We start from the raw sequence: 230686 nt of genomic DNA on the forward strand, positions 1-230686 counted from the left end.
TTGGTCTGGCTGATGTGCTGGGTAAACTCTCTGGCGAGCCAGAGCATGGCATCTTTGCGCGCTTCAACCGCCTGGCTGTCCTGTATCTCGCTCGGATAGGTCACCAGCTCTATGGTGTGGGTCTGCCACTGACTGATCCCTTTGACATCGGTGATCCCGGCCGGATTGGTATACCCCCCCTGATTCATGTCTTTGGTCAACATGAACAGCGGCTTGCCAGCCGCATCGTGCACATAACCGAACTTCTGGGCCGAGTTCTTTGGCAAGGCAACCACCAGCCCCGTCAGCTCGTTTTCGATGCCAATGGAGGCGGTATCGAAGTGACTGTTGAAGTCGGGCACGGACTTGCTGCCAGTGCGAGGGCCGTTCAAACCGGTCAAATCAACAGCAGTGGTGGTAAACACCTCATGTCGTTGTACCGGCTTGGCCGCAGCGCTTGCTGCTGGCTCTTCACCCTTCACCTCCGTCGGGGTCGGGGAAACAGGTCGACGCATGCCGGCATTGATCTGCAGGCGGTTGACCGCAGCCAGGGCGCCATCGAGGGCGGACTGCTCCTGTTCGCTCAAGCCATTGGCGGCATCGATGCCCGATGGCTGGGCGCTGGCCGAGACGTCGGTCGACAGACCGCTGGCATCCGGCACATCAAGCTCACCGGCCTGCGGCAACCGCGGTGCCGCCATCGGGCTCTGGCCGTTATTCACTCCCTGATGGCTCGGCTTGTCGCCGCTTTGTTTCAGGCTTGCCGCATTCTGCCTGGCCTGTGTTGCCTGCTGGCTGGCCTGGCTGCTGGCCTGCTCGCCTGCGGCCTGTGCCTGGCTGGCGCTCGACTCGCCCTCTTGCTGCCGCTGCCGGGCATCAGCCTCGCGGGTCAGGGCGTCGAGACGACGCTGTTCGGCCTGCTCGGTCCGGCTCTGCCCCTGCGCCAGGGCCTCGCCCTGCAACTGTTCGCTGCGCTGCTGGCCAGATTTGGACTGGGCCAGGGCGGCCTCGACCTGCCGGTTCTGCTGCTCGCGGCGGGTTTTGGCATCCGCGATCGCCTCGCCTGCCCTGTCGCTGGCCTCTTCCAGATCTTCCTGTGCATCGGTCAACAAGCGGTCGGCAAAACCATTGCGCCAGTGCTGGCCGGACGGGATGGTGGCCGCTTCGGGCTGCTTGAGCTGTTCAAACTGGCGGGCCAGGGTGTCGAGCTGGGCCGTCATGTCGCGCGCTTCCGCCTCGATGACGCCGCGCTGATCTTGACCATTCTCGGCCAGCTTGCCCTCGTCGGTGGCGTCCAGCTGGGCCTGAGCGCCCGAGATGGCGGCGAGCTGCTGCGCCTTCTCCTGCTCCAGCCGCTGTTTGTCGGCATCAGCACTGGCCCGATCGGCTTTGGCCTGAGCGGCGCTGCCGTCTTCCGCCAGCTGGGTACTCACCTGGCCTATCTCGGCCTTGCCAGCCGCAGTGGCGACCACGTTGTCGATGAGGTAGCCAAGGCCGTTGTTCTCCCCCGTGCCCCGGAACGCCAGACTATTGCGGCCCTCTCTGGCAGTCAGGGTCAACTGTTTGGTCTGCCAGCTGTCGGCGTCGCCCTCGCTGGCAAAGACACGCTCGCCGTTCCACAGTACCTCGATGCCGTGCTGCAGCGAGATGTTGGCCCGACGGGCAAAATCGAAGTTCAGAGTGACAGTCTCGCCCGCCTTGAGGCCGGCAAGATCCTGGGAGATTTGGGTATTTCTGTCGGTAGAGAGTTCGCTGACGCGAGCGCCGTGCCCCTCGGTGGCCAGCCCGTAGGCGCTGGCGGAATGATCTGCTTCGATCCCGTCACCGGCATGCTGCCAGCCGTGGGCGCCCTGTTCGAAATCGCCGTTGACGATGAGGTTTTCGCCCCCTCTGGCCAGGCCTTGCTCATCGAGCTGTAACGCCTTGTCCATGGCTTGCTCATCCCGTTCGCCGGTCTGGCTCACCTGACCGGTCAGGCCGCTCGCCAGCGAGGATTTCACCTCGCCAATCTCGTCCAGACCAAAGCCACTCAGGGCCTGTACATCCCCCAAACTGGCCGCTTGTGGCGCCTTGACCGGGCCCTCTTCATCGCCCTGTACCAGGTAGTTGATCACCTGGTTGCCTGCCGCACCGAACAGGGTCTGCTTGATGTTGTCAAACAGGGTGCCGAGCTTGTTGCTGCTGGTGTTGCTGCTGGCGATGGCCAGGCTGTAGAAGTCGCCGTTGCCTATCTTGATGGCCACGTTGTGGCGGGCATAGGCCGCCGTGACGTCGAGCCCGTCGCCGATCTGGACATTGGCATTGCCCTTGCCCTTCATGACGGCGACGTTGAGCCCGTCCCCCACCTTGGTATTGAGGTTGTAATCACCCCAGGCCAGGTTGATGGAGGTGCCATCGCCGACCTTGATGTTGTTGTTGAACTTGCCGTAGGCGGCGGTGACGCTCAGGCCATCCCCCACTGTGGTGGTCTGGTTGACCTCCCCCTTGGCGAGGGTGACCTGGATACCGTCTCCCACCCGGGTGACGACGTTGGCCTTGCCGAGCAGGGCCTGGTAGCTCTCGCCATCCCCCACCTGGGTGACTATGTTTGCATCCCCCTTGGCCAGCACGACCTGACGGCCATCCCCCACCTTGGTGATGATGTTGGCGCGACCCCAGGCACCTGTGTAACTGTCACCGTCACCAACCTGGGTGACCAGGTTGGCCTCCCCTTGCAGCACCGCCAGCTCGCGGCCATCGCCGACCTTGGTCAGCACGTTGGCGCGGCCCTTGGCGAAGCTGTAACGGTCACCGTCACCGACCTGGGTCAGCAGGTTGACATCCCCCCAGGCCCCCTGCACCACCAGGCCATCGCCCACCTTGGTGATCAGGTTGGCGCGGCCCTTGGCCAGGCCTATGGTGCTGCCGCCACCGACATGGGTCATGACGTTGCCCACCTCGGAGATAAGCAGGCCCACTGTGGTGCCGTCACCTATCTTGGTCAGCAGATTGCCCTTGCCCCACAGCACGGCGGCCGTGGTGCCATTGCCCACGTGGGTCAACACGTTGGCATCGGCCTTGGCAATTGCGCCGAGGAAGTCATCCCCGACCTTGGTGATGATGTTGGCTTTGCCCAGCGCCAGTACCCCGGTCAGACCGCTGCCCACATGGGTCACTATGTTGGCCTTGCCAAACAGGGCCGCCAGGGTGGTGCCATCACCCACCTTGGTCATCACGTTCAGCTCGCCGGCGAACAACCCCAGACTGGTGCCGTTGCCGATGTGGCTGTAGATGTTGGCCTTGCCAATCATCAGCGCAGCGGTCAGGCCATCGCCCACCTTGGTCATCAGGTTCGCCTGCCCCAGCATGGCGGCGAAGGCCTCACCAAGACCAACATGGGTGAAGACGTTGGCATTGCCCACCATGGCAGCCAGCGTCATGCCGTTGCCCACCTTGGTCGCCAGGTTGCCCTGGGCCAGCATCAGGGCGACGGTCAGGCCGTCACCGACATGGGTGAAGACGTTGGCCTTGGCCACCATCAGCGCCAGGGCATTGCCATCCCCCACCTTGGTGAAGACGTTGGCCACACCGCCCATCAGGGCCCAGGCGTCGCCCTGACCTATCTGGGTAAACAGGTTGCCCGCGCCTATCATGGCGGCAATGGCCGTGCCGTCACCCACCTTGGTGAACAGGTTGCCAACGGCACCCATGACCCCCAGGGTGGCGCCATCGCCGACATGGGTCAGCACGTTGCCCGCCCCCAGCATCACGGCAGAGAGATCGCCATCACCGACCCGGGTCAGCACGTTGGCCGCCCCCAGCAGCAGCGCCTGGGTATCACCCCGGCCAATCTGGGTCAGCACATTCACGCCGCCTCCCAGGATGGCCTGCACCTTGCCGTTGCCCTTCTTGGTGAGCACGTTGGCGCCCCCCAGCAGCACGGCGCGGGTATCGGCAGCCTCGTCCCCCTGGCTGATGTGGGTCAGCACGTTGGCGCCCCCCAGCAGTCCGGCGGTCAGCTGGCCGGCACCCAGCTTGGTCAGCACGTTGGCACCGCCGACCAGCATAGCATCGAGCTGCCCCTCACCGGCCTGGGTCAACACGTTTGCCCCACCACCAGCCAGCCAGAGACCATTGCCATCGCCGATCTGGGTGTGAGTGTTGTAACCGCCCAGCATCACGACCTGGCTGTCGCCACGCCCCTGCTGCACCGAGATGTTGCCATAGGCCAGCAGGCGGGCCAGATACTCCCCGTCCCCGCTGCGTACCAGCACGTTGGCCGCGCCAACGGCATAGACATCCATCTTTCCCTGCGCGCCCTGATGTACCAGCACGTTGGCAAGACCCGCGCCACGGAACACCAGATCGCCGCGCTGACCGCGCTTGATCAGCACGTTGGCGGCCCCGGCGCCGTTGAAGTGGATGTTGCCCTCGGTCACGTCGGACTCGATGACGTTGCCGCCACCGGCGCCGTCGAAGAAGATGTCGCCCTTGCTCTTGCCGCCGCCTTGCTGGCGGGGGAGCAACGGCTGGGAGTCAAACTCCCGGGTGGCAGGCAGCCGATCCGACACCGCAGTCACTGTGTCGAGCTGGTAGTGCACCTCGCTCAGGGAGTAGCCCCCCGTGCCCATGGCGCTGAAACCCGTCTGCTCCGAGATGACCTGATCGGCCAGGCTGGCAATGTGGTTGCCCTCCTTGTACCAGGCCCTGGCCAGGTACTTGAGCGCACCGGTTTCCCTGTCGTTGGCCAGCTCCACCACCACTATCTTGGTGTAGGGGCCAAGCTGCTTGGCAAACACATAGGTGTTGGCCTGCGCCCGGGATTTCACCGCGCTGACAGCAACCTTGGTGCCATCTTCATAGATGGCATGACCACTCATGTTGGCCGTGGAGAGGGTGACATCAGCGGCGGCCACACTCACGCCACCGCCGTAGTTGATCCAGCTGTTTTCGGTCAGATCCGCTTCCACCGCCTGCAGTGTGATGCGCTGACGCCGTTCAAACACCAGATCCGTCAGGCGATAAGCGCCGTCGGTCCGGGTCGAGGTAAACCCTTGCTGTTCATTGATCTGGCGGCTGGCCAGGCTGGCGAGGTGATCACCCTCCTTGTACCAGGAGGTGGAGAGGTAACGCAGGGGACCCTGCTCGCCCTCGTTGGAGAGTTCGACCCGGTTTATCTTGGTGTACATGCCATCGAAGAAGGCAAACAGGTAGGTATTGGGTTGCAGGGTCGACTTGATGGCCGTGACCGCCTGGGACTTTTGAATCCAGCTACCGCCCATGGTGGCCGTGGTCAGCACTATCTCGTCGGCACGGGCGCCCGCAAAGGGCGAGCTGTCGCTGCCAGACCCCTTGCGGGAGAGGTGGTTGTACCCCCCGGCCCCCTTGAAGTGAATATTGCCCTCGGCCACATCGGAGAGCAGCCGGTTGTAACCCCCGACGCCGTTGAAGTGAATATCACCACGGGTCTGCAGATAGGCATCATCCTCATGGCGCAGACGGGAGATCTCGTTCCAGCCGCCGGCGCCGTTGAAGGCGATATCCCCCTCGCGTCCCTTGCGAAACACCTTGTTGTAGGCGCCGGCCCCGTTCAGGGATATGTTGCCGGATTCCACCAGGGAGCTGATGATGTTGGCCGCGCCGGCACCATGGAAGCTGATGTTGCCGTGCGACCCCTGATACTGGCTGTGCCAGGTACGATCTATCTTGTTGGCCGCCCCGGCACCGCTGAAGGTCAGATCGCCCCTGTCAGTCTGGTGCCAGAGCTTACTGTAACCCCCGGCCCCCTCGAAGCTGACGTTGCCACTGATCCCCTTGCGGGTCAGGAAGTTGGCAAGAGCCGCCCCCTGATAGCGGATGTCGCCCTCGCGCCCCTGGTGATCGATATTGGTGCCGCCGCTGGCGCCGGCAAAGTGGATATTGCCTGACTCGGACTTGCTGATGTCCGCGTAGCCCGCTGCCCCCTTGACGGTCAGGTTGCCGGAGTCGTCGACCACCTTGAGGTAGGCGGCGCCGCCGTACACGCTGTCATTGCCCGTGCCGGTATAGACGGTGGCGCCAATGGAGCCGATCTTGATGGTGTCGTCACCGCCATAGGCACGGATGACGCCGCCGAAGCCAAAGGCATTGATGTCATTATTGCCATCATCTGCCGTGTAATTACCGGTAAAGAAGTACTCAATACTTCTCCATACACTCTTTCCCATGTATTAGCTCATTATGATTAAATGGAAAACCACTGCACCCTGCGCACACAATGGCCAAGTTCGGCATGAACATGACCGCGCACGGTACAGACCCGCTGCCCTTTCCATGGCAGAAATATCCGGCGACGCAGATCGCTCACCACGGCGCGGGCATGTCCGTATGGCGCTATCATCTCCGGAATAAAAATATGGTCGCCAGATTGCCAATCCTCACGGATCAGCTCCCGCTCGGCGGCCAGCAAGGTGTCACGAATGGATAAAGAGACAAACGCCCAGTTGCAAAATGCAACCGGGCGCCCGTGTGAGTCTTCATAATAGCTGAACTGGTTCAATTCGAAGGCAGGCAATATTCGCTGCTGCCACTCGGCGACGGAATAACGCCGGTGCAGGGAGGAGTGCTGACTCAGCAACATGACTCCCCCCAGCATATGTTGATTTTGTTGCCAGTTCGGTTCCGTTGATTGCAATACCAAGCTCATTGGATCCCCAACCGGAACATTATTTTTTCTTGCGCGGCGCGGCCTGTGCTGTGGCAGCCGGTGCGATTTGCTGCTCGTCAGAAGGGGCTGCCGGGATCAGGCCTGCGGCGATCAACTTGTCAAACTCGGCGGCCATGCGCGGATCTTCAAGCATGTTTTTTATCATTGAAACCATATACATAAAGCCAGCGGCAGGCATGTGGACCGTCTGTTTCAGCGCCAACTCGTTGTCACTTTCTGCCATGACCCCTTGCGCCATCTTCAGCGGATCTTGTCCAACGAAATAGAGGGAGAAGATCCCCTTGTTATAGTTGACGCTGGATACTGTCTGTACAAACTGCTCTGTCATATAAATTCCATTATCAATAAATATAAAGAAAAACAAAAATTAAAAATAACAACCCAAGCAAGACAACATGGGCTTAACATTTCGCATTTCACTATATTTACCATATTTGAAATTATTATCATGTTCAATTAAACAATGACCTAAAAAATAGAGCAAATACGTCAAAAAAGATGTCAACTCAATCATCAAGGTTAATAAGTCCATATCCAAAGATTAGCCTGACACAGTACTCAACCCAGCACTTCTATTATGAGATTTGTCAGCCAATGTAATATTTGACAGTAAAATAATGGCTCGCTAGTATGCGCGCCCTGCCTGCAACAGGCCACCTTGCCCCATATAAACAGGAGGGGTGTCACAGCGGCAAACGGATATTATTATGACGGCGAGTGAAGAGTCTGTTTTAGCGTGTATCAATATTATTATCGGGATGCTGGGTTGTCCCTCTCAAGATATAGCACCCACGCCAGACGACACCTTTGACAATATTGTCGATACGCTACAGCAACAGACAGGAACCCGCATTCGTCAGCGTCATGTCCCCCCTCGAAAACTCGATAAACTGGCCCTGCCGGTGGTACTGCTGAGCCCCTCTGGCGAGGCGTTCGTGCTGGCCCAGCGCCAGGGTGAGCAGGCGCTGATCCTGGACCCGGCAGTGGGCAAGCCGCAAGTCATAGCACAAGACGAACTGCTGGCACGCTGGGAGGGCCGTCTGCTCGAGGTCGGTAAACGGCAGAGTCGCTTCGACATCCGCTGGTTCATCCCCGCCTTCTTGCAGCAAAAACGCCTGCTCGGCGAGATACTGCTGTTCTCACTGGTGTTGCAGATCCTGGCGCTCATCTCACCGCTCTTCTTTCAGGTGGTGATGGACAAGGTGCTGGTGCATCAGGCCTGGGCAACCCTGGATGTGCTGGTGTTCGGGCTGCTGATCACGGCCCTGGTGGAGGTCTGTCTGCGAGGGCTGCGGGAATACCAGTATGCCCACACCGCCAACCGGATCGATATCCAGCTCGGGCTGCGCATGGTGCAGCACCTGTTTGCCCTGCCCCTGCTCTATTTCAAGAGTCGCCAGGTGGGCGCCATTGTGACCCGGGTGCAGGAGCTCAACACCATCCGCGAATTTCTGACCGGCACCCTGTTCACCCTGACGGTGGACGTGCTGTTCATGTTTGTCTTCCTGGCCGTCATGGCCAGCCTCTCCGGCATGCTCACCCTGGTGATCCTGCTCTCCATTCCCGCCTATGTGCTGATCGCCTGGTGGATCACGCCGCGCATGCAACAGGCGGTCGAGCAGCAATTCGGCCATGCGGCCACCAATACCGCTTTCTTGAACGAGACGGTCGCCGGGGCCGAGACCCTGAAAAGCCTGGCGCTGGAACCGCGTTTCGTGCGGCGCTGGGATGAGCAGACCCGCCAGATGGTGGAAGCGGGCTACCGGGTACAGCAACTCAACAATGCCTCCCAGCACGGGGTCATGTGGCTGCAAAAACTGGTGACAGTCATAGTGCTCTGGCTCGGTGCCAGCGAGGTGATCGCGCTGCAGCTCACCATAGGCCAGCTCATCGCCTTCAACATGATGGCCAGTCACGTGGCGCAGCCGCTATCGCGCCTGGTCGAGTTGTGGGGCCAGTTCATCCAGACCCGGATCGCGGTAGACAAACTCGGTGACATGCTCAACCTCCCCCCGGAACATCAACGCGATGGGGATGGCCGCATCCACGCCGGCGCCATAGTGCTCGAGCGGATACATTTTCGCTATCAGCCGGATGCCCCCCTCATCATCGACGATCTCTCCCTCGCCCTGGCGCCCGGCGAGACGCTGGGGATTGTCGGAGGCTCCGGCTCGGGCAAGAGCACCCTGGCCAGCCTGCTGCTGCGGCTCTATCAGCCGGAGCAGGGGCAGATCCTCATCGATGGCCAGCCCATCCAGCAAATTCCCCTCCACCACCTGCGCCAGCAAATGGGGGTGGTATTGCAGGAAAACCACCTGTTCAACAAGTCGGTACGCGACAACATAGCCCAGTCGGTGCCCCACGCCAGCCTGGACGACATCATCCGAGCCGCTACCCTGGCTGGCGCCCACGACTTCATTTTGCGGCTGCCCCTTGGTTACGACACTGTGCTGGCGGAAGGGGGCAGTTCGCTCTCCGGCGGCCAGCGCCAACGGCTGGCCATCGCCCGCACCCTGCTGGCCGATCCCAGGATCCTCATCTTTGACGAGGCCACCAGCGCCCTGGATGACGAATCCCAGGCGCTGATCCAGCACAACATGCGCCACATCGCCAGCGGCCGCACCGTCATCACCATTGCCCACCGCCTCTCCACAGTGCGCTACTGCGACCGCATCATAGTCCTGCAGCGCGGCAAGATAGTGGAGCAGGGCGACCACGCCAGCCTGCTGGCACTGGGGCAGCACTACGCCCGCCTGTGGCAGCTGCAACAAGACTTGCACGAGGAGACCCCATGAATCTGCGCACCTGGCTGAACCGCTGGCGCCGACCCGGTCCAGCCCGGCAGCAGGAGACCCACTACGGCTTCCTGCCCGCCCATCTGGCGCTGGCCGAGACGCCGCCCTCCCCCTTTGCCCGCATCACGGCGCTCACACTGAGCGCCGGTGTGTTGCTGACCCTGCTCTGGGCCTGCTGGGGCCAGCTCGACATCCAGGCCACCGCCAGCGGGCGCCTGTTGGTCTTTGGCCGCAGCCAGATGATCCAGTCCTACGAGCAGGCCAGGGTGATCGGCATTCACGTGGAAGATGGCCAGGCGGTCGCCGCCAACGCGCCGCTGCTGACCCTCAACACTTTGGGGGTCAGCCAGGATCTGAGCCGGTTGCGCGAGCAACAGGCATTCCAGTACCAGACCCTGATCCGTTATCAGGCGCTTTATGGCAACGAAACCGTCACCCAGCACCCCGACTACGCCAGGCTCACCCCGGCGCAGCAACAGGCGCTGGCGGAGAACCACCAGAGCGAGCTGCACGAATACCAGAGCACCCTCAACAACCTGCAGGCCGAGCTTGGGGTCAATCAGGCCAATCAGGCCGCCCGACGGGGAGACATGGCCTCCCTCACCACCCTGCTGGCCAACATCCGGCCCCGCCTGCAGGCGCGCCAGACCCTGAGTCGGTCCCAGGCCATCTCACGGGTGGAGTATCTGGAGCAGGAGAAGGAGCTGCTGGAAACCCAGCGCCAGCTCGCCCAGCAGCGGGCCGAGCTCGAGGTGCTGCAATCCCAGCAGCAGAGCCTGCAGGAGCGGCTGGCCGGCTTCAAGGCGCAGAAACAGCGGGAGTGGATCGAGAAACGCCAGCAGGCCCAGCTGCAGCTGACCGCCATCGAGCAGGAACTCGCCAAGCTGAGCGAGCGGGAGCACCTGGAAGTCATTCGCGCCCCGGTGGCGGGCACTGTGCAGCAGCTGGCCATCCACACCCAGGGCGCCGTTGTGCAGCCGGCCCAGCAGTTGCTGGTCATAGTGCCCAACGAGGGAGTCCAGTACGCCGAGGTGAAGATCCTCAACAAGGACATAGGCTTCGTGCACGAAGGGCAGACGGTCAGCATCAAGGTGGATGCCTTTCCTTATACCCGTTACGGCACCATAGACGGCGAGCTGGTCAGCGTGTCGCGCGATGCCACCACGGATGAGCAACTGGGGCTGGTCTTTCCCGCCAGGGTCAAGCTGAGCCGGGGCGAAATGCAGATAGACAATCAGCCGGTGCGGCTCACCCCGGGCATGTCGGTGGTGGCCGAGGTCAAGACGGACAGGCGCCGGGTGATCGACTACCTGCTGAGCCCGATCCGGGAATACCAGGCCGAGGCACTGCGGGAGCGATGACAATGACACAGGCTTTGCCGACCTTCGAGTCCCCCGTGAACGAGCCAGCCCCCATCGCCAATGGCGCCCTCACCGCCCTCGCCCACGCGGCCCATCAGCTGATGATGGCCGCGGATGCCGGGCAACTGGCCCACGCCATGGGTTGCGATCTGGCGCCGGAAGATCTGACAGTGCGCGAGGCCGCTGCCCGGCTCGGCCTGCGCAGCGCCCTGTCACAGGGGCCGGGCTGCCCGCTGGCGGCGCTGCCACTGCCGGCCCTGCTCAAGCGGGAGGGGCGCTGGTACACCATCACAGCCATCGAGCCTGAGGGCTGGCAGCTGTTTGATCCGGCGACCGGCACCAGCAGCCTGCAACCGCTGCCGAACCTCACACAGGCGGCACAGTGGCACTATCTATTGCTGGCCCAGCAGGATCTCACCCCGGCCGAGGTCAAGTTCGGGCTGGGCTGGTTCAGCCCGGCGGTACTGCGCCAGCAGAAGCAGGTGCGAGACGTCTTCTGCTTCGCCATCGTGCTGCAGCTCATTGCCCTTGCCAGCCCGCTGCTGTTTGAGAACATCATCGACAAGGTGCTGGTGGGGCGCAGCCTCGGCAGCCTGCAGGTGCTGGCCCTGGCCATGCTGGCACTGGCCTGCGCCGAGCCGCTCTACAGCTTTCTGCGCGGCCAGGTGTTCGGTCATCTGGCCAACCAGGTCAACGCCGAGCTGTCCGGCAAGCTCTATCGCCATCTGGTCGGCCTGCCCATCGACTATTTCAAGGCGCGCCAGACCGGCCAGATTATCGCCCGGGTCAAGGAGATGGCCCAGATCCGCCAGTTCCTCACGGGCTCCACCCTGATGCTGGTGCTGGACCTAGTATTCATCCTGCTGTTTGTCGGCGTCATGTTCCATTACGCCCCCGTGCTGACCGGCTGCGTGCTGGGCTCCTTGCTCATCTATTTTCTGCTGTGGCTGCTGATTGGCCCTCTGGTGCGCAAGCGGGTCGAGGCCGAGTACCAGGCAGATGCCGATGCCACCAGCTTCCTGACCGAAGCGGTCACCGGCATCGAAACCATCAAGACCACGGCCACGGAGCCACGCTTTTATCAGGAGTGGCAACGCCTGCTGGCGCGCCAGTTGCGGCGGGGATTTCAGGCCAGAAAGGTGGGGCTTGCCGCGGGACAGGGCATAGATCTGGTGCAAAAACTCACCGCCGCTCTGCTGCTCTGGCTCGGGGTCGGCGAGGTGCTGAACGGCAGGCTGAGTCCGGGGGAGCTGGTGGCCTTCAACATGCTGGCGGGCCACGTCACCCAGCCGGTGCTGCGGCTGGCCCAAGTGTGGCAGGACTTTCAGCACACCCTGATCGCCCTGCGCCGGGTGGGGGACATACTCGACGAGGCGCCCGAACACGGCAATGGCGGGCTCGCCTCCGTCCCCGCTCTCGAGGGGGCCATCGAATTTCGCCACATCCGCTTTCGCTACCAGCCGGATGCCCCCGAGGTGCTGGCCAATCTCTCCCTCTCCATCGAACCCGGGCAGTTCATCGGCATCACGGGCCCTTCCGGCTGTGGCAAGAGCACCCTTACCCGCTTGCTGCAACGGCTCTACGTACCCCAGCACGGTCAGGTACTGGTCGACAACATGGATCTCGCCATCGCCGACCCTGTCTCATTGCGCCGCAACATGAGCGTGGTGCTGCAGGAGAGCATTTTGTTTTGTGGCTCGATCGCCGACAACATCCGCATCTGTCGCCCCGATGCCAGCCAGGCCGAGGTGGAACAGGCGGCGCAGCTGGCCGGCGCGCTCGGCTTTATTCGCGAGCTGCCTCAAGGCTTTGGACAACAGGTAGGAGAAAAAGGCGCCCGCCTGTCTGGCGGGCAACGCCAGCGCATCGCCCTGGCCCGCGCCCTGCTGGCCAACCCCAGGATACTGCTGCTCGACGAGGCCACCTCGGCCCTCGATTACGAATCCGAGGCTGCCATCATGGCCAACATGGCTGCCATTCGCCGTGGCCGCACCCTGATCAGCATCGCTCATCGCCTCAATACACTCCGCCATGCTGACCGCATCCTGGTAATGGATGAGGGGCAGATAGTGGAGTCCGGCAGCCATGATGAGCTGCTGGCACAACAGGGGCTCTATGCCCGATTGTGGCGTCAGCAAACCGAAGACCAGGCCGAGTCAGCCGCAATCCCGCCCAGCTAGTGACTCAAAGGTCAATAAAGGTTCCCCCCGATTCAGTCCCGATACAGGCGCGCCTGCTAGGATCCGGATTGACTCGCCCTGGCATAAACCCTCTAATTGACAGCCTGGATTCCCATGATCGCGCACCTAATGAAAATATTGTTGGTCGAAGACGACAAGCTGCTCAATCACCACCTTGCTACCCTGCTGACCGAGGCCCAAAATCAGGTCCACAGCACGGACAACGCCCAGGTGGCCCTGCATTACGCCACCGATTATCCCATAGACGTAGCCATCATAGACTTGGGGCTGCCGGACATGGACGGCCTGCAACTCATCAGGCAGTTGCGCGAGCGGCAGATCCCCTTCCCCATCATAGTGTTGACCGCCCGGGGCAACTGGCAGGACAAGGTGGAAGGACTGGAGGCCGGTGCGGACGACTATCTGGTCAAGCCTTTCCAGAAGGATGAGTTGCTGGCTCGCCTCAATGCCTTGGTGCGCCGCAGCGCCGGTTTCATCTCCCCCAGGGTCAAGGCGGGTGACTATGAGCTGGATCTCTCCCGCAAGGAGCTGACCATTGGCGGCGATCCTGTGGTGCTCACCAGCTTTGAATACCTGATCCTCGAGTACCTGATGCGCAACGCCCGCCAGGTGGTCTCCAAGCAGCAACTGCTGGACCAGCTCTATGGCGATGGCGAGGGTGATCCCAACACCATAGAGGTGATGGTGAGCCGACTGCGCAAGAAGCTGGACCCGGAGGGGAACATACAGCCCATCTCCACCATCCGGCGCCAGGGTTACATCTTCAACCTCTCGTGCAACTGATGGGTCTTCGCTTGTTGTCACGCCCCATGCAGCTGCTGCAGCGCTCGCTCCACATCAAGCTGATGCTGAGCGCCATGCTGGTCATAGCGCTCATCATGGCCTTCTCCGTCTATATCCTCTATCTGGGTCACACCGAAGAGCAGGCCCAGAAGGCCAGCACCCGCATGCAGGAGAACCTCTCCAAGCTGTTCTCTTCCAAGTTGCCGGAACCCCACTCCACAACCGATCTTGGCAAGATAACGCCGGATGCCATCGACCCCAATCTGGATACCCTGATCTGCCGGGCGGATGGCCAGCTGAGCTGGTCCAGCCTGCACATGCCAGAGGTGGTCCAGGCCAGGGACACCATCTGTCAGGATCTGATGAATTACCTGGGCGGACTGGATCAGGATTACTTCTTCAAGCGCCACACCATCAAGAACGGCGAGAGCTACTTCATCTACAGCCTGCGTTTTCTGCGCAATCACGGCGATGGCCCCACCACCTACTATGTGGTGATGGTCGATTCGGCCAAGCGTTATCTGGCCCAGACCCGCAACTACCTCTACCAATGCATTCGTCAGGCACTGCTGGCCTACTCACTGCTCGGTGCCCTCTTGCTGCTCACCAGCTTCTGGAGCCTCACCTCCTTGCGCACCATGGCGCGCCAGATAGACGAGATCAGGGCGGGCAAGCGAGAGGCACTCTCCAATGACTACGAGCGGGAGCTGACGCCACTGACCGAGTCGGTCAACCAGTTGCTGGAGAACGAACGCCAGCAGAGCCAGCGCTATCAGCACGCCTTGAACGATCTGGCCCACAGCCTGAAAACCCGGCTGGCCCTGATCCAGATAACGGCGCAGGAGGTCAAGCTGGGGCACGACATCCACGACAACATCAATGAGCAGATCCTGACCATGGATCAGATCATCCAGTACCAGCTGCGCCGCGCCGTCACCGGCCGCCAGCGCCTCGCCAGCAAGGGCACAGAGCCGGTGCCGCTCATCGAAAAGCTGCTGGCCAGCCTCGCCAAGGTCTATCGCCACAAGAAACTGCAAACCCGCTTCAAGTTCGATGACGACGTCTTCTTTGCCGGTGAACAGGGGGATCTGATGGAGCTGATGGGCAACCTGCTGGATAACGCCTTCAAGTTCGCCATCAGCGAAATCCAGGTCACTGTGAGTCGCCGCCTGGATCGCCTGCGCATAGAGATTGAGGACGATGGCCCCGGCATAGACCCGGACAGATCGCAACAGATCTTCCAGCGCGGGGTGAGAGCAGACAGCTCACCCGGCCAGGGCATAGGCCTGGCTGTGGTCACCGAGATAGTGCACAGCTACGGCGGCCAGATCATGGTGGATGAGTCCCCGCTGGGGGGCGCCCGCTTTACCCTGGACCTGCCTTAAGTCACTCGGCTCATGCCGCCTCACGCCAGCCCATTCAGCACGCCTGCCCCTTCGCAGGCGTGCTTGCTGTTGCCTTCCTCTTGATGCCCAGATAGACACCCGCAACCCTCGTCATATCGATCACATATCAGCAAGGAAGCGACACACAAAAGCAGGATGCAGATCAGAAGATAAAAAAAACCGGCCTCAAAGGCCGGTGAAACAGTTCAGGCTTGTCAGGTGACAAACGTACCCAGCGGATGAAGACAAGTTCCAACTCCCTGTGGAGCCCTGGCCTCTTGAGTACGTGCGGTCACTTTATGCCATGGTCACTGAATCAAGGCTGAACCATGACGCAGTTGGCATTCCCTCCCTGTTTCTGCTTACAACTTGATGCCGAGCGACTGGCGCAGATAGGCACCGGCGCCGAGCAGACCCGGCCCCTCGTGAGTAATGAGGAAGACGGGGATATCCTTCAGATAGGATTTGAAACGCCCCTTGTCTTCAAACGCCACCCGAAAGCCCGAGCCAATAAAGAACTCCTGAAAACGCGGCACGATGCCGCCTGCGATATAGACGCCGCCGAAGGTGCCCATGTTGAGCGCCAGGTTGCCGGCAAAGCGACCCATCAGCACACAGAACAGGCTCAAGGTACGGCGGCAATCCAGGCAATCCCCCGCCAGCGCCCGCTCAGTGATGTCTTTGGGGGCCAATGCCTCTGGCTCGCGCCCATCGGACTTCACCAGACCGCGATAGATGTTCACCAGACCGGGGCCGGAGAGCAGCCGCTCGGCCGAGACATGACCAAGCTCGGCGCGCATGACCTGCAGCACAGCATCCTCTTCTTCGCTGTTGGCGGAAAAATCCACGTGACCGCCTTCGCCCGGCAGGCTCAGCCATTGCTCGCCCGCCTGCACCAGGTGGGCGACACCAAGGCCGGTCCCCGCCCCATAAATGGCGATGGGTTTGTCCGCCACAGGGGCCCCGCCCCCCAGCTGGATGCGATCGGCTTCTGCCAGCACGGGCACCGCCATCGAGACAGCGGTAAAGTCATTGATCACCTGCAAGCGGGTCAGGCCCAGATTGGCCTGCATCTCGCCGATGGAAAACTCCCAGCTGTGGTTGGTCATGGCGACCCAGTCGCCGTTGATGGGGCAGGCGATGGCGATGCAAGCCTGGCTCACCTGCGCATCGTGTTCGTCCAGATAGAGGCGCACCACGGCTTCGAGGCTGGGATGGGCCAGCCCGGAATAGGTCTTGGCCCGGGAAATGGTGCCGGTCGCCAGCTCGCACAGGGCCAACCGTGCATTGGTGCCACCGACGTCACCGACCAGCGCATGGGTATGCTGCATAACATAACTCCTTCGTTACTTGGGTCGGGGCGGCGCTTACCGTCCCGCAATTATTATTTGGCAGCAATTCTACCCGAGCCCCTCCCCCGGCGGCGTGTTTGATCAATGCAACTGTGCACCCGCTCACAGTGTTGTTGCTTTGCAACATTTGTAAGCGTTTTCATGGAGTGAATGGAAGTTTGTAACCAAAAAGACGAAATAATTAGACATGAGTCATACTTTGCAGGGCCGAGATTAGTTTCAATAAGAGCTTGTCTTGTATAGTCATCCAGTTGATTGGAAACATGCTTAGCCGTGAATTTAGTGCAAAGACACTGAAGCTAAATTACAAAAATGCCTGGTGGTGATGATGAATACCCTTGATAAAATTACTAACAATTTGGAAAGTTTCAGTAAATCAGAGCGTAAAGTGGCCGAGGTCATTCTGGCCTCACCACAGACGGCCATCCACTCCAGTATCGCCACCCTCGCCAAGATGGCTGACGTCAGCGAGCCGACCGTCAACCGTTTCTGTCGCCGTCTCGATACCAAGGGCTTTCCCGATTTCAAACTGCATCTGGCCCAGAGTTTGGCCAATGGCACGCCTTACGTGAATCGCCACGTGGAAGCGGAAGACGGTCCCGAGACCTATACCGCCAAGATCTTCGAATCCACCATGGCCTGTCTGGATGCCGCCAAGAACAGCCTGGATATCTCCGCCATCAATCGCTGCGTCGATATCCTGACCCAGGCCAACAAGATCAGCTTCTTTGGCCTGGGCGCCTCCTCCGCCGTGGCGCGCGACGCCCAGAACAAGTTCTTCCGCTTCAATATTCCGGTAGTGAGCTTCGATGACATCGTCATGATGCGCATGAGCTGCATCAACAGCAGCGAAGGGGATGTGGTGGTGCTGATTTCCCATACCGGCCGCACCAAGGCGCTGGTGGAGATAGCCGCGCTGGCCCGCGAGAACGATGGCACAGTGATCGGCATCACCGCCAAAGACTCGCCGCTGGCCCGTGAGTGCAATCTGGTGCTCTCCATGGATGTGCCGGAAGATACCGACGTCTACATGCCGATGGCGTCACGCATCGCCCAGCTGGCGCTGGTGGATGTACTGGCGACCGGTTTTACCCTGCGCCGTGGCATGAAATTTCGCGAAAACCTGAAGAAAGTCAAAGAAGGTTTGCGCGAATCCCGCTTTGATACTCCCCACTCCTCCTGAGGCAACGGGGGCCCCGGCCCCCGGCTGTCTATGCCACCCACCTTGGTGTAGTATTGTAATTTAGTAACAGAAGCCACCCAGATGGCTTGCAAGCGGGTGCTATGGGTCATGCGCTTGCCGGGGCAGTATCTCAAGTCATATCAACTTCAAACTGGAGTCTTTCATGCCAAGACGTACAAAGATTGTAACCACACTCGGTCCGGCGACCGATCGCGAAGGGATCCTAGAGGCGATCATTCGTGCCGGCGCCGACATGGTGCGGATGAACTTCTCCCACGGCACCGCTGAAGACCATATCTTGCGCGCCAATCAGGTGCGTGACATTGCCGCCAGGCTCGGCCGCCACGTCGCCATCATGGGTGACCTGCAAGGCCCCAAGATCCGCGTTTCCACCTTCAAGGATGGCAAAGTCTACCTGGCCATCGGTGACAAGTTCATTCTCGATGCGGCGCTCGGCAAGGGCGAAGGCTGCCAGGAACAGGTCGGCATCGACTACAAGAGCCTGCCCGACGACGTGATTGCCGGTGACATACTGCTGCTGGACGATGGCCGCGTGCAGTTGAGAGTCGAGCTGGTCGAAGGCACCCGCATCCACACCACAGTGACGGTGGCGGGCCCGCTCTCCAACAACAAGGGCATCAACAAGAAAGGCGGCGGTCTCTCCGCCCCGGCCCTGACCGAGAAAGACAAGGAAGACATCAAGACTGCCGCCCTGATGAACGTGGATTACCTGGCCGTCTCCTTCCCCCGTTGTGGCGATGACCTGCGCTATGCCCGTGAACTGGCCCGCGAAGCCGGCTCCAACGCCAAGATTGTCGCCAAGGTCGAGCGCGCCGAAACCGTCGCCACCGACGAGGCGATGGAAGACATCATCCTCGGTTCCGATGCCGTCATGGTAGCCCGTGGCGATCTGGGCGTCGAGATCGGCGATCCCGAGCTGGTCGGCGTGCAGAAAAAGCTGATCCGTCACTCCCGCCGTCTGAACCGCGTCGTCATTACGGCGACCCAGATGATGGAGTCCATGATCAACGCCCCGTTGCCGACCCGTGCCGAAGTGATGGACGTGGCCAACGCCGTGCTGGATGGCACAGACGCTGTGATGCTCTCCGCCGAGACCGCCGCCGGCCAGTTCCCCATCGAGACTGTCATGTCCATGGCCAGCGTCTGTGTGGGTGCCGAGAAGCACCCAAGCCTGAACGTTTCCAACCACCGCATGAGCTACACCTTCACCTCGGTGGAAGAGGCAGTCGCCATGTCTACCATGTATGCCGCCAACCACCTGGAAGGGGTCAAGGCAATCGTGGCGCTGACCGAATCCGGCACCACACCGCTGCTGATGTCCCGCATCAGTTCGGGCCTGCCTATCTTCGCCATGTCTCCCCACAACAAGACACTGGCCTGGACCAATCTCTACCGTGGCGTCACCCCGGTGCTGTTCGACGGCGACGAGACCAAGCCGGTCTACGAAGTGTGCCGCGACGCGCTGGATGTGCTTAAAGCCAAGGGGCTGGTCCAGAGCGGCGACATGGTGTTGCTGACCCACGGCGACAAGATGGAAACCGTGGGCAGTACCAACACCTGCAAGGTGATGATGGTCGAGTAACTTCCCCATCAACAAAAACGGCTCCCGCGGGAGCCGTTTTTAATGGACTGATCTGGACCTCAACCGCGAAACAGTTCGACCTTGTCACCATGGCGCAGGCTACCTGCACCGCGTACCACCACCCTGTCCCCCTGCTTGAGCGCCCCGCTCACCGCCACCTGCTGACTGTCACCAAACAGCACTGTCACCGGCACCCGGTTGACCTTGAGCCCCTTGCCGCTCTGCTCCACCTGATAGACAACGCTCCCCTCGGTATTGAGCACAAGGGCATCCCGTGGCAGCAGCATGGTGTGCTGCTCACCCAGCGGCAACGCCACCCGCACCGGCGACCCTATGATGAAGCTGGCCGATTCTGGCTTGAGGCGCAGCTCGATGAGGCGGGATTTGGGATCGGCACTCGCCGCCCGCTGGTAATAAATGCCATGGCCGCTGAGCTGATCACCCTCAACCCGCAATCGGGTCCGGGGCTCCAGTCGCTGAGCCCAGACAATGGGGGCCTGCAGGCGGATATCAGGCTGATCCGGGTTGACCAGCTCCAGCGCCTGCTCGCCGGCATCCACATGCTCCCCCGGCTGGATGAAGTGGTTGTTCACCACCCCATCGAACGGGGCGAAGATATGGCTGCGACGCAACTGCTCCTCAATCTGGCGTACCTGCACCCTCGCCAGCCGCTCGGCAAGCGCGGCCTGCTCCACCTCGTAACCGGCCTTGTCATACTGGCTGGCTGAGGCACTCTTCTGTTGGTGCAGTCGCTCGAGACGCACAAACTCGGCCTTGGCATAACGCACATTGCTGGCCCACTTGGCCTGCTCGGCCCGCGCCTGTTCCAGTGATAGCTGCAACGCAGCGCTGTCGAGACGCAGCAGCTCGTCCCCCGCCTTGACCCGGCTGCCGAACTCGGCAATCCACTCCACCCGTCCGCTCACCTCGGCACTCAACGCCGCCTGCTGACGACTTGCCACAGTGCCACTGACCCAGATGCTGGCCGCCGCATCCCCTTGGGTCACATCGGCAAGGGTCACCATCTTGCCTTGGGCCAGGGCGGGAAGTACGCCCCCCGCCAGCAGGGCCGCACCCAGTACCATCCTTGTGAAAATTCGTTTCATCGATGAGCTCCTTGCTCAGGCCCGCTGCCGCAGGGCGAGCGGTGGCTGTTCAGTCTGCTCCCCCAGCCGCAGAAAGGCGGGTAACAGGATCAAGGTAAACAGGGTGCTGCAACTCATGCCGCCGACGATGACGGTGGCCAGTCCCCGGTAGATTTCGCTGCCCTCGCTCGGGCTCAGCATCAGCGGCAACATGCCAAAGATGCTGGTGAGACTGGTCATGGCGATGGGCCGCATCCGGCTTCGCAGCGCATCTGCTACCGCACATTGGCGACTCATGCCGTCCCGCTCGGCCGAGCGGGTCTGGTGCACCAGCAAGATGGCGTTGTTGACCACCAATCCCAGCAGAATGACGAAGCCGATGATGGTCAAGAGATCCATCGGCAACGGCACCAGCATGCCGCTCAGGTGCAGCGCAAGCACACCGCCGACAGAGGCGAGCGGCAAGGTCAGCAACACCAGAACGGCATCCTTGAGAGAGGCAAACACGCCCCACAGCAGGATCAGCAGTATGACCACGGCGAACAGGAAAATGGCACCCAGATTGTCCAGCGCCTGTTGCAGACTGTCGGCGTTGCCAGCGATCCGCAACTCCCCACCAACGGGCAGCAACGGGCGGATGGCGGCAAAGCTCTTGCCTTGAAGGGTGTCGAGCACCTGCTCCATGCTCATCCCCTCAGGCGGTGTGATCTGCAGGCTGATGCTGCGCCGTCCATCGACCCGCAGGATGCTGGCCGGCCCCATGTCGTGTTCCACCCGCAGCAACTCACCCAGGGGGACGATACGGCCGGACGGCGTCGCCAGCGGCACCGCCTTGAGCTCATCGGGGTTGGCGGATGTCTGCCCCATCAACATGATGTCGAGCCGCTCCTCCCCATCAAAATACTCTCCGACCCGCAGGCCGTCGCCGAAGGTCTGGATGATGGCGGGCATGGGGGTGCGATCCCAGCCCACCTCGGCGAGACGCCGGTCTTGGGGCACCAGCCGCAGCTCGGGGGCGGTAAAATCGAGATCCGGCTCGGGCCGGACCTGGGCTCCCGGCAAATCCCGCTTCACGATGATCATGCTGGAGCGCGCCGCCTGATAGAGCTCAGGCAGATTGCCTCCCTGCAGCAAGAGAGAAATACCGTTCTCGCTGTCAAAACCGCCAAACAGGGAGCCCTGGCCACCGAATGTCTGGGTATCGGGAATGCCCACCAGCAGTTGCTCCATCAGCAGGCTTTCCAGCTCCTTGATGCGGTTCTCATCCTTGGGCCTCACCCCAATCTGGGCACCGCCCGGGTAGCGCATTATGTAGTAGTTCTTGAGGGCCGGCTCCTTCTCCCCCTTCATGTAGGGAGAGAGCCGGGCGATCAGGGTGTCGATCACTTCTTCCCGCTGGGCCTTGAGATTAAAACCCGGGGTGAAGCTCATCCAGACATCCACCGCATCGCGTTTTACATCCGGCAGGTAATCCATCTTGGGCAGCAAGGCCCAGGTCGCCAGGGCTGGCAGACTCATCATCAAGATGATGATGCTCCAGCGGCGAGGCGCAGTGCCAGTCCAGCGGATCACATGGCGGGTCGTGCGCTGCCACAGTGAGTCATAGGGATCGACCAGTCGCTCGCGCCCCATCCAGCGCGCCGCTACCGCAGGCAGTACTGTGACCGCCACCAGCATGGAGACGGTCACGGCGCAGGCGATGGTCAGCGCCAGATCGGCAAACAGTTGGCCCTCCACGTCGTTGAGCAGCAGTACCGGCAAAAAGATGGCCACAGTGGTGAGGGTGGAAGCCACCAGCGCCGTCCACACCTGTCGGGTACCCTCCAGCGCCGCCTCGGCCTTGCTCAAATCACCCCGCTCATGGCGCCGGTAGATACTTTCCAGCACCACTATGGCGGCATCCAGCACCATGCCGACCGCAAAGGCGATACCCGCCAGCGAGATGACGTTGAGGGTCCTGCCCAGTACCTTGAGCAGACAGAAGGTGAGCATGATGCTGATGGGAATGGCGAGCGCTATCATCAGGGTCGCCTTGAGCTGGCGCAGAAACAGCCAGAGGATGGCGCAGGAGAGCAGCACGCCGAGCCCCAGGTTGGCCGTCACCATGCCCACCGCCCGGTTGATGTAGAGGGAGGCATCGAACGATTGCTCCATGTGCAACCCGACCGGCTCCAGCACGTCGCGGTTGAGATCGCTCACTTTGACCTTGATCGCCTCCAGCGCCGCCAGGGCATTGGCACCGCTCTCTTTGAAGATCTGCGCCGCTATGGCGGTATTGCCATTCTGGATGCGCAGTACCGGGTTCTCTTCCCGGGATAGCCTGATCTCTGCTACATCACGCAGATAGATGGGCAGACCATCGCGCCAGTCCACCACCTTGTCCCCCAGGGTATCGACGTCATAACGCCCTGCGAAGCGCAGCTTGTATTCCCAACGGCCTATGTCGAGGGTACCCGCCGACACATCCCAGCCGGTACTGGCCCGGCTGGCGAGCACGGGGATCTCCACCCCCAGCTCGGCGGCGCGATAGGGGTCGAAACGTATCTGGATCTGGCGCTCGTTGATCCCCTCCACCTCCACGGTCGATACCCCGGGGATCCGCTCCAGCTCAGGCTTGACCCGCGCCTCGATCAGCGCCTGATGATCGTCAATCTGTCCCTTGGCACCGGGCAGTTGCTGGATAAAAAAGAAGGTGAGGGTGTCGTTGCTGCTGTAGTTGTTGACGTAGGGGCCACCGATCTTGTCCGGCAATCCCGAGACCCGGTTCAGCCGCGAAATCACATCGAGCTGGGCCCGCTGCATGTCGGTGCCCAGCGCAAACTCCAGATCAATTTCGGTAAAGCCGGGAAAGCTGTTGCTGGTGAGACTCTTGAGCCCCTGCACGCCTTGCATCTCCTGCTCGATGGGGTCGGTGATTTCCGACTCCATCTCCTGAGGGGAGGCCGAGCGCCAATCCACCGAGATATTGAGGTGCGGGCGGTCTATGTCGGGGAACAGCTGGATGGGCAGCCCCCGAATGCTGAGCAGGCCCAGCAGAAAAATCAGCACGATCGACACCACCACCCAGATGGGGCGTTCGATCGCCGTTTTGGCGAGGTTCATTCACTCTTCCTGAGTTGTTGTTATCGGCCATTCCGCTGGCCTTGCTTCCTGCCCCAAGGGTGGGGGCCATTGCATTAAACTGGAATTAATCCAGGTTGTAAATGCATGGTTAACAAACAAAAAAACCGGCCAGATTGGCCGGTTTCTCATCAGGTTCAGTGCCAGCGACTCAGTCAGGCGGCATGCACCACAGGGTTCGGCTGAGACAGACCTTCCAGCTCGCCAGGAGCAAAGTTGTCCACCTGGATGGCTTCGTAACGCAAGGCATCGGCAGCCAGCAGTTTGTCAGCCTCATCCTTGCTCAGGATGGACTGGGACAAGGCGGCATCGACCAGCTCGGGCAACGCCATCTTGCGGGGCAGCTTGCCCTCTTTCTGGGCCTGCACCAGCTTCTTCTCGTAGGGCTGCACCGCCACCATGGCCAGGAAGGCTCGCTCCATCAGACCGACGGGATCCGCGTCATCCTTGCCCACGTAGCACAGTGCCGTCAGACGATCGCGGAATTCACCCGGCTTCATCATGGCCAGACAGATGGCATGGCAGCGATCATCGGCCGGCATCTGGTAGCCGACGCCGAACGGGAAGACGACCCGCTTGAGCACGACACCTACCACCTTGTTCGGGAAGTTCTGGAAGAAACCATCGAACGCCTTGCCAATCAGGTAGAGGTTGCGCTCCACTGCATACTGCACGAACGGCAGATCGGAGACCATGCGGCCCTGATCTTCGTAATGCTTGAGGGTGGCAGAAGCCAGATAGAGGTGGCTCAGCACGTCACCCAGACGGGCGGAGATCATCTCCTTGCGCTTGAGATCGCCACCCAGCATCAGCATGGAGACATCTGCGCACAGGGCCAGCCCTTTACTCATGCGAGCAAGCTGCTTGTAGTAACGGGCCGTCTCGCCCCCTACCGGGGAGCCATTGAACTGACCCAGGGTCAGCCCCTGGAACAGGGCGCCGAAGAAGTTGCCGGCACCAAACGCGATATGTTTGAGAAGCAGGTCGTCGAACTTCTCGAGGCCACGCTCAAAATCAGGATCGGCCGCCGCTTCCATCTCGCCAAACACATAAGGGTGGCAGCGGGTAGCCCCTTGCCCGAAGATCATCAGGTTGCGGGTCAGTATGTTGGCCCCCTCCACCGTGATGGCCACCGGAATGCCCATGTAGGCATAACCAGTGTAGTTTTTCGGACCCAGCTGAATGGCACGACCGGCATGGATGTCCATGGAGTCATCCATGATCTGGCGCGCCATTTCGGTCATGTGGTACTTGGAAATGGCAGTGACGATGGCCGGAGCCTGACCCAAGTCCAGGGAACCTGCGGTCATGCGACGGGCCCCTTCCAGCTGATAGGTAAGGCCGCCGATGCGGGCCAGCGCCTCTTGCACCCCTTCAAACTTGCCGATGGACATGCCGAACTGCTTGCGCACGTAGGAGTAAGCCCCCACTGTGCGGCTCGCCATGTGACCACAGGCGGTGCCAAGGGCGGGCAGCGAGATGCCGCGACCGGCGGAGAGACACTCCACCAGCATGCGCCAGCCACGGCCGGCGTAATCCGGGCCACCGATGATCCAGTCGAGCGGAATGAACACATCCTTGCCGAAGGTCGGGCCGTTGAGGAACGCCAGCCCCATGGGGTAGTGGCGATCGCCAACCCGCACCCCTGGGTGGCTGGTCGGGATAAGCGCGCAGGTGATGCCGAGCTCTTCCTTGTCACCCAGCAGCTTCTCCGGGTCATAGAGTTTGAACGCCAGACCCAGCACGGTAGCGCGCGGGGCCAGCGTGATGTAACGCTTGTTCCAGTTCAGGCGGATGCCAAGCACTTCCTCACCCTTGTACTGACCCTTGCAGACGATCCCCTTGTCAGGGATGGCGCCAGCGTCAGAACCGGCTTCCGGACCGGTCAGGGCAAAACAGGGCACTTCCTTGCCATTGGCAAGACCCGGCAGCCAGAAATCCTTCTGGGCCTGGGTGCCGTAGTGCATCAGCAGCTCGCCCGGGCCAAGGGAGTTCGGCACCATGACGGTGACCGCCACGCTCAGACTCTTGGTGGCAATGCGAGTCACTATGGTGGAGTTGGCAATGGCCGAAAACTCGCGACCGCCATAGGATTTCGGGATGATCAGGGAGAAGAAACCCTCCTTCTTCAGATAGTCCCACACCGGCTCCGGCAGATCTTTGGTTTCGTTGACGATCTTGAAGTCATCCACCATGGCGAGCAGGGTCTCGACCTGATTGTCGATAAAGGACTGCTCTTCGGCGCTCAGTTCGGCCTTGCCGTAACCGTGCAGTTTTTTCCAGTCGGGGTTGCCGCGAAACAACTCGCCATCCCACCAGACGGAGCCGGCCTCCATGGCCTCCCGCTCGGTGGCCGACAAGGGCGGCAATATCTTCTTGAAGATGCCGAACACGGGACGGGTTACCACCTTTTTACGGATGGAGGGCACGCCGAGCACGACGGCTATCGCCAGCACCAGCAGGATAAGCAATGTGATCATACCGAAGTTCCTTCTATTTCACTGTTTCCGTTGATTTATTGTTGGTTGTTACACGGCCAGGGAGAGCCTGGTCGACTCCACGGGCGCCCCGACACCAGACGCCAGATAAGGAATTACATTGCGCACCAGCCCTTCCACATCGAGCTGCTGGCCAAAGTCGGCCAGGGCGATGTCGCGCAGGGCATCGGCGGAGGCCATGGTGAACACGACGGTGCCCAGAGTGAAATGCAGCCGCCAGAAGAGGTCTGCCGGTGACAGAGCCGGATTGGCCTTGGAAATCGCCTGGGTGATCCGCAACAAGATGGGGCCATAGTGAGCCGTAATGAAGCGGCGCAGGTGACCCTGACTGTCGATATAGCCACGTCCCAGCAGCTGCATGAAGATGGCGGGGCCATTGGCTCGCACCGCAACCAGCTTCATCAAGGGATCAACAAAGCTTTCAAATACCTGCAGCAGGGTCAACTGCTCCTGCTCCATCAGGGTATGCAGTCGTGCATCCAGATCCGGCATAAACAAGCTCAGATAGCGATCAAGCACAGCCTGGATCAGCTCCTTTTTGGAGCCGAAGTGATAGTTGACCGAGGCGAGGTTGACATTGGCTTCACTGGTGATCAGACGCAAAGAGGTATCGGCGAATCCCCGCTCGGCAAACAACACCTCGGCGGCATCAAGAATACGGTTTTTGGTATCGATTTTACTCACAGGACACCTCACTTAAAACGAATGTTTAAAAAGTACGTTTCACAACCATTTGTGTCAAGAGAATGTGAACATATGTTAGTGAAATGTTTTTGCTAAAAAGGGGGAACAAGGCGGGAACTTAGCTGACAAACAGCACTCTATATCTATGCCACTGCAATTAAACATTAAGTCTCGCCCAACCTGCTCCATGCTAGTTGGGCATTTTTTTGCCCTGTTGGTATTGGTGCCGATACAGGGGCAAAAAAAACCGTCGCTGGGAGCGACGTCGGGGAAAAGAGGTTGCACCATCCTGATCCAACCCATCGATGCGAGTTCAGGCTTTCATCGATTTGCCCATCATGGCGGCCAAGCGTGTTCAAACTTTGTCAGCGCCCCCGCAATTTGTGACAAAGTATGACAAGCCACAACATGGTCTCGACCCGCCACCTTTGTTATGCTGGCGCCTCACGCCAGAAGGGGAGAGAAGATGAAGTATACGGTCGATACCCACACCCATACCGTCGCCAGCACCCACGCTTACAGCACCATTCACGACTATCTGCCCATCGCTCGCGCGAGGGGGATCAAGCTGTTTGCCACCACTGATCACGGCCCCGACATGGCCGATGCACCTCACTTCTGGCACTTCGTCAATCTGCATGTGTTGCCACGGGTGGTCGACGGGGTCGGCATACTGCGCGGCATAGAAGCCAACATCAAGAACATTGATGGCGAGATCGACTTCCCTGAGCGCTACGAGTCGCGGCTAGACATGATAATGGCAGGCTTCCACGAACCTGTATTTCCCCCCTGCGATCAGGCAACTCATACCCAGGCCATGATCAACGCCATCAGGAGCGGTCGGGTCGACATGATAAGCCATCCGGGCAACCCCGCCTTCCCCATCGACATCCAGGCCGTGGTCAAGGCCGCCGCGCAATACAGAGTGGCGCTCGAACTCAACAACTCCTCGTTCAGCCATTCCCGTCCGGGTAGCGAGAGTAACTGCCGCGCCATCGTTGAAGCGGCGCGCGACCTCGGTGCCTATCTCACCTTCGGCTCCGACTCCCACGTTGCGTTCAGCCTTGGGAATTTCGAACACTGCCACCGACTGGTGACAGAGGCACACTTCCCCGAGGACAGGATCCTGGCGCGCTCTCCCCGCGCCCTGCTCGATTTTCTCGAGAGCCGCGGCCGAGCCCATATCCCGGAGTTTGCAGATCTCTGATCGTTTGGCCGTAACACAATGAGCCAACTCATAAAAGTGAGACAGGCTCATTGACTTGAACCTGCATTTTCGGGAATCTGGCCACACGCCGGTATAGCTCAGTTGGTAGAGCAGCGCATTCGTAATGCGAAGGTCGGGGGTTCGACTCCTCTTACCGGCACCAGATATATAAGGGTTAACCACATATGAGGTTAACCCTTATATATTTTTGGCTGACACACAAAATGTGTCATCACAGTTGACGCCGGGTGCCCCATTGGGAACACGATGACTATCTGATGCCATCAGGTCAGTCTAGAGAGCTCTAACGCCGATCAACACAGGCAACAAAAAGCCCGCAATGCTTTAAGCGATGCGGGCTTTTTATATTTGTCGGCTTGCACGAGGCAGCTGAATGGCGGAGAGACAGGGATTCGAACCCTGGGTGGCATTGCTGCCACAATTGATTTCGAGTCAATCCCGTTCGGCCACTCCGGCATCTCTCCACGGGGCTTAACTTTTACCGGACCAGGCCTGATAAATCAACTTGAATCTCTTTAAAGATCAAATGACTGTCGATAAAAAAGACAATGTTGCTGCGCTTGTGACCATGATTGCTGCTATGGTCCGGGGCACGACACGCAGGCACAGTCCTGAGCCCGAGCGCAGGTGATCCCACGCTCTTGGTACCGTCCAGACGCCCATGTCGCCAGACACAGGCTATGACAGATACCGGCTTGTTCACCGTCCTGCCCTGCACATGACCCCATTCGTCGCATTATCCGGCACTGTCATAACAAAGTGTGAAAATTCCTCAAAATAGTGACTTATCCAGAGCAGACTCCTCTGTACCCCTTGCGGGACAGGCTGGTAATCACGAGTGGATTGGTTAACAATTTCACTTCTTTTTTCTGGGTGGGTAGTGGCCCGCCTTCACGCGATCTGATAGGAAGTACCATGTTCAATGCTCGAATCGTCTCACTGCTGCTGGTGACAGCCAGCCTCTGGACAGCGCCAAGCTGGGCTACAACCTATCCCTTGCCACCGGCTGGCAGCCGCCTGATCGGTGAACTGGAGGACTACATAGTCCAGCCAGATGAACACCTTGAGCTTATCGGCAAGCACACCCAGATTGGTTTTTTGGCACTGCTCGAGGCAAATCCCGGGGTTGACCCCTATTTACCCAAACCTGGCACACGCCTGACCCTGCCGACCCAGATGCTGCTGCCGGATGTGCCCCGGGAGGGCATAGTCATCAACCTGCCAGAACTGCGCCTCTACTATTTTCCCAAGGGGAAAAATGAGGTGATAGTGCTGCCCATCGGGATTGGCGATATCGGGAGAGAGACGCCAGAAATGACCACGACAGTGATCGCCAAGAACCCCAACCCGACCTGGGTGCCCGGCCCCATGGTGCGCAAATCCTGGCTGGAGCAAAAGGGGATCTCCCTGCCTGCCGTCGTGCCGCCGGGTCCGGACAACCCTCTCGGCAAATTCGCCATGCGCCTCGGTTATGGCAAGCGGGATTACCTCATTCACGGTACCAACAAGGAGTTTGGTGTCGGGCTGCGAGTCAGTGCAGGCTGCATTCGCTTGCGTCCTGACGATATAGAGGCACTGTTCAAGCTGGTTCCTGTCGGCACGACAGTGCGCGTGATCAATCAGCCGGTCAAGACCGCCATCGAACCCGATGGCAGTCATTGGCTGGAAGTTCACTCCCCCCTCTCCCGCACCGAACTGGAGCTGGAGCAGGGCGCCCCCCTGATCCTCTCACCCGAGGTAGAGGCCTTTATCGCAGCGTCCGAGATCGACGGTGACAAGGTGGCTGCCGTGCTGAACAATAAGAACGGCATTCCACGCCCCGTCAGCGGCTAACGGCAACCCTGTGTTCATGAAGGACTTTCCATGAGATACCGCTTCTGGTTCTTGCTCTCTCTGTTGCTCAGCCCGATGGCGCTGGCCGATATCCTCTGGATGCACAACGGCGATCGACTGACCGGCACCATAGAGGAGATCACGGATGAACAGGTGCGCATAGCGCTGCCCTACAGCTCGCCGGTCACGGTCAAACGCGAGGCGGTCAAACGCTGGCGCCTCGAAAAACAGGACAAACCAAAACCGACGGTAAAAACTGGCATCACCCTGCTTGCTCTCACTCCGGATGACTCGCGTGCCTGGCTCTGGACAGGCAGCAGCGATCTGAACGTGAAGCTGAAGCACAGCGACAAGAAGACCAACAACGTCAACCTGAAAGCCTCCACCGAGGTGGCCAACCTCGACTGGCGTTATACGTTGGATGGAGAGTACATCTATGAAACCGCCAACAACGTCACCAACAGCCATGAGTACCGGTTCAAACCCATGCTGGACTTCTTCTTTGATGAGAACTGGTTTGTGCGCTCCGCCGTCGACTATGAATACCAGATGCTTGACCCCGACTACATGAATCTGGGTTATGCCTCAGGCCCGGGGTACAGGTTCTGGAACGATAAGCGGCGAAGACTGGAACTGATCAGTCAGGCCGGTCTGGAGCGTACATACTTCAGGCCGGATGACATCAACAGCCCCTTAATCACGGATTTGTTCGATGAAAGGATCATCAACTATCCCTTGCTTGGGCTTGGCTGGGATTACCGCCAGCCAGTCACCCTCTGGTCAGAAAAGCTGGAGCTGTTCAGCAAGGGGAACTACAAACGTTACCTGGCACAGCCTTCGCCCTATCTGATCAGAGAACAAGCCGTACAGGGCAGTCTGGGCCTGCGCTACTATTTCAACGATCATTTGCGTCTCTCCTGGTCGAGCGAGCTCGACTGGGAAGATGCCCGCCTAAACACGCCCGACTACTCGCTAAAAAACAGCAAGGAGTGGCGCCATCTCATCAGCCTGGGAGCCAGCTTCTAGTCATCAGGGCAAACCATTCGGCGAGTGGATGAGCCCCAGACAGGCGGCACAACGCCAGAAATAAAACAGGCTCACCGAGGTGAGCCTGTTTTATTTCAATACTATTTACGCCACGGCGGTGACAACCGTCACGACATCAGAAGTAGATCCGGGTGACGGATTCAATGACGCAGCCGGGACGACGAATGCCCTCAATCTCGACCTTGATCTCCTTGAGCAGCTCAAGACCGCCCTTGATCGGTGTAACCCTCAGCAGCTTGGTACGTGCGCGGATGTTACTGTCCACCTTGATTGGATACGGAAAACGCACCTGATCCAGCCCGAAGTTCACCACCATGCGGGCAGCCGGAAACTCGGGGGTCGCTTCATTGATACTGCCCGTCAGACGTGGCAACAGCGCCAGGGTCAGAAACCCGTGGGCTATGGTGGTCTTGAACGGTGACTCGGCAGCAGCACGCTCAGGGTTTGTGTGGATCCACTGGTTGTCGCCGGTCACGGCGGCAAACTCATTGATCATCTGCTGACTGACCAGCAACCACTCTCCCACATGGGTCTCTTCACCAATGCTCGGCTGCAGCGCAGCAAACAGGGCCGCCGCCTCACCACTCAGTTCAACCGCAGTCTCGTCAGTCTGCACTGGCTGACCATTGGCGGTCTGCACTTGCCGTACTGACTGGCTGTCAGCTTGCAGGTCCAGCACACGCCCCAACAGAGGGTGGAGGTGTGCCTTTTGCTGAAACTCACGCCAGTAGTCACGGATCGCCGGAGAGAGCCAATCCTTGAGCTCAAAGGGGTGCTGCGCCAGGATTTCGCGCTTGCGCTTCAGAAAATCGACAACCTTCATCTACCGATCCCTATTCAATTCAAAGCCTGTAAAGAGGTCTAACCAGTCCTATTTTATGAAAGTTTCAACTGCAAGTGCAAAAAAATCTCAGCGTACAGCTGTACCAAGCAAAGAAGTGGTCACTAACACAAGTACGGCAAGCCTGATGGAACAAGGAGGAAAACGATTATCATGGCAGGTGCTTGCCACCGTGAGTACAGATATCGAAAGAGGGGGATACCGACAGGAGGCAGCCCCTCCCCCCGTCAAACATCGCCACGAGGCGCGGGTTGCCACCATTGCCCACAGGCGACCTCATCCAGGAAAGACCAGGCGAGGATCCGGCTCACCTTGTTGCCTTGCGCCATGTCGATCACCCGCACCTGACGGGCCCCGACCTGGGCCAGCGTCTTTTTCGCCGCCGGCAGGTTCTCCTTCTTCGACACCAGCGAGCTGAACCAGAGACACTGGGCAGCAAACTCCTTGCTCTGGGCAATCATGGTGGCAAGAAACCCGGCTTCTCCCCCTTCACACCAGAGCTCGGCCTTCTGGCCGCCAAAATTGAGCACTGGCTGCCCCTGCACGGTTTTACCAAGATTGCGCAGCTTGCGCTCACTGCCCTTGCTGGCCTCATCGAGCGATCCATGGAACGGCGGGTTGCACAGGGTCAGGGCGAAGCGCTCCTGCGGGCTTATGATGCCGTGAAAGACGTGTTTGGCATTGCCCTGATGGCGGCACTCTATCTGCCTGCCCAGACCGTTGCTTTTGGCCAGCAGAGCCGCCGCCTTGACGGACACGGGGTCGATATCGGACCCAACAAAACGCCAGCCATACTCGCGAGCTCCCAGCAGCGGGTAGATGCAGTTCGCCCCCACCCCTATATCCAGTACCCGCACGCCCTTGCCGGTCGGGACGCTGCCCGCACTCTCGGCGAGCAGATCCGCCACCCGATGCAGATAATCCACCCGTCCCGGAATGGGCGGGCAGAGATAACCCGCCGGCAGATCCCAGTGCGCAATGCCGTAGTGCAGTGCGAGCAAGGCCTTGTTCAGCGCCTTGACGGCGGCAGGATCGGCAAAATCCAGGGTCTGGGTACCGTGCTCGTTGACGAATACCAAGGGCCTCAGCTCGGGGGTACGCTGGCATAGCGCATCGAAATCATAGGGAGCCTGGTGGCGATTGCGTGGGTGCAATCCGGATTTGCGGTCGGAGTGGGTCTTCATGCTGGGCCTGCCGAGGGAAAACGGGCCCACACTATAGTGATTTGGCCCCAGAAAGTCTAAATAGCAGCCACAAAAAACCGGGCTTCAGGAGCCCGGTTCAAGTGAGGTTGGAAAAACAGTCCGTACTGCGAGCCGTTTGTCCAGCCTGACTCAGATATCGATCCGGCGTGCTTGCCAGAATCTGCTGCGCCAGTAGGAATTGTCCAGCTTGGAGCGCGTCACACCAGCACGGGTAGAGGCATGGATGAATTCACCATTGCCCACATAGATACCCACATGATTGAGACGACGATTTATCTTGAAGAAAACCAGATCACCTTCGACCAGATCTTGTTTGGAAACGCGAGTGCCTTCATGGACTTGGGAGCGGGTATCACGGGGTAATTCGATGCCGACGGCATTGCGGAACACTTCACGGGCAAAAGCGGAACAATCTATGCCGCGTTCGCTGGTACCACCAAAACGATAAGGGGTACCGCGCCACTCTTTGTACACTGTCAGGATTTCATTCACATCTGGGGTTTGCGAAGCTTCCGGTTCAATCACGGGTTCCATCATGGAAACTTCAATCTTGCTCGCAACCTCGGGCTGGGGTGCAGATGCACAACCCACCATTCCGAGCGCGACCAGTAGTAGTATCAGGTGGCGCAATCCTTTATCCCCGCAATGAGTAAAACTTGTTAAAATACGGCCCGGAAGGGCAATTTATAAGGCAACAGCACCCGACTATATCCAAGAATTCTATCGAGGCAAGCGAAAATCCCTATCGACATCACATTTTCGCAAGGAAATGCATTATTTTTCATGATTAATGTGATCATGACCAAACAATATACAATCTCGAAAGCGCCCGTGCAGACTCGATCAAACTGACTTTTATCGCTGTTTCAGTCCTCTTTTAAAGTGAAAAATCATGATCTCTGTGGATCTCTATTTGTTAAAACCCGCTCGGGTCAGCGCAACTCAGTTGGCCATGCTGCCAGAAACGCTTTCACCAACAGAGCTGCAACAGTGGCAGGAGATCCAGCATCCGGATCGGCGCCAGGAATTTCTGGTCAGTCGGTCACTGCTTAGGTGCTTGCTGGCCGCTCGCCTTCAATGTCAGGCCAGCGAACTGCTTTTTTGTACCCATCTCCACGGCAAGCCGGCGCTGAGTGACCTGCGCTGGCAGTTCAACCAGAGCCACAGCGGCGACTGGCTGGTGATCGCACTGTGTGCCACAGGACCGCTCGGGGTAGACATAGAGATGGGCAGGCGCCGCCGGCAGACGTTGCCACTGGCCAGACGCTTCTATGCCACCAGCGAGTATGAGTGGCTCGCCGCCCTGCCGGCAGAAGAGCAGGACGGCGCCTTCTATCGGCTCTGGTCACGCAAGGAGGCGGTACTGAAGGCCCATGGCGGCGGCATTGCCGCCGGGCTCGACAAGGTTTGCTTTCTGCCGCAAGAGGGATGGCGCCTTGATAACCGGCTCGATGAGCACGAATACCGGGTGCAGGATTGGCCTATTGGCAGTGGCTGGCTCAGCCTCGCCGCCCCGACCCTGGCCGTCAACGGTTACCTGCTGGATGAAAACTTGAAATCCACCGCTATCAACCCCATGTTAACTCACACCATTTTCCAAGAGTCAGCCTCATGATCGTCGACATCAATCCCCAGAATTTTCAAGCCGCACTGATCGATGCTTCCATGAAAAAGCCGGTCGTCATCTATTTTCACGCACCCCAGATGCCGGAATGTCAGGGCATGACCCCGCTGGTGGAGTCACTGGTTGGACCGGACAATCCCCAGGTAACCTTGGCCAAGGTCGACATGAACGATCCGCAGTTGCAGCCATTGGCCAGCCAGCTCGGCCTGCGTGCCCTGCCCGCTCTGGTACTGTTCCATCAGGGGCGCCCGGATGAACAAGCCATTCTGGAAGGGCCTCAGGATGAAGCTACCTTGCGCCACTACTTTGCCGCCTTCGCTCCCAAGGAAGAGGAGCTGTTGTTCGAGAAGGGACAGCAGGCACTGGCAGACGGTCAGGCAGATGTGGCCTATGCACATCTCACCAAGGCCCACCAGCTGGCGCCGGATCGCCACGACATCAGCCTGTGGCTCATTCAGGCGGCGCTGGATATCAACCTGCTGGATGAAGCCCAGGAGCTGCTCGGCAAGATCCCCATGGCTGCGCAAGATGACCACTACCAGACCCTCAGCTCTCGTCTGGCGCTGGCGCTGCAAGCCGCAGACAGCCCTGAGCTGCGTGCGCTGGAGGCTCGTTACGAGCAGGAGCCGGACAATTTCGCCCTGACCCAGGAGCTGGCGGTGCAATACAGCCAGGCGGGCCGCCAGGAGGAAGCACTGGCGCTACTGTTCACCATTCTCAAACGCGATCTGGCCTTTGGCGATGCCAAGAAGACCTATCTGGACATTCTGACCACCATGGGTGCCCATCCGGCCGCGCAGAGTTACCGTCGCAAGCTATACAGCCTGCTCTACTGAGTAATGAAGGGATAAAAAGTGAGGGTGATGCCGAGAGATCGGCATTACTCTGACAAGGCGAGAGCATATGGAAGAAAAGCGGGGGAATTGACGAATTTCAGGCAAAAAAAAATGGCGCATGAATGCGCCATTTTTTCGCATGGATTACTTCTTGTAGGAAGTAGCCATGTTGTCGATGCGCTGGTTAGCACGCATAGCTTCTTGCTTGGCTTCTGCAACATCAGCAGCAATCTTGGATTGATCAGCACGAACTGCGCTAACATCTTGAGCCAGTTGGTCAACTTTGTTAGACAGATTCTGAACGGAGGTTTCCAGTTCGCTGGTGTTTGCACAACCGCCCAGCAGAGCGGACAGACCAACAACACCTACCAACAACAATTTTTTCATTTTTAAAAGCTCCCTTTAACTCGCCAGACGTTTAGCAAGCGGCGTGATTATGGCACAAAAGAATCATACTTTGGATAGGCCTCATCACAGATAAATGCATTAAAACCCTCATTTTTTTTTAGTTGCACACTTTATGCGCAAACTTTAATCAAAAACGAGTGCCTCTGGATGAGGTTCGCACAGAGCGTAACCAAATTTTGTGCTTATTACAATTTCGTATGAGGCTCAGGCAGAACGTTCTGACAGCAATTGACGATATTGCACCAGGTCCTCGATGGTCAGCACAGGCATCTGATGCAGGCGACCGAAGGCAACCAGGTCTGGAAGACGAGCCATGGAGCCATCTTCTTTGGTCAGCTCACATAAAACCCCGAACGGTTTGAGGCCGGCAAGCTGCATCAGATCGACTGTGGCTTCGGTATGGCCGCGGCGCGTCAGCACACCACCGGTACGAGCCCGCAACGGGAAGACATGGCCTGGGCGATGCAGATCGGACGGTTTGGCACCATCGGCGATGGCCGCGCGAATGGTCGTGATGCGATCGGCCGCTGAAACGCCCGTGGTAACCCCTTGCGCCGCCTCTATGGTGACGGTGAAAGCGGTCTGATAGTGGCTGGAGTTTGCCTCCACCATCATGGGCAACGCCAGCTGGCGAACGCGCTCATCGGTCAGACAGAGGCAAACGATGCCGGAACACTCGCGGATCATCATGGCCATCTGTTCATTGGTCATGGTTTGTGCGGCGAAAATGAGATCCCCTTCGTTCTCCCGATCTTCATCGTCGGCCACCAAAACGCCGCGACCGGCGCGCAAGGCCGCGAGCGCCGCTTCGACGCGCGCAAGGGGATCACCAAATTCACTGAGTAGAGACTGATTCATGGTAAGACTCCTAAATAAGACAAGGACCAGAATCAGGGCATGGAAAGGCAGACAGAGATAGGTATGCAGCGGCCGGCCCAACGAGGGCATGCCTGCAATATCTGTCTTATCCTCTTTCATCCGGACTATGACCGTCGGCTCCGGCATCTCACCGGATCTGCTGACCCCGACTCAGGTGTGAAACCAAAGTCGGGCGCTCGCGGGCTCCCCGAGTCAGATCGGGATACCGCCGGTGGGGAATTGCACCCCGCCCTGAGAATAAGCGCAGACAGCCTAAAGAAAAAAAACGCAGGATACCAGTCCAAAACCCATCAAAGATGAATACGGAACCGACCAGCGCCCGTAGACAACGACTTGACCCAAGGACGCACGGCGCGCTGTCTTTTCTGATTTTGTTTATGGCATAGTGCCTGAAAAAACGCGCTGCCTGCGCAGACTCAGGCGCCAACACCACAAACGGAATCATGACAGAGATGGAAAAGAAAATACTGCTGACGGATTGTCCGGACGCCAAGGGCCTCATCGCCAAGATCACCAACATCTGCTACAAGCACCAGCTCAACATCAACATGAACGACGAGTTCGTGGATCATGAAAACGGTCGCTTCTTCATGCGCACCGAGCTGGAGGGGCGTTTCAACGACGAGACCCTGCTGGCGGATCTGGATGATGCCCTGCCCGCCGGCGCCCAGCGCCGCCTGGTCAAGGCGGGCAAGAAGCGCATCGTCATCTTGGTGACCAAGGAGACCCACTGCCTCGGCGACATATTGATGAAGAACTATGCCGGGGCGCTGGACATGGACATAGTGGCGGTGATCGGCAACTACGATACGCTCGCCGAATTGACGGGCAAATTCGACATTCCGTTCCACACCGTCAGCCATGAGGACCTGAGCCGCACCGAACACGAGGAGCAGGTACGTGCCATCATAGACGGCTACCAGCCCGACTATGTGATCCTGGCCAAGTACATGCGAGTGCTGACCCCGAGCTTCGTCGAAGCCTATCCGCGCAAGATCCTCAATATCCACCACTCCTTCCTGCCCGCCTTCATCGGTGCCCGTCCCTACCGTCAGGCCTTCGATCGCGGAGTCAAGCTGATTGGCGCCACCGCCCACTTCGTCACCGACGATCTGGATGAAGGTCCCATCGTCGAGCAGGACGTGATCCATGTCGGTCACGCCTTCAGTGCCGATGACATGGCCAAAGCCGGTCGTGACGTGGAGAAATCCGTGCTGAGCCGCGCGCTGGAGCTGGTGCTCAACGAACGGGTGTTCGTCTACGGCAACAAGACGGTGGTGTTCAAGTAACCCACCCGCCGCACCACGCCAGAAACAACAAAGGCTCCCGAGGGAGCCTTTGTTGTTTCTGCCACCGACTTACAGCGGCAGGCCATTGATGGTCATGGCCCCCTTGTCGAGCTTCAGCTCGGCGGTCAGCCGGGCCTTGTCCGCCTGGAGATAGCCCATGGCGGCGAACTGTTCCAGCATGGGGGCAAGTTGCGGCACCGCTTTGCCCAGTTTGTCACTGAGATTGGCATGCATCAGGCCGGAGAGGGCATGCATTCCCTGTTCGCTATTGAACAGCTGTTCCAGCGAGGTGGATGCCAGCTTGACGTCCCCCTTCATGGAGACAGGCTCACCGTTGAGCTGGGCGCTCAAGTCCACCAGCTCCAGGGTCGCGCCGCGCTTGAGCAGCTTGTCCAGGGCTTGCTGGATGGCTTCATCTTCCACCCCTTGCCCGCTGGAGGCTTGCAGTGCCTGATAGCCTTCCAGATCCAGCCCTTTCAGATTCAGGGCCAGCTTGCTCTGGGTCAGCGCCAGATTATCGGTCTCGTTCTCCAGATTGAGAGTCTCCACCTTCATCTGATAGCTGCTGGAGAGGGTCTGGGCATCATCGCCTTCCAGTTGGGTTTCCGTGGTCAGGCCCTGCAGTGACACCTTGACGCTGTCTGGCAGCTGCACCGACAGCGCAGAGAGGGTCATGTCGCTACGGGGAGAGAGCCAGATCCCGCTGATCTCGGCCATGTCGGCGCTGCCCTTGAGCTCGGCCAGCACCATGTCCATCTTGCTCTGCTCTTCATGCAGTGTCATGCCCTGCCAGTGGAAGGTAACGTGACCGTTGCCATCCATATCGCCGCGGTAGTCACCCGTCATCGGCAGGAAACTGAACTCGTCGAGCCCCTGCTTGACCTTGAACTCGTTGGCCCAGAAGCGGCTGCTGTTGCTCATGGTCCAGAGGCTGCTGACCGACTCTATGCCAAACTGCCACTGCTCCAGCTTGAGGGCGCTGAACACAGTGGCCAGCGTGCCCTGCTTGGTGTCGAGCAGCATGTTGCTCTTGATATAGAGCGGCAGAATGCGACTGTTGACGATGAACTGCGCCTCGACCGGCTCGCTCCCTTCCAGCTGACCGTCCAGGCTGGCCAGAGTTTGCGGCGTGACCACCACCTTCAAGATGCCGTCACGGGTAAACAGGTTGCTGGCACCAGGCACCCAGCTCAGCTCGACGCCGCTCTCCTGCTTCACCTTGGCGATCTGCTCGTCCATGATGCGGTCAAACGTATTGCCCGTGTACCAGCAGGCACCCAGCCCACCCACTACCAAGGCCGCACACACGGCCAGCGTTACTCGCTTCTGCATTTTTATATGATTCTCCAAAGGCTCATTGCCGCACTCTACGGGGCGATATCGGGGCTAGGCAAGTCCAATTCAGCATCGACCGCAATTATGTAATGTCACAGCAAGGGACTGAACAGATAGAAGATGTTCTCCATTACCTTCTTGTACCTGGGACGATCGCGCCACTTGGCCAGGGACATGGGTGTCGCCTCCGTCATATAACCCTGTACCAGATGGGTCATCTCGGCGACAAAAAGCGGGTTGTCGATGAGCAGGGTCACCTCGAAGTTGAGCCAGAGGCTGCGTCTGTCCAGGTTTACCGTGCCCACCAGTGCGAAGTCGTCATCCACCAGCACGCTCTTGGTGTGAAGCAGTCCGGCATCGTAGCGATAGACTTCAACCCCGGCCTCCAGCAGCTCCTCCATGAAGGCATTGCAGGCATGGTTGGCCATGATGGAGTCATTGCGCGCAGGCAACACCAGTTGCACCTGCACCCCTCGCGCCGCCGCCGAGGAGAGCGCCGCCGCCAGGGGATCGTCCGGCACGAAATAGGGCGTGGTCAGCACCAGGTGGTGACGGGCCTGGTAGATGGCCAGCAACAGGCTCTGCTGGATGCAGTCACCGCCAACGAAGGGGCCGGACGGGATCAGCTGGGCCCGGTAGTTGCTCTGGGGCCAGGCTTCCGGATCATGCTGCAGGCTGTCGAGCAACCGCTCGCCGGTCTCCATCTCCCAATCCCAGACGAAGATGGACCACATCAGCGGCACCACGGGCCCCTGCACCCGGATCATGATATCGACCCACTGGCCTACCCCGGCGTTCTGCTTGAAGAAGCGGGGATCCACCATGTTCATGGAGCCGGTGTAACCCACCCTGTCATCGATCACCACCAGCTTGCGGTGCATGCGCAGATCCTGGCGCTGGAACGGGATGCGCCAGGCACCGACCGGCAGCACCTCCACCAGTTTGACCCCGGCCTTACGCAGCTTTTTGGGCCAGTGCGAGCGGAAAAACGTCTTGCTGCCCATGGAATCGAGCAGCAGACGACAATCCACGCCGCGCGCCGCCACTTCCATCAAGGCGTCGCACACATCGTCGGTATCGCCGCCCGGGTGCCAGATGTAGTACTCCAGATAGCAGGACTGGGAGGATTGGCGGATGTCGCGCGCTATCTCGCGCAGTATCGATTCGGGTTGGCTCAGCAAGGTCATGCGGTTGCCGGAGAGCATGGGCATGGCCAGCCGTCCCTGGATCAGATCGTGCAATGGCTGGGCCTTGCTGCCCACCTCGCAGCAGTGCTGGGGAAAGAGTCTCGCAAGCTGCCGGATCCAGATAGCGTAGGGGCGGTACATGGCCTTGGCCCGTTCTGCGCGGCGGCGACCGAGCCGGATCTCGCCAAACAGCACATAGAAGCCGACCCCGGCAAACGGGATGGCATAGATGAGCGCCAGCCAGGCCAGCGAGACGCCGATGGGGCGCCGCTTCATCACCACCCGCAAGGAGATCCCTGCCACGATCACGGTGTGAAATAGCAGCAGCAGCCAACCAAGAAACTGGGAAAACAGCAGCTGGATGTCGTACTCCAAACCGTTGATCAAGAGGACTCCTTTTACATCAGGGTAAATGCGGTGGGCAGACCCCACGGGGCCAGGATGGTATGCTGTGAAACACATCCATTCTATCAGGTCGTTAGCATGATCCTGCAATCTATGCTGCTCAGTCTGGCCATGCTAGGTCAAGGCTCATATGACATCAATGAGCAACAGATAAATCAGTACCTGCAATCCCAGGTACAAGTGAACAAACAGCTGGAATTACCCGGCATCATCAAGGCCCACGTACAGCTCGAGCAGAGCGACGTCCAGATCGGACGTCAGAGCCCGGATACCGCCCGTGTCTATGGCAAGGGAAAACTGAGGATCGCCCTGCCGGATCAGACCGAATACGATGCGCGTCTGAACATGACCTACGAGGCCAGACCACGCTATGACAAGGCTCAGAGCGCCCTCTTCCTCGACAACATCAAGTTGATTGAGTACAAGCTGGAACCGGAAGCGGCCCAGCAGAAGTTCGGCTTCATGCTGGGCATGCTGTTGCAAAGCATGGAGAAACGGCTGGAGACCCAGCCCGTCTATCGGCTGAACGACAAGGATCCGAACCAGGCCTGGCTGAAAGAGAATCTGCTGGGGCTTGAGTTGTCACCGGGCAAGATCCACCTGCTGACCAAGCCGCAGTGAGTCGTCAGTTGTAGACGGGAGTGTTGGCCTGACGCACCAGCAGCTCGATCTGGTAACCCTGTTCGCGCTGCTGGTCATAGAGAGAAAAGAGGGGGCCATCGAGCTCATGCAGGGGCAGGTCAGCAAAACCGGCCTTGAGGTAAAACGGCTTCTCGAATGGCAATGCCTGACACACCACTGGCTTGTCCACCAGATCACTGCAGGCATGTTGCAGCAAACGGGAGCCCAGCCCCAGTGACTGATAGTGGGGCAGCAACCGAAAACCGCACAGGTGGTAGTAATCCTGTTCGTCGCGCAGGCGTACGGCGCCCACCAGCCAGTGCGCATCGCGCACCACAAAGATACGCTCAGCCAGATCCGGCACGTAATGGGAGAAAGTCGTTTCGTAGTAGTCCCTGATCAGGGAAAGATCCGCATCACAGTACTCTTCGAACGTGAGTTCCATCGCCCGCTTGCTTATCACACCCGTTCCATCCTTGGCCGCTCGGCCAGTCTTCAAATGTCAGTGGCTGCCCGGAAAGAGATCCGACCAGACAAGTCAGCAAGATATCACGCCTTTTAGTAACAAAAAAGCCAGTAACCGCGCCTGTTTGTACACTTTTTAACACACTGCTGACCGCATAAATCACAGGCAATGCTACCACGGTATCCCAATGTGGGCACTGCTTGCTCGCGGCGATTAATTTTACGGCAAGGGACTATTTAATCGATAATAACTATATGATTTAAAATACAAAAATAACTTCGTAAACATTTATTAACAAGCCTGATGAGTTACACCCAGCCATAAAAAGCCTCAATCGAATAGCAATCTTGGTGTTTCACCCTATGGTGAAGCCTTGGCATAGCATAGCGCTGTCGTTGCCTGAGTGGGACAACCCCCACGCTGTCACCTCACCACTTTGCCAAGGAGATACCATGTTCAAACCCATCCCCTCCCTGCTGATGCTGGCACTGCTGCCCACCGCCAGCTGGGCCGGCGACATCCACATCCCGATTGCCCCCTACCACTTCACCCAGCAGCAGCTCAACGCCACCGGCGGCGCCACTGTGCCACTGGACGAGGCCCACTTCGTGTTTGGCGAGGCAGCCATGGCGTTCGATCTGCACGACTTTCTGCTGCAACAGGCGCCTCACCTGCTGCCCAAGGAGGAGGTGATCCTGCACTGGAGCGGCATTACCAGCCTCAACCCCCAGCTGCTGCTGGCCCTGATGGAGGCAAACAGCCAGCTCATCTCGGCCCCCTCCAAGCAAGCCATGGCGGCTCCCTTCGCCAAGCTGGTCAAGGCCCGGGGATTCGATAACCAGCTCGAACAGATGGCACGCCAGCTCTCCGAGCGCTTCTACCAGGCCAAAACCCAGTTGCGGCTGAGCCAGCGCAGCGTCCCTGCCCTCCCCCCGCTGGCGGCACACCAGGCCGCCCTGGGCAGTCTGCTCACTCCCCACGACCAGCAAGAGTTGAGCGAGCAGTGGCAGACCCTGTTTGGCAAGGAGGCCATGACGTCGCCCAAAGCCCCTGCTGCGGTTCCCTCGGCCCGGCTGGCCGGTGGCCAGTTCCAGCTGCCCTGGCGCCAGGGCTACAGCTGGAAGGTGAACGGCGCCCACTCCCATACCGGTTCGGGCTACCCCTACTCCTCCATCGACGTCTCCTACGACTGGCCAGGCTGGGGCGGTGCCACCTACACTGTCACCGCCGCCAACAGCGGCACTGTCACCGTCTTCTCCCGCTGCCAGGTGCGGATCACGGCCCCCAACGGCTGGGCCACCAACTACTACCACATGAGCGGCATCTCGGTACGCAGCGGCGACTATGTGGCGGCGGATACCCCCATAGGCACCTATGCCAGCAACCGCAACGAGGCCCTGTGCGAGGGCGGTTCCTCCACGGGTCCGCACCTGCACTTCTCCCTGCTCTACAACGGCGTGTTCCAGTCCCTGCAGGGGCAACGCCTGAGCAGCTATGCCGTCAACGTTGGCACCAGCAACTACGACGACAACTGCAACCGCTTCTGGCTGCAAAACAGCCGCAACGGCCAGCGCTTCTGTGCCTGGCAGCCACTCTACAACAACGGCCTCGACTGAGTTGCCGGTCACCCGCTGAAGTGATGGAAAAGTCAGTAATGACGGGGCCAGGCGGTTTTATGCAAGCCGTCACAGATCCGCACAGTCTGCTTTGAAAACGCTCACAAAACAGTCAAAAGGAGATTGCCGGCCCGAAGGGCCGGTGTGAGGCTCTGGGTGCCCACATGGGCACCCAAACAAGGACAGACAATAATGAAAAAAACAGCGGGAATCTGGGTGATCGCAGGCATGCTGATCGCCCCTCTGGCACACGCCGACGTCATACTGCACGCCTTCAACTGGCAATACAGCGAAGTCACCGCCAAGGCCGATCTCATCAAGGCCGCCGGCTACAAGCAGGTGCTCATCTCGCCGCCCCTCAAATCATCGGGCAACGAGTGGTGGGCACGCTATCAACCGCAGGATCTGCGCCTCATCGATACCCCCCTTGGCAACAAGCAGGATCTCGAGCAGCTGATCGCCGCCATGCAGGCAAGAGGCATAGCCGTCTATGCCGATATTGTGCTCAATCACATGGCCAACGAGAGCTGGAAGCGCAGCGATCTCAACTACCCCGGCAGCGAGCTGCTCGGTCAGTATGCGGCCAACCCCGCCTACTTCGAGCGCCAGAAGCTGTTCGGCGATCTCGGCCAGAACTTGCTGGCCGGATCGGATTTTCACCCCGAAGGCTGCATCACCGACTGGAGCGATCCGGGTCACGTCCAGTACTGGCGCCTGTGTGGCGGCGCCGGTGACAAGGGGCTGCCGGATCTTGATCCCAACAACTGGGTAGTAAGCCAGCAGCAGGCCTATCTCAAGGCGCTCAAGGGGATGGGGATCAAGGGCTTTCGGGTCGATGCGGTCAAGCACATGAGCGATTACCAGATCAATGCCGTGTTCACCCCAGAGATAAAACAGGGCATGCACGTCTTTGGCGAGGTGATCACCACGGGGGGCGCCGGCAGCACGGATTATGAACGCTTCCTCAAACCCTATCTCGACAACAGTGGTCAGGGGGCCTATGACTTTCCGCTGTTTGCCTCCCTGCGCGGGGCGCTCGGTTATGGCGGCAGCATGAGCCTGCTGGCCGACCCCGGTGCCTACGGTCAGGCCCTGCCGGGCAGCCGCGCCGTCACCTTCGCCATCACCCACGACATTCCCACCAACGATGGCTTTCGCTACCAGATCCTGAACCAGACCGACGAGAAGCTGGCCTATGCCTACCTGCTCGGTCGCGATGGTGGCTCGCCACTGGTCTATTCCGATCACGGCGAGACCCAGGCCAAGGATGGGCTGCGCTGGCAGGATTATTACCAGCGCGCGGATCTCAAAGGCATGATCCGCTTCCATAACGCCGTACAGGGGCAGCCCATGCAACTGGTCGGCAGCGGCGACTGCTTCGTGCTGTTCAAACGTGGCAAGCAGGGGCTGGTTGGTGTCAACAAGTGCGAGTACGAGCAGGAGTACTGGCTCGATACAGCCAAATTCGAGATGAACTGGTATCGCAATTACCGGGATGTGCTCGATCAAAACGCCGTCATCAATGTGCAGAGTCAGTGGGTGCGGGTCGCCATTCCCGCCCGCAGCGCCCGGCTCTGGCTGCAAGAATAAGGAGTATCGCCCTGCCAGGGGCCGCCACTGTGCGGCCCCGCTTGTTTACTCCGCCTATTTCAACCCGGCGCTCATCGGCGGCTTGTTCTGCCACCATCAGGATGCTTTACTCACAAGGCCAATCAGGCTGAAGGAGCAAGCCGTTGAAAGCATGGATGTTGATGGGGCTGATCCCGCTGTTTTCCCCGCCCGGCTGGGGCCGGACGCCACCGCCGGCGGAGGTGGTGATCCTGACCGCCGAGACCCAGGCTCCCCTTCACATTCCCAAGGCGGCGCCTGCCCCCAACGTGTCACCCTCCCCTGTTTCTGCACCGGCCCCAGCGCCTGCAAAAATCACGCAACCATCCGGCACTCGCCAGATCCAGGTCTACAAATCGGTGCAAAAAAATGGCGTGGTGCGCTATTCCGACATGATGCCGGATCAGGGTCACTATGAGTTGCTGCTGTTCAACGACTGCTACGCCTGCAACCCGGCCTCAAAGGTCAACTGGCACACCACGGGTCTCTTTCTCTATGACTATGCCAGCACCATACAGGCGGCGGCCAAGGCCTATCAGGTGGAGCCCGCGCTCATACGGGCGCTGATCCACGCAGAGTCTGCCTTCAACCCGCAAGCCATCTCTCGCAAGGGGGCCATGGGATTGACCCAGCTGATGCCCGCCACGGCCCGTGAGCTGGGGGTCGGTGATGCCCTGATGGCGGAGCAGAATATCTTTGGCGGGGTGAAATACCTGGCAGGTCTGCTCAAGCAATATGGCGGCAACATAGCGCTGGCGACCGCAGCCTACAACGCCGGGGCCGGTGCGGTGCAAAAACATGGGGGGATCCCCCCTTACGCCGAAACCCGCGCTTATGTGGAACGGGTGCAACTGCTGCACCTGCGCTACAAGGAGATGCTGAGCGCTCGGGGTCTTTGAATGCCTCCCCCCTGAAACGAAAAAACACGCCCGGGGGCGTGTCGATACCACACTTTTTCGTCACGGATCACGCTTTTGGTGCAATCACGCGATAGGCCAACGCACCCAGAATGGCACCGACGATCGGAGCAACCCAGAACAGCCACAGCTGGCTGACGGCCCAATCCCCCACAAACAGGGCGACCCCTGTGCTGCGCGCCGGGTTGACCGAGGTATTGGTTACCGGAATGCTGATGAGGTGGACAAGCGTCAGGCACAAACCGATGGCAATGGGGGCAAAACCGGCCGGTGCACGGCTGTCGGTGGCACCCATGATGACGAACAGGAAGAAGCCGGTCATGACCACTTCACACACCAGCGCCGCCAGCAGGCTGTAACCGCCCGGTGAGTGTTCGCCATAGCCGTTGGAGGCAAAACCGGCACTCACATCAAAGCCGGCCTGACCGCTGGCAATCACATAGAGCACGGCCGCGGCAGCAATCCCGCCCAATACCTGAGCGACTATGTAAGACAAGACGGCGGATGCCGGGAAGCGGCCACCGGCCCACAGCCCCAGTGTCACGGCCGGGTTCAGGTGACAACCTGAAATATGGCCGATGGCATAGGCCATGGTCAGTACAGTCAGACCAAATGCCAGCGCCACGCCCAGCAGGCCAATCCCCACGTTCGGGAAAGCGGCGGCCAAGACGGCACTGCCACAGCCCCCCAACACCAGCCAGAAGGTGCCCATAAACTCAGCTGCAAAAGGTTTCACATTTATATCTCCCAATGATGGATGGAACATGAGCCAGGGCTCATGAGGTCGCCGTTATTAAACGGGCGACACATTATGGGAGTGTGAAATAACAAGGCGAGGTGGGCCTGCCTTATTCCTGAAATGTGATGAGAATCACAAGTTATTGATTAATTGGGGGGATTGCCGTCAAGATGCAAACTGCACCAGACGGAGCTCATCCATGCCATGCGACAACTTGTGACATTGCTGACTCTTTTGACAACAAGTCAGCATGCGAGTGGATAAATGGCGCGGATAAACGAGGAGGGCGCACGGGCGCCCTCCTCTCACACTGGTCCTCAGACACAGCCAGCGTCGGCAGGATTCAGCGATAGCGGCCCCGCACCGAACTGGTGGCACGCCCCGCCATCTTGATCAGGCTCTGGCGGGTATGGAAGTGGCAGATAGCCACCCCCAGCGCATCCGCCGCATCCGCCTGGGGCGTGGCCGACAGCTTGAGCAGATGGGTCACCATGTGCTGCACCTGCTCCTTGGCGGCGCCACCCGTGCCCACCACCGCCTGCTTGATCTGGGTCGCCGAGTATTCGCTGACCGGCAGCAGGGCGTTGACCGCCGCGACTATGGCACTGCCCCTGGCCTGACCCAGCTTCAAGGCCGAATCGGCGTTGCGGGCCATGAAGACCCGCTCGATGGCGAACTCGTCGGGCTTGAACTGGGTGATGATCTCGCTCACCCCGTCATACACCTGCTTGAGGCGCGACGGCAGCTCGCCCAGGTCGGTGCGAATGCAGCCGGAGCCCAGGTATTCCGCCTTGCCTGCAACTATGCGGATAACGCCGTAGCCTGTGATCCGGGAACCCGGGTCTATGCCCAAAATAATGCTCATGACACTCTGTTGCTCTGAAGGCATTTCATGGGCGCCAAGATAGCAAACAAGCGCCCGCTTGGCTCGCGCGGCGGCGCCCTCGCCGGCTGACTGCGCAGGGATCCGTCATCTTGTACAGTGGTCTGCCTGTTCCTTCACCCGTGCGGGCCCGCAAAATCAGGCGCGGCAGGCGCAGGAGAAAAATCAGCCCGCCAGCGCCACCAGCCGCTCGGCCAGTCGATGGCCGTGCAGATAGCTCTCGATCAGAGTCCCATCGGCCTTGCCCACCTCGATTTGCCGATACCAGTGATCGAGCATAGCCACGAAGCCCCGCTGGGCCAGTACCGGCTGCCAGTCGTCCTGTGCCAGGGTCTGCACAGTTTTGTCTCGGGCAATCGTGCCCCGGGTGCAGTTTTCCAGGTGCAGGGAGAGGTTGTCGCCGTAAGCGTCGACACGCTCCTCCGTGATGCCGGCACTGCGGTTCATGCTGCCACTCACCGCCGTCTGCCCGCTTTGCCAGGCGACGCTCACTCCGGCCAGCAGCTCGGGCTGCTGACTGCTGCGCCGTAGCACAGCATGCAGATCCCCGGTAGGCAGGCCGCCATAGAAGCAGAGGCTGTCGAGCACATGGATAAAGTCGTCGAACAGGAACTGGCGCGGCAGCCCCGGCAAGGCGTGTCTGTGTTTTTGCCAGTTGAGTTCGGTGAGCGGCTGATTATCTGTACGGGCGGCGCTCATGGCGGGCAGATAGCGGCGGTTGAAGCCCACAAACAGCGGGCAATCCTGCGTCAGGGCCAAGTCGGCGAGTACCTCCACCTCGGCTGCGTTGTCACACAGGGGCTTGTCGACAAAGGTAGGGATACCGGCACGCAAGCACTGCTCGGCCAGCTCAAAGTGCACGGCGGTGGCGGCATGGATCATCACTGCATCCGGGCGGCTCGCGAGCAGCGCATCCACATCGGTAAAGCACTCGGGGATCCGGTATTGGCGAGACAGCTTGTCCAGCACCTCTGGGCTTCGGGTGCAGAGCAGCGGGGTCACCCGCTCGTCGCTGGCAATCAGCGGCAGATAGGCCTTCTGGGCGATATCACCAAGGCCAATCAAGGCAATGCGCATGGGAACTCCTTGTGATGGATGCGATAGCACAGGGTAACATTCGGTGCTTTCTATTCGAACTCTTTCCCCAGCCCTTTGGCCTGCTCCCTGGCATCCAACCATTTGCCCACTCTGGCCCCCAGCGCTGAGCAGAGCAGGGCGCTGACAATGGCCCCTATCATCCGGTTGGTCTCGGAGAGCGCTTTTGTCTCAACAAACTGGTAGGCAATCAGATTGAAAATAAGGATCCCGAGCAGCAGCCCCAGCCCGCTGCCCATCTTCTCTCTTCTGGATTTGGCTTTCACCGCCATCTATTGCTCCTGTGCAAGGGAGCCGACCATTCAATCCCCCCCTTATCCATAGGCCGAACAAGATAGCAAAGCCGCGCCTGCTTGCCCGTTTTTATCGCACCTGCTTAAGCGCTTTGATGACGCAGTTCAAAAAACGATGATTTTCTGATGGTTATCTCCGTTTTGTGCTCGCTGGCTCAGCTTCGTTTGACTTACCATAGCCATCCAGAACCTGTTGAACTGCGATAGGTTGTTATCAGCGCGGGTCAACGAAGCATATTGGAAGCTGTAATCCACGGGCGGTAGCGTGATTAAAATAAAGAAACATCAAACGTAAGACCAATAAATTTCCACATTCAATAAGGTAGTCATTAGAAATAAATATTTTACAAACAAGATTACAATATTAATTTCTATCTATCCATCTAAACTAATAGGCGTTAAAAAATTTAAAAAATATAACTCAACCCGAGTATCATATGGCTAATAAAATAAATGCTTTAGATAAACTATTTAAAAGCAGTAAGAAAAAACATCAAATTATAGAAAGAGCGTTTATCGAGCTCGAACCAAAATCTCTCATGACATTTTCTAAAGTGATGTATACTAAATTCCCTTTTAAAAATGCATTAAACATATCGAGCGCTATAGAAAATAGAACAATCAATAATTTTAATGGATTTATCCCAAGCTATATAAAATCAGCAAGTAATCTCTCCATATTTTATTATTTGATCGGCATTTTAAAAAGAAACCATCAAGCAATAACAAGTTTTATTAATTTAGAGAAAATTCTAGTTAATCATATCCTATATGGTTCAATTGATAGTGCATTAGAAATATTAGATGATATTGAAGCTAAGTTTGGATTGAGCTTTTGGAGTATTACACTGAGAAAAAGCTTAATAAATATAAATTCAGAGAAAGAGATTCTCACTAAAGAACCCGAATATTACAACACAATAGATGATATCTTAATAAAGGTTCACCAGAATAACATTGACGATATAAACTCTGGAAACTTAATTAATCCAGAACCTATGGATACTGAACCAACAAAAAACGAGCTTTATAGTTTTTACAATTACCGAGTCTTTGGATTATTAAGTGGCGAACAGACGTTTGATATTTTCCATGTTATAAAGTACGAACTAAACTCCACACTTATAGATTTATTTAAAGCATTTGAAGTGCTTTGCTATATCACAATTACAGGAATCCACAAGGGATATGAATCTTATTACAATGAGGTTTTATCATATATCTCATCTGTAGATCATTACCTTCTTAATAATGTTAATTATCATAATGAAATGTCCGATTATATACAAGCATTCTATGATAACTATACGTTAAACGACTATGATGCTGTGATTGGTTCACTATCAAAATATAAAGAGTTTGATCCATCAAGATTCAAGATTCTCTCAAAATCTCTTTCTTTCAAAGATAGTAAGCTGCCAGAAGATTGTCTTTATTTTATTCAATCTAATTTAATGGCTGATATATATTCAAAAAAGAATTATTTTCAAAGCTCTGTATGTAAATTATCAAACCTAAATCTATCCCTGAGAGGAATAACAATATTTAATATCATTAAGCACAGAATAAACATTGAATCAAAAGGATATTTCAATGAAATGGAAGCTCACATTCTAAGAGCTGAGCTACTATTATCTAAGGACAATACACCCTTAAAATCTGTCATTTTGTCAAATCATTTTTCTAATTATGAATATTTAAAATATGAGGGTGCAACCGCAAAGATTTTTATGAATAGAGGACAATTAAATCATAGAGAAAAAAATGAAAGAGAACTTAAATACCACATATTAGAGCTACTCAAAGAAAACAAGGTTCGTGAGGCATCAGATCACCTTAGTTGTAATATTTCATATAAAGATAATGAGTTATCTCAGCTTTTCATTAAAATAATGTCGATAAGCGGCAGCATAGAACAGGCATGCAACTATTTTTTAGATATATACAATAAATATCCTTCAGCGATAAATTATTTTATCACAAATGAATTTTACGCATCATTAGAGTCAAGTGTAAGAAATACACAAAAAATAGAAACTGCCATTTGTCTTTATTTATGCAAAGATAGCTTTGTTGATAGGAAAATGAATAATAATGCCACCGGCATTGCTATCGGAAAAGCAATCAGACATATGGGGCTGCAACACCCATCAGAATTACCACTAGATAAAAATAATTGGATGCATATTTTTTTCTTATCTGATGTGTGTGAGAAAGAATTACTGACAAAATCTTGGCTCTATAGAACTCAAAGTGAGGCTTATGATGAGCGGATCAGAATATGCAATATCTTAGTTAGCAATAAAATGGGAAATATTGACAAATTACTAAATGAATCAAAATTACTTTCTAAAAGAAAAGTTCTTGAAGTCGCCGAAAAACAAGTCAATAGTACAAAAATTTACGCTGACAAAGACTACATTATTAATAGTATTTGGGACCAACTAAACTCGTTATATAAAGATTTAGTAGAAAAAATAAATGATTCTGGTGATATATTAGATAATGAAATTGAAAAAGCTTTGAATAAATTAGCGCTTGAAAAAGTTGATATGAATACAATTACTTCATTAGGCCTAAATATTTTACCTGTTCACATAAGGCAGTATGTTTCACTTGGACGTGACTACAAATTAAAAACAACTTTTCAAATGATAAAAGCATATACAGAGGAATACTGTTTCGGTTTAAAAGGATTAAATACATATCTCAGTACAAGAATTCGACATGGCACACTTGAATCAACAATAACAAGCAACTTGGTAAGCAATGGGTTTTTACCAACTGATGATAATGATGAAGATAAACAATTCTATAGCATATTAAAGGATTCACCAGATGATTTAATAGCAGTTCTCAAAGAAAAGAGAATGGAATTTAAAGGAAGATTGTACCTAGTCATAAACGAGATAATTAATGACTGGGTTCAGATATGTATTGATGCTCCTAGCCCTACCATTCAAAAATTTAATTTCTATCTCACAGATTCAGATCTAATTAAAGTTGCTAAAAAAATTGAAGCATCACAAAGCTTCAATGAGTGCTGTACATACTTAGATGAGTTTATAGATGAAAAACTTTCTAATGGCTGTCTAAATATAATGTCAGACTTAGATATTAAGAGTAGAAGTGATATATTGAATCTATTCGATGAATTTGAAGGGTTTTTATATAAAATACAAAGTGACTATCATATTCCATTTGAGTTTCATAGACTTGTAACAAGCTCCAAGCAGCATGCGTTAAATCAGCTCGATGTCATAATTAATTGGTTTAGACTGAAGCAAGACTTCCATGAAGAAAATTATGATATGGAGATCGTGACTGGCATAATAAAGAACATGGTTCAAATAGAAAATATAAAACTTATAGATGATAGCAAAATAAAAATAACCTACGATATATTATCTTCATTTGTCGACATAATATACAACTTAGTTAACAATGCAATTAAATATTCTTATTTACATCCATCGAACGTTAAGATTGAAATAATATGCTCCTCCGACATACCTAGTAATAGCGTGAGAATTGAAATAAGAAATAATTGTGCATGCATGGAAAGTTTTGAACACAAAAATATTGAATTGAAAAAATATAGTGAGCACGTTTCGTCTGCAGATTTGAAAATGTTAATGCAACGAGAAGGGGGCAATACTGGGATTGCTAGGGTGAAAAGTGGTATACGTTATGAATTGAATGCCCGGGAAGATGTCACGTTATGCTACTTATCAAAAGATAACTTTTCCGCCTCAGTGTCATTCAAAAATGCAAAAGGATTGAGCTATGATTAAAATATTGATCATTGAAGATGATTTTTATAAGTCTAGCGCTATTTCAAATTACCTTAAAAATGAACTAGATATACCGGATGTTACATGTAAGGAATCTCTTGCAAGTGGTGTTTTTGAGATTTTAGATAATCCCGTTTACAACATTATTTTACTTGATATGAGTATGTCTACTTATGACATCTCCGAAAAAGATCCTGTGGGTGGTATACCTGAGAGTTTCGCTGGTGAAGATTTTTTAGCTCAAATGGATTTGCTCGGCTTTAGCATTCCCATCATTGTAATCACTCAATATGATACTTTTGGCGTCGGTGATGATGCATTCCCATTGAGAACTTTAGATAAAAAACTTTTTGATAAACATCCAAATATTTATAAAGGCTCAATATTTTTTCGTTCAACTTCTAATGAATGGAAAACTTTATTAAAGACAAAAATCTTTGAGGTGCTAAATTGAAAATTTTATTAGTTGAAGATAATTATGATAAATATCCAACTATAAACAAAGTTCTCGATGGTTTTGATTGTATTGAGTTTACGAAAGTAGTCTCAGTTGCCGATGCACTACAAAAGTTAAGCAATGAACTATTTGATGTTATGATCATTGATGTACAGATACCTGATATCGATGGCGGTGATATTAATCCACAAGGAGGGATAGAGTTATTAAGGACTGTGGAATTCCTATCACATTCAAAAATACCAAGATACATTTTTGGTTTGACATCAAATGCCTCCGATGTAGCATTACATAGTGCCTTTTTTAAAACTTGTGGCTGGCTGTTATTTGATGTAAAGAATGATTATGATTGCTGGAAAGAACTACTTATTTCCAAGGCTAAGGCAATAGAGAATAACTCGAATTATATCACCGTTGATGTGGCAATTATCACCGCATTAGAAGATACGGAACTTGAAGAATTATTGAAATTAAATCCAAATAATTCTTCATTTTTTATTGATGGCTATAAATATTATTTTTATGAAATAACTACAGCAAAAGGTTTAAGACGAAGGATCGTCTCTGCTGCTGCAGAAAAAATGGGGGTCACTTGGTCATCACAAGTTGCAACAAGAGTCATAGAGAAATTCAAGCCAAAAATGCTACTTATGACTGGTATTTGTGCTGGCGTTGCAGGTAAAACCACATTGGGAGACGTTATTATTGGAGATCCAGTCTGGGACTGGGGAGCAGGGAAGATTGCCGAGGATGAAAGTGGTAAGGTTATCTTTTTACCTGACCCTCATCAACTAGATCTCAACAGAAAAGTACGAGAGAGTTTTCGAGCTATATCGCAAGACAAAGCTTTTCTACAATCCTTAGTTTTATCTTGGAAAAGAAATGACATCACCGTCATTCCACAAATAAAAATTGCACCAATGGCTTGTGGCTCTTCTGTAATCGCGACTCAAGCTACCGTAGCCGATATAGTAGAAAAACATCGGAAAGTGACAGCCATTGAAATGGAGTCATATGCAATAATGGCTACAGCTGCATCTTATGATATCTATGGAGCAGTAATAAAATCAGTCTGTGATATGGGTGATAAACATAAGGCCGACGATATACAAAATTATTGTGCATACACAAGCGCATCTGTAGCCATGAATTTCATCATAAATAAGCTTGATGATTTAATATAATTTTTTTGATTTTTGTTATAAAGCTGATTGAAATCATATAAAAGGGGGGCATAATGCCTCCCTTTTTATTTCTATCACTTTCCCAATCAGAAAACTCACCGCGCTGGTCGCTTGGCTCCATTACTCTTGGCCGCAGGCTTGCCGCCCTGGGCTGCCGCTTTGGCGCTTGGATTAGCGGTGCCAGCGCGAGTAGGGGCTTTACCCTTGTGCACTGGTTTCCCGAGCGGTTTGCAATTGCCTTTACCGCTCTTGTTTACAGCAGGAGCATCGCTGCGGGTGTCACGGTTTCCACGTTCGTTGTCAAAAAGGTGGGTGTCCCAGTTTTTCTATTTCTTATCGCTTATCTTCGTTGTGAAATTAGCTGGACAAGACTGTTTAATCCATTGAATATTCTAAGAATCTCTTTCATTGCTTTACTATGGTCTAAGGCGATGGGAAAAATCTATAGATGTTGGGTTTGACAAGGATTTTTATGCAACTTTTAGATGATTTTAAAAAACACACGGCGCTTGCTTTACTCTTTCTTTCTACAGGTTTTATAGCCGGGTTAGGAGCATACAAGTACGTTTCAGGTTTTTTTAATGCTGATGTCGTTTTACACGATTCGTATATTTATAAATCGGATATTGAAAAAACACATGTGCCCATCGAAAGGTATACATATGTTTCGGAAGAACTTGATAGAACAAAGTTTCAGAATGAAAGCTTGAAAAAACAACAAACCCAGCTCTTAGAATCACAAAGTTCAATGTCAATATCTATATGCCAAAGATATGCCTCCGAAGCAAATTTCATAATACTTAAACAGCAAACGGCTGAGAGTTCTATACAATCAGCACTTTCGCTTTATAGTGGCATATATAAAAAAGATGATGACCAACTACGGGCGGATGAACGTCTTGTCGAAGAGCTGCGGAGGTACTCAGAGCTTTTGAATCAGCAATTAATTCAAGTGCGGGGGGAAATTTCTAAGTGTGGAAAATAGTCTCAATAATATGCTCGATTGATAAAAGTAAAAAGGCGACTATCTGGTCGCCTTCTTTATTTCTATCACTCTCCAATCAGAAAACTCACCGAGCCGGTCGCTTGGCGCCATTGCCTTTCGGCGCAGGCTTGCCGCCTTGGGCTACAGGTTTGGCTGAGCCAGCGCGAGTCGGGGTTTTACCCTTGTGCATGGGTTTCCCCTGCCCTGCTGGTTTGCCCTGACCTGCGCCTTGGGCTGAGGGTTTGCCGTTAGCACCCGTACCTTTACCAAACTGGGCACCGACCGGTTTGCCATTGCCCGCCTTGCCACCCTTGTTGGCTGGAGCTTCGCTACGAGTGCCCTTATTGCCTTGCGGCGCGGTCGCCGAGGCGCCCTGTGCAGCGCCTTTACCGGTAGAAGCCTTGCCCGCGCCATTACCCCGCTGGTGAACAATGTTGCTGTGGCGGGTCAGGGCCGGTTTCAGCCCCTTGTTGATGCTGCGCGACGCCACCGCCTCGCCGCGTCCTTCCGGCGGCACCAGGCAGTTGGGGCCGTTGCCGATCAGGTGACCCTTGCCCATTTCCAGCAGGGCTTCGCGGATCATGGGCCAGCCAGCCGGATCGTGGTAGCGCAGCAGCGCCTTGTGCAGGCGGCGACGGCGTTCCCCTTTCACCACGAACACGTCCCCGCCCTGGCGGCTCACCTTGTTGAGGGGGTTTTTCTCGGTGTAATACATGGTGGTCGCGTTGGCGAGCGGCGACGGGTAGAAGTTCTGCACCTGATCGAGCTTGAAGTTGTTGGTCTTGACCCAGAGCGCCATGTTCACCATGTCTTCATCCGTGGTGCCCGGATGGGCGGAGATGAAGTAGGGGATCAGGTACTGCTGCTTGCCCGCCTCTTTGGAATACTTGTCGAACAGCTCCTTGAAGCTGTAGTAGCTGCCCATGCCCGGCTTCATCATCTTGGAGAGCGGCCCCTCCTCGGTGTGCTCGGGGGCAATCTTGAGGTAGCCGCCGACGTGGTACTTGGCCAGCTCCTTGATGTAGCGCGGATCTTCCACCGCTATGTCGTAACGCACCCCGGAGGCGATCAGTATCTTCTTGATCCCCTTCACATCCCGCGCCTTGCGATAGAGGTTGATGGTCGGGGTATGGTCGGTATCCATGTGCGGGCATATGGTCGGCCAGACGCAGGAGGCACGGCGACAGGTCTGCTCGGCCCTGGGGCTCTTGCAGCGCAACTTGTACATGTTGGCGGTGGGGCCGCCCAGATCCGAAATGACGCCGGTGAAGCCCGGCACCTTGTCGCGGATCTCTTCGATTTCTTTGATGATCGACTCTTCCGAGCGGCTCTGGATGATGCGCCCCTCGTGCTCCGTGATAGAGCAGAAGGAGCAGCCGCCGAAGCAGCCGCGCATGATGTTGACCGAGGTCTTGATCATCTCGTAGGCCGGGATCTTCTCCTTGCCATAGGCCGGGTGCGGCACCCGCTGATACGGCAGGCCGAACACGCCGTCCATCTCGTCGGTTTCCAGCGGGAAGGCGGGCGGGTTGACCCAGACGATGCGATCGCCGTGGGCCTGGGAGAGCGCGCGGGCGCAGCCCGGGTTGGTCTCGTGGTGCAAAATGCGCGACGCATGGGCGTAGAGCACCTTGTCTTCCTTCACCCGCTCGAACGCCGGCAGCTTCACATAGGTTTTTTCCCATGGCTTCTGCTTGGGTGGCTGCACCAATACAGGCTTGGCCTCCTGCTCCACCGGCGCAGTGCCTTCGTCATCCGAGCAGGGCGCCCCTTCCATATAGGGGTTCATGATGGGGTCGATGCGGCCGATCTGATCCAGCTTGCTCGAATCCACCCCGCGCCACTCGGGCAGCGGCTCCTTGCGGATCACGGCGGTGCCGCGAATATCCTGCATGGTGTCGATGGTCTCGCCATTGGCGATGCGGTGCGCCACCTCGATCAGCGGCCGCTCGGCGTTGCCGTAGATGAGGATGTCGGCCTTGGCATCGAGCAGGATGGAGCGACGTATGGTCTCGGACCAGTAGTCGTAATGGGCGATGCGGCGCAGCGACGCCTCTATGCCGCCTATGACCACCGGCACCTCTTTGAAAGCTTCTTTACAGCGCTGGGTATAGACCAGGGTGGCGCGGTCGGGCCGCTTGCCGCCTATGTCTCCCGGTGTGTAGGCATCGTCGTGGCGCAGCTTCTTGTCGGAGGTGTAGCGGTTAATCATGGAGTCCATGTTGCCCGCCGTCACCCCGTAGAAAAGGTTGGGTTTGCCCAGACGCATGAAGTCATCCTTCGATGACCAGTCCGGCTGGGCAATGATGCCGACCCGAAAGCCCTGGGATTCCAGCATGCGGCCTATGACCGCCATGCCGAAACTCGGGTGATCCACATAAGCGTCACCGGTCACCAGGACTATGTCACAGCTGTCCCAGCCGAGTTTGTCCATCTCCGCTCTGGACATGGGCAGGAAGGGCGCCGTGCCGTAGCACTCGGCCCAGTAGCGGGGATAGGAGAAAAGGTGGGTAACCGGCTGCATTTTGAACACCTGGAACAATTCGGGTCGCGCATTATACCGGCAGAGCAGAGCGGGGGCGATGGCTTTTTGCCCCTACAGAGCAAGGGGGAAAGGCGAGCCAGTGACTGGCTCGCCTCAATAACGCGGGGTTGAACGGGATCAGGCCAGGACGCGGGCCAGCACTATGCGGCTGTAATGGCGCTGCAGCAGCTGATAACCACCGAGCAGACACCAGACTAGGGCTGGCGCCAGGAAGATGGGGTGAGTGGCCAGACGCAGCATCAGCAAACCCAGCAAGATCAGCGCGAACGGGCGGATCTCGTAGAGCCAGAGCGGCCAGCCCTGCTTGCGGGCAGGGAGTGGCTTGTCGATGCGCCTATGGGCACTGCGCCTGAACCAGGCCAGGGAACCGGCCAGATAGAACGCCAGTCCGGCCAGCAGCAGACCCGGTTGCTCGGCAACCCCCAGCAGCAGCAAACCGCTGCCCATATAGGCAAAAGGCAGCGGCTCATAGATAGCAGATGGCAACATAGCTCACCTCAAGGTTAAAACTGGTTACATATTAACCGTCGGCTGCCGTGATACCATCCGCTTTCTGCGGCTTGCACCTATATGGGTGTAGGTATCAGGCAGCCGGTTTATCCTCGGCTTTCACCGCCAACTCGGCTGCCAGCGCTTCGTCCACCAGCAGATCCCTCGCCCCTGTCATGCCCGCCCGTTTGGCCAGCAGATGATAGATGGCAGGCACCATCAGCAGGGTCACCAGGGTCGCCAGCGACAGGCCGAAGAACACTACTGTCCCCACCGCCATCCGGCTCTCGTAACCCGCGCCCATGGAGAGCATCAGCGGCACCGCACCAATAATGGCGGTCAGCGACGTCATCAGAATGGGCCGCAGGCGGCGCACCGAGCCGGCAATGATGGCCTCATCGAACGCTTCCCCACGCTGGCGAAGCTGATTGATGAACTCCACGATCAAGATGCCGTTCTTGGTCACCATGCCGATCAGCATGATCATCCCGATCTGGCTGTAGATGCTCAGCTCCTGTCCCGTCAGCCAGAGGCCGAGCAGGCCACCGAAGATGCCAAGGGGAACCGTCACCATGACCACAGCCGGGGTCAGCATGCTCTCGAACTGGGCCACCAGCACCAGATAGACCACCAGCAGGGCCAGACCGAACACCATTACCATCTCGCCCTGGTTGTCGCGATAATCCTTGGACTCACCGGCATAATCCACCGTCATGCCGCTCGGCAGATTGGCATTGGCCCAGCCATCGAGGAAGTCCAGCGCCTCGCCCAGGGTGCGATCCGGCGCCAGATCGGCGGTGAGGGTCACCGCCTTCTGCCGCTGGTAGTGGTTGAGCCGCTGCGGGCTTGCCACCTGTTTGACGGTGGCCAGGGTGGAGAGACTCACCATCTCGCCACTGGCAGCCTTGAGATAGATACGGCTGAGATCGGACACGCCGTTGAAGTCGTGCTGATTGGCGCGCAGATAGACGTCGTACTCCTCGCCCCTGTCCACATAGGTGGTCTGGCTCACGCCGCCGAGCAGGGCCTGCAGCGAGCTGGCCACAGTCGACACCGGAATGCCGAGCTGGCTGGCCCTGTCCCGCTCTATGGTCACTTGCAGCTCGGGGGTCTTCTCGGCGTAGTCGAGATCCGGCATCGACATCAGGCCGCTCTGGGCCGCCGCCTCTTTCAAAGCCAGCCCTTGCTGGTAGAGCTCGGCATAGTCGGAGCCCTGCAGCACGAACTGGACGGCAGCGGTGGAACCGCCCCGAAAGCCAGGCTGGAAGGTGCGGATCATCACATCCGGGATCCCCGCCAGTCGTCCACTCAGGGACTGGGCAAACTGGGTGGCGGTTTCGTCCCGCTCGGTCCAGTCGGTGAGCTGAATGATCGCCATCCCGGTCTGATCGCCGCCACGGCCAAAGGCCGGGGTGCTGAAGCTCATGGCCTGCACCACTCCCTTGCCCAGCAGCGGCATGATGGCGGCCTCCACCTGCTGCATGTTGCGCTTCATCCGCTCTATGCTGGTGCCCTCGGCCCCCTTCACGAACACATAGAGCACGCCCCTGTCTTCGGTAGGGGTCAGGCTGGTGGGCAGCTGACCAAACAGGGCGCCGATGCCGCCAAGGCAGAGCAAGAGCACCAGCGGCGTCCAGGCTGAACGACGCAGCACCCAGCCAAGCAGGCGTCGGTAGTGTTTCTCCACCCAGCCGAGGCCGCGATCGAGCGCCGCCGTCAGCACATTGGGTTTGTCGACGGAGCGCATCAGCCAGGAGCCCATGGCTGGCGTCAGGGTCAGTGCCACCAGGGAGGAGAAGAGCACGGCCAGGGAGAGCAGGATGGCGAACTCGGTGAAGAGCCGCCCCACCATGCCATCCATGAAGGCGATTGGCACAAACACCATCACCAGCACGGCCGTGGTCGCCACCACGGCAAAGCCCACCTCGCGGGTACCGTGCCAGGCCGCCATCAGCGGTGGCTCACCCCGTTGCAGGTGGTGGTGAATGTTCTCCACCACCACTATGGCGTCATCCACCACCAGACCGATGGCGAGGATCAGTGCCAGCAGGGTAATGAGGTTGATGGAAAAACCGAGATACCAGGCACCGATAAAGGCGGAGATCAGCGACACAGGGACAGTAATGGCCGGGATCAGTGTGGTACGCCCCTGCCCCAGGAACAGATAGAGCACGGCCACCACCAGCACGGCGCTGATGGCCAGCGTCTCGTACACCTCGTCGATGGCCTGCTTGATGAAGATGGTGGAGTCATAGTCGACCTCGAGCTTGGCCCCTTCCGGCAGGAAGCGCTGCATCTCGGTTATCTTCTGCTCGATGCCCTGGGCCACCGCCAGCGGGTTGGCGGTGGACTGGGCGACAATACCGATCCCCAGGCTCTCGCGACCGTTGCGCTGGTAGGCACTGTCTTCATTCTTGGCCCCCACCTCCACATCGGCGATATCCGCCAGATAGATGCTCTGGCCGTTGTCGGCACTGCGCACCTGCAAGGCCTGGAAATCGGCGGCAGTGTGGTAGAGGCGGGCAATCTGCACCGCCATCGTCATGCTGTTGTTGCGGATTTCCCCCCCGGGCAGCTCGATATTCTCCCGCTTGAGGGCGTCCTGCACGTCCGCCACCGTGATGCCACGGGCCGCCATGTCCGCCGGGCGCAGCCGCACGTACATCACCTGGGTCAGATCGCCGGAGAGGGCCACTTCGCTCACCCCGTCCACCAGACTCAAGGGATCGACCAGCACGCGGTTGGCGTAGTCGGTCATGGCGGTACGGTCCATCTGGGTACTGCTGAAGTTGAGCCAGACAGCAACATCGCCGTTGCCGTTGTCCTTGGTGACCATGGGTTCATCCACGTCGTCCGGCAGCCTGGGCCGGGCACGGGAGAGGGCATCACGCACATCCGAGGTGCCCTCCACCATGTTCCAGCCGAGCTTGAACTCTACCGTGATGACGGAGCGCCCCTTGCGGGTCACCGAGTTGATGTTCTTGATGCCGCTGATACCGGAGAGCTGATCCTCGATGGGCTTGGTGACCTGGCTCTCCATGACGGCGGGGGCCGCCCCCTCGTACATGGTGGTGATGGAGACGGATGGCGTCTGCACATCCGGCATCTCGCGCACCGTCAATTTGCTGAAAGCCACCAGACCGAACACGGTCAAGAGGGCACTCAATACCACAGCCACCAAGGGGCGACGAACAGATATATCGGAGAGCCACATCAGCCTTTGACCTCCGCCAGATCATGCACACTGATGCCGTCACGCAGATTGACCAGCCCCTCTACCACTATGCGATCGCCGACTTTCAAGCCCTCGGTGACCCACACCTCTTCACCATGGGTATCCCCCAGTACCACGACCACCCGCTTGACCCGACCATCGGGCTCGAGGCGATAGACGAAGCGCTGTTCACCGGCGTACTCCACTGACTGGGCGGGGATCAGGGTCATCTTCTGGGGCGGCAGGGAGAGCTCCACATTGAGCAGCATGCCGGGCCGCAGCTGACCGTCAGAATTGGGAATGATGACACGGGCCTTGATGTTCTGGGTATCGTTGGACACCCGGCTGTCGAGGGTCTCCAGCACGCCATGAAACGATTGATCCGGCCAGGCCGAGCTGGTGGCGGTCACCGCCATGCCGGGGCGCAGCAGGGAGAGGTAGCGTTCGGGCACCGCCAAATCGAGCCGCAGCCTAGCAAGCTCATCGAGATGGAGAAGGGTGTCACCACTGTTGACCAGGGCCCCTTCACTCAAGTCGATGAGGCTGACGGAGCCGTCAAACGGTGCTTGCAGGGTACGCAAGGAGAGCTCGTAACGTGCGGCATCCACCCTTGCCTGAACTTGCGCCACTGTGGCCTCCTGCCCTTCCAGCTCGGACTGGGTCACGGCGCCACGCGCCACCAGCCGGCGCATGTCCCGCAGCTTGCGAGCCTCATCGCGCGCACTGGCACTCTGCTCGGCGAGCTCCGCCTGCTGCTTGCCCGCATCCAGCGCAATCAGGGTATCGCCCTGCTTGACCTGCTGACCGGAACGCACCGCTATCTTGACGATACGCCCTGTCACCTCGGGGCTTATCACCACGGAGCGATTGGCGGCCAGCTTGCTCACCAGCTTGATGGAGGGTTCAGCCAGACTCTGCTTGACCGTTTGCGCCCTGATATTGACCTGCTTGGGCTGGGGTTTGCTGACAGCTTCACCGTTACGGTAGTACCAGACACCCAGCATCAGCAGGGAGAGACAGGCGATCGACAGCCACATACGCATTTTCATCAAGCAATCCATGAAATTAGGGAAAAAGGAGGCACTTCATCAATGATGGGCATCATGTTACCCCCTGACTATGCCGTGACTATGTATAAATGTGACAAAACGTAACAGAAGCGGTGGAAGATCACCGAAATCGTCGTCACAGGAGACGTTCTTGATGGTTCTGCCCTAAACTGATGAACCGAACCAGTCCAGATCAGGCCCGGCCGCCTATGCCAGCACCACGCATTCATATCGTCACACGCAGCCAGCACTGGCTACTTGGTACCCTCGTCATACTGCTGCTTGCCCTCACCTTCCATCAGACTCTGAAACAGGTCACCGAACTCAACGAGCGCGATACCCTCAACATGGCCGCCCGTTTGCGATCCCAATTCCAGCAGATGGAAACCGTGCTCGAGGCCATGCGTGGTCAGGCCGAGGAGCGGCTGCGCAGCAATCCGCAGTCGGCCCTGACCCGCCAGCTTTATCAAGCCCTGCGCACAGATCCCGAGCTGGGATTCTCGCTGGACAAGGTTCCCGCCAACCTGCCCGCCGGGCTCAGCGGCAATCTGACCGGGCTGGGCCGACTGCCTGCCCCGGGCAGCGAGCGAGAAGCCAGACTGCATCTGGCGCTCAGTCTGTCCCCCCTGCTCTCCACCGCCAGCAAACTGCTGGGGGACAAGGTTGCCTGGCTCTACTTCACCGGGGTAGATGACTTTATCTATCTCTACCCCTGGATCCCCTCCAGCGAGTTTCGCTTTCATCGCGCCATCTATCTCAAATCTTACTGGCAGGATGCCCTGAAACAGCAAAACCCCAGCCAGCGCGCCATCGTATCGCGCCCCTACGAAGATTTTGCCGGGGAGGGCCAGATGATTTCCCTGTCGCAACCCATAGTGAAGGACCAGGTGCTGGTAGGGGTCATCAGCATAGATGTGCTGCTCGAGCGGCTCGATCGGCTGCTGCATGAGTCCACCCCCGCCATTGGCACGCTGTTTCTGGTCAACCAACACCAGCAGATCCTGGCCAGCAGCGCGCAGGGGGCTGACTTTGTCCCAAAGTTCCAGACTGACAGGCATGGCTACCAGTGGCGGCAAGGAGCCCTCCAACTGGTCCAGGCTATTCCTGATACGCAACTCACCCTGATCCATCGCATCCCGCTGACCGCACTCACCCAGGCCCTGTTCTGGCATTCACTTCCTTCCCTGATCACCATCCTCTTCATGATGTGGGCGGCGCTCTCCAGCCTCAAAGCCCGTCGTCTGAACCGGCAACTCGACTATCTATCCAGTCACGATGCCCTGACTGGCGCCTACAATCGCCACTATTTCGACGAATTCGAGCGTCTTCATCTGCGAGCCAAAGCCCGTAAAGTCGGGGTTGTCATGTTTGATTGCGATCACTTCAAACAGGTCAACGACCGCTTTGGTCACGAAGTTGGCGATCAGGTGCTGATCCGGCTGGTCACTCTCTGCCAGCCTTTGTTGAGGAAAGAAGATGCCCTGATCCGCTGGGGTGGCGAGGAATTTCTGCTGCTCGCCAGAGGGAGCGAGCCCCTCGAACAACTGGCCGAGCGGCTGCGCCTGCAGATAGCAGAACATCCATGGGAGGAGATAGCGCCAGGCCTTGCGGTCACCATCAGTCTGGGCTATCACCATTGCCGTGCCGGAACTCCACTGCAGGAGGCTATCCACCGGGCGGATCTCGCCCTCTATCAAGCCAAAGCCAATGGACGCAATCGAAGCGAAAGCTGGCAGGATGACGGCGCCAAAAACACGGGGTAAGCTGGGAGCCTCACTCACCTCAGGAGAGACAAAGTGTCACGAAAACCCCGCGTGGGATTGGCTCTGGGCAGTGGTGCTGCCAGAGGATGGGCCCATATCGGCATCATACGGGCGCTGGAGCGCCTGGGCGTCAAACCGGATCTGGTGGCGGGTTGCTCCATCGGCAGCTTTGTCGGTGCCGCCTATGCTGCTGGCGAGCTGGACAAGCTGGAGTCCTGGGTGCGCGGCTTCAGCCGGTTGCAAGTGGTCAGCCTGCTCGACCCCGCCCTCTCCGGCGGGCTGTTTCGCGGGGAAAAGGTGTTTGGCATCGCCGCCAATCACCTGGGCGACCCCGTCATCGAGAGCCTGCCCCTTCCCTTCGCCTGCGTTGCCACCGAGCTCGATACCGGCCGCGAGATCTGGCTGAAAGAGGGGCCGCTGCGCCAGTGTGTGCGCGCCTCCTGCGGCATGCCTGGCATACTCACCCCCACCCTGGTCGAGGATCGCTGGCTGGTAGATGGCGCCGTGGTCAACCCCGTGCCCATTTCGCTGGCCCGCGCCATGGGGGCCGAGGTGGTAATCGCCGTCAACCTCAACGCCGACATGCACCAACCCTGGACAGATGAACCGGACGAGCCCGTCACCGGCAACCGCTTCAGTCAGTGGCTGAACCGGGGCGATGGCCCCAATACCCCGGGGATGTGGAGCGTGATGACGGGTTCCATCAACATAATGCAGGAACGCATCACCCGCGCCCGTATGGCGGGGGATCCCCCCGAAATCCAGCTCTGCCCGCGCCTTGGCAGCTTCTCCATCATGGACTTCCACCGGGCCTCCGATGCCATCAACGAAGGGGAAGCCTGTGTCGAACGCAACATGGAGCAACTCAAGGATGAGCTTTCCCGTCTCGGCTTGATTTGACGCCAGGTGCCAACCTGACGAGCCCATAAATAAAAAAGAGCGCCAGCGGCGCTCTTTTGCTTTCTTGCTGCGGCAAGCCATCAGAACAGCCCCAGCCCCTTTAACATCACGATCAGGATCAGCAGCGGTGACACATAACGGATGATGAAAAACAGCGGCTTGAGGATAGCCAGCTCCAGTTCGCCGTCGTTGGTCAATGCCGCCTTCATCCGCTCGAAACCCCATACCCAGCCCACGAACAGGCAGAGGAAGATACCGCCAAGGGGCATCAACACATTGGATGAGACGAAGTCGAACAGATCGAAGAAGGTCTTGCCGGCGATCTGCACCTCTGCCAGTGAGCTGTTGGAGAGCGCGCAGGTTGACCCGACAACCCCCAGTACCAGCAAGTTGAGCAGGGTCGCCTTGGGACGGCTCATGTGAAAACGCTCGGACACCACGGACACAGGGACTTCCAGAATGGAAAGCATGGCGCCGGTGGCCGCAATGGCGGAAAGCACGAAGAACAGCACCATGAACAGGTGACCGAAGGGTATGCTGGCGAACACGGCCGGAATCGTGATGAACAGCAGGGAGGGACCCGCCGTTGGCTCGAAGCCGAACGCAAACACAGCCGGGAAGATAGCGATCCCCGCCAGCATGGAGACGAACAGATCGGCGCACATCACCCGGAAGGTAGTCAGCGGTATGTTCTGATCATCCCGAAAATAGCTGCCATAGGTCATCATGCAGCCCATGCCGATGGAAAGCTTGAAAAACGCCAGCCCCATGGCGGTCAGCACCACACCGGCGGTGATCTTGGAAAAGTCCGGCGAGAACAGAAAATGCAGCCCCTGACTCGCCCCTGGCAGGGTCAGACTGCGAATGCCGATCACCAGCAGCAGGATGAAGAGCACGGGCATCAGCTTCTTGGTAACAGCCTCGATCCCTCTGGAGACCCCCATCAGCAGTATGCCCCCCATCAGCGCCAGCACCAGCCACTGCCAGAGCAGACTCTGTAGCGGATTGGTGATAAGCGCATTGAAGGCTGCGCCCGTGACCGCAGGATCGGTTGACAGTATCTCGCCGCTGATAGCCTTGAAGATATAGGCAAACACCCAGGCCGCGACCTCGGAATAGAAAGACATGATGAGGAAGGCCGCAACCACCCCCATTAGGGCAATCAGCCACCAGGGCTGGCCCCTGGGTGCCAGCTTGCTCAAGGTCGTCACCGCATCGGCTTTGCCCTTGCGACCCAGCATGATCTCGGAAATCATCACCGGCAGACCCACCAGCAGGGTGGCAATGACATACACCAGCAGGAAGCTGGCGCCGCCGTTTTCACCGGTCAGGTAGGGAAATTTCCAGATATTGCCTAGCCCGACGGCAGAGCCCAAAGTAGCGGCAAGGACACCGAATTTGCTGGTAAAGCCATCTCTGGCCTTGGGAAGGATTTGACTCATGCTTGTCTCACTGTGCGCATCATGCAAGGGATATCCCTAATTCTAGGGTCAGAATTTTCTGAGGATTAATCCGGCTTGCCAAGATATTTTCGTTAAAATCCCGGACGAGAGCACAATTAGCCAAATTTAATTAATTGATGTCATTATTTGATGGATAAAAAAATGCCGCCTCAATGGCGGCATTTTTGTCAAAGCCCAATTAAATCAAGCCTTGGCAATATCGTCCGGACCGATCTGGCCGATTTCGGCGACTTTTTTGTCAGCCAGCAGCCAGAGGGTGAACTTGTGCAGTTCCGGGTGATGAGCCAGTGCCACCAGGAAGGCGCCACCTACTTCACGATAACCCAGTTCATAGTTCTTCAGGGTGGTGGGGGGAACGCCCAGCAGATCGGCAAATTTAGGACGGCTCAAACCGACCGCTTCACGGATCTGACGGATCTTCTTGCCAACAGTTACGATATTTGAATTCATATTGTTCCATACTCCGTACGGCGGATTGACTCCACCTTTATTTTTCGCGACGACTCGTAGTCAAGTGTATCAGTTTTGAACGGACTCGTTATGGTCGAGCCTCTATCTTTAATCAGCGTCTTTCGACGACAACCCTTGTAAACCTCGGGGATGGTAATCGCTCAACCGCCTCAGGTAAACAGTCTCGAAAAGAAACCTTTATTGTTGCCGCCAGAATAACTCGTATAATCCGCCAGCTATCCCTAAAGAGTAAGAACTCATGGCGCTTCCCGGCATAATCTCCTGTTTACACCCAGTTTCAGATCCCGAAGCTCTCACCCGCCAGCTGATGCAAGGCCAGCAGACACGCGCCGAAGCATTCTGGTTACCCGCCAGCATGCATGAACAGGCGGCAGCGGTTTTGACTGCGCTCGATGACAAATGCAGTTTGTTTCTTGAACAGCCCGTTGCGGACCTCCCCCTGCGCAGTCACGATGGCATGGTGCAAGAAGCGCACACTCTGCTGCTTGGCAACGGCAACCGCATCGCCCTTGCCAAGGTGCCGGGAGATGGAGGCTTGGTACCCGCCTCCGGGCTCGCCGAAATGGGGCAATGGCTGGAGTCGGGTCACCTGCACTTTCGCTGTTCAGCCGCAGTGCAGCCCGTAGCACGGGCCATCCTCAACATCTGGCCACTCGACCCCTATCTGGCTCGTCATTTCCTGCTCAGTTTTACCCCTTTACTGTGCAAAGCAACCGAAGCCGACTATCTGGCGGTGTTCCAGGCACGCGAATGTCCCGCCATGGCGCAATCTGACTGGGTTCAGGCCTATATGAAACTAGAAAAGAAACTGCACAGAGCCTATTTGGATCACTAATTAATTTGGATAAACAGCCAGTTATCCACACGACACAATTTGCCATATGGACTATGTGTGAGCTTGATCATGTTTTGAAATCGGCATAGAGTGCGCCACGTCATCGGAATGACATTGGCTGTTCGTGAAGGGTTGATTGCATCGCATGCGATGCCAACCGCTCGCTTGTGCACCAGGAATGAGTGCCTCTCGGATGGAACCGGGATCCCTGCCAGCTTCAACACTGTTGTTCGGCAGAGCCTGCAGCTTACATAAATTAAAAAGTGCGAAGCACGTAACCAACGTGCCATCTCAACGAGGATTTTTTTATGATGAAAATGGCTCCTTCCCTGATCGCCATCGCTATGGCCGCCATGGGTGCAACTGCAGCTCACGCCGCTGACGATATCTACTTCGGTGCCGGTGCCGGTGCTGCTCACTTCAACGGTCTGAACAAGATCGAAGGCGTGAAAAATGGTGAAGAAAACGCTGCGGCGGCCAACGCCTTCGTAGGTTACAACTTCAACGAGAACTTCGGTTCCGAACTGGGCTACCTGTACACTGGCCGTGGTAACACCGATGGCAACCGTTACGAGAACCAGGGCGCTACCTTGTCCGGTATCGCTCGTCTGCCGCTGGGCGGCGACTTCTCTGCCTTCGCTGAAGGCGGCGCCTACTGGGCTCACACCGATGGCATGGGCACCAGCGATACCAAAGTATCCCCGCTGGCCGGCCTGGGCGTGACCTACCAGGTAAACGACGCGCTGGATCTGCAAGCTCGCTACCGCTACATGTGGGACGTGGCTGATCTGCACGCCGACAACGTACGCTACAAGTCCAACCAGAGCGTTGCGACCCTGGAAGCCGTATACCACCCGTTCCGCTCTTCCTACGTAGCCCCGGCTCCTGCCCCGGTTGTTGTTGAAGAAGCGCCGGCTCCGGCTCCGATTGTTGAGAAGAACTTTGCCCTGAACTCCGACGTGCTGTTTGCCTTTGGCAAAGACAGCCTGAAGGCCGAAGGCGTCGAAGCGCTCAACTCCCTGTACCAGCAGATCGTTGACTTCCAGCCGAAAGACGGCAGCGCCGTTGTTGTTGGTTACACCGACCGCATCGGTTCCGACGCTTACAACCAGAAGCTGTCTGAAGCCCGTGCCCGCACCGTTGCCAACTTCCTGGTCAGCAAAGGTATGGCTGCCAGCAAAGTTGCTGTTGAAGGTCGTGGCGAAGCCAACCCGGTTACCGGCAACAAGTGTGATGGCGTGAAAGCCAAAGCTCAGCTGATCTCCTGCCTGGCCCCGGACCGTCGCGTTGAAATCCGCGTATCCGGTGTACAAGTAGTTCAGCAATAATCTGACGCCGTTCAGATAATGCGAAAAGGGGATGCCACGGCATCCCCTTTGTCTATCCACTTCCTGCATCTTGATTAAAAACACAACAAGTCGCGTCACTTTCTGTCAAACCGTTTCCCCCGCCACACTCGCTGCCTATTCATGCAACCCTGCGCCAACGCTGGATATCTGTACAGAAACTTGATCAATACGAGTCAAAGGAATACAGTAACCCGGCTTGTAAGGCATTGGATGAACTATTAAAAGTGCTTCTTGCCCGGTTAGTTGTCCATGAAGCCAAGGCTTCATGAGTATCCAGGAACCATCCATTTTTTACTTCGTACCACCCGTGGTCAGCCACGGAGGTCGCCGCTGAAATGTCACTTGCGACCGGTATAACTGAAGAGTGCGCAGTACGCCCTAGCACGGCAAACTCAACGAGGATAAAACGATGAAAATGAAAATGGCACCCGCCCTGATTGCTCTGGCCATCGCGGCCATGGGAACTTCTACCGCTCAGGCAGCCGACGATTGGTACACAGGTATCGGTGCAGGTTGGGCTTATGGCCACGACCTGAACGACTTTGGCAAAGACGCCGACAAGGATGCCACAGCGCTCTCCCTGTTTGGTGGTTACAACTTCAATGATTACTACGCTGCCGAGCTGGGTTATCTCTATGCCGGTAAAGCGGGCGTCGACGGTGTCGACTTCAAGACCCAGGGTGCCACCCTGTCCGGCCTTGCCCGTCTGCCCCTGAGCGACATTTTCTCCGTGTTTGCAGAAGGCGGTGCCTACTTCAACCACGTCAATGGCAACGGCAACAGCGACAACGGCACAGCGCCGCTGGCGGGTGTTGGCCTGACCGCCAAACTCTCCGACCTCATCGACGTACAAGCCCGCTACCGCTACATGTGGAACCTGGGTGATGAGCAGAAGACCTGGGAAACCAACATGAGTGTGGCCACCCTGGAACTGGTGATGCACCCGAATCGCACCTCCTATGTGGCGCCTGTCGCTGCGCCAGCGCCCGAGCCGGTACCTGAGCCTGTCGTGGTCGACAAGAGCTTCGCCCTGAGCTCGGACGTGCTGTTTGCCTTTGGCAAATCCACTCTGAAGCCGGAAGGGGTTGCTGCGCTGAACACCCTGTATCAGCAAATCGTCGACGTGCAGCCCAAAGATGGCAGCGCCGTGGTCGTCGGTTACACCGACCGCATCGGCTCTGACGCCTACAACCTGAAGCTGTCAGAAGCTCGTGCCCGCACAGTGGCAGACTTCCTGGTCGGCAAGGGTCTGCCAGCTGGCAAGGTTGCCATTGAAGGGCGTGGCGAAGCCAGCCCGGTGACCGGCACCCAGTGTGACGGCATCAAGGCCAAGGCTCAGCTGATCGCCTGCCTGGCCCCGGATCGTCGTGTTGAAGTACGCGTCACCGGCATTCAGGAAGTGACTCAGTAACAAGCCCTGGAGACACATGAAGGAGGCCGTCCGGCCTCCTTTTTTATTGTGTTTTTACTGCATTCAGCCGCATCCCGGCGCCAATTCGTGATCCTCTCCCCATCCTTGTCGCCCAACATGGTCAAACACCCTTTATCGCCTATAAATAGTGGTGGTTGTACATAACATAGTGGTGGTTGTACATAACAGGGCAGGAGCCCTACGACACCATGCATCGACGAGGATACGCGATGAACATAAAACTGAAACCTGTTTGGATTGCTTTGGCACTGGTGAGCACGGGGGCGCTGGCGGCACCGGTCAATGACTGGTACGTCGGGGCTGGTGGAGGCTGGGCCATCGCCCACGATCTGGGTGATTTTGGCAAGGATGCGAGCAAGGACGCCACAGCGCTCACCTTGTTTGGCGGCTACAACTTCACCGAAAATCTGGGGGCGGAGCTCGGCTATCTGTCGACCGGTGACTGGGATGTGCAAGGCACCGACTTCAGCAGTCAGGGAGCCACCCTGTCTGTGATAGGCAGGCTGCCACTGGGTGACATCTTCTCTGTGTTTGCCGAGGGCGGCGGTTACCTTTACCACGTCAAATCCATCAACGGTGGTGATGACAACCTGGCTCCGCTGGCGGGCCTTGGGCTGACGGCCAAACTGCACGACTGGGTCGATATCCAGGCGCGCTACCGCTATCTGGTCCGGGTCGGTGATGACTCTGACAACGACAAGGTCGGCAGCGGCACCCAGCGCTGGGTGAGCGACATCAGCACTGCCACGCTGGAGCTGGTGATCCATCCCAACCGCAGCAAGACGGTCGCACCAGCCCCCGCCCCCGTTCTGGTCGCCCCCCCGCCTCCCCCCGCCCCGGAACCTGTGGATCAGACCTTCAACCTGAGCTCGGATGTGCTGTTCGCGTTCGGCAAGGCAGAGTTGAAACCGGAAGGGATGCAGGCACTGGATGCACTCTACCAACAAATAGTGGATGTTCAGCCCAAGGATGGCAGCGCTCTCGTAATGGGTTATACAGACCGCATCGGCTCGGATATCAACAATCTGGCGCTGTCGGAAGCCCGAGCAAGCACTGTGGCCAACTTCCTGATCGGCAAAGGTTTGCCCGCCGACAAGGTGAGCATTCAGGGCAATGGCGAGAGCAATCCGGTCACCGGCAGCCAGTGTGATGCCATCAAGGCCAGAGCGGCCCTCATCGATTGCCTGGGGCCGGATCGCCGGGTCGAAGTCAGGGTGACAGGGGTGCAGGGTACTCCCGAAGCACCGGTGGCAGAAGCCGAGATGTAACAGGCCAGACTCGTCAGCCGTGCACAAAAAAGGGATGCCGAGGCATCCCTTTTGCATTTTCGCTTGTTGCGCGCAGCGAGAGGATCAGAAGGAGGTACGGCGATAGCGCCGGTACTCGGGCCGCCAGAAATTCGCTTCGATGGCCTGATCGATCACCTCATCCGGGGTCTGTACCGCCTTGCCCTGCAGCATGGCGGTCTTGGCTACCATCTTGGCGATGTAGCGGGAGACCTGATGGATGTCTGCCAGATCCGGCAGCAGGGAACCTTCCGCCCCCTTCACCAGCGGCGAGCACTCCGCCAGGGCGCGGCTGGCCGACATCAGCATGGCATCGGTCACGCGGGTGGCACCGGAGGCGATGACGCCAAGGCCTATCCCCGGGAAGATGAAGGAGTTGTTGCACTGGGCGATGACGTAACGCTTGCCCTTGTACTCCACGGGGGCGAACGGGCTGCCGGTGGCGACCAGAGCCTGACCGTCGGTCCAGCGAATGAGATCCGCCGGCGTCGCTTCCACCCGTGAGGTGGGGTTGGAGAGCGGGAATATGATGGGACGGGTGCAGTGCTTGTGCATCGTCTTGACCACCTCTTCGGTGAACAGGCCCGGCTGGCCGGAAACCCCGATCAGGATATCCGGACGACCATGCTCCATCACCTCCAGCAGGGAGATATTGTCCCCCACCGGCCAGTCAGCGATGCGATCCACCGGCTGGGAGAGGCGACGCTGGAAATCGAGCTGGTTGGGGATCTTGTCGGTAATGAGACCAAAACGATCCACCATGAAGACCCGGCCACGGGCCTGGGCATCCGTCAGCCCTTCGGCCTTCATCTGCGCCACTATCTGCTCGGCGATGCCGCAACCTGCGCTGCCCGCACCGAGGAAGGCGACCCGCTTCTCGGAGAGCTTGGCGCCGGAGGCCTTGCAGGCGGCGATCAGGCTGCCGAGCGTCACGGCGGCCGTGCCCTGAATATCGTCGTTGAAGCAGCAGAGCTCGTTCTTGTAGCGGTTGAGCAACGGCATGGCATTGTTCTGGGCGAAATCCTCGAATTGCAGCAGGATATCGGGCCAGCGACGCTTGACCGCCTGGATGAAGGCATCGACGAACTCGGCATACTCTTCCCCCGAGATGCGCGGATTGCGCCAGCCCATGTAGAAGGGGTCGCTGAGCAGCTGCTGGTTGTTGGTACCCACGTCCAGCACCACAGGCAGGCAGTAAGCAGGCGAGATGCCGCCACAGGCGGTGTAGAGCGACAGCTTGCCGATGGGAATGCCCATGCCGCCGATCCCCTGATCACCAAGACCCAGGATCCGCTCGCCATCGGTGACCACTATCACCTTGACGTTCTGCTTGGTGGCGTTTTGCAGCATGTCATCGATCCTGTCCTTGTCCGGATAGGAGATGAAGAGGCCACGGGCGCGGCGGTAGATGTTGGAGAACTCCTCGCACGCCTTGCCCACGGTCGGGGTGTAGATGACGGGCAGCATCTCGGTCAGATGGTTGTGCAACAGACGGTAAAAGAGCGTCTCGTTGGTGTCCTGGATGTTACGCAGATAGATGTGCTTGTCCAAATCATTGCCAAACGCCATGAACTGGCGGTAGGCACGCTCGGCCTGCTCTTCGATGGTCTCGATATTCTGGGGCAGCAGCCCTTCCAGATTGAAGCTGCTGCGCTCCTCGCTGGTGAAGGCGCTGCCCTTGTTGAGCAGCGGTGTCTCCAGCAAGGCGGGACCGGCATAGGGGATGTAGAGGGGGCGTTTCTGATTATTATCTTCAAACATGTTTCTGGTACCTAAACGATGGCCTGGACGAAGGAACCTGCCGATCCTATGAGCTTGCGCCACGAATTTCAAAGAGTTTGCACATTCGTTGCAAAAGGTTTGCGACCCAGGCGGCGAAAGGCACCGGGGGTCTGACCAGTCAGCTGGCGAAAGCGGTTCGCAAAGTTGGCGCCATCGCTGTAACCGACCCGGCTGGCAAGCTCGGCAAGGGGCCAGTTGGTGTAGAGCAGCAACTGGCGCGCCTTGTTCATTCGCAATCGGGTAAGCCAGGCCATGGGCCCCATGCCGAACACCTGCTGGCAGAGGCGATGTAGATGGGGAACAGAGCAGGCCATCTGGCCAGCGAGCAGGGCCACGCTCCAGGGCTCGTCGAGGCGCGCCTCCACCCGGCGAAACAGCGCCTGCAACCTCAGCTCGGGGGTGCCGCGCACCTCCCCTTGCAGAGTGCGTTCCAGCAGCGCCAACAACAGGCTAAGCAACTGGGGTTGCAGGGGTGAACGGACTCCCTCCCCCTGCATCAGACTGAGCAGATGGTAGAGCTGCTCCCCCTCATCCCCTTGCCAGATACGGTGCCCAAGCCGATGCAGGTGCTGCCAGCGTGGCACGTCATCGAGCAAAATCCAGCTGATCTGCCAGCGCTCCCCAATCAGCTTGAGGCCACCGGGCACGGCGGCGGGCAGGAAAATCAGCGACCCGGCCGGAATGGCTTGCTCCCCCGCGTCGGTGAGCAGGGCGCCTCCCTCGTCGTGGCTCACCATCAGGATGTGGAACTCGGGCCGGTTGCGGCGAATGAGGTAGTGATCCCTGAGCCGGGAGAGACCGCTGAGGAAGATCCCCGCCTCACCGAGCAGGGGCAGCCCTTCGCGCCCCAGCATCCGCTCCTCGCAACCGGGGGCAATTTCCAGACACTCGCTGACAAATGCCATAACGCCTCAACAAGATAGTTTTGCACAAGAAAGCCGAGAGATGCTCACAGTGAACCCTCTCTCACCAGCCCCTATCATACCCATGACAAACCTTGCTTTTCACATACTCGGTTAACATAAATGAATTATTGGCAAGCGATTTTAAAACAAACCACCGATCGCGACTTCATGGCCCGACTGTGGCGACTGGCCCTGCCAGTGTCACTGCAGTCCATGATGTTCTCCCTGCTGGGTCTCATCGACATCATGATGGTGAGCCAGCTTGGCACCACGGCAGTGGCGGCGGTCGGCTTGGGTAACCGGGTCTTCTTCTTCAATCTGCTGGTGATAGCGGGGCTCTCGGGGGGAGTCTCTGTATTGGCAGCCCAATATTACGGTCGCGGCGAGCTGGCCGGGGTGCGCCGCTCCCTGGCGCTGGCGCTGGTCGGTGCCCTGCTGGTGAGCCTGCCGTTTGCGCTCATCTATGTACTCGCGCCGGGCAGCGTACTGGGCTTTGCCAGCCAGGACACCGAGCTGCGCCTGCTGGCCGATGAGTTCCTGATGATCACAGGCGCCACCATACTCTGCACCGCCATCGTAGTGCCGCTGGAGGCGGCCCTGCGATCCGTGGGCAACGCCGCCGCCCCGACCCGGATCGGCATCATCGCCATCATTGCCAACGTCATCCTCAACTATGCCCTCATCTTCGGCCATTTTGGCTTCGAGGCCATGGGCGTGGCAGGCTCTGCCTGGGGCACCACGATTTCACGCCTGCTGCAGACAGCACTGCTGATCTTCTATCTGGTGCGCCAGGAGCCCCGCCTGATCCCGCGTAAAACCGACTGGCGGGCCGCCTTTCGGCGCAAGGAGGTGGTGCGCTTCACCCTGATCGCCCTGCCACTGCTGTTCCACGACGGGCTCTGGGCCTTCGGCATGCTGATCTACGGCTTTCTCTATGCCCATCTTGGCACGGATTCGCTCGCCATCATGACCACGCTGGGGACGCTGGAGAGCATCCTCATCTCCCTCTTCTTCGGGCTGGCGGTGGCCTGCTCCACCCTGCTCGGCCACCGGCTCGGGGCGGAAGAGTACGAAGCCGCCTGGCAGCACTCCCAGCTGTTCCTGCTGCTGGCTCCCATAGGCGCTCTGTTGGTGGGGATAGCTGTCTGGCTGCTGCAAACCAATCTGCTGCAATGGGTCGGCAACCTGCCTGGCACCCTGATGGGAGAAGCGAGTCAGGTGCTCGCCGTCATGTGTCTGGGCATGCTGCTCAAGGTGTTCAACATGGTGGGCATCATAGGCGTGCTGCGCTCAGGCGGCGATGTGAACTACAGCATCTTCATCGACATCATCGCCATGTGGTGCATCGGCCTGCCGCTGGCCTGGGTGGCTGTCAGCCTGCTCGGCTGGCCCCTCTCCTGGGTGGTGGCCGTGGTGCTGCTGGAGGAGCTGTGCAAGGTGTTTCTGGTACTGCGCAGGATCCGCCAGCGTCACTGGCTCAGAAATCTGGTGCTGGGGTAAAGCGGGAAGGGGCAAAACACGGGGTCATATCAATGACAGAAAAACCCTGTTTGCAGTATGCTTTCCACCTCTTCAATCAGAGACAGGGCGCCACTGTGTGAAGTGGTGCAATGCCCTGTCCAGTAGTCGTTTAAGGAGACGAGCATGCAACCACAAAAAGAGCTGATCACCGAGACTGCCCTGCTGGAGATGGCCAACGGCATCATCAAGAGCCACGAAGACTTCATCCACGGCATGCGCGCCGATTCGGTGGAACAGAAAGGGGATATTCTGGTGTTCAAGGGGGAATTCTTCCTGGCCGAAGATGGCACTCCAACCGGCAAGACAATGGCGGTGTTCAACATGTTCAAGCTGCTTGCCCAGCAGCTCTCTGGCAAATATCAGCTGAGCTGAGATAACCAGGCTGCCAGCAAGATGCCGCCCTCAGGCGGCATCTGTCTTTGCGGGCGGGTTCAGACAAGGCTCACCCGCCAGCTCCCCGACCACGCAGTTGCGCCCCGCCATCTTGGCCATGTAGAGGCATTCGTCAGCCCGATTGAGCAGATCTTCGACGCTCTCGCCGCGCTGGGCCAGGGTCAGACCGATACTCACCGTTACCTCCAGCAGCTCATCCGAGGTGGGGCTCTTCACCAGTCGCGCCTCTACTGCCACCCGCAGCCGCTCCGCCACCCGCTTCGCCTGGGCCAGCTCGCCGCAACGGGGCAACAGGATGGCAAACTCCTCGCCACCATAGCGGCCCAGCACCATGCCGGGCTCCAGCTGTTCTGCCAGGGTCGCCGCCACCTCTTTCAGCACCGCATCCCCCGCCAGATGGCCAAAGGTGTCATTGATGCGCTTGAACCTGTCCAGATCCAGCAGCATGACGGCGAAGGGGGAGTGCTTGTGATCCATGGTCACCCTGGCCTTGTCGAGCTGCTTCATCAGCAGGCGGCGGTTCATCATGCCGGTCAGTTCGTCCGTGGTGGACTCCCGGTAGAGCTGCAGCAGCATGTTGAGCTGGCCACACTGCACCCAGGCGCTGGCCAGGGCAAACAACCCCAGCAACCAGACCTGATTGAGGGTCTGCATGCTCCACAGCGGCTGCCCCACCAGCAGCCAGTTCCCCACCAGCGTGGTCACCATAATGCCCCCTGTCAGCTGCAAACTGAGGGAGAGCGGAATGGGGAAGATGGCAAACAGGCTGATGAGCAGATAGGGAAAGGCCATGTAGCCCGCTTGCAGCTCCTGATCCGCGCCAAAGCTGTGCAGGCAGATAAGGGCAAACAGCAGCATCACCGTCATCAGATAGCCCAGCGCCCACTTCATGCGCTCGCGCTGGAAATGGATGAGATAGGAGAAGGGAATGAGCGGAGAGAGGGCCAGCAGGCAGAAAATCCGGGCCTGAAGCAGCGCATCAAACTGGGCGGCAGGCAGGGTCAACCAGTCCACCAATGCCCAGGCGGGCAGCCCCACCATCAGTAAACAGGTGAGCAGACGCAGACGCACCGTCATAAAGCCCATGCGGGTCAGGGTAAAATCTTCGGAGTGGGCACGGGCACTCCAGAACTCCGACAGCTTCAGCATCCAGAGCCTCCAAGTCACGAGAGAGGGCTCATTCTACGCCGTGAAAGTACAAAATCCTATGGAACAGACGCCATTTCAGGGCGAGCACCATCACACAAACCGGCGGATCATAAACGCCATGCGCAAACGTTTCAACCCATGGAAAAATAAACCGGTTTCAGCCCGAATTAGCGCTGGTCAGTCTGATTTCAATCACTAAAATAGCGCCCAATTTTCTCCCCCCTCCCCCCACATATTCGAGGTATTTATGGAACAGGCTGCCGCCGCGCGCGCAACCAGAGAGGCACATCCCCCCAGACGTGCCCACAGCGAACTGGTCTATGGCATAGACGATGTCCCGCCCCTGCCCCAGACCCTGTTCGCCGCCCTGCAGCATATGCTCGCCATGTTTGTCGCCATCATCACTCCGCCCCTCATCATCGCCAATGCCCTCGGCCTCCCTGCCGCCGACACCCGTTATATCGTCTCCATGTCGCTGGTCATGTCCGGCATCGCCTCCTTCATCCAGACCCGCCGCTTCGGCCCCATCGGTTCCGGCCTGCTCTCGGTACAGGGCACCAGTTTCAATTTCCTCGGTCCCATCATCGCCTCCGGTCTCGCCCTCAAACAGGCAGCCATGCCCACCGAGGATCTGCTGGGTACCCTGTTCGGCACCATGCTGGTGGCCGCCCTCACCATGGTGGTGATGAGCCGCTTCCTCCATCTGGTCAAGCAGGTGATCACCCCGTTGGTGACCGGCATAGTGGTGCTACTGATCGGCCTGACCCTGATCAAGGTGGGACTCATCAGCATGGGTGGCGGTTACGCCGCGCTCTCTGACGGCAGCTTCGCCAGCCACAGCAACCTCTTTCTCTCCCTGCTGGTGCTGGGTCTCATCGTGCTGCTGCAGCGCAGCCGCAACCCCTGGCTGCGCCTCTCCGCCATCATGATCGCCATGCTGGTGGGCTATGCGGCAGCACTGATGCTGGGCAAGGTCACGGCCCCCACCTTCGACGGTCCCCTGGTGATGGTGCCCATCCCCCTGCACTACGGCCTCGGCTTTGACTGGCAACTGTTTGTGCCGCTGGCCATCATCTTCGTGGTAACGGCGCTTGAAGCCATCGGCGACATGACGGCCACCTCGGACATCTCGGGGGAACCGCTGGAAGGGCCCGTCTACATGGCGCGGATCAAGGGAGGCGTGCTGGCCGACGGCGCCAACTCCATGCTGGCGGCGGTCTTCTCCACCTTCCCCATGTCCACCTTTGCCCAGAACAACGGCGTCATCCAGCTGACCGGGGTGGCCAGTCGCCATGTCGGCCTCTTCATCGCCGCCATGCTTGCCTTGCTCGGCCTGTTCCCGGCGGTCGCCAGTCTGGTGCAGCAGATCCCGGAACCCGTGCTGGGTGGAGCCACCATCGTCATGTTCGGCACCATAGCCGCAGCCGGGGTGCGTATCATCTCCCGTGAGGAGCTGGACAGGCGCGCCCTCATGATACTGGCGGTGTCGCTGGCCATGGGACTGGGTGTGGCACAGGTGCCTGAAGTGCTGCAACATCTGCCGGAGCTGGCCAAAAGCGTGCTCTCCTATGGCGTTGCCACCGGTGGCCTCACCGCCATCATCATGAACCTGCTGCTGCCCAAACGCGGCATCGCTCATCCATGAGTGGCCTCTCGCTGATAACGCTGCACATTGCCTAACCCAGGTAGATGATCCAGGCCCCGCACTGCGGGGCTTTACCTTGCCGGTTCCCGCAGGTAGTGTGCTGGGCAGCCTTTTTCCAAGGATGCCGTCATGCCCTATGCCCTGCTTCCTCCTCACGCTGATGCCCACACTCCCGACCTGATTTTGGCGCAAGAGCAACGCTGGCTGCGCGACTGTGCCCGTGACGGCCAAGCCCGAGCCCACCTCTGGCAGGCCCCCCAATGCCTGATTGTCACCCGCAAGGACACGCGACTCCCCCGCTATCAGGCCGCCTGCGAACAGCTCGCTCGCGAAGGCTGGCCCGTCCATGTGCGCGACAGCGGTGGCACCGCCGTGCCCCACGGTGCAGGCATCCTCAACTTGTCACTGCTGCTGCCCCGCACCACCACGGATCTTGGCCACTACTACCGGCTGCTGGGCGCCCCTCTGTTGACCCTGCTGGCCGACCATGGCCTGAGTGGCGGCTACGACTTCGTGCCCGGTTCCTTTTGCGATGGCCAGTACAATCTGGTGATCGGGGGTCGCAAGATCACCGGCACTGCCCAGCGCTGGCTGGCACCGGGCCAGGATTACAACGGCGCCGTGCTGGCGCAAGCCATGCTGCTGGTGGCAGGAGATGTTGATGAGGGCACCCGGATGGCGAGCCGTTTCTACGAGCTGGCGGGCGGGGAGCTGCGTTTTGCACCCGGCACCTCCACCACCTTGGCGCAGCAGATCGGTTGGCAGGGCAGTCCCGAGGATCTGGTGACGCAGGTTCGGCGGCGACTGCAGGCGCTGCTGACCGGCTTCTAGGCTCCCCCCGAACTCATTGCGATGACACCAACAAAAAAGCCACGACCCGGGTCGTGGCTTTTTCGTTTTCGCGTAGTGCAGAGGCTGGGTCAGGCGGTCTGCGGCTCGGGCTCGGACTCCGTGTCGCGATCCCGGCTGAAGTAGGCGCGAGTTTCGGCGATCACCACATGACGCAGGCCGATGAGACCGATGAGGTTGGGCACCGCCATCAGGCCGTTGACGATATCGGCCAAGAGCCAAATCATGTCCAGATGGAGGAAGGCGCCGCTCGCCACCAGCACCAGATAGATGAGGCGGTAGGGCTTGATCGCCTTGACCCCGAACAGGTACTCGGTGCAGCGCTCGCCGTAGTAGTTCCAGCCGAGGATGGTGGTGAAGGCGAAGAACAACAGGCCAATGCTCACCAGATACTGGCCGATATGGGCATCCAAGCCTTGCGCAAAGGCGGCACTGGTCATGGCGGCACCGCTGAGATCGCCGCCCCACACCCCTGTCACCACCAGGGTCAGACCTGTCATGGTGCAGATGATGATGGTGTCGATGAAGGTGCCCGTCATGGAGACCAGCCCCTGCTCCACGCAGGAATCCGTCTTGGCCGCCGCTGCCGCTATGGGGGCCGAGCCCAGACCCGACTCGTTGGAGAAGACTCCCCGCGCCACACCGGACTGGATCGCCAGCATGATGCTGGCGCCGACAAAGCCGCCAGTGGCCGCATGGCCGGTAAAGGCGCTGCTTATCACCAGACCAATCGCCTCGGGCAGGGCACCGGCGTTGTTCACCAGCACACCGGCACAGGCGAGGATATAGAAGATCGCCATGAAGGGCACCACCTTGCTCGACACGCTGGAGATGGACTGGATCCCCCCCAGGGTCACCAGCGCCACTATCAGGGTCAGCACAACGGCGGTCGCTTCACGGGGCACCGAGAAGGAGAGGCTCATGGCGTCGGAGATGGCGTTGACCTGGGGGAAAGTACCGATACCGAAGAAGGCGACACCAATGCCGAACAGGGCAAACAGCTTGGCCAGCGGCTTGGAGCCGAGCCCCTTTTCCAGGTAGTACATGGGGCCACCGGCCATCTGGCCGTTGGCATCCTGCTGGCGATATTTGACTGCCAGCAGACACTCGGCGTACTTGGTCGCCATGCCGAACAGGGCCGCCATCCACATCCAGAACAGGGCCCCCGGGCCGCCGAGCTTGATGGCGGTAGCGACGCCGACTATGTTACCTGTGCCAATGGTGGCGGAGAGTGCGGTACAGAGAGCGCCGAAGCTGGAGACGTCCCCCTGCTTGCCCTGGCCCTGATCGCGACCAAAAACCAGCCGCAAGGCGAGCGGCAAACGCACCACCTGAAGCAGACCCAGACGCAGGGTGAGATAGACACCGGTCCCGACCAGCAGGATCAGCAGGGGCGGACCCCAGATAAAATTATCGATGGCGGTTAACGCCGATTGAATTGATGACATGCATCCTCCTTAAAAAACACAGATTAAGGAGGAGAAGGATGATCTTCCCAAATAGTCGCGATCACCAGAGGGTGATCGGATGCGGGCCAAGCCCAGGTACAACCATCCCATCCCCTCTGTCCTTTTGCCTGAGAGTTTCCGGCGCCAGCCTGCCCTTGCGGGTAGTCATGGTGCCTTGCTCCTTCGGCGCCCGATTCAACGGGTCTCTCCAGAGTATCGTCCAGTAGCAGTCCACACCGGTTGCCCGGTACCTGAAAGATTCACTTCTTCGGTGGATGGTCCCCCATCGCTCTCCTGCTACCTTCATCCGAACTAGTTTGGATTAGGAAGCGGGCATGTTAATCCAAAAAATGTGAGCTGTCTCGCACTCGGCCATCCTGGCCCCGGCTTTTTTTCCGTTCAGTCCATCGTCGGGATAAATGTTACTTGTTCGTTAACTATCAATAGCTTAACGAGCATTATGCTGGATCAACCCGATCAACATTATTGACCGGCTCGCGTATCAAGATGATCTTTCGTCTCGACCAGAAAAACTTTCCAACATATCCAATCAAAATGCTTGCACAGAAACGCAATAAGCCGATAATCCCGCGCATAACTAAGCACTTTGCGATGGAGTTATGCACTGTGTTTGGTCGGTCCTTCCGGACCACTCGCCTGAGCCGGCCGCTGCCGTCTCAACAAACCAAGGCTAGGGCAAATCTGCCCCCTAAGGATGATCAAAAGAGAATGAACGAGACCCTGGTAGCACAAGATTACCGTCAACTGGTTGAACAATTCGGCTCTCCCCTGCTGCTGCTCGACAAGGCAGCCGTCCGCAAACAGTATCGGGCCCTGGTCGCCGCCCTGCCCGATGTGCGATTGCACTATGCACTCAAGCCACTGCCCCATGAGGCTGTGGTCTCTGTATTGAAGGAAGAGGGGGCCTGTTTCGATCTCGCCACCAATGGCGAAGTGGATCTGGTGCGCAGCCAAGGGGTTCGCCCGGGACGCTGTATTCATACCCACCCCATCAAGCGCGACAGCGATATCCGCTATGCACTGGAGTACGGCTGCACAGTGTTTGTCTATGACAATCCGCTGGAGCTGGAGAAGTTCATTCCCTACAAGGACGAAGTGAAGCTGCTGCTGCGGGTCAGCTTCCCGAACCCCGAGACCAAAGTCGACCTTTCCAAAAAGTTCGGCTGCACCCCGGAGCAGGCGCTGCCGCTGCTGCAACTTGCCCACGCCAAGGGGATCAAGGTGATGGGGCTGTCGTTCCACGTCGGCTCCCAGGTGCCCCACGCCCATCGCCATGTGCAGGCTATCGACGCCTGTCGCGAGATCATGGAGCAGGCCTGGGATCTGGGGCTCAAACCCTGGGTGCTGGATATCGGCGGTGGTTTCCCGGTGGATTATGATGGCGGCGAGTTCGACATCGACGGCTTCTGCGCCCCGATCCGCGAGGCGCTTGCCAAGCTGCCCGCCACTGTGCAGAAGATTGCCGAGCCGGGCCGTTTCATCAGCGCGCCAGCCATGACTTCTGTCTCCAGCGTGATGGGCAAGGCCCACCGCGGTGACAAGATCTGGTACTACCTGGATGACGGCCTGTATGGCAGCTACAACGGTCAGCTCTATGATCACGTCACCTATCCGGTCTCGACCCCCTATGCCCGTGGCGAGCAGCACAACTCTGTGCTCTCCGGCCCGACCTGTGACAGCGTGGACGTGATCCGCGAGGAGATCATGCTACCGGATCTGGCGATCGGCGAACTGGTGGTGGGCCGGGTCATGGGTGCCTACACCTGGGCCTCGGCCTCGACCTTCAACTTCTTCCCCAAGGCGAGCATCCTGATCCTGGACAGCGCGCAGCAAGGTCAGAAGCTGGTGGCGGCTGCCTGAAGATAAACGCTGACGCGGGCTGAGCCTGCCCAGAGACAAAAACAAGAGGGGGAAGCCGATGCTTCCCCCTCTCTCATTGCGCTTTATCCAGACTGGCTAGATAAATTGGCTGGTCAGCAACCAGCCGGTGTAAGCCACAAAGATGGCGAGCAGTATGCCCCCTTCCAGTCGGCTGATCCGGCCCTGTCCCTTGCGGCCCAGACACATTACCAGCAACAGCAGGGTCAGCCCCATCATGATGCTCCAGTCACGGCTGAGCACCTCGGGCGCCACATCGAGCGGCGCTATGCCTGCGGCTATGCCCACCACGGCCAGGGTATTGAACAGGTTGGAGCCGAGCACGTTGCCGAGCGCCAGATCGTGCTCATTCTTTCGAATGGCGATAAGAGAAGAAGCCAGCTCCGGCAAAGAGGTGCCCACCGCCACTATGGTCAGGCCAATCACCAGATCGCTGATGCCAAGGGCCTGAGCAATGGTGACGGCGCCCCATACCAGCAGGCGGGAGGCGCCAATCAGCAGTACCAGCCCGACAATGAGCCAGATAATGGCGCTTTTGAGGGACATGCCTTCACTGCTGATGCTCTCTTCGGTATCCGCATCGAGCGCATCTCCCTTGCCATGCATGCCAGCCCAGATGGACCAGCCCATCAGCACCAGAAACACAGCGCCGAGGATCAGGGCATCCGTGCTGTCGAGCCGACCATCGATCAGCAGGGCGCCGGAGAGCAGCGTAATGCCGAGCAGGATCGGGATCTCCTTGCGCACCACCTGGGAAGCCACCGCAATAGGACTGATAAGGGCGGTCAAACCCAGGATCAGCGCAATATTGGTGATGTTGGAGCCATAGGCGTTGCCAAGGGCCAAACCGGGATTGCCTTGAGAAGCCGCCAGCGCCGAGACCACCATCTCGGGAGCCGAGGTGCCAAAACCTATGATCACCATACCGATAAGCAACGGCGGCATGCCGGCATAACGGGCGGTCGCGGCAGCGCCGTCCACAAACTTGTCTGCACTCCAGACCAGCAGCGCCAGTCCGGCAATCAGGGCAACAACAGCCAGAGTCATAATGTTTCTATCTCATCAGATGAAAAAACAGGAGTCAGGTATTGAGCCTGACCCCTTCCAAGTTGGGCACAGTGTAACGGTCCGACTTGCCTTTTCAAGGGAAAATCAAACGCTGATTGATGATTTCAAAATACCGCCAGCAGACTGCTGGCGTCGGAGACCTCGAACTTGCCGGGCGCTTCTACAAACAGCCGTGTGACCACACCATCCACGGCGATCAGCGCAAAGCGCTGGGCCCGCAAGCCGCCGAAGGCGCCAGTGTCCTTGGCAAGGCCCAAGGCTTGCGTCCAGCTGCCGTCGCCGTCCGCCAGCATGGTGATGGCGTCGGCGTTCTGGGCCACCTGCCACGCCTTCATCACAAAGGCATCGTTCACCGACAGGCAATAGATGGCATCCACCCCTTTGGCCTTGAACTGGTCGGCCAATACCACGTAACCGGGCAGGTGGGCGTTGGAACAGGTGGGGGTAAAAGCGCCGGGTACCGCAAACAGTACCACCGTCTTGCCGGCAAACAGGGCCTGGCTATCCTGCACCTGCTTGCCCTCGGCGGTGATAAAGGTAAATTCGCCCGCAGGCAGGGTCTGGCCAATGGCAATCATGATATCTCGTCCGTGATGAAGATAAGGAACCACAGTCTACCCCAGCCAGTGAGCCGGCAACACACCCCCATCTGCATCGCCATTTGAACTAACCTTGAGCAGGATCAGCCGACCAAGGAGGCCTCATGCAGCACTATTACGACGGACTGGAAATTCGCCCCTCCCCCTTGCGAGAGCAACAACAACTGGAGCAGCTCAATCACCTGCTCACCCATGTCGGCCAGTATTGCGCCGGGTACTCCAGCGCCTATCGCCAGCGCCGTTTGCAGGAGTTGGGCGAGCTGGCCACACTGCCCCTGCTCGACGCCGCCGACCTCTTTGCCGCCCAGCAGGCCCATCCGCCCTTCGCCGGCCTCACGGGTCGGCCGGCCAGTCAGGCGCTGCGGGTCTTCGCCTGTCCGGGCCAGCTGGCCATTCCCGAGTATGCGGGCGCGGACTGGTGGGGCGCGGCACGGGCCCTGTTTGCCGCCGGTTTCAAGGCGGGGGAAGTGCTGCTCAACGGCCACGATTACCATATCAGCCCCACCGCCTTCATCTTCGACAACGGCGCTCGCCAGCTGGGGGCACCCGTGGTGCCTTGTGGCCCCCACGATACCCGCCGTCAATTGGAGGCCCTGCAACGCTACGAGCCGACAGGCTTTGTCGGGCCACTGGCGGCGCTGCTGGATCTGCTGGAAGCGGCGGAGCTGGCCGGGATCCCGAGCGACAGCCTGCGCTCTGCCCTTTTGTGCGAAACCTCCCACCCCGACACGGCGCCACTGCAGGCGGTCCACGGTATCCGGGCGCTCAACTGCCTGGTGTTGCAGGATCTGGGAGTGCTCGCCTACGAGAGTCAGCCTGGTCAGGGCTTTATCGTCAACGAAAGCTGCATCGTCGAGATCATCGATCTCGCCACCTCGGAACCGGTCATCGGCGATGCGGTCGGCCAGCTGGTGGTGACCCGGCTCGACCTGGAATATCCCCTGTTGCGGCTGGTCACCGAATGGCAGGGTCACTGGCTGGCGGGGGCCAGTCCGTGCGGGCGCACCAACCGGCGCCTCAGGCTGGTGTAACCAATGCCAAAAAATGCAAACGGGCAGCCATCAGGCTGCCCGTCTTGTCTCCGGCGAGGAGAATATTTGAAGAAGAGGTTTACCGCCTCGCCTGCCAGGTGGCGATGGCAAGCAGGGAATCCGGGGTAAACTCGGTGGCGCGGGCGGCAATCTCGGCCTGGCTCATCCAGTGCACCTCGCTCACCTCCTCGGCCTGCAACTGCAGCGGGCCCTGATAACGGCAACTGTAGAGACCGCCCCAGACCCGGTATCCCTCCCCCTCAGCATAGAAGTGACCCAAAGCCTCAAGGGGAACGTCAACTATCCCCAGCTCTTCGGCCAGCTCGCGGCGGGCAGAGGGCTCCATCTGTTCGCCCGTGGTCACCACACCACCAGCGCAGGCATCCAGCATGCCGGGGCAGAAATCCTTGCTGAGGGTGCGCCGCTGCACCAGGATCCGATCCGTCTGGTCGAGCACCAGAATATAACTGGCGCGATGGCACAGGTTCTCCCGCCGCACCCTGGCCCGTTCGGCCACCCCGATCACCCGATTATCCGCATCAACCACATCCACCCATTCCACGCGCAGGCCCTTTCGCTCATGTCGTTCAACTACCCGCAGTATATCGGGGCAAGGAGGGGTCAGGGCAGCACTTTTTCACCTCATGGGTACAGACACGCTCCCCGGATACCCGCCGTCACACGGATTCATACAAACCTTTATTAAATGTCACATTAGTGTCACCCATGGACGGCATAGTGTGCCCTGTCCAAGCAACAGGTGTTTTGTGATGAAGGTGTTCAAGAACTTGTCTCCCCGCCAGATTGCCCGCTACATCAAGAGCTTCCATCGCGGCAGCTTCATGGTGGAGGCACTGGGGCAATTCGAATTCAGCGGCGGAGAGATCAATCTGCAGAGCCTGACCTGCCGTCAGACCCTGAGTCTGGCCCGGCAGATCAATCTGGAGGTTCGCGGCCTGCGTCACACCAGCCTGCTGTTGGGGTAACTTCCATAGTCCTTTCTGTTTGTAGTCTGCTTCCATACTGGTTTTTGCCCGCCGGCTAGTCGCCGCGCGGGCCATTTTCTATGTCGGTGACCACACCGTTGCGCACTGTCACGAAACGCATGAAGGCATTCTTGCCAAAGTTGTAGGTCCAGCGCTCACCGTATGTGACCTGCACCAGATTGCCAAACTGGTTCACCTCGTTGCGGGTCAAGGTTTCACGCAGCATGGGCTCGCCACACTTGAGCAGCATCTCGGCGGTGCTGTCCCCCTCTGTGATGAGGGCGTTCTTGCAACGCATGGCATCGGCACTGGCCGGTATGCTCAGTAACAGCAGGGCCAGGGCGGTCCCCAGATCCAGAGGTCGTTTCATTGGCTATTCCATTTAAACAGGGCACTGCCCAGGGTGAGACAAGAGAAGGTAAACAGTACAACCCAGCCCAGCGGTGCGGCCACCTCGGCCCAGCCATCCCCTTCCAGCATGACGGCACGGGCCGCCGTGATGATCTGGCTGAGCGGTAGCCAGGCCGCCAGCTGTTGCAGCCAGACCGGCGCTCCTTCCAGCGAGAACCAGACCCCGGAGAGAAACATCATGGGCATGCTGATGACGTTGAGCAGGCCGCTTGCCAGCTCTTCGTTCTGAATGCGGGCGGCGATGAGCAGACCCAGTGACGCCATGGCGGCCCCACCCACCAGGGCGATAAGAAGCAGCAACCAGCCTGAGCCGAGCAGGGGCACACCAAGCAGGCCGTAGGCCACCAGAAACACCAGCAGGCTCACCACCAGGGTAATCAGGATCCGCGACAGCAACTGGGCACAGAGAAACTCGGCGGCGGAGAGTGGCGTGGCCCGCAGCCGCTTGAGCACACCGTTCTTGCGGTAACGGACTATGACGAAGCCGACCCCGAACAAGCCGGAAAACATCAGGTTCATGCCGATCACCCCTGGCAACAGCCAGTCACCATAACGGATCGCCTGACCGCTCAGAGTCTCTTTCACCAGTGGCTGAAAAATCGCCTGACGCAGCAGGTATTCGGCCAGCGCCCCCTGGGCGGCATCCGGGTTGACCCAGTAGCGACCCGAACCGGGCGAGAGCAGCAGATCCAGCTGATGGTGGCGTACCTTGAGTCGCCCCTTTTGCTCATCGTCATAGGGAATGAGTTTGAGCAGCGGAATGGCGTTCAGGGGCGCATAGGCAGCAGGCAAGTCCCCCACTACCCCCATCTGCACCAGCGGCTTGGGCGGGCCGGAGAAGATGAGAGAGAAACCTATCACCAGCAACAGCGGGAAGGCCAGATTCCACACCAGGGCCGCCCTGTCCCGCACAAACTCCAGATTGCGGGCATAAAAAAGCGCACCGATCCGTTTTATGGCGCCTTTCATGCTCCGCTCCTTGCATGCCAAGCTGACGAGCGGCGCGACCACTGCAAGTCTCGCGTATGGAGGTGGGTGCCAACACGGCATCTTGTCATGCTGCTCATGCGCCACTCCTCAGGCTATGGCCGGTCAGGTGCAAAAAGAGATCCTCCAGGTTGGGAGAACGTACCTGCATGCCGGTCAGCGGGACTCCAAGGCTGAGCAACTGCGGCAGCAGGAGTGCCACGTCGGGACAGGTCAGCTCCACCTGATCGCCGTGGGGCAGGAGCGGATAGCCAAGGCCGGCGAGGGCCGGGTGATCCGGCAATCGCACCAGCACACCGTCAAAATGCTGGGCCAGCAAGGCCGTGGGGGTATCCAGGCTGAGCAAGTGACCGTGATCGACGATGGCGATGAGATCGCACAACTGCTGCGCTTCATCCATGTAGTGGGTAGTGAGCACCACCGTCTTGCCCTGGGCCTTGATCGCTTCGATGCGCTGCCAGAAGTGGTGGCGGGCCTGGGGATCCAGCCCGGTAGTGGGTTCATCCAGAAACAGCAACTCGGGGTCACCGAGCAGAGCGAGCGCCAGCAACAGGCGCTGACGCTGACCGCCGGAGAGCTTGCGGCTGTCACGGTCGATGAATTCGCCCAGGGCACACAGCTCGATGAGCCGCTCCTGGGGCAAAGGATGGGGGTAGAGGCTGGCAAACAGGCGCAGGGTATCGCGCACAGTCAGAAAATCCTGCAGCGCAGTATGCTGGAACTGGATGCCGATGCGGGAGCGGTAATCGGGGCCGCGAGGGGCGCCATGGAACAGGATCTGGCCGCTATCCGGAGTGAGGACTCCCTCCAGCAACTCTATGGTGGTGGTCTTGCCTGCCCCGTTCGGGCCGAGCAGACCGAAACAGCAACCGGCTGGAATGGCAAAGCTGAGCCCGTCCACCGCCTTGACGCCGGGAAAGTGCTTGATGAGATCGACGACTTCGATGATGGCTGCCATGACTTGTCTCCCAGGAGAAGCCCTGACTATATCCAAATCTTTTGCAAAGGCACATTGTCTATCGACAAGGGCCCGCCAGGCAGGGGAGCCTCAAACAGAAACGGCGACCCTGAGGTCGCCGTTTGCATCAAGCCAGCCGGATCACAGAATGTCCAGCAGCTCCACTTCGAATACCAGAGCAGAGTAGGGCGGGATGGAACCGGCACCACGAGCACCATAGGCCAGATCCTGCGGAATATAGAGCTTCCACTTGGAGCCAACCGGCATCAGTTGCAGGGCTTCAACCCAACCGGCGATGACGCCAGTCACCGGGAATTCAGCCGGCTCGCCACGGGCGACCGAGCTGTCAAACACGCCACCGTGGGTGAAGGTACCGTGGTAGTGCACGCGCACGGACTGACCGGCCACCGGCACGGCGCCATTGCCTTCTACCATGACTTCGTATTGCAGACCCGAGTCAGTCACCTTGACGTCGGCACGCTTGGCGTTGTCAGCCAGGAAGGCTTCGCCATCGGCGGCGGCCGCCTTGGCAACGGCCTCCTGCTCTTCCTGCATGCGTGCAGTGATAACCTGGAAGGCATCATTGATATCGTCACGGCTGACCGCGAACTCCAGACCATTCAGGGCATCTGCCAGACCTTGTTGCAGGGCCGGGATATCCAGACCGGCGAACGCTTGCTGCGCCAGTTGCTCGCCCATGTTGCGGCCGATGCCATAGCTGGCCTTCTGTTCGATAGAGTCGTATTGGGACATTGAGATGTTGCTCCAGATCCAAGTAATAAAGAGGCGGGATAATATCAGACTTTTTGGCCAGGTGCTGCCGCCGGTCGCCCTGATTTCCCCGCCCGTGGGAGCGAGTTCACACCAGCCAGGTACGAACGCCGCCCATCGGCGGCGATCTTGTCAGGCACAATGGCGCTGTGAGCCTTTGGACTCAAACCTCACTTTCTGTGACATCAGCGCGATCCAGCAGGGCTCGCACTGCGGCTACCTTGGCGCCGTCGGTGATATTGACCCGGCCGTCATCAGAGGTACCCATATTGACTCCATGCGGTACCATACCGCCGCGCCAGCCCATGCCGGACATGTGCACCTCGTTCACCCCGGTAAATTCGATGATGGTGCGCACGTTGTCGGCATTGATCCCGGCACCTGGCATCAGGGTGGCCCGGCCTGCCAGCGCCTGTTGCATGGCCTGCAAGGTCTCGAGCCCCGCCAGCGCGGTCGGTGCATGACCTGACGTGAGGATCCGCTCACAACCGGCCGCTATGATGACCTCAAGATCGGCACGCCAGTCGGAGCAGAGATCGATGGCACGATGGAAGGTGACGCCAAGGGGACCGGCTGCCGCGACCAGTTGCCTGAGCTGGGCAGCAGGCACCCGCCCCTCTTCATCCAGCAGCCCCACCACCACACCTTGCAACCCGGCGGCGCGAGCGGCGGCGATATCCTGCAGCATCATCTCGAACTCCCCTTCGCTGAAGCAGAAATCCCCGGCACGGGGGCGGATCATGGCATAGACAGGAACGCTGGCGTGCCGTGCGGCCAGCTGCATGAAACCATAGGAGGGGGTCAAACCACCCAGCCCCAGCGCAGAGCAAAGCTCGATGCGATCCGCGCCGGCTTGCTGGGCGGTGAACAGGGATTCCAGGTTGTCGATACAAATTTCAAGACGGGTCATGATGACTCCTTTATTGGAGAGATCAGACAGCACATCTGATCTCATAAATTGAGCAAGGCCGCACCCCGCACCCCACCGGCACCGCCGAAGCGGGCCTGGCGGATCTCGGGCAGAGCGACACCGGGCAGCAGGTGGCCGGGCAGACGCAGCGGCAACTGTTGGTACAGGGTGGGCAGACCGCTCAAGCCGCCCCCCAGCACGACCACCTCGGGATCAACCACAGAGATGGCGGTAGCGAGTCCGGCAGCCATGATCTCGAGCCAGCAGTCGACCGTGGCCACCGCATCAGGCTCATGAGCCTCGAAGCGTTCCACTATCTGGTGGCCGCTGGCACGCTGACCGTGAAAATGATGGTAGAGCCGCTCCAGCCCGCTGCCGGACGCATAGGTTTCAAAACAGACCAGGCGGCCACAGCCGCAACGGGGACGAGGCAGGTCGGGATACTTCATCAGCATGGTCGCAGGCAAGGGATAGTGACCTATCTCCCCCGCCAGCCAGTTACGGCCCTGAATGAGTTTGCCAGCAAGGTAGACGGCACCACCTATGCCGGTGCCTATGGTGACCCCCAGCGCGCTGTCGGCCCCTGCCGCCGCGCCCTGGTGTACTTCCGACCAGAGAAAGCAGTTGGCATCGTTGTCCACCTTGACCATACGACCCAAGCGTTCGGCCAGATCGGCGCCCAGATGGCGACCATTGATGGAGGGCAGGTTCGCCGCCACTATGCTGTGATCGTGCCGATTGAGGATACCGGGAAAGCCGATGCCCACGGCGCCTCTTGCACTGAAGCGGGCGTCAGCCTCGAGCACCCGCTGGCAGATCAGCTGCTGCAGCCCCTCGTAATCATTGCCGGGAGTGCTCATGCGCTCCTCATGACAGAGATTCAAGCTGCCGTCATACACAGCGAACGCTATCTTGGTGCCACCGATATCAAAGCCGTAATACATGCTCACACTCCCTTGTCGGCGAGTTGCCTCACCTCAGCCTGTCCAGAGGGGCACATTGTATTAATTCGCAAAAAAAATAAAGTGATCGGGGGCGAAAAACGGGAGCCGGATCAAAGCAAACGGAACATTTGCCGTTGCAGGCAAGCCTGGCCAAGGCTCATCAGGGTGCGCTCCTGGCCATCGAAAGCGAAGCCGCGACGCAGGTAAAAACCCTCCCCGACCCGATTGCCATCGAGCAGCCACAATCTGACGCCTTCACAACCGGCGCGCCGCATCTGCATGGCCACCGCCTGCCACAGCCGCTTGCCATAACCCTGGCGCCAATGATCGGGGTGGAGGTAAAACGCCCGGATCCAGGCGGTGGGATATTCACCCTCTTGCGCCAGCTGCCAGTAGAGCAGGCCGATGACCACCTCATCCAGACAGAGCAGCATGGGTCTTGGGCCCGGCTCGGCGAGCCGGCTGCGCCAGATTTGCAGATGCTCGGTCACCGCCAGCTGGGCCAGCATGTCGTTGCCAAGCACCTCACCGTAGGCAGCGAGCCAGCTGGCCCGCTGCATCACCGTCATGGCGGGGGCATCATCAAGCCGCGCCATGCGCAGGCTTATGCCTTGCATTGGGGTACCAGACCGGAGGCGCGCGCCTGCTCATAGAGTGGCCGGGCCTCGGCCTGCTGGGCCTGCAACTCGGCAATCCGGTTTTCGTTGCTGGGGTGGGTGGAGAGCAGTTGCGGCGGCGCCTTGCCACCGGCGGCGGCGCTCATGTTCTGCCACAGGGGAACGGCTTCAGCAGGATTGAAACCGGCACGGGCCATCAAGTCCAGGCCCAGCCTGTCCGCTTCGCTCTCCTGCTCGCGGCCATAGGGCAGCATGACGCCCACCTCGACCCCGAGCCCCAGCGCCGTCATGGTGGCACCGCGATATTCGCTGCTGCCCATGGCGATATCCGCCGCCGCCAGACCGAGACCGGTCAGCTGGCTGCGGGAGAGTCGCTCGTTGGAGTGCTGGGCCAGCACATGGGTCAGCTCGTGACCGATGACGGTGGCGAGCTGATCCTGATTCTTGGCGACCTTGAGCAGGCCGCTATAGACCCCTATCTTGCCACCGGGCAGTGCGAAGGCGTTGACCTGCTTGGAGTCAAACACCACCACCTCCCAACTGGTGATGCCATAACTGGCGGGCACCTGGGCGGTAACCGCCTTGGCAACACAGGAGACATAGGCATTGAGCTTGGCATCCTTGCTCACCTTCTCCTGCTTTTTCATCTGCTCGAAGGAGTCGGCACCCAGCTTGCTCATCTGCTGGGGCGAAAACAGCAGCATCTGGCTACGACCGGTAGGAGACTGGGCACAACTGGCCAGCAGGGTAGAACAGAGCGCCGCCAGGCCGAGCTTGAACAGGGGAGATGTCATGGAGGTGTCCTTCACCATAAAGATGCCCTATTTTCGGAAATGCGGGCGTCCGGCGCAAGTCGACAAATTGCCCGGTTCGGCGAAAGCAGTCACATCCCCTTATTACCGGCTTGCTTAAAAAGAAAACGGGCCCCGCTGGGGCCCGTCTTTGAGAGGAAACCGGTTTACATTATGCCCAGTTTCTTCAGGTCGGCTTCGACCACTTTGGCCGGGACAGGCACGTAACCATCTTTGGCGACTATGCTTTGACCCGCCTTGGAGAGCATCATCTTCACGAACTCCTGCTCCATCGGAGCCAGCGGCTTGTTCGGGTGCTTGTTCACGTAAACGTACAGGAAGCGCGACAGCGGATACTTGCCGGTGATGGCGTTATCAGCGGTGGCTTCGATGAAGGTCTTGCCATCTTTGGACAGCGGTACGGCGCGCACACCCGAGGTGACATAACCGATACCGGAGTAACCTATGCCGTTCAGGGAAGCAGAAACGGACTGCACCACGGAAGCGGAACCGGGCTGCTCGTTCACGCCGCTCTTGAAGTCACCATCACACAAGGCGTGCTCCTTGAAGTAACCGTAAGTACCGGAGACTGAGTTGCGACCGAACAGTTGCAGATCCTTGGAAGACCAGTTGCCATCCAGACCCAGATCAGACCACTTGGTGGCAGCCTTGGCTTCGCCGCACTTGAGGGTGCTGGAGAAGACGGCATCCACTTGTTGCATGGTCAGCCCCTTGATGGGGTTGTCCTTGTTGACGAACACGGCCAGGGCATCGACCGCGACGCGGATGGCAGTGGGCTTGTAACCGTAACGCTTCTCGAACGCCTCTTCCTCACCGGACTTCATGCCGCGGCTCATGGGGCCGAACTGGGCAACACCTTCGGTCAGTGCAGTCGGTGCGGTTGAGGAACCGGCGGCCTGGATCTGCACGTTGACGTTGGGATACATGCGCTTAAATTCTTCGGCCCACAAGGTCATCATGTTGGCCAGGGTGTCAGAGCCGACAGAGGACAGGTTGCCCGAGATGCCGCTGGTCGGAGTGTAATCCGGCAGGTCTTTATCCACACCGGCAGCCAGAGCGCTGACAGAAAACAGGGTTGCTGCGGTAAATCCGATTACACCAGCCAGTTTGTTGAGTTTCATCCAATCTCTCCAAAGTTACAGAAGGTCCGTTCTTAAGACGGCGCCAGTATCTGACCTGGCAGTGACAAATTTATGGATTTAATGTGACACTTTAATGACATGACAAGGGTTTTGACCAAATGAAGAGAGGGCAGCTTCCGCTGCCCTCTCTTTTGCTAACTTATTGCCGGTAAAGACTATTTAACCACGACCATACGGGCTGGAATGAGAAAGCTGAAACGGCTGCCAGCACCGACCCGACTCTCGATATCGAGCTGACAGTCGTGATGGCTCAAAGCGTGCTTGACGATGGCGAGCCCGAGCCCGGAGCCGCCGGTATGCCGTGAGCGAGCCTTGTCGACCCGATAGAAACGTTCGGTCAGCCGCGCCAGATGCTCGGGAGCAATCCCCTCTCCTTCATCCTCCACCACAAACAGCGCCATGGCGCCCTGCTTGCGCCATGCCACGCTGATCTTGCGCCCCGCCGGTGTGTAGTGAATGGCGTTGTAGACCAGGTTGGAGACGGCGCTGCGCAGCTGATCATTATCCCCTCGCACGAAAAGGTTCGGTTGCACCAGAAATTCAATCTGGTGTGCCCGCTCCCCCGACAGCGCGCGCGCCTCCTGCTCCAGCAATCCCAGCATGGCGGGCATGTCCACCAGATGGGAGAGATCCACTGTCGGAGCCGCCTCGATACGGGACAAGGTAAGCAGCTGATTCACCAGATTATCCATCCGGATGGTCTGTTCCATCATCACCTTGTGCGCCTTGGCCCACAGGGCGGGCGGCGGCGGCTCTTCGGTCATCTCCAGATAGCCCTTGAGCACGGTGAGCGGGGTACGCAGTTCGTGGGAGACGTTGGAAACGAAGTGCTTGCGGGTCTTCTCCAGGCTGCGCAGCCGGGTGACATCCCGCACCACCAGCATGGCCTGATCCTCGGCGTAGGGCATGATGCGAAACTCGAGAAACTTCTCCTCATTGATGGGTGAGTTCATCTCGAACGGTTCGTCATACTGCCCCTTGCCCAGATAGGCACCGAAGGCCGGATTGCGAATGAGGTTGCCTATGTGCTGACCGGCATCTTCCGGCCAGCGAAAACCAAGCAGTTGCTCCGCCAGTCGATTGCACCAGAGGATGCTGCCATCGGTGCGAAACACCACAGCGGCATCGGGCAGGGCCTCGGCACCCTCCCGAAAGCGGCGGATAAGACCCGCCAGCTCGCGGCGACGGGCCCGGTGACGCTGCTGCAACTTGTAGATGCCGTTGAAAATATACTCCCAGCTGCCGCTGCCGTTGGGGGGAACCAGGCTGCGATCGTGCCACAGCCAGTCCGACAGCCGCTTCAGGAAGCGATAGTGCCAACCCAGATGCAGCACAGTAGCTGCCAGCAGGCAAAGGGCGAGGGTATTCGTCAACCAGCCGACCAGAACGAAGGGCGCATAGAAGAACGCCATCCGCCACAACTGTCGCCGCCAGGCATAAGGTTGCAACATAACTTCCTCTACAGACGGGTTGAGAAGCGATAGCCTGCGCCGCGCACCGTCTGAATCAATCGATCGTGACCCGTCTCTTCAATGGCCTTGCGCAAGCGACGAATATGCACATCCACGGTTCTGTCCTCGACATACACATTGGTACCCCAGACATTGTTGAGCAACTGCTCGCGGCTGTACACCCGCTCGGGGTGAGTCATGAAGAAGTGCAGCAACTTGAACTCGGTCGGTCCCATGTCCAGCGCCCTCTCTTCTGCACTGACTCTATGGGAAACCGGATCCAGCTTGAGCCCCTGCACCTCGATCACCTCGTCCACCGAGGTGGGGGAGACGCGGCGCATCACGGCGTGCAGGCGGGCTGTCAACTCCTTGGGGGAGAAGGGCTTGGTGATGTAGTCATCGGCGCCGGCCTCCAGGCCGCGTACCTTGTCCTCTTCCTCACCACGGGCGGTCAGCATCACCACCGGGATCTGGCGGGTCACCTCATCCTGCTTGAGTTGCTTGATGAACTGAATGCCACTGCCACCGGGCATCATCCAGTCCAGCACTATGAGTTCGGGGTAGGGTTCACACACCTTCGCCAGTCCATCGGCGTAATCTTCCGCCTCGATTGTTTCGTATCCCTTTTGCTCAAGCACGAAGCAGAGCATTTCGCGGATCGGTGCTTCGTCCTCGACCACCAGAATTCGCTTAGCCATATCCCTTCTCTCTCCTGTGTGAAGATGGGTGCGCCAATTATTAGAATTTTCTGTGACACTTTTATGACTTTATGACAGGCGGGATGATAAACGTTTTCAGATTCAGTTGGCAGCAGTGAGTTGCAGCAGGTCCCAGCGGTTGCCACTGATATCCTCGAACACCACCACCATGCCGTATGGCTCGCTACGTGGCTGTTCACAAAAATGAACACCGTAGTCCAGCATGCGCTGGTAATCGGCCCAGAAATCATCGGTTTCGAGGAACAGAAATACCCTACCACCGCCCTGCTGACCGATGGAGGCCTGCTGCTCGGGCGTGGCGGCGCGAGCCAGCAAGAGCGCCGAGCCGGGCGCGCCGGCAGGCGCAACCCGCACCCAGCGCTTGCCCGGTTTACCCGGTTCATCGAGGGGAGTGTCTTCCAGCAATGTAAAACCCAACCCTCGGGTAAAGAAGGCGATGGCCTCGTCATAGTCGGCCACCAGCAGGGCCAAAGCGCCAATGTGTTGTGCCATGGGGAATAACCTCAACAGATGAAGGAAGGGGGCCAATGCCCCGGCTGGCGCGCATCATAGCGGCTTGGAGTCTTGGGCTCCAGCAGCAATGCCCCGCTCGAAGGAGCAGCCCTTCCCCTGCCGCCAGACCTGCGTTCTATTCCACCTCCTATTCCACCTCGACCCGGTTGCGCCCCCGCTTTTTGGCCTGATAGAGCGCCTCGTCGGCCCGCTTGAGAACCTGCTCCAGGGGATCCCCGCGCCGCTCCGCCACCCCGAACGAGGCCGTGATGGACAGCGCCAATGGCCAGTGCGGATAAGCCACCAGAGCGGCGCGCAGCCGCTCCGCCAGCGCCTTGGCACGGGCCTGTTCGTAGTGCAGGCAGACCAGCACGAACTCCTCCCCGCCCCAGCGCACCAGCCGGCACAGGCTATCGCAGTGGCGCAGGACTTCGCTCACCATGTGCTTGAGCACCTCGTCCCCAACCGGGTGACCATGGCCATCGTTGACGAGCTTGAAGTGGTCTATGTCGATGTAGATGAAAGAGAGGGGCATATCGCCGAGCTCGGCCAGCAGCTTGTTGCCACCGAACCGGTTGAGGGCGCCGGTCAGGGGATCGTACCTGGCCTCCTCCTCGGTGCGCCGGGTCTGCTCGCAGAGGCTTTGGCTGCGTGCCTCCGCCGCCTGTCTGGCCTCACGGGCCTTGCGCAATCGATCCCGCATCAACAGGTGCTGCACCATGAACAGCAGCAGACCGTAAACCAGCCAGCTCAGCAGAAGGGGACGATAGAAGGCTCCCGGTTGCACACAGCGACCATAGAACTCCATCCGCTCCAGCACCAGCCGGTAGTGGCCTGGCTGCATGCCGATGCCGGAGGCGATTTCCACTGCGTAGACATGGCGCAGGTCCTCCCCCTGCTGGGCCAGCGGAATGCGGTACTGCTGGATCCACCAAGTGGCTGGCGTGAAGACCCGCAGCGGCACGTCCTGCAGCCGCCCGTAATCATCGGGACGAAAGATCACCTCGTTGAACTTGTGGGAGGTGGCATCACCCGCCCGGGAGTAAATCGGGTGGTAGTTGCGCAGATAGAGGCGCCAGAACTGGGGCTCTGGCCCCTCGACCTGCAGCTGGATGCGCGCCCCCTCGAAGCGGGAGAGATCAATGCCCTGCTCCGGCAGACTCAGCGTCAGGATCAGTTCACAGAAGGGGTACTCATAGCCTTCGCGCAACTGGCAGTCGATGGCTGGCTTGTCCGTCGGCGCAGGATAACCGCTTTGCTGGCCGGCGGCAGACAGCAAGGTAGTTACAGAGGCGCCGCCATGGATCCTGTCATCCTGCACCGCCACCGACAGGCGGGCATTGGCCAGCATGTCGAGCCGCCGATCCGGCCCGAATTCAAACAGCAGGATCGCCAGCAAGCTCAACCCCAACAATACCCAGAACAACACATTGGCCAGACGAGAATAGGAAAAGGTCATATAGGCTCCACCCGACTAGGTGCTCTGACTCCATACCCCGAGATACACACGCCCGGATCCCGTGGTTATTACACGCGCCAACACCGGCGCCATACCGTATTTGTTCAGCCGGGTACCGGCAGACAGACCCGGACCAACCCCGGGATCAGGCGCAGCCGTACTGCACCAGGCGGGAGGCGCCAGGTTGGTGCCCCGGAAAGCCATGCACTTGCCCATCAGATTGTGAATCTCAGGATAGAACACTCCATGTCATGAAAAATAAAGAGAAATCAATAAAAAGGCCCCTGATGGCTCATCTTGCCCAAGGGGAATAGCGGGCAACAAAGCCCTCAGGGTCCTTCACGCAGCGCCCGATAGAGGGTGGTGCGACTGATGCCGAGCTGGCGCGCCGCCTCGCTCACATTGCCCCCACACGCCGCCAGGGTCTGCTGCACTCGCAGCCGGTTCTGTTCACGCAAGGTGGCGGGACTCGCCTGCGACGAGGCCGCTGCCGATGCAGCGGGCAGATGCAGGTGAGCAGGCTCAATCCAGCCGAGCCCTTCCGCCAGCACGCAGGCCACCTCCAACGCCTGCTTGAGCTGGCGCACGTTGCCGGGCAAGGGATGGGCCAGCAGTTGCAGCTCCGCCTCCGGCGTCAATTGCAGGGCCGGGTCCATCTCCGAGAGCAGACGCCGGATCAGCCCTAGGCGATCGCCCTGTGACCATGCCCGCAGCGGTGTCAGCTGCTGGCGCCAGCCACAGACTCGGTAATAGAGGTCCTCGCGAAATGTCCCTGCCTGCACCATGACCGCCAGATCCCGGTGGCTGGCGCTGACCAGCCAGAAATCCACCGGCTCAGGTCTGTGGCTGCCGACCGGGGTAACACTGCGCTCCTGCAGCACCCGCAGCAGCCGGGTCTGGGCCAACAGCGGCAGCTCGCCAATTTCATCCAGCATCAGGATGCCGCCGTGGGCGGCGCGCAGATAGCCCTGACTGCCCTGGCTGCGGGCGCCGCTGAAGGCCCCGCCCACATAGCCAAACAGCTCGGCCTCCACCAGGTCTGCCGGCAGGGCGCCACAGTTGACACACACCAGGGGCTTATCCTGCCGGCTCGACTGGCGGTGCAGGGCGCGTACCAGATGCTCCTTGCCGCTGCCGGTTTCCCCCTCGACAAGAAGCGAGATGCCGCGCTCCAGCATCTTGAGAGGCACCTGTGCCGCCCCTTGTTGCGCTGTTTTCCGGGGCGCCGCAACCGGCTCTGACACCAGCCGCAAACCGCGCCGATCCCGTAGCAACTGCTTGCCGTCGAAGGGGTGCTGGCCGAGCCAGAGCCGGCCGGCCCGGTTGGCGCCGAGCAGCTCGCCCCCCTCCCCCAGCAGCAAACGGGCGGACCAGAGACTCTGGGGGTCGAGATCCACCAGCCAGCCCGGCTGGCGCGCCAGCAGCGCGTTTTCTAGGGTCATGGCCAAGAGCCGCACCGTGCCCAGCATGTCGCCGTCGTGGTGGGCCGCGTCAGTGGAGATGTCGAGTACCCCGAGCAATTGCCCGTCCGGCCCGAGCAGGGGGCAGGCGCTGCAACTGAGGAAGCTGTGCTGGGCGAAGAAATGCTGATTGCCGAGCACCTGCACCTCGCTCTGCTCGGCCAGCGCTGTACCTATGGCGTTGGTTCCCTTGCTCGCTTCCCCCCAGCGGGCGCCGCTGCGCAAAAAGATGCGCTCGGCATGGCGGGCAAAGCCATCGTCACCGCTGGCGGCCAGTATGGCCCCCTCGCCGTCACACAGCAGCAGGCGACAGGGTCTGCCCGCCAGCAACTGGGCAAACAGCGGCAACACGAAGCGCTGGAAGCAGACGATCAGCGTCCTGTGCGCCTCCTGGCGGGCCGACAGCTCCCCCTGGGGCAGCAGATCCAGCTCGGCACTCTGCTGGCGGAGCAGGCCCTGATGCAGGCAGCGCTGCCAGGAACGCTGGATCGGACTGGGGCTGGAACTGTACTGCGGTAACTCGCTCATCACGCCTCCTGTTCAAAAACGGCACGACTGTCGCGGCCACTGTCCAGAAACGGCACAGTTTTATCGCCACAGCCTTGGTTATTGGTTAACCAAGATACGCTGCCGCACCCAGTTTGATAACGTTTTTGTAACCTTTTGTGCGCTGGTCAGACCCTTTGGCATGGCCCTTGCGATATCCCCTGCGTACCACCCCGGCCAGCCAGCACGTGCAGCCGGGCAGGACCTTCACACACATAAGGATGATGAGATGATTTATACCGCTCCCGGTCAGGCAGGTGCCCTGGTCAGCTTCAAGTCCCGTTACGACAACTTCATCGGGGGCGACTGGGTGGCCCCCCGCGCCGGTCGCTATTTCGAGAACATCTCGCCGGTGGATGGCAAGGTGTTCTGCGAGGTGGCCCGATCCGACGCCGCCGACATCGAGCTGGCGCTGGATGCCGCCCACAAGGCGTTCGCCAGCTGGAGCAAGACCAGCGTCACCGAGCGCAGCAACCTGCTGCTGCGCATCGCCGATCGCATCGAGCAGAACATCGAAGTGCTCGCCATCGCCGAGACCTGGGAGAACGGCAAGGCGGTGCGCGAGACCCTGGCCGCCGACCTGCCGCTGGTGGTGGATCACTTCCGCTACTTCGCCGGCTGCATCCGTGCCCAGGAGGGCTCGGCCGCCGAGCTGGACCAGCACACCGTCAGCTACCACTTCAAGGAACCCATCGGCGTGGTCGGCCAGATCATCCCCTGGAACTTCCCGCTGCTGATGGCGGCCTGGAAGCTGGCCCCTGTGCTGGCGGCAGGCTGCTGCAGCGTACTCAAGCCCGCCGAGCAGACCCCGGTCACCATCATGCTGATGATGGATCTCATCAAAGACATACTGCCCCCCGGCGTGGTCAACGTGGTCAACGGCTTCGGCGCCGAGGCGGGTCAGGCGCTGGCCACCAGCGACAGGATCCAGAAGCTGGCGTTTACCGGTTCAACTGAAGTCGGCGCCCATATACTGCGCTGCGCCGCCGACAAGCTGATCCCCTCCACCGTCGAGCTGGGTGGCAAGTCCCCCAACATCTATTTTGCCGATGTGATGCAGCACGAGAGCCAGTACATCGACAAGGCGGTGGAAGGCATGCTGATGACCTTCTTCAACCAGGGCGAGGTGTGCACCTGCCCCTCCCGCGCTCTGGTACACGAGAAGATCTACGACGACTTTATGGACAGGGTGCTGGCCCGCGCCCGCACAATCGTGCAGGGCAACCCCCTCGACACCGCTACCCAGGTCGGTGCCCAGGCATCCCGCGAGCAGTTCGACAAGATCCTGAGCTACATGGAGATAGGCCGTGGCGAGGGGGCCAAAATGCTGATAGGCGGCGGCCCGGCCAAGGTGAGCGGCCTGGAGGGGGGCTTCTACATCCAGCCCACCATCTTCTCGGGTCAGAACAAGATGCGGGTGTTCCAGGAGGAGATCTTCGGGCCGGCCCTCGGGGTCACCACCTTCAAGGACGAGGCGGATGCGCTGGCCATTGCCAACGACACCCAGTACGGCCTGGGGGCGGGTCTGTGGACCCGCGACAGCAACCTGGCCTGGCGCATGGGGCGCGGCATTCAGGCCGGCCGGGTCTGGATCAACTGCTACCACGCCTATCCGGCCCACGCGGCCTTTGGCGGCTACAAGAAGTCCGGGATAGGCCGCGAGACCCACAAGATGATGCTGGATCACTACCAGAACACCAAGAACCTGCTGGTGAGCCACGACATCAACCCACTCGGCTTCTTCTAGGCAGATCACACTCATGAGAAAGGGCGCCTGCGGGCGCCCTTGTTGTTATGGTTCGCCAGGCGACCCTTCCCGCTCTATCCCCATGCCTCCCAACTGCTGGCGATAGCGCTGGGGCGAGCAGCCCAGCTCACGATTGAACATGGCGATAAAGGCCGAGGTGGAGCCGTAACCGAGCCGCCAGCCAATTTCCTGCACTGGCAATTCCCCCTTGAGCCAGGCCAGCGCCTTGAGCAGCTTGAGCCGGGCCCGCCACTGGCCGAAATTCATGCCAAGTTCCCGCACGCAGCGCCGCCAGCATGGGGGCCAGCAGCTTGTCCTGGCTCATGGGCAGATAGCTGTCCTGGCAGCGGGTGCGGGTCAGCTTCTCCACCAGCAGCTCGGCCTGGCGCACATCCCATTCATCCTGCATATGGCCCAGCTTGCGCTCGCAAAAATCCGCCAGCATGGCCCGGATGAGCGGCGTCATCTCCAGCAGGCAGGGCTCTGCCGGCAGCCGCGCCGCCAGGGCATGATTGACATAGATGGAGGTGTAGTCGAGGGCCTGCTGGTTGTAGGAGGCATGCTCCAGATCCGCTGGCACCCAGATGAGGTAGTCGGCGGGAGCCACCAGCCGGTGATCGTCCAGCACTATCTCCATCACCCCCAGGCTTATCAGGCTGAGCTGGCCCCAGGGGTGGCTGTGGGGCGCGCAGGCGCTCTCGGCCTGGATCTGCTGATAGCGCAGATAGAGGGGGTTGGGCTCAGGCAGGGCTATGTCCGTCGAGTGATAGTGATGTAGTGCCATATCAGGGCAACTTGTCCTTTCTGCGGGATGAATTGTCAGTTTTACGTTACTTGATAACAGAAAGACAAGAGTAGACTGGCCATCTCGATAATAAGGAGCCTTTGATGCGTATCTTCTTCCCGCTTATGTTCCCGCTGATGGCCGTGCTGATCTGGGCCACCAATACAGTGGTGTCCAAGGCCGCCGCCGATGTGCTGGATCCCGCCGCCATCTCCTTTTACCGCTGGGTGCTCGCCGCCCTGGCGCTGACCCCCTTCTGCCTGCCGCAACTGTGGCGCCGCCGTCACGAAATCCGCCCCTGGCTCGGCAAGCTGCTGGTGCTGGCAGCCCTTGGCATGGTGCTTTACCAGTGCCTCGCCTATTACGCCGCCCACACCACCTCGGCTACCAACATGGGGGTCATAGGTTCGCTCATTCCGCTGCTGACCCTGCTGCAGAGCGCCCTCTTCTTCGGTCAGCGTCCGGGCAAACAGGCGCTGCTCGGCATGAGCATCTCCCTGTTCGGGGTGTTCTGGCTGCTGAGCCAGGGCCAGCCCCTGGCCCTGCTGCAAGACGGCATCAACCCCGGGGACGGGCTCATGCTGCTCGGCTCCGCCAGCTACGCCCTCTACGGCCTGCTGATCCGCCGCTGGCAACTGCCGTTTGGCCCCTGGCTCAACCTCTACATGCAGATCCTGCTGGCTGTGCTGCTGCTCATCCCGGTCGCCCTCAGCGCAGACTCCCTGGCGGTGCCCGCCGAGGGCTGGGGTCTGGTGCTGTTTGCCGGGCTCGCCTCCTCCCTGCTGGCGGCCTACTGCTGGATGCGCGGCCTCGCCTGCATGGGAGCGGAGCGCACCTCTGTGTTCATGAACCTGATGCCGCTGTGCACGGCGCTGATCGCCGTCATCACCTTGGGGGAGCCCATTCACGGCTATCACCTGCTGGGTGGCGGCCTGATCCTGAGCGGCGTCATGCTCTCCCAGTTCAAGCCCAGGGTGCGCCCCGCCCTTGTGGAAGAGGCATAAACCGGCGAGACAAGCCGCTGCAGCACAAAACAAGAAGGGAGCCTCGGCTCCCTTCTTGTTTGCATCTTCTCGCTAAAAACCACAGGCTCGGTTATCCCCGCGCCAATGGTAAGCCCCTCCCGACACGACTGTGATTCAGGTTTGCTCGTGGTGCGCCTTGTGCGGGTCGAGCCGGGCCTTGTCATGAGCGGCAAAGGCTTTTCGGGCCGCGCTGATGCCATTCATGCAGGCAGGGACACCGGCATAGACGGCGATCTGGAGCAGGATTTCGATGATGGTTTCCCGGCTGACGCCCACATTCAACGCGGCCCGGATGTGAAATTCGAGCTGTCCGGGTGCATTGCCCATCGCCATCAGCGCAGCAACGGTGAGCATCTCACGGGTGCAGAGATCAATACCGGGACGGGAGAGCACATCGGCAAAGGCAAATCCCAACACCAGTTCGGCAAAATCTGGCGACAGGGCATCCAGGTTCGCCGCGACCTGATCCGGCGCCTGCGGGTCGAGCCGGGCCAACAGCGCAAAGGCCTGTTCACGCCGCTCGGACGATAAGCCGCTCATGCGTTCACCCCCTTCATGCCTTCCCGGGTATAGCGATCCCCTGCCACTGGCAAGGCCCTGATGGCACTGTCCAGCGCGGCGAGATCCCCGGCCTCCAGACGCACCGACAAGGCGCCCAGGTTGTCCAGCAGATGGGGGATCCGCCTTGTGCCGGGGATGGGCACTATGTCATCCCCCTGCGCCAGCAGCCAGGCCAGGGCGATCTGCGCCGTCGTGCACTGCTTGCGCGCCGCCAGGGCCATGATCACCTCCACCAGCGAGCGGTTGGTGGCGATGTTTTCCTGTTGAAAGCGCGGCAGGTTGGCCCGAAAGTCACCCTCTTCAAACGCCGTATCCTGCTGGAAACGTCCGGTCAGAAAGCCGCGCCCCAAGGGGGAGTACGCCACCAGACCTATGCCCAGCTCGCGGCAGGTTGGCAACACCAGGGCTTCGACATCCCGCGTCCAGAGGGAATACTCCGTCTGCACCGCTGCCACCGGATGCACGGCATGGGCGCGCCTCAAGGTGGCCGCGCTGACCTCGCACAGGCCGACACGGGCAATCTTGCCCTCCTGCACCAGCTGCGCCAGCCCTGCCATCGTCTCTTCGATGGGGTGCGCCGGATCGATGCGATGCACATAGTAGAGGTCTATCTGCTCGACCCCGAGCCGGCGCAGCGAGGCTTCACAGCTCTGCCGTGCATATTGGACGCTGTTGTCCAGAGTGCGCCTGTACTCGCCATTCTGACGCACTATGCCGAACTTGGTGGCGACCTTGACCCCGGCTCCGTGGGTCGCCAGGAAGCGGCCGATCAGGGCTTCATTGTGGTGCGGGCCATACATGTCGGCGGTGTCGAGAAAATCGATCCCCATCTCGACTGCCCGGGCCAGCACCCGCAGCGCCTGCTCATCATCCCGCGGACCATAAAACTCACTCATGCCCATGCAGCCGAGGCCCATGGCGGATACGTCCAGATCAGTGCCCAGTGTTCGTCGTTGCATACATTTCCCCTTACAAGATGGAGGTCAGTATGGTCTTCCGAATATGATTCAGGTATAGACTGGATTGGCAGTCTGCTTTCCGATTTTGGAAGATACATGAACGCTCTCTTGCTATGGGATGACGCCCGGGTCTTTCTGGCCATCGCCCGCAGCGGCACCTTGAGTGGCGCCGCCCTCGCCCTTGACATGGGCATTGCCACTGTCTCTCGACGGCTGGATCGCCTGGAGTCGGCACTGGGTCTGCCGTTGTTCAGTCGTCATCAGCACGGCTATCGACTGACCGACGATGGGGATGCCCTGCTGGCGCGGGCCGAGGCGCTGGAACATGCCGGGCATGCCTTTGGCGAAGCCGGGCAGCAGCAGGGACAAGTGGCCGGATGCGTGCGCCTCGCCACCGCAGACAATCTGGCCAATCCGCTCATTATTCCCTCCCTGGCCAAGCTGTTTGCCATTCATCCCGATCTGAGGGTGGAGCTGGTCACAGGCGTGCAAACGGTGAACCTGCACAGGCGCGATGCCGATCTGGCCGTGCGCATGGTCAAGCCTGACGCCGGCAACGTCACCATCAAGCGGCTGGGCACCCTGGGCTTCGGCCTCTATGGGGCCAGCAGCTATGTCGATTGCCGTCGTCCGGGCACAGATGCCGCCAGCTTCGATGAGGATGCCTTCATCGGCTGGGGGGAATCCCACGGCCATTTGCCCGCCGCCAAATGGATGGCTCGCATGCTGCGTGGGCGCCCCTGCAGGGTGGAGACCAATACGCTGTCGGCCCAGCTGGCCGCCGCCACCGCCGGTCTCGGACTGGCGGTGCTGCCCCATTATCTGGCCAAAGAGACGGATCTCGTCTGCCTCCTGCCCGAGCTGGGAGTAGATCAGCCGATCTGGCTGGTGATCCACACAGATCTCGCCCACTCCAGACGGGTGCGGGCCGTCGCGGATCACCTGATCCAGCTGTTTGAAGAGGCCGGATCAGCCCTCCACCCTTTCCCCCTGGGCGCACTGTGAACCAGGCAAGGTAGGAAGGGCTGCAACCCATGCGGCGACGGGCAGACAGCAAGAAGGGAGCCGAGGCTCCCTTCTTGCATTGCATTTGAGCACAAAAAACGCCGGCTCAGTTGCCCCGGCGCCAGTGGTAGCGCCGCTCCGGCCGGCCACGCTGGCCGTAGTTGAGGTCCACATCGACCCTGTCTTCGGACTCCAGATACTCCAGATAACGGCGCGCCGTGGTGCGGCTCAAGGAGAGGCGCAGCGCCACCGTATCGGTAGAAAAAGCGGTATCCGGCTCGCCCGCCAGCAGCTCCAGCACCTGGCGCAGCGTGATGGCATCGATCCCCTTTGGGGTATCGCGCACCTCCCTGGCCTGGGGGCGTCCCTTGCCCATCAGCCGATCCAGATCGCTCTGCTCCAGAGAGCCGCGCTCGCAGATGCGCCTGTGCAGGGTGAGGATCTCGTCCAGACTCTGCTGGATGCGAAACAGCCGCAACGGCTTGATGATGTAATCCTGCACCCCCAGGTTGAGGGCCTGCTGTATGGTCTCAACGTCGCAGGAGGCGGTCACCATGATGACGTAAGCCTCGCGGTTGTGGCTGCGCAGCCGGTTCACCCACTCCAGGCCCGAGCCATCGGGCAATGAGATATCCACCAGCAGCAGTTGTGGTTCGGTCGCACGCATCATGAGATCGGCCTGGGTCAGGCTTTCGGCCCGACCCAGCAGGGAAAATCCGGGGGTGGAGGAGACCAGCTCGGCCAGAATGGATCCTATCCGTTCGTCATCCTCGATCACCAGAGTGAAAATGGGCTCCATAGATCACACCAATTGGTTTTTATTCAAGTAGATACCGAACAAGGTTGTCTGTTCGGCGGTGCGGCGCCATTCTATCACACCCCCTCGCCTGGCCACCGTCTCCTTGACCAGGAAGAGGCCGACCCCGTGATCGCCGGTCTGGCGGCTGATGCCGTAATCAAACAGATGATCCGCCAGCGCCTCGTCCACCCCCTCGCCACTGTCCTCCACCTCTATCACCAGCCGGCGACCAAAATCGTTGAGGGAAATCAGCACCCGCGGCGGACAGACCTTGCGCCGCGCCCAGGCGGCGCGAATGCCGTTGTCCAGCAGGTTGCCGATGAGGGTGATGAGATCCGCCGACACCGCCGCCGGATACTCCGCCAGCGCCGAGTCGGGGTCCAGCACCAGCTCCACCCCCAGCTCCCGTGCCCGGCTGAACTTGCCGAGAATGAGCCCCGCCACCGGCTTGTCCTCGATGGCTCGCAGCAGACCCTGCAACATGGTCTGGCAGGCCTCGCTCTCCTGCTGAATGAGCTCCACCGCCTGATCCACATGGCCGAGCTGCAACAGGCCGGAGAGGCTGCTCAGCTTGTTGGCGAACTCGTGGGTCTGCATCCGCAGCATCTCGGCATACTGGCGCAGATGCGTGACCTGCATGCCGAGGCTGCCAGTTACCTCGGGGCGACTGAAGATCAGCAGGCGCCCTGGCACCTTGCCCTCCACCGCCTGCCAGCGGCCCACGAAGGATTCTCCGTGCACGGTAAAGCCAAGCTCGGTCTCGACCTGGGTCAGGGCCGGTGCCAGCGGCGGCGACAACTCGGCGAGCGGCTGCCCCAGCAGGGCATGACGCCCTGTGCCCGGCAGGCGCAGCTGATAGAAGGCGGCACTGTTGAGCATGCGGATGTTGCCCCTGTTGTCGAGCGCTATCACCCCCTCTGAGATGTGCTCCAGCACCAGCTCCTGCAGCACGAAGCGATTGACGATGGCCTCGGGTTCCAGATCCAGCAGGGTACGACGCAACAGGTGCTGCACCCAGAGCGCCAGCAAGAGACCACACCCCAGCACGGCAAGGATGGCGCTGACCAGCAGGGCGATCCGCTCCAGATAGATGCCTTCCACAGTCCGCATCAGGTAACCCACCACCACGGCCCCCATGGCACGGCCATCGGGCCCGAGCACGGGAGCAAAGCAGCGGATGGCCGGGCCGAGTGTGCCCTCGTCCTCTGAGCAGTAGCTGAGCCGGTCATGGAGGGCCGGCCAGATATCTTCACCACGGAAGAGACCGCCGATGAGCTCGGGCGAGGGGTGACTGAGGCGGCGGGCGTGTTCGTCGGTCACCACCATGTAGGCGGCGTCGGTGCGATTGCTGATCCCCTCCACATAGTCGCGCAAGCCGGGATCGCTGCCCTGCTGCAAGGCCTGCACCACCCGGCTGTCCGCTGCCAGCACCCGCGCCAGATCGCCGCCATTCTCCTGCAGATTGCTCTCCAGCAGGTGGCGGATAAAGAGGGCGAGCAGACTGCCCAGGATCACGATCAGCAGCAGTGACAGCCCCAGAGAGAGGGTGACCAGTTGGTGGCGCAGTTTCATCGATTAGCCTTGCAACATCAGGAAGCGGACCAATAGTGCGGGCGCCACCAGGTCTGGTCAATCAGTGGCGCGGGATCACCGACAAAATCCGCCAGCCCTTCGTCACGGGCAGTCAGCGCCACCGCCCTTGCGACCGCGCGGGCCACCTCCCCCACCTGCTCGATGGGAGGCAACAATCGCCCCTCAGCCAGCGGATAGGCGCCCACGGCCCGCACCGCCGCCTGCAGCATGCCGTCACTGATGCGGCGCGCCTTGACGGCGCAGGCCCCCAGACCAATGCCGGGGAAGACATAGACGTTGTTGCACTGGGAGACTACCCGCGCCTCCCCTGCCACAGTGACTGGGGCAAAGGGGCTGCCAGTGGCGAGCAGGGCACGCCCGTCGGTGGCCTGCCACACCTGCTCCGGCGTCGCTTCGGCACTGCGGGTCGGGTTGGAGAGCGGCAGGATCACGGGGCGCTCGCATACCTCCCCCATGGCCCTGAGCACGGCCTCGGTAAAGAGCCCGCCCTGGCCACTCACCCCGATCAGCACGCCGGGGCGCAGCCGCTCAATGAGCTCGGGCAGGGCGGCGCAAGCCTCTTGCGCCGGACGGGCAAACGGTCGTTGGGATGGGGTCAGATTGGCGCGATCCAGGCAGACCAGCCCATCTTGATCAAACAGTTGCACCCGATCCGGACTGCCCGCCAGCCGGGCCAGCATGGCGGCAATGCCGCACCCCGCAGAGCCGGCGCCGACGATGAGCACGGGGGTGTCGGCCAGAGTAGTGCCCGCCTGCTGCAAGCCTGCCAGCACGCAGGCCGAAGCCACCGCAGCCGTTCCCTGGATGTCGTCGTTGAACATGCACAGCTCGTCTCGATAACGAGCCAGCAGATTGGCGGCATGCTTGCCGGCGAAGTCTTCAAACTGCAACACCACCTGGGGCCAGCGCGTGCGAATGGCTGCCACCACCTTGTCCATGAAGTGGTAATAGGATTCACCATCCACCCGGTTGGCCTGCCAGCCGAGGTAGGAGTCATCCTCCAGCAGCTCGGGATTGTTGGTGCCCACATCGACGCACAGCGGCAGGGTGCGCGCCGGGTTGATGCCGCCAGCGGCGGAGTAGAGCGCCAGCTTGCCGATGCAGATCCCCATGCCGCCGATGCCGAGATCGCCGAGTCCCAGCACCCGCTCACCGTCGGAGATGACGATGACGTCCACCTCCTGCTCCACTGCGGCGAAGATGGCGTCCAGATCGTCTCTGTCATGCCAGGAAAGATAAAGCCCGTGGCTGCGCAGATAGAGGTCGCTGTGGCGCTGGCATGCCTCCCCTACTACCGGGGTGTAAATGATGGGCAAGAGCTCCGGCAGGTGGTGGCGCACCAGATCGTAAAACAGCACAGGGTTGTCTTCTTGCAGCTGGCGCAGCAGCAGGTGCTGGTCGAACGGGCTCTGCATGGCAGAGACCAGACGGTAAATACGGCGCCGTTGCTGGGCCAGGGACTCCTCCTTGTGAGGCATGCGCCCCATCAGGCCTTGTCGCTTGCGTTCGGCATAGGGCAGGCTGGTGCCCATCATGATGTCGTTCATTGTCGATTCCTTATGCCAGCAGCGAGATGAGCAGGGTGGCCAGGATCAACATGACGGCCCCCCCGAGACGGGAAGAGATCTGGGCAAACGGCATCAGCTTCATGCGCTGGGCCGCCGACAGCACGGCCACGTCACCCGTGCCCCCCATGTTGGCCATGCACAGACCGCCTGTGATGGCCGCCTCTATGGGATAGAAACCTATCATGCGCCCCACCAGGGCCGCCCCCAGGGCGCCGCCGACCACTGTCACCAGCACCAGCACGAAGTAACTGACGGAAAAGGCGCTGATGAGTTCCGGGATGCTGGTATAGGCGACCCCTATGCCCACCAGCAGGGAGGGCGTCAGATTGGTCACGACGAACTGGTACCAGTCGGCGGCCGCCTGCTCGTAACGGCGCGGCAGCACGCCACTCACCTTGATGAAGGCCACCGCCAGTATCATGAGCGCAAAGGGATGCATGGGGATGAAGTTGCCCAGCAGTGAACCCAGCACGAACATGCTGGAGCTGATGAAGAGCCCCATGCCGAGACTTTCCAGCGTCGGCGCCTGGACCTGCTCTTCGGCCACATTCTGGCTGCTCTGATTGATCATCAGCTGGCCATTGCCGGTCAGGGAAGGGTAGCGGCGGCCCAGGCGTACCAGCAGAGTGCCCACCAGAATGGCCAGGGTATTGGCGATCACAACGGCAGGCACCATGCGTGACAGCAGGTCGGCGCTGGACATCTGCATCGGGCCCGAGAGGATCTCTACCAGGGGCACGGCACCTGCGCCCATGCCGCCACCCATGATGGGCAAACCTATGAGCAGCACCGCATTCTTGAAGCCATAACCCATCAGGGAGCCGACCAGACCGACACTCAGCAGCGCCACTGCAACACCACCCAAGATCACCGGCAGGTAACGCATGGCGGCATTTTTCAACAGGGAACTGCTCATGCCCAGCACTGAACCCGTCACTAGGCTGGCGATAAAGAAGTTGAGAAAGCCCCCCTCCTTCATGAAGCCGATGATCACCTGACCCGCCTCGACCGGCAGGATCCTGTATTCAAACAGAGCAGCCCCCCCGAAAATGGCGAGTATGGTGCCACCTCCCAGGTATTCACGGACCGGAGTGATGCGCTCACCCAGTTCGGTCAGCAGGGTGCCCAGCACGAACATCAGTGCCAGGGCGCCCACCATGCCGAGCGGCAAGGAGCCGTTCCAGCCGGAGAAAAGCACGCAGGTGGCAAGCCCGAGGAAGATCATCATGGGCATGCCGGCTATTTGTTGACTGCCCCAGGGGGCGGCTTTCGGGGTAGAGAGGTTTTTCATTGTTATGCTCCAGCGTGTGAGGTGGCGCTACTCTAGTGATCCTCCCTCTGCCTGTCGGTTAGCCCCGCTACAAAGACATATAAAAACATTAAAATCTTAAACGCTATGAGGACAATGCCGTCGTCCAATACAAGATAGCATCCCCATTCACAACACCTGAAAACTTGGATATACACACAGAAATAAACGGATGCGGACAAGGTTTGACCATCACTTGGCTGGCAATGGTGAGGCTCAGATTAAGTGTTATCCATGGAAAGAGAGGGAGTAAACGGGCTACAGGCTGATGACAGTCGCGTCATATTCATGCTGTTCATCAATATCAGAGAGGTCATGATCCTGACGATCGCGTAACTGACATGACCCACCCGTATGCAGGTGGATAAAAGGGCAGGCAAGGATGACTGGCAACTTGTATGTCATGACGGGGATGCATTATCAACACAACGCCATAGCGTGCGTTTTCAACTGATAAGACTGGGCCGATGGAGCAAAGAGTGCCCACCTGTCAGTCACACCTTGACAGCCAGCGTCTCATTTAAACCTGTTCGGTTGGCTTATTCTGCTAATAACAATGGAATATTGGCAGGGTCAAATTCATGACAGATATCGCTTCCTTCCCGGCTGAAGCCATAATGGATTTCGGCACTATATTCGACATCGACCAGCAGACTCTCGATTGAGAAATGGGCGTCACCCGATTCATATCGTTCCACAGCTATCGTCTCCCTGTTTAGCTGACCCATCAATATTAGTGGATAAAAAACAGACTGCCGAATTTATATGACACCTTGCTGACCAGAAAATAATAGTAAACGGGATCCCTTCCTTATTTTTGCCACCCCAGCAGGCCGGTGTTTATTTCTCCAGCCAGAGTATTTCACCCGATTTGTCACACCTGTGCGTATTTCAGACACAGACAGCCCCTTACGACCCCCTTCACTGACCAAGTAAAGCCTCATAACAAGCTCCCCCATCATTTTCATAAACAAGATCTTGATCACACTATTTACTTAGCCTGCTAAATAACTACAATGCTTAGCAGGCTAAGTAAATGGAGAGCACCTCATGATGAAGGATCTGGAAATGTTGCGCGAGTTGTCCCTCGCCGAGCGGGTCGGACGACTGCATCGACTGTGGCGCACAGTGGCAGACCTGGAACTGGCGCCCCTGGGTCTGACCCATCCACGCTGGACAGCGCTCTGGAAACTCAGCCGCCTCGGTGGTCATCTCAGCCAGAAGACCCTTGCCGAAGCGCTGGAGATAGAGCTGCCGTCCCTGATGCGCACTCTGGGTCAGCTGGAGGAGCATGGACTGGTCGAACGCCATTGCTGCAGCCAGGACAAACGGGCCCGCATCGTCACCCTGACTCCGGCCGGCAAGGCGCTGCTCGACAAGATAGAGGATCGCATCATGGATATACGCCGTGAACTGCTCGCCGGCATCAGCCAGCGGGAGCTGGAACAATTTGAAGACATAGTGCACCGCATCTGTGCCAACGCCCTCGGCAAGATAGGTTCACAGAGTGAAGAGAGAGAATAAGATGACCCCGGATCAACAATTCAAACGCTGGATAAAATGGGCCATGGGCGCCTTTATTCTGGTCTTTGGCTACTTCCTGCTGGCTGACATCAAGATGCCACTCACCCCGCAAGCCATGGCTACCCGTGTCGTGACCAAGATGGCACCCCAGGTCAGTGGCAAGGTGATACAGGTTGCCGTTGGCAACAACCAGCATGTCAAACAGGGGGATCTGCTGTTCTCACTCGATCCCGCCCCGTTTGAACTGGCGGTGGAGCAGGCCCGCCTCGCGCTGGCTCAGGCCGAGCAGCAGAACCGCCAGCTCGACGCCACTCTCAACGCCGCCGCCGCCGATTTCAGCTCGCTGCAAACCCAGGCCTCCCTGAAGCTGCGGGAGGCGGAGCGTATCGACGCCCTCTATCGTCGCCACATGGTCTCTGAGCAGCAAAAAGACGACGCCGACAGCGCATTTCGCACCGCCCAGGCCAACTTGTTGGCCAGCAAGGCCCGCATGACTCAGGCCCAGGTGAACCGCGGTCTGCACGGTGACGACAACCTGCTGCTGCGCCAGGCTCGCAATCACCTGGCCCAGGCCGAGCTCAACCTCGCCTACAGTCAGGTGCACGCCAGCCAGGATGGCATCATCACCAACCTGCAACTCAAGCCGGGCAGCTTCGCCGCGGCGGGTGCGCCGCTGCTGGCGCTGGTCTCCGAGCAAGTAGACATCATCGCCGATTTTCGCGAGAAGAGTCTGCGCCACGTCAACACGGACAGCCAGGCACTGGTCGCCTTCGATGGCGAGCCGGGCAAGCTCTATCCAGCACGGGTCACCAGCCTGGATGCCGGCGTCAGCGCTGGCCAGTTCGATGCCAACGGCCTGCTGGCCAGCCCCACCGAATCGGATCGCTGGGTCCGGGATGCCCAGCGCCTGCGCCTGCATCTGACCCTTGAGCAGTTGCCGGCCCACCTGCCGGCTGGCGCCCGCGCCACAGTGCAACTGCTGCCGGACAACGCGCTAAGCGCGCTGTTTGCCCGCGGCCAGATCCGTCTGCTCAGCCTGTTGCACTATATCTACTAAGGTGGCAGCGATGAATCTGTGGCACAGACCCCTCACCGCCAACGAACTGCGTCAATGTCTGCGCATCGCCTTTGGCAGCACCACCGGCTTTTTGCTCTGCAAGTTGTTTGGCTGGAACTACGGCGTCTTCTACACAGTGACACCGGTATTGCTGCTGGGCATGGTGCCAGTGATGAACGGCCATGCGGCACGCCAGCTGATCGCTGCCGCCGTCATCTGCGGGGTGGAAGTCGGTTTGCTGGGCGGGCTGTTTGGCAGTCATCCCGGCCTGATGATCCCCATCGCCTTTTTGCTGTTTCTCTACCGTTTCGCCGCCATGTCCCGGGGCAGCCTGTTTCTGTTTGGGGCCAACGGTGTGCTGAGTTTGAGCATAATGCTGCACTTTGCCAGCTACCCGCAGACCGATCTGAACGACCTCATCTTCAGCAACCTGTGGGCTAGCATACTGTCGGTACTCATCGCCTACCTGATGACGGCGCTGATCCCAGATGTAGAGGAGCGACCCAAGCCTGCGGTGGCCCCCAAGGCACCGCACCGGATGCGACACGAGGCCCTGCTCGGAGCCAGCATAGCCACCCTCTCCTTCATGGTGTTCCAGATCTTCGACTTGCGTGACTCCATGTCTGCTCAGGCCACCACACTCCTGCTGCTGTTTCCCATGCACTGGAACGGGGCCTTGAGCTATGCCCGCAAACGGGCCATGGGCACACTGCTCGGCGTGAGCTTTGGTCTCGTCAGCCAGCTGGTACTCTACGACTGGTCAGGTTTGCTGTTGCTGGTCGCCCCCATGCTCTGGCTCGGGGCCATGCTGTTCAGCTACGCCCATGTGAAGGAGGCCAGCGGCTCAGGCGTCGGCTTTGGCGCCCTCACCACTCTCGGCATCCTGTTTGGCCAGTACCTGACGCCGGGCAACGATCTGGTATTCAGTGCACTCTATCGAGTCAGCAGCATACTGTTTGCCATCGTTGCCACCCTGCTGGCCTGCTATCTCATTCACCGACTGCTTAACCGTTTCGAGGCCACTCGTTTCGGCTATTGACCCCCTGTTGTTAGCTCAAGGATGTGCTGCTTTTCGCCCCGTTATGCCTACCGGGGCGTTTTTTTGTCTGCATTTTGCAAGCTGGCCCCGCGGGTCTTGTGACTGCAGCCACTATGCTTGCAAGAGCCGTTCGCAATAGCAGCAGGAGAGACACAATGGCACGAGTACCCGGAAGCTGGCTGGCGTTTGGTCTTTTGCTCGGGATGAGCAGCGTCTGGGCCAACCCAGTGCTTGTCGCAGCCGAAGATGACTGGGCCCCCTATTGCGCGCTGGACAAGGAGAGCGGCCAGCCACAGGGGTTGGCACCGGCCTTGGTGAAAGCGGTGTTCGCCATCGAGGGCATAGCGCTTGAGTTTCGTACCATTCCCTTCGCCCGCTGCATGCACGAAGCCAAGAGCGACAAGGTGCTGGCTTGTTTCAATGCCACCATCACAGAGGAGAACCGCTATCAGTACCACTGGCACGAGACCCCCATGTTCGAGGAGGATCTCGCCATCTTCGCCCTCGCCGGCGGCGGGCACCATGACCTCAAACTCACCGCACTGGAGGGCAAGACGGTGGGCATTACCCTGGGTTACACCTATCCCACCGATTTCATGGATAACCCCAGGATCACCCGCTTTCAGGCCAAATCGGATGCCCAGATCATAGAGATGCTGGTACGCGGACGGGTCGACTACATACTGATGAACGAGATGCCTGGCTATCTCAAGATCCAGCAAAAAGCACTGACCGGCCGGGTCGTCAAAGTAGGCAAGATCTCCACCGATGGCTTCTGGCTCGCCTTCTCACGTGCCCATCCCCAGGGAGAAGCCATGGCAAAACGCTTCGAGGAAGGGCTGCAGAAGATCAAGAACAACGGCACCTATGAGACGCTGGTACGCGACTTCGAGCACAGCCTGGGCCTGCATTGAATGTATTTCGCTCCCTGTGCGCCGCCTCGGGACGCATATAGACGCAATAGAGACAATTGAGCATTGAACCTTCTCCTCAACCTGTTAGGCTCGAGCCCGGATGACACCGATGGAGAATTCAAGATGAAACACGCCAATATATTCTTGCTGGGCATCACGACCCTGGCTCTGCTGAGCGGTTGCGAACGCGGAGCCTCCACATTGAGCGTGACCGGCGGCGAGCCCATCACCTATCAGTGCGAGCAGAACAAGAAGGTGCAAGTGAGCTACTTTGCCCTTTCCGACCAGAGCCTGAATTTCATCAAACTGGCACTGCCAGATGGCAAGGATTACACGCTGCCACAAACCATTTCAGCCTCCGGCGCCCGCTATACCGATGAGCATGAAGCCGTCTGGTGGAACAAGGGAAATGAAGGCTTCGTCGAAATGCGCGACAAGAACGGCGAGTGGCAGAGCGTCTACAACGACTGCAAACAGCAGTAATGAAAAATCCCGGCCTGGCCGGGATTTTGCTATTTAACCTCTGTATCCAGACAAGCGACCATCTGCACAGCGATGGCGTGCAACTTGTGTTTCAGCCGCGCTTGTCGCTGATCACCAGCCAGAGCGCATGTACCATACCTGGCAGGCCGCCGAGCAGGGTCAGTACTATGTTGATCAAAAAGTGCAGGCTGAAGCCTACCTGGATAAAGGCGCATACCGGAGGCAAAAAGATGGCCAGCAGTATCTTGAGCAGATTGTTCATCTCGCACTTCCTCGTCAAAGATGTTTCACGGTTCGGGATGAGCTCACCATAAACAGCCTTGACCTCAACTGCAAACGAAACAAGGGCCCACTCGCGGCTCTCACACCTGAGTCAAACAGGGGATCCGTTCCCCCAGCTGCTCGCGCCAGGCCTTGAGGTCGTGGATCTGCTGGTTGCTGCTACCACGCCAGAGCAGACCGGGATCTGCCAGCGCCTTCTCGAACTTGCCATCCACCAGCACGTCCAACAGGGCGACCAGCTCGCGCTGGGCCTCTGACAGTTCGCCGAGCAGATAGCCGGTCCAGCACCAGATGTCCTTGCCGGGGCACTCGGCCCGCACCCGCTTCACCAACGCCAGCACCTGGGGCACGTTGGCGGGGTGGAGCGGATCGCCACCGGAGAGCGACAGACCACGCCGTTTGATGCGCGTGTCGTTGAGATCCTGGATGATGCGATCGCACATGGCCTCATCAAACGGCTTGCCGCCATCGAGCCGCCAGGTGCTCTGGTTGTAGCAACCCGGACACTGATGCTCGCAACCCGACACAAACAGGGTAGCGCGGGTGCCAGGCCCGTTGATCACATCGACCGGGTAGTATTGGTGGTAGTGCATCGCTTGTTTCCTGTCTTGTTCATGGGACAACGGCAACGTCTGCCACCCTCCAATGAAAATGGCCCCTTGGGTCAGGGGCCAACGCTTTATCGCTGCTGCGGTTACATATGCTTGATGCGGCGTTTCACTTCTTCCTGCTTGCCCGCATTGAAAGGGCGCGCATCCGGGCTGCCGAGGTAGCCGCAGACACGGCGGGTCACAGACACCTTGGCCGGATCGTGGTTGCCGCAGCGCGGGCAGGTGAAGCCCTTGGAGGTGCACTCGAACTCGCCGGTGAAGCCGCAGTCGTAGCACTCGTCAATAGGCGTGTTGGTACCGTAGTAGGGCACCTTGTCATAGCTGTAGTCCCAGACGTTTTCGAGCGCTTCCAGGTTGTGCTGGATGTTGGGGTACTCGCCGTAGCAGATGAAACCGCCGCTGGCGATGGGCGGATAGGGCGCCTCGAAGTCCAGCTTGTCGTACGGGTTGACCTGCTTCTCCACGTCGAGGTGGAAGCTGTTGGTGTAGTAACCCTTGTCGGTCACGCCAGCCACCACACCAAACTCCTTGGCATCGATGCGGCAGAAACGGGTGCAGAGGTTCTCACTCGGGGTGGAGTAGAGACTGAAACCGTAGCCTGTCTCCTCTTTCCACTCGTCGGTCGCCGCCTTGAGCCGCGCTATGATGGCTACGGCCTTCTGGCGCAAGGTGTCGCTGTCGAACAGATGGACATCGGTGCCAAACAGGGCGTTGATGGTCTCGTGCACCCCTATGTAACCGAGCGAAATGGAGGCGCGACCGTGCTTGAAGATCTCGCTGACGTTGTCGTCGGCCTTGAGCCGCACCCCGCAGGCCCCTTCCATATAGAGGATGGGGGCGACCCGCGCCTTGACGCCATCCAGCCGCTCGATGCGATACATGAGTGCCTTTTTGGCAACTCGCAGGGCGGCATCCAGACGATCCCAGAAGTCCGCCTCATCACGGGATTTCAGGGCGATGCGCGGCAAGTTGAGGCTGACCACCCCTATGTTGTTGCGACCTTCATGGATCAGCTCGCCATTTTCCTCATAAGCCCCGAGGAAGGAGCGACAGCCCATAGGCGTCTTGAAGGAACCGGTCACCTTCACCACCTGGTCGTAGTTGAGGATGTCCGGATACATGCGCTTGGAGGCACACTCCAGCGCCAGCTGCTTGATGTCGTAGTTGGGATCGCCCTGCTTGTGGTTGAGACCATCCTTGATGGCGAACACCAGTTTCGGGAACACGGCGGTCTTTCTGTTCTTGCCAAGGCCGGCGATGCGGTTGCTGAGGATGGCGCCCTGGATCATGCGGGACTCCCAGCTGTCACCAAGGCCGAAGCCGAAAGTAACGAAGGGAGTCTGGCCGTTGGCGGTGTGCAGGGTATTGACTTCGTACTCCAGCGACTGGAAGGCGTCGTAACACTCCTTCTCGGTACGGGCCATGGCGTAGGCGTCCACGTCCTTGATCCCCCACTCCTCGGCCACTTCCCTGTGTTTCTGCCAACTGATGGTTACATAGGGGGCAAGCACCTCGTCGATGCGATTGATGGTGGTGCCGCCATAGATGTGGCTCGCCACCTGGGCGATGATCTGGGCGGTCACGGCGGTGGCCGTGCTGATGGATTTGGGGGTATCTATCTCGGCATTGCCCATCTTGAAGCCGTGGGTCAGCATCCCCTTCAGATCGATCAGCATGCAGTTGAACATGGGGAAGAAGGGAGAGTAGTCGAGATCGTGAAAGTGCAGATCGCCGCTCTCATGAGCCTGCACCACGTCGCGGGGCAGCATGTGGCTGGTGGCGTAATGCTTGGCGACGATACCGGCCAGCAGATCGCGCTGAGTCGGTATCACCTTGGAATCCTTGTTGGCGTTCTCGTTGAGCAGGGCCGCGTTGGTTTGCTCCACCAGACCACGGATCTCCTGAGCCAACCGGCCGCGGGCCTCGCGAGCCTGATCCCGGTCGTGACGATATTCGATATAGGCACGGGCGATGGCTTTGTCGTCGGAAGCCATCAGATGGTTCTCGACCCGGTTCTGGATCTCGTGGATATCCACCTCGCCACGCCCTTCCAGCTCCTGAGTAACGGCGGCGGCAACGCGCTCACCCAGGGTCGGATTGGCCTGACTGACCGCCTCTGCCGCTCGGCCCACTGCCTCGGCAATCAGCTGGGCATTGAATGGTGCGCGACATCCATCACGTTTGATCACAACCGGTTTCATGCGTTTTCCCCGTTTAAAAGGCCAGGCTATCGCCTTCGGCTTACCCTTGTTTGGTGCCCTTCTCCACGCCTCGTCCTGGGCGCAAATAAATTCAGCCGAGGCTTGACAAGCCAAGGCTGACGATGAGAAGAGAACAGCTTGTACACAGCTTAATAACACAACATATAGGTGTTTTATATGAATGCGTCCCTATATGTGGTGTCTATTAGGCACCAAAGCGCAGCCTCATTTCTTGATCCAGAACAGGTTTTGAGGCGAGTGGCGCAGTTCCCGACCAGTGAAAAACAGCCCCATACAAGGCTATTCTCAAGCCTGGTGCGGGCTGGCGTTCGACGGGACCGTGACAGAAAAAAATCCCCTCCTGCGACAGTGGCTGACGAGGGCACGTCCGGCGCAAAACAGGCATAATGAGTGGAATATCATTGTTATCGACGGGACCCGATATGGCCAAGACCCTGCTACTGCTGCTGTGCCTCCTGCCCTGCCGGTTGTGGGCGGCCGAGATCCTGGTGATCAGCAGCTATCACGCCGAATACCTGTGGGATCAGAGTTACAACGCCAGCCTGCAAACCCATCTGAACGGCAAGCACCACATCAGCCACTTCTACATGGATACCAAGCGCCGCCCCCATGACGAGTTCGACCTGATGGCCGAGCAGGCACTGGCCTTCTACCGGCAGCTCAAGCCCGATCTGGTGGTGCTCGGCGACGACAACGCCATCAACTATCTGGCCAACGAGATCGCCTCCCTCGGTACGCCCGTGGTGTTTCTTGGCATGAACGAGAACCCGCGCCACAAGGGACTGGTCGGCCATCCCAAGGTCACGGGCGTGCTGGAGCGCCCCCTGCTCAAACGCAACATCAGCGAAATGAGCCAGCTGATGGGCGGCATCAAGAAAGCGCTGGTGCTGTTTGATTCCAGCAACGTGGCGCTCACCGCCATTGAAGATGAATTCAAAACCCAGACCGATCTGCGGGTCGGCCAGACCCGGGTCAACAGCCAGCTCATCGGCGATTACAGCCTGTGGCAGGAGGCTGTGCTCAACGCCAAAAAAAATGGCTACGACGCCATCTTCATCGGTCTCTACCACACGCTGGTGGACGATACAGGCAAACATGTGAGCGAACAGACAGTCCTGGCCTGGGCCAGTGTGCACAGCCCTGTGCCCCTGTTCTGCTTCTGGGAGTTTTCGGTGGGTACGGGCAAGGCCATAGGTGGCCTGGTGCTGGATGGCCGCGATCAGGGAGCGAAAGCAGCAGAGCTCGTCAACGCCATACTGGCGGGTGCCCAGCCCAGAATGCTGGCCCCCCGTGCCGCCGTGCGGGGCGAGTATGTGTTCAGCAAGCAGGAGCTGGCCCGCTGGCAGCTGACGGTGCCAGAGAAGTGGCAAGGCAAAACCCAGTGGCGCGACTAACGCCCTGAAACAACAAACCCGGCTGGATGGCCGGGTTTGTTGTTTTCAGCGTATCGTCATCGCCAGATCATGACTGAAGGGCTGCCTGTAACTGCTCTTCGGTCCAGATGGTGATGCCGAGCTCCTGGGCCTTGGCCAGCTTGGAACCGGCCGCTTCCCCCGCCACCAGCACATCTGTCTTGGCCGACACAGACCCGGCTACCTTGGCCCCCAGCGCCTGCAGCGCCGCCTTGGCATCGTTGCGAGAGAGCAGGTTGAGGGTGCCAGTCAGCACAAAGGTCTTGCCGGCAAAGGGCTGTTCGCTTGCTTCCTTCTTCTCGATGGCCGGCCAGTGGATACCGGCGGCCAGCAAGGCTTCCAGTACCTCGACGTTATGGGGTTGACGCAGGAAGTAATAGACGTGCTTGGCCACCACCTCCCCCACATCCGCCACCGCCAGCAACTGCTCCACTGTGGCGGCACGCAGGGCATCCAGAGTGAGGAAATGGTTGGCCAGGTTCAGCGCTGTCGCCTCCCCCACCTCGCGAATACCCAGGGCAAACAGGAAGCGGGGCAGGGTAGTGCTGCGCGCCGCATCGATGGCAGCCACCAGATTGAGCGCGGATTTCTGCCCCATCCGCTCAAGGCCGGCGAGCTGGATGGCGTTGAGGCTGAACAGGTCTGCCGGTGTCTTCACCAGCCCCTTGTCTACCAATTGCTCGACAATTTTGTCGCCAAGGCCATCCACATCCATGGCACGCCGCGCCGCGAAGTGCTTGATCGCCTCCTTGCGCTGCGCCTCGCAGAACAGACCGCCTGAGCAGCGGGTGACCACTTCCCCTTCCAGCCGCTCCAGCGCCGAGCCACAAACCGGACATTGGGTAGGAAAGAGGATCTCGCGGGCATCAACGGGGCGCTGCGCCTCCACCACGGCAACGATTTGCGGGATCACATCCCCTGCCCGGCGCACGATCACGGTATCGCCGACCATGACACCAAGGCGTTCAATCTCGTCGGCATTGTGCAAAGTGGCGTTGGAGACGGTGACGCCACCGACAAACACGGGTTTAAGCTTGGCAACCGGAGTCACGGCACCGGTACGACCCACCTGAAACTCGACATTCTCGAGCAGTGTCATCTCCTCCTGGGCCGGAAACTTGTGGGCAGTGGCCCAACGGGGAGCGCGGGCCACAAAGCCCAGCTCTTCTTGCAGGGGGATGGCGTCAACCTTGTAAACCACGCCGTCTATCTCGTAGGCCAGCTCGCCGCGGCGGGCCAGAATATCGTCGTGAAAGGCCTGGCATCCGGCCGCGCCTTCCTTGAGTTTCACCTCCGGGCTCATGGGCAGGCCCCAGGCTTTGAGCTGACACAAGCGGCCGAAATGGGAATCCCCCAGCTGATCGCCACCCACCCCGACGCCATAGGCGTAGAAGTTCAGCGGGCGACTGGCGGTGATGCGGGAATCGAGCTGACGCAGGCTGCCGGCCGCGGCATTGCGCGGGTTGACGAACACCTTCTCGCCAGCGGCCAGTGCTTTGGCATTCATCGCCTCGAAACCGGCCTTGGGCATAAATACCTCGCCACGGACTTCCAGCCGGGCGGGCCAGTCGCTGCCGCGCAGGGAGAGCGGGATCGCCTTGATGGTGCGCACGTTCTCGGTGATCTCCTCACCGGTCGCACCATCGCCCCGGGTAGCGGCCTGCACCAGCTGGCCATCCACATAGAGCAGGCTCACCGCCAGACCATCCAGCTTGGGCTCACAGCAGAAGGTAAAGCTCACCTCCCGCTTCAGGCGATCCTTCATGCGCTGCTCGAACGCCTGCAACTCTTCGCGGCTGAAGACGTTGTCCAGGCTCAGCATGGGGATCTCGTGACGTACCTGCCTGAAGGCAGTCAAGGGTTGACCACCAACCCGAACACTGGGGGAGGCTGGGGTTTTCAGTTCTGGGTGCTCGCTCTCGATCGCGATCAGTTCCCGCATCAGGCGATCGTATTCGGCGTCAGGGACGATGGGGTTATCCAGCACATAGTACTGATGACCGTATTCGGTCAGCAGATCACACAGTTGACGGTGGCGGGAGAGGGTTTCGCTCATGGAAAAGTCTCGGACTGTGGTTGGAATAATAAGTTAACCGCACAAACAAAAATGCGGCACCTGGGTACCGCACTTTTGATGTACTCGACCCCTTGGAGTCTTAGTCTCGATTGGCCTCGTAGGCGGCCAGCTCGTGCCGGTAACGGGCTATGGTCTCGTCGCTCAGCGGGCTGCGATCCATGTCAGTCAGCATGGCATCGAGATCGCTGGCCAGCTGGTCGGCAGCCTGCAGCATGTGCTCGAAGGCAAAGGCTGCATTGCTGCGCAGCGGCAGCTGCATGAACAGGGAGACACCCGGGGTGTTGAACTGCTCCATCCGGTACGGATTGAAGGTGCCCGGCTTGACCATGTTGATCATGGAGAAGAGCACTTCACCCTTGCCGTTGAGATCCTCGTGGCGATGGAAAATATCCATTTCACCAAACTTGAAGCCCAGCGCCATCAGGGAAGCCAGCAGAGTCGCCCCTTCCAGATCGTGACCGGGGCGCGCCATCAGGTTGATGACATAGACATCCTGCCAGATCTTCTCGACCGGCTGGGTATCCATCAGCGGCTCACCAACGGGCTCCTCATACACAGGCTCCTCGTAGGCAGGCTCGGGGGCCACATAACGGGGCTGCGGCTTGTACTCAGGCGCTGGCACATGAGCAGGTTCGCGGGCACCGAAGGTAGGTGCAGTCGCGTAGGCCGGCTCGACCAGAGGTTCATCATCCAGCTGTTGCAGCAGCGGCTCGCGCTGGGAACGAGAACGGTGTACCGGGGTACGACGGATCACCTGAGCGGGCTTGCGCACCGGGGCGGCAGGCACTTCCTCTACTGTCTCGGCAATGGGCTCCTCGAACTCCTCCTCGTCCTCTTCGTAGACGGGGGGTGGGGCAACCGGGCGAGCGACAGGCTTGCGCACCACAGGGGTTGGCAGCTCGACATCATCATCCTCGTCATCGAAAGCGGTGACGGGCGCACGGCGGCTGACATCCGGCTGGCGAGCCTCCTCGCTGTGGAGCTTGGGCTCGGCACGACGGCTACCGCTGACCACACGCACCTGACCGACACCATCGTTGTCGAAGGCGTCACTGTCGCGACCACGTGATTTGGATTCCATCCGGCCCAGAGGTTTCTCTTTGATCGGTGCCTGACGATTCTTTCTGTTGCTCCACAACCCGTGAATGAGCAATGCCGCAATAGCAATACCGCCCAAGGCAACCAAGATGTAACGCAATTCCTGCATTAGCTGCTTCTCTTTCTAGTTTTGCTCAGCCAAAGCGACGGCTTCACCGATATCGACCGACACAATGCGAGAAACCCCGGGCTCTTGCATCGTAACGCCAACCAGCTGCTCAGCCATCTCCATGGAGACCTTATTATGACTGATGTAAACGAACTGTACTGTGCTCGACATCTCTTTGACAAGAGAACAGAAGCGACCGACGTTCACTTCATCGAGCGGTGCATCCACCTCATCCAGCAGACAAAATGGTGCTGGGTTGAGTCTGAAGATGGCAAAAACCAGCGCAAGTGCGGTTAACGCCTTCTCCCCCCCGGAAAGCAGGGCAATGGTAGCATTCTTCTTACCCGGAGGTCTTGCCATGATGCTCACTCCGGCCTCCAAAAGATCATCCGAGGTCAGCTCAAGCCAGGCACTGCCTCCCCCAAACACTTTTGGAAACAGGGATTTTAAATCTTCGTTGACCTTATCGAAAGTGTCACGGAAGCGTATTTGTGTTTCTTTATCAATTCTTTTAATGGCTTGGCTCAGGGTTTCCAGCGCTTGCTCGAGATCCTGACACTGGTTTTCCAGGTAGGTTGAGCGGGTTTTCGCCTCTTCGTACTCCTCCAACGCAGCCAGGTTGATGGCGCCAAGTGCCTCCACCTGTGCCTCCAGCGTCTGGATCTCCTGACGCAACTTGCCGCGATCGGCGGCGATCAAGACAGCCTGATCGAGATCCACCAGCCGTACCCCCAGCTCCTCGAACTGCTCATGCAACCCCTGACGGCGGGTCAGGTTGCGCTCGCGCTCCAGCCTCAGGGTCGCCAGCTTCTCCTGCAAGGTCAGCAGCTGTTTGTGATCAACGCTGCGTGCCTGTTCCAGTTCGGTCAGTTGTCGCTCCAACTCTGCCAGCCTTTGATGGCAGGCAAGTTGCAATGCTTCGAGGTTGCGTTGCTCGACCAGCAGGGGCGACAGATCCTGACCCGGCGTGGCCCCCGGCTCCTTGAGTTCGGCCAATTCCAGCCCGAGCCGGGCCAGTTCCTGCTCCCGCAGGCTGATGAGCTGGCTCTGATTCTGCTGCTCCAGCTGCCAGCGCTGGCAGCTGGCTTGTTGCTGCTCACGGCGCAGGCGCGCCTCTTCCACCGCCCGCTCGGCATGGGTGACTCGCTCCTGAGCAAGCTGCAGCGACTCGGTCAAGGACTCACCCTGTTCCTGCAATTCGCCAAGCCGCTCCTCATCGAGCTCAAGCTGCTGCAAAGCCGCTGCCAGCCGCTGCGCCTCGTCAGCTTGTTCCTTGTCCAGCCGGATCAGCTCTTCGCCAAGCTGACCGAGCCGTTGCAACCGCTCCTGACGCTGGCCTTCCCGCAGGCTCCAGGCTTCACGCAGTTGCTGCCACTGCTGTTCATGCTCGCGCACTGTGCGCTGGCTCAGCTCAAAGGCACTGTGCAGCTGAGCGCGCGCGGCATCGACAGTTCCCAGTTGTTCATCCAACAGGCCAAGGGCCTGCTGGCCTGCCGCCAGTTCTGTGTGTAACCGCTCACGTTCACCGAGCAGGGCCAGAGTGCCGAGTGCCCCGCCCTGGCCGAGATCGGCCCAGTTGGGACCAAACCAGTCTCCGGTCGGGGTCAGTACCGACTCACCGGCCAGGAGGCCAGGCTGGCGGGCCAGCGCTGCGTCTCTATCTTCAACCAGCCAGATGGCGTTGAGGAAGGCGGGAATATGCGCCCCCTCAAGCCGGGCCGCCAGGGTACCAGCCACCGCAGGTCGGGATGGACCAATCCAGAGCCCGTTCTGCGCCAGATTGCACTCGTCGCTGGGCTGGGCGGTGAGCCAGCGGCCGAGCACCTTGTCAAGCGCCTGCGCCCACTCGGGCACCACCTGCAGTCGATCCGCCAGGGTGGCGCCCACCATCTGCTCCCCCAAAATTTGGTCAAGCGTGGTGAGACGGGCTTCAAGCTCCCGCAGCAGGCTGCTCTGCTGGCTTTGTTGCGACTTGCACTCTTCATGGCGGGCCACGCTGGCCTGCCACTGCTGCTCCAACTCGGCGTGGCGAGCCCGGGAGCATTCCAGCTCGGACGCCAGGGCGTCGAGCCCGGGCTGCAACGACTCCCCTTCCCCGCCGAGTGGACCTGCGCGTTCATCCTCCAGCTTGAGCCGTGCCAGCCGGGTCTTGGCTTGCAGCTCCTGCAGACCGTTCACTTGCGCACGAGTCTGGTTGAGCTGCCCCTGCAACTGGCCGAGTTGTTGTTGCCACTGCTGCTGGCGTTGACGCGCCTGCTCCAGCTGTTCGCCGGCGGCAAGACGCAACCCCTGCTGATCGGTGAGCAACTGCTCACACTGTTCGAGTCGCGCCGACTCCTGCTCCCCCTTGAGGGTGCCTTCGGTCAGCTGTTTCTGCTGGCTCGCCAGTTGTGCCCTGATGCCCTCTATCCGCTCGCCAAGCGCCTGACGCCTGGCCTGCCAGTCGCGACCAAGCTCGGTCTGATGAAGTTGCTGCTGTTCGAGGCGGGCGATGGCCTGACCACCGAGAAAAATTTGTTGCTGGCGGCTCGCTTGCTCGGCCTGGGCCTCCTGGCGGGCCACCGACAGGGTGACGTGACGCCCATCATCCTGGGTGCGCTTGGCATCCAGCGCCGCCAGCGCCTGTTCGGCCTGAGTCAGCTCGGCCTTGGCCTCACCCAGGCGAGTCTCCAGCGCCCACAGCTCGGAACCGATAAGCTCGGCCCGTGCGGCGCGCGAACGGCTCTTGAGTTGCTTGTAACGTTCGGCCGTCTCGGCCTGGGCCTTGAGATGTTCGAGGCGGGAGCTCAGCTCACCGCGAATGTCGCCGAGCCGCTCCAGATTCTCCTGGGTATGGCGGATTCGCTGCTCGGTTTCGCGGCGCCGCTCCTTGTAGCGGGAGACACCCGCCGCCTCCTCCATGAACAGCTTGAGATCGGCGGGGCGCGACTCCACCAGCCGACTGACGGTGCCCTGCTCTATGATGGCGTAGCTGCGCGGCCCGAGGCCGGTACCGAGGAAGAGGTCGGTGACATCCTTGCGGCGGCACTTCTGGCCGTTGATCTGGTAATGGTTGGAGCCGTCGCGCAGCACTTCGCGGCGCACCGAGATTTCGGTAAAGCGGCCAAATTCACCGGGTACCCGGTTGTGGGGGTTGTCGAATACCAGCTCCACCGAGGCGCGACCGTGAGGGCTGCGGTTGATGGAGCCGTTGAAGATGACGTCCGTCATGTTCTCGCCGCGCAGATGGCGAGCCGAACTCTCCCCCAGCACCCAGCGCACGGCGTCGATCACGTTGGACTTGCCGCAGCCATTGGGCCCCACCACAGCTGTCATGTCGGCCGAAAACTCGATGCGGGTTGGCTCGACAAACGACTTGAAACCGGCGAGTTTGATCAATTTCAGACGCATGGAGGCCTATTGGGTAACGAAATAAAGAGAAGGCGGGCAGGCGACTTTACCAAATCCAAACCTTGTTTGTAATATGCTGGCACTTTCCCATGAACAGATGGAGCTCCGATGAGCCAATCACCCCCTATGGTCAAAGACTCAATCAGCGGCGCAGACTACTTCCTGCGCGGTTTCTCCCTCATTCGCCAACCGGGCATCCGCACCTTTGTGCTGATCCCGCTGCTGGTCAACTTCGTGCTGTTTGCCGGGGCCTTCTACGCCCTCTTGTTGCAGCTCGATGGTCTGTTCGGCTGGCTGCACCAGCAGATCCCCAGCTGGCTCAGCTGGTTGGACTATCTGCTCTGGCCCATCGCTCTGGTCACCATACTGGTGGTCTTCTCCTTCCTGTTCAGCTCGGTCGCGAACTGGATAGCGGCCCCCTTCAATGGCCTGCTTGCGGAGAAGGTGGAACAGACCCTCACCGGCGAGGTGGTCAGCGACACCGGCATGCTGGATATCGTCAAGGATGTGCCCCGCACCTTCGGCCGTGAATGGACCAAGCTGAAGTACTACCTGCCCAAGGCCATCGGCTGCCTGATCCTGTTCCTCATCCCCGTGGTCGGGCAGACCCTGGCCCCCGTGCTCTGGTTCCTGTTCAGCGCCTGGATGATGGCAATTCAGTACATCGACTATCCGTTCGACAACCACAAGATAAGCTTCATCACAATGCGCGATGCCTTGAAGCAGCGCCGCGGCAAGTGCCTGAGCTTCGGTGCCCTGGTCACCCTCTTCTCCGCCATTCCGGTGGTGAACCTCTTTGTGATGCCGGTCGCCATCTGTGGTGCCACCGCCATGTGGGTGGATCACTACCGCGCCGAACAGCTCAAACGTTGATCCCTTCCCCAATGAAAAAAGGCACCTCATCGGTGCCTTTTACTTTTTTGCATTATAAAAAATAATGAATAGCCTTCATTCCTTGTCCCATATAGCTTGAATTGATAGGATGCGGGCCTTTCTCGCACCCTGGGATATCTCATGTTACATACACTCTTCTTGCTGGGCCTGGTGGCCGAAGGAATGACTGGCGCACTGGCAGCGGGTCGGCGACGGATGGATCTGTTTGGCGTGGTGATCATCGCCTCGGCGACGGCCATTGGTGGCGGTACCATCCGGGATGTGTTGCTTGGGCACTATCCCCTGCTCTGGGTTGAACATCCGGAATATGTGCTGCTGGTGGCAGGTGCGGCTATGGCCGCCGTCATATCGGCACCGCTGATGCGCTACCTCGGCAAGCTGTTCCTGGCGCTCGATGCGCTGGGACTGGTGGTCTTCTCCATCTTCGGCGCCGCCAGGGCCCTGGAGATGGGCCATGGCATCGGCATTGCCTGCATCATGGCGGTGGTCACCGGCGCCTTTGGCGGTGTACTGCGAGACTTGCTCTGCCAGCGCATTCCCCTGGTGTTTCGCCGGGAGCTCTATGCTGCCATCTCGCTGATCACCGCCGCCATCTACTGCCTGGCGCTGGATCAGGGCCTGCCCAACGACTGGGCCGCCTTTGGTGCCATCGGGATCGGCTTCGTGTTGCGCTTGCTGGCGGTACGATTCAAGTGGGGATTGCCCACCTTCCACTATCAGTACGCAACCCACTGAGCGCGCCAGTTTCTGGCGAAGTAGTTCGGATTGCAGACAACAAAAAAGCGCCTGACAGGCGCTTTTTTGTATGGAGACACTGAGCGCATACGCGACTCAGTTAATCCCTTCCGAGCTGAAGAAGGTTGCCTTGTCGGCGATGAAGCGGATCTTGATGTTCTTGCCCTCCTCTCCCCAGATGCAGCTGGTGGTGCCCAAGGCATCGTCGCAGCGCTCTGCCTTGCCGAGTATGGTGCTCGCTTCCGCGTAGCTGATCCCCATCTTCAACTTGTCGTAATTCTCGCGATTGAGCTTGCCACAACCGGTCAGCAGCAGAGCAATCATGCCCCCGAGCAAAATATGTTTCATCTGGTTCTCCTCTGGATAGTGTCCGGAGCCTAACAGCTCGGCCCCTCTCTTTGCCAGTGACCAGGCGCTGCAACCCGCCATAGAGGTAAGGTGTCGCTCGCCGGATGCAGCCAACGACTACCAGCTGCGGACGGGCCCGGTATCGAGGTGCACGAAGTTGTCGCTCGGGTAGTAGCCCACTCCACCCACCTTGAGATTGAGCGCAGCCTTGCGCAGATGGGCCAGCTGAACACCCGGGATCCGCACATCCACCGCCTGACCCAGGGTGTGATAGCTGTGCTTGGCCACGCCGCGGCTCTTATTCCGCTTCTGGCGATTGGTCGCTGGCGAACGGTAGCCGGAAATAAGCTGGATTTCGCCGTTGCGGCCCAGCTTGTGCTGCAACAGATAGAGCTGATCGAACAGCTTCTTGTCGATGTTGAACACTTCGTTGCGACGATAGTCGCGGAAAATATGATTGAGCTCGGCCAGCCCGTCTTGCAGGTAGCGACCATTCTCCCAATAACTGGCCTGCACTCGCTCGCCGGTATTGAGATTGAAAAAACTGAGTTCACGTCCTGAGGTACTGCGGCTCGCCATGGCAGGGAATGAGAGCATGGCTCCCCCCAGCAGGCACCCAGCCCCCAGCAGCAGGCGACGTCGACTTATCTCTTGTTCCAGCATAAGGAGTTCGTCCATCGCAGATGTAAGCGACACTGTTGAGTGAATTTGATACAGGTGCTTGAAACTACCTTTCGAACCCTCTCATGTCAAACCGCCAGCACCAATGAAAAAGCCCGGCAAGGGCCGGGCTTTTCACTCTGTGGCAAGGATCACAGCAGGCGACTTTGAAAGCTGACTCGATCAAATCCATAGATGTCATTGCGCAGTTGCTGGCGACCCTCTTCGTCGATCCAGCTGCTCCAGTAGACGGTAAATACCGGGATGGGGGTGGTCAGCGGCAACCACTTGGTCTGGGTATTTTTCAGTATGCTGGCCACCTTGTCCGGCTGGTAGCGGGAGTCCGCCAGCAGCAACTCGGCCAGATCGTCGGCGTGCTCCACCCGGATACAACCGGAGCTGAAGGCCCGAGCCCCTTGCTCAAACAGCGCCTTGCGCGGAGTGGAGTGCAGGTAAATGGCGTCGTTGTTGGGCAGATAGAACTTGTAGCGCCCCAGGGCATTGTGATCACCGGGCTTTTGCCGCAGGCGATAAGGGAAACCGGCGGCCAACGCCTGATACCAGCCCTCTTCGGTGAACTGTACAGGGTTGCCTTCGCCGTCGATCACCTCGAATTGCTCGCGATTCAAATACGCAGGATCCCGACCCAGCTTGGGCAGAATATCCTTGCTCAGGATGGAGCGCGGCACATGCCAGGGCGGGTTGAGCACTATGGAGCGGATCTCGCTGGCGAGTATGGGGGTTGCCCGCTGCTCCTTGCCAACGATGACCCGACTGGTAAACACCTCATTGCCGGACTCCACCACACTCAGACGGTAGTCAGGAATATTGACCAGCACGTAACGGGCACCGGAGAGATGATCCACCAGATCCCGACGCCACAGGTTGCGCAGCAGCAGGCTGGCACGCACTTGCGGACCGGTGTTGAGCCAGGTGCGAGTCTGGCGACCAATGATGCCATCGGCGGTCAGACCGTGGCGGCGCTGGAACTGCTTGATGGCCTGCTGGGTGTCGACGTCATAGGTGGCGTCGTCATGACGGGGGGCGCCATCCCCCAGCTCGTTGAGGATGGTACGGATCTGCCCCAGTTCAGGGGATGCCTCACCCGCCCGCAGGGTCGGCATGGTCAGGGTCGGCCACTGCTTTGCCATGGGCATGGCGAGCAGTTTGCGCACTTCCTCGCGCACCGCCTCATACTCGGCGACCTGGGGTCTGAGCTGCTTGACCTGACCCAGCAGATTGTCACCTACAGGCTCGTGGGCCAACGGTTGGTTCAAATTGAGCTTGAGGGTTTGCATCTGCTCGCGGGCGACCAGATCCATGGCACGCCAGGCCTGCTGAAAACGGGCCAGCTTGCCAAAAACTTCATCATAAAGGGCACCACGCTGATCGGCCGGCTTGGCCTGCAGCTTCTTCCAGAGACTGAAGAAGTCAGGGTGCAACTGGGCCAGTACGGCCTCCTGCAACTGGTGCTCCAACTCAAGGCGAGCCTGCTCTGCGGTACTGTTCTGATACCAGTCATGCTGCACCGCAGCCTGGGTTACCAACACCTGTCCTTCGCTTGCCTGCGCCAGTGCCGCTGGCAAGCAGCCCAGCCAGATCAGGTTTGCCAACGCCAGCCAATACTTCTTCCCCATGCTTACCTCAAGATCGGTTCACTTCAACTGCCAGACCCGGCGGTCAAGGCGCTCATGATGCGTGAATGCCAGCGACTTTACTAGCTGGCGGGCGCATAGCGCCGCCAGATAACGTCATACTCATTGGTTGCTTTAAATTCAGCCAACTCCCGATTGAACGCCCTGACAAACGCCGGTGAAAGCCGTTGTTTGCTGAACATGAAAAAAGTGGGGGCTTCATATACGGCCATTGCGTGAGGCACGATCAGATCGTTTAGCCCCTCTTCTTTCAGACCCCAGGGCGTAGCCAGAATATCCCCGAGAAAACCGTCGATCCGGCCGAGCACCAGCTTGCCATAATTTTGATGATCATTGACCACGCTTACCTGATCAGCATAACGGCGCAACAAGTCGGCCGTCTCGGCCCCATAGTAGTAATCCTTGGTCACCCCGAGAATATGACCACTGGCCAGCCAGCTTGCCAAATCGCTTTCAGGGTAGGAAGAGGACTTGCGGACCCAGAGCACACTGCGCCCCGGATTATAGCCATCGGAAAACCAGGCATAGCGAGCACGCTCCTTGTTGGAGTATGCCTCCATGGCGATGTCGAGCGAGCCCAGTTCCAGATCGTGCAGTATCCGCTTCCAGGGCCGCTCCACATAGGTGACCTGACAACCCAGTCGCGTGAGCATGGCATTGAGTGTTTCCACGGCAAAACCTTTCAACACCTTGTCATCCGTCGTCGCGCTGTCGTAATAGTGATACGGTGGCCAATGGTCAAAACCGACCCGCAGTGGAGAGGGGCACAAGCTGTTTGCCGATGCCGCCGGAGAGAGCAACCAGAGCGCCCAGCAGAAGAGTGTCAGCTTCATGAGTCATCCTTGACAACGCGATGCCCCATCATAAATCGCCCTTGGTCAAATGGCGACAGATCCTGCCACAGCGATCCTTATCCATCGGTACTCTACGCGGGGCGGGTTTATCCCCACAGGAACTCGGCCATGAAATCAGTCCAGACCCAGTGCGGCACCGGGCTTGTTCAAGCCATAAACAGGGCAAACCGGGAGCATTTGGAGTACGGGCTCGAAAGGGGTTAATATGTGACCAAATATATTTTTGTGATCCACTATGCTTTTTTTGCAATTGGATTAGCATATGCGCGAAATCAGCCTACCAATCGTGAGGCGTAGAGAGTGATATGACGTATAAAAAGTTCGGTTTTCTGACTGCCATCATGGCACTGAGTGGTTTCTACCTTTACACCCTCTATCTGGCTGCCCACCCCAACGTGAGCCTGGCCTACAAACTCTATTACCTGGAAGGCAAGACCCGCTTCTGGGAGCACAACTCCAGCATGACCTATCAGCCCGGCAACGAGCTCAACCTGACCAGGCCGAGCCGCTTTCTCTCCAGCGCAGGCTGGGCCAAGAAGCCAAGCAGCGAAGGCACCGAACTCAGCGGCCAGGGTGGCCTCTATTTCGTGCTGCCCAAACATCAGGCTCAGCCTGAACAGTTGACCATACAGGCCAGGGTCAACAGCCCGCAGGCAGGCACTCTGCTCAAGGTAGCACTGGGTCATGACTTCACCACGACAGTCCGCCTGGCCAAGGCTGGCATCAACGAAATCCGGCTCAATCTGCCGGGCGACTCTCTGACGTCGGACCCGAAACGGCCTAACTTCCTGGCGCTGTCCGCACCGACCCCCCTCAATGTCCAGTCGGTACGCCTGACCGTCGCCCAGTAAGACGTACTCTCCTATACGTTGTTTTATAAAATAATTTTCCAAATAAGGAAGTTTTCATGTCGCATGCCGATTTTCGACTCTCTCTGATCGTTCCCGTCTACAACGAGGAAGAGAGCATAGATGCCTTCATCAACGCGATAGATAACGAACTGGCGCCTCTCAAGGATCGGCTGGAAATAGTGTTCGTCAACGACGGCAGCCGTGACAGCACCCGTGAAGTGATCGAGCGAGCCATCACCCGCGATCCCAGGGTGACCCTGGTCAACCTGGCGCGCAACTTCGGCAAGGAAGCGGCCATGACCGCCGGTCTGCATCATGCCAAAGGCGATGCCATAGTGCCGATGGACGTGGATCTGCAAGATCCTCCCTCCTTGATCCTGGAGTTCGTCAAACTGTGGCAGACCGGTGACTATGACACCGTCTACGGCATACGGGTGGACCGCAGTGCCGATACCCCGATGAAGCGTGTCACCGCCGGTGGCTTCTACCGTTTCTTCAACGCCCTCTCCACCAGCACCAAGCTGCCGGAGAACGCAGGTGACTTCCGTCTGATCGACCGCCGTGTGGTGGAGGCAATCAAGCAACTGCCAGAGCGCAACCGCTTCATGAAGGGTCTGTTTGCCTGGGCCGGCTTTCGTGCCGTGGGCGTTCCTTACGAGCGTCCGGCCCGTCACGCCGGTGAAACCAAGTTCAACTACTGGAAGCTGTGGAACTTCGCCCTCGATGGCCTGATGAGTTTCTCCAGCTGGCCGCTGCGGGTATGGAGCTATGTGGGGGTCGGTGTTTCCTTCGTTGCCTTCCTCTACATCCTCAAGATCGTCACCCAGGTGGTTTTCTTCGGGATCGACGTACCCGGTTATGCTTCCCTGATGTCAGTAGTGCTGTTCCTTGGTGGCATCCAGCTGCTGTCTCTTGGCATCATTGGCGAGTACATAGGCCGCATGTTTGTGGAAGTGAAACAGCGTCCCATCTATCTCATCGAAGGGGTCTACGGCCAGTATGCCAAGCCGGAGGCAGACAAGCAGCAGGACGCTGACACACAGCAAGAGACAGAACAGCCACAAGACAAGAAGGAGCAAGCGCCTCAATGATCTCCCGCGAGGAATTCTGGCGCCTGTTCCGGTTCGGTCTGGTCGGCGGGGGGGCAACCCTCGTCGACCTTGGTACCTCTATCGCGCTGTTTCATACCTGGCCCGCCATCTCTGAACACTGGGTCACCACCATCGCCTTCATGATTGCCTTCTGGTTCTCATTCTTTGGCCATCGTTACATCACCTTCCAGAAACAGGGTGCCATCGGCAAGTTCTTGCTGGTTGCCCTCTTCTCGCTGGCGGTGAGAAACCTGATATTGAGCGGTCTGCTGTTTGCGGGTCTTTCTGGTCTGCTGCCTGTGGTGATCGCCACGCTGACAGTCACAGTGCTCACCTATATCCTCTCTCGCGTCTGGGTATTTGCCTGATGAATGACATTACAACGTTGACTCCCGACAGCTCGACTCCCAGCAGTCAGGCTCCCTATCGCCCGTCACTGGCCATCAGCAGCCGTGACTGGCTGATGATCATCGCCGCCTTCCTGCTGAGTCGGGTTGCCCTCTATGGCATGGGTTATTTCGGTGTCCAGCTTTACGGCGCCACCGACATAGGTCCGCTGCAAGCCTATTGCCAGTTCGACTGCGTCTGGTTCCAGCGCATCATCGAAAACGGCTACGATCTCTACCCGCGCTGGCTCAGCAAGGGCAATGCGGCCAACTGGGCCTTCATGCCGCTCTATCCGATGTTGTCAGGTGCGCTGTCAAACCTTCTCAACGTCGAGAGCCTGATTGGCCTGATGCTGGTGGCCAACATCGCCTTCTTCGCCAGCCTGCCGCTGATGCTGCTGGTGCTTCGCCAGCTCAAGCTGGGTGACGAGACAGCCCGCTTCGGCGTCTGGCTGCTCGCCTTCTCCCCCTTCTCCGCCTATTTCGTCTCCGGTTATACAGAGTCGATGTTCATGGCCTTGATGCTGGGGATGTTCCTGTTTGCCTATCGGGAACAATGGCTGATGGTCGCAGTACTCGGCGTTTGCATCTCCGGCACCCGCAATCTGGGTGTGATGATGGTCTTCCCTGTGCTGATCCTGGCGCTGCAGGCCTACGGCTGGCGGGAGTTTTTCCGCTTCACCGAACGCGCCTTCAAGGTGGTATTCACCCTCTGGCTCATTCCGCTCGGCCTGTTTTCCTATATGGTCTACCTCTATCACCTCACTGGTGATGCGCTGGCCTTCAAACATATCCAGGTGGCCTGGGGCCGTTACATGGACAGCCCGCTCGACTGGTGGCTGAGCGGCTTCGAACTGGGCGGGCGCAAGGCTTACCTCTCCATCATGGTGATCTTCGGCTGGTGCCTGAATCTCTACCTGTTCAGCCAGAAGCGCTGGGCCGAAGCCACCCTGATGTTCATCTGCTGCACCATACCGCTGATGACGGGCCTCAACGCCATGCCACGCTACATGTTCGGTCTCTACCCGACCCTGCTGGCCATTATCCTGCTGACCCATCGCTGGCCAGCCATGCGCCCGGCCGTGCTCTGCATCAGTGGCATGGTGGCCTCCTTCATCGCTGTGGCCTTCGTCAACTTCAAGTTCTTTACCGTCTGATGTGACGCGCCCAACGCCATGTCCAAAAATGCCGGTCACTTGACCGGCATTTTTTATGGTCTTCGTAAATCCACGGAATAGGTGAGCCTTGGCTGAAGGCGGGTAAACAAAACATCACCCACCATGTTCCTATCGTGAAACAGCGCAGGTGTTCTCCGACGCAGCGGATGGCATGAGAGCAAACGGACAAGGCAAGTCAGACAGCAAGAGGCGAGAGAGGAATAGGCAGCTAGCAAGAGGCGAGAGAGGAATAGGCAGCTAGCAAGAAGGGAGAGTTATCTTGCAAACCGTCGCGATGGGACGGCTTGCAAGTGTTGTCTCCCGAGCACAGGCAGTGCTCGGGAGACAACTACAAAGCCAGTCTCGTAGAGAGGCTGGCTTACTTGACGGTTACCCGGGCAAACTTGCGCTTGCCGACCTGATAGACGGCGGTGCCGGTACCGATCAGTGCCTTGCCATCTTCCAGCTTCTCGCCGTCACGCTTGACCGCGCCCTGCTTGATCATGCGCAGTGCTTCGGAGGTGGTGGCCACCAGATCGGCGTCTTTGAGCAGGTTGGCGATGGCCAGACCGTCACCTTCCAGCGCCAGTTCGACTTCCGGCATCTCGTCCGGAATGGCGTTCTTGGAGAAACGTTGGGTGAAATCTTCGTGGGCCGCTTCCGCTGCCGCTTCGTCGTGATAGCGAGCGATGATCTCTTTCGCCAGCCAGATCTTCACGTCACGGGGATTCAGGGTGTTCGCGGCGATACCGGCTTTGAACTCTTCAATTTCGGCCAAGGGACGAGAGGAGAGCAGCTCGTAGTAGTTCCACATCAGGTCATCTGTGATGGACATGATCTTGCCGAACATCTCGCCCGGGGCATCGTGCACGCCTATGTAGTTGGCGGCGGACTTGGACATCTTCTTGACGCCGTCCAGACCGACCAGCAGCGGCATCATCAGCACGCACTGGGCGGCCATGCCGGCATCTTTTTGCAGCTCGCGGCCCATCAGCAGGTTGAACTTCTGATCGGTACCGCCAAGCTCGACGTCCGCTTTGAGCGCAACCGAGTCATAGCCTTGCAGCAGCGGATAGAGAAATTCGTGAATCGCGATGGACTGGCCGCCGGTGTAGCGCTTTTTGAAGTCGTCGCGCTCCATCATGCGGGCCACTGTCTGCTTGGCCGCCAGCTTGATCATGCCGGTCGCGCCCAGCTCGCCCAGCCAGCTGGAGTTGTACTCGATGCGAGTCTTGGCGGGATCGAGGATCTTGAACGCCTGCTCCGCATAGGTGAGGGCATTGTGCTTGATGGCCTCTTCGGAGAGCGGCGGACGAGTGCTGTTCTTGCCGGAGGGATCACCCACCATGGCGGTGAAATCGCCGATCAGCAGAATGATCTCGTGGCCCAGATCCTGGAAGGTCTTCAGCTTGTTGAGGATCACGGTATGACCCAGGTGAATGTCGGGAGCCGTCGGGTCCATCCCCAGCTTGATGCGCAGCGGGCGCCCTTCCTTCAACTTGGCAACCAGTTCTTCTTCAACCAGAATTTCTTCCGCTCCGCGCTTGATCTCGGCTAGCGCCACCTCGAGCTGGGACATTTTTTGACACTCCAATCACGATTCCACAGGGCCAAACATATTACTGGAATGGCGAGCTAATTGGAAAGGCTGTAAAATCCGCTCATTCTGCCCGACTTCGTCAGCTTCTCATGGTCATTTGGAACGCCTTCAACTCTCTTCCCACCTGGCACCGCAAGATGGTGCTGATTTTGAGCATCATGGTGATGATGCTGGCGGCCTGGCCAAGCGAACGGGCAGTCGCCACCCGGGTCGATGAAAACAGCAACGAGCTAGCCGCCGAGCCGCAACCGGACGACGACGATCTGTTGGCACAAGCCGGGCAAGCGGCCATTCCGCCCAAGCCGAGCTATGTCACCAAACAGGTGAAAGTGCGCCGTGGCGACAACATGGGCGTCATCTTCCAGCGGCTGGGGCTCAGCACCACGGATCTGCACCTGATCGATCAGCTCGACGGCAGCGACCCCCTTCGCATGTTGCGTCCCGGGCAAGAACTCACCTTCAAGCTCACCAAAAATGGCGATCTGCACAGCCTTTATTACCCCCACAGCCTGGAACAGGCATTGAAAGTAAGCCGCAGGGCCGAGAGCTTCGTGGCCAAACCGGTCAAGCTGGAACTCGATACCCGCGAGCAGGTTACCCGAGGCGAGATACGCTCCAGCTTCTGGGGGGCCGCCGTCGAGGCGGGGATGACCGAAGATCAGATCATGGATCTCGCCGCCATTTTCGGCTGGGATATCGACTTCGCACAGGACCTGCAACCCGGGGACAGCTTTCGGGTTGTCTATCAGGAAAAATTCCAGGATGACGAACGAGTGGCCTCCGGCGACATTCTGGCCGCCGAGTTCATCAACCAGGGCGCCATCTATCGCGCCGTGCTGAACGAGGATGGCAACTACTACACACCGGAAGGCAAGGCGATGCGCAAAAGCTTCCTGCGCGCGCCAGTCAACTTCAAATACATCAGCTCCAACTTCAATCCGCGCCGCCTGCATCCGGTCACCGGCAAGGTGCGTCCCCACAATGGCATCGACTATGTGGCACCGGTGGGCACCCCCATCATGGCCGCCGGCGGCGGCAGCGTAGTGGCGGCCGGTTACAACCAGTTCAACGGCAACTATGTCTTCATCAAGCACGCCGGCAACTATGTGACCAAGTACCTGCACCTCTCCAAACGCACCGTCAATAAAGGGCAGCGGGTGAAACAGGGGCAGACCATTGGCACCCTGGGGGGGACTGGTCGGGTAACAGGCCCGCACCTGCACTATGAATTTGTGGTGGGCGGCATTCACAAGAACCCGCGCACCCTCAATCTGCCGCAGGCCGAGACCCTCACAGGGCGGGAGCTGGCCAACTTCAAACTGCTGGCAACGCCGCAACTGGCCAAACTCGACCAACTCGACAAACCCGAGCTGCAGCTGGCCCAGAACAAGCGGGACGGTCGCGACAATTAAGCCGCACCTCTGCCGAGCCATATGGCGTGAAGGCACATGCTGTCGGGTTGATACAGGGAGCCGGAAGAGAGCATGGCAGCGATGCCGTTATCCCTTCTCTCTGGTCAGGTTTCTCGACACATAAGGAGCTGTCATGAGTGAGCGAGATCTCGGTCTGATGTCGGGGACCGGAATGTGCATGGGATTGAGGCCGTGACCTTATCTATCCTCTCTCCCACTCTCTTTTCCTACCCGCAATTGAGGAGACACCATGATTGAGCGCTACATTGGGCTGATGTCCGGCACCAGCATGGACGGGATCGACGCCGTGCTGGTGATGATGGACGGGGATGAACTGCAGGTAGAAGCGGCCATCAGCCACCCCTGGCCCACCGCCCGCGAGCTGCACGAGCTCTGCACCCCGAGCGACAACGAAATCGATCGCATGGGGGTGGCCGATAATCTGGTGGCCCGCGAGTTTGCCACCGCCACTCACGCGCTGCTGGCCAAGGCAGGGCTGACCCCTAAGGATATTCGCGCCATCGGCAGCCACGGTCAGACCATCCGCCACCGCCCCCAACTCGGCTTTACCCTGCAAATCGGCAACGCCGCCCTGTTGGCCGCCCTCACGGGTATCGACGTAATCGCCGATTTTCGTACCATGGACATGGCCCTTGGCGGTCAGGGGGCGCCGCTGGTGCCTGCGTTCCATCAGGCGCTGTTTGCCAAGCCCGGCGCCCTGCGGGTGGTACTGAACCTCGGCGGCATCGCCAATATTTCAGTGCTGCCGGGCAACGCAGGCGGGGTGTATGGCTTTGATACCGGCCCGGCCAACACTCTGCTCGATGGCTGGTATCGCCGCCATCAGCCGCACGGTGGCAACTACGATGCTGGTGGCCAATGGGCCACCAGCGGCCAGCTTGTTCCCGCCCTGCTTGAGCAACTGCTGGCTCACCCCTACTTCGCCGCCCCGTGGCCCAAGAGCACCGGGCGGGAGATGTTTACCCTGGATTGGCTCGATGGCGAGCTAGCGGGCAGTGCCTACGCCCCTGTGGATGTGCAGCGCACCCTGCAGGCACTCACTTGCCACAGCATAGCCCGCCAGTTACCTGCACTGGACGAGGTGCAAAGCCGGCCCGAGCTGTATGTCTGCGGCGGTGGCGCCCATAACGCCCCCCTGCTGAGCGAACTGGCCAACCTGCTGCCCTGCTGGCGCATCGCCAGTACGGCCGAGCTGGGGCTCGCCCCCGACTGGGTGGAAGGGGCCGCCTTTGCCTGGCTGGCGCAGCGCTTTATCCACCGCAAGCCAGGTAACCTGCCCGCTGTCACGGGTGCCAGTCGCCTGGCCGTGCTGGGCGCCCTCTATCCTGCCTGATCGATAACCGGGATCAGGACCTTCGTATCAAGCATATCTGAGCAAGGAGGGCAATCTGCCCTCCCATCTACACGGTCGCCAGTCGCACAACCCTCTACCCCACCGGATAAGTGACACTGCTGCCCGACCTGCGACACCCAGGCGGGCCAGCCACCCGCTGGTCCCACCCTTTCGCTCCATCATCACGATCTGCTAACAGGATACCTGTCCCCTTGCGGCATATTTATCTCTCTATTTGGCGCGATAAATATCATCAGGATCAGCGAACAAGCGGCTATTCAAATGCAATAAAATATCGCCTATGCAATATATTGAATTATATTCCAGCCACATCTTTATTAGTCTTTGGATGACCTTGGGCTAGCATATTTTTAGCAGACAGGATAGATGTCCAAAACTCTTAAAAATACATACCTATGCACAATAAAATCGATTAACCGCAAGATGGCGCATATTTTTAACGCCTCGTTCACAGCACAGCCCCCTCCCCCGCAAGGGGAAGAACCCAGTCCACACGGGCTCGCCCACGCTACCAGACCTGTTTGATCCAACCAGGAATCGTATTCACCCTGAATTGAATAGCAAAACAGCTATATTTCCAAGCGTTGAGCCATCTCATAGAAACGCAATCACCGGTTTGCATCCCCTGATGGCCACTCATAGAATCGCCTCGTCTGAAATAATCAACCCTGTCCCTTCCTCTCTTATCCCATTCAGCTAGTGAGTGGATTAAATATATAACCGGGGATGCACCCGCTGGCGCAGTCAGCATGGCGCACTCGGACGGGACGAACCTGTACCTGAGTTAACAACGAATACTAAAAAGAGGAATATCTATGAGTGGCACCATCATCAAGGCTGCAAGAAATACCACCAATGCCCCCCAGGATCTGGGTCCCTACACCCAGACGGTGGCCTTCTCTCATTACAACAATATTTCTGCCCAGTTACCGGTCGATCCCAAGACTGGCAAGATGGTGAGTGGTGACGTCAAGGTACAGGCCAGACAGTGCCTGAATAACCTCAAGGCGATCATAGAGAGCATCGGCCACGTGATGGACGATATGGTCAAAGCCACCATCTTCCTCAAAGACATTTCGGATCTGGAAGCGGTCGACGCCGTCTATCGCGAATTCTTCCCGGGCTATCTGCCGACCCGTACCACACTCGCGGTGGCCGCCCTGCCACTGGATGCCCAAGTGCAGATCGACGCCATCATCTCCAATGGCGAAGGCACCTTCCCGCAGGCGCCCTGCGCCCTGGTGAAACTGGCCCGCAACAGCGACAAGGCACCGCACAACCCGCTCTCGACCCATACCGTCGCCTTCTCTCACTACAACAACATAGGCGCGCAACTGCCGGTCGATGCGGCCTCGGGCAAGCTGGTCGCCGGTAGCATCAAGGAGCAGGCAGGTCAGTGTCTGCGCCACATCAAGACCGTGCTGGAAAGCATCGATGTGCCGTTTGACGACATCGTCAAGGTGAACATCTACCTGACCAGCCTCGCCGATCTGGAGGCCGTCAACGAGGTCTACACCACCTTCTTCCCCGACTCCGCCATTGCCCGCGCCGTCGCCTATCTGCCGGCCCGCTCCGTGATCAGCGCAACTGCCCTGCCGCTGGGTGCCCGGGTGCAGATGGATGCGGTCATCTCCCACGGTGACGGCACACCGCCGCAGCTGGTAGAAGACAGACACAACCTGGTGATCAGCGCCCGCAATACTGACAAGGCACCACGCAGCCCGCTCCATTGCCAGAGCGTCGCCTTCTCCCACTACAACCATCTGACTGCGCAACTGCCGATCGACCCCACTACCGGCAAGATCCTGACCGGCTGTGTCAAAGAGCAGACCGCCCAGTGCCTGAGCAATATCAAAGCCATTGTCGAAAGCATCGACCATGTGATGGACGATATCGTCAAGGTCAATATCCAGCTCGGCAATATCGCCGATCTGGATGCGGTCAACGCCGTTTACACCAAATATTTCCCAGGCTATCTGCCTGCCCGCACCGTATTTGGGGTAAGCGAACTGCCAGCCGGTGCCCTAGTGCAGATGGATGCCGTACTCTCCAATGCGGAAAGTACCCCGCCGCAGGTTTAAGAGATTGTTTTAGCAGTTAAAAGACACCGGCTTAGGCCGGTGTCTTTTAAGATAATCTGAAGGGACATTACTTTTTAAAATCATCATTTCAAAGAATAAAATATTCGGTTTAGTAATACAGAAACTTTATGTTTAGCAGAAGTCAGATTGCGCTTCACTAATCGATCCAATTGGTTATAAATATAATTATTTGAATTTACTATATATATAGTCCCATGCTATTAGTGACTCATGCAAACAAGTATATGCATCCAATAAAAACTGTCCATTTTCGTCATTTACATTGGCTTTTATCTTTGCACAGTCTTTATTCTTAGGGAAAATAAAATACTTGCCATCTAGCCGATAAATTGCTGAGGTAAATTCAGTATTAACCAAAATACTTTGTACAACTGAGAGTTTAGCAAACTGTCCACTCCGACTATCTCTAAGCTCACCATGCTTTAGACGATTTGCTATATCAGCACAATATGTTAAACAGACATGCTTGTTAATTTCATTTTCAATTATTTTTTTGCTAACGCTTTTATTTTTACTTATCAGATCATTTATAAACAGATCTTTTATTGACCAACACCAAACAAATGCTGATTCGATGTCGTCTTGAACTTGGACAAGTGGTTTTATTCCATTAACAACAAAACTCTGATTATCAAAATCAACTATATCTTCAGGCCATTCTAGATCCGATGATTTACTTATATATCGTGAAACCCTTTGCTTTAATTGTTCACTCAAAGAGATACTCCCTATTTTTAATAGTAAACCCTATCCAAAAATGCAATGCTTCACATCCTGCTACTTAATGTTTCCTCAGTCAAATGTCAGTCAATAAAAAAGCGCCTCCCAAGGGAGGCGCTTTTCAGTTCAATACAAAGCAATCAGCTATTACAGGGACTCAGCGGTCGCAACCACGTTTTCCACGGTAAAGCCAAATTCCTTGAACAGCAGCTCTGCCGGTGCAGACTCACCGAAGGTGGTCATACCGATGATCTTGCCACCGAAACCGACGTACTTGTACCAGTAGTCGGCGATGCCCGCTTCGATGGCCACGCGCTTGGTGACGGAAGACGGCAGGACGGACTCCTTGTACTCGGCAGACTGGGCGTCGAATACGTCGGTGGCCGGCAGGGAAACCACGCGCACGGCGCGGCCCTTGGCAGTCAGCTGCTCATAGGCGGCCACGGCCAGCTCCACTTCGGAACCGGTAGCGATCAGGATAAGCTCCGGGGTGCCGGCGCAGTCTTTCAGCACATAACCACCCTTGGCGGTATCGGCCAATTGCTGGGCGGTACGGTCCATCTGGGGCAGGTTCTGGCGGGAGAAGATCAGCGCAGTCGGGCCGTCCATACGCTCGATGGCGTGCTTCCAGGCGATGGCGGATTCAACCTGGTCACATGGGCGCCAGGTGCTCATGTTCGGGGTCAGACGCAGGGAGGCGATCTGCTCGACCGGCTGGTGAGTCGGGCCATCTTCACCCAGACCGATGGAGTCGTGAGTGTAAACGAAGATGGCGCGCTGCTTCATCAGGGCGGCCATGCGCAGGGCGTTGCGGGCGTACTCCATGAACATCAGGAAGGTAGCGCCGTAGGGGATGAAACCACCGTGCAGGGCGATACCGTTCATGATGGCGGACATGGCGAACTCGCGCACACCGTAGTGGATGTAGTTGCCTGCCGCGCTCTCGGGGGTGAGCGACTTGGAACCGGACCACATGGTCAGGTTGGACGGGGCCAGGTCAGCGGAACCACCCATGAACTCAGGTAGCAACTTGCCGAAGGCTTCCAGAGAGTTCTGGGACGCTTTGCGGGTCGCAATCTTGGCCGGGTTGGCTTGCAGGGTCTCGATGATCTTGGCAGATTCAGCGGCCCAGTTGGCCGGCAGCTCGCCTGCGGTGCGACGCTTGAATTCGGCAGCCAGCGCCGGGTGCGCGGCTTCATAGGCGGCAAACTTGGCAGCCCAGTCGGCTTCCAGCTTGGTGCCCTTCTCCTGACCGTTCCACTCGGCGGCGATGTCGGACGGAATGACGAACGGCGCGTGGTCCCACTTCAGGAAGGCACGAGCGGCGGCGATCTCGTCGTTGCCCAGCGGTGAGCCGTGGCAATCGTGAGAACCGGACTTGTTCGGTGAACCGTAGCCGATGATGGTGCGGCAGCAGATCAGGGTCGGCTTGCCGGTCTCGGCCTTGGCGGCTTCGATGGCGGCATTGATGGCTTCCGGGCTGTGACCGTCCACGGCCGGGATGACGTGCCAGCCGTAGGCTTCGAAACGCTTGGGGGTGTCGTCGGTGAACCAGCCTTCAACGTGACCGTCGATGGAGATACCGTTGTCATCCCAGAATGCGATCAGTTTGCCCAGTTGCAGGGTACCTGCCAGGGAGCAAGCCTCGTGGGAGATGCCTTCCATCAGGCAGCCGTCGCCCATGAAGGCGTAGGTGTAGTGGTCAACGATGTCGTGACCCGGCTGGTTGAACTGCTCGGCCATGGCCTTTTCGGCGATCGCCATGCCCACGGCATTGGTGATGCCCTGACCCAGCGGGCCAGTGGTGGTTTCGATGCCTGGCGCATAACCGTACTCGGGGTGGCCCGGGGTGCGAGAGTGCAGTTGGCGGAAGTTTTTCAGATCGTCGATGGAGAGGTCATAACCGGAGAGATGCAGCAGAGAGTACAGCAGCATGGAGCCGTGGCCGTTAGACAGAATGAAACGGTCGCGGTCGGCCCACTTGGGGTTGTTCGGGTTATGCTTGAGGTGGCTGCGCCACAACACTTCGGCGATATCCGCCATTCCCATGGGGGCGCCCGGGTGACCGGAGTTGGCTTTTTGAACGGCATCCATACTCAATGCGCGAATGGCATTGGCAAGCTCTTTACGAGAAGGCATCTGTATCTCCTGCGATTGCTTCATTTGATGGCCAAGATTAAGGCGCGTTATTGTCCCAGCAGGGGGCGTGCGGTGCAAATATTATCTGGGCGAATAAAGTGGCTTTGGGAGCTCAATCGCTTTTCTTGCCAAGGCAAACGATTGAGTTGTCATCGGCTTGCACCCCAAATGGGGTAAAGCACGTATCTTGTTCGGCCAGCACGGGGCAAAACCAAAATAGTGCTGGCAATCGAGAAGGGCGCTAACTAAAATGGACGTCCAGATGTAGATACCTCTACAATCATCCTATCATCACCCGGTTATTGCTGTGGCGATAACCCCAGACAAGCTGAGAATCCCATCATGGCAAAGCTGTTTACTTCCGAGTCGGTCTCCGAAGGCCATCCCGACAAGATTGCGGACCAGATCTCCGATGCGGTACTGGACGCCATCCTCAAGCAAGATACCAAGGCCCGTGTCGCCTGTGAGACCCTGGTCAAGACCGGCATGGTCATGGTAGCGGGTGAAGTAACCACCTCTGCCTGGGTAGATATCGAAGAGATAGTGCGCGATACAGTGCGTGACATCGGCTACACCCACTCCGACATGGGCTTCGACGCTGACTCCTGCGCCGTGCTGAACGCCATCGGCAAGCAGTCCCCTGACATCAACCAGGGTGTTGACCGCAGCGATCCACTAGAGCAGGGCGCCGGTGACCAGGGCCTGATGTTCGGCTACGCCACCAACGAAACCGACGTACTGATGCCCGCCCCCATCACCTACTCTCACCTGCTGGTGAAGCGTCAGGCCGAAGTGCGCAAGAACGGCACCCTGCCGTGGCTGCGTCCGGATGCCAAGAGCCAGCTGACCTTCGCCTACGACGACGCAGGCAAGATCCTGGGTGTGGATGCCGTTGTGCTTTCGACCCAGCACAGTGAGTCCATCAGCCACAAAGATCTGGTGGAAGCGGTGCGCGAAGAGATCATCAAGCCTGTGCTGCCGGCCGAGTGGATCACCAAGGACACCAAATACTTCATCAACCCGACCGGCCGTTTCGTTATCGGCGGCCCCATGGGTGACTGCGGTCTGACCGGTCGCAAGATCATCGTCGACACCTACGGCGGCATGGCCCGTCACGGTGGTGGCGCTTTCTCAGGCAAGGATCCGTCCAAGGTTGACCGCTCCGCCGCCTACGCTGCCCGCTACGTGGCCAAGAACATTGTCGCCGCCGGTCTGGCGGATCGCTGCGAGATCCAGATCTCCTACGCCATCGGCGTGGCCGAGCCGACCTCCATCAGCGTCGAAACCTTCGGTACCGCCAAGGTGGCCGAGGATCTGCTGGTCAAGCTGGTACGCGAGCACTTCGAACTGCGCCCGTATGGCCTGATCGAGATGCTGGATCTGAAGCGCCCCATCTACCAGGCTACCGCTGCCTACGGTCACTTCGGTCGCGAAGAGTTCCCGTGGGAGCAGACCGACAAGGCCGAGCTGCTGCGCTCCGCCGCTGGCCTCTAAGGCACTCAGTTGTGATAAAAGGGGAGCCTGGCTCCCCTTTTGCTTGTCTGCTGACCGACGGAAATCCCATGTCTGCTACCCCTGCTCATCTCGAACAACTGCTGCATCAGCGGGTCGAAGCCTGTTTCGTGCAGGCCGAGGCGCGCCTCGGTCGCACCTTTGCCCGCCCGCGCATTTATTGCAATATGCGGGGCCGGGCGGCGGGTTCGGCGCGGCTGCAGACCTGGGAGCTGCGCTTCAACCCTGCCCTCTATCAGGCCAACCAGCAGGCGTTTCTGGACGAGGTGGTGCCCCATGAAGTGGCCCATCTGCTGGTCTATGCCCTCTGGGGTGAGGGTCGGGGCAAGCATAGGGTATTGCCCCACGGCCAGCAGTGGCAGTCGCTGATGCGGGAGCTGTTCGGCCTTGAGCCAAGAACCACCCACAGCTTCGATCTGACGGTGCTGGCCCAACGCACAGTGCCTTATCGCTGTCACTGCCAGCAGCATCAGCTGTCGGTTCGCCGCCACAACAAGGTGGCGCGCGGTGACGCCCGCTACCACTGCCGCCGTTGCAAGCAGCCCCTGGAGCGGGAACAGCAGGTGCCAGTGCCTGCACAGTAAGCCAGCCCGTGTCGCAACCCTGTGTTAGGGTGCCTTCTCTTTTCATCCAACCGTTTCATTGCCAAGGATCTTCATGTTTCGTCCCCTGCTCTCTGTCGCCCTGACTCTGTTGGTCAGCCTGCCCCTTCATGCCCAGACTTTTCGCACCGCCAAGCAGGATCTGGTCAAGCTCTATCAAACCCAGCCCACAGTCACCACCTTCTACTGCGGCTGCGACATTCGCTATCAGGGCAAAAAAATGAGCCCGGATCTGGCCAGCTGCGGTTATGAACCGCGCAAGCAGCCCAAGCGCGCCGCCCGCATCGAGTGGGAACACGTGGTACCCGCCTGGGAATTTGGCCATCAACTGCAGTGCTGGCAGCAGGGTGGACGCAAAAATTGCAGCAAGAGCGATGAGTTCAACAAGATGGAGGGGGACATGCACAACCTCTTCCCCGCCATCGGCGAGGTAAATGGCGATCGGGCCAACTACCGTTTCTCCGACTGGAACGGCACCCCGGATCAATACGGCCAGTGCCAGATGCTGGTGGACTTCAAGGAGCGCCGGGTGCAACCACCCAAGGGGCTGGTACGAGGCCAGATCGCCCGCGCCTACCTCTATATGAGCCAGCAACACGGGCTGCGCCTCGCCGCGCAACAACGTAAACTGTTCGAAGCCTGGGACAGGCAGTACCCGGCTGATAGCTGGGAGTGCGAGCGCAACCGCCGCATCGGCAAGCTGCAGGGCAATACCAATCCCTTCATTGAAAAGCAGTGCCAATAACCCCATTTAACTAAGGAGGGGGAGCGCCCCCTCTCATCATGAACCCCTTCAACCTCTGCCGCGTGAGCCTTGCTCAACGCCTCGCAGTAGGATATTGAAGGGTTTCCAAGCAAGAGACTGATAATCAGCCATGCGCATTCCACGTATCTATGAAGCGGCCACCCTGCAAGTTGGCCAGACCCTCGCCCTGTCGGAAGACGGTGCCAACCATATCGGCCGGGTACTGCGCATGCAGCCGGGCCAACAGCTCGAGCTGTTCAATGGCGACGGCAATCAATATGCCGCCACCATCATCCTGGTCGGCAAGAAATCGGTTGAAGTGACCATCGACAGTTGCGAGCAGCGCTCGGTGGAATCCCCCTTCGCCATCCATCTGGGCCAGGTGATCAGCCGGGGCGACAAGATGGACTTCACCATCCAGAAATCCGTCGAGCTGGGTGTCACCTGCATCACGCCGCTCTTCTCCGAGCGCTGCGGCGTCAAGCTGCCCGCCGACAGGCTGGAGAAGAAACGCGAGCAGTGGCAGAAGGTGGTGATCAGCGCCTGCGAGCAGTGCGGCCGCAATGTGGTGCCCGAAGTTCGCATGCCGATGGAGCTGGATGCCTGGCTGGCAGAAGAGACCAAAGAGCTCAAGCTCAACCTGCACCCGCGCGCCCCCTACAGCATCAACACACTGCCGGTGCCGGAACACGGGGTGCGCCTGCTGATCGGCCCGGAAGGGGGCTTATCGAGCGACGAGATCGCCCGTACCGTGCAGGAAGATTTCAAAGAGATGCTGCTGGGGCCGCGGGTGCTGCGCACCGAAACCGCCGCCCTGACCGCCATTACCGCGCTGCAGTGCCGCTTTGGCGATCTGGCCTGAAACAGGTTTTAAGAATCTCACTCGCAATCGAGCCACAAGAAGGAAACTCGGATGACCATTAAACTCGGCATAGTGATGGACCCGATTTCGGCCATCAATATCAAGAAAGATTCCAGCTTTGCCATGCTCGAAGAGGCGCAAAAGCGCGGCTATGAGCTCTTCTATCTGGAGATGTCGGATCTCTATATGGAAGCCGGCCGCGCCTTTGGCACCATGCGCCCGCTGACCGTCAAATATGACTATGCCGACTGGTTCAACCTGGGCGAGGTGATCGATCAGCCCCTCTCCACCCTGGATGTGATCCTGATGCGCAAGGATCCCCCTTTCGACACCGAATTTATCTACGCCACCTACATGCTGGAGCGGGCCGAGGATGAGGGCTGCCTCATCGTCAACAAGCCCCAGAGCCTGCGCGACGCCAACGAGAAACTCTACACCGCCTGGTTTGCCGAACACACCCCGACCACGCTCGTCACTCGCAGAGCAGACAAACTGCGGGCCTTCCACGCCAAACACAAAGACGTGATCCTCAAACCGCTGGACGGCATGGGCGGCGCCTCCATCTTCCGTATGAAGGAAGATGACGCCAACGTCGGTGTCATCATCGAAACCCTGACTGAACATGGCAGCCAGTACTGCATGGCGCAGACCTATCTGCCCGCCATCAAGGATGGCGACAAGCGGGTGCTGGTGGTGGATGGTGAACCCGTACCCTACTGCCTGGCCCGCATCCCGGCGCAGGGGGAGACTCGGGGCAACCTGGCGGCCGGTGGCCGTGGCGAGGCGCGCCCCTTGAGCGAAGCGGACTGGGCCATCGCCCGCGCCGTCGGCCCGACCCTCAAAGAGAAGGGCCTCATCTTCGTCGGCCTCGACATCATAGGCGATAGGCTGACCGAGATTAACGTCACCAGCCCGACCTGCATCCGCGAGATCGAGGCCGCCTTTGACGTCTCCATCACCGGCATGCTGATGGATGCCATCGAGCGTCGGCTGGCGAAAGCCTGAGTGGCTCACCACTCAACGGCAATATAAAGAAGAGGCGGCCCTGGGGCCGCCTCTTCTTTTTCATCCTGTTACCTCATTTATCCCGACACCCTTTAGCAGCGGAACTGCCCTACCTTCACCTTGAGATCGCTCGACAGCTGCTCCAGCTCATGACAACTCTGGTTCAACTCGGAAGCGGCCCTGGTCGACTCGGTCGCTATGTGGGCTATGTTGACCACGTTGCGGGTGATCTCCTCAGCTACCTTGCTCTGCTCCTCAGCCGCCGTGGCGATATGGGTGTTCATCTCGTTGATCACATTGACCGAACTCACTATCTCGCCGAGGGCCTGACCACAGGCCAGCACGGTGCGATTGGACTCCTCAACCTGACTCAGCCCCAGTTCCATGCTAGAGGCCGCCTCGCTGGCCCCCTGCTGCAACTTGACAATGGTCTTGCCGATCTCTTCGGTGGAACGCTGGGTGCGCTGGGCCAGGGTGCGCACCTCATCGGCCACCACGGCAAAGCCGCGACCCTGATCGCCGGCCCGCGCCGCTTCGATGGCCGCATTGAGCGCCAGCAGGTTGGTCTGCTCGGCAATGCCACGAATGGCATCCATCACGCTGCTGATGTTGCGGCTGTCATCCGCCAGCTGGGTGATCATGGCGGCCGTGTTCTGGATCTGGGCGGAGAGGCCGGACATGCGCAAGATGGCATCTTCGACGATATGGTGGCCGTGACGGGCACTCTCGTCGGCATGGTGCGCCGCATCGGCAGCGCTGTTGGAACTGTTCGCCACCTCGGCCACAGTCGCACTCATCTGGTTCATGGCGGTCGCGGTCTGATCCGTTTCTGCCTGTTGCTCTGCGAAGCGCCCCCGGCTTTGCATGCCGATATGGGCCAGATGGGCCGACGCTGTGGCAAGCTGCTCCGCCATGCCGTTGATCTGGGTGATGAGCTCACGAAAATGGCAGATCACCTCGTTGAGTGAATGAGCCAGCCCGCCCATCTCATCTTTGCGCAGCACGGGTACCAGCTTGCTCAAGTCGAGATCGGTCTGCATGCCGCGCAAGATCCCGCCCATGGCGACCAAAGGTTGACTGACGCTACGCCCTGCCCACACACCGAAGAACAGAATGCAGGCCCCCCCCACCACAAACATCAGGATAAAGAGCTGGAATAGTTGCTGCCGGAGATCATTGAGCTCACCGATATTTTGCTCAGCCTCCTTGAGCTGGAACTCCACCAGCGCGCTCACACCGTCGCTCACCGGATCTATCACCCCGTAGAGGGGCATGATGCGGGCAGCCAGCAAATCACGCGCCTCCCCCTGCATCTGATCCAGCACCGCCACCACGGCAGCAATCTGCTGATCGGCGGCACCAAACAAGGCCTGCACACTGGCGGCCTCCTGCTGTTCGGCCGCGCTCATCTCCCGACTCCGGTATTGCTGCCAGATCTGCGCTATCTCCCGCTGCGCCTGCTGCATGTCAGCCTTGGCTTTGGACGGTGCTATGCCCCCCACATTGGCCTTGTTGGCCGCATCGATCACCTTGACCGCGTAGAGATCGGCAATCTGCTTGAGCTCCTTGAGCTGTACCACCTCTCCCTGATACATGGCGTTCATTCCCGCCATCAACTGGAACATCGCCTGGGTTGCACCGACCAGCAAGGCCAACAGTGCCAACAGGGGCACAACGCAACCCAGGATCAACTTCTGTCTGATCGAAATACCTTCCATGGCTTTCTCTCCACTCGAAATATACTGATAGCCTAGACCCTGCTGGTAAAAAGCGGTTTTGCCCAACGAGGCGAGCTGCCATAATTGCTTCAAATACCTTTGCAATATTTGGCCCATATGCAAACACTGCAAAATCATTTTCTGCTCGCCATGCCGAGCCTCTCCGATCCCTATTTCGAACGTTCGCTGGTCTATCTGTGCGAGCACAATGAAGAGGGTGCCATGGGGCTGGTGGTCAATATCCCGGTGGACATGTCACTGGACGCCATGCTGACCCAGCTCAAGCTCGCCCCCCCGGCCAGCCCGGATCTCAAGCAGCCCGTGCTGCAAGGGGGGCCGGTACACGCCGATCGCGGTTTCGTGCTGCACAGTTTCCGTCCCGTTCAACTCCACCCTGCAGGTGGGGGACGAACTCATGGTCACCACCTCCAAGGACATACTGGAAACCCTGGGCACCGAACAGGCACCGGATCACTGGTTGGTGGCGCTCGGCTACGCAGGTTGGAGTGCGGGTCAACTGGAACAGGAACTGGTGGACGGGGCCTGGCTGGTGATACCGCCCAACCCGGATCTGGTATTCAAGACCCCCATTCATCAACGCTGGCAGCAAGCGGCCGCCAGCATAGGGGTCAATCCCATTCATCTATCCAGCGACATCGGCCATAGCTGATGCCGTTTGCCACGCATTTTGCGATGCGTTTTGAGGAAAATATTCAATGTCATCACGCAGTATCATGGGCTTCGACTACGGCACCAAGAGCATAGGGGTCGCCATCGGACAGGAACTCACCGGCACGGCCCAGCCCCTGCGCGCCATCAAGGCCAACGACGGTGTGCCCAACTGGGACGACATCGAAAAACTGCTCAAGGAGTGGCAGCCAGACCTGCTGGTGGTGGGATTGCCCCTCAATATGGACGGCACAGAACAGGAGATCACGGTACGGGCCCGCAAATTCGGCAATCGCCTGCACGGCCGCTTTGGTAAGCAGGTGGAGTTCAAGGACGAGCGACTCACCACCACGGATGCCCGTGCCCGCCTGTTTGAACGGGGTGGCTACAAGGCACTCGATAAAGGCAGCGTGGACGGGGTTTCCGCCCAGCTTATCGTCGAAGCCTGGATGGAAGAGCAGTACGGCTAATCCAGAAACAACAAGGCAAGGGCCGCAGCCCTTGCCTTGCCACATACTCCCCTCATCACGCCTGTGACTGATCAGGCGCCAGCGCCTCACCCTTTGTCAGGCTCAGATGTTCCGACTGACCCATGGGAAACGTGACTGCAACATTAGCGTGGCGATACGTCGTTGTAGAGTCGCCGGATTTCGTTGCGCAGCCACATCACCTTGGCATCCTGATTGTGGCGTTTGTGCCAGAGCAGAATGAAGGCAATCTCCAACTGGGCGTAGAGCTTCTCGGACAGCGGTAGCGGCATGGCAATCAGGTTGTCGTGATGCTTGGCCGCATAACCGCCGCAGTAGGAAGGGGCGACGGCAATCAGCTCGTGGCTGGACTGGGCGGCAATATGCAACGCCTGCTCGAAACTGGAGACCATGATGGGTACCTTCCGCTTCAGCCCCTCCTCCTCCAGCAGACTGTCGAGAGCCCAGCTGTCATTCGCCTCCCACACCATGCTGACCTGAGGAGACGCCAGAAAGTTCTCCAGCGACCACTTCTGCTCGAGCAGGGGGTGATCCTTGCGCAGAAAGACCACGGGGCGATCGGTGAACAGCACCTCATGGTCGATGTAGTAGGGCAACCGGTTGACCTTGGCCCGGGAGCGGGCATAGGTTTCCCTGGCACAAAATCCCAGATCCGCATCCCCGTTGACAATGTCATTGAGGGAATGGTGATCCCAACCCAGTGTCTTGACCACCGAATTGGGGTATTTCTCATAGATGACCATGGGCAGATCGCTCAGAAAGCTGATGTAGAAAGGCGACTCCATTACCAGACTAAAGCGGGCACCATCGGGGATCGCCTCGCTGTTGAGCGAGGTGATACTGTCGGTGAGCTGGAACCAGACCTTCAGCTCCTCCTCCAGGGTCAGGGATAGGTTGGTGGGCTGCAACCCCTGCCGCACCCGTACAAACAGGGGGTCATCAAACCAGTCCCGCAGTTTGGCAAGGGATTTGCTCACCGCCGACGGGGTGACGCAGAGCTTTTTGGCTGCCCCTGCCACACTGCGCTCCTGCATCAGGTACTTGAAGACCACCAGCAGGTTCAAATCGAGTTCACCCAGATTGCGCATATCCCCTCTCATCTTCCATCAGCCCTGCGACCGCGCTTCACGGACCGCGAGCCATGGTACCAGCCCTTTGACGGCCAGGTAACTGAGCAGCGTCAGCAGCAGGGCATAGGTCAGCATCTCAGTCGGGGCAAAGCCCAGCTGGCCCAGCAACCAGATATAGAGGCCGGAGAGGCTGATCTGCATGATGCAGAGCACGGCGCTGGCGAACGCCACATTGTGCTGGCAACCATCGAGCGCCTCCCCCATGGCCACCCCGAAGCCGCAAGAAAAGCCAACGCAGACCAATGCAAACCCCGGCAGCAGCAAGTGGATATCCCCTCCCGACTGCCAGCTGCAGAGCAGACAGCACGCCGCCAGCAGATAGGCCAGATGGGAGAGCGCCAGCACCTTCTGCTTGCCCAAACGACGCAACAGCAGGGGGGTCAGGAAAGAAGTAGACATGCTCACCCCGGCCATCACCATCATCACGATGGAGTACTGCTCGGTCGTGAAGCCAAACTCCTTCATCAGGATCAGCGGCGAGACGCTGACATAGACCAGAATGGAGGTCACGCTGGCACTGGTCAGCAGGGAGAGCAACATAAAGCGCGGAGAGCGCAGCAGGGCAAAGGGCAGCGCCGCGCCACTCCCCGGTTGCCGCGCCGGACAGGTCTCCTTGAGCAGCAGCAGGTTGACCAGACCGCTGACGGCCGCCACCAGCGCCATCGCCACGAAGATCCCGCGCCAGTCAAAATGGGACAGGATGAGATAACCGAGCACCGGCGCCAGCACCGGGATCACGCAGATCACCCCGTTGATCATCGAGAGCGCCATCGCCAGCCGATCCTGACTCAGCACATCCCGCAGCACGGTAAAGGTCATGATATAGAGCACCCCCGCCCCGACCCCCTGCCAGAAACGACCGAGGTAGAACTGGCTGATCCCTTCGGCATGACCCGCCACCAGCGAGGCGATGACAAAAATCAGCGCCCCCCCGAGCACCACCCAGCGCCGCCCGTAGCGATCGGCAATCATTCCCCCCAGCAGCACGATCGCCGCCATGCCGAACAGATAGATGGAGAAGGCGGTGTGGATCTGCGCCTCGCTCGCCTGCAGGGTATCGGCAATCTGGGGCACAGCGACCAGATAGAGATCGATCCCGACCGGATAGAGGATGATCATCAGAAAACTGCACAGCAGGAATACAGGCATGGATGCTCCATAGCAGATTGACCCGCCAGCCCCCGCCTGACGGCTGAAACAGGCGGCCAGAGTGGGCGGGGCCAAGGTGGTAACGAACATGACAACGAACAGGGTCGCAATGGGGGAACTATATGGGCGACCCCCTCCCGCACCTAGTGAAGAGATGGCGATCGGTACATTCCAATTTGGACATTTTATTTTAAGTGCCGAGCTATTTGGGCATTAACGTGAACGATGGCCGTGCCAGGCAGCACCAAAAAGTACGCCGGGCAATCCCGGCGTACTCATCTCAATCAAAACAACCGCACTGTCACTCGGCAAGCTGGCTCAGGATGGCGTGAGCCGCCTTGATGCGCGCCTCGTTGGGATAGTTGCGGTTGGCCAGCATGACGATGCCTATTCCCTTGGCCGGCACGAACGCCACATAGGCGCCAAAGCCGCCGGTCGAGCCCGTCTTGTTATAGAGCCGCTGCTCGCCCATCGCTTTGGGCACCGCAAAGCGCGTGACCGGATTGGCCTGGAAGCTCACCGCTGGTGAGTTGCCCGCCAGCAATGTCTGCTCGGTGACGGGATAGGCGTAACTCTCCCAGCCCAGCCCCTGAGTCATGCCCCCCACCGAATGGAAGCCGGTGTGGGTCAGCGCGATCGCGCTTTTTACCGCGGCATCTCCCTGATACCCCATGTTCGCCTCGACAAACTTCAGCAGATCCGCAGAGCCGGTCTTGATGCCATAAGCCTCGGCCGCCAGCACGCCCGGATTGACCCTGACGGGCTTGTCTTCCTTCGAGTAACCGTAGGCATAATTCGCCATGGCCGACTCCGGCACCTGGATATAGGTGTGATGCAAGCCCAGCTTGGGCAGCAGTGTCTGGCTCATCAGTTGCTCAAATGGCTGGCCCAGGCTATTCGCGGCCAGGTGACCAAACAGGCCTATGCTGGGATTGGAGTACTGGCGATGGGTACCCGCCGGGTAGGCTGGCGTCCACTGGCGATAGTAGGCACGCATCTTGTCGGTGGAATCCACCTCGTCGGGGAATTGCAACGGCAGACCGCCCGCACTGTAGGTGGCGAGTTCGGCCATGGTGATGCCGTCGAAGGCGGAGCCTTTCAGCCAGGGCGCATGCTGGCTCGCCTTGTCCTCCAGCTGAAAACCACCCTTGACCGCGGCATAGGCGCCAAGGGTCGCAGTCAGTGTCTTGCTGACTGAACCAATCTCGAACAGGGTCTGCTCGCTGACGCGAGCTCCGCTCTCCCGATCCGCCACCCCGTAGTTGAAGTAGTACGCCTTGCCTTCTTTGAGCACGGCGACCGCCATGCCCGGAACCCTGTGCTCCTTGAGCAAAGGCTGGATGGCGCCATCCACCACGGCCGTCAGGGGCTCGGCTTCTTTTGCATGGGATAAGGGGGAGAGCAGCAGGGTACTCAGTACCAACAGCGACCGGGTTGTAGCTTTTTCCATTTGATGAGTCTCATGATGAATGTAGGTAACGCCAACCCCATGGCTGGCACAGTCAATCCGTGCGTCAGCATAGATGAGCTCCATGTGCCCACAGTGAACCAGAGTGAAGTCTGTGTGAAGTCGCCCCAAAAATGACCCGGCTCAATGGCTTGCCCTTTCGTTGCCCCCTCCTCCATCGCTGACGTATAAGCTGTAGGGGCAATGAGACACAGGGGGAAGCACGAGTGAAAGCACAAGAACAGATAGCAGGGCTGCTGGCGGCACTGGAGCAGGTGATTTTGGGTAAGCCCTTGCAACTCAAGATAGCCCTGGTGACCCTGCTGGCCCGTGGTCACCTGCTGATCGAGGATCTGCCCGGCATGGGCAAAACCACCCTGGCCCAAGGGCTGGCACAGGTGCTGGGGCTCGACTGCCGACGGGTACAGTTCACCGCTGATCTGCTGCCCGCCGACCTGCTGGGGCTGCAGATCTTTGACACCCACCAGCAGCAGTTTCGTTTTCACCCCGGCCCCGTCTTTACCCAAGTGCTGCTGGCGGACGAGATCAACCGTGCCAGCCCCAAGGTGCAAAGTGCCCTGCTGGAGGCCATGGCCGAGGGCAAGGTGAGCATAGAGGGCCACACCCACCCGCTCCCCGCCCCCTTCTTCGTCATCGCTACCCAGAATCCGGCGGATCAGGCAGGCACCTATCCCTTGCCCGAGTCACAGCTCGATCGCTTCGCCGTGCGCCTGTCGCTCGGCTTTCCACCACGGGAGGCCGAACGCCAGCTGCTGCGCGGCAACCGCCAGAGCCAACCCCTGACCCCGCAGCTGCATGCCACCGAGCTTGCTGCCCTGCAGGCCGAGGTGGATGCCATTCATGTCTCCGATGCCACCCTCGACTACCTGCTGGCGCTGGTACACCAGAGCCGTTTCGATGCAGAGCTGCCCCAACCTCTCTCCCCCAGAGCGGCCCAGACCCTGCTGGCGGTGAGCCGGGCCTGGTCATTGGTGGCGGGGCGCCGTTTCGTCACTGTGGAGGATGTGCAGGCCGTCTTCCCCTACGTGGCCGAGCACAGGCTCAGAGGCAGCTTCGGGGTACAGCGCGGCGAGGCCAGCCCCCTGAGCCAGCGTCTGCTGGCCAGCGTCAGTCCGGACAATCCTTGATGAAACGCCCCCTGCTGGGCTGGCGCCGGTTGAGGGAGCAGTGGCAGCAACGCTGGCTGACCCACCGTATCCCCCCCGCCCGCCAGATGGCACTGGGGCCGCGCAGCCTGTTTATCCTGCCCACCCGCATGGGGCTGCTCTATCTGCTGGTAATGATCGCCATCTACCTGCTCGGAACCAACTACCAGAACAACCTGGTGCTGCTGGTCTCTTATTGCCTCGGCAGCCTCTTCATGGCCGCCATGTGGCTTACCCATCGCAACCTGCTGGGGCTGGAACTGCTGGGAGGCTCGACCGTGCTGGGGGAGGCGGGCAGCCAGGTCCCCATCCAGGTGACGGTACGAAGCGTGCGCCCGTGTCAGGCGCTGTACTTTGCCCTCAATGAAGGCTCACTCTGGCTGGCGCAAGCAAACTCGACACCCCAGAGCCTGACCCTGCCGGTGCGGGGAATGCAACGCGGCCGCTTGCCACTGGGCCGCCTTCGGGTAGAGAGCCGCTACCCACTTGGTCTGTTTCGCTGCTGGTCGCTGCTGGATCTGCAACTGGAAGCCTGGCTCTCGCCCAAGCCTCTCTATGGGCCACTGTGGGGCGGTTCGCCATCAGGGCAGAAAGGTACCCAGGGTCAAGCTGGTCCCGCCCCCCTCGGCGATTTCGACATGTTGCGGGCACACCAGGTCGGGGAACCCTTCGGCCAGATTGCCTGGAAGCAGTTCGCTCAGGGGCGCGGCCTGCTGGTCAAGCAGTTCCAGGAACCCGAACAAGATGACACTCACCTCAGCCTGCAAGGCGTCACAGGCACGGATCTTGAGCAACGACTGTCAGCCCTGGCCTGGTGGTGCGCCGATTATGGCAAGCGGGGCATTCCTTTCACCCTGACCCTGACAGGCCAGACCCTGGGCCCGGAGAGCGGCCCCGCCTTTCTTCGGCACTGTCAGCTGGCATTGGCCCGCTTCGATGACAGAGCCGGATCTGTAAACGAGAGCTCTCCCAATGCTGCTCGATAATCGCCGTCTGCTGCCCCTCATCGCCTTGCAGCAAGGTGTGCTGGTGCTGGCACTCTGGCCCCAGCTGCAGCTCTGGGTCGTCGCAGTCGGCGCCATCACCCTGGGCGTGCGGGCCATGATGCTGTGGCAGGAGTGGCGATCGCCCCCCGCTCGCGCACTGGCGCTGCTGGCCATCACAGGGGTTCTGCTGTTGGCCTGGCAATGGCGGGCGCTGGGCACGCTGCCAGCCCTCATCAACCTGCTCTGGCTCGGCTACAGCCTGAAGATGATAGAGGTGCGGCGGGAGCGGGATGTAGAACAGGTGCTGCTGCTCGCCTTCTTTCTCATCGCGCTGGCGCTGGTGCAACGTCAGAGCATGGGCTGGGCACTGACCATGGCGGCCACACTCTGGCTGACGGTGAGCACACTGGTGACGGCCGTGGCACCGGAGCAGAGACAGCCGTGGCGCAGCGCCGGCGCCTCCCTGCTGCTGGCTCTTCCCCTGCTGCTGACCCTGTTTCTGGTGCTGCCAAGACTGCCCCCGCTCTGGCAGATGCCGACCACCAGCCGCGCCCTGTCGGGGCTCTCGGAAGAGGTGGCCCCCGGCGACATCAGCGAGCTGGTCAACTCCTCCGAGCTGGCCTTTCGCGTCACCTTTGCCAATGGCCCGCCCCCCGCCAGCGAGCGCTATTTTCCGGTGATGCGCCAGGAACAATTCGATGGCCGCCGCTGGCTGCTCAGTGCCGAAACCCGGCAGTGGCAGCAATCCCAAGCCATGCAAACAATACAAGTGCAAACCGGCGCAGGTCCCCTGCCCCCCGCCAGTTACGAGGTGATCGCCGAACCCCAGCGCCACCGCTGGACGCTGGCCCTTGCCCAGCCCAGCGTCTTGCTCGGCCCTGTGCTGGTCAGCCCGCTGGCTACCCTGTATCGCCGCGATCGGGGGGATCAAAGGATCAGCTACCGGGTCACCACAGCGCCGACGGTGCTGCCTGCCGACAGCGCCACCCTGCGGCGCAACCTGCAACTGCCCGCCGCCGGCAACCCAAGGGCCCGCGCCCATGCCCAGGCACTGAAGGCCAACCATCCCGTGCGAGCAGAGCTCGTCGCAGCCCTGCTCGACGGCTTTCGGCGCGAGCCCTTCTACTACACACTGCAGCCCCCTCTGCTGGGGCCTGACGGGGTGGATGACTTCCTGTTCAACAGCCGGCGTGGTTTTTGTGGTCACTATGCCATGGCAAGTGCCTTCGTGCTGCGGGCAGCCGGGATCCCGGCGCGCCTAGTGACCGGTTATCTCGGCGGGGAGTGGAATCCACAGGGACAGTATCTGGAGGTGCATCAGTTCGATGCCCATGCCTGGGTGGAGTACCTGGATGACAATGGCAACTGGCAGCGACTGGACCCGACGGCGACGGTGGCACCGCAGCGGGTCGAGGGTGGCATGACGGCAGCCTTGAGTGAAGAGTTCACCGCCGCCGATCCCCTCTCCCTGCAGCGCTATCGCCAATGGGCCTTGCTAAACCAGCTGCGCTGGTGGGGAGCCAACCTCGACTATCAATGGACGCGGCGGGTGCTCAACTACGATGCGGCCCGGCTGTGGCAACAGGTGGGGTTGCGCTGGCCGGCCCTTGCCAGTCATACCCCCTGGTTGATCCTGACCTGCTTGCTGGGAGTCGCCACCCTGATCGGCACACTGCTGCTATGGCCGGGACGGGCTCTGCCACACCTGAAGGTATGGCAACCCCTGCTCAGACGGGCTGCCCGCCAGGGGTGGCAGCCCCACGCAGGGGAGAGTCTGGCCAGCTGGTGCGAGCGGCTCATCCCCCTTGACTCCGAGCTGGCGCGGCCACTGCAGCGCTGCGCCTGGCTCTATCGGCGCTGGCGCTATGCCCCTCTCTCCCTGCAACAGCGGCAACAAGCCCTGCGACAACTGCAACGACGGCTGCGCCAAACCTGCCAGCTATGGGACAAGCACCGGTAGTGGCAATCCAGCCAGCATGGAATATCGACAAGGATCCACCAAAAAAGAAGGGGAGCTAATGGCTCCCCTTCTTTATCATCCCATGTTGACCTGCGCAGGGTTTAAAGCTGCTTGCCGTGCTGGGTCGGGTTATCCCAGATCCCCTCTTCCAACTGGCTGCGGATCTCGGGGTACTTGTTGGCATCGAAGGTGGGCACCTTGCCCAACTTGAGCTGATCGTTGTAGTCCTTGGCCAGCTTGATGGCCACGCTGGAGAGCAGCAGTATGGCCACCAGGTTGACGATGGCCATCAGCCCCATGGAGACATCCGCCATGGCCCACACGGTCGGCAGTTCACCCACTGAACCGAACATCACCATGCCCAGCACGAACATCCGGAACAGCATCAGGCCACCCTTGTGGTTGTGCTCCAGGAACACCAGATTGGTCTCGGCGTAGGAGTAGTTCGCCACTATGGAGGTGAAGGCGAAGAAGAAGATGGCTGCCGCGATGAAGATGTTGCCACCGCCACCTATCTGTGAAGAGAGTGCACGCTGGGTCAGCTCAACACCCGTGATGCCTGAACCGGGTTCAAACTGGCCGGACATCAGTATGATGGCCGCAGTACAGGTACAGATGACGATGGTGTCGAGGAAGACCCCCAGCATCTGCACATAGCCCTGGGAAGCCGGGTGTGGCGGATAGGGCGTCGCGGTCGCGGCGGCGTTGGGGGCAGAGCCCATACCCGCTTCGTTGGAGAAGAGACCGCGCTTGATGCCGTTGATCATCGCCTGGGAGATGGCATAACCCATGGCGCCTGAACCTGCCTGCTCGATGCCAAAGGCAGACTTGATGATCAGGGCAAATACCCCGGGCAGCTCGGTGATGTTCATCGCCACCACGAACAGCGCCATCAGAATGTAGGCCAGCGCCATGAAGGGCACCACCAGTTCGGCGAAGCGGGCTATGCCTCGAATGCCGCCGAAGATGATGAGGCCGGAGAGCACCACCAGCGCCAGGCCGGTAGCCCAGTCAGGAATGCCGAACGCTACCTTCATCGCCAGGCTGATGGAGTTGGCCTGCACCGCATTGAACACCAGGCCAAATGCCAGCAGCAGACAGAGGGAGAATACCACCCCCATCCAGCGCATGCCGAGACCGCGCTCCATGTAGTAAGCCGGGCCACCACGATAGTTGCCATCCTCATCCTTCACTTTGTACAACTGGGCCAGGGTGCTCTCAACGAACGCCGTCGCCATACCAATGAAAGCGATCAGCCACATCCAGAAAATGGCGCCCGGGCCACCCAGATAGATGGCAACGGCCACACCGGCCAAGTTGCCGGTACCCACACGGGCGGCAAGGCTGGTACAAAGAGCCTGGAAGGAGGAGATACCGGCCTTGTCTGATTTGCGGCTATTGCGCAAGACGGAGAACATGTGGCCGAAGTGGCGAACCTGAATAAAACCCAGGCGGAAGGTAAAGAAGATGCCGACCCCTATCAGCAGGTAGATGAGCACAGCTCCCCACATCAGGTCGTTTAGCATTGCGATCAAGGTGTCCATATTTCTCTCGTTGTTATCACATCCATGGCCAGTCTGCGCTGACCCCTTTCTGTCTATTTCTGAATTAGCGTTTCACTAAAGGGGCGGAATCTAGCATAGCGAGGGAGTTCAGAATAGTGATCCCGATCACTACAGAAACAAAAAACGAGCGTTTCAACGCAATAAAGCTTCATTTAACACGCAAAGTTTCAACAAAACTGAGAGTCAAATTTATCCGGCGACAAATTAGACCCAAAAGAGCACATTTTGGCAATTATCTACATAGAGGTAGCCGTGCTCGTCGGGAGGCAAACTATTGCGCAAGCGTTTACCTGAAATGGCTTTCAAAATGGGGCGACTTCGCCAAACGTTTTACACGTAATAAAATTTCAAGTAGCTAACCACACAATTTATGTGACCGACTACACAAAACCGATAATCAACCAAAAAAGTTGTTTTTATCAGGGGATAAAACCGAACACGAAAAATGGATAAAAGTCGTTTTTAATCAAACACTTTCACCCTCTACTTCCCACTACTGGCAAGGACTGGATGATAAGCATACAAGCCACCCTATTGCAGGATGAGCCACATCCGTATTAATTAGGCAGGCAGTGGCGATGGGCCTCCCCCATCGTGCTTTTCTGAGCCTGAGTCGCCGTGATTTTGTAATTTTATTTCAGAACTGTCGTCTCACGCCCGCCACCCCAGAGCCTGCGCCCTCACCAAGAGAATGCGCCCTCATAAAGAGATGATATTTGCCATGGCCGATAAATTAACCCAGCTGAAAGCCCTGACCACAGTTGTCGCCGATACCGGTGATATCGAAGCCATCAAGCGCTACCAGCCCATCGATGCCACCACCAACCCGTCACTGGTGTTGAAGGCATCCGAGATCCCCGAATATGCGGCGCTGATCGAAGACGCCATCAGCTGGGCCAGATCCCAGAGCCAGGACAAGGCACAGCAAATCATCGACGCGGGCGACAAGCTGGCGGTCAACATAGGTCTGGAAGTGCTGAAAATCGTTCCGGGCCGCATCTCCACCGAGGTGGATGCCCGTCTCTCCTTCGACACCGAAGCCAGCATCGCCAAGGCCCGCAAACTGATCCGTCTCTATAACGAAGCGGGCATCGCCAACGATCGCATCCTGATCAAGCTGGCCTCCACCTGGGAAGGTATTCGTGCCGCCGAGGTGCTGGAGAAAGAAGGGATCCAGTGCAACCTGACCCTGCTGTTCTCCTTCGCTCAGGCCCGTGCCTGCGCCGAAGCCGGTGCTTTCCTGATCTCCCCGTTCGTGGGCCGCATCCTCGACTGGTACAAAGCCAAGCACAACCGTGACTATACCCCGAGCGAAGATCCGGGCGTTGTCTCCGTCACCGCCATCTACGACTACTACAAGCAGCACGATTACCCGACAGTGGTCATGGGCGCGAGCTTCCGCAACACTGGCGAAATCCTGGAGCTGGCCGGTTGTGACCGTCTGACCATAGGCCCTGCCCTGCTGGAAGAGCTGAGCAAAACCGAAGGCGCCGTGGTGCGCAAGCTGAACTACACCGGCGAGCGCAAGGCAAAACCGACTCCGATGTCCGAGGCCGAATTCCGCTGGGAACTGAACCAGGACGCCATGGCTCACGAGAAGCTGGGTGAAGGCATCCGCATGTTTGCCGTCGATCAGGGCAAGCTGGAAACCATGCTGGCCAGCCGCCTCTGAGAAGGCGTCAGGACCAGACAGAAACCGGGCTCCCGCGAGGGAGCCCGGTTTTTTTATGAGCGCTTGATCCCTTGTCATGAGTTCGTCACGAAAACGTTTTATTTTCAATGGCGTTATGTTATACGGGTGATGAAAACGAGAATAACCAAGGAGGGAGCCATGGAAATGTTCAACTTCGATTATGACGATGTAGTTGAGCTCGGTTCGCGTAGCCGCGGGACAACGGGAAAAAAACGTAAATGGCGTGAGATTGAGGCGTTGAAAGATAAACATCGCCTGCAGAAGGAGCTGCAATCCATCGACATCGCTTATGAAGGTCTCTCAGACGAGATCGAACTGTAAAAACAAGGCCCCGGTTCAACCGGGGCCTTGTTTTTGAGTACCTTGCCCTCAGGACGAGGGAGGCAGCGAGAGCCGTTGGGCCAACTCCTGAAAGTGCTGGCTGATCTCGGCGCCAAACAGGGGATCCCCGATAGCGCGATTCTGCCAGAGCTGCTCCAGGTGACGCCAGTCATCCTCGGTCAGTGAATCACGCAGATGAGGGAAGATGACCGCCTCTTCATAATTCATGTGCGCCTCTTGCAGCGCCACAAACTGCTCCAGCCTGGCGGTGAACTGATCCAGCGGAATGACCGAATCCATCAGTATCATCTCCACCATTTCCTTGAGCTCGGCACCGGCACCCAACAATCTGGCGTGCTCCTCCTGCAGCCTGTTAGCCACCTCCCCTTCCACCACCCGGTATTTCAGGTAGTAGTCGTAGATCATGTCCTCTTTCGGATGGTGGTACTTGTCAGAGACCTCTCGCAAGTAGTCCACTGCGTCCCGGATCAGGAAGTAGCTGACTGGCTGTTCATTGCGAATGGCGACGAGCTTGTGTTTGAGCAGCGTCAGCAACCTGGCGATATTGAGATGGTCCTTGTGCAGACTGGATAACATGGGCACTCCTTGCGCTGAAATGGGAAGATCCTGTCTCGAGTATACGGTCATTTATCGCGCTAACTTTGCACTCAATCAAGTCATCTGCAGACAAGGTGACAAGCAAGCAAGAGCTCAGCCCCCTCACATACGCTCGTCAAGCCCCGCCAATTCGGCTCCTCAGCCCATATGCAGACACCAAGCCCCCATCACCAGGATCCGTTCATGACGTGACCAGAGCAGGCTTGCCCGCGACACTTATGGCCGTTACCCGCAGACCGAATGCCAGTTGATGGGGCTCATCCCCTGTTGGGACAGCAGACGATTGGTCTCGGAGAAGTGGCCGCAACCGATAAAACCGCGATGAGCCGAGAGCGGACTGGGGTGAGGCGCACTCAGCACATGGTGTCGGCCCCGGTCAATGAAGCGTCCCTTCTTCTGGGCATGGGCCCCCCACAGCAAAAAGACCACTCCCTGACAGCTGGCATTGATCTGCTCGATAACCCTGTCCGTGAAGGTCTCCCAACCCAGATGGGCGTGGGAGTGGGCCATGCCCGCCTGTACCGTCAGCACTGTATTGAGCAGCAAGACCCCTTGCTGGGCCCAGGATTCAAGAAAACCGTGGTTGGGTGTGACAAAGTCCGGCAGATCCCGCTGCATCTCCTTGTAGATATTGACCAGAGAGGGAGGCGTACGCACACCGGGCAGCACGGAGAAGCAGAGGCCATGGGCCTGATTTGGGCCGTGATACGGGTCTTGCCCCAGGATCACCACCTTGACCTGATCCAGCTCGGTCAGCTTGAAGGCGTTGAACACCTCGGTTGCGGGAGGATAGATCACCTTGCCCGCTTCCCGCTCGCTCCTGACCGTCGCCAGGGTCGCCTTGAAATAGTCCTGCTCTTTTTCTGATCCAATCACATCTGTCCAGGTCCGCACCCCAATATCCTCAATTAATACGGCAAGGGGCTCAGGATAGGGGGCCAGACAGCAAGACGCAACCGTAGCGCCATCGTCTGAGCCCACCAAGCAAGGCTGTATCCTTGAGTGATAACACGCAGCAGGGGCATCTCCCGGCCCCGGTATCGCAGGCCAGCGGCCACACTCGGTCACGCTTCCTCCCAGCTGGCTGTACAACCCTTCTATATAGAAGAGAAGATCAATGGCTACAGGCCCCATTTCCAGCGCCATGGCTCCCTGACCCATACTGCCGATGAACCAAAGCATCTATCCCTTCAAGAGAGAGCCGAGTACCTTAATCACGGGGGAACACCCTATAAGATGTAGTTAAATTACTAGATTAAATTAATAAAAGATGCATAATTTGGATATCTTACATAATCATAAAAATGATCTATTTTTGATTAATCTCAATGAATTAATCCCTTTACTCCTGCGCAAAACGCACATTTCTTGATTTAGATCAATTTTCGTAATATTACCATCGTGGTATATATGACCCAACGAAGTAAAGGTGTAAGGCAAGGGCCCTTTAAGTCATCCCGGTGGTTTAAATACATCAGGGTAATTTCCTTACAGTTGAATCCGCTTTCCTATGAGGAGTCATACCATGATCAAGGGCATCCAAATCACCCAGTCCGCCAACACAGCTTTGCTGAACTCTTTCTGGCTGCTGGACGAAGAGAAGCAACAAGCGCGTTGCATCTGCGCCAAGGGCGACACCTTCGCCGCCGATCAGGAAGTCAAACTGTCTGATCTGGGTCAGTTCGAATACCGTGAACTGCCGGTTCAAGCTGAACCTGCCGTAGAAGGTGGCCAGCACCTGAACGTCAACGTACTGCGCCGTGAAACCCTGGAAGACGCCATCGCCAATCCGGAAAAATATCCGCAGCTGACCATCCGTGTTTCCGGCTATGCCGTGCGCTTCAATGCACTGACCCCGGAACAGCAGCGTGACGTGGTCACCCGCACCTTTACCCAGAGCCTGTAATTCCCTCTGCGGTGATCTGCACCATGAAAAACGGCCCACGCGGGCCGTTTTTTTATGGGCAAGAAACAGTGCTTGCCCATCCTCTCCTCGCAGGCCGCGCCCCCAGCTATCCGTGCTGGTCGACCTTCTGTACGGCGGCCGGGTTGGCGAGCACCTCGTTCATCTGCTGCTCATCGAGCTGATCGCAGTAACGAGCCACCACCACAGTGGCCACCCCGTTGCCGATCAGGTTGGTCAGAGCACGCGCCTCTGACATGAAGCGATCTATCCCCAGGATCAGCGCCAACCCGGCGAGCGGCAGATGCCCCACCGCAGAGATGGTAGCCGCCAGCACGATGAAACCACTGCCCGTGACGCCGGCCGCCCCTTTAGAAGAGATAAGCAGCACCACCAGCAGGGTGATCTGCTGGAACAGATCCAGCGGCGTGTTGGTCGCCTGGGCGATGAAGATGGCCGCCATGGTCAGATAGATGGAGGTGCCATCCAGGTTGAAGGAGTAACCGGTCGGTATCACCAGCCCCACCACCGATTTCTTGCAGCCGAGCGCCTCCATCTTGACCAGCATGCGCGGCAATACGGATTCCGAAGAGGAGGTCCCCAGCACGATCAGCAGTTCTTCCTTGATATAGGAAATAAAGCGCAAGATGCTGAAACCATTTGCCTTGGCAATACTGCCCAGCACCATGAAGATAAACAGCAGACAGGTCACGTAGAAGCAGGCGATTAATTGTCCCAGCTGCACCAGCGAGCCAATACCGTATTTTCCAATGGTAAAGGCCATCGCCCCGAATGCGCCAACCGGAGCCAGTCGCATGATCATGTTGATGATGCCGAAAATAACCTGGGAGAAGCTGTCGATGACATTGAAGATTAATTTTCCCTTCTCACCAATATGATGCAGGGAGAAACCAAACAGCACCGCAAACAGCAATACCTGGAGAATATTGCCGCTGGCAAAGGCGCCGATCACGCTGCCCGGGATCACGTCCAGCAGGAAGGCGATGATGCCTTGCGACTTGGCCTGCTCGGCATAGGCCGAGATGGCGCTGGCATCCAGCGTGGCCGGGTCCACGTTCATGCCCACCCCGGGTTGCAGCAGGTTGACCACGCACAGCCCTATGACCAGGGCGATGGTGCTCACCACCTCAAAGTAGAGCAGCGCTATGGCGCCGGTTTTCCCCACCGCCTTCATGCTCTCCATGCCGGCGATACCCGTCACCACGGTACAGAAAATAACAGGGGCTATGATCATCTTGATTAATTTAACGAAGCCATCACCCAATGGCTTCATATCCGCCCCTAGGTCGGGATAGACGTGCCCCAGAAATACCCCCAGGGTGATCGCAAGCAGCACCTGAAAATAAAGGCTGCTGAATATTTTGTTTCGCATTATTAACGTCCTGTTAATTAATCGACATCTCATATGGTAGAAATAAGCATGCAGGGAGCCGTAACGAGAGATCATCGTTCTCTCGCCAGCTTAATGCTATTTCGTCATCGTAACGGCGCCACTTTCACACGTTATAAGAAGCAATTAAGAGACATTAATCACACAACATATTTAACATCATTAACACCACAGCAACCGTGATATAGTTGGTCTGTGATTTATTTAAGACCTCAATGACAACATCCTGGATATAAAAATGCCCCGCATGGCGGGGCACTTGACATCACGAAACTGGCGCAGTGGATCAGGCGGAGGTATCGAGGGGCTCGAAACCCTTGATGAGATCGTCGATCGCCTTCATCTGCTTGAGGAAGCCTTCCAGCTTCTCCAACGGCAGGGCACTCGGGCCATCGCAACGGGCCACTTTCGGGTCTGGGTGTGACTCGATGAACAGACCGGCAAGGCCGACCGCCATGCCTGCACGGGCCAGTTCGGTCACCTGCTCGCGACGACCACCAGAGGCAGCCCCCAGCGGATCGCGGCACTGCAATGAATGGGTCACGTCGAAGATCACCGGATAGCCACCCGTGCTCTTCTTCATCACGCCCAGACCCAGCATGTCCACCACCAGGTTGTCATAGCCAAAGTTGGCACCGCGCTCGCACAGGATCAGACGGTCGTTGCCGCACTCCTCGAACTTGTCGGTGATGTTCTTCATCTGGCTCGGGCTCAGGAACTGCGGCTTCTTGATGTTGATGACGTTGCCGGTGCGGGCCATGGCCTCCACCAGATCGGTCTGGCGCGCCAGAAAGGCGGGCAGCTGAATGACATCCACTACCTCGGCAACCGGCTTGGCCTGATGCACTTCATGCAGATCGGAAATCACCGGCATGCCGAAGGTCGCCTTGAGCTCCTGGAAGATCTTCATCCCCTCTTCCAGGCCAGGACCCCGGTAGGAGTGGATGGAGGAGCGATTGGCCTTGTCCCAGCTCGCCTTGAACACAAAGGGGATGCCAAGCTTGCTGGTCACTTCCACGTACTTCTCGCACACCGCCATCGCCATGTCGCGGGATTCCAGCACGTTCATTCCACCAAACAGCACGAACGGTTTGTCGTTGGCTACATCGATGTCATTGATCTTGATATTCTTCTGTTCCATCTCAGGCATCCTTAAAGTGAAGAGGCTGGGGGCTTGCATCCAAGTCGGTCCGTTATGCCTGGGCACACCGGCCTTGATATTCTTCTGTTTCAGTTCCCAGGCATCCTTAAAGTGAAGAGGCTGGGGGGGCATGATATTTCAGTTCCCAGGCATCCTTAATGGAGGGGCTTGGGGCTAAGATCCAGCGCGGCCAGTTGTACCTTGAGCACATCGGCCACAGGATCGTCCGGGCATTGTTCAATAAAGTATTCAAAATCGTCGGCGGCGAAACGCGGGCAGTCGAGCTGTTCATAGATGAATCCCCGATCCCGCGTCTCAAGGGGATCGCCCGGCTTCATACGCAGCAGCAGCTCACTGCAACGCAGGGCTTCGGTCATGCGATCTTCCCGCAGCAGAGCACCTTTGCTGACGTTGAGCAGCCGTTCGATGATCTCCCACTGGCCCGAGGGTTGCAGGTGTTCAGGGGTCAGGGTGGCCAGATTGCCAAGGGCACCACGCAGCAACAACTCCATGTGGTGCAGGCTCAACTCGTCACCGGTGAAGGGGTCCACATAGACCTCGCCTTCGCTGCCGGCAAAGCTCACCAGGAAGTGACCGGGGAAGCAGATCCCCTCCACATCCAGCCCGAGCTTGCGGCCCAGCTGTATGATGAGAATGCCGAGGCTAACCGGTATGCCCCGCTTGGTGGCAAGGACCTGGGCGAGATCGGAGTTGGCGGCAGAAAAATAATCCTGCCAGTCACCGTGAAAACCCAGGGTCTGGTAGAACCCCTGCAACAGCTGGCGGCGTACCTCGTCACAACTGCCCTCGGCAATTGCTTCGTCCAGCCAGGCATCGAGACGGGCCAGCTCGGCCTCACCGCGGCCACTGATACCATGGATCTCGTCACTTACCGACAGCGCCAGCTCGGCGATGTCGTGGGCCTCGAAATCGGTCCATTCGTCTACACGTATCATCGTCATCATCCTTAACCGAACAGACTGGCCTGCTTGTATACGGCCAGTTTGGCGATAAAGAAGACCCAACCGATGGCGCCGAGGAAGGCAAACCAGCGGATACCGTTATTGCGAGCCAGTCGCAGTGCCATCATGGCCAAAAACGCCACTACCAGAATGGCGGTCAGCTTCTCACTGAGCCAGGGGGTGCCGTTGTTGAGTGGATTGAGATCCAGCACCATGCACAGCAGCACGCCGGAGAGCACCACCAGCCCGTTCAGCCAGCCGCTCACCTTCATGATTTGGCTGCTGTAGGCACGGCCGGAACCGGTCTGCACCCAGTAAAAACGCAGCATAAACATCAGCACGGCCGAGGCGATCAGCACCAGATGCAGATGTTTTAGAGCAAAATACATAACGTGTCCTTGAACAAAGGCAGGCTCAGGCCCGCCATTCATCATCAATGAGCCAGGCATCCCAGCGTTACCCGCTCGTTATCCCCGTAATCGCGCACGGTTTCCACCCGGCTGAACCCCTGTTGCAGCAGGAGTTGACGCACCGCCTCGCCCTGCTGCCAGCCATGCTCCAGCAAGAGCCAGCCACCAGGACACAGATGAGCAGGCGCACCGGCGACGATGAGGCGGATATCCGCCAGCCCCTGCTCGTCGGCGACCAGGGCTGAACGAGGTTCGAACCGCACATCCCCTTCATTCAGATGAGGGTCGGCACCGTCTATGTAGGGTGGATTGGAAACGATCATCGCAAAGCGTGGGGGCTGACTCAGGAACGGATCGCAAAGCGGCTCAAACCAGCTGCCATCGCGTACAGTGATGGGCAAACCCAGCGCGGCGCTGTTGTCGCGCGCCAGTGCGGCCGCCTCCGGCATCCGATCCACCGCCCATACATCGGCATCGGGTCGCTCTGACTTGAGCGCCAATGCGATGGCCCCCGTGCCAGTGCCCAGATCCAGCAGGGCGCAGGGCACCTGATCCGGCGAGGCTGGCCTGGGGGGCAGCCGTGCCAGTGCCTGTTCGACCAGCACCTCGGTATCGGGACGCGGGATCAGGGTAGCCGGGCTCACCTTGAGCGGCAGCGACCAGAACTCCCGTTCCCCCACCAGATGGGCGATAGGTTCGCCTGCCAGCCGACGAGTGAGCCACCCTTGCAGCCTTTCTTGCTGCGCCGCATCCAGCTCGCGCTCCGGCCAGGTCATCAGATAGCTGCGCCGGCAATCGAGCAGATGGCAGAGCAGCACGTCGGCGTCTGCGCGGGGAGACTCCCCCCCGGCCAGGGTTGCCATTATGTGGGCGCGGGCCTGCTGGATCTGCATCAACGGCACGCCATCGCCGTGACGGCGATATCTGCACAAACGGACTGCATCAGCTGTTTTCCGCCAGGGAGGCGAGCTGATCGGCCTGATACTCCTGGATCATGGGACTGATGATGCAGTCCAGATCCCCCTCCATGATCTCGCCAAGGCGATAGAGGGTGAGGTTGATGCGGTGCTCCGAGAGGCGACCCTGCGGGTAGTTGTAGGTACGGATACGCTCGGAGCGATCGCCGGAACCCACCAGGTTGCGACGGGTGCTCTGTTCAGCCGCGCGGTGGCGCTCATCCTCGGCCGCCTGCAGACGGGCAGACAGCACGGACATCGCCTTGGCGCGGTTCTTGTGCTGGGAGCGCTCATCCTGACACTCAACCACCAGGCCAGTCGGCAGGTGGGTGATGCGGATGGCGGAATCCGTCTTGTTGACGTGCTGACCACCGGCCCCGGAGGCGCGGAAGGTATCTATCTTCAGGTCGTTCGCATTGATCTCGATCTGCTCGGCTTCCGGCACTTCCGGCAGCACGGCGACGGTACAGGCGGAGGTGTGCACCCGGCCCTGGGATTCGGTCTCGGGCACTCGCTGCACCCTGTGGCCACCGGATTCAAACTTGAGGCGACCATAGACGTGCTCGCCATCCACCTTGGCGATCACCTCCTTGTAGCCACCGTGCTCGCCGTCGTTGCAGCTGACGATGGAGATACGCCAGCCCTGACGCTCGGCGTAGCGCGAATACATGCGAAACAGGTCACCGGCAAAAATGGCCGCCTCGTCACCACCGGCACCGGCACGGATCTCCAGGTAACAGTTGTTGTCATCCTTGGGATCCCGGGGCAGCAGCATCACCTGCAGCGCCTGCTCCTGCTCCTCCAGCGTGCTCTTGGCCAGCGGCAACTCCTCCTGCGCCATCTCGCGCAGGTCGGCATCATCCTCTTCCAGCATCAGCTTGGTGGCTTCCAGGTTCTCTTCGGCCTGTCGGAAGCGCTGGAAGGCATGAACGATATCTTCCAGCTGGGCATATTCCCGGGTCAGGGCGCGGTAGCGATCCTGATCCGAGGCCACCCCGGGCTCGCCGAGCATGGCCTGTACTTCTTCGTGGCGCTCGATGAGGCCTTCCAGCTTTCTGATCAGTGACGGATTCATAAATCTTGTTTTCTCGATGGAGGAAGGGGCCGCCAGCTGGCCACCCCGAACAATTACTCTTGTGGCAATCCCAGCACCTGGCGCAGGCGGGACAACTGATGGTGATCCCCCTGGGCCGCCGCCTGGCGCAAGGCCTGGGTCGGTGCGTGGATCAACTTGTTGGTGAGGCGGTGTGCCATGGCCTTGAGGGCCTGTTCGGCATTCTCGCCCTGTTGCAGGGACAGCAAGGCGCGCTGCAACTCCTCATCGGCCACCTGCTGGGCCTGATGACGATAATCGCGGATGAGATCCACCGAATGCTGACTGCGATACCAGCCCATGAACTCATCGCGCTCTTCCAGCACGATAATCTCCGCCTCGGCGGCGGCCCTTTTACGGGTCTCCAGGTTCTGCTCTATGATGCCCTGCAGGTCATCAACCGTGTAGAGATAGGCATCGGAGAGCTCGTCCACCTCGGCCTCGATATCCCGCGGTACGGCGATATCCACCAGAAACATGGGCTTGAAGCGACGGGCCTTGAGGGCGCGCTCCACCATGCCCTTGCCGATGATGGGCAAGGGGCTGGCGGTGGAGCTGATGACAATGTCAGCCTCGTGCAGGTAATCCGGGATCTCTTCGAGCGTCATCACCTGGGCACCGAACTCTTCGGCCAGCAGTTGGGCCCGCTGCAGGGTGCGATTCGCCACCATCATGCGGGTGACGTTCTGCTCACGCAGATGGCGGGCCACCAGTTCTATGGTCTCGCCGGCACCGACCAGCAGCACCTTGGTCTGGGAGAGATCGGAGAAGATGCGTCGCCCCAGACTGACGGCGGCAAAAGCCACCGAGACGGCGCTGGCGCCAATCTCGGTATCGGTGCGCACGCGCTTGGCCACGGAGAAGGACTTCTGGAACAGGCGCTCCAGCGAGCCTTTCACCGCTTCGGACTGCTGGGCATGGGCATAGGATTGCTTGATCTGCCCCAGGATCTGCGGCTCACCCAGCACCAGAGAGTCGAGGCCGCAGGCCACCCGCATCAGGTGACGCACTGCCTCTTCGTCCTGATGCTGGTAAATGGCGGATACCACTTCGGCCGCATCCAGGCCGTGGAAACGTTGCAGCCAGTGCAGCACCTGCTCTCCCTGCCCCTTTTCCAGGCTGCAGTAAAGCTCGGTGCGGTTGCAGGTCGAGACGATCACCGCCTCGCTTACGCCGGGTTGGGTGACCAGCTCACGCAAGGCGCGATCGATGCAGTCCGGGCCGAACGCGACCCGCTCCCGCAAGGCGACACTGGCGGTGTTGTGGTTGATTCCGAGGGCAAGCAAACTCATGAGTGGGCGACGATCATTTCATACACTGGGTGCAAAGGCTGCCAATTGTACGAGAAAGGGTAAGTCTTTAAAAGCAATACGGCCGCCCCGTATACTGTGGCAAATTCCCTCATCTGGAGCATGACCTTGTTCTTGCGTATTTTCACCTTTGGCTGCCTGCTGTTGCTGGCCGGCTGTACCACCACCCAGCCCCAGCGGGATCAGGTCAACTGGCAGAAAGAGCGGACTCGTCTCGAGCAGCTCAGCCACTGGCAGCTGTCTGGCAAGATGGCCATCATCACAGCCCAGCAGAAGGGCAGCGCCCGGGTCAACTGGCAGCAAAATGGCGACGACTATCGCCTCAACCTAACCAGCCTGATCGGTACCCACATTCTGGAGCTCTCCCGCAGCAAGGGCGAGATCACCCTGATCGACAACGAGGGCAACCCACACCAAAGCCAGGATGCCGAGGCGCTCATCTATCAGCTCACTGGCTGGAACATTCCGGTGCAGGGGCTGCCGGAGTGGATCAAGGGACTGCCGGGCAAGGCCGAATTCGAGCTCAATCCCGACAGCAGCCTGGCCAGTGTGCGTGACGGCCAGTGGCAGATTGTCTATGGCGACTACCGGGATCAGGACGGCTATCGCCTGCCCCACCTGCTGACCATGACGGGCCAGGGCAGTCGCCTCAAGTTGCAGATCAACCAATGGACGCTTGCACGCTGATGGCTGCGACTGACAAGGAGCCAAGAATGGCCACCATTCGCTGGCCGGCACCGGCCAAACTCAACCTCTTCCTGCATGTCAATGGCCGTCGTCCGGACGGCTATCACGAGCTGCAGACCCTGTTTATTTTCCTCAGTCACGGCGACTGGCTCGAATTCGAGCCGCTGCCGGACACGGACCAGCTCACCTTGAGCCCGGCCATTCCCGGCGTGCCCGATGAGCAGAACCTCATCATCCGCGCCGCCCGCCTGCTACAGGCGCGGTTGCCCAGCCCGCAGGGGGCCCATATCCGGCTGGAGAAGCTGCTACCCATGGGCGGAGGTATCGGCGGTGGATCCTCGGATGCAGCCACCACGCTCGTGGCGCTCAATTATCTCTGGCAGGCAGGCTTGAGCGAAGATGAGCTGGCACAGCTTGGCGTTCAGCTGGGGGCCGATGTGCCGGTGTTTGTGCGCGGACGTGCCGCCTTTGCAGAAGGGGTGGGCGAGCGGCTGCAACCGGTCGAATTGCCAGGTGCCTGGTATCTGGTGCTCAAGCCCGATTGCCACGTGGCAACGGCCGCCGTATTCCAGGATCCGGACCTGCCCAGAGCGACCCCGAAAATGGCATTTCACAACTTGCTGGAGGGGGAGTGGAAAAACGATTGCGAATTGCTGGTGAAAAAGCGCCACCCCGAGGTTGCCAATGCGCTCGGCTGGTTGCTAGAATACGCGCCGTCAAGAATGACGGGCACAGGAGCCTGCGTCTTTGCTCAATTTGAAGACGAAAAGGCTGCTCGGGAAGTGTTGGCAAAGGTGCCGAAAAGATGGGATGGGTTTGTCGCCAAGGGCGAGAACATATCACCACTATTCGTGACATTGCAACAAATCAGTGATTGGGGTATCGCCAAGCGGTAAGGCAGCGGGTTTTGATCTCGCCATTCCTAGGTTCGAATCCTAGTACCCCAGCCATTCTCTTGGTGATTGATACGGGTGCATCGATTGACTGGCCGTAGCGAAACTTGAAAGAGCGCAATCTCGTCAAGCTGGTCTGCCGCCAACAGGGTGCCCCGGGTTAATCGCGAAGAGGTCATCGGCCTCGTTGATGACGGGCTGTCCAAACGCGACAGCCATCCGATTTGAAACATGTAACGATATGCACCTAGCCTGAAAGCGGCCTATAGTGGCCTGACCCGTCAACTTGATAAATCGTTTGCCCCAAAACGATACGGGTCTGAATCAGACTCCCCACATACTGGATGCAACCCCGAGGTTTCAAACCGTGCCTGACATGAAGCTGTTTGCTGGTAACGCAACGCCGGAACTAGCCCAGAAGATCGCAGATCGCCTGTTTATCAAACTCGGCAATGCTGCCGTAGGTCGCTTTAGCGACGGCGAGATCAGCGTACAGATCAATGAGAATGTACGTGGTGGCGATATCTTCATCATTCAATCCACCTGTGCCCCGACCAACGACAATTTGATGGAATTGATCGTCATGGTGGATGCTCTGCGTCGTGCTTCAGCTGGCCGTATCACTGCCGTTATCCCCTACTTTGGTTATGCCCGTCAGGACCGCCGCGTCCGCTCCGCCCGAGTTCCCATCACCGCCAAGGTTGTCGCCGACTTCCTCTCCAGCGTGGGTGTGGACCGTGTGCTGACCGTTGACCTGCATGCCGAGCAGATCCAGGGCTTCTTCGACGTCCCGGTCGACAACGTGTTCGGCAGCCCTGTGCTGCTGGAAGACATGAAGTCCAAAAACCTCGAATCCCCTGTCGTCGTATCGCCGGACATCGGTGGTGTGGTGCGCGCTCGTGCCATCGCCAAGCTGCTGGACGATACCGACATCGCCATCATCGACAAGCGTCGTCCCCGCCCGAACGTCTCCCAGGTCATGCACCTGATCGGTGACGTCGCCGGCCGCGACTGCATTATCGTCGATGACATGATCGACACCGGCGGCACTCTGTGCAAAGCCGCAGAAGCCCTGAAAGAGCGCGGCGCCAAGCGTGTATTCGCCTACGCCACTCACCCGGTCTTCTCCGGTTCTGCCGTGGAAAACATCAAGAACTCAGTGATCGACGAGCTGATCATCACCGACTCCATCCCGCTCACAGCCGAGATGAAGGCGGTGGACAAGGTCAAGCAGCTGACTCTGTCAACCGTGCTGGCCGAAGCCATTCGTCGTATCAGCAACGAAGAGTCCATCTCTGCCATGTTTGAGCATTGATAGACACTGTTGTGACAAAAACCGCCAGCTGGCGGTTTTTGTCTTTCTAGCCCTGTCACACCCGGTATTGCCCTGCCCCACCGCAGGTTAAGGATTGATCCATGAATCGCTTGCGCCCGCTGCTGCTCCTTGCCTGCTGCAGCTTCCTGTTCGCCTGTCAGCCCGGCAAAGAAAACCAGCCCTTCGCCCTGACTCTGGCGCACATGAACGACACTCACTCCCAGTTTGACCCGGTCAACGCCGAGCTGAAGGGACCCATCTTTGGCAAGCAGGGGGAAACCGACACCCTCTACACCCGTTTTGGCGGCTATCCGCGCCTGCTCACCATGGTGAAATCCTATCAGGCCGAGGCGCTCGCCAAGAATCAGCCACTGTTGCTGCTGCACGGCGGCGATGCCTGGCAGGGCAGCGGCTACTTCAAACTCAACGAGGGGATGGCCAACGCCGAGCTGCTGAGCCAGTTCGGTCTCGATGCCATGGCGCTGGGCAACCACGAGTTCGATCTCGACAACCAGAAGCTGGCCCGCTTCATCGAGGGGGTCAACTTCCCTCTGCTGGCCGCCAACCTGGACACCCGTGACGATCCGGCGCTGCGCCACGCGACCAACCTCAAGCCGTTCGTGGTCTATGCCTTCGATGGCAACCAGAAGAGTCCGGTTACCGATCTCAACAAGCTGCCCCAGAGCAAGCAACTGGTGGCCGTGATGGGACTGGTGCTGGAGGACATGGCCAATATCTCCCCCAACGTCGGCAAACTGCGTTTTGGCAAGGAGGTCGAATCGGCCCAGAGCACAGTGGACATGCTGCGCAAGAAGGGGATCCATCACGTCATCGCCCTGACCCACATCGGCAATGAGCGAGATCTGGCGCTGGCGTCCAGGGTGAATGGCATCGATGCCATCGTCGGCGGCCACTCCCACAGCCTGCTCGGCGATTTTACCAACATAGGTTGGGGCAAGACCGGCGAATACGCCCAGCTGGTGACCAATCCGGACGGCGTTGGCCTGACCTGCGTGGTGCAGGCTGGCTCCTACGCCCAGGCCATCGGCCTGGCCCGGGTCAGCTTCGACGGCCAGGGCAGGGTCATTGGTTGCAAGGGTCAAAACAAGCTGCTGGCCAGCCGCGACTTCTTCGCCGACCCTGCCCACCAGCAGGCGCTGGACAAGGCGAGTGGCAAACAGGCAAGCAAGTTTGTCGATGCCCAACCCAACCTGGTGACTGTGGATGAAGACCCGCGCCTGCGCGGCATCATCGACAGTCACTACAAGCCCGCACTGGAGCAGGCCTTTGGCCCCGTTATCGCCACTGTACCGGCACCGCTGCAAAATGCCCGCCGCCCCGGTGACAATGGCAGCGACAGCCACGGCTCAGACGTCGCCCCCCTGGTGGCCGAAGGCCAATACCACTGGGCCAACACCCAGGCGGTGCAGGCCCTGACCGGTGGCCCGGTTCACTTTGCGTTGCTGGCAGTGGGCGGCGTGCGCGCCGATCTTCCCGCAGGAGAACTGCGCGAAGGGGATGCGGCGCTCACCCTGCTGCCATTCAAAAACCAGTTATCCGTGTTGACCCTGAGCGGCGCGGACGTGCGCGCCCTGCTGACCGAGACCATCACGGCCACCCTGCCTGCCAGCGCCCATGCCGGCAAGTTCCCCTACGGCGGTCACCTGCGCTACACCTTCACCGAAACCGAAGCGGGCAAGCGTGGCGACCTGACCCAGCTGCAATGGCAGACGACCGAAGGACAGTGGCAGGACTTGGTCGACAACCAGCGCTATCGAGTGGTGATGAACGCCTACAGCGCCAACGGCAACGATGGTTGGCAGGCGCTGGCTCGCGCCCAGGCCCTGCGGGCCGAGCGACTGGATCTCGCCTGGGTGGATGGCAAGCTGACCGGTTTCCCCGTCGAGAAAGTGGAGCAGAACGGCGATCAGTTGAACGCCCGTTATGCCCGAGGTCAAACGCTCGATTGCCAGGCCAGGGCCGTCAATTGCGGTACGGATGCGGCTTCCTTCGTGCAATACGTGCGAGAGCAGCAGCCTACTCTGACGGCACTGAGTGAACCGACCGTCACGCTACTGCGGGCCGAATAAGGCTCCCCCCGGGTAAGACTGACCAGAACGGGCCTCGAGAAGAGGCCCGTTTTGCGGCCATTCGCGACCCGAACCAGGGTTATTCCCTCACGGTTGCCGAGCTTTGGTTGAGTGATCGCCAGTCGGCGGCTAGAATATCGCGTCCCATTGCCTTGGGCGGTCTGCCCATTGCAAGTAGCGAGTGAAGACATCAAGCGTGACAAACCAAATCAAACTGATCGTGGGTCTGGGCAATCCCGGCCCTGAATACGCCAAGACCCGCCACAACGCGGGCGCCTGGTATGTGGAGCAACTGGCTCGCTGGTACAATGTCAGCCTGCGCGAAGAACCCAAGTTCTTCGGCCACACGGCCCGCATTCAGGTGGAAGGGCAGGATGTGCGTCTGCTCATCCCGAACACCTACATGAATCTCTCCGGCAAGGCAGTGGCCGCACTGGCCCGTTTCTACCAGATAGAGCCGGAAGCCATGCTGGTGGCCCACGATGAACTGGACCTGCCCCCCGGCATCGCCAAGTTCAAGCAGGGCGGCGGCCACGGCGGTCACAACGGTCTGAAAGACATCATTGCCAGGATGGGCAATAACAATAATTTCTTCCGGCTGCGTCTCGGGATTGGCCACCCTGGCGCCAAGGAGCTGGTGGCCGGGTTCGTGCTGACCAAGGCCCCGAGCAGCGAACAGAACCTGATCGACGCCGCACTGGATGAATCCTTGCGCGCCACCGACATACTGTTCAAACAAGACATGACCAAGGCCATGAACCGCTTGCACAGCTTCAAGGCCGAGAAAGTCTGAACAGGGTTTGATGGGTGACGTCAGGGGTGAATGTCTACCTGCGCCACCGACAGACTGTTCAAACACGCTATGACCAAGGCCATGAACCGCTTGCACAGCGTCAAGGCCGGCAAGTATATAACTGGATGCGCCTGCGTCCCTCACAGCATCTCTCAAGTAAGGTAACAATCCATGGGTTTTAAATGCGGTATCGTGGGCCTGCCCAATGTAGGTAAATCCACCCTGTTCAATGCGCTGACCAAGGCCGGCATCGAAGCCGCCAACTTCCCGTTCTGCACCATTGAGCCGAACACGGGTGTGGTTCCCATGCCGGATCCCCGTCTCGACCAGCTGGCGGCCATCATCAATCCCCAGCGCGTCGTACCGACCACCATGGAATTCGTGGACATCGCTGGTCTGGTTGCCGGTGCCTCCAAAGGCGAAGGTCTGGGTAACCAGTTCCTGGCCAATATCCGTGAAACCGAAGCCATCGGCCACGTGGTACGCTGCTTCGATGACGACAACATAGTTCACGTTGCCGGCAAGGTTTCCCCGGCCGACGATATCGAAGTGATCAACACAGAGTTGGCCCTGTCGGATCTGGACGCCTGCGAGCGTGCCATTCATCGCCAGTCCAAGCGAGCCAAAGGCGGTGACAAGGATGCCAAGCTGGAAGTGGAAACCCTGGAGAAGATCCGGGTCGCACTGGAAAACGGTCAGATGATCCGTGGCATGAAGCTGGACAAGGATGAGCTGGAGGCCGTGAGCCACCTCAATTTCCTGACCCTCAAGCCCACCATGTACATCGCCAACGTGGCAGAAGACGGTTTTGACAACAACCCCTACCTCGACAAGGTGCGTGAAATCGCCGCCGCCGAGAACGCGGTTGTCGTAGTGGTCTGCTGCGCCATCGAATCGGACATCGCCGAGCTCGATGACGAAGACCGCGCCGAATTCATGGCAGATCTTGGCATCGAAGAGCCGGGCCTGAACCGGGTGATCCGCTCCGGTTACGAGCTGCTCAAGCTGCAGACCTACTTCACCGCCGGGGTGAAAGAAGTGCGTGCCTGGACCATACCGGTTGGCGCCACTGCACCGCAGGCGGCGGGCAAGATCCACACCGACTTTGAAAAAGGCTTTATTCGCGCTCAAACCATCGCCTTCGAAGACTTTATCACCTACAAGGGTGAACAAGGCGCCAAGGAAGCGGGCAAGATGCGCGCCGAAGGGAAAGACTACATCGTCAAAGATGGCGATGTACTGAACTTCCTGTTCAACGTCTAATCCCATGAGAGGCCAGCATTTGCTGGCCTCTTTTCTATCTGTACTTGTCAGGTATCTTCCGGCAAATGTCGTAAAAAAAACCAGATTGTTGGGCTTTTGCACGACAGCGACCAATAACTCGCCAAACGCACCCAAATTCGGTTTTTCTGACAAAAAAAGGGTTGACGCCCCAGAGCCAGATACGCATAATTCGGCCCGCACAGTGACGAGGCAACGACTCACTGGAAGCACGGTTGGCTATGTAGCTCAGTTGGTTAGAGCATCGCACTCATAATGCGAGGGTCACAGGTTCGAATCCCGTCATAGCCACCACTATTTCTGAAGTTGGGGTATCGCCAAGCGGTAAGGCAGCGGGTTTTGATCTCGCCATTCCTAGGTTCGAATCCTAGTACCCCAGCCATTTTTAAAGGTGTTTGATAGTCTTTGTCAGGCATCACTGTTGGGGTATCGCCAAGCGGTAAGGCAGCGGGTTTTGATCTCGCCATCCCTAGGTTCGAATCCTAGTACCCCAGCCATTTTTAAAGGTGTTTGATAGTCTTTGTCAGACATCACTGTTGGGGTATCGCCAAGCGGTAAGGCAGCGGGTTTTGATCTCGCCATCCCTAGGTTCGAATCCTAGTACCCCAGCCATTTTTACCCGTCATTGACTTGTCGATGATTTGCTGTGGTAAGCGTGAGAGATTTTGATCTCGTCAACGTGCCTAGGTCCAAACCCTAGTACCCAGCCATTTTTACTTGTATTTGACTCGCGTCGAGCACAAGACGGCTATGTAGCTCAGTTGGTTAGAGCATCGCACTCATAATGCGAGGGTCACAGGTTCGAATCCCGTCATAGCCACCATTAATTTTTCTGTTGGGGTATCGCCAAGCGGTAAGGCAGCGGGTTTTGATCTCGCCATTCCTAGGTTCGAATCCTAGTACCCCAGCCATTTTTACCCGTCATCGACCTGTCGATGATTTGCTGTGGTAAGCGTGAGAGATTTTGGTCTCGTCAACGTGCCTAGGTCCAAATCCTAGTACCCAGCCATTCTTACTTGTATTTGACTCGCGTCGAGCACAAGACGGCTATGTAGCTCAGTTGGTTAGAGCATCGCACTCATAATGCGAGGGTCACAGGTTCGAATCCCGTCATAGCCACCATTAATACTGCGGAAGTGGCGAAATTGGTAGACGCACCAGATTTAGGTTCTGGCGCCGCAAGGTGTGAGAGTTCGAGTCTCTCCTTCCGCACCATTAATACCAGTACCAAACAAACCAGCTCATGCTGGTTTTTTTGTACCTGCTTTTCACCAGGCAGCCTCTTGTCATCCCTTGCCCAACTCACACCACAGCCCTGCTCAACCGCGGTTGCCCCTCCCTGTACTCGCGACAGCCCAATAAAAAGCGACTCGCAAGCCGCTTGTCTCTTTTCCCTGATAACCACAGGTCAGAACGGGAAGAACCAGGGGATTGCGATGACGCTCACCACCATCACCAACAGGGTGAAGGGCACGCCAATGCGCACGAAATCCATGAACTTGTAATTGCCAGGCCCGAGCACCAGAGTATTGACCGGCGACGAGACTGGCGTCATGAAGGCCGCCGAGGCCGCGATGGCAATGGTCATGGCAAATGGATAGGGTGATACGCCCATCTGCTGGGCCGTGCCGAGCGCTATGGGCGCCATCAGTACTGCCGTGGCAGTGTTGGAAATAAACAGCCCAATCAGGGCGCACAGGGCAAACAGGCTGGCCAGCATCACCCTTGGGCCCATCTCCCCCACTGCGGCTATCAGTCCGCCGACAATCAAGTCCACCCCGCCGGTCTTCTGCAGTGCCAGGGCAAAGGGCAGCATGCCAACGATGAGGATCAGGGTTGGCCAGTGGATGGCCTTGTAGGCGCTCTCCATGTCGATGCAGCGAAATTGTCCCATCAGCAGGCAGGCAATCAAGGCCGCTACGACGTTGGGAACAGGGTCGGTCACCATCAATACCACCATGAGCCCGAGGCAGATCAGTGCAGGGATGGCCTGACTGCGGGCTGGCGCCATCTCGTCCACCTCGGCGGGCAGCCCAAGCAGCAGGAAGTCACGGTTGTGGGTGTGCAGCAAGCGGATCAGGCTCCAGTTCCCCACCACCAGCAGACTGTCCCCCATCAGCAGGGGATCGTCCACCAGCTTGCCGATCAGCGCCTCGCCGTTGCGGCGGATCCCGACCACGCTCAGGCCATAGTGGGAGCGAAACGCCACCTCACGAATGCTTTTGCCCAGCAGGCGGGAGCCGGGAATGAGCGACACCTCGGCCATGCCGACCTCCCGCGCCTGATCGGAGAAATACTCACCGCGCAGTATCATGGGTTCGAGCCGAGCCTCGCTGCAAAACTCGCGAATATCCACCTCGGGATCGGACATGTCGATCAGCAGCACATCCCTGGCCTGGAACTCGGTAACGCCGGAGACGGTGACCATTACCCGCCGGAACTTGCGCCAGCGCTCCACCCCTATGACGTTGGCACCGTAACGGGCGCGCAGTTGCAACTCGTCCAGCGTGTGGCCAATCAGGGGGGAATCCGGGCGCAATGCCAGGCGGCGAGCCCGCCCGGTCAGGCGGTAATCACGGATGAGCTCCCGCATGGTACTGCGCCCTGCCGGCTTGCCTTTGCCCTCCTCCCCTTCACACACCAGGGAGCCCCGCATCAGCAGCATGTAGAGGATCCCCATCGCCAGCACTATGACCCCCATGGGAGAGAAGTCGAAGAAGCCGAAACCGGGCATGTCGTGGCGCATCAGCTCACTGTTGACCACCATGTTGGGCGGGGTCGCCACCAGCGTCATCATGCCACTGATGAGGCCGGCAAAGGCGAGTGGCATCATCAGCCTGCCCGCCGGTATCCCCATGCGGTTCGCCACGCTCAGCACCACAGGGATGAAGATGGCCACCACCCCTGTGCTGCTCATAACGGCCCCCAGCAGGGAGACAGCCACCATCAACAGCACCAGCATGCGGATCTCGCTGCTGCCCGCCACCTTCACCAGCATATCCCCCACCTGATAGGCGATGCCGGTACGTACCAACCCCTCCCCCACCACGAACAGGGCAGCGATCAGAATGACGTTGGGATCGCTGAATCCCGCCAGCGCCTCCGGCAGTGTCAGGGTGCCGCTCAGCACAAACAGTATGATGATCAACAGGGCAACCACGTCCATGCGTACCTTGTTGGTCATAAACAGATAGATGGCCCCCACCAGCATGCAGAGGACCCAGATCAGTTCGGCATTCACACTCGCTCCTTTCGTTCATCTCCGCCATTGCACCAGGGTGCAACCACGGACTCCATCAGACCACAGCTTATTCTGCCCCGATTTGTTACATATCAATAAAGGGGAGGAGCATCATCGCATATCCCGCCCCCTACGCGATTCGTAAAAGGGTGCGCCGTCGTCACACTTCTTTGACCCATTCTTTGATGTGGCTCAGGCCGGGGCGGACAAAAGTCCTGCGGCCGACCCCGCGCAGCCCCTAGAATAGGCCCGTTCCGATCACCTCCCTTTTTTCAAATTTTCAAAGGAAACGAAAATGAGCATATTCGAGTGGTTCAGCATCAATCACACCCTGGTGACCATACCGCTGGGCGGCGGTTACGCCATGTCGTGGATTGAAGCCATCGGCACCCTGTTTGGCCTGGCCTGCATCTGGTTTGCCAGTCAGGAGAAGACCATCAACTACCTGTTCGGCCTTATCAACGTCAGTCTGTTTGCCATCATCTTCTTCCAGATCCAGCTCTACGGCCTGCTGATGCTGCAGCTCTTTTTCTTCTGTGCCAACCTCTACGGCTGGTACGCCTGGACTCGCCCCGCCAACGATCAGGGGGACACACTGCAAGTCCGCTGGCTGAGCAAGTCCAAGCTGATGGTGACCGCCGCCCTGAGCGTGCTGGCCATTGCCCTGCTGACCCGCTATATCGACCCTGTGTTCGCCGCGCTGGCGCGCACTTCCGTCTCTCTGCTCAACCTGCTGGGCGCGGGTCTCGCAACCCCTGAGCCCTCCCCCGATGCCTTCCCGTTCTGGGATGCCAGCATGACGGTGCTCTCCGTGGTCGCCCAGATCCTGATGACCCGCAAATACGTGGAGAACTGGATCCTATGGGTGGTCATCAACATCATCAGCATCGGCGTCTATGCCGCCCAAGGTGTCTATGCCATGTCGCTGGAGTACCTGATCCTGCTGTTTATCGCCGCCAACGGTACCCGCCTCTGGATGCTGGCGGCCAAACGCCAACGGCAGGAAGTGATCGCATGAGCCTGCTGCCCCACCTGCAATGCCGCCCGGATCAGATTGCCGAGCGGGTGGTTTTGTGCGGCGACCCGGCCCGGGTTGATCGCATCGCAAACCAGCTGGCGTCGTGTGACGTACTGGGCCAGCACCGGGAGTTTCGCCTGATCAACGGCCGTTATCAGGGACTGCCCATCACAGTCTGCAGCACAGGCATAGGCGGCGCGTCGGCCATCATAGCGCTGGAGGAGCTGGTGCAAGCAGGCGCCCGAGCACTGGTCAGGGTCGGCTCGGCGGGGGCCTTGCAACATGAGATAGCACTGGGAGATCTCATCGTGGTGGAAGGGGCCGTACGCCACGATGGCGCCTCACAAGCCTATCTGCCCCCCGAGTACCCCGCCTGCGCCGACATTCGCCTGCAGGCAGCCCTGCTCGACCACATCGCCGCCAGCGGCCTGCCCCATTGGCACGGTCTGGTGCGATCCCACGACAGCTTCTACCGGGATGACGAGCTGGCGGTGTGCCGCTACTGGCACGAACGCGGCCTGCTGGGGGCCGACATGGAGACCGCCTCCCTGCTCACAGTGGGTCGCCTGCGCAAGGTGCGGGTCGCCGCCGTGCTATGCAACGTGGTGGCATTCGAGCAGAACGTGCAGCAGGGCGTGGGTGACTACGCCAGCGCCGAGCAGGCCATGATGACCGGCGAGCGACTGGCCATCGCCGCCGCGCTCCATGCCCTGGTGCAGTAAGCCAGGCTCATCCTGACCCCTTCAGGGGCTGGCACCGCAGCGGTCCCTGACAAAACGTTAAGCCCGGCACATTCAATGGCACGGGCGCTGGTATCCGGCCCGCGCTCTTGCTAGCCTCATGGCCCTCGTTTCCCCCGCGGGCTTCTCATGCAGCAACAACCCTATCCTCTCGGCCGCTTTCACGCCGAACTCAGCCAGCAAGAACCCGAATTTGCCCGGGCGCTCGAGGAGTGCAGCCTGTTCCTGCGCCGCTACCTGCCGGGCGAACCCATCATGCGGCAGGGGGAGCAGAGCGAGTGCCTCTATCTGGTGGAGACGGGCCGGGTCTCCCTCAACAGCACTGTGCACTCGGGGCGCATCTTTCAGCTCGGCGAAATAGCCTGCCACAACCAGATCTTCGGCGAGATGGAGTTCTTCAGTGCCACCCCGGTGCAGTGGAGCGTGGTGGCCGAGACCGAGCTGGATGCCAGCGTCATCTGTGCGCACAAGCTGGCCCAGCGGCTGCTGGCAGAACCCGGCCTGGTACTCTTCTTCGCCGCGGCCCTGGCCAGTGATTATCTCGATACCCTGGACATCACCACCAGCCGCTTGCTGCATCCCATCGCCTACAACATTGCTTATGAGCTATGGCGCGAGCGCCAGCGCACTCCCATGCTGGGTTCACGCAAGCGGGCTCATGAAGCGGCGCGCTTTGGCACCACTGAGCGGGTCTATCGCCGCGCCCTCAAGGAGCTGGTCGAGCAGGGAATCGTGTGCGAAGGCGCTGATGGCCTCGCCATCGCCGATCTCGCCAAACTGCGCGCCTACCTCAACCTTTAATCTCAATTAACTCTTCACCCCTATCGGAGCATCCATGTCTACCCATACCTATCCCGAGTTCACCTTCTTCAGCCGCTTCGTGACCGATATTCAGGCTGGCCGCAAGACCATCACCATTCGCGACGAGAGCGAAGCCCGGTGGCAACCGGGCCAGCGACTGGCACTCTTTACCAACCCCGAGCACCAGCCGTTCGGCACCATTGAGGTACTGTCGGTCACGTCGGTCGCCTTTGATGCCCTCAACGACGAACACGCCCGCCAGGAGAACATGACCCTGGCGGAGCTAAAACAGGTGATCCGGGATATCTACCCTGAACTCCCGCCACTCTATGTAATTGAATTCAAACTGCTTGCCTGATTGATGACCCGAGTCCGATTTGGCCTTGGCCGAGCAATATGCTAATAGTGTCCACTTTGCATCCTGGAGGAGCCAAACGTGTTTGAGATAGCGAGCCTGAAAGAGGCGATGATGCACGGGGTCGAGCTGTTCCAGCTGCTGCTGGAGATCATCTCCATCGCCTGTGTGGTCATTGGCCTTGGCAAGACCCTCTGGCTGACGGCGCGGGTACGGGATCACCAGCCCGGCTTTCCGCGGATCCGGCTCTGTTTTGGCAGCTGGCTTATTCTGGCGCTGGAGTTCCAGCTCGCCGCCGACATACTGGCCACCACTGTCGCGCCGAGCAGGGAGGAGCTGATCCGTCTCGCCATCATTGCGGTGATCCGCACCTTCCTGAACTACTTCCTCGGCAAGGAGCTGGAGGCACAGGCTGAGCGCCAGCAGGCTGAACAGGTCACGGCCAACCGATAACCCTTTCCCATCACAGCTATTGAAGACGCCGCCATTCCTGCCACACATGTAGCAAGGGAGGGCGGCGCTGTGACCCTCCCCTCATTTTTGACAATCAGTCAATTATGGAACCCTTTTCAGACGTTCCCACGCCCTGCCCTACGCATCTGCAAACACCTAGAATGGGGTCATCTCTCTGTGCCCGGCCTGACCCATGACCCCTCTCGATAACTGTGTGATTTACCAGATCTACCCCATGAGCTTTCAAGACAGCAACGGCGATGGCATGGGGGATATCCCTGGCATTTGCCAGCGCCTCGACTATCTGGCCGAGCTTGGGGTCGACATGCTCTGGCTTACCCCTGTCTATTGCTCCCCCAAACGGGACAACGGCTATGACGTGGCTGATTATCGCCACATAGACCCGGCGTTCGGCACCCTGACCGACATGGAGCAGCTGATTGCGAAGGCTGCCGAACGCGGCATGGGCATCATGATGGACATAGTCGCCAACCATACTTCCACCGAACATGAGTGGTTTGTACGGGCGCTGGCCGGGGACGCCCGCTATCAGGCCTATTACGTTTTTCGGGATAAAGCCTTCGTCGATACCCATCCGGTGCAATCCATCTTCGGCGGCAGCGGCTGGCAATACGTGCCAGCGCTCGACAGCTACTATCTGCACAACTTCGATGTGAGCCAGGCCGATCTCGACTGGGACAACCCGGCGGTGCGCGCCGAGATGGCTGACGTGATCAACTTCTGGCTGGCCAAGGGCATAAAGGGGTTCCGCTTCGATGTGATCGACATGGTGAGCAAGGAGTGGTCGCCCCTTGCCATGAGCAACGGCCCCCGCTTGCACGACTATATCCGCGAGCTCAACGGCACCAGCTTCGGCAACAAGGGGATCATCACGGTCGGGGAAACCTGGGGGGCGGATCTCGCTCATATGCAGCACTATTCGAACCCGAATGGCAGCGAGTTCAGCATGGTGTTCAACTTCGAACACCTGGGGCTGGGGCAGGACAAGTGGTCGTCGCATTTTGCCCCCCTCACCTTCAAGCGGGCCATGGCCCGCCACCAGCAGGGGCTGCACGGCCGGGGCTGGAACAGCCTGTTTCTCGGCAATCACGACCTGCCCCGCGCCGTCTCCCGCTTTGGCGACGACAGGCCCGAGTGGCGCGAGCTGAGTGCCAAACAGTGGGCCCTGGTGCTGCACATGATGCAGGGCACCCCCTTCATCTATCAGGGGGAGGAGCTGGGCATGACCAACCGCCACTGGCAAACCGATGAGTTGCGCGATGTGGAGGCCATCCACTACTGTGCCAGCCAGGTGGAGCTGGCCCCCGCCGAGCTGAGCCGACGCATCGATGCGATTGGCCGCGACAACGCCCGCACCCCGATGCAGTGGGATGCGAGCCCTCACGCAGGCTTTAGCACCCCCCCCCCCTGGATTGCGCTCAACGACAACTACATGGACATCAATGCCGCCGAGCAACTGGCCCGCACCAACTCCCTGTTTCACCACTATCGCCAGCTGATTGCATTGCGCAAGGCCCACCCCGTCATTCGCCACGGCGACTTCGAGCTGCTGGATGGGGATGATCCACAGCGCATCAGCTACCGCCGCCGGTGGCGGGATCCTGCTACCGGTAAGACCCACACCCTGTTGCTGCTCGCCAATCTCACCGCGGGCACCTTGCCCATGCCCCATCTTGACATGGTAGAGAGGGGGGCCACCCTGCTGATGGGCAACTATCCGGACGCGCCCACGACTCACTTTGCTCCCTATCAGGCCACCGTCTGGCTGATGCTGGCATAAGCGGGTGAGTGACAGGCGGCGCTTCGGGGCCGGCACATGGCCTCCCCGCTTGTGTTGGCTCCCAATATCCGTCTCGTTTATCGCCGCCAATACATGACCAGATCCTGGCCCTGTTATTTCCCTGTATGGTTCTCCTCCATGTTGGCCTGCACCATTTATCTTTAATCACTTAAAAACTTCGTATTTTCAGGCGTGTGGCGACCAGCCAGAAATATAAAAACCGATCTCCTTATAGATAATAGAGACACCACAATGCATTGTTTCCAATGAAGTAATAACGAATGGAGGTCTATTGAATGGTTATTTACAGGGTATATTTTGTGCTGTTTAGCCAGGGTTAAAAGTCAATTCAAATCTGCGGCCTTGTTATTCCAAGCCTGAACCTTATGGTTTCCATCCGGCGCGAGGAGATCCTCGCTCGGCGCCAACATGCAGTTCAGGCTCGCGGGATAGTTATCCCGCCATAACAAAAAGGTAATCATCATGCGTAAAACCGGTGTGGCACTCGCCATCTCGACCCTCTTCTGGCTCAATTCGGCCACGGCAACCCCCATCATATTCCCGGAGGACTCGCTGGCCAGCCATGGACCAGAGACGCCCGCCCTCGCTCGCACCTTCCAGCTGGCGCAGGACGATCTGGGGAACCGGATCCACCAGCTCCATCTGCCAATTCAGACCGAACCCGAGCTGGTGGCTGAGCTGGAGCAGATCGGCAAGCAGCAGGGATTCTCGGTCAACACCCATGGCGACATGTACAAATGGACCGAGGACAACATGTGGCTGTCACGGGATGGCACCCTCGTCTTCCGCCCCAGGGCGCCACTGGCCGACAAGGACAGATACCACGCCTTCGTCACCGCCTTGACCCCAGAGAGCCCGCAGGCCGAGCAGGAGGGGCACCACAGCCTGGGCAGCCGGGACTCCCAGGGGCTGACAGATGGCATGCTGGCCCAGGCCGAAAGCTTTGCCAACGAGCAGGGACGGGAGCTGATCCCGACCTTCTCCATCATAGATGGCGGCAACATGCTGACCGGCCAGCGGGCCGACGGTACCCCCTATGCCCTGATCGGTCGCGATGCCCTGCTTCAGACCACTCTGCACCACAGTCGGCTGGATAGGGAGCGCATCGCTACCCGGCAGGAGAGCATGGAGCGTGACGGTGACTTTCGCCTGCAACTGATAGAGCGGGAGTGGCTGGGCAGCCCCCATACGGTGCAGTACGGCCATGACACCGAGGTGGACCTCATACTGCTGGAGGCGGCCAACCTGCTGCCTCGAGATCTGAGCGCCGAGCAGCGCCACGCCTTTGCCAGAACCGCGCGCGCCAAGGCCGAGCTGGCGCAGTACCAAGTGGACTGGGACAGCCGGCAGGCTGCACAGGGGCGGATGTTTCTGAGCCAGCAGCAGGGCGCCATCATCGCCGAGCGCTATCGCGCGCTCCATGGCCAGACGCTGCCGGCCTCCTTCGATCTGCTGGCTCAGCTGAAACAGGACTACGCCAGCCTGGTGGTCACCGCAGACCTCCACTCCGACTTTGCTGATGATCAGATAGAGAAGGAGCTGCAAACCCTGCAGGCCGATACCGCCACCCTGACCCGGCTAGGACCCATGCTGCAGGCCGGCGGCTACCAGCGCAAGGAGTTGGCCGGCGCCGAGCTGGATGAGCAGACCCGCCGTTTCCTCGCCATGATGGCCATCAGCCAGCGCCTGATGGCGCAGGAGCTCAAGGTGGCCGAGCGCGATCTGGTGATCCTGGCCCAACCCGGTTTTCACCTCGACATGGCCATGCGCCCGCTGGCCGATGGCCGCATCCTGTTCAACGACCCTGCGGCCAGCGAGGCGCTGATCCAGCAGGTGCTGGCCAGCGACGGCAGCCTGAACGATAGCGAGCGCCAGGGCCTCACCGAGACCCTCACCAGCCTGAAACAACAGGCCGAACTCTGGCACAAGATCCATGCCCTCATCCGGCAGCAGCTGACCGACGCCGGTCTGACCCCCATCGCCACCCCGGGCGCCTTCAGCGTGAACAAGCGGGCGGTGAACTGGATGAACGGCATCATGGGCACGGCGCAGCAACCCTTCTACATCACCAACGCCGCCAGCATAGTCCCCCTGAATCAGGCCTTCGGCGCCTGGTTGAAACGCGAGGTGCCCGAGCTGACCACCTATTTCGTGGGTCAGACAGCAAGCAGCAGGCGGGCGGGATTTAACCAGGCGGAGGCTCTGCTCAAGGGCAACGGCGGCCTGGATTGCATCACCTTGCACCACGAGTAGCGAGTGCTTGATCCAGGCGTTCAACCGATGGTTATTTGACTCGCAAGCGGGTTCTGTGTACTTAGCGACCAGAATTTTTGTTGGACCGCTTTTCCATGTTGTACATCCTGTTCAAATGCTCTGTCAGGAGGCTGTGCTCCGTGCACTAACACGATGAAGTGTTGCCCGGAGCCATCCCTCTTCTGAATCTTCATCAGCTGCGTGCACGCCCTCTCACTGGGAGGCTGCCCCGCATCTGATGAAAACAGGGGACTCAGGCCGGCGAGATGCTTCATCGCCGGCCTTTTTGTTTCTGATATTCAGGACAATGTTTCAATATTGCTTGAAACGGGGGGCCGGTACGCCAAGTACCAGCCCCCCGTTTTTTATGGATGTAGCATCATGAGTTTACTCACCATTCAAAACTTGACTTGTCACATGGGTGACAAGACCCTCTACCAGCAGGCCAACTTCACACTCCTCGCCGGCGAGCATATCGGCGTCACGGGCAAAAACGGTGCGGGGAAAAGCACCCTGCTGAAACTGCTGCAGGCGGAGCTGTTGCCCGACGGGGGCGACATCCTCTGGCAGCCCGCTGTGAGCCTCGGTTATCTGGATCAGCATGCCGAGATGGACGCGCAAACAAGAGTGCGCGAATACCTGCAAACCGCTTTTGCAGATCTCTACCGGCAGGAGGCCGAGATGATGGCCATCTACGCTTGCCCGGCGAAAAGTGTCCAAGCCCGCCATCTGGCACGGGCCGCCACCCTTCAGGCCAGCCTGGAGAGCCGGTCGTTTTATCAGATCGACAGCCGGATAGATGCGGTGGCGGATGGCCTGGGGATCACTCAGTTGGGTATGCATACCCGGTTGGGGGAATTGAGCGGCGGACAAAGGCACAAGGTCATGCTGGCCCGCCTGCTGTTGCTCGCGCCGGATGTCCTGCTGCTGGACGAGCCGACCAATTATCTGGATACCCTTCACCTTGACTGGCTGGCGAACTACCTGAGCGGCTTCAAGGGAGCTTTTATGGTGGTCTCTCACGACAAGGCGTTTCTAAACCGGATTGCCACCGGCATTTGCGACATAGACCGGCAGCAGATCCGCAAATTCAAGGGTAACGTCGACAAGGCCATGGCCCAGAAAGCCACTGAAGATGCCGCCCATGGGAGGCAGTATCTGGCGCAGCAGCGACATATCGACAAGCTTGAGCACTTCATTGCCAAAAACGGGGCCGGGGTCAATGCCAGCATCGCCAATGGCCGCAAGAAACAGCTGGCCCGCATAGACAGGCTGGCAGCACCGGAGCAGGAAAAGGCCGTCGCCTTCTCGTTTCGTACCGCCCCGCACAATGGCCAGCAGTTGCTTGCCGCTACTGAGCTGGTCATTGGCTATCGACGCCCCCTGTTGGCGCCCATCTCGCTGACCCTTGCTCGGGGCGAAAAAGTGGTGATCGCCGGGTTCAACGGCATCGGCAAATCCACCCTGCTGAAAACCCTGGTGGGCGAGCAGCCCCCGGTATCTGACCAGCTCACCCTGTCACCGGCCCTCAAACTGGGTTATTTCGAGCAGGCGCTGCGCTGGGCCGACCCGGATGCCACACCGGTGGATCTGGTCAAAGCTGTGTACCCGGGCGTGGATGACAAGATGGCCCGGCAACATCTGGCACGCTTCGGCATAACAGGAAAACTGGCATTGCGGCCGATTGCCTCCCTCAGTGGTGGTGAGCAGACCAGGGTGAAACTGTGCAGGCTGACCCTGCAACCCACCAATCTGCTGGTACTGGACGAACCGACCACACACCTGGATGCCACTGTCAAAGCCGCCTTGCATCGAGCCTTGCATGACTACCCGGGCACAGTGGTTGTGGTCTCCCACGAACGGGAGTTCGTCGCCCACTGGCCGGATCGGGTGGTGGATATTCACGCCTTCACTGCCGCTGAACATACGTATTGCGTTTGAGGTCAAAGATATGTTTTTGAAAATATTGCTGTTCTTGATTGCGTTTCTGGTGGGCGCCGATGAGCTGATGCTGGGCCCCATACTGGCACCCATCGGCAAGGATCTGGGAGTTCAACCCGAGCGCATCACCCTGTTTATCACTGCTTACAGTGTGGCGCTGGCGATGGTCGCCCCCTTGCTGGGTAGCCTCTCGGATCGCCTTGGCAGGATAAAGGTGATGCTGCCCGCCACCCTGTTGTTCGGGGCGGCCTCAGTCGCAACAGGCCTGGTGGAGAACTTTGAATGGGGGCTCGCAAGCCGGGTGCTCACCGGCCTTGCCAGTGCCGGCATGTTGCCCATCGCCTTTGCCATGGCCGCAGACAGCGCAGGGACAGATGCCATGAAACGCATTGCCTGGGTCCAGGCAGGCCTGACCCTGGGCATGATAGCTAGCCCGGCCGTCGGGGCACTGCTGACCCAATGGCTCTCCTGGCGGGCTGCCTTCATCCTGCTTGGCGTGTGCGCCTGGTGTGTGGCGGCGGCGCTGGCCTTGCTGCCCGCTGACCAGGAGCCGGCAGAGACATCAACGGAACATCAGGATGGCATGGCTACCCGCATACTGGCCATCCCGGGTGCTGTGGGTGCCCTGCTCGCCATGTGCCTGGGTCTGGGGGGCGGCATAGGCCTGTTCAATCTCGTCGGTCAGCATTTGCGCGATACCCAGGACTGGTCCATCGGGTCCGTGGGGGGCTTGTACGCTCTGCTTGGCATCATCAGCGTCATCGGCAACCTGCTGATGCCCCGCCTGTCTGGCCGGGTCGAGAGCGGGCGCACCCTGATGCGTATGGCCTTGGTGGTCTGCTTGCTGGTCAGCGTCTGGTTTTACCTCTATCCGGCTGAGCAACCCATGCTGCTACCGCTGCTGCTGTGGGCACTGGCAGGCGGCATAGGATCGCCCGCGCTGCAGGGCTATATTGCGCAGCTCTCCAGCGCTCACAGAGGCATGCTGATGTCGCTGGCGATGACCATGATGCACCTTGGCGTGGCGCTCTGGTCCGGTGTCGCCGGGTTCGCCTACAGCGCAGGGCCTGTGGCCTTGGCAGCCCTGGCCATACTGCTGTTCGGCAGTGCCATCGTGGTCTTGCGGCCGGTCAACGCCACGGCCTGATCCCCGACAGAAAACGGGCGTGAACCAGGCACTCACCCCAACAGGTCGCCCATCCACCATGAGCGGCGACCTGTTTCCAACTCAGGCTGCCTGTGCAAGCAAACATGACTCTTCCATCTAATTATTTAATTTCATGATTTATTTAATTCAACGTTTTCGGTACCGACTCATCCCTGCCACCATTATTCACGCTGGCTCGATAGATATATCCCGACAAATAGACCCGATTATTTTCAAGGGTATAAATGGCGAATAGACGATATATTAATTGATTATTTATCCCGTTTGATGCGATCTCTCCAACCCTCTTACTATGCCTGCGACCTATCCATGGCCGGTGGACAACCGCCGGCTTTCAAACTGGCATAGCAAGTGGACAATTCATGATCACCACAGACGGTAATAACGCAGTCGCCTCAGTGGCGTACCGCACCAGCGAAGTCATCGCCATCTACCCCATCACCCCCAGCTCCACCATGGCGGAGCTGGCGTCGGCCTGGTCGAGCGATCGGGGCAAGAATCTGTGGGGGGATGTACCTCGCGTGGTGGAGATGCAGTCAGAGGGGGGCGCCATCGCCACCGTCCACGGCGCCCTGCAGACAGGCGCGCTGGCAACCTCGTTTACCTCGTCCCAGGGGCTCTTGCTGATGATCCCAAACCTCTACAAGCTGGCGGGTCAGCTCATTCCCTTCGTGCTGCATGTGGCGGCGCGCACAGTGGCGACCCATGCCCTCTCAATTTTTGGCGATCACTCGGACGTGATGGCGGTGCGCCAGACCGGCTGCGCCATGCTCTGTGCCAGCAATGTGCAGGAGGCACAGGATTTCGCCCTGATTTCCCAGGTGGCCAGCCTCAACAGCCGGCTGCCCTTCATCCACTTCTTCGACGGTTTTCGCACCTCCCACGAGATAGCCAAGATAGTGCCGCTGGCGGATGACACACTGCGTGCCCTGCTGCCCGAGGCGGCCATCCGCGCCCATCGCGATCGGGCGCTGACCCCCGACAGGCCTGTCATTCGCGGTACCGCCGCCAACCCGGACACCTACTTCCAGTGCCGGGAGGCGAGCAATCCCTGGTATGACGAGGGCTATCGCCACGTGAGCGAGGCGATGGCGGCCTTCGGCGAACAGACCGGCCGCTACTACCAGCCGTTTGAATATGTGGGTCACCCGCAGGCCGAGCGGGTGCTGGTGCTGATGGGGTCCGCCATCGGTACCTGTGAGGAAGTGATAGCGCGGCTGATCGAGCAAGGCGAGAAGGTGGGTCTGGTGAAGGTGCGCCTCTACCGCCCCTTCAGTGCCGAACACCTGCTGGCGGTCATTCCCGAGAGCGCCTGCAAGATTGCGGTGCTGGATCGCACCAAGGAGCCGGGGGCCCAGGCCGAGCCGCTCTATCTGGACGTGATGACGGCGCTGGCCGAGGCGGTCAGCCGGGGCGAGCGGGCCAGCCTGCCACGGGTCATCGGCGGTCGCTACGGTCTCTCCTCCAAGGAGTTCAATCCGGCCTGCGCGCAGGCCATCTTCGACGAGCTGGCGCTGGACAACCCAAGGCCGCGCTTCACCGTCGGCATCTTCGACGACGTCACCGGCCTCTCTCTGCCGCTGCCGGTGCTCGGCTCTTCGCAACACAAGCCGAGCCAGAGCAAGCTGGAGGCGCTGTTCTACGGCCTTGGCAGCGATGGCACCGTCTCGGCGGCCAAGAACAGCATCAAGATCCTCGGCAATCACACCCCGCTCTATCCCCAGGGCTATTTCGTCTATGACTCCAAGAAGGCGGGCGGCCTCACCGTCTCCCACCTGAGGGTCGGCGAGCGGCCGCTGCAATCGGCCTATCTCGTGGATGAGGCGGACTTTATCGGCTGCCACCAGTGGCAGTTCATCGACATGTACCAGATGGCGGAGCGGCTCAAACCGAACGGGATCTTCCTGCTCAACAGCCCCTACGACGCCGATCAGATCTGGCAGCGACTGCCGCAAGAGGTGCAACAGGCCCTGCGTGCAAAAGAGGCGCGTTTCTACATCATCAACGCCGCCAGGATCGCCCGGGAATGCCAGCTCGGCAACCGCATCAATACCGTGATGCAGATGGCCTTCTTCCAGCTGAGCGCCATCATACCGCCAGCAGAGGCCACCGAGTTGCTCAAGCAGGCCATCGCCACCAGCTATGGCAGCAAGGGGCAGGAGCTGGTCGAGCGCAACTGGCAAGCCCTGGCCGCCACCTGCGAGGCGCTCACCCCTGTGCCGCTGCAAGTGCTCGATCACAGCAGCCATCAGCGCCCCCCCGTGGTATCGGCCAAGGCCCCCGACTTCGTCCAGACGGTCACCGCCGCCATGCTGGCGGGGCTGGGCGACAGCCTGCCGGTCTCCGCCTTCCCGCCGGACGGCACCTGGCCGGTGGGCACCACCCGCTGGGAGAAGCGCAACATCGCCAAGGAGGTGCCCATCTGGCAGGCGGACCTCTGTACCCAGTGCAACTACTGCGTGGCCGCCTGCCCCCACTCCGCCATTCGCGCCAAGGTGGTGAACAAGGACGCGCTTGAGGGTGCCCCCGCGACCCTGGATGCGCTCGATGTGAAGGCCCGCGACATGCGCGGTCAGCAATACGTGCTGCAGGTGGCGCCTGAGGATTGCACCGGCTGCAACCTCTGTGTCGAAGTGTGTCCGGCCAAGGACCGCACCGATCCTAGCCGCAAGGCGATCAACATGGAATCCAGACTCGACCACCTCGATGCCCAGAAGGCGAACTACAACTTCTTCCTGGACCTCCCTGAGCGCACGGCCGAGCAACTGGAGCGCATCGACATTCGCACCTCCCAGCTCATCTCGCCGCTGTTCGAATACTCGGGCGCCTGCTCCGGCTGTGGCGAGACCCCCTACATCAAGCTGCTGACCCAGCTCTACGGGGACAGGCTGCTGATTGCCAACGCCACCGGCTGCTCGTCGATTTATGGCGGCAACCTGCCAAGCACCCCCTACACCACCAACGCCGACGGGCGCGGGCCGGCCTGGGCGAACTCCCTGTTTGAGGACAATGCCGAATTCGGGCTAGGCTTCAGGCTCACCGTCGATCAACATCGCGAGCGGATGCAACGCCTGCTGGCCAGCCTGAGCGACGCTGTCCCGGCCGAGCTGCAACAGGCGCTGCAAGATGCCAGCCTGCCGGTCTCCGAGCAGCGAGCCCATATAGCACAGCTGCGCAGTCTGCTGCAGGGTCGCACCGAGCCAGGCGCGGCTGAGCTGGCACGGGATGCGGACTACCTGGTGGACAAGTCGGTCTGGCTCATCGGTGGCGATGGCTGGGCCTATGACATCGGCTTCGGCGGGCTCGACCACGTGCTGAGCCTGGGGGAGAACATCAACGTGCTGGTGCTCGACACCCAGTGCTACTCCAACACCGGCGGTCAGCAGTCCAAGGCGACGCCGCTCGGCGCCATCACCAAGTTTGGCGAGCAGGGCAAGCGCAAGGGGCGCAAGGATCTCGGTGCCAGCATCATGATGTACGGCCACGTCTATGTGGCGCAGATCTCCCTCGGCGCCCAGATGAACCAGACGGTGAAGGCCATTCAGGAGGCGGAAGCCTACCCGGGCCCGTCCCTCATCATCGCCTACAGCCCCTGCGAGGAGCACGGCTACGATCTGGCCCAGAGCCACGAGCAGATGAAGCAGCTGACCGCCACCGGCTTCTGGCCACTCTACCGCTTCGATCCGCGCCGCAGCGACGAGGGCAAGCTGCCGCTGGCGCTCGACTCCAGGGCACCGAACGCCTCGCTGGCCGAGACCCTGAGCCAGGAGCCCCGCTTCCAGCGCCTCGAACGTCAGCTGCCGGATATCGCCACCCAGCTCTACCGGGAGGCGGAGCTGGATGCAAACCGCCGCTTCGCCTGGCTCAGCCAGCTGGCCGGCAAGGAGGCTCCCCCGCAGGAGTGATTGGCCTGCCGGCGACCAGTAAAACCGGATAACAAAGAGGGCTCCCGTTGGGAGCCCTCTTCACATCCAGTCTGATCGTCATCAGGCAGGCATGGTAGCCAGCTCGTGCCGCTTCAATGCCAATAGTGTGATAAGCAAGGCGGCACTGGCGATCAGCGCCATGCCGATATAGGTAGCGCTGAAACCCGGAGCCAGCTCGACCGGACTCAGGCTGGCCAGGTTGTGGCTGGTGCCCGCTGGCAGGGCGGCATGAAACAGCACGGAGCAGATGGCGACCCCGACCGCGCCCCCCAGCTCACGGCCGAAGTTGAACAGGGACATGCCGATGCCGCGATCCGCTGCCGGCAATGCATTTTGCACCACAACCGCGAGGGCCGGCAGCACCAGCCCCAGACCCAGACCGGCAAAGCCCAACCCCAGACTGGCCCAGACATCGAAATGAATTTGCCACAAAGCCAGCGCAGACAGTGCAAAGCCCACCACCACGAACCGCTTGTAGTAACCGGTGCGACCGATCAGCTTGCCGCCGACGAAAGCACCCGCCGTGATGCAGACCATGAAGATCACCATGTAGAGGCCGCTCTCGCTGGCCCCCATTCCCTTCTGCCACTGCATCTGCAGCGGCAGATAGACCAGCACGGCGAACATCAGCAGTTGCGAAACCAGTGCCAGCAGCACACTCACCAGATAGCCGGGCAACCGCACCAGATGGACAGGCAGGATAGGATCATGGGCACGTCGCTCCACCAGGATCAGCAGCAGCAAGGCAACCGCCAAACCCGCCGCCAGCCAGATGGGGGGCAACGCAGTCTCGGGTGATAACAGCAGCAAGGTCAGCGTGGTCACTGTGATGAGCAGTGCCGCCCCCTTCCAGTCGAAACGGCTGTGACGACGCACATTGAGGTGCTTGAGGTTGCGGTTCACCAACCAGATGGCGAGCGCCCCGAGAGGCAGGTTGATCCAGAAGATCCAGCGCCAGCTCAACTGCTCGGTAAAGTAGCCGCCGAGCAGAGGCCCGGCGATGCTGGAGACCGCATATACGGCCGAGATGTAACCCTGATACTTGCCCACCTCCCGTGGCGGTATGCAGTCGGCAATCACGGTAAAGGCAAGTGCAATGAGGCCGCCGCCCCCCAGCCCTTGCAGCACACGAGCCGCCAGCAGCGTCGGCAGATCCTGCGCCAGAGCGCAGGCCACGGATCCCGCCAGGAAAAGACCAATACCGATATTGAGCATGCGTACCCGGCCGAACAGATCGCTCAACTTGCCATACACGGGCAGGGCGGCGGTGGCTGCCAACAGATAGGCGGTCACCACCCAGGTGAGTGCTGCGCCTGCGTTCAGCTCGGCGCCAATGATGGGCAAGGGGGTGGTGACTATGCTCTTTTCCAGTGAACCCAGGGCGATCACCAGGGCCACGCTTGAGAAGATGGTTTTTGGGGACATATAACCGGCTCGCTAATGTGAAATGCCAAAATCTGCGGCAAAGAACTTATTATTGTCTCATAAATCATTATCCGATGGCTAAAACCACTGCCATCCAGCGGCCAGTCCCTTGACCATGACGGCCGTCGCGGCATCCGAACGCCGGATCTGGTAGTGTGGTCTTTTGGCCCAAGAGGAAGCAGACCCATGTCCGAGCAGTTCCGGTTTGATCAATACGACGCCCTGATTTTCGATATGGATGGCACCCTGGTGGACTCCATGCCCCTGCATCTGGATGCCTGGGAGGCAACCAGCGCAGAGTTCGGTCTGCCGTTCAATCGCGAGCAACTCAATGAATATGGCGGCATTCCCACCCGCAAGATAGTGAGTATGCTGGCCGAGCAGCACGGACTGGATATCGATGTGGATGCCTTCACTCGCCGCAAGGTGGCCCTCTATCTGGCGCATATCGACAAGGTCAGCGTCTTCCCCTCCATGTGGGATCTGGTCAGGGGCTGCCACGGCAAGGTGCCGATGGGCATAGGCACTGGGTCATCGCGGGATCATGCCGAGCGCATTTTGAAAAACACCGGCCTGGATGCCTATATCTCCGTGCTGGTCAGTGCCGACGACATCCACAACCACAAACCCCACCCGGATACCTTCCTGAAGGTGGCCGAGCTGCTCGGTGCCAACCCCGCTAACTGCCTGGTGTTTGAAGATACCCAGATCGGCATTCAGGCAGGCAAGGCCGGCGGCATGGCCACCCTGCTGGCCACCGAAGGTGCGCTGCAGCGGGTGTGACAGACGAGTATCCTGGCCCACCCTTGCGGGTGGGCTCAGTCGTTCAACTCCGACTCGGCTGAGATATCGCGCAGCGGCCTGGATGAGAGCATATCAGCGACAAACGGGGGTCTACGGGCCCGGCACAAAACGCCATAAAAAACGCCCCTTTCGGGGCGTTTTTGCCAACCATCGCCGTTACATGGCGTTGGTGGATTCGAAGATCTTGTCGGCCGAGGCTTCGACGAAGCCCGGGTAGAGCACGCCGTCGGCCTGCGGGTAGCGCAGGGCAAACTCGTAGAAGCAGCTCGGAATGGTGCGCACGCCGTCGCTGAAGGGTACATCCGCCTTGTCGGCCATGGTGGAGGATTGCTCCAGCATCACCTGCGGGTCCCCTTTCACCTCGCCACCCACGCCGTTGAGCACGAAGCCGGCCGCCTTGAGGGCGGCGTTGACCTGCTGGATGGTATCGAACTGCTTGAGGCGATTGATATTGACCGTGAAGTGGTTGGCGCGATAGCCCCAGGCCGCCATCCAGGCTGCGTACTCGCTCTCTGCCAGCAGGGTCTGGTAATCGGCCCAGGATACCTGCCAGGGCGCCCCCGTGTAGAGGAATGCCTGGGTGTCGGTCAGGTGATCAGGCACCTGCTCAGCCAGCTTGTGGATGATGGCCTGGGCCGCCTCGGAGAGCTCCTCCACCTTCAGCTCGCTGATGAACACCTTGGGGGCATCCGGATCTTTATGCTCGAAGTGCTTGGCATAGAGCTTCTTGGCCTTGAACACATATTCGCCCTTCTGCTCGTAACCGAGCGCCAGGAAGTGGGCGGCCAGCTTCTCGAGGCCCAATTTGGGCAGGTTGTAGGTGCGAAACGCCACGTGATCATTGACGATGGGCTCGCCGCCACACAGCAGGGTGTGGACCTTGAGGGCACTCGGGGTGACTTGAATGTAGTTATCCCACAAGTGACCGAACAGGGTGTCGATATCCTTTTGCATCTCTCTTTCCTTTGATTGCGGGTACAGACAAGGGCACCTGTTCAGTGCCCCTTTTATTTTTTGTTATCAGCGCTCGGCTTTTTGTTATCAGCGCTCAGCGCAGAGGAGGACAGTGTCGGCCGTGGCGGCCTTGCTGCCAGCCTCTTCCTTGTTAAAAGGTCAAACCCGGAGACAGCTGATCCGGCATGGCAGCCTTGCTGTCCTCGACGGAGGCAACCGGATAAGCACAGTAGTCTGCGGCGTAGTAGGCGCTCGCCCTGTGGTTGCCGGAGGCACCTATGCCGCCGAACGGCGCGGCGCTGGAGGCACCCGTGATGGGCTTGTTCCAGTTGACGATACCGGCGCGGATCCGCTTGAAGAAGTGCTGCCAGTCCGCCTCGTTGTCACCAAGCAGGCCCGCCGAGAGGCCGAAGCTGGTGGCATTGCCCTGGTCGATGGCGGCATCGAAGTCGTCGTAACGAATGAGCTGCAGCAGCGGGCCGAAATACTCTTCGTCCGGCAGTGCACCGATTGCGGTCACGTCTATGATGCCGGGCGACACGAAGCCTGTGCCCGCTTCCAGGTGTTTGAGGGTGAGCAGACTCTCACCACCCAGTTGTTGCAGGTTGGCTTGCGCCGCTACCATGCCGAGAGCCGCTTTCTCGCTGATCATGGCGCCCATGAAAGGCTGATCGGCGGCATCATAGAGACCGACCTTGATCTGGCCGACCACCTCCACCAATCGCTTGACCAGGGCATCGCCCCGGGCACCGCGCTCGACAAACAGACGGCGCGAGCAGGTACAGCGCTGGCCGGAAGTGATGAAGGCTGACTGGACTATGGCATGGACGGCGCCATCCACATCGCTCACATCCTTGACGATCAGCGGGTTGTTGCCGCCCATCTCCAACGCCAGGATCTTGCCGGGCTGACCGGCAAACTGCTGATGGAGGAAATGGCCGGTACGGGACGAGCCGGTAAAGAAGAGGCCGTCGATATCCGGATTGCCTGCCAGCGCCTTGCCGGTCTCTACCTCACCCTGTACCAGGTTGAGGACACCCTTGGGCAGACCCGCCTCCTGCCAGATCTTCAGCATGGCTTCAGCCACCATGGGGGTCAGCTCGGAGGGCTTGAACACCACTGTATTGCCCGCGATCAGCGCCGGTACTATGTGACCGTTGGGCAGATGACCAGGGAAATTGTAGGGGCCGAACACGGCGACCACGCCGTGGGGCTTGTGGCGCACGAATGCCTTGGCACCCGGCATGGGGTTCTCGACAGTGCCGGTCCGCTCGTCATGAGCGCGAATGGAGATGGCAATCTTGCCCTGCATGGCGGCCACTTCGGTGCGGGTTTCCCACAGGGGCTTGCCGGTTTCCCGGGCTATGGTGAGCGCCAGCGCCTCCTTGTGCTCGCCGAGCAGATCGGCGTAACGGCGCACTATGGCAAGACGCGCTTCCTGGCTCATGTCAGACCAATGGTAGAAGGCAGCGCGGGCTGCCTTGACGGCAGCATCCACCTGACTGGCACTGGCGGCGCCCCCTTGCCAGATGACTTCATTCTTGGCCGGATCCATAGACTCGAACGGCTTGCCTTCACCGGCCAGCCACTGGCCGTCGATAAGTTGTACTAAATGGCTCATCAATTCACTCCCTGTGTTTCACAAGCAGCCTTGGCTGCCTGTTTCATATGCGGTTCTACTGCCTTCAACACCAGACAAGGCGGCTCAGTCGAGATCGACGACACGCACCATGTCGCCGTCCTGCACCTTGAGTGCCGCCGCCATCTTGGGCGGAATGATGGCTTCGTGCTTGTCCAGATCGACCCGGATATTGCCGTGGCAGGCGCGATACTGTTCGTAGCGGGTGTTGCAGATCAGATGGGTCTTGCCACCTATGGGCTCGCCGATCAGCACTCGCAGCTTCTGGCTGCGGCGCACGCTGCGAATGTTCTTTACGTCGCACTCGACGGTGGGGCCGGCATCGAAGATGTCAACGTAGCCACGGTTCACGAACCCCTCATCCTGCAGCATCTTGATGGCCGGGCGGGTCTTCTCGTGGGTCTGGCCGATGACGGCGCGCGCCTCGTTGCTCAGCAGGTTGACGTAGATGGGGTACTTGGGCATCAACTCGGCGATGAAGCGCTTCTTGCCGATGCCGGTGAGATAATCGACGGTAGGAAAATCCATCGAGAAGAAATGCTTTTGCAACCACTCATAGAAGGGGCTGTGACCTTTTTCATCGGAGACGCCACGCATCTCGGCAAAGACGGTCTTGTCAAACAGCTCGGGGTGCTCGGCCATGAACAGGAAACGGTGCTTGGAGAGCAGGCGGCCATTGAGCCCCTCGCGGGCGCATTCGCGCAAAAACAGGGTGCACAGCTCGGAATTGCCGGTGTAGTCATTCGACAAAGTGAGCGTCTCGACCACGTTGTAGATGCCGAGCTTGGGGGAAGAGTGCACCACCTTGCCGATGTGATAGTTGTAGAACGGCTGGGACAGGCCGACGGCCGCATCAATGGCACAGGTACCGACCATTTCGCCGGTCTCCAGATCCTCAGCCACGAAGAAGTAGAGGCAATCTCCCTTACCTGCCGGTTTGTCCGAGAAGGTCTGGGTCGAGGCATCTATCTTGCGCTGCAGCAGTTCATCGTTGACAGGCAATGATGTCATGCCGGTGCCGGATTCAATGGCACAGGTCTTGAGACCGGCAAAATCTTTTTGCTCGATAGGACGGATAACCAACATAAATGACAACTCCCTTTCATTGACGACAGGTGGGGTCCCGGCTCCTGCCGGGAGGGCTCCCCACCTCAATTAAGATCAGGCGTTAACCACCTGGGCAACCGCTTTCTCGAACCGTGCCAACCCTTCCTTGATATCCGCTTCCGGAATAACCAGTGACGGTGCGAAGCGCACCACGTTAGTGCCTGCTACCAGTGCCATCAGCCCCTGATCGATGGAGGCCAGCAAGAAATCACGGGAGCGGCCCTTGTAGTCATCGTTCAGCACGGCGCCGAGCAACAGGCCCTTGCCACGCACTTCACTGAAGCAGTGGTACTTGGCATTGATGGCGTCGAGACCGGCGCGGAACAGCTGTTCACGCTGCTTGATGCCGCTCAGCACTTCCGGGGTGTTGACCACGTCGATCACCGCCTCGGCCACCGCGCACGCCAGCGGGTTGCCGCCGTAGGTGGAGCCGTGAGTGCCCACTTTCAGGTGAGCCGCGATTTCATTGGTGGTCAGCATGGCGCCGATGGGGAAGCCACCGCCGAGCGCCTTGGCACTGGTGAGGATGTCAGGCGTGACGCCAAGACCCATATAGGCAAACAGATCGCCGGTACGGCCAACCCCGGATTGCACTTCGTCATAGACCAGCAGGGCATTGTGCTTGGTACAGAGTTCACGCACCCCTTTGGCAAACTCGTCGGTCGGACGAATGATGCCACCCTCCCCTTGCAGCGGCTCCATCACCACGGCGCAGGTATTGTCGGAGATGACGGCAGCCAGCTCCGCCAGATTGTTGTAAGTCACATGGGTGATATCAGCAGGCTTGGGACCGAAACCATCCGAGTAGGCAGCCTGGCCACCCACACTGACGGTAAAGAAGGTACGACCGTGGAAACCCTGATGGAAAGCGATGATCTGGGTCTTGTGCTCACCGAATTTCTCGATGGCATAACGACGAGCCAGCTTGAGGGCCGCCTCGTTGGCTTCGGCGCCCGAGTTGCAGAAATAGACCTTGTCGGCGAAGGTGGCGGCAACCAGCTTCTTGGCCAGACGCAGAGCCGGCTCGTTGGTCATCACGTTGGAGAGGTGCCACAGCTTCTCGCCCTGGGTTTTCAGGGCTTCGACCAGCTTGGGATGGCAATGACCCAGGCCATTGACGGCGATCCCGCCGGCAAAGTCGACATACTCACGGCCTTCCTGATCCCAGACACGTGACCCTTCACCACGCACCGGGATTATCTTGGCGGGCGCATAGTTGGGAACCATCACTTCATCAAACACTTCACGTGTCACTGCCAACAACTCTGACATATTGCTCTCCTTCGATCTGGCGACAGAATAATCCACCGCCCAAAAGTTAAATCCATGTAAACACATCGGCATTGTCACAGAAAAAAAGCTAAAAGTCTGCAACAAAGCAAGTTACAGGGAACAATGTTCGATTGCCTGTGAGATTTTAGGCAACCGCATTGCATAACGGCTCAGGGGGTGTTGGCAAGAGATAATTTGGACAGGGAGGGAGGTGAATAAAGTGTCAGGGAAAATATTTTTGGCCTCATCTCGATTCTGTGAGGCCAATCACAACCATTCAGGAACTGGTTAGAAAATTGGCCAGCAATTGGTGGCCCTGCTCGCTCAGAATGCTCTCCGGATGGAACTGAACTCCCTCTATATTCAACTGCTTATGACGCAGACCCATGATCTCGTCAAAAGAGCCATCGGCGTGTTCACTCCAGGCGGTAACCTCGAAGCAGTCGGGCAGAGTTTCCCGTTCCACGATGAGCGAATGGTAGCGGGTGACCCGCAGCGGATTGTTGAGCGCCTTGAATACGCCCCTGCCCTGATGGCGAATAAGGGAAGTCTTGCCGTGCATTACCTGACGCGCGCGCACCACTCTGGCACCGAAAGCCTGAGCCAGGGATTGGTGGCCGAGACAGACGCCAAGGATGGGGAGCTGGCCCGCAAAACGGCTGATGGCCGACAGGGAGATACCCGCCTCATTGGGCGTGCAGGGGCCGGGAGAGATCACCAGATAACGGGGAGCTAGCTGCGCTATGGTATCCAGCGTCAGCTCGTCATTGCGCTTTACCACCACCTCTTGCCCCAGAGCGCCAAAATACTGCACCAGGTTCCAGGTAAAGGAGTCGTAGTTATCGATCAACAACAGCATGGGGCAACCAGAGGCAGAGAATCAACGATCCAGATAGCGGCCCTGCTCCATTTCGCGCTCGCGCTGGCATTCTGCCAGATAGATGGCGGCGGCAATGGCGGGGGTGTTGTGATATTTGTCGATGGCGTTGGAGACCATCAGTTGCAGGGTATTGAGGTTCTTGGCCTTGCGGAATTTACGCAGCCAGTGACCCTTGTCACCCAACTCTTCAATCGTGGTGTTTAATTCGACAGACATGCTCACTCTTGGGGCAGAAGCCCGCGTTTGAAATTGGAAGATGAATTAACGAATAGCAGGTCGGGTAAAACAAAGAAAGCCAGGCAAAGACCCAGCTCTCTTCTACTACACCTTCCCAGTATGTCAGGCTCGAGGAACGAAGCCGACTACATCATATACGCTGGTCAGTGTTTTTTCAGCCCTTTCACGTGCCTTTTGTGCGCCTGCCGCCAAAATTGTTTGCAGATGAGCCTCATCCTGACGCAACTCGCGGAAGCGCGCCTGAATGGGCTCCAGCAAGGCAACGACCGCCTCGGCAGTCTCGGTCTTGAGGTGACCATACATCTTGCCTTCGAAGTGCTGCTCCAATTCGGGGATGGAACGGCCCGTCACCCCGGACATCAGGGTCAGCAGGTTGGAGACACCCGGCTTGTTCTCCGGATCAAAACGCACCACTGCCGGCTCGTCGGAGTCGGTCACGGCACGCTTGATCTTCTTGACGATCTGCTTGGGATCTTCCAGCAGGCCGATGAAGTTGGCCTCGTTGTCATCAGACTTGGACATCTTCTTGGTCGGATCCTGCAGACTCATCACCCGCGCACCTTCGGTCGGAATGAAGGGTTCCGGCAGGGTGAACACTTCGCCGTACAGGTTGTTGAAACGGGTGCAGATGTCGCGAGTCAGCTCCAGATGCTGTTTCTGATCGTTGCCGACCGGTACCTGGTTGGCCTGATAGAGCAGGATATCTGCCGCCATCAGCACCGGATAACCGAACAGGCCGACGTTGACGTTGTTCTCGAAACGGGCGGACTTGTCCTTGAACTGGGTCATGCGCGACAGCTCGCCCATCTGGGTGTAGCAGTTCAGGATCCAGCCCAGCTCGGCGTGCTGCGGCACGTGGGACTGGATGAAGACAGTGCTCTTGGCCGGATCGATCCCCACCGCCAGATAGAGGGCTGCAGCATCGAGACACGCCTTGCGCAGGGCGGCTGGCTCCTGACGGGTGGTGATGGCATGCAGATCGACGATGCAGTAGAGGCAGTCGAAGTCATCCTGCATGTTGACCCACTGACGCAGGGCACCCATATAGTTGCCTATGGTCAGCTGACCCGACGGCTGGGCCCCGCTCAGTACGATTGGTTTAGTCATGAGAGTGTTAATCCTTGTTATTCGGCCAACCCGACACCTTACTCGGCTAACAGGGCATCGAGCTGGGCAAACTGCTCATATACCCAGTCCGGGCGGGAATCTGCAATGGGACGACCATAGTTGTAGCCGTAGGTGAGCCCCACTACTTTCATGCCAGCGGCCTGGGCGGCCAGCACGTCATTTTCGGAATCGCCCACCATCAGGGTGCGGGACGGACTGACGCCCAGCTCATGGCAGGCATGCAGCAGGGGCTCGGGGCTCGGCTTCTTGACCGGCACACAGTTGCCACCCAGCCAGAGCGCGAAACAGTCGCTGATGCCAAGGGCATCCAGGATTGGCTGCACGAAGTGACTCGGCTTGTTGGTCACCACGGCCTGTTTGTAACCCAGCTTTTGCAAGCGGCGCAGGCTCTGTTCCACACCGTCATACATTTCAAGCCCTTCCAGCAGGCAGGCCTGATAGTGCTGATCGAACAGGGGGCGGGCCCTGGCAAACAGTTCAGGAGCCTCGCGATAATCCAGGGCGCGCTGGATCAGCTTGTCGGCGCCATTGCCGACCCAGGTACGCACCACGGCTTCATCAGCCTCGGCCAGACCCAGTTCAGTGAGGGTACGGTTGACCGCCAGCGCCAGCTGGGGGGCACTGTCGATCAGGGTGCCATCCAGATCGAACAGCACCAGATCAAAATCACGCTCAGCGCTGGACATGGCTCAGCTCCGCACGCATCTGGTCGATCACCGCCTTGTAGTCAGGCTGGCTGAAGATGGCAGAGCCCGCCACGAACATGTCGGCACCCGCTTCGGCGATGGCGCGGATATTGTCTACCTTGACGCCGCCGTCGATCTCGAGGCGAATGTCACGGCCGCTCTCGTCAATCAGGCGACGCACCTGACGCAGCTTGTCGAGTGTACCGGGGATGAAGCTCTGGCCACCGAAGCCAGGGTTGACCGACATCAGCAGGATCACATCCAGCTTGTCCATCACGTACTCCAGACAGGAGAGCGAGGTCGCCGGATTCAGCACCAGACCGGCCTGACAGCCCTGCTCCTTGATGAGACCCAGGGTACGATCCACGTGATCGGAAGCTTCCGGGTGGAAGGTGATCAGGTTGGCCCCCGCCTTGGCGAAGTCCGGAACGATGCGATCCACCGGCTTGACCATCAGGTGCACATCGATGAGCGCCTTGATGCCATAGTCGCGCAGGGCCTGACAGACCATGGGGCCTATGGTCAGGTTGGGAACATAGTGGTTGTCCATCACATCGAAATGCACCACGTCGGCACCGGCGGTCAGCACCCTGGCAACATCGTCACCCAGACGAGCGAAATCGGCGGAGAGGATTGAGGGGGCAATCAGAAAGTCTTTCATCAGCGTCATCCATTGGCAGCGTGGCAGAAAAAGCGGCGCAATTTTACCGCAAATATCAGATGAAAACGACCCGAACACAGGCAGGAAAAAGCGGGCCACCCGATTTATCGCCCATATCCGGTGAAAACGAGGCGAACACCAGGATCGCGACAGGCAGATACAGCAGCGGCACCCGAAAGTGCCGCCAGAGGATCAGCCGAGCGAAACAAGTTCGGCATCGCTTGGGTAGTAGCCCTGTTCCGGCTCTATACCGGGCGGATAAAGCGCCAGCAGCTCGGCTACCTTGTTGCGACTGCCGCCGTTGCGACTGATGGTGCGCTTGACCAGGATCTCGTCCAGTCGGGCGCCACGATAGAGCTCACGGGTCAGCGCTATGTCGTGGTTGCTGATTAGCACCGGCACCCCCTTGCGGGCAGCGGTATGACGTGCCAGCCGCGCCAGTATGGCCTGATCGTCCAGGGTGAAGCCGCCGGCTGAATAAGTGGTGAAGCTCGCCGTGTTGGAGAGTGGCGCATAGGGGGGATCGCAGTAGATCACCCAGTCTTCCTCGGCACGCTTGATGGCATCGGCGTAGCTTTCACAGATGAAGGTCGCCTTCTGCGCCTTCTCGGCAAAGGCCCACAGCTCTTTTTCAGGGAAGTAGGGCTTCTTGTAGGAACCGAACGGCACGTTGAAGCCGCCCTTCTTGTTGTAACGGCACAAGCCATTGAAACCGTGGCGGTTGAGAAACAGGAACAGCATCGCCCGCTCGAAGGTGGTTTCAGTCTGGTTGAACTGGGTGCGCAGCCGGTAGTAGGCCGCCTTGTGATTGTGCTCCGCTACGAACAGCTTGCGTGCTTCGGTGATGAAATTATCCGGCATCACCTTGAGATGGTTGTACAGGCAGATCAGATCCGGATTGATATCGTTGAGCACATAGGCATCGTAGTCGGTGTTGAGAAAAACAGACCCGGCCCCGACGAAGGGCTCCAACAACACACGCCCGGCAGGCAAACGCTCGGCAATCTCTTCAACCAGGGAGTATTTTCCCCCGGCCCATTTTAAAAAAGCGCGTGTTTTTTTCATGGAAATCCGGTGTTAAGAAGGCATAGACCCAAAAAGGGGGACGATTCTACCCCCTTCTCAGGCCGAATGGCTATTGCTTCAACTCTTTTTGTACCTGAGCAAACGACTTGGGCCAGGGCTGCCCCTTGAGCAGGGCGGGCGAGAGCTTGCGAATGGCGGCCTTGGCCTGAGTGGTGTTGGCGTAATCCCCTTGCAGCACCACATACCAGGGGCTGCCACGGAACTGGGTTTTGTAGACCCAGACATTGCCAGTCAGACCATGTTCGGCCACAAACTTGTCAACCGCTGCTGTGTTGCTCGCCCCCATCAGCTGGACGCTGTAGTGATTTCTGGGCTTCTTGTTCAGGGTCGCCGTCGGCGTCAGGGCGACCTTGGGCGCAGGTGCAGCCGCCGGTTCGACAACGGCTGGCTTGGCGACCGGTTTGGTAACGGGGGCCGTGTTCCGGGCCTTGGGCTCAGTGGCCGATTGGGGAGCTTGCGCTGTCAGTCCCTGGGTCGATGGGTTCTCGGTCGAAGCAGCCCGGGAACTGACACCGGTCAGCTCATCCACCACACCAGTGGGCAAGGCACCGCTGACATTGGGTTGTTTCATCAACTTCTGGACCACCTCGTCGGAGATCACCACACGGCGCCCCTCATAGTTGGTCGATTCAGTAGTCAGCGTTTCGCTCTCGACGGCTTTGGGCAATACCTTGGCATCAGGCTGCCAATCACGCACCACACCGCCCGGGTTATCACCGCTGGCATTCGGGCTGCTTTGACCGCCACTCTGACCGTCATTGCTGCTACCGCCTGCGGTCAGTGGATCTCCGCCTGAGACGGGAATGGGCAAGGCCGTGGTTTGTGAGGGGGCGAGCCCGGTGCTCTTGCTTTCGTCGCTGAACAGGGCTGGCAGCAGATAGCTCAGGGCCAGCAGACCGCCGGCAACCAGCGCCAGCACTATGGCAATCTTTTTAACGGGCAACTCGGCCTGACGTTTCTTGGGCCTTCTGTCGGTCATGATATCCTCCAGTAACTGCATGATGGTGGACGGATGTCCATTCGCCACGTTCAGGATCTCTTCCACTTTCAGCTTGGGCAAGAGGGCTGTCGGGATCTTGAGCTCTTTGGCTTTCTCATACAAGAAGATACGTTGCTCCGGTGCGCTCAGTGGCGCGACCTCCAGCTCCAGAGCCGGCATGGCCCGCCCTTTTAGCAGGCTTTTCTGAGTGCGACACCAGACGTCACTCCCGGAGAGCACGATCGCCAGCTGGTGTGGCATGGGCAGGGTATCGTTGTGACGACAGAGACTCCACAGCTCGCCGACCAGCTCGGCAGGCAGCTCGTCAGCACGCTCGATCAGCAGTAACAGGGTGGAGGGCTTGCCCTCCAGCATGCGAAAGAAACTTTCTGCCAGCGCATCCTGCGGATTGAACAGCGGCCTTGCCACCACCTGGGGCAGCAGCAGCTGGCGAACGTCCGCCATCTTCATGGCTGTACTGCCAATCAGGCTCACTACCCGCACTTTTTCGGGCAAGTTGCCGAGCAGGGATTCACACAGGGTGCCGCGGCCACTGCCGGGTTTGCCGGAGAGAAAAATAAAAGGATGATTGAATTCAATCAGATGCAGCAGCCGATCAACCAGCTGCCGCTGGGAAGGAAATTTAAGCAGTTTATTGTTACTCACGACCAGACTCAATCACTGCCAGCAATTCATCATCGGAGACATCGGCTACGACCTGCGCGTGACCGATACCGACCGGCAGCACCAGTCGCAACTTGCCTTCCAATACCTTCTTGTCTCGGCGCATATGGCGAATGAAGGCAGAGAAATCCATATCGGCAGGTGCCTGAATGGGCAGATTGGCCGCCAGCAGCAGATCGCGAATGCGAGCAAGCTGCCTTGCATCCAGATCGCCCCGGGCCTCGGCCGTGGAGGCAGCCATCATCATGCCTGCGGCAACCGCTTCACCGTGCAGCCAGTTGCCATACCCTTTTTCAGCCTCGATGGCGTGACCAAAGGTGTGACCGAGATTGAGCAGAGCGCGAACCCCGTGCTCCGTCTCATCCTGCGTCACCACATCGGCCTTGATTTCGCAGCAACGGCGGATGGCATACGCCAGGGCAGCCGGTTCCAGCGCCTGCAGACGGGACATGTTGGTTTCGAGCCAGGAGAAAAATTCGGCGTCCCAGATGATGCCGTACTTGATGACCTCGGCCATGCCGGCGGCAAATTCGCGGGCAGGCAGGGTCTTGAGGCACTCGGTATCAATGACCACATGCTTGGGCTGATAGAAGGCTCCAATCATGTTCTTGCCGAGGGGATGGTTGACGGCGGTCTTGCCGCCGACGGAGGAATCAACCTGGGAGAGCAGTGTGGTAGGCACTTGAATAAAAGGAATGCCACGTTGATAGCTTGCCGCAGCAAAGCCGACAACATCTCCTATCACACCGCCCCCCAGGGCGATCAGTGTCGTGTCCCGACCATGATTGGTTTCCAGCAGAGCAGACATGATCCGCTCGAAGGTTGCCAGGGTCTTGTAAGCCTCACCGTCCGGCAGTATCAGGTGTTCAACCTGAAAACCGGACAGCAACTGGATAATCCGCTCAAGATACAAGGGAGCGACAACGGTATTGGTCACTATCATGACCCGTTTTCCCTTGATGGTTTGTGTCAGCACTTCTGCATGCTGCAACAGACCCGCCGCTATCTCGATGGGATAACTGCGTTCACCCAGTTCGACCTTCAACCTTTCCATGGACGTCCTCTAGATTACATGCCGATCAACTTAACAATTTGATTGGCAACGATTTTAGCGCTCTGATCATCAGTCTGGATGACAAAGTCAGCCACTTCTTCATACAGCGCATTGCGCTCTTGTGCCAGACGCTCGAGCACTTCGCGCGGCGGCTCTTCGGTTTGCAGCAGTGGGCGACGCTTGTCTCTTTGTGTGCGCGCCAGCTGCTTCTCAATCGTTGTTTCGAGGTATACCACGATACCGCGAGCAGAGAGCTTGTTCCGTGTTTCTCGGCTCTTGATGGCACCGCCACCCGTCGCCAGCACGATACCCTGCTGTTCTGAAAGGTCGCCTATGACCTTCTCTTCGCGGATCCGGAAACCCTCTTCGCCTTCAACATCGAACACCCAGCCGATATCGGCACCACTGCGGCGCTCAATCTCATGATCTGAGTCGAAAAACTCCATATGCAGTTGTTCTGCCAGATGTCTACCTATGGTGCTCTTGCCCGCACCCATGGGACCTATCAGGAAAATATTGCGTTTCTCAGCCATGTCTTTTCGTTAGTAATTACAAACTGTACGACCCCGACAAACACTCGATCGGGGTACCTATGAACCTTATCTTGCGATGGATCAGGAGGGGGATTATCTCAATAGAAATCAGGACTGGCAACCGCAGCCCTTACGCCCCAGCATCATTGGGGCGTAAGGTTATATGTGTTTTACCCTCACATGTAAAGCATTCAGAAGGCGTCGGTAACTATCTTGGGTGTCACGAAAATCAGCAATTCCCGCTTTTTATTCTCGCTGGTTGTCTTGCGAAACAACACGCCAAGGCCCGGGATATCACCAAGCAGAGGCACCTTGCTGACGTCGCTCTTGATGGTCTGCTGATAGATGCCGCCGAGCACCAGGGTCTCGCCATTATTGACCAGCACCTGGGTCGTGATGGACTGGGCGTTGATGGAAACCGCATCACCGGTACCGGTCGGTACCGTTTCACCCTTGGTATCCTGGGTCACGGTCAAGTCCAGAATAACCCGGTTGTCCGGTGTGATCTGGGGGGTAACCTTGAGGCTGAGGACAGCCTTCTTGAAGGTAACCGAGGTAGCGCCACTGGAGGAGGACTCCACATAGGGGATCTCGGTCCCCTGCTCGATCAATGCAGGTTTCTGGTTGGCCGTAGTGACTCTTGGACTCGCGATAATCTCGGCCTTGCTCTCCTTTTCCAGCGCCGACAGTTCAAGATCCAGCAGAGTGCCATCCGCCAGACGAGCAACCTGGAATGCCAGGGTACCAGCGGCGTTGGTGACCGGCAGGTTGACGTTCATCCTGTCTTCTACCCCGGGTCGAGTGATGGCAGAACCACCGTTGTTGTTGCCTGATCCATCGTTGCCCTCGATGCTGCCTGAGGTACTGTTACCGTGCCCGTCGTTCTTGGTCACCCCCCAGCGCACCCCGAGTGCCTCGTCAAAACCATCATCTATGGTGACCATGCGCGCTTCGATCACCACCTGCTTGACCGGAATGTCGAGGATATCCAGCATCCGCTTGATGTTGCTGATCACATCGGCAGTGTCCTTGACCACCAGCACGTTGGTCCGCTCATCCACGCTCACCGCCCCTCTGGCAGAGAGCAGCTTGGTGTTCTCGGAGGAGAGCAGGGAGGCTACCTCGGTCGCCTTGGCATAGTTGATCTGCAGGTATTCGGTGTAGAGAGGGGCCAACTCGGCCACCTGGTTGCGACTCTCCAGTTGCTGCTTCTCACGCAGCGCAATCTCTTCGGCAGGCGCGACCAGCAAGATATTGTTATCCAGCCGTTTATCCAGCCCTCTCACCTTGAGGATGATGTCCAGCGCCTGCTCCCAGGGCACGCCATCGAGTCGCAAGGTAATGTTGCCTGCCACTGAGTCCGTGGTGACCAGATTGAGGTTGTTGAAATCAGCGATGAGCTGCAACACGGTTCGCACCGGGATATCCTGGAAGTTGAGCGAGATAGGCTTGCCCTGATACTGTTTTCCAGCCGTTGCCGCTATGCGTTTCTTCACCTCTACGATGAACATTTTGTCAGCCTGATCGTAACGGTAATCAAACTGGCCGTTGACGGAGAGCTCGAACAGGGTGTCATTGCCCTGACGAAACACTTCCACCTGGGAGACGGGGGTGGCGAAGTCCTGCACATTGATCAGGTTGAGCAGCTCATCCGGTATCCGGGTGCCATGAAATTTGGCCAGCACTGTCTGCCCGCGGCTGCTGACGTCCACCGCCGCAGAGCTGTTGTCCAGCATCACCAGAAACTCCCCCTGCCCATCCTTGCCCCGTCTGAAGTCCACGCCCTTGACGGAATTGAAATAGGCGCCGCTCGCCTCGGTGCGGGATACGGGCAAAACCGGTTTGCTGGCAACAGGGGCGGCAGCCTGGGCTGACTGGGCAACTATCTGGGTATTAATCAAGGCTGACTGAGTGACGGCTTGTGTATTGACCGGCGCAGACTGTGCTGACGATACCATGCCGGATGACTGGGACGAGGCAGGAGGCGGCATGCTTGCCTTGTCTCCCAGTGCCACCAGCAGCTTGTTGCCCTGCTGATGCACCTGATAAGGGGTCAATTGGTCGAGGGCAATCTTGATGTCGAGACCTGTCCCTTTACCCTCTACCTTGAGGTTGTCGACCCCCTGTTGCTTGATGGACAGAGGATTGACATTGAGCGCCCCCACGGCCCCCGGCACGTGCAACAGCAGCTGATTAGGCTGGTAGGAGAGGCGGTCGGTAAATCCGCTGACGGGTTCACTGAAGCTCAATTCCAGCAACAGCTGATCGGCCATCAGCGGATTGACCCTGACCTCTTGCAATGTGGCCACGGCCCAGGCCTGGCCACATACTCCGGCGCAAAACAGCAGGACTACTCTGGTGACACTACCTATTGTTGCTCTCATCGCAGTTCATCCCTGATTATCGTTTTGCTTCAAGATTGGCCATGCTCAACTGGGTTTCTCTGGTGACCCAACATCCTTTGCCATCCGGTACAGTCTCAATCAAATCCACGCTAGTGTCAGTGATCCTGATCACCCGCCCCTGATCCAATCCCATGTGCTGATTGAGACCAACCCGTATGGATTGACCATCCGGCGTCCGGACCAGAGCCCACAGCTGCCCTTGCTGGCCAAGGGAGCCCTGCATGATGAGGTTGGCCAGAGAGTACCTCTCCAGTACCTCCTTCTCCCGGTTGGCCACTATCTGGGCACAATCAGGCTTTACCTTGGCATCGACCTTGGCACTGCTGGTCTCCGGCTGGGGAGTAATAAAGGGGCTACGCTGCTCACTGAGCCGATAAGCCATGGGAGAAAAGGGTTTGATTTCAGGCAATGGCTCAATGGGGACCGGCTTCCTGGCCTTGGTCTGAGCCACATAGTTATCCATGTCATCCTGGCCACTGCAGGCGGTCAGCAAACACACCGGCAATAGCACGCAGATCATTCTCATTTTTTCTGCCCCACTGACTTGCCGTTGTACTTGTAGGTCTTGGCCAGCATCGACATGGCGATCAGCTCATCTTCTCCCTTGCTCTGGCCAAGGTTGAACGACTCAAGGATGACGATGCGCGGCAAAGCCGCCATGTCCGCCGTGAACTTGCCAATCTGATTGTAAGTGCCCACCACTTCGATACGCATGGGCAGTTCGGTGGAAAACTCGTGCTTGATCTCTGGCTCCCAATTGATGCGATTCAATTTGAGGCCATTGTCGGTCGCGATGAAACTGATATCGTCCAGCAAACCCGCCACCTCATGGGTGTTGGGTAACTGCTTGAGCTGGGCATCCACCAGTTGTTCAAGCTGCACCATTTGCGCCTTGTATGCGCCCAGATTGGCTGCAAGCATCGCCTTGCTCTCAAACTGCCCCTTCAGCTCCGCTTCTTTATTTGTCTCCTGAGTCAGCAAGGTCAACGAATTTGCTATCACGTAGTAATAGATGGCCCCCCCCAGCAGCGCACAGAAAAACAGGATGAAAATCCCTTTGGCCAGCTTGGGCCAGCTGGCAATGCTGTTGAGATCCAGTTCATTGAGTTGTTGCAGGTTCATTGTTGCCCCTTAGTCACATCGACGGTGACGCCGGCTGTCGTCGCGACCAGAAACATCATGGAGAACTGACTCAGCGACACAGGTGCGACATCTGCCGCAAAAATCGTGCTGATCTGTGACTGACTCAGCCAGCCGGAGCCATCGATGCGCCGCATCATGCTGGCGACCCTGCCATAGGCTTCGGTCTTGCCGTTGACGTCGATCCGGTTGCTTTGCAAAGCAAGCGTATTCAGATAAACACCATTAGGCACCAGCGAAGGCAGCTGATTGAACAGGCGAACCGGCAGATTGCGACGCATCTGCAGCTGTTCAATCAACTGCATGCGATCGATCAGCTCCTTGCGTCGCTCCTTGAGCAAGCGGATCTCGCCAAGTTGCGCATCGAGTATGGTCATCTCTTGCAACAAACGCTGATTGCGCTGCTGCTGATGGCTGATCTGCTGCTTCACCAGCCAGTCGGCGGCAAAGCCGAGAGAAGCGGTGATCGCCAGGAAAATCCCGAGCATGACCCCGAACTGTTTCTTCTGGCGCAGGGCGCGGGCTTCGCGCCAGGGAAGCAGGTTTATATTTGACATGGTGTGAAGCTCCTCAATGCCAGCCCCAGCGCCGTCATGTACTTGGCACCATGGACCACACCGCCCTCCCCTTTCGGCTTGCCGAACAAGCTGAAAGGATCCGGATGCAACACCTCACAATTGAGTTCATCTTGCAATTGACTAACAAGCCCGGGCAGCAGGCTCCCGCCTCCGGTCAGGACAAGCTTTGACAACTCCCGATAGCCAGAGGAGCTGCAAAACAGTTGAACGTTGCGCCTGACTTGCTGCAACAGGGCATTGATATGGGGTAACAGCACATCCAGCTCATGGTCAGCGGGCAGAGTGCCTTTGATCTTGGCCTGCTCGGCTTCCTCCAGGCTCATGCTGTAAAAAGAGGAGAGTGCCTGACTGTATTGATCCCCGCCAAAATTCTGCAGTCTGGAATAAATCGTCTGTCCTTTGACCAAGGCCGCAAACGTCATGGCACTGGCCCCGATATCGATCACCCCAACCGGTTTTTCCCAGGCAAGCAGCTCGGGCTGGCAGGCGAGGACGGCTCGCCCAAGGGCATGAGCTCCCACATCCACCACCTTGGTGGTCATGCCCGCCTCTGCCAGGGCGCTGACCCGCCCGTTCACGCTTTCGGTACGGGCCGCACTCAGCAACACTTCCTGCCGGTCCTGATCACTGGCCAGGCTCAGGATCTCAAAATCCAGGCTCACTTCATCGAGGGGGAAAGGGATAATCTGCTCGGCTTCCAGCTGCACCTGATTTTCCAGTTCATTTTCGCTGAGGCGAGCATCGACCTGGATCACCTTGGTAATGACATTGGAGCCGGTAACGGCAGTGGCCGCATACTGGCTGTTGCCATTGATAAGGCGCTTGAGTGTCTTGAGAGACTGGCTGACCCGTTCGATATCCTGCAACTGGTAATCGACCAAGGTGCCCTTTGGGGTGACGACTTCCGCCACCGATTCGAGATGCAGTTTGCCGGGGCGACCAGTGATGGTCACGGCCTTGATGGTCTGGCTCCCAAAATCAATACCTGCCAAGGGAAGCAAGGAACCTTTATTGAATAGCCCAAACATATACACATCCATGCGTTATTGGGTTTTAGGATTGATTGTAGGACAGCTCACAGCAAGGTGACGGCTTAACTCATCCTAAATGCTCTATCTATCAATGTCATAAAGTTTGTACCGAAAAGTGATGCATCTCGCTTTCTGGCTGCCCCCACCTCCCCTTGGTTATTGAGCCACAGAATGCTAACCTCCCGCCTCTTGTCGAGGACCCTGACTACGAACAGGAAAACCTCGAATTTACGGAGGCAAAAGGGCTATACTCTGCGCCCGTTGGCTAATTTTAAGACGATTGGTAGTTCTTCCATGCTGAAATGGCTCGTACGCCTGTTTATTGTCATGATACTGGGTGCTGTGCTGGGTGTTGCCAGCCTCATCGGTATCTACTTCTACATCAAGCCCCAATTGCCGGATGTGACCGCCCTGCGCGACGTCAAGCTGGCCACCCCGATGAAGGTGTACAGCCGGGATGGGGAGTTGATCTCCCAATTTGGCGAAATTCGTCGCATCCCTCTGCATCTGAACGAAATTCCCCAACCCATGATCGATGCCGTGCTCGCGACCGAGGATGCCCGCTTCTATGAGCATCCGGGTATCGACCCGATCGGTATCGTTCGGGCGGCCACTGTCTGGGCTGTTTCCGGCCAGGCTCGCCAGGGTGCCAGTACCATCACTCAGCAGGTCGCCCGCAACTTCTTCCTGAGCAACGAAAAAACCATAGTGCGCAAGGTCAAGGAGGTGTTTCTGGCCTGGCGCATCGAGCAGAATCTCTCCAAAGACGAAATTCTGCAGCTCTATCTGAACAAGATCCCCCTCGGTTACCGTGCCTTCGGGGTCGGTGCAGCCGCTCAGGTCTACTTCGGCAAAGAGGTCAAGGATTTGACCCTGGACGAGATCGCCATCATAGCCGGCTTGCCCAAGGCACCGTCCATGCTGAACCCGATCCGTTCACCGGAACGTGCCTTTGCCCGCCGCAACGTGGTGCTGGGTCGTATGCTGGAAACCGGCAAGATCACCCAGGCCCAGTATGACGAGGCGTCCAAGATGCCCATCAAGGCCCGTTATCACGGTGCCGAGATCACCCTTAATGCTCCCTATCTGGGGGAGATGGTGCGCCAGAAGATGGTGCAGCAGTTCGGTGAAGATGCCTACACCATGGGCCTGCACGTCTATACCACTGTCAGTGCCAAGCGCCAGCGTGCCGCTCGGCAGGCCTTGCTGGATGGGGTGTTCGACTATGACACTCGTCACGGTTACCGTGGCGTGACAGCACTGCTGTGGAAATCAGGCGAAGCCGATTGGGATTACGAGCAGATAATGGCCCATCTGGCCAAGCAACCTACTTATGAACCCCTGATGGCGGCCGTGGTCACCAAGCTGGATGACAAAGGGGCGACCCTGGTGCTGAAAAATGGCAAGCAGGCTGAGCTTGGCTGGAATGGCATCAAGTGGGCTCGCGCCTTCATCACAGACGATCGCCAGGGCTACGCCCCCCGTTCCGCCCGTGATGTGCTGAAAGTTGGCGCCCAGATTTGGGTCCGAGAGAAGGGCGAAGCCTTGCTGCTCTCCCAGATCCCCGAGGTCAATGCGGCTCTGGTGGCCATGAATCCGCAGGATGGTGCCATAGAGGGACTGGTTGGCGGTTTCAGCTTCGAGCTGTCCAAATTCAACCGGGTCGATCAGGCACGCCGCCAGATAGGTTCCAACATCAAGCCTTTCCTCTATGCCACAGCGCTTGAGCAGGGCTATACCTTGGCCTCCCTCATCAACGATGCGCCCATCAACCAGTGGGATCCCTCCAAGGGCCCCATGTGGCAGCCCAAGAACTCCCCGGCCATCTACGAAGGCCCCACCTCACTGCGTCTCGGCCTTGCCAAGTCCAAGAACGTAATGTCGGTGCGGCTGATGCGCGCCATCGGTCTGGACACCTATATCGACGGTCTGACCCGCTTCGGATTCGCGCGCGATACCATCTCCGCTAACGAATCGCTGGCACTGGGCGCCGCCGAATTCACCCCGCTGGAAGTGGTGCGTGGCTATTCAGTCCTCGCCAATGGCGGCTTCCAGGTGACCCCCTACTTCATCACGGAAGTAGTCGACAGCTTTGGCGTACCCGTTTATCAGGCCAATCCGGCTGCAGCCTGCCGTGATTGCGGCGTACTGGCGGCGGCAGGCCTCGACAGTGCCGATGCCTATGCCAATACAGCTCCTGACTGGAAGGCCCAGTGCCCGATCGATCCTGTCGTGCCCAACAACATGGCGCCGCAGACCATCAGTGCCCAGAGCGCCTTCCTGGTCACAGATACCCTGACCACCGCCATCTGGGGTGGCAATGGCTGGCGTGGTACCGGCTGGCGCGCGGCGCGGGATCTCAAGCGTCACGATATCTCCGGCAAGACGGGTACCACCAACGAATCCCGTGATGCCTGGTTCTCCGGCTATACCCCGAATCTGGTCGCCACCTCCTGGATCGGTTTTGACAACCACCAGCGTGGTTTGGGCCGGGCCGAGTTTGGTGGTGGTGCTGCGCAGCCCATCTGGATCGACTTCATGAAGACGGCGCTCAAACAGGTGCCCGAGCGCAAGATGCCGGTACCGGAGGGGATCATCACGGTGCGGATCGACCGTGAAACCGGTCTGCTGACCAACCGCGCAGACGGCAGCACCGAGGAGTTCTTCAAGGAAGGCACGGAACCGACCCGCTTTGCGACCCAGAGCTCGGACGGCAATCAGGTGTATGGCGGCGATGGCTCGCCCACTGACGGACCCGTCTCCACCGACGATATCTTCTAAGCAACACCAGATGACAAAACCGGCGCCAAGGCGCCGGTTTTCTTTTTCTACGCCTGCAATGTCAGCCGAGCAGGCTCTTCATCAGGCTGGAAATGCGGGAGGCCAGCTCGTTAAAGCAGGGCCTGCGTACCGAGTAGTGACGATAGAGCAGTGAGATGGTACGCCCCGGCACTGGGTCGACCACAGGCCGATAGCTGACGCCGCCCTCCTCGGCATTGGCGGGTACGGCAAGCCTGGGCACCAGGGTCATGCCACTGCCGGCAGCGACCATGTTGCGCAGCGTCTCCAGACTGGTGCCCTTGAAGCGTTGATCCTCACCGATGCCGGCGGCAAAACAGAATCCCATCGCCTGATCCCGCAAGCAGTGACCATCGGCCAGCATCAGCAGTTTCTTGCCCTTGAGATTGCTAAGCGGCACAGCCCTGGCCTTGGCTTCCGGGTGGTGCTGCGGCACCGCCAGCCACATGGGCTCCTGATAGAGGGGGATAGAGCCAAACCCTTCCATTCCGTCCAGCTCGGCGAGGATGAGGCAATCCAGCTCTCCCTCCTCCAGCCGTTTGAGCAGCAACTGGGTTTGCTCCTCATAGAGGTAGAACTCCAGCTTGGGAAAATGCTCGCGCAGGTCCTGAATGATGTGGGGCAACAGATAGGGACCGACGGTGGGAATGAAGCCAATATGGATCTCGCCAGACATGGGCTCGGCAAAGTGCTGGCCTATGTTCTTGAGTTCACGCACCTCTTTTAGCACCTTGCGTGCCTGATGGGCCATGGCATCACCGGCCGGGGTAAACAGCACCTTGCGCGAGGTACGCTCAATCAGGATCACCCCCAGTTCATCTTCCAGCTTGCGCAGCTGACCACTCAGGGTAGGCTGGCTGACGAAGCAGCGCTCCGCCGCCTTGCGAAAGTGTTTCTCCTCTTCCAGTGCCACCAAATACTCGAGATCGCGAAGGTTCATACATCCAGAATCCTGCCAACCAAATGGGCCATTAGCATGCCCAAGAAAGACAGGAGGGACAAGGGATGGTGACTGAATGGAAAAAGAGGGGTGGATGGAAAAACAAAACGGGCCTGGATCCAGGATCCGGGCCCGCTCAAGCGGCGAGTGTCAAACCGTCATTACACCCGGAAGCGGCGCACCATCTCCTGCAATTGGGTCGCCAAATGGTTGAGGTCGTTGCAGGCTTGCGCCATCTGGGTCGCGCCGGCCGCCACCTCTTCCGAGGCGTGGCTGATGTTGACCACGTTGCGGTTGAGCTCTTCGCTCACCGCACCCTGCTCTTCGGTTGCGGTGGCAATCTGGATGTTCATGTGGGAGATGCTCTCCACTGAGCCGCTGATCTCGGAGATGGACGCTCCTGCCTCTCGCGCCGTACTCACGGTGGAGTTCATCATCTCCTGGCTCTGCTGCATGGTAGTGCCAGCCTGTTCGGCCCGCTGCTGCAGCTCGGCGATGATGGTGTTGATCTGGGAAGTGGAGTCCTGAGTGCGTTTGGCCAGGGTGCGTACTTCATCGGCCACCACGGCAAAACCACGGCCCTGCTCACCGGCCCGTGCCGCTTCGATGGCGGCGTTCAACGCCAGCAGGTTGGTCTGCTCGGCTATGCCACGAATGACCTCCAGCACCATTCCAATATTACGACTGTCATCGCCGAGCTGGCGGATCACCACGGCCGTGCTCTCGATGGCACCAGCCACCTGCTCAATGCGCTTGATGGAGTCGTTGACGGTACGAGCCCCAAGCTCGGCGGTACTGCTGGCCTGAGTCGCAGCACTGGCGGCGTCACTGGTATTGCGGGAGACCTCCTGCACTGTGGCCTGCATCTCGTTCATGGCGGTGGCCAGCTGGTTCAGCTCATGCTGCTGATTGTTCATATTGCTGGCGGATTGACGGGCGACGGCACTTATCTCCTCTGACGCCGAGCTGAGTTGCACTACCGAGCCAGACACCTCGCTGACCAGATTGCGCAAATTGCCCTGCATCTCGCCAAACCCCTTGGCCAACTGCCCCAGTTCGTCGTTGTTAAACTGTCTCAAGTCAAGCTGAGTAGCCAAATCACCGGCAGATACCTTGCGAGTCTGCTCCAGCAGGGCCATGACAGGATTACGGATCTGGCCGGTCAACAACCAGGCCACGACCACGACGAACGCCAGTGTCACCACTCCTACCAGGATGCTCATGTTGCGCGAGTTGCTGTAAAGCTCAGCAACCGATTTGACCATGCCGTCGGCGATCTCGTTGTTGATCTCGCGCAGACGATAGGATTTGGAACCCACCTCTTCCAAGGCAACACGGGTCTCGTTTTTACGCAGACTTTTGACACGTTCGAGATCACCATTGGAAAAGGCTGTCACCAGCTCCTCATGCACGGAAAAATACTTAGCACCCGCAGCGAGCAGTTGTGCATAAGTCTGCTTTTCTTCATCCGTGCTGAATGATAGGGCACCATATTTTTGTGCTGCTGCATCAAATTCCTGCTTCGCCTTGTTAAACGTGGCGGTACGTTCGCTAACCTCTTGACTGTCCTTATTCAAACCTCCAATTACCATCGCCAGCTCGGAGCGACGGGCATCGAGAATGGCCACATGCATCTGGCTGGCATAGCGGGTCGATGGCAACAAGTTCCCGGAGATAGTTTCAGTATCACCGTAAAGGCGTGACAGCTGAGCGATGGAAAACCACGCCAACCCCAGAACCAGCACGGCTAATACGGCAAAGCCGGCACTCAACTTCTGACCTATAGACATATTTTTGAACATGATTGGTATCCTTGGCGGCTGGACGCAAACCCGTGGAGCCACACTCCCGAGCCATCACCCATAGAGCATAGCGCGATGAGCGCAAGCGGATGATTTTCAAACTATCCGCTAGTCAATATATCGTCATGTCCGTGGATAGCATGAGGGCGACGCTGGTAGGAAGAGTCGGCCTCTCTCAGCCAAGGTTCACTTTCATTCAACGCCTCAACCCCAGGGAAATAAATTCAACGCCCCATCAGCTCCTGGAGCTTGCGAGCAAATGCCTCCGGTTCCCCCAGGAAGGACGAAGCCGACACCGGCGTCACCTTGTCACCCAGCACCAGACCCAGTGTGGGATAGCCCTGACCGCCGAGGCGGCGCATCCAGCCCTGACTGTCCACCAGATGAGTGGTCAGATCCACGTTCTGATAGGCATCTGCAAATGCAGCTGAGTCAATGCCCTGATCTGCCGTCAGGCTGCTCAGGTGTGCGAGGGAGCCGACCCAGATGCCATCGCGATAATGGGACTGTTGGATGCGATGAAGCAGGGCCAGGCCATTGCCACCCAGCGCCGTGATCGCCAGGATGGCACGGATGGGCTGCTCCGAATCGAGCAAGAGGCCATCACTGAGCAGCAAGTCGTTGAAGTAGCGCTCGCCGAAGGGCTGGCCAGTCAGGGCCTGGATCCGCTCGTCATGAGGGCGAACGTAATCGCGCAGTGCCAGGCCCATGGGCTGGCGACGCTCGCCAAGCCAGAGGCCGCCGGCATGGAGTTCAATGCGAAGGCCCGCTATCCCGGCAGCCGCTTGCAGCAAGGGGGCTGCGCCATAGCACCAGCCGCAGAGGGGGTCATATACGTAATGCAGGCTTGTCTCTTTCATGTGATTCACTCTCGATTGTCTGGCTAAAAAAACCGGGCCCTATGGCCCGGCAAAAAACACAGGGAAAGCAGGCTCAGTGGCTTACCACTTCATTTCGCCGGTGTTGACCTTGGCACCGATGGCCAGGCCGTCATCGACCGGCAGAGACGGGAAGGCTTTCTTCATGCTTTCAATCAACTCGCCAGAATTCTTGGATTTGGCCAGCTCCTGCTCGAAACGCTGTACGTAGTCACGGGTAAAGGTCACGGCTTCGGTTCCCTTGGGCTCAGTGCCCAGGAAGTGGCCCGGTACGACGCGCTCGGGCTTCATCGCCTGCAATTCGTTGAGGGTCTTCACCCAGTGAGCACGGGCTTCCTTGGTCTGGCTGTCCGCCATCCACACGTGAACACCGTGATAAACCGGTACGCCACCGAATGCGGTCTTGATGGACGGCGCCCAGAGGTAAGCGGTCGGGGTGTTCATCTCTTTGATTTCAATCTTTTCCCCTTCCAGGGTCAGGTGGTTGGCCGTCAGTACCTGAGGTACTGTCAGGCTCTTGGGTGAGCCGTCGCCCAAAATAGGTCCCCAATAGGTCAGCTTGTCATCTTTGGTCTTGTTGATGTGGTCGATCACATGCTGGTCTGCCAGCACTTTGACACCAGGGAATGCAGCCAGGATGGGCTCCAGACCAAAGTAGAAATCGGGATCGCCCGCGCTGATATAAACGGTGGTCAACTGCTTGCCGCTTTTCTTGATCATGTCGACCAGGGCCTGACCGTTTTTCACATCAAACTGGGCGTCGATCAGAATGGCCTCTTTTTCGCCAGCCACCAGGGAGGAAGAGACCGGGAAGATCGCCTTCTCACCCGGGTTGTAGACAGTCACGGTCAGGGGGCCTGCCAGGGCAGCGCCACTCAACAGGGTGGTAGCCAGGGTCAAATTGCGGATCAGGGTATTGTTCATCGGGTATTCCTTATCAAGTCATCGGGTGGTTCATCAGATGGACACAGTTTATTGGATCATTAACGGTACAAATACAGCATAATAAGCGCATCACTGTTGCATTAATCGAACATATAGAGGACCTGCACATGGATCGACTGACCGCATTACGGGTCTTTGTCAGCGTAGTCGAACAGGGCAGCCTGAGTGGCGCCGGGGAGAAGCTGGAGATGTCGCGCGCCATGGTGACGCGCTATCTGGCGGAACTGGAACAGTGGATGGGGGCTCGTCTGCTGCATCGCACCACACGCAGACTGAGCCTGACCGGCCCGGGGGAAGAGGCACTGAACCGGGCCAGAGCCATGCTGGCGCTGGGGGAAGAGATGGAGCAGATCGCCATCCGGGGCGATGAGGCGCCCAAGGGACAACTGCGTATCACCAGCAGCTACTCCCTATCGGAAGCCCTGCTGGTGGGAGCTGCCAATGACTACCTGGCCCAGTATGCGGGTACCGCCATCGATATACTGCTGCTGGACCGCACCGTCAATCTGGTGGAGGAGCGGATCGACTTGGCCATTCGCATCACCAATGATCTGGATCCCAACCTGGTGGCACGCCGGCTCGGCACCTGCCACTCAGTGGTCTGTGCCAGTCCGGCTTATCTGGCAAGGCACCCGACTCCACAGAAAGTGCAGGATCTCGCCCTGCACAACTGCCTCACCTACACCTATTTTGGCAAGAGCCTGTGGGAGTTTCAGGGGCCGGCCGGACCGGAATCCGTGCCAGTCAGCGGCAATCTCAGCGCCAACATCTCCAACCTGCTGCTGGAGGCCACCCTGGGCGGGGCAGGCATCAGCATGCAGCCCCGTTACTCGGCGCAACCTTATCTGGAAAGCGGTGCTCTGGTGCCCCTGCTGAGCCAGTGGCAACCCAAACGGCTCGGCGTCTACGGTGTGTATGGTACCCGCAAACAGATGTCTCCCCTGCTGCGCAGCTTCCTCGATTTTCTGGTGGTCAGAATGGGGGCCGACCCCATGTGGCAGGAGTAAAACGACACCATGCAAAAGGGGCCCGCAGGCCCCTTGTCACTGTATATCCCGGTCAGTTGTAGCCGGATCAGGCTTCAAAACCGGTCAATGGCGCCTCGGACGGAGCCTCCTGAGCCACATCCAGATAGATGTCACGATACGCCACATAGATGGAGTAGTTGAGGGCCGGTATCACCACCAGCAGGCCAATCAACATCAGGGCGGCGCCAAACAGCATCAGACCAGCCGTGATCAGGCCCCACCAGAGGAAAGGCCACATGTTGGTGAGACAGCCCCTGAAACTCAATCTGGCTGCCTGCAATATGCCCATATCGTGGAAATAGATGAGGGCGGGTGCGAAGGTGATGGCCATCAATACAGGGATCAGCAGTGCCAGTCCCAGCAACAGACAGAGCAAGAGCCCTTGCGCCTGAGCCACGCTCACCACCATGGATTCGGGATCCTGGGTCAGCAGGGAGGTCAGCCCCCACATGGAGAGCAGCCCCAGGCAAATGAGGCCGATCAGGGTGAACAGGGCCAGCACCAGCAGGCCCCCCAGCATCAGCGGGGTCAGCTTGTTGCGAAACCCGGCGAAGAAGTCGGCAAATTTGAGCTCATTTCCCTCATAGCCCCGATGGGCCACGACCACCCAGCCAGCACCCCACACCATATAAAGCAACTGGGAGATGAGGCCGCCCGCAGGCAGGCGATCCAGCAGCAGACCGACCGCGAACCAGACCAGGACCATGGCGACGCTGACACCCATGCCCTTGTTGAAAATATCGAAACCGGATCGCACCCAGACCCAGCCACGCCCGATGGGGTGACGGGCGGGTTCGGCTCGCAGGGGGGACAATCCATTCATAACGTTTCCTCAGATGATAACGGGCTGGCTGCCGATTCTAGAGCCATGGGCCGACTGACTCAATGGCGGTGACCATAGGCGAGCACTTCGCATGTCATGGCTGCTTGTATCAGGCGTTACAGTTATCATAAGAGACCCCCGCACCAGGGGCATTCACTTATTCAAGAGAATCCAAGATGCGTAAACTTCATCTGGCACTGATCCTGCTGGCCTCACTGCTGCTCAATCTCTGGCAATGGCAGGCCCAGCCTGCCACCGCAGACCATTCCCAACCCGAGCCCGATACCGGCCCCCGGACGGCGCAGTGCGACGGGGCTGCAAACCCGAACGCCAGCCAGAGCACGGGCCAGAACCTGATGGCCAAGCTGCCGGGCAAAAACGCTCAGGGGGAGCCAACCACTGCTCAGGAAGCTATTCCCCCCAATCCGGAGCTGGAGGCCGCCATCAGCCAGTGGAGCCAGTCCAGCGACGGCTCTGTGCTGATCGAGCGCCTCTACGATGCAGAGCAGGGCCGCCATCTCACCACGGTATTCGACCGGCTGGACGTAGTGGAGGATGTGCGCGGTCAGGTGCAAGAGCTGTTGCGCGAGCTCTACCGCCTCGGCTTCGATCACCCCGATGCCTATGAGCAGGAGAGCCAGCGGATCTGGAGCAATATCAGCAACCTGCTGGGTGAGGATACCCGCACCCGGCTGGAGCAGGATCTCTACTCGGGTGACATCAATCGACTGCTGGAGATCCAGGGCCGGCTGGCGGAACGCGGCGAGCTGCTGGCCCCGACCCAGCGCCAATCCCTGACGCGT

The 230686-nt window shown here is 59.0% G+C and carries 191 protein-coding genes, 11 tRNA genes, 2 pseudogenes and 2 riboswitches (2 of these 206 cut by a window edge); of the genes and pseudogenes, 96 read left to right on the forward strand and 108 right to left on the reverse strand.

All coding sequences use genetic code 11. From position 1 onward, the window contains the following. The 3 genes from rtxA to rtxH form a co-directional block, all read right to left on the reverse strand. A protein-coding gene (rtxA, locus tag AC1P02_RS20725) for an MARTX multifunctional-autoprocessing repeats-in-toxin holotoxin RtxA (RefSeq protein WP_485183218.1) crosses the window boundary here: on the reverse strand, window positions 1-6164 show its 5' portion. Its footprint begins 7894 nt before the window's first position; only the first 6164 of its 14058 coding nucleotides appear in the window; its start codon is at window positions 6162-6164; its stop codon lies off the left edge, out of view. Window positions 6165-6181: 17 nt separating this feature from the next. Further along, a complete protein-coding gene (locus AC1P02_RS20730; RefSeq protein ID WP_269768382.1) occupies window positions 6182-6577 on the reverse strand; it encodes a protein-lysine palmitoyltransferase in 396 nt (131 codons plus the stop codon). Between the two features lie 85 nt (window positions 6578-6662). Next, window positions 6663-6992: a protein RtxH gene (gene rtxH / locus AC1P02_RS20735; protein WP_241280350.1), complete on the reverse strand. Its 330-nt coding sequence runs from the start codon at window positions 6990-6992 to the stop codon at window positions 6663-6665. 379 nt (window positions 6993-7371) lie between these two features. Here rtxH and AC1P02_RS20740 point away from each other — a divergent pair, with 379 nt between their 5' ends. The 5 genes from AC1P02_RS20740 (at window position 7372) to AC1P02_RS20760 (ending at window position 15189) form a co-directional block, all read left to right on the forward strand. Beyond that, window positions 7372-9459 carry a peptidase domain-containing ABC transporter gene (locus AC1P02_RS20740; RefSeq protein ID WP_485183220.1) on the forward strand — a complete coding sequence of 696 codons (2088 nt, stop codon included), beginning with the start codon at window positions 7372-7374 and terminating at the stop codon, window positions 9457-9459. Beyond that, window positions 9456-10820, forward strand: a complete 1365-nt coding sequence (locus AC1P02_RS20745) for an HlyD family type I secretion periplasmic adaptor subunit (protein ID WP_282789935.1) — start codon at window positions 9456-9458, stop codon at window positions 10818-10820. The genes AC1P02_RS20740 and AC1P02_RS20745 overlap by 4 nt, the downstream gene beginning before the upstream one ends. Before the next feature lie 2 nt (window positions 10821-10822). Then, window positions 10823-13000, forward strand: coding sequence for a type I secretion system permease/ATPase (locus tag AC1P02_RS20750; protein WP_485183223.1), 2178 nt, complete (start codon window positions 10823-10825; stop codon window positions 12998-13000). A 129-nt stretch (window positions 13001-13129) separates the two neighbouring features. Further along, window positions 13130-13804: a response regulator gene (locus tag AC1P02_RS20755; protein WP_270687912.1), complete on the forward strand. Its 675-nt coding sequence runs from the start codon at window positions 13130-13132 to the stop codon at window positions 13802-13804. Beyond that, on the forward strand, window positions 13804-15189 hold the full coding sequence (locus AC1P02_RS20760) for an ATP-binding protein (protein ID WP_034523497.1): 1386 nt from the start codon (window positions 13804-13806) through the stop codon (window positions 15187-15189). The genes AC1P02_RS20755 and AC1P02_RS20760 overlap by 1 nt, the downstream gene beginning before the upstream one ends. A gap of 362 nt (window positions 15190-15551) precedes the next feature. On the opposite strand, the gene glk is transcribed toward AC1P02_RS20760, so the two are convergent. Continuing rightward, complete coding sequence (gene glk / locus AC1P02_RS20765; protein ID WP_113722011.1) at window positions 15552-16520, reverse strand: glucokinase; 969 nt, start codon at window positions 16518-16520, stop codon at window positions 15552-15554. A 349-nt stretch (window positions 16521-16869) separates the two neighbouring features. Here glk and AC1P02_RS20770 point away from each other — a divergent pair, with 349 nt between their 5' ends. Both AC1P02_RS20770 and pyk read left to right on the forward strand, forming a co-directional pair. Then, window positions 16870-17724 (forward strand): MurR/RpiR family transcriptional regulator, encoded by an 855-nt coding sequence (locus AC1P02_RS20770; RefSeq protein WP_165484139.1) that lies wholly within the window; start codon window positions 16870-16872, stop codon window positions 17722-17724. Between the two features lie 163 nt (window positions 17725-17887). After that, the gene (gene pyk, locus AC1P02_RS20775) at window positions 17888-19327 is read left to right on the forward strand and encodes a pyruvate kinase (protein WP_017412636.1); all 1440 of its coding nucleotides are present in this window, start codon (window positions 17888-17890) and stop codon (window positions 19325-19327) included. A 59-nt stretch (window positions 19328-19386) separates the two neighbouring features. Here pyk and AC1P02_RS20780 read toward each other — a convergent pair whose 3' ends face one another. The 4 genes from AC1P02_RS20780 to psrA form a co-directional block, all read right to left on the reverse strand. Then, window positions 19387-20433 (reverse strand): efflux RND transporter periplasmic adaptor subunit, encoded by a 1047-nt coding sequence (locus tag AC1P02_RS20780; protein WP_339023271.1) that lies wholly within the window; start codon window positions 20431-20433, stop codon window positions 19387-19389. Between the two features lie 15 nt (window positions 20434-20448). Beyond that, the gene (locus AC1P02_RS20785) at window positions 20449-23514 is read right to left on the reverse strand and encodes an efflux RND transporter permease subunit (protein ID WP_485183226.1); all 3066 of its coding nucleotides are present in this window, start codon (window positions 23512-23514) and stop codon (window positions 20449-20451) included. Between the two features lie 173 nt (window positions 23515-23687). Further along, on the reverse strand, window positions 23688-26012 hold the full coding sequence (locus AC1P02_RS20790) for an acyl-CoA dehydrogenase (protein ID WP_087755250.1): 2325 nt from the start codon (window positions 26010-26012) through the stop codon (window positions 23688-23690). Between the two features lie 48 nt (window positions 26013-26060). Beyond that, window positions 26061-26714: a TetR family transcriptional repressor PsrA gene (psrA, locus tag AC1P02_RS20795; protein WP_021138409.1), complete on the reverse strand. Its 654-nt coding sequence runs from the start codon at window positions 26712-26714 to the stop codon at window positions 26061-26063. Between the two features lie 466 nt (window positions 26715-27180). On the opposite strand from psrA, the gene AC1P02_RS20800 reads away from it, so the two are divergent. Both AC1P02_RS20800 and AC1P02_RS20805 read left to right on the forward strand, forming a co-directional pair. Next, window positions 27181-27921: a phosphatase gene (locus AC1P02_RS20800; RefSeq protein WP_021138408.1), complete on the forward strand. Its 741-nt coding sequence runs from the start codon at window positions 27181-27183 to the stop codon at window positions 27919-27921. A gap of 87 nt (window positions 27922-28008) precedes the next feature. Then, window positions 28009-28084 (forward strand) — tRNA-Thr (locus AC1P02_RS20805). Window positions 28085-28316: 232 nt separating this feature from the next. On the opposite strand, the gene AC1P02_RS20810 is transcribed toward AC1P02_RS20805, so the two are convergent. Beyond that, window positions 28317-28406: transfer RNA gene (locus tag AC1P02_RS20810), tRNA-Ser, on the reverse strand. A 451-nt stretch (window positions 28407-28857) separates the two neighbouring features. Here AC1P02_RS20810 and AC1P02_RS20815 point away from each other — a divergent pair. Both AC1P02_RS20815 and AC1P02_RS20820 read left to right on the forward strand, forming a co-directional pair. Next, the gene (locus AC1P02_RS20815) at window positions 28858-29775 is read left to right on the forward strand and encodes a L,D-transpeptidase family protein (protein ID WP_290025387.1); all 918 of its coding nucleotides are present in this window, start codon (window positions 28858-28860) and stop codon (window positions 29773-29775) included. Window positions 29776-29805: 30 nt separating this feature from the next. After that, the gene (locus AC1P02_RS20820) at window positions 29806-30801 is read left to right on the forward strand and encodes a DUF481 domain-containing protein (RefSeq protein ID WP_429234844.1); all 996 of its coding nucleotides are present in this window, start codon (window positions 29806-29808) and stop codon (window positions 30799-30801) included. A gap of 136 nt (window positions 30802-30937) precedes the next feature. On the opposite strand, the gene AC1P02_RS20825 is transcribed toward AC1P02_RS20820, so the two are convergent. The 3 genes from AC1P02_RS20825 to AC1P02_RS20835 all read right to left on the reverse strand — a co-directional run bounded on the left by AC1P02_RS20825 (window position 30938) and on the right by AC1P02_RS20835 (window position 33462). Further along, entirely contained in the window at window positions 30938-31645 is a 708-nt protein-coding gene (locus tag AC1P02_RS20825) for a MaoC family dehydratase (protein WP_021138405.1), read from the reverse strand. A gap of 245 nt (window positions 31646-31890) precedes the next feature. Further along, on the reverse strand, window positions 31891-32847 hold the full coding sequence (gene rlmF, locus AC1P02_RS20830; RefSeq protein ID WP_485183230.1) for a 23S rRNA (adenine(1618)-N(6))-methyltransferase RlmF: 957 nt from the start codon (window positions 32845-32847) through the stop codon (window positions 31891-31893). A gap of 150 nt (window positions 32848-32997) precedes the next feature. After that, the gene (locus tag AC1P02_RS20835; protein WP_042468626.1) at window positions 32998-33462 is read right to left on the reverse strand and encodes a C40 family peptidase; all 465 of its coding nucleotides are present in this window, start codon (window positions 33460-33462) and stop codon (window positions 32998-33000) included. 298 nt (window positions 33463-33760) lie between these two features. Here AC1P02_RS20835 and AC1P02_RS20840 point away from each other — a divergent pair, with 298 nt between their 5' ends. Both AC1P02_RS20840 and AC1P02_RS20845 read left to right on the forward strand, forming a co-directional pair. Beyond that, window positions 33761-34483, forward strand: coding sequence for a 4'-phosphopantetheinyl transferase family protein (locus AC1P02_RS20840; protein ID WP_485183232.1), 723 nt, complete (start codon window positions 33761-33763; stop codon window positions 34481-34483). Further along, window positions 34480-35328: a tetratricopeptide repeat protein gene (locus tag AC1P02_RS20845; RefSeq protein ID WP_058393396.1), complete on the forward strand. Its 849-nt coding sequence runs from the start codon at window positions 34480-34482 to the stop codon at window positions 35326-35328. The genes AC1P02_RS20840 and AC1P02_RS20845 overlap by 4 nt, the downstream gene beginning before the upstream one ends. Window positions 35329-35472: 144 nt before the next feature. Here AC1P02_RS20845 and AC1P02_RS20850 read toward each other — a convergent pair whose 3' ends face one another. Together AC1P02_RS20850 and ribB are read right to left on the reverse strand one after the other, a co-directional pair. Beyond that, complete coding sequence (locus AC1P02_RS20850; RefSeq protein ID WP_005334342.1) at window positions 35473-35715, reverse strand: Lpp/OprI family alanine-zipper lipoprotein; 243 nt, start codon at window positions 35713-35715, stop codon at window positions 35473-35475. 225 nt (window positions 35716-35940) lie between these two features. Then, window positions 35941-36594 (reverse strand): 3,4-dihydroxy-2-butanone-4-phosphate synthase, encoded by a 654-nt coding sequence (gene ribB / locus AC1P02_RS20855; RefSeq protein ID WP_005316761.1) that lies wholly within the window; start codon window positions 36592-36594, stop codon window positions 35941-35943. A gap of 104 nt (window positions 36595-36698) precedes the next feature. After that, window positions 36699-36858, reverse strand: a riboswitch (FMN riboswitch). 209 nt (window positions 36859-37067) lie between these two features. On the opposite strand from ribB, the gene purU reads away from it, so the two are divergent. Then, window positions 37068-37904, forward strand: a complete 837-nt coding sequence (gene purU, locus AC1P02_RS20860) for a formyltetrahydrofolate deformylase (protein ID WP_011898492.1) — start codon at window positions 37068-37070, stop codon at window positions 37902-37904. Window positions 37905-37973: 69 nt separating this feature from the next. Here purU and AC1P02_RS20865 read toward each other — a convergent pair whose 3' ends face one another. Together AC1P02_RS20865 and cls are read right to left on the reverse strand one after the other, a co-directional pair. Then, window positions 37974-39236, reverse strand: coding sequence for a DUF945 family protein (locus AC1P02_RS20865; protein ID WP_485183237.1), 1263 nt, complete (start codon window positions 39234-39236; stop codon window positions 37974-37976). 95 nt (window positions 39237-39331) lie between these two features. Then, window positions 39332-40813, reverse strand: coding sequence for a cardiolipin synthase (cls, locus tag AC1P02_RS20870; protein ID WP_021138398.1), 1482 nt, complete (start codon window positions 40811-40813; stop codon window positions 39332-39334). A 96-nt stretch (window positions 40814-40909) separates the two neighbouring features. Between cls and AC1P02_RS20875 the strand changes: the two genes are divergently transcribed. Continuing rightward, window positions 40910-41452: a YceB family lipoprotein gene (locus tag AC1P02_RS20875; protein WP_005316771.1), complete on the forward strand. Its 543-nt coding sequence runs from the start codon at window positions 40910-40912 to the stop codon at window positions 41450-41452. Between the two features lie 4 nt (window positions 41453-41456). On the opposite strand, the gene AC1P02_RS20880 is transcribed toward AC1P02_RS20875, so the two are convergent. Beyond that, window positions 41457-41897: a GNAT family N-acetyltransferase gene (locus AC1P02_RS20880; RefSeq protein ID WP_005316773.1), complete on the reverse strand. Its 441-nt coding sequence runs from the start codon at window positions 41895-41897 to the stop codon at window positions 41457-41459. A 473-nt stretch (window positions 41898-42370) separates the two neighbouring features. Here AC1P02_RS20880 and AC1P02_RS20885 point away from each other — a divergent pair, with 473 nt between their 5' ends. From AC1P02_RS20885 to AC1P02_RS20895, 3 genes are all read left to right on the forward strand, one after another. Beyond that, a complete protein-coding gene (locus AC1P02_RS20885) occupies window positions 42371-43534 on the forward strand; it encodes a M23 family metallopeptidase (protein WP_485183241.1) in 1164 nt (387 codons plus the stop codon). A 192-nt stretch (window positions 43535-43726) separates the two neighbouring features. Next, window positions 43727-45124 carry an alpha-amylase family protein gene (locus tag AC1P02_RS20890; protein WP_271787787.1) on the forward strand — a complete coding sequence of 466 codons (1398 nt, stop codon included), beginning with the start codon at window positions 43727-43729 and terminating at the stop codon, window positions 45122-45124. Between the two features lie 155 nt (window positions 45125-45279). Continuing rightward, window positions 45280-46041, forward strand: a complete 762-nt coding sequence (locus tag AC1P02_RS20895; protein WP_219592410.1) for a lytic transglycosylase domain-containing protein — start codon at window positions 45280-45282, stop codon at window positions 46039-46041. Window positions 46042-46108: 67 nt separating this feature from the next. On the opposite strand, the gene aqpZ is transcribed toward AC1P02_RS20895, so the two are convergent. The 4 genes from aqpZ to AC1P02_RS20915 form a co-directional block, all read right to left on the reverse strand. Next, window positions 46109-46795: an aquaporin Z gene (gene aqpZ, locus AC1P02_RS20900; protein ID WP_485183243.1), complete on the reverse strand. Its 687-nt coding sequence runs from the start codon at window positions 46793-46795 to the stop codon at window positions 46109-46111. A gap of 346 nt (window positions 46796-47141) precedes the next feature. Further along, complete coding sequence (gene ruvC, locus AC1P02_RS20905; RefSeq protein ID WP_017412842.1) at window positions 47142-47663, reverse strand: crossover junction endodeoxyribonuclease RuvC; 522 nt, start codon at window positions 47661-47663, stop codon at window positions 47142-47144. A 183-nt stretch (window positions 47664-47846) separates the two neighbouring features. Then, window positions 47847-48758, reverse strand: a complete 912-nt coding sequence (locus AC1P02_RS20910; protein WP_485183245.1) for a Gfo/Idh/MocA family protein — start codon at window positions 48756-48758, stop codon at window positions 47847-47849. A gap of 50 nt (window positions 48759-48808) precedes the next feature. Next, entirely contained in the window at window positions 48809-49048 is a 240-nt protein-coding gene (locus AC1P02_RS20915) for a hypothetical protein (protein ID WP_485183247.1), read from the reverse strand. A 458-nt stretch (window positions 49049-49506) separates the two neighbouring features. Between AC1P02_RS20915 and AC1P02_RS20920 the strand changes: the two genes are divergently transcribed. From AC1P02_RS20920 to AC1P02_RS20940, 5 genes are read left to right on the forward strand one after another with little or no spacing between them, the layout of a single operon-like run. Then, entirely contained in the window at window positions 49507-52863 is a 3357-nt protein-coding gene (locus AC1P02_RS20920; RefSeq protein ID WP_485183249.1) for a hypothetical protein, read from the forward strand. Further along, window positions 52856-53317 (forward strand): response regulator, encoded by a 462-nt coding sequence (locus AC1P02_RS20925; RefSeq protein ID WP_485183251.1) that lies wholly within the window; start codon window positions 52856-52858, stop codon window positions 53315-53317. The genes AC1P02_RS20920 and AC1P02_RS20925 overlap by 8 nt, the downstream gene beginning before the upstream one ends. Next, on the forward strand, window positions 53314-54504 hold the full coding sequence (locus AC1P02_RS20930; RefSeq protein WP_485183253.1) for a phosphorylase family protein: 1191 nt from the start codon (window positions 53314-53316) through the stop codon (window positions 54502-54504). The genes AC1P02_RS20925 and AC1P02_RS20930 overlap by 4 nt, the downstream gene beginning before the upstream one ends. Before the next feature lie 53 nt (window positions 54505-54557). Then, entirely contained in the window at window positions 54558-54965 is a 408-nt protein-coding gene (locus tag AC1P02_RS20935) for a hypothetical protein (RefSeq protein ID WP_485183255.1), read from the forward strand. A gap of 11 nt (window positions 54966-54976) precedes the next feature. After that, window positions 54977-55489 carry a hypothetical protein gene (locus AC1P02_RS20940; RefSeq protein WP_485183257.1) on the forward strand — a complete coding sequence of 171 codons (513 nt, stop codon included), beginning with the start codon at window positions 54977-54979 and terminating at the stop codon, window positions 55487-55489. A gap of 85 nt (window positions 55490-55574) precedes the next feature. On the opposite strand, the gene AC1P02_RS20945 is transcribed toward AC1P02_RS20940, so the two are convergent. The 4 genes from AC1P02_RS20945 to AC1P02_RS20960 all read right to left on the reverse strand — a co-directional run bounded on the left by AC1P02_RS20945 (window position 55575) and on the right by AC1P02_RS20960 (window position 62786). Beyond that, window positions 55575-58013 (reverse strand): YgiQ family radical SAM protein, encoded by a 2439-nt coding sequence (locus AC1P02_RS20945; protein ID WP_485183259.1) that lies wholly within the window; start codon window positions 58011-58013, stop codon window positions 55575-55577. 138 nt (window positions 58014-58151) lie between these two features. Beyond that, entirely contained in the window at window positions 58152-58523 is a 372-nt protein-coding gene (locus AC1P02_RS20950; RefSeq protein WP_021138812.1) for a hypothetical protein, read from the reverse strand. A 94-nt stretch (window positions 58524-58617) separates the two neighbouring features. Next, on the reverse strand, window positions 58618-61737 hold the full coding sequence (locus tag AC1P02_RS20955; RefSeq protein WP_059167874.1) for an efflux RND transporter permease subunit: 3120 nt from the start codon (window positions 61735-61737) through the stop codon (window positions 58618-58620). Beyond that, complete coding sequence (locus AC1P02_RS20960) at window positions 61737-62786, reverse strand: efflux RND transporter periplasmic adaptor subunit (protein WP_485183262.1); 1050 nt, start codon at window positions 62784-62786, stop codon at window positions 61737-61739. The genes AC1P02_RS20955 and AC1P02_RS20960 overlap by 1 nt, the downstream gene beginning before the upstream one ends. Before the next feature lie 209 nt (window positions 62787-62995). Here AC1P02_RS20960 and AC1P02_RS20965 point away from each other — a divergent pair, with 209 nt between their 5' ends. Beyond that, window positions 62996-64549: a sensor domain-containing diguanylate cyclase gene (locus AC1P02_RS20965; protein ID WP_485183264.1), complete on the forward strand. Its 1554-nt coding sequence runs from the start codon at window positions 62996-62998 to the stop codon at window positions 64547-64549. A gap of 33 nt (window positions 64550-64582) precedes the next feature. Then, window positions 64583-65449 (forward strand): patatin-like phospholipase RssA, encoded by an 867-nt coding sequence (gene rssA, locus AC1P02_RS20970; RefSeq protein WP_011898481.1) that lies wholly within the window; start codon window positions 64583-64585, stop codon window positions 65447-65449. Between the two features lie 80 nt (window positions 65450-65529). Here rssA and AC1P02_RS20975 read toward each other — a convergent pair whose 3' ends face one another. Together AC1P02_RS20975 and AC1P02_RS20980 are read right to left on the reverse strand one after the other, a co-directional pair. Continuing rightward, on the reverse strand, window positions 65530-66891 hold the full coding sequence (locus AC1P02_RS20975; RefSeq protein WP_485183266.1) for a sodium-dependent transporter: 1362 nt from the start codon (window positions 66889-66891) through the stop codon (window positions 65530-65532). A 204-nt stretch (window positions 66892-67095) separates the two neighbouring features. Then, window positions 67096-67362, reverse strand: a complete 267-nt coding sequence (locus tag AC1P02_RS20980) for a helix-turn-helix domain-containing protein (RefSeq protein ID WP_005298604.1) — start codon at window positions 67360-67362, stop codon at window positions 67096-67098. A gap of 259 nt (window positions 67363-67621) precedes the next feature. Between AC1P02_RS20980 and AC1P02_RS20985 the strand changes: the two genes are divergently transcribed. The 4 genes from AC1P02_RS20985 (at window position 67622) to AC1P02_RS21000 (ending at window position 72267) form a co-directional block, all read left to right on the forward strand. Next, window positions 67622-68218 (forward strand): hypothetical protein, encoded by a 597-nt coding sequence (locus AC1P02_RS20985; protein ID WP_265468175.1) that lies wholly within the window; start codon window positions 67622-67624, stop codon window positions 68216-68218. A gap of 308 nt (window positions 68219-68526) precedes the next feature. Next, window positions 68527-69546 carry a porin OmpAI gene (gene ompAI, locus AC1P02_RS20990; RefSeq protein WP_005316809.1) on the forward strand — a complete coding sequence of 340 codons (1020 nt, stop codon included), beginning with the start codon at window positions 68527-68529 and terminating at the stop codon, window positions 69544-69546. A 430-nt stretch (window positions 69547-69976) separates the two neighbouring features. After that, window positions 69977-70978, forward strand: coding sequence for a porin OmpAII (gene ompAII, locus AC1P02_RS20995; RefSeq protein WP_059167878.1), 1002 nt, complete (start codon window positions 69977-69979; stop codon window positions 70976-70978). A gap of 230 nt (window positions 70979-71208) precedes the next feature. Then, on the forward strand, window positions 71209-72267 hold the full coding sequence (locus tag AC1P02_RS21000; protein ID WP_485183271.1) for an OmpA family protein: 1059 nt from the start codon (window positions 71209-71211) through the stop codon (window positions 72265-72267). 84 nt (window positions 72268-72351) lie between these two features. On the opposite strand, the gene AC1P02_RS21005 is transcribed toward AC1P02_RS21000, so the two are convergent. Further along, entirely contained in the window at window positions 72352-74046 is a 1695-nt protein-coding gene (locus tag AC1P02_RS21005) for an NAD-dependent malic enzyme (RefSeq protein WP_058393415.1), read from the reverse strand. A gap of 68 nt (window positions 74047-74114) precedes the next feature. After that, on the reverse strand, window positions 74115-74972 hold the full coding sequence (locus AC1P02_RS21010; protein ID WP_059167880.1) for a helix-turn-helix transcriptional regulator: 858 nt from the start codon (window positions 74970-74972) through the stop codon (window positions 74115-74117). 120 nt (window positions 74973-75092) lie between these two features. Here AC1P02_RS21010 and AC1P02_RS21015 point away from each other — a divergent pair, with 120 nt between their 5' ends. After that, window positions 75093-76472, forward strand: coding sequence for an MATE family efflux transporter (locus AC1P02_RS21015; protein ID WP_408138565.1), 1380 nt, complete (start codon window positions 75093-75095; stop codon window positions 76470-76472). A 144-nt stretch (window positions 76473-76616) separates the two neighbouring features. Next, entirely contained in the window at window positions 76617-76865 is a 249-nt protein-coding gene (locus tag AC1P02_RS21020) for a YciN family protein (protein WP_005316818.1), read from the forward strand. 30 nt (window positions 76866-76895) lie between these two features. Here AC1P02_RS21020 and AC1P02_RS21025 read toward each other — a convergent pair whose 3' ends face one another. Further along, entirely contained in the window at window positions 76896-78035 is a 1140-nt protein-coding gene (locus AC1P02_RS21025) for a GGDEF domain-containing protein (RefSeq protein ID WP_485183274.1), read from the reverse strand. A gap of 247 nt (window positions 78036-78282) precedes the next feature. Here AC1P02_RS21025 and AC1P02_RS21030 point away from each other — a divergent pair, with 247 nt between their 5' ends. Then, window positions 78283-79680, forward strand: a complete 1398-nt coding sequence (locus tag AC1P02_RS21030) for a nucleobase:cation symporter-2 family protein (RefSeq protein WP_059167883.1) — start codon at window positions 78283-78285, stop codon at window positions 79678-79680. 129 nt (window positions 79681-79809) lie between these two features. Then, complete coding sequence (locus AC1P02_RS21035) at window positions 79810-80511, forward strand: lipoyl protein ligase domain-containing protein (RefSeq protein WP_485183277.1); 702 nt, start codon at window positions 79810-79812, stop codon at window positions 80509-80511. A gap of 89 nt (window positions 80512-80600) precedes the next feature. Here the strand turns inward: AC1P02_RS21035 and AC1P02_RS21040 are convergent, their stop codons facing one another. Beyond that, window positions 80601-81977, reverse strand: a complete 1377-nt coding sequence (locus AC1P02_RS21040) for an alanine/glycine:cation symporter family protein (protein ID WP_005316826.1) — start codon at window positions 81975-81977, stop codon at window positions 80601-80603. A 106-nt stretch (window positions 81978-82083) separates the two neighbouring features. Then, window positions 82084-82199: riboswitch (glycine riboswitch) on the reverse strand. A gap of 507 nt (window positions 82200-82706) precedes the next feature. Here AC1P02_RS21040 and AC1P02_RS21045 point away from each other — a divergent pair. Beyond that, window positions 82707-83858, forward strand: a complete 1152-nt coding sequence (locus AC1P02_RS21045; protein ID WP_485183280.1) for a type III PLP-dependent enzyme — start codon at window positions 82707-82709, stop codon at window positions 83856-83858. Between the two features lie 96 nt (window positions 83859-83954). On the opposite strand, the gene AC1P02_RS21050 is transcribed toward AC1P02_RS21045, so the two are convergent. Both AC1P02_RS21050 and AC1P02_RS21055 read right to left on the reverse strand, forming a co-directional pair. Then, the gene (locus AC1P02_RS21050) at window positions 83955-84923 is read right to left on the reverse strand and encodes a calcium/sodium antiporter (RefSeq protein ID WP_058393891.1); all 969 of its coding nucleotides are present in this window, start codon (window positions 84921-84923) and stop codon (window positions 83955-83957) included. 125 nt (window positions 84924-85048) lie between these two features. Next, on the reverse strand, window positions 85049-85522 hold the full coding sequence (locus tag AC1P02_RS21055; RefSeq protein ID WP_485183282.1) for a redoxin family protein: 474 nt from the start codon (window positions 85520-85522) through the stop codon (window positions 85049-85051). A gap of 125 nt (window positions 85523-85647) precedes the next feature. Between AC1P02_RS21055 and AC1P02_RS21060 the strand changes: the two genes are divergently transcribed. Then, window positions 85648-86574 (forward strand): phenylacetate--CoA ligase family protein, encoded by a 927-nt coding sequence (locus AC1P02_RS21060; protein ID WP_087755182.1) that lies wholly within the window; start codon window positions 85648-85650, stop codon window positions 86572-86574. A 79-nt stretch (window positions 86575-86653) separates the two neighbouring features. On the opposite strand, the gene yfcD is transcribed toward AC1P02_RS21060, so the two are convergent. Next, entirely contained in the window at window positions 86654-87136 is a 483-nt protein-coding gene (yfcD, locus tag AC1P02_RS21065) for an NUDIX hydrolase YfcD (RefSeq protein WP_485183284.1), read from the reverse strand. Window positions 87137-87344: 208 nt separating this feature from the next. Here yfcD and AC1P02_RS21070 point away from each other — a divergent pair, with 208 nt between their 5' ends. Continuing rightward, a complete protein-coding gene (locus AC1P02_RS21070) occupies window positions 87345-87560 on the forward strand; it encodes a DUF1107 family protein (protein ID WP_485183286.1) in 216 nt (71 codons plus the stop codon). Window positions 87561-87615: 55 nt separating this feature from the next. On the opposite strand, the gene AC1P02_RS21075 is transcribed toward AC1P02_RS21070, so the two are convergent. The 14 genes from AC1P02_RS21075 to AC1P02_RS21140 form a co-directional block, all read right to left on the reverse strand. Beyond that, entirely contained in the window at window positions 87616-87930 is a 315-nt protein-coding gene (locus tag AC1P02_RS21075; RefSeq protein ID WP_113720146.1) for a DUF2845 domain-containing protein, read from the reverse strand. Continuing rightward, complete coding sequence (locus tag AC1P02_RS21080; protein WP_485183288.1) at window positions 87927-88940, reverse strand: ABC transporter permease; 1014 nt, start codon at window positions 88938-88940, stop codon at window positions 87927-87929. The genes AC1P02_RS21075 and AC1P02_RS21080 overlap by 4 nt, the downstream gene beginning before the upstream one ends. 94 nt (window positions 88941-89034) lie before the next feature. Beyond that, complete coding sequence (locus tag AC1P02_RS21085; RefSeq protein ID WP_096118102.1) at window positions 89035-89916, reverse strand: ABC transporter ATP-binding protein; 882 nt, start codon at window positions 89914-89916, stop codon at window positions 89035-89037. 141 nt (window positions 89917-90057) lie between these two features. Continuing rightward, entirely contained in the window at window positions 90058-90669 is a 612-nt protein-coding gene (bamJ, locus tag AC1P02_RS21090) for a BamJ family beta-barrel-assembly machinery protein (protein ID WP_005316846.1), read from the reverse strand. 181 nt (window positions 90670-90850) lie between these two features. Continuing rightward, window positions 90851-91597: a copper homeostasis protein CutC gene (locus tag AC1P02_RS21095; RefSeq protein ID WP_021138789.1), complete on the reverse strand. Its 747-nt coding sequence runs from the start codon at window positions 91595-91597 to the stop codon at window positions 90851-90853. 41 nt (window positions 91598-91638) lie between these two features. Next, the gene (locus tag AC1P02_RS21100; RefSeq protein ID WP_485183291.1) at window positions 91639-92541 is read right to left on the reverse strand and encodes an ROK family protein; all 903 of its coding nucleotides are present in this window, start codon (window positions 92539-92541) and stop codon (window positions 91639-91641) included. A gap of 110 nt (window positions 92542-92651) precedes the next feature. Beyond that, complete coding sequence (locus AC1P02_RS21105; protein WP_087755177.1) at window positions 92652-93158, reverse strand: GNAT family N-acetyltransferase; 507 nt, start codon at window positions 93156-93158, stop codon at window positions 92652-92654. After that, window positions 93146-93952: a M48 family metallopeptidase gene (locus AC1P02_RS21110; RefSeq protein WP_011898477.1), complete on the reverse strand. Its 807-nt coding sequence runs from the start codon at window positions 93950-93952 to the stop codon at window positions 93146-93148. The genes AC1P02_RS21105 and AC1P02_RS21110 overlap by 13 nt, the downstream gene beginning before the upstream one ends. A gap of 164 nt (window positions 93953-94116) precedes the next feature. Beyond that, window positions 94117-95091 (reverse strand): PstS family phosphate ABC transporter substrate-binding protein, encoded by a 975-nt coding sequence (locus tag AC1P02_RS21115; RefSeq protein WP_017411341.1) that lies wholly within the window; start codon window positions 95089-95091, stop codon window positions 94117-94119. 176 nt (window positions 95092-95267) lie between these two features. Further along, entirely contained in the window at window positions 95268-96563 is a 1296-nt protein-coding gene (gene phoR / locus AC1P02_RS21120) for a phosphate regulon sensor histidine kinase PhoR (protein WP_087755174.1), read from the reverse strand. 8 nt (window positions 96564-96571) lie between these two features. Further along, window positions 96572-97261, reverse strand: a complete 690-nt coding sequence (gene phoB / locus AC1P02_RS21125) for a phosphate regulon transcriptional regulator PhoB (protein WP_005316860.1) — start codon at window positions 97259-97261, stop codon at window positions 96572-96574. 102 nt (window positions 97262-97363) lie between these two features. Further along, window positions 97364-97774, reverse strand: a complete 411-nt coding sequence (locus AC1P02_RS21130) for a VOC family protein (RefSeq protein ID WP_219591059.1) — start codon at window positions 97772-97774, stop codon at window positions 97364-97366. A 148-nt stretch (window positions 97775-97922) separates the two neighbouring features. Beyond that, window positions 97923-99233: a GGDEF domain-containing protein gene (locus AC1P02_RS21135; RefSeq protein ID WP_485183295.1), complete on the reverse strand. Its 1311-nt coding sequence runs from the start codon at window positions 99231-99233 to the stop codon at window positions 97923-97925. 329 nt (window positions 99234-99562) lie between these two features. Beyond that, entirely contained in the window at window positions 99563-101221 is a 1659-nt protein-coding gene (locus tag AC1P02_RS21140) for a sigma-54-dependent Fis family transcriptional regulator (protein WP_485183296.1), read from the reverse strand. A 247-nt stretch (window positions 101222-101468) separates the two neighbouring features. Here AC1P02_RS21140 and exaC point away from each other — a divergent pair, with 247 nt between their 5' ends. After that, window positions 101469-102986 carry an acetaldehyde dehydrogenase ExaC gene (gene exaC, locus AC1P02_RS21145; protein WP_485183298.1) on the forward strand — a complete coding sequence of 506 codons (1518 nt, stop codon included), beginning with the start codon at window positions 101469-101471 and terminating at the stop codon, window positions 102984-102986. Between the two features lie 45 nt (window positions 102987-103031). Here exaC and AC1P02_RS21150 read toward each other — a convergent pair. After that, window positions 103032-103770 (reverse strand): annotated as a pseudogene (locus tag AC1P02_RS21150) (AraC family transcriptional regulator). A gap of 104 nt (window positions 103771-103874) precedes the next feature. Between AC1P02_RS21150 and AC1P02_RS21155 the strand changes: the two are divergent. Continuing rightward, window positions 103875-104774 carry a DMT family transporter gene (locus AC1P02_RS21155; protein ID WP_404297802.1) on the forward strand — a complete coding sequence of 300 codons (900 nt, stop codon included), beginning with the start codon at window positions 103875-103877 and terminating at the stop codon, window positions 104772-104774. A gap of 135 nt (window positions 104775-104909) precedes the next feature. Here AC1P02_RS21155 and AC1P02_RS21160 read toward each other — a convergent pair whose 3' ends face one another. Both AC1P02_RS21160 and AC1P02_RS21165 read right to left on the reverse strand, forming a co-directional pair. Beyond that, window positions 104910-105335 (reverse strand): carboxymuconolactone decarboxylase family protein, encoded by a 426-nt coding sequence (locus AC1P02_RS21160; protein ID WP_155603141.1) that lies wholly within the window; start codon window positions 105333-105335, stop codon window positions 104910-104912. Beyond that, the gene (locus tag AC1P02_RS21165; protein WP_485183300.1) at window positions 105332-106315 is read right to left on the reverse strand and encodes an aldo/keto reductase; all 984 of its coding nucleotides are present in this window, start codon (window positions 106313-106315) and stop codon (window positions 105332-105334) included. The genes AC1P02_RS21160 and AC1P02_RS21165 overlap by 4 nt, the downstream gene beginning before the upstream one ends. A gap of 96 nt (window positions 106316-106411) precedes the next feature. Here AC1P02_RS21165 and AC1P02_RS21170 point away from each other — a divergent pair, with 96 nt between their 5' ends. After that, window positions 106412-107320 carry a LysR family transcriptional regulator gene (locus AC1P02_RS21170; RefSeq protein WP_485183302.1) on the forward strand — a complete coding sequence of 303 codons (909 nt, stop codon included), beginning with the start codon at window positions 106412-106414 and terminating at the stop codon, window positions 107318-107320. Between the two features lie 106 nt (window positions 107321-107426). Here the strand turns inward: AC1P02_RS21170 and AC1P02_RS21175 are convergent, their stop codons facing one another. From AC1P02_RS21175 to AC1P02_RS21195, 5 genes are all read right to left on the reverse strand, one after another. Further along, window positions 107427-108119: a response regulator gene (locus AC1P02_RS21175; protein ID WP_005316875.1), complete on the reverse strand. Its 693-nt coding sequence runs from the start codon at window positions 108117-108119 to the stop codon at window positions 107427-107429. 3 nt (window positions 108120-108122) lie between these two features. Then, on the reverse strand, window positions 108123-109691 hold the full coding sequence (locus AC1P02_RS21180) for an ATP-binding protein (protein ID WP_485183304.1): 1569 nt from the start codon (window positions 109689-109691) through the stop codon (window positions 108123-108125). A gap of 17 nt (window positions 109692-109708) precedes the next feature. Next, complete coding sequence (locus tag AC1P02_RS21185; protein ID WP_408113021.1) at window positions 109709-111259, reverse strand: NAD-dependent malic enzyme; 1551 nt, start codon at window positions 111257-111259, stop codon at window positions 109709-109711. Window positions 111260-111269: 10 nt separating this feature from the next. Continuing rightward, complete coding sequence (locus AC1P02_RS21190) at window positions 111270-112571, reverse strand: 2-hydroxycarboxylate transporter family protein (protein ID WP_485183307.1); 1302 nt, start codon at window positions 112569-112571, stop codon at window positions 111270-111272. Window positions 112572-113128: 557 nt separating this feature from the next. Beyond that, entirely contained in the window at window positions 113129-113320 is a 192-nt protein-coding gene (locus AC1P02_RS21195; protein WP_081045609.1) for a hypothetical protein, read from the reverse strand. 319 nt (window positions 113321-113639) lie between these two features. Here AC1P02_RS21195 and slyA point away from each other — a divergent pair, with 319 nt between their 5' ends. The 5 genes from slyA to AC1P02_RS21220 all read left to right on the forward strand — a co-directional run bounded on the left by slyA (window position 113640) and on the right by AC1P02_RS21220 (window position 117606). Beyond that, window positions 113640-114113, forward strand: coding sequence for a transcriptional regulator SlyA (slyA, locus tag AC1P02_RS21200; RefSeq protein WP_169045634.1), 474 nt, complete (start codon window positions 113640-113642; stop codon window positions 114111-114113). Window position 114114: 1 nt separating this feature from the next. After that, window positions 114115-115170, forward strand: coding sequence for an HlyD family secretion protein (locus tag AC1P02_RS21205; protein ID WP_021138770.1), 1056 nt, complete (start codon window positions 114115-114117; stop codon window positions 115168-115170). 10 nt (window positions 115171-115180) lie between these two features. Next, window positions 115181-116209 carry a DUF2955 domain-containing protein gene (locus AC1P02_RS21210; protein WP_485183310.1) on the forward strand — a complete coding sequence of 343 codons (1029 nt, stop codon included), beginning with the start codon at window positions 115181-115183 and terminating at the stop codon, window positions 116207-116209. Between the two features lie 155 nt (window positions 116210-116364). Beyond that, window positions 116365-117123, forward strand: coding sequence for a substrate-binding periplasmic protein (locus AC1P02_RS21215; protein ID WP_125607676.1), 759 nt, complete (start codon window positions 116365-116367; stop codon window positions 117121-117123). Window positions 117124-117246: 123 nt separating this feature from the next. Continuing rightward, the gene (locus AC1P02_RS21220) at window positions 117247-117606 is read left to right on the forward strand and encodes an MliC family protein (RefSeq protein ID WP_005316896.1); all 360 of its coding nucleotides are present in this window, start codon (window positions 117247-117249) and stop codon (window positions 117604-117606) included. Between the two features lie 91 nt (window positions 117607-117697). Here the strand turns inward: AC1P02_RS21220 and AC1P02_RS21225 are convergent, their stop codons facing one another. The 3 genes from AC1P02_RS21225 to nrdD all read right to left on the reverse strand — a co-directional run bounded on the left by AC1P02_RS21225 (window position 117698) and on the right by nrdD (window position 120700). After that, window positions 117698-117868, reverse strand: a complete 171-nt coding sequence (locus tag AC1P02_RS21225) for a YqaE/Pmp3 family membrane protein (protein WP_017411359.1) — start codon at window positions 117866-117868, stop codon at window positions 117698-117700. Between the two features lie 100 nt (window positions 117869-117968). Then, window positions 117969-118481 (reverse strand): anaerobic ribonucleoside-triphosphate reductase-activating protein, encoded by a 513-nt coding sequence (gene nrdG / locus AC1P02_RS21230; protein WP_021138765.1) that lies wholly within the window; start codon window positions 118479-118481, stop codon window positions 117969-117971. A gap of 101 nt (window positions 118482-118582) precedes the next feature. Continuing rightward, window positions 118583-120700 (reverse strand): anaerobic ribonucleoside-triphosphate reductase, encoded by a 2118-nt coding sequence (nrdD, locus tag AC1P02_RS21235; RefSeq protein ID WP_485183313.1) that lies wholly within the window; start codon window positions 120698-120700, stop codon window positions 118583-118585. 443 nt (window positions 120701-121143) lie between these two features. Between nrdD and AC1P02_RS21240 the strand changes: the two genes are divergently transcribed. Then, window positions 121144-122115, forward strand: a complete 972-nt coding sequence (locus tag AC1P02_RS21240) for an ABC transporter substrate-binding protein (protein ID WP_192895748.1) — start codon at window positions 121144-121146, stop codon at window positions 122113-122115. 67 nt (window positions 122116-122182) lie between these two features. On the opposite strand, the gene ligA is transcribed toward AC1P02_RS21240, so the two are convergent. The 3 genes from ligA to AC1P02_RS21255 form a co-directional block, all read right to left on the reverse strand. After that, window positions 122183-124189, reverse strand: a complete 2007-nt coding sequence (gene ligA / locus AC1P02_RS21245; RefSeq protein ID WP_485183316.1) for an NAD-dependent DNA ligase LigA — start codon at window positions 124187-124189, stop codon at window positions 122183-122185. Window positions 124190-124289: 100 nt separating this feature from the next. Next, window positions 124290-125417 (reverse strand): cell division protein ZipA, encoded by a 1128-nt coding sequence (zipA, locus tag AC1P02_RS21250; protein ID WP_485183318.1) that lies wholly within the window; start codon window positions 125415-125417, stop codon window positions 124290-124292. Window positions 125418-125432: 15 nt separating this feature from the next. Then, the gene (locus AC1P02_RS21255) at window positions 125433-128807 is read right to left on the reverse strand and encodes an AAA family ATPase (protein ID WP_485183319.1); all 3375 of its coding nucleotides are present in this window, start codon (window positions 128805-128807) and stop codon (window positions 125433-125435) included. 108 nt (window positions 128808-128915) lie between these two features. Here AC1P02_RS21255 and cysZ point away from each other — a divergent pair, with 108 nt between their 5' ends. Together cysZ and AC1P02_RS21265 are read left to right on the forward strand one after the other, a co-directional pair. Further along, window positions 128916-129680: a sulfate transporter CysZ gene (gene cysZ / locus AC1P02_RS21260; RefSeq protein ID WP_011898471.1), complete on the forward strand. Its 765-nt coding sequence runs from the start codon at window positions 128916-128918 to the stop codon at window positions 129678-129680. A 141-nt stretch (window positions 129681-129821) separates the two neighbouring features. Then, window positions 129822-130436, forward strand: a complete 615-nt coding sequence (locus tag AC1P02_RS21265) for a trimeric intracellular cation channel family protein (RefSeq protein WP_005316916.1) — start codon at window positions 129822-129824, stop codon at window positions 130434-130436. A 96-nt stretch (window positions 130437-130532) separates the two neighbouring features. Here AC1P02_RS21265 and AC1P02_RS21270 read toward each other — a convergent pair whose 3' ends face one another. The 4 genes from AC1P02_RS21270 to AC1P02_RS21285 form a co-directional block, all read right to left on the reverse strand. After that, a complete protein-coding gene (locus AC1P02_RS21270) occupies window positions 130533-130784 on the reverse strand; it encodes a hypothetical protein (protein ID WP_005316919.1) in 252 nt (83 codons plus the stop codon). 117 nt (window positions 130785-130901) lie between these two features. Continuing rightward, on the reverse strand, window positions 130902-131447 hold the full coding sequence (gene mepK, locus AC1P02_RS21275) for a peptidoglycan L,D-endopeptidase MepK (protein ID WP_125597956.1): 546 nt from the start codon (window positions 131445-131447) through the stop codon (window positions 130902-130904). A gap of 149 nt (window positions 131448-131596) precedes the next feature. Continuing rightward, complete coding sequence (locus AC1P02_RS21280) at window positions 131597-133081, reverse strand: L,D-transpeptidase family protein (protein WP_485183322.1); 1485 nt, start codon at window positions 133079-133081, stop codon at window positions 131597-131599. 80 nt (window positions 133082-133161) lie between these two features. Next, on the reverse strand, window positions 133162-133932 hold the full coding sequence (locus AC1P02_RS21285; RefSeq protein ID WP_058393859.1) for a substrate-binding periplasmic protein: 771 nt from the start codon (window positions 133930-133932) through the stop codon (window positions 133162-133164). 326 nt (window positions 133933-134258) lie between these two features. On the opposite strand from AC1P02_RS21285, the gene AC1P02_RS21290 reads away from it, so the two are divergent. Genes AC1P02_RS21290 through AC1P02_RS21305 form a run of 4 tightly spaced genes read left to right on the forward strand, consistent with a single transcriptional unit; the run spans window position 134259 to window position 137438 of the window. Next, the gene (locus AC1P02_RS21290) at window positions 134259-134804 is read left to right on the forward strand and encodes a hypothetical protein (protein ID WP_005316926.1); all 546 of its coding nucleotides are present in this window, start codon (window positions 134259-134261) and stop codon (window positions 134802-134804) included. Window positions 134805-134860: 56 nt separating this feature from the next. After that, window positions 134861-135895, forward strand: coding sequence for a glycosyltransferase family 2 protein (locus AC1P02_RS21295; RefSeq protein WP_408132370.1), 1035 nt, complete (start codon window positions 134861-134863; stop codon window positions 135893-135895). Then, on the forward strand, window positions 135892-136263 hold the full coding sequence (locus tag AC1P02_RS21300) for a GtrA family protein (protein ID WP_005316930.1): 372 nt from the start codon (window positions 135892-135894) through the stop codon (window positions 136261-136263). Before AC1P02_RS21295 ends, AC1P02_RS21300 begins: the two co-directional genes overlap by 4 nt. Beyond that, entirely contained in the window at window positions 136263-137438 is a 1176-nt protein-coding gene (locus tag AC1P02_RS21305) for a hypothetical protein (protein WP_059169849.1), read from the forward strand. Before AC1P02_RS21300 ends, AC1P02_RS21305 begins: the two co-directional genes overlap by 1 nt. Before the next feature lie 379 nt (window positions 137439-137817). Here AC1P02_RS21305 and tyrS read toward each other — a convergent pair whose 3' ends face one another. Further along, the gene (gene tyrS / locus AC1P02_RS21310) at window positions 137818-139017 is read right to left on the reverse strand and encodes a tyrosine--tRNA ligase (RefSeq protein ID WP_058393856.1); all 1200 of its coding nucleotides are present in this window, start codon (window positions 139015-139017) and stop codon (window positions 137818-137820) included. A gap of 110 nt (window positions 139018-139127) precedes the next feature. Between tyrS and AC1P02_RS21315 the strand changes: the two genes are divergently transcribed. From AC1P02_RS21315 to AC1P02_RS21325, 3 genes are all read left to right on the forward strand, one after another. Next, the gene (locus AC1P02_RS21315; RefSeq protein ID WP_485183326.1) at window positions 139128-140450 is read left to right on the forward strand and encodes a peptidoglycan DD-metalloendopeptidase family protein; all 1323 of its coding nucleotides are present in this window, start codon (window positions 139128-139130) and stop codon (window positions 140448-140450) included. 250 nt (window positions 140451-140700) lie between these two features. Beyond that, on the forward strand, window positions 140701-141804 hold the full coding sequence (locus AC1P02_RS21320; RefSeq protein ID WP_485183327.1) for an anhydro-N-acetylmuramic acid kinase: 1104 nt from the start codon (window positions 140701-140703) through the stop codon (window positions 141802-141804). 836 nt (window positions 141805-142640) lie between these two features. After that, on the forward strand, window positions 142641-143906 hold the full coding sequence (locus AC1P02_RS21325) for a RidA family protein (protein ID WP_408132367.1): 1266 nt from the start codon (window positions 142641-142643) through the stop codon (window positions 143904-143906). A gap of 186 nt (window positions 143907-144092) precedes the next feature. Here the strand turns inward: AC1P02_RS21325 and AC1P02_RS21330 are convergent, their stop codons facing one another. Next, window positions 144093-144644, reverse strand: a complete 552-nt coding sequence (locus tag AC1P02_RS21330; protein ID WP_408132366.1) for a hypothetical protein — start codon at window positions 144642-144644, stop codon at window positions 144093-144095. Window positions 144645-144794: 150 nt separating this feature from the next. After that, the gene (gene tkt, locus AC1P02_RS21335) at window positions 144795-146786 is read right to left on the reverse strand and encodes a transketolase (protein WP_169045626.1); all 1992 of its coding nucleotides are present in this window, start codon (window positions 146784-146786) and stop codon (window positions 144795-144797) included. Window positions 146787-147128: 342 nt separating this feature from the next. On the opposite strand from tkt, the gene metK reads away from it, so the two are divergent. The 5 genes from metK (at window position 147129) to gshB (ending at window position 151512) form a co-directional block, all read left to right on the forward strand. Further along, window positions 147129-148280, forward strand: coding sequence for a methionine adenosyltransferase (gene metK, locus AC1P02_RS21340; RefSeq protein ID WP_021140072.1), 1152 nt, complete (start codon window positions 147129-147131; stop codon window positions 148278-148280). A gap of 68 nt (window positions 148281-148348) precedes the next feature. Further along, on the forward strand, window positions 148349-148882 hold the full coding sequence (locus AC1P02_RS21345) for a SprT family zinc-dependent metalloprotease (RefSeq protein ID WP_408132365.1): 534 nt from the start codon (window positions 148349-148351) through the stop codon (window positions 148880-148882). A 73-nt stretch (window positions 148883-148955) separates the two neighbouring features. After that, a complete protein-coding gene (locus AC1P02_RS21350) occupies window positions 148956-149645 on the forward strand; it encodes an endonuclease (RefSeq protein WP_159166938.1) in 690 nt (229 codons plus the stop codon). Window positions 149646-149775: 130 nt separating this feature from the next. Then, entirely contained in the window at window positions 149776-150507 is a 732-nt protein-coding gene (gene rsmE, locus AC1P02_RS21355) for a 16S rRNA (uracil(1498)-N(3))-methyltransferase (protein WP_408132364.1), read from the forward strand. A gap of 51 nt (window positions 150508-150558) precedes the next feature. Next, entirely contained in the window at window positions 150559-151512 is a 954-nt protein-coding gene (gene gshB, locus AC1P02_RS21360; RefSeq protein WP_021140068.1) for a glutathione synthase, read from the forward strand. A 92-nt stretch (window positions 151513-151604) separates the two neighbouring features. On the opposite strand, the gene AC1P02_RS21365 is transcribed toward gshB, so the two are convergent. Beyond that, window positions 151605-153230 (reverse strand): methyl-accepting chemotaxis protein, encoded by a 1626-nt coding sequence (locus AC1P02_RS21365; protein ID WP_485183332.1) that lies wholly within the window; start codon window positions 153228-153230, stop codon window positions 151605-151607. Window positions 153231-153347: 117 nt separating this feature from the next. Here AC1P02_RS21365 and AC1P02_RS21370 point away from each other — a divergent pair. After that, window positions 153348-153900, forward strand: a pseudogene (locus tag AC1P02_RS21370) (YqgE/AlgH family protein). A 46-nt stretch (window positions 153901-153946) separates the two neighbouring features. Beyond that, complete coding sequence (gene ruvX, locus AC1P02_RS21375; RefSeq protein ID WP_043556315.1) at window positions 153947-154369, forward strand: Holliday junction resolvase RuvX; 423 nt, start codon at window positions 153947-153949, stop codon at window positions 154367-154369. Between the two features lie 143 nt (window positions 154370-154512). Here ruvX and yidZ read toward each other — a convergent pair whose 3' ends face one another. From yidZ to ampC, 3 genes are all read right to left on the reverse strand, one after another. Further along, complete coding sequence (yidZ, locus tag AC1P02_RS21380) at window positions 154513-155475, reverse strand: HTH-type transcriptional regulator YidZ (protein WP_485183333.1); 963 nt, start codon at window positions 155473-155475, stop codon at window positions 154513-154515. 18 nt (window positions 155476-155493) lie between these two features. Beyond that, window positions 155494-156666 (reverse strand): MdtL family multidrug efflux MFS transporter, encoded by a 1173-nt coding sequence (locus AC1P02_RS21385; protein WP_485183334.1) that lies wholly within the window; start codon window positions 156664-156666, stop codon window positions 155494-155496. Between the two features lie 301 nt (window positions 156667-156967). Next, complete coding sequence (gene ampC / locus AC1P02_RS21390) at window positions 156968-158116, reverse strand: FOX/MOX family class C beta-lactamase (protein ID WP_485183336.1); 1149 nt, start codon at window positions 158114-158116, stop codon at window positions 156968-156970. Between the two features lie 224 nt (window positions 158117-158340). Here ampC and AC1P02_RS21395 point away from each other — a divergent pair, with 224 nt between their 5' ends. From AC1P02_RS21395 to AC1P02_RS21405, 3 genes are read left to right on the forward strand one after another with little or no spacing between them, the layout of a single operon-like run. Next, window positions 158341-159261, forward strand: a complete 921-nt coding sequence (locus AC1P02_RS21395; protein ID WP_485183339.1) for an AAA family ATPase — start codon at window positions 158341-158343, stop codon at window positions 159259-159261. Further along, complete coding sequence (locus tag AC1P02_RS21400) at window positions 159261-160265, forward strand: DUF58 domain-containing protein (RefSeq protein WP_485183341.1); 1005 nt, start codon at window positions 159261-159263, stop codon at window positions 160263-160265. Before AC1P02_RS21395 ends, AC1P02_RS21400 begins: the two co-directional genes overlap by 1 nt. Further along, window positions 160252-162225, forward strand: coding sequence for a transglutaminase TgpA family protein (locus AC1P02_RS21405; RefSeq protein WP_485183343.1), 1974 nt, complete (start codon window positions 160252-160254; stop codon window positions 162223-162225). Before AC1P02_RS21400 ends, AC1P02_RS21405 begins: the two co-directional genes overlap by 14 nt. Window positions 162226-162326: 101 nt before the next feature. Here the strand turns inward: AC1P02_RS21405 and AC1P02_RS21410 are convergent, their stop codons facing one another. Then, entirely contained in the window at window positions 162327-163769 is a 1443-nt protein-coding gene (locus AC1P02_RS21410; protein WP_005316972.1) for an alanine/glycine:cation symporter family protein, read from the reverse strand. Window positions 163770-164511: 742 nt separating this feature from the next. On the opposite strand from AC1P02_RS21410, the gene tal reads away from it, so the two are divergent. Beyond that, window positions 164512-165462, forward strand: a complete 951-nt coding sequence (gene tal / locus AC1P02_RS21415) for a transaldolase (protein ID WP_485183345.1) — start codon at window positions 164512-164514, stop codon at window positions 165460-165462. Between the two features lie 159 nt (window positions 165463-165621). Then, entirely contained in the window at window positions 165622-165804 is a 183-nt protein-coding gene (locus tag AC1P02_RS21420; protein WP_005316976.1) for a DUF3545 family protein, read from the forward strand. Between the two features lie 48 nt (window positions 165805-165852). Here the strand turns inward: AC1P02_RS21420 and AC1P02_RS21425 are convergent, their stop codons facing one another. Together AC1P02_RS21425 and ung are read right to left on the reverse strand one after the other, a co-directional pair. Then, window positions 165853-166401, reverse strand: a complete 549-nt coding sequence (locus tag AC1P02_RS21425) for a hemerythrin domain-containing protein (RefSeq protein WP_005316978.1) — start codon at window positions 166399-166401, stop codon at window positions 165853-165855. 246 nt (window positions 166402-166647) lie between these two features. Then, window positions 166648-167316, reverse strand: a complete 669-nt coding sequence (gene ung / locus AC1P02_RS21430) for a uracil-DNA glycosylase (protein WP_485183348.1) — start codon at window positions 167314-167316, stop codon at window positions 166648-166650. 631 nt (window positions 167317-167947) lie between these two features. Between ung and grcA the strand changes: the two genes are divergently transcribed. Beyond that, entirely contained in the window at window positions 167948-168328 is a 381-nt protein-coding gene (grcA, locus tag AC1P02_RS21435) for an autonomous glycyl radical cofactor GrcA (RefSeq protein ID WP_005316999.1), read from the forward strand. A 106-nt stretch (window positions 168329-168434) separates the two neighbouring features. Here the strand turns inward: grcA and AC1P02_RS21440 are convergent, their stop codons facing one another. The 7 genes from AC1P02_RS21440 to hemA all read right to left on the reverse strand — a co-directional run bounded on the left by AC1P02_RS21440 (window position 168435) and on the right by hemA (window position 175590). Further along, complete coding sequence (locus AC1P02_RS21440) at window positions 168435-169718, reverse strand: dicarboxylate/amino acid:cation symporter (RefSeq protein ID WP_339023225.1); 1284 nt, start codon at window positions 169716-169718, stop codon at window positions 168435-168437. 304 nt (window positions 169719-170022) lie between these two features. Then, window positions 170023-170877 (reverse strand): 3-deoxy-8-phosphooctulonate synthase, encoded by an 855-nt coding sequence (gene kdsA, locus AC1P02_RS21445; protein ID WP_290023766.1) that lies wholly within the window; start codon window positions 170875-170877, stop codon window positions 170023-170025. 155 nt (window positions 170878-171032) lie between these two features. After that, window positions 171033-171833 (reverse strand): SirB1 family protein, encoded by an 801-nt coding sequence (locus AC1P02_RS21450; RefSeq protein WP_021140058.1) that lies wholly within the window; start codon window positions 171831-171833, stop codon window positions 171033-171035. An 11-nt stretch (window positions 171834-171844) separates the two neighbouring features. Further along, window positions 171845-172228 (reverse strand): SirB2 family protein, encoded by a 384-nt coding sequence (locus AC1P02_RS21455; protein WP_059168416.1) that lies wholly within the window; start codon window positions 172226-172228, stop codon window positions 171845-171847. 44 nt (window positions 172229-172272) lie between these two features. Continuing rightward, window positions 172273-173142 carry a peptide chain release factor N(5)-glutamine methyltransferase gene (prmC, locus tag AC1P02_RS21460; protein WP_485185501.1) on the reverse strand — a complete coding sequence of 290 codons (870 nt, stop codon included), beginning with the start codon at window positions 173140-173142 and terminating at the stop codon, window positions 172273-172275. A gap of 49 nt (window positions 173143-173191) precedes the next feature. After that, window positions 173192-174280 (reverse strand): peptide chain release factor 1, encoded by a 1089-nt coding sequence (gene prfA, locus AC1P02_RS21465; RefSeq protein ID WP_005317010.1) that lies wholly within the window; start codon window positions 174278-174280, stop codon window positions 173192-173194. Between the two features lie 53 nt (window positions 174281-174333). Next, window positions 174334-175590 carry a glutamyl-tRNA reductase gene (gene hemA / locus AC1P02_RS21470; protein WP_005317012.1) on the reverse strand — a complete coding sequence of 419 codons (1257 nt, stop codon included), beginning with the start codon at window positions 175588-175590 and terminating at the stop codon, window positions 174334-174336. Window positions 175591-175710: 120 nt separating this feature from the next. Between hemA and lolB the strand changes: the two genes are divergently transcribed. The 15 genes from lolB to AC1P02_RS21545 all read left to right on the forward strand — a co-directional run bounded on the left by lolB (window position 175711) and on the right by AC1P02_RS21545 (window position 183882). Further along, entirely contained in the window at window positions 175711-176295 is a 585-nt protein-coding gene (gene lolB, locus AC1P02_RS21475; RefSeq protein ID WP_058393840.1) for a lipoprotein insertase outer membrane protein LolB, read from the forward strand. A 26-nt stretch (window positions 176296-176321) separates the two neighbouring features. Beyond that, window positions 176322-177191: a 4-(cytidine 5'-diphospho)-2-C-methyl-D-erythritol kinase gene (gene ispE / locus AC1P02_RS21480; RefSeq protein WP_485183352.1), complete on the forward strand. Its 870-nt coding sequence runs from the start codon at window positions 176322-176324 to the stop codon at window positions 177189-177191. After that, window positions 177171-177245, forward strand: a tRNA-Gln gene (locus tag AC1P02_RS21485). Before ispE ends, AC1P02_RS21485 begins: the two co-directional genes overlap by 21 nt. A 310-nt stretch (window positions 177246-177555) precedes the next feature. Further along, window positions 177556-178503 (forward strand): ribose-phosphate pyrophosphokinase, encoded by a 948-nt coding sequence (locus tag AC1P02_RS21490; RefSeq protein WP_005317019.1) that lies wholly within the window; start codon window positions 177556-177558, stop codon window positions 178501-178503. Between the two features lie 101 nt (window positions 178504-178604). Further along, a complete protein-coding gene (locus AC1P02_RS21495) occupies window positions 178605-180593 on the forward strand; it encodes a bifunctional metallophosphatase/5'-nucleotidase (protein ID WP_485183355.1) in 1989 nt (662 codons plus the stop codon). A 196-nt stretch (window positions 180594-180789) separates the two neighbouring features. After that, the gene (pth, locus tag AC1P02_RS21500) at window positions 180790-181386 is read left to right on the forward strand and encodes an aminoacyl-tRNA hydrolase (protein WP_485183357.1); all 597 of its coding nucleotides are present in this window, start codon (window positions 180790-180792) and stop codon (window positions 181384-181386) included. A 171-nt stretch (window positions 181387-181557) separates the two neighbouring features. Beyond that, window positions 181558-182649, forward strand: a complete 1092-nt coding sequence (gene ychF, locus AC1P02_RS21505; protein WP_017412588.1) for a redox-regulated ATPase YchF — start codon at window positions 181558-181560, stop codon at window positions 182647-182649. 235 nt (window positions 182650-182884) lie between these two features. After that, window positions 182885-182961, forward strand: a tRNA-Met gene (locus AC1P02_RS21510). A 13-nt stretch (window positions 182962-182974) separates the two neighbouring features. After that, window positions 182975-183049, forward strand: a tRNA-Gln gene (locus tag AC1P02_RS21515). Window positions 183050-183089: 40 nt separating this feature from the next. Continuing rightward, window positions 183090-183164 (forward strand) — tRNA-Gln (locus AC1P02_RS21520). Window positions 183165-183204: 40 nt separating this feature from the next. After that, window positions 183205-183279, forward strand: a tRNA-Gln gene (locus tag AC1P02_RS21525). Between the two features lie 134 nt (window positions 183280-183413). Beyond that, window positions 183414-183490: transfer RNA gene (locus AC1P02_RS21530), tRNA-Met, on the forward strand. Between the two features lie 13 nt (window positions 183491-183503). Then, a tRNA-Gln gene (locus AC1P02_RS21535) sits at window positions 183504-183578 on the forward strand. Window positions 183579-183712: 134 nt separating this feature from the next. Next, window positions 183713-183789: transfer RNA gene (locus AC1P02_RS21540), tRNA-Met, on the forward strand. 8 nt (window positions 183790-183797) lie between these two features. After that, a tRNA-Leu gene (locus AC1P02_RS21545) sits at window positions 183798-183882 on the forward strand. Window positions 183883-184075: 193 nt separating this feature from the next. Here the strand turns inward: AC1P02_RS21545 and AC1P02_RS21550 are convergent. Next, complete coding sequence (locus AC1P02_RS21550; RefSeq protein ID WP_485183359.1) at window positions 184076-185908, reverse strand: SLC13 family permease; 1833 nt, start codon at window positions 185906-185908, stop codon at window positions 184076-184078. 295 nt (window positions 185909-186203) lie between these two features. On the opposite strand from AC1P02_RS21550, the gene pnuC reads away from it, so the two are divergent. The 10 genes from pnuC (at window position 186204) to nifJ (ending at window position 200364) form a co-directional block, all read left to right on the forward strand. Beyond that, window positions 186204-186926, forward strand: a complete 723-nt coding sequence (gene pnuC, locus AC1P02_RS21555) for a nicotinamide riboside transporter PnuC (protein ID WP_005317039.1) — start codon at window positions 186204-186206, stop codon at window positions 186924-186926. Beyond that, window positions 186923-187648, forward strand: coding sequence for a nucleoside phosphorylase (locus AC1P02_RS21560; RefSeq protein ID WP_485183361.1), 726 nt, complete (start codon window positions 186923-186925; stop codon window positions 187646-187648). Before pnuC ends, AC1P02_RS21560 begins: the two co-directional genes overlap by 4 nt. Window positions 187649-187795: 147 nt before the next feature. Beyond that, the gene (locus tag AC1P02_RS21565; RefSeq protein ID WP_096118597.1) at window positions 187796-188467 is read left to right on the forward strand and encodes a Crp/Fnr family transcriptional regulator; all 672 of its coding nucleotides are present in this window, start codon (window positions 187796-187798) and stop codon (window positions 188465-188467) included. 34 nt (window positions 188468-188501) lie between these two features. Next, window positions 188502-188825: a N(4)-acetylcytidine aminohydrolase gene (gene yqfB / locus AC1P02_RS21570; protein WP_087755120.1), complete on the forward strand. Its 324-nt coding sequence runs from the start codon at window positions 188502-188504 to the stop codon at window positions 188823-188825. Between the two features lie 78 nt (window positions 188826-188903). Then, the gene (locus AC1P02_RS21575) at window positions 188904-189275 is read left to right on the forward strand and encodes a DUF1622 domain-containing protein (RefSeq protein ID WP_485183363.1); all 372 of its coding nucleotides are present in this window, start codon (window positions 188904-188906) and stop codon (window positions 189273-189275) included. Between the two features lie 193 nt (window positions 189276-189468). Next, window positions 189469-191076, forward strand: coding sequence for an alpha-glucosidase (locus AC1P02_RS21580; RefSeq protein WP_485183365.1), 1608 nt, complete (start codon window positions 189469-189471; stop codon window positions 191074-191076). A gap of 483 nt (window positions 191077-191559) precedes the next feature. Then, a complete protein-coding gene (locus tag AC1P02_RS21585) occupies window positions 191560-193350 on the forward strand; it encodes a hypothetical protein (RefSeq protein ID WP_485183367.1) in 1791 nt (596 codons plus the stop codon). Window positions 193351-193731: 381 nt separating this feature from the next. After that, window positions 193732-195291 (forward strand): ABC-F family ATP-binding cassette domain-containing protein, encoded by a 1560-nt coding sequence (locus tag AC1P02_RS21590; protein ID WP_485183369.1) that lies wholly within the window; start codon window positions 193732-193734, stop codon window positions 195289-195291. Window positions 195292-195301: 10 nt separating this feature from the next. Beyond that, window positions 195302-196438, forward strand: a complete 1137-nt coding sequence (locus AC1P02_RS21595) for an MFS transporter (RefSeq protein WP_485183371.1) — start codon at window positions 195302-195304, stop codon at window positions 196436-196438. A 383-nt stretch (window positions 196439-196821) separates the two neighbouring features. Then, window positions 196822-200364: a pyruvate:ferredoxin (flavodoxin) oxidoreductase gene (nifJ, locus tag AC1P02_RS21600; RefSeq protein ID WP_485183373.1), complete on the forward strand. Its 3543-nt coding sequence runs from the start codon at window positions 196822-196824 to the stop codon at window positions 200362-200364. 81 nt (window positions 200365-200445) lie between these two features. Here nifJ and AC1P02_RS21605 read toward each other — a convergent pair whose 3' ends face one another. Further along, window positions 200446-201810, reverse strand: a complete 1365-nt coding sequence (locus AC1P02_RS21605; RefSeq protein WP_021140393.1) for an MDR family MFS transporter — start codon at window positions 201808-201810, stop codon at window positions 200446-200448. A 186-nt stretch (window positions 201811-201996) separates the two neighbouring features. Here AC1P02_RS21605 and AC1P02_RS21610 point away from each other — a divergent pair, with 186 nt between their 5' ends. Continuing rightward, window positions 201997-202593 carry an HAD family hydrolase gene (locus tag AC1P02_RS21610; protein ID WP_219592858.1) on the forward strand — a complete coding sequence of 199 codons (597 nt, stop codon included), beginning with the start codon at window positions 201997-201999 and terminating at the stop codon, window positions 202591-202593. Window positions 202594-202770: 177 nt separating this feature from the next. On the opposite strand, the gene AC1P02_RS21615 is transcribed toward AC1P02_RS21610, so the two are convergent. From AC1P02_RS21615 to tapM, 18 genes are all read right to left on the reverse strand, one after another. Continuing rightward, entirely contained in the window at window positions 202771-203568 is a 798-nt protein-coding gene (locus tag AC1P02_RS21615) for a 2-oxoadipate dioxygenase/decarboxylase family protein (protein WP_485183375.1), read from the reverse strand. A gap of 151 nt (window positions 203569-203719) precedes the next feature. Beyond that, window positions 203720-205189, reverse strand: coding sequence for a succinylglutamate-semialdehyde dehydrogenase (gene astD / locus AC1P02_RS21620; protein ID WP_485183377.1), 1470 nt, complete (start codon window positions 205187-205189; stop codon window positions 203720-203722). Window positions 205190-205273: 84 nt separating this feature from the next. Next, window positions 205274-206293, reverse strand: a complete 1020-nt coding sequence (gene astA / locus AC1P02_RS21625; protein WP_005317100.1) for an arginine N-succinyltransferase — start codon at window positions 206291-206293, stop codon at window positions 205274-205276. A gap of 75 nt (window positions 206294-206368) precedes the next feature. Further along, entirely contained in the window at window positions 206369-207586 is a 1218-nt protein-coding gene (locus AC1P02_RS21630) for an aspartate aminotransferase family protein (RefSeq protein WP_059111492.1), read from the reverse strand. A 277-nt stretch (window positions 207587-207863) separates the two neighbouring features. Beyond that, window positions 207864-208445 carry an aminodeoxychorismate synthase component II gene (locus AC1P02_RS21635; protein ID WP_408123802.1) on the reverse strand — a complete coding sequence of 194 codons (582 nt, stop codon included), beginning with the start codon at window positions 208443-208445 and terminating at the stop codon, window positions 207864-207866. A 21-nt stretch (window positions 208446-208466) separates the two neighbouring features. Continuing rightward, window positions 208467-208682: a hypothetical protein gene (locus AC1P02_RS21640; RefSeq protein ID WP_005317103.1), complete on the reverse strand. Its 216-nt coding sequence runs from the start codon at window positions 208680-208682 to the stop codon at window positions 208467-208469. Between the two features lie 123 nt (window positions 208683-208805). Then, window positions 208806-209810, reverse strand: coding sequence for a tryptophan--tRNA ligase (gene trpS / locus AC1P02_RS21645; RefSeq protein WP_021140399.1), 1005 nt, complete (start codon window positions 209808-209810; stop codon window positions 208806-208808). 38 nt (window positions 209811-209848) lie between these two features. Next, a complete protein-coding gene (locus tag AC1P02_RS21650) occupies window positions 209849-210517 on the reverse strand; it encodes a phosphoglycolate phosphatase (RefSeq protein ID WP_058393825.1) in 669 nt (222 codons plus the stop codon). Continuing rightward, entirely contained in the window at window positions 210504-211178 is a 675-nt protein-coding gene (rpe, locus tag AC1P02_RS21655) for a ribulose-phosphate 3-epimerase (protein ID WP_005317108.1), read from the reverse strand. The genes AC1P02_RS21650 and rpe overlap by 14 nt, the downstream gene beginning before the upstream one ends. 192 nt (window positions 211179-211370) lie before the next feature. Beyond that, window positions 211371-212243: a Dam family site-specific DNA-(adenine-N6)-methyltransferase gene (locus tag AC1P02_RS21660; RefSeq protein WP_017412038.1), complete on the reverse strand. Its 873-nt coding sequence runs from the start codon at window positions 212241-212243 to the stop codon at window positions 211371-211373. Window positions 212244-212313: 70 nt separating this feature from the next. Beyond that, window positions 212314-213909 (reverse strand): SPOR domain-containing protein, encoded by a 1596-nt coding sequence (locus tag AC1P02_RS21665; protein WP_309939893.1) that lies wholly within the window; start codon window positions 213907-213909, stop codon window positions 212314-212316. Next, window positions 213902-214981 (reverse strand): 3-dehydroquinate synthase, encoded by a 1080-nt coding sequence (gene aroB, locus AC1P02_RS21670; protein WP_011898456.1) that lies wholly within the window; start codon window positions 214979-214981, stop codon window positions 213902-213904. Before aroB ends, AC1P02_RS21665 begins: the two co-directional genes overlap by 8 nt. 14 nt (window positions 214982-214995) lie before the next feature. Next, complete coding sequence (aroK, locus tag AC1P02_RS21675) at window positions 214996-215514, reverse strand: shikimate kinase AroK (RefSeq protein ID WP_005317117.1); 519 nt, start codon at window positions 215512-215514, stop codon at window positions 214996-214998. A 191-nt stretch (window positions 215515-215705) separates the two neighbouring features. Then, window positions 215706-217898: a type IV pilus secretin PilQ gene (locus AC1P02_RS21680; protein WP_125607282.1), complete on the reverse strand. Its 2193-nt coding sequence runs from the start codon at window positions 217896-217898 to the stop codon at window positions 215706-215708. A 16-nt stretch (window positions 217899-217914) separates the two neighbouring features. Continuing rightward, window positions 217915-218445, reverse strand: coding sequence for a pilus assembly protein PilP (locus AC1P02_RS21685; RefSeq protein WP_011898454.1), 531 nt, complete (start codon window positions 218443-218445; stop codon window positions 217915-217917). Next, window positions 218442-219041, reverse strand: coding sequence for a PilO family type IV pilus biogenesis protein TapO (tapO, locus tag AC1P02_RS21690; RefSeq protein ID WP_058393823.1), 600 nt, complete (start codon window positions 219039-219041; stop codon window positions 218442-218444). The genes AC1P02_RS21685 and tapO overlap by 4 nt, the downstream gene beginning before the upstream one ends. Next, the gene (gene tapN / locus AC1P02_RS21695) at window positions 219038-219616 is read right to left on the reverse strand and encodes a PilN family type IV pilus biogenesis protein TapN (RefSeq protein WP_005317129.1); all 579 of its coding nucleotides are present in this window, start codon (window positions 219614-219616) and stop codon (window positions 219038-219040) included. The genes tapO and tapN overlap by 4 nt, the downstream gene beginning before the upstream one ends. After that, on the reverse strand, window positions 219604-220677 hold the full coding sequence (tapM, locus tag AC1P02_RS21700; RefSeq protein ID WP_087755105.1) for a PilM family type IVa pilus assembly protein TapM: 1074 nt from the start codon (window positions 220675-220677) through the stop codon (window positions 219604-219606). The genes tapN and tapM overlap by 13 nt, the downstream gene beginning before the upstream one ends. A gap of 285 nt (window positions 220678-220962) precedes the next feature. Between tapM and AC1P02_RS21705 the strand changes: the two genes are divergently transcribed. Continuing rightward, window positions 220963-223449, forward strand: coding sequence for a penicillin-binding protein 1A (locus tag AC1P02_RS21705; RefSeq protein WP_017412034.1), 2487 nt, complete (start codon window positions 220963-220965; stop codon window positions 223447-223449). Between the two features lie 61 nt (window positions 223450-223510). Here the strand turns inward: AC1P02_RS21705 and oxyR are convergent, their stop codons facing one another. The 4 genes from oxyR to AC1P02_RS21725 all read right to left on the reverse strand — a co-directional run bounded on the left by oxyR (window position 223511) and on the right by AC1P02_RS21725 (window position 228011). Continuing rightward, window positions 223511-224407: a DNA-binding transcriptional regulator OxyR gene (oxyR, locus tag AC1P02_RS21710; protein WP_021138222.1), complete on the reverse strand. Its 897-nt coding sequence runs from the start codon at window positions 224405-224407 to the stop codon at window positions 223511-223513. 161 nt (window positions 224408-224568) lie between these two features. Then, window positions 224569-226209, reverse strand: a complete 1641-nt coding sequence (locus AC1P02_RS21715) for a methyl-accepting chemotaxis protein (protein WP_125599459.1) — start codon at window positions 226207-226209, stop codon at window positions 224569-224571. Window positions 226210-226433: 224 nt separating this feature from the next. Continuing rightward, window positions 226434-227069 (reverse strand): DsbA family protein, encoded by a 636-nt coding sequence (locus AC1P02_RS21720; RefSeq protein ID WP_485183388.1) that lies wholly within the window; start codon window positions 227067-227069, stop codon window positions 226434-226436. Between the two features lie 81 nt (window positions 227070-227150). Next, complete coding sequence (locus AC1P02_RS21725) at window positions 227151-228011, reverse strand: Vmh family MBL fold metallo-hydrolase (RefSeq protein ID WP_485183390.1); 861 nt, start codon at window positions 228009-228011, stop codon at window positions 227151-227153. 128 nt (window positions 228012-228139) lie between these two features. Between AC1P02_RS21725 and AC1P02_RS21730 the strand changes: the two genes are divergently transcribed. Next, window positions 228140-229039 carry a LysR family transcriptional regulator gene (locus AC1P02_RS21730; RefSeq protein ID WP_059111480.1) on the forward strand — a complete coding sequence of 300 codons (900 nt, stop codon included), beginning with the start codon at window positions 228140-228142 and terminating at the stop codon, window positions 229037-229039. A 67-nt stretch (window positions 229040-229106) separates the two neighbouring features. On the opposite strand, the gene AC1P02_RS21735 is transcribed toward AC1P02_RS21730, so the two are convergent. After that, window positions 229107-229883 (reverse strand): BPSS1780 family membrane protein, encoded by a 777-nt coding sequence (locus AC1P02_RS21735; RefSeq protein ID WP_485183392.1) that lies wholly within the window; start codon window positions 229881-229883, stop codon window positions 229107-229109. 176 nt (window positions 229884-230059) lie between these two features. On the opposite strand from AC1P02_RS21735, the gene AC1P02_RS21740 reads away from it, so the two are divergent. After that, a protein-coding gene (locus AC1P02_RS21740) for a hypothetical protein (RefSeq protein ID WP_485183394.1) crosses the window boundary here: on the forward strand, window positions 230060-230686 show its 5' portion. Its footprint extends 228 nt past the window's final position; 627 of the gene's 855 nt are visible here — the first part of the coding sequence; its start codon is at window positions 230060-230062; its stop codon lies beyond the right edge, outside the window.

The organism is Aeromonas sp. TS_SC_11 (assembly GCF_057318915.1).

Excerpts from the sequence above, each read along its gene's own strand:
- AC1P02_RS21075 (WP_113720146.1), bottom strand. The coding sequence starts at position 87,930 with ATGAAACGACCTCTGGATCTGGGGACCGCCCTGGCCCTGCTGTTACTG.
- ribB (WP_005316761.1), bottom strand. The coding sequence starts at position 36,594 with ATGAATCAGTCTCTACTCAGTGAATTTGGTGATCCCCTTGCGCGCGTC.
- AC1P02_RS20730 (WP_269768382.1), bottom strand. The coding sequence starts at position 6,577 with ATGTTGCTGAGTCAGCACTCCTCCCTGCACCGGCGTTATTCCGTCGCC.
- AC1P02_RS21565 (WP_096118597.1), top strand. The coding sequence starts at position 187,796 with ATGCAGCAACAACCCTATCCTCTCGGCCGCTTTCACGCCGAACTCAGC.
- AC1P02_RS21175 (WP_005316875.1), bottom strand. The coding sequence starts at position 108,119 with ATGGAGCCCATTTTCACTCTGGTGATCGAGGATGACGAACGGATAGGA.
- AC1P02_RS20890 (WP_271787787.1), top strand. The coding sequence starts at position 43,727 with ATGAAAAAAACAGCGGGAATCTGGGTGATCGCAGGCATGCTGATCGCC.
- AC1P02_RS21130 (WP_219591059.1), bottom strand. The coding sequence starts at position 97,774 with ATGGCACAACACATTGGCGCTTTGGCCCTGCTGGTGGCCGACTATGAC.
- tapM (WP_087755105.1), bottom strand. The coding sequence starts at position 220,677 with ATGGATGTGTATATGTTTGGGCTATTCAATAAAGGTTCCTTGCTTCCC.
- lolB (WP_058393840.1), top strand. The coding sequence starts at position 175,711 with ATGACCTTGTTCTTGCGTATTTTCACCTTTGGCTGCCTGCTGTTGCTG.
- AC1P02_RS21425 (WP_005316978.1), bottom strand. The coding sequence starts at position 166,401 with ATGTTATCCAGTCTGCACAAGGACCATCTCAATATCGCCAGGTTGCTG.
- zipA (WP_485183318.1), bottom strand. The coding sequence starts at position 125,417 with ATGCAGGAATTGCGTTACATCTTGGTTGCCTTGGGCGGTATTGCTATT.
- glk (WP_113722011.1), bottom strand. The coding sequence starts at position 16,520 with ATGCAGCATACCCATGCGCTGGTCGGTGACGTCGGTGGCACCAATGCA.
- AC1P02_RS20920 (WP_485183249.1), top strand. The coding sequence starts at position 49,507 with ATGGCTAATAAAATAAATGCTTTAGATAAACTATTTAAAAGCAGTAAG.
- AC1P02_RS21605 (WP_021140393.1), bottom strand. The coding sequence starts at position 201,810 with ATGTCCCCAAAAACCATCTTCTCAAGCGTGGCCCTGGTGATCGCCCTG.
- AC1P02_RS21240 (WP_192895748.1), top strand. The coding sequence starts at position 121,144 with ATGGCCAAGACCCTGCTACTGCTGCTGTGCCTCCTGCCCTGCCGGTTG.
- AC1P02_RS21265 (WP_005316916.1), top strand. The coding sequence starts at position 129,822 with ATGTTACATACACTCTTCTTGCTGGGCCTGGTGGCCGAAGGAATGACT.
- AC1P02_RS20785 (WP_485183226.1), bottom strand. The coding sequence starts at position 23,514 with ATGAACCTCGCCAAAACGGCGATCGAACGCCCCATCTGGGTGGTGGTG.
- AC1P02_RS21420 (WP_005316976.1), top strand. The coding sequence starts at position 165,622 with ATGGAAATGTTCAACTTCGATTATGACGATGTAGTTGAGCTCGGTTCG.
- AC1P02_RS20975 (WP_485183266.1), bottom strand. The coding sequence starts at position 66,891 with ATGAGTCAAATCCTTCCCAAGGCCAGAGATGGCTTTACCAGCAAATTC.
- nifJ (WP_485183373.1), top strand. The coding sequence starts at position 196,822 with ATGATCACCACAGACGGTAATAACGCAGTCGCCTCAGTGGCGTACCGC.
- AC1P02_RS20835 (WP_042468626.1), bottom strand. The coding sequence starts at position 33,462 with ATGGTGGGTTGTGCATCTGCACCCCAGCCCGAGGTTGCGAGCAAGATT.
- AC1P02_RS21085 (WP_096118102.1), bottom strand. The coding sequence starts at position 89,916 with ATGGCAGCCATCATCGAAGTCGTCGATCTCATCAAGCACTTTCCCGGC.
- AC1P02_RS21305 (WP_059169849.1), top strand. The coding sequence starts at position 136,263 with ATGAATGACATTACAACGTTGACTCCCGACAGCTCGACTCCCAGCAGT.
- aroK (WP_005317117.1), bottom strand. The coding sequence starts at position 215,514 with ATGGCTGAGAAACGCAATATTTTCCTGATAGGTCCCATGGGTGCGGGC.
- AC1P02_RS21215 (WP_125607676.1), top strand. The coding sequence starts at position 116,365 with ATGGCACGAGTACCCGGAAGCTGGCTGGCGTTTGGTCTTTTGCTCGGG.
- astA (WP_005317100.1), bottom strand. The coding sequence starts at position 206,293 with ATGTTGGTTATCCGTCCTATCGAGCAAAAAGATTTTGCCGGTCTCAAG.
- AC1P02_RS20770 (WP_165484139.1), top strand. The coding sequence starts at position 16,870 with ATGAATACCCTTGATAAAATTACTAACAATTTGGAAAGTTTCAGTAAA.
- AC1P02_RS20755 (WP_270687912.1), top strand. The coding sequence starts at position 13,130 with ATGAAAATATTGTTGGTCGAAGACGACAAGCTGCTCAATCACCACCTT.
- pnuC (WP_005317039.1), top strand. The coding sequence starts at position 186,204 with ATGAGCATATTCGAGTGGTTCAGCATCAATCACACCCTGGTGACCATA.
- AC1P02_RS21365 (WP_485183332.1), bottom strand. The coding sequence starts at position 153,230 with ATGGAAGGTATTTCGATCAGACAGAAGTTGATCCTGGGTTGCGTTGTG.
- AC1P02_RS21060 (WP_087755182.1), top strand. The coding sequence starts at position 85,648 with ATGCAGCACTATTACGACGGACTGGAAATTCGCCCCTCCCCCTTGCGA.
- rlmF (WP_485183230.1), bottom strand. The coding sequence starts at position 32,847 with ATGAAGACCCACTCCGACCGCAAATCCGGATTGCACCCACGCAATCGC.
- tkt (WP_169045626.1), bottom strand. The coding sequence starts at position 146,786 with ATGCCTTCTCGTAAAGAGCTTGCCAATGCCATTCGCGCATTGAGTATG.
- AC1P02_RS20845 (WP_058393396.1), top strand. The coding sequence starts at position 34,480 with ATGATCGTCGACATCAATCCCCAGAATTTTCAAGCCGCACTGATCGAT.
- AC1P02_RS21650 (WP_058393825.1), bottom strand. The coding sequence starts at position 210,517 with ATGTCCAGCGCTGAGCGTGATTTTGATCTGGTGCTGTTCGATCTGGAT.
- AC1P02_RS21295 (WP_408132370.1), top strand. The coding sequence starts at position 134,861 with ATGTCGCATGCCGATTTTCGACTCTCTCTGATCGTTCCCGTCTACAAC.
- AC1P02_RS21715 (WP_125599459.1), bottom strand. The coding sequence starts at position 226,209 with ATGTTCAAAAATATGTCTATAGGTCAGAAGTTGAGTGCCGGCTTTGCC.
- ychF (WP_017412588.1), top strand. The coding sequence starts at position 181,558 with ATGGGTTTTAAATGCGGTATCGTGGGCCTGCCCAATGTAGGTAAATCC.
- AC1P02_RS21270 (WP_005316919.1), bottom strand. The coding sequence starts at position 130,784 with ATGAAACATATTTTGCTCGGGGGCATGATTGCTCTGCTGCTGACCGGT.
- AC1P02_RS21110 (WP_011898477.1), bottom strand. The coding sequence starts at position 93,952 with ATGACATCTCCCCTGTTCAAGCTCGGCCTGGCGGCGCTCTGTTCTACC.
- AC1P02_RS20865 (WP_485183237.1), bottom strand. The coding sequence starts at position 39,236 with ATGCAGAAGCGAGTAACGCTGGCCGTGTGTGCGGCCTTGGTAGTGGGT.
- aroB (WP_011898456.1), bottom strand. The coding sequence starts at position 214,981 with ATGGAAAGGTTGAAGGTCGAACTGGGTGAACGCAGTTATCCCATCGAG.
- nrdG (WP_021138765.1), bottom strand. The coding sequence starts at position 118,481 with ATGCACTACCACCAATACTACCCGGTCGATGTGATCAACGGGCCTGGC.
- AC1P02_RS21630 (WP_059111492.1), bottom strand. The coding sequence starts at position 207,586 with ATGTCAGAGTTGTTGGCAGTGACACGTGAAGTGTTTGATGAAGTGATG.
- AC1P02_RS21730 (WP_059111480.1), top strand. The coding sequence starts at position 228,140 with ATGGATCGACTGACCGCATTACGGGTCTTTGTCAGCGTAGTCGAACAG.
- AC1P02_RS20910 (WP_485183245.1), bottom strand. The coding sequence starts at position 48,758 with ATGCGCATTGCCTTGATTGGCCTTGGTGATATCGCCCAGAAGGCCTAT.
- AC1P02_RS21280 (WP_485183322.1), bottom strand. The coding sequence starts at position 133,081 with ATGGGGAAGAAGTATTGGCTGGCGTTGGCAAACCTGATCTGGCTGGGC.
- AC1P02_RS21025 (WP_485183274.1), bottom strand. The coding sequence starts at position 78,035 with ATGCTGAAGCTGTCGGAGTTCTGGAGTGCCCGTGCCCACTCCGAAGAT.
- AC1P02_RS21640 (WP_005317103.1), bottom strand. The coding sequence starts at position 208,682 with ATGTCTGTCGAATTAAACACCACGATTGAAGAGTTGGGTGACAAGGGT.
- AC1P02_RS21135 (WP_485183295.1), bottom strand. The coding sequence starts at position 99,233 with ATGACCTTTTCCTATTCTCGTCTGGCCAATGTGTTGTTCTGGGTATTG.
- AC1P02_RS20925 (WP_485183251.1), top strand. The coding sequence starts at position 52,856 with ATGATTAAAATATTGATCATTGAAGATGATTTTTATAAGTCTAGCGCT.
- AC1P02_RS20825 (WP_021138405.1), bottom strand. The coding sequence starts at position 31,645 with ATGAAGGTTGTCGATTTTCTGAAGCGCAAGCGCGAAATCCTGGCGCAG.
- AC1P02_RS20965 (WP_485183264.1), top strand. The coding sequence starts at position 62,996 with ATGCCAGCACCACGCATTCATATCGTCACACGCAGCCAGCACTGGCTA.
- AC1P02_RS21165 (WP_485183300.1), bottom strand. The coding sequence starts at position 106,315 with ATGCAACGACGAACACTGGGCACTGATCTGGACGTATCCGCCATGGGC.
- AC1P02_RS21685 (WP_011898454.1), bottom strand. The coding sequence starts at position 218,445 with ATGAGAATGATCTGCGTGCTATTGCCGGTGTGTTTGCTGACCGCCTGC.
- AC1P02_RS21210 (WP_485183310.1), top strand. The coding sequence starts at position 115,181 with ATGAATCTGTGGCACAGACCCCTCACCGCCAACGAACTGCGTCAATGT.
- oxyR (WP_021138222.1), bottom strand. The coding sequence starts at position 224,407 with ATGAACCTTCGCGATCTCGAGTATTTGGTGGCACTGGAAGAGGAGAAA.
- AC1P02_RS21595 (WP_485183371.1), top strand. The coding sequence starts at position 195,302 with ATGTTTTTGAAAATATTGCTGTTCTTGATTGCGTTTCTGGTGGGCGCC.
- tapN (WP_005317129.1), bottom strand. The coding sequence starts at position 219,616 with ATGTCAAATATAAACCTGCTTCCCTGGCGCGAAGCCCGCGCCCTGCGC.
- AC1P02_RS21400 (WP_485183341.1), top strand. The coding sequence starts at position 159,261 with ATGAAACGCCCCCTGCTGGGCTGGCGCCGGTTGAGGGAGCAGTGGCAG.
- AC1P02_RS21180 (WP_485183304.1), bottom strand. The coding sequence starts at position 109,691 with ATGAAACTGCGCCACCAACTGGTCACCCTCTCTCTGGGGCTGTCACTG.
- AC1P02_RS21045 (WP_485183280.1), top strand. The coding sequence starts at position 82,707 with ATGAACGAGACCCTGGTAGCACAAGATTACCGTCAACTGGTTGAACAA.
- AC1P02_RS20955 (WP_059167874.1), bottom strand. The coding sequence starts at position 61,737 with ATGTGGCTCTCCGATATATCTGTTCGTCGCCCCTTGGTGGCTGTGGTA.
- AC1P02_RS21190 (WP_485183307.1), bottom strand. The coding sequence starts at position 112,571 with ATGAAAAACCTCTCTACCCCGAAAGCCGCCCCCTGGGGCAGTCAACAA.
- AC1P02_RS20740 (WP_485183220.1), top strand. The coding sequence starts at position 7,372 with ATGACGGCGAGTGAAGAGTCTGTTTTAGCGTGTATCAATATTATTATC.
- AC1P02_RS21315 (WP_485183326.1), top strand. The coding sequence starts at position 139,128 with ATGGTCATTTGGAACGCCTTCAACTCTCTTCCCACCTGGCACCGCAAG.
- AC1P02_RS20960 (WP_485183262.1), bottom strand. The coding sequence starts at position 62,786 with ATGAAAATGCGTATGTGGCTGTCGATCGCCTGTCTCTCCCTGCTGATG.
- exaC (WP_485183298.1), top strand. The coding sequence starts at position 101,469 with ATGATTTATACCGCTCCCGGTCAGGCAGGTGCCCTGGTCAGCTTCAAG.
- yqfB (WP_087755120.1), top strand. The coding sequence starts at position 188,502 with ATGTCTACCCATACCTATCCCGAGTTCACCTTCTTCAGCCGCTTCGTG.
- AC1P02_RS21160 (WP_155603141.1), bottom strand. The coding sequence starts at position 105,335 with ATGAGCGGCTTATCGTCCGAGCGGCGTGAACAGGCCTTTGCGCTGTTG.
- AC1P02_RS20850 (WP_005334342.1), bottom strand. The coding sequence starts at position 35,715 with ATGAAAAAATTGTTGTTGGTAGGTGTTGTTGGTCTGTCCGCTCTGCTG.
- AC1P02_RS21680 (WP_125607282.1), bottom strand. The coding sequence starts at position 217,898 with ATGAGAGCAACAATAGGTAGTGTCACCAGAGTAGTCCTGCTGTTTTGC.
- AC1P02_RS21720 (WP_485183388.1), bottom strand. The coding sequence starts at position 227,069 with ATGAAAGAGACAAGCCTGCATTACGTATATGACCCCCTCTGCGGCTGG.
- AC1P02_RS21000 (WP_485183271.1), top strand. The coding sequence starts at position 71,209 with ATGAACATAAAACTGAAACCTGTTTGGATTGCTTTGGCACTGGTGAGC.
- AC1P02_RS20800 (WP_021138408.1), top strand. The coding sequence starts at position 27,181 with ATGAAGTATACGGTCGATACCCACACCCATACCGTCGCCAGCACCCAC.
- ampC (WP_485183336.1), bottom strand. The coding sequence starts at position 158,116 with ATGGAAAAAGCTACAACCCGGTCGCTGTTGGTACTGAGTACCCTGCTG.
- AC1P02_RS21325 (WP_408132367.1), top strand. The coding sequence starts at position 142,641 with ATGAGTGGCACCATCATCAAGGCTGCAAGAAATACCACCAATGCCCCC.
- AC1P02_RS21635 (WP_408123802.1), bottom strand. The coding sequence starts at position 208,445 with ATGCTGTTGTTGATCGATAACTACGACTCCTTTACCTGGAACCTGGTG.
- AC1P02_RS21220 (WP_005316896.1), top strand. The coding sequence starts at position 117,247 with ATGAAACACGCCAATATATTCTTGCTGGGCATCACGACCCTGGCTCTG.
- AC1P02_RS21055 (WP_485183282.1), bottom strand. The coding sequence starts at position 85,522 with ATGATTGCCATTGGCCAGACCCTGCCTGCGGGCGAATTTACCTTTATC.
- yidZ (WP_485183333.1), bottom strand. The coding sequence starts at position 155,475 with ATGCGCAATCTGGGTGAACTCGATTTGAACCTGCTGGTGGTCTTCAAG.
- kdsA (WP_290023766.1), bottom strand. The coding sequence starts at position 170,877 with ATGGAACAGAAGAATATCAAGATCAATGACATCGATGTAGCCAACGAC.
- phoB (WP_005316860.1), bottom strand. The coding sequence starts at position 97,261 with ATGGCTAAGCGAATTCTGGTGGTCGAGGACGAAGCACCGATCCGCGAA.
- AC1P02_RS21455 (WP_059168416.1), bottom strand. The coding sequence starts at position 172,228 with ATGTATTTTGCTCTAAAACATCTGCATCTGGTGCTGATCGCCTCGGCC.
- AC1P02_RS21580 (WP_485183365.1), top strand. The coding sequence starts at position 189,469 with ATGACCCCTCTCGATAACTGTGTGATTTACCAGATCTACCCCATGAGC.
- AC1P02_RS20880 (WP_005316773.1), bottom strand. The coding sequence starts at position 41,897 with ATGGAACTCACGTTCGAAGAGTACTGTGATGCGGATCTTTCCCTGATC.
- AC1P02_RS20780 (WP_339023271.1), bottom strand. The coding sequence starts at position 20,433 with ATGAAACGAATTTTCACAAGGATGGTACTGGGTGCGGCCCTGCTGGCG.
- AC1P02_RS21105 (WP_087755177.1), bottom strand. The coding sequence starts at position 93,158 with ATGCAAGGCATAAGCCTGCGCATGGCGCGGCTTGATGATGCCCCCGCC.
- tapO (WP_058393823.1), bottom strand. The coding sequence starts at position 219,041 with ATGAACCTGCAACAACTCAATGAACTGGATCTCAACAGCATTGCCAGC.
- AC1P02_RS20840 (WP_485183232.1), top strand. The coding sequence starts at position 33,761 with ATGATCTCTGTGGATCTCTATTTGTTAAAACCCGCTCGGGTCAGCGCA.
- AC1P02_RS21155 (WP_404297802.1), top strand. The coding sequence starts at position 103,875 with ATGCGTATCTTCTTCCCGCTTATGTTCCCGCTGATGGCCGTGCTGATC.
- AC1P02_RS21170 (WP_485183302.1), top strand. The coding sequence starts at position 106,412 with ATGAACGCTCTCTTGCTATGGGATGACGCCCGGGTCTTTCTGGCCATC.
- AC1P02_RS20875 (WP_005316771.1), top strand. The coding sequence starts at position 40,910 with ATGATCCTGCAATCTATGCTGCTCAGTCTGGCCATGCTAGGTCAAGGC.
- AC1P02_RS20945 (WP_485183259.1), bottom strand. The coding sequence starts at position 58,013 with ATGCAGCCGGTTACCCACCTTTTCTCCTATCCCCGCTACTGGGCCGAG.
- AC1P02_RS21560 (WP_485183361.1), top strand. The coding sequence starts at position 186,923 with ATGAGCCTGCTGCCCCACCTGCAATGCCGCCCGGATCAGATTGCCGAG.
- AC1P02_RS21590 (WP_485183369.1), top strand. The coding sequence starts at position 193,732 with ATGAGTTTACTCACCATTCAAAACTTGACTTGTCACATGGGTGACAAG.
- AC1P02_RS21030 (WP_059167883.1), top strand. The coding sequence starts at position 78,283 with ATGGAACAGGCTGCCGCCGCGCGCGCAACCAGAGAGGCACATCCCCCC.
- AC1P02_RS20750 (WP_485183223.1), top strand. The coding sequence starts at position 10,823 with ATGACACAGGCTTTGCCGACCTTCGAGTCCCCCGTGAACGAGCCAGCC.
- AC1P02_RS20885 (WP_485183241.1), top strand. The coding sequence starts at position 42,371 with ATGTTCAAACCCATCCCCTCCCTGCTGATGCTGGCACTGCTGCCCACC.
- bamJ (WP_005316846.1), bottom strand. The coding sequence starts at position 90,669 with ATGTCCCAATACGACTCTATCGAACAGAAGGCCAGCTATGGCATCGGC.
- cysZ (WP_011898471.1), top strand. The coding sequence starts at position 128,916 with ATGAGCCAATCACCCCCTATGGTCAAAGACTCAATCAGCGGCGCAGAC.
- AC1P02_RS20815 (WP_290025387.1), top strand. The coding sequence starts at position 28,858 with ATGTTCAATGCTCGAATCGTCTCACTGCTGCTGGTGACAGCCAGCCTC.
- AC1P02_RS21345 (WP_408132365.1), top strand. The coding sequence starts at position 148,349 with ATGTCTGCTACCCCTGCTCATCTCGAACAACTGCTGCATCAGCGGGTC.
- AC1P02_RS20760 (WP_034523497.1), top strand. The coding sequence starts at position 13,804 with ATGGGTCTTCGCTTGTTGTCACGCCCCATGCAGCTGCTGCAGCGCTCG.
- AC1P02_RS21410 (WP_005316972.1), bottom strand. The coding sequence starts at position 163,769 with ATGGACACCTTGATCGCAATGCTAAACGACCTGATGTGGGGAGCTGTG.
- AC1P02_RS21735 (WP_485183392.1), bottom strand. The coding sequence starts at position 229,883 with ATGAATGGATTGTCCCCCCTGCGAGCCGAACCCGCCCGTCACCCCATC.
- AC1P02_RS21080 (WP_485183288.1), bottom strand. The coding sequence starts at position 88,940 with ATGAAAGGCGCCATAAAACGGATCGGTGCGCTTTTTTATGCCCGCAAT.
- astD (WP_485183377.1), bottom strand. The coding sequence starts at position 205,189 with ATGAGCCATTTAGTACAACTTATCGACGGCCAGTGGCTGGCCGGTGAA.
- AC1P02_RS21495 (WP_485183355.1), top strand. The coding sequence starts at position 178,605 with ATGAATCGCTTGCGCCCGCTGCTGCTCCTTGCCTGCTGCAGCTTCCTG.
- AC1P02_RS20915 (WP_485183247.1), bottom strand. The coding sequence starts at position 49,048 with ATGGCGGTGAAAGCCAAATCCAGAAGAGAGAAGATGGGCAGCGGGCTG.
- ompAII (WP_059167878.1), top strand. The coding sequence starts at position 69,977 with ATGAAAATGAAAATGGCACCCGCCCTGATTGCTCTGGCCATCGCGGCC.
- AC1P02_RS21615 (WP_485183375.1), bottom strand. The coding sequence starts at position 203,568 with ATGCAAAAGGATATCGACACCCTGTTCGGTCACTTGTGGGATAACTAC.
- ruvX (WP_043556315.1), top strand. The coding sequence starts at position 153,947 with ATGTCATCACGCAGTATCATGGGCTTCGACTACGGCACCAAGAGCATA.
- prmC (WP_485185501.1), bottom strand. The coding sequence starts at position 173,142 with ATGCAGATCCAGCAGGCCCGCGCCCACATAATGGCAACCCTGGCCGGG.
- ispE (WP_485183352.1), top strand. The coding sequence starts at position 176,322 with ATGGCCACCATTCGCTGGCCGGCACCGGCCAAACTCAACCTCTTCCTG.
- AC1P02_RS21100 (WP_485183291.1), bottom strand. The coding sequence starts at position 92,541 with ATGTATTACGGCTTTGATATCGGTGGCACCAAGATAGCGTTCGCTGTG.
- gshB (WP_021140068.1), top strand. The coding sequence starts at position 150,559 with ATGACCATTAAACTCGGCATAGTGATGGACCCGATTTCGGCCATCAAT.
- AC1P02_RS21585 (WP_485183367.1), top strand. The coding sequence starts at position 191,560 with ATGCGTAAAACCGGTGTGGCACTCGCCATCTCGACCCTCTTCTGGCTC.
- slyA (WP_169045634.1), top strand. The coding sequence starts at position 113,640 with ATGATGAAGGATCTGGAAATGTTGCGCGAGTTGTCCCTCGCCGAGCGG.
- trpS (WP_021140399.1), bottom strand. The coding sequence starts at position 209,810 with ATGACTAAACCAATCGTACTGAGCGGGGCCCAGCCGTCGGGTCAGCTG.
- AC1P02_RS21050 (WP_058393891.1), bottom strand. The coding sequence starts at position 84,923 with ATGACTCTGGCTGTTGTTGCCCTGATTGCCGGACTGGCGCTGCTGGTC.
- AC1P02_RS21350 (WP_159166938.1), top strand. The coding sequence starts at position 148,956 with ATGTTTCGTCCCCTGCTCTCTGTCGCCCTGACTCTGTTGGTCAGCCTG.
- rsmE (WP_408132364.1), top strand. The coding sequence starts at position 149,776 with ATGCGCATTCCACGTATCTATGAAGCGGCCACCCTGCAAGTTGGCCAG.
- grcA (WP_005316999.1), top strand. The coding sequence starts at position 167,948 with ATGATCAAGGGCATCCAAATCACCCAGTCCGCCAACACAGCTTTGCTG.
- AC1P02_RS20745 (WP_282789935.1), top strand. The coding sequence starts at position 9,456 with ATGAATCTGCGCACCTGGCTGAACCGCTGGCGCCGACCCGGTCCAGCC.
- mepK (WP_125597956.1), bottom strand. The coding sequence starts at position 131,447 with ATGCTGGAACAAGAGATAAGTCGACGTCGCCTGCTGCTGGGGGCTGGG.
- AC1P02_RS21225 (WP_017411359.1), bottom strand. The coding sequence starts at position 117,868 with ATGAACAATCTGCTCAAGATACTGCTGGCCATCTTTTTGCCTCCGGTA.
- AC1P02_RS21290 (WP_005316926.1), top strand. The coding sequence starts at position 134,259 with ATGACGTATAAAAAGTTCGGTTTTCTGACTGCCATCATGGCACTGAGT.
- nrdD (WP_485183313.1), bottom strand. The coding sequence starts at position 120,700 with ATGAAACCGGTTGTGATCAAACGTGATGGATGTCGCGCACCATTCAAT.
- AC1P02_RS21285 (WP_058393859.1), bottom strand. The coding sequence starts at position 133,932 with ATGAAGCTGACACTCTTCTGCTGGGCGCTCTGGTTGCTCTCTCCGGCG.
- AC1P02_RS21320 (WP_485183327.1), top strand. The coding sequence starts at position 140,701 with ATGATTGAGCGCTACATTGGGCTGATGTCCGGCACCAGCATGGACGGG.
- pyk (WP_017412636.1), top strand. The coding sequence starts at position 17,888 with ATGCCAAGACGTACAAAGATTGTAACCACACTCGGTCCGGCGACCGAT.
- AC1P02_RS21115 (WP_017411341.1), bottom strand. The coding sequence starts at position 95,091 with ATGAAACTCAACAAACTGGCTGGTGTAATCGGATTTACCGCAGCAACC.
- AC1P02_RS20985 (WP_265468175.1), top strand. The coding sequence starts at position 67,622 with ATGGCGCTTCCCGGCATAATCTCCTGTTTACACCCAGTTTCAGATCCC.
- AC1P02_RS21010 (WP_059167880.1), bottom strand. The coding sequence starts at position 74,972 with ATGGCATTTGTCAGCGAGTGTCTGGAAATTGCCCCCGGTTGCGAGGAG.
- AC1P02_RS21040 (WP_005316826.1), bottom strand. The coding sequence starts at position 81,977 with ATGTCATCAATTCAATCGGCGTTAACCGCCATCGATAATTTTATCTGG.
- ligA (WP_485183316.1), bottom strand. The coding sequence starts at position 124,189 with ATGAGCGAAACCCTCTCCCGCCACCGTCAACTGTGTGATCTGCTGACC.
- AC1P02_RS21705 (WP_017412034.1), top strand. The coding sequence starts at position 220,963 with ATGCTGAAATGGCTCGTACGCCTGTTTATTGTCATGATACTGGGTGCT.
- AC1P02_RS21140 (WP_485183296.1), bottom strand. The coding sequence starts at position 101,221 with ATGAGCGAGTTACCGCAGTACAGTTCCAGCCCCAGTCCGATCCAGCGT.
- rtxH (WP_241280350.1), bottom strand. The coding sequence starts at position 6,992 with ATGACAGAGCAGTTTGTACAGACAGTATCCAGCGTCAACTATAACAAG.
- ruvC (WP_017412842.1), bottom strand. The coding sequence starts at position 47,663 with ATGAGCATTATTTTGGGCATAGACCCGGGTTCCCGGATCACAGGCTAC.
- AC1P02_RS21660 (WP_017412038.1), bottom strand. The coding sequence starts at position 212,243 with ATGAAAAAAACACGCGCTTTTTTAAAATGGGCCGGGGGAAAATACTCC.
- AC1P02_RS20820 (WP_429234844.1), top strand. The coding sequence starts at position 29,806 with ATGAGATACCGCTTCTGGTTCTTGCTCTCTCTGTTGCTCAGCCCGATG.
- tyrS (WP_058393856.1), bottom strand. The coding sequence starts at position 139,017 with ATGTCCCAGCTCGAGGTGGCGCTAGCCGAGATCAAGCGCGGAGCGGAA.
- AC1P02_RS21610 (WP_219592858.1), top strand. The coding sequence starts at position 201,997 with ATGTCCGAGCAGTTCCGGTTTGATCAATACGACGCCCTGATTTTCGAT.
- AC1P02_RS21005 (WP_058393415.1), bottom strand. The coding sequence starts at position 74,046 with ATGTTTGAAGATAATAATCAGAAACGCCCCCTCTACATCCCCTATGCC.
- AC1P02_RS21020 (WP_005316818.1), top strand. The coding sequence starts at position 76,617 with ATGCAACCACAAAAAGAGCTGATCACCGAGACTGCCCTGCTGGAGATG.
- AC1P02_RS21095 (WP_021138789.1), bottom strand. The coding sequence starts at position 91,597 with ATGACCCGTCTTGAAATTTGTATCGACAACCTGGAATCCCTGTTCACC.
- AC1P02_RS20895 (WP_219592410.1), top strand. The coding sequence starts at position 45,280 with ATGTTGATGGGGCTGATCCCGCTGTTTTCCCCGCCCGGCTGGGGCCGG.
- AC1P02_RS20940 (WP_485183257.1), top strand. The coding sequence starts at position 54,977 with ATGCAACTTTTAGATGATTTTAAAAAACACACGGCGCTTGCTTTACTC.
- AC1P02_RS21725 (WP_485183390.1), bottom strand. The coding sequence starts at position 228,011 with ATGAACAATACCCTGATCCGCAATTTGACCCTGGCTACCACCCTGTTG.
- AC1P02_RS21300 (WP_005316930.1), top strand. The coding sequence starts at position 135,892 with ATGATCTCCCGCGAGGAATTCTGGCGCCTGTTCCGGTTCGGTCTGGTC.
- AC1P02_RS20980 (WP_005298604.1), bottom strand. The coding sequence starts at position 67,362 with ATGAATTCAAATATCGTAACTGTTGGCAAGAAGATCCGTCAGATCCGT.
- AC1P02_RS21405 (WP_485183343.1), top strand. The coding sequence starts at position 160,252 with ATGCTGCTCGATAATCGCCGTCTGCTGCCCCTCATCGCCTTGCAGCAA.
- AC1P02_RS21015 (WP_408138565.1), top strand. The coding sequence starts at position 75,093 with ATGAATTATTGGCAAGCGATTTTAAAACAAACCACCGATCGCGACTTC.
- AC1P02_RS20790 (WP_087755250.1), bottom strand. The coding sequence starts at position 26,012 with ATGATCACATTGCTTATCCTGCTGGTGCTGGCGATAGCCGTCGTGCTC.
- AC1P02_RS21450 (WP_021140058.1), bottom strand. The coding sequence starts at position 171,833 with ATGATACGTGTAGACGAATGGACCGATTTCGAGGCCCACGACATCGCC.
- AC1P02_RS21255 (WP_485183319.1), bottom strand. The coding sequence starts at position 128,807 with ATGCGTCTGAAATTGATCAAACTCGCCGGTTTCAAGTCGTTTGTCGAG.
- AC1P02_RS21185 (WP_408113021.1), bottom strand. The coding sequence starts at position 111,259 with ATGAACGACATCATGATGGGCACCAGCCTGCCCTATGCCGAACGCAAG.
- purU (WP_011898492.1), top strand. The coding sequence starts at position 37,068 with ATGGAAAAGAAAATACTGCTGACGGATTGTCCGGACGCCAAGGGCCTC.
- AC1P02_RS20950 (WP_021138812.1), bottom strand. The coding sequence starts at position 58,523 with ATGTTGCCATCTGCTATCTATGAGCCGCTGCCTTTTGCCTATATGGGC.
- phoR (WP_087755174.1), bottom strand. The coding sequence starts at position 96,563 with ATGTTGCAACCTTATGCCTGGCGGCGACAGTTGTGGCGGATGGCGTTC.
- AC1P02_RS21205 (WP_021138770.1), top strand. The coding sequence starts at position 114,115 with ATGACCCCGGATCAACAATTCAAACGCTGGATAAAATGGGCCATGGGC.
- AC1P02_RS20935 (WP_485183255.1), top strand. The coding sequence starts at position 54,558 with ATGCCTCCCTTTTTATTTCTATCACTTTCCCAATCAGAAAACTCACCG.
- AC1P02_RS21035 (WP_485183277.1), top strand. The coding sequence starts at position 79,810 with ATGCCCTATGCCCTGCTTCCTCCTCACGCTGATGCCCACACTCCCGAC.
- AC1P02_RS21440 (WP_339023225.1), bottom strand. The coding sequence starts at position 169,718 with ATGCGAAACAAAATATTCAGCAGCCTTTATTTTCAGGTGCTGCTTGCG.
- hemA (WP_005317012.1), bottom strand. The coding sequence starts at position 175,590 with ATGAGTTTGCTTGCCCTCGGAATCAACCACAACACCGCCAGTGTCGCC.
- rpe (WP_005317108.1), bottom strand. The coding sequence starts at position 211,178 with ATGAAAGACTTTCTGATTGCCCCCTCAATCCTCTCCGCCGATTTCGCT.
- AC1P02_RS21070 (WP_485183286.1), top strand. The coding sequence starts at position 87,345 with ATGAAGGTGTTCAAGAACTTGTCTCCCCGCCAGATTGCCCGCTACATC.
- ompAI (WP_005316809.1), top strand. The coding sequence starts at position 68,527 with ATGATGAAAATGGCTCCTTCCCTGATCGCCATCGCTATGGCCGCCATG.
- metK (WP_021140072.1), top strand. The coding sequence starts at position 147,129 with ATGGCAAAGCTGTTTACTTCCGAGTCGGTCTCCGAAGGCCATCCCGAC.
- prfA (WP_005317010.1), bottom strand. The coding sequence starts at position 174,280 with ATGAATCCGTCACTGATCAGAAAGCTGGAAGGCCTCATCGAGCGCCAC.
- AC1P02_RS21385 (WP_485183334.1), bottom strand. The coding sequence starts at position 156,666 with ATGCCTGTATTCCTGCTGTGCAGTTTTCTGATGATCATCCTCTATCCG.
- tal (WP_485183345.1), top strand. The coding sequence starts at position 164,512 with ATGGCCGATAAATTAACCCAGCTGAAAGCCCTGACCACAGTTGTCGCC.